Source organism: Frigoribacterium faeni (assembly GCF_007988805.1).
Taxonomy (GTDB): Bacteria; Actinomycetota; Actinomycetes; order Actinomycetales; family Microbacteriaceae; genus Frigoribacterium; species Frigoribacterium faeni.
Window position 1 is genome coordinate 1 of record NZ_BJUV01000002.1, and the last position, 164,987, is coordinate 164,987.

General features: G+C 69.8%; 158 protein-coding genes and 1 tRNA gene. 78 read left to right on the plus strand and 81 right to left on the minus strand.

Going from position 1 to position 164,987, the window contains the following annotated elements:
• Window positions 1-58 precede the first annotated feature (58 nt).
• From FFA01_RS01115 to FFA01_RS01195, 17 genes are all read left to right on the plus strand, one after another.
• Window positions 59-367 carry a PTS lactose transporter subunit IIB gene (locus FFA01_RS01115; protein ID WP_146852123.1) on the plus strand — a complete coding sequence of 103 codons (309 nt, stop codon included), beginning with the start codon at window positions 59-61 and terminating at the stop codon, window positions 365-367.
• Between the two features lie 2 nt (window positions 368-369).
• The gene (locus tag FFA01_RS01120; RefSeq protein WP_146852125.1) at window positions 370-840 is read left to right on the plus strand and encodes a PTS mannitol transporter subunit IIA; all 471 of its coding nucleotides are present in this window, start codon (window positions 370-372) and stop codon (window positions 838-840) included.
• A 101-nt stretch (window positions 841-941) separates the two neighbouring features.
• A complete protein-coding gene (locus FFA01_RS01125; RefSeq protein ID WP_146852127.1) occupies window positions 942-1,211 on the plus strand; it encodes an HPr family phosphocarrier protein in 270 nt (89 codons plus the stop codon).
• A gap of 142 nt (window positions 1,212-1,353) precedes the next feature.
• Entirely contained in the window at window positions 1,354-3,045 is a 1,692-nt protein-coding gene (locus FFA01_RS01130; protein WP_146852129.1) for a DUF885 domain-containing protein, read from the plus strand.
• Between the two features lie 235 nt (window positions 3,046-3,280).
• Complete coding sequence (rpsA, locus tag FFA01_RS01135; RefSeq protein WP_146852131.1) at window positions 3,281-4,729, plus strand: 30S ribosomal protein S1; 1,449 nt, start codon at window positions 3,281-3,283, stop codon at window positions 4,727-4,729.
• Window positions 4,730-4,855: 126 nt separating this feature from the next.
• Complete coding sequence (gene coaE, locus FFA01_RS01140) at window positions 4,856-5,506, plus strand: dephospho-CoA kinase (protein WP_146852133.1); 651 nt, start codon at window positions 4,856-4,858, stop codon at window positions 5,504-5,506.
• Between the two features lie 10 nt (window positions 5,507-5,516).
• Window positions 5,517-7,583 (plus strand): excinuclease ABC subunit UvrB, encoded by a 2,067-nt coding sequence (gene uvrB, locus FFA01_RS01145; protein WP_146852135.1) that lies wholly within the window; start codon window positions 5,517-5,519, stop codon window positions 7,581-7,583.
• A complete protein-coding gene (locus FFA01_RS01150; RefSeq protein WP_146852137.1) occupies window positions 7,573-8,475 on the plus strand; it encodes an SDR family NAD(P)-dependent oxidoreductase in 903 nt (300 codons plus the stop codon). The genes uvrB and FFA01_RS01150 overlap by 11 nt, the downstream gene beginning before the upstream one ends.
• A 37-nt stretch (window positions 8,476-8,512) precedes the next feature.
• The gene (uvrA, locus tag FFA01_RS01155; RefSeq protein ID WP_146852139.1) at window positions 8,513-11,467 is read left to right on the plus strand and encodes an excinuclease ABC subunit UvrA; all 2,955 of its coding nucleotides are present in this window, start codon (window positions 8,513-8,515) and stop codon (window positions 11,465-11,467) included.
• Complete coding sequence (gene uvrC, locus FFA01_RS01160; RefSeq protein ID WP_146852141.1) at window positions 11,464-13,416, plus strand: excinuclease ABC subunit UvrC; 1,953 nt, start codon at window positions 11,464-11,466, stop codon at window positions 13,414-13,416. The genes uvrA and uvrC overlap by 4 nt, the downstream gene beginning before the upstream one ends.
• A gap of 46 nt (window positions 13,417-13,462) precedes the next feature.
• Window positions 13,463-14,344: an RNase adapter RapZ gene (rapZ, locus tag FFA01_RS01165; RefSeq protein WP_146852143.1), complete on the plus strand. Its 882-nt coding sequence runs from the start codon at window positions 13,463-13,465 to the stop codon at window positions 14,342-14,344.
• A gap of 58 nt (window positions 14,345-14,402) precedes the next feature.
• Window positions 14,403-15,383 carry a DNA-binding protein WhiA gene (whiA, locus tag FFA01_RS01170; RefSeq protein WP_146852145.1) on the plus strand — a complete coding sequence of 327 codons (981 nt, stop codon included), beginning with the start codon at window positions 14,403-14,405 and terminating at the stop codon, window positions 15,381-15,383.
• Between the two features lie 188 nt (window positions 15,384-15,571).
• The gene (gene gap, locus FFA01_RS01175) at window positions 15,572-16,576 is read left to right on the plus strand and encodes a type I glyceraldehyde-3-phosphate dehydrogenase (RefSeq protein ID WP_146852147.1); all 1,005 of its coding nucleotides are present in this window, start codon (window positions 15,572-15,574) and stop codon (window positions 16,574-16,576) included.
• Window positions 16,577-16,656: 80 nt separating this feature from the next.
• Window positions 16,657-17,868 carry a phosphoglycerate kinase gene (locus FFA01_RS01180; protein WP_146852149.1) on the plus strand — a complete coding sequence of 404 codons (1,212 nt, stop codon included), beginning with the start codon at window positions 16,657-16,659 and terminating at the stop codon, window positions 17,866-17,868.
• Window positions 17,862-18,650: a triose-phosphate isomerase gene (gene tpiA, locus FFA01_RS01185; protein WP_146852151.1), complete on the plus strand. Its 789-nt coding sequence runs from the start codon at window positions 17,862-17,864 to the stop codon at window positions 18,648-18,650. The genes FFA01_RS01180 and tpiA overlap by 7 nt, the downstream gene beginning before the upstream one ends.
• A 119-nt stretch (window positions 18,651-18,769) precedes the next feature.
• Window positions 18,770-19,021 carry a preprotein translocase subunit SecG gene (gene secG, locus FFA01_RS01190; RefSeq protein WP_055797488.1) on the plus strand — a complete coding sequence of 84 codons (252 nt, stop codon included), beginning with the start codon at window positions 18,770-18,772 and terminating at the stop codon, window positions 19,019-19,021.
• Entirely contained in the window at window positions 19,021-19,377 is a 357-nt protein-coding gene (locus FFA01_RS01195) for an RNA polymerase-binding protein RbpA (RefSeq protein WP_146852153.1), read from the plus strand. The genes secG and FFA01_RS01195 overlap by 1 nt, the downstream gene beginning before the upstream one ends.
• 95 nt (window positions 19,378-19,472) lie before the next feature.
• On the opposite strand, the gene pgl is transcribed toward FFA01_RS01195, so the two are convergent.
• The 6 genes from pgl to tkt all read right to left on the minus strand — a co-directional run bounded on the left by pgl (window position 19,473) and on the right by tkt (window position 27,683).
• Window positions 19,473-20,243 carry a 6-phosphogluconolactonase gene (pgl, locus tag FFA01_RS01200; protein WP_146852397.1) on the minus strand — a complete coding sequence of 257 codons (771 nt, stop codon included), beginning with the start codon at window positions 20,241-20,243 and terminating at the stop codon, window positions 19,473-19,475.
• 14 nt (window positions 20,244-20,257) lie between these two features.
• Window positions 20,258-21,208, minus strand: a complete 951-nt coding sequence (locus FFA01_RS01205; RefSeq protein ID WP_146852155.1) for a glucose-6-phosphate dehydrogenase assembly protein OpcA — start codon at window positions 21,206-21,208, stop codon at window positions 20,258-20,260.
• On the minus strand, window positions 21,205-22,740 hold the full coding sequence (gene zwf, locus FFA01_RS01210) for a glucose-6-phosphate dehydrogenase (RefSeq protein ID WP_146852157.1): 1,536 nt from the start codon (window positions 22,738-22,740) through the stop codon (window positions 21,205-21,207). Before zwf ends, FFA01_RS01205 begins: the two co-directional genes overlap by 4 nt.
• Before the next feature lie 98 nt (window positions 22,741-22,838).
• Entirely contained in the window at window positions 22,839-24,434 is a 1,596-nt protein-coding gene (locus FFA01_RS01215) for a phosphoglucose isomerase-related protein (protein ID WP_146852159.1), read from the minus strand.
• Window positions 24,431-25,558 carry a transaldolase gene (tal, locus tag FFA01_RS01220; protein WP_146852161.1) on the minus strand — a complete coding sequence of 376 codons (1,128 nt, stop codon included), beginning with the start codon at window positions 25,556-25,558 and terminating at the stop codon, window positions 24,431-24,433. The genes FFA01_RS01215 and tal overlap by 4 nt, the downstream gene beginning before the upstream one ends.
• Before the next feature lie 31 nt (window positions 25,559-25,589).
• Complete coding sequence (gene tkt, locus FFA01_RS01225; protein WP_146852162.1) at window positions 25,590-27,683, minus strand: transketolase; 2,094 nt, start codon at window positions 27,681-27,683, stop codon at window positions 25,590-25,592.
• Between the two features lie 299 nt (window positions 27,684-27,982).
• Here tkt and FFA01_RS01230 point away from each other — a divergent pair, with 299 nt between their 5' ends.
• Complete coding sequence (locus tag FFA01_RS01230; protein WP_146852164.1) at window positions 27,983-28,906, plus strand: heme o synthase; 924 nt, start codon at window positions 27,983-27,985, stop codon at window positions 28,904-28,906.
• 236 nt (window positions 28,907-29,142) lie between these two features.
• On the opposite strand, the gene FFA01_RS01235 is transcribed toward FFA01_RS01230, so the two are convergent.
• Complete coding sequence (locus tag FFA01_RS01235; protein WP_244289634.1) at window positions 29,143-30,033, minus strand: COX15/CtaA family protein; 891 nt, start codon at window positions 30,031-30,033, stop codon at window positions 29,143-29,145.
• Window positions 30,034-30,428: 395 nt separating this feature from the next.
• Between FFA01_RS01235 and sufB the strand changes: the two genes are divergently transcribed.
• From sufB to FFA01_RS01260, 5 genes are read left to right on the plus strand one after another with little or no spacing between them, the layout of a single operon-like run.
• Window positions 30,429-31,847, plus strand: coding sequence for a Fe-S cluster assembly protein SufB (gene sufB / locus FFA01_RS01240; RefSeq protein WP_146852166.1), 1,419 nt, complete (start codon window positions 30,429-30,431; stop codon window positions 31,845-31,847).
• The gene (gene sufD, locus FFA01_RS01245) at window positions 31,848-33,065 is read left to right on the plus strand and encodes a Fe-S cluster assembly protein SufD (RefSeq protein ID WP_146852168.1); all 1,218 of its coding nucleotides are present in this window, start codon (window positions 31,848-31,850) and stop codon (window positions 33,063-33,065) included.
• Window positions 33,065-33,403 carry a non-heme iron oxygenase ferredoxin subunit gene (locus tag FFA01_RS01250; RefSeq protein WP_146852170.1) on the plus strand — a complete coding sequence of 113 codons (339 nt, stop codon included), beginning with the start codon at window positions 33,065-33,067 and terminating at the stop codon, window positions 33,401-33,403. Before sufD ends, FFA01_RS01250 begins: the two co-directional genes overlap by 1 nt.
• A 12-nt stretch (window positions 33,404-33,415) precedes the next feature.
• Complete coding sequence (gene sufC, locus FFA01_RS01255) at window positions 33,416-34,195, plus strand: Fe-S cluster assembly ATPase SufC (RefSeq protein ID WP_146852172.1); 780 nt, start codon at window positions 33,416-33,418, stop codon at window positions 34,193-34,195.
• 2 nt (window positions 34,196-34,197) lie between these two features.
• Window positions 34,198-34,530 (plus strand): metal-sulfur cluster assembly factor, encoded by a 333-nt coding sequence (locus tag FFA01_RS01260; protein WP_146852174.1) that lies wholly within the window; start codon window positions 34,198-34,200, stop codon window positions 34,528-34,530.
• Window positions 34,531-34,630: 100 nt separating this feature from the next.
• Here FFA01_RS01260 and FFA01_RS01265 read toward each other — a convergent pair whose 3' ends face one another.
• Window positions 34,631-35,236, minus strand: a complete 606-nt coding sequence (locus FFA01_RS01265) for a biotin transporter BioY (RefSeq protein ID WP_146852176.1) — start codon at window positions 35,234-35,236, stop codon at window positions 34,631-34,633.
• Between the two features lie 148 nt (window positions 35,237-35,384).
• On the opposite strand from FFA01_RS01265, the gene FFA01_RS01270 reads away from it, so the two are divergent.
• On the plus strand, window positions 35,385-36,983 hold the full coding sequence (locus tag FFA01_RS01270; protein WP_146852178.1) for an ABC-F family ATP-binding cassette domain-containing protein: 1,599 nt from the start codon (window positions 35,385-35,387) through the stop codon (window positions 36,981-36,983).
• Window positions 36,984-37,097: 114 nt separating this feature from the next.
• Here FFA01_RS01270 and FFA01_RS01275 read toward each other — a convergent pair whose 3' ends face one another.
• The 3 genes from FFA01_RS01275 to FFA01_RS01285 are packed head-to-tail and all read right to left on the minus strand — an operon-like array spanning window position 37,098 to window position 38,568.
• Window positions 37,098-37,961 (minus strand): SURF1 family cytochrome oxidase biogenesis protein, encoded by an 864-nt coding sequence (locus tag FFA01_RS01275; protein WP_146852180.1) that lies wholly within the window; start codon window positions 37,959-37,961, stop codon window positions 37,098-37,100.
• Complete coding sequence (locus tag FFA01_RS01280) at window positions 37,958-38,200, minus strand: hypothetical protein (protein WP_146852401.1); 243 nt, start codon at window positions 38,198-38,200, stop codon at window positions 37,958-37,960. The genes FFA01_RS01275 and FFA01_RS01280 overlap by 4 nt, the downstream gene beginning before the upstream one ends.
• Window positions 38,200-38,568 (minus strand): DUF3099 domain-containing protein, encoded by a 369-nt coding sequence (locus FFA01_RS01285; protein ID WP_244289635.1) that lies wholly within the window; start codon window positions 38,566-38,568, stop codon window positions 38,200-38,202. Before FFA01_RS01285 ends, FFA01_RS01280 begins: the two co-directional genes overlap by 1 nt.
• 118 nt (window positions 38,569-38,686) lie before the next feature.
• On the opposite strand from FFA01_RS01285, the gene fabG reads away from it, so the two are divergent.
• Window positions 38,687-39,397 carry a 3-oxoacyl-ACP reductase FabG gene (fabG, locus tag FFA01_RS01290; RefSeq protein ID WP_146852182.1) on the plus strand — a complete coding sequence of 237 codons (711 nt, stop codon included), beginning with the start codon at window positions 38,687-38,689 and terminating at the stop codon, window positions 39,395-39,397.
• Between the two features lie 55 nt (window positions 39,398-39,452).
• Here the strand turns inward: fabG and serB are convergent, their stop codons facing one another.
• Together serB and FFA01_RS01300 are read right to left on the minus strand one after the other, a co-directional pair.
• A complete protein-coding gene (gene serB, locus FFA01_RS01295) occupies window positions 39,453-40,097 on the minus strand; it encodes a phosphoserine phosphatase SerB (RefSeq protein WP_146852184.1) in 645 nt (214 codons plus the stop codon).
• Window positions 40,098-40,161: 64 nt separating this feature from the next.
• On the minus strand, window positions 40,162-41,403 hold the full coding sequence (locus tag FFA01_RS01300) for a glucose-1-phosphate adenylyltransferase (protein ID WP_146852186.1): 1,242 nt from the start codon (window positions 41,401-41,403) through the stop codon (window positions 40,162-40,164).
• A gap of 47 nt (window positions 41,404-41,450) precedes the next feature.
• On the opposite strand from FFA01_RS01300, the gene glgA reads away from it, so the two are divergent.
• The 3 genes from glgA to FFA01_RS01315 all read left to right on the plus strand — a co-directional run bounded on the left by glgA (window position 41,451) and on the right by FFA01_RS01315 (window position 43,812).
• A complete protein-coding gene (gene glgA, locus FFA01_RS01305; protein ID WP_146852188.1) occupies window positions 41,451-42,635 on the plus strand; it encodes a glycogen synthase in 1,185 nt (394 codons plus the stop codon).
• A 10-nt stretch (window positions 42,636-42,645) separates the two neighbouring features.
• Window positions 42,646-43,431 (plus strand): ABC transporter ATP-binding protein, encoded by a 786-nt coding sequence (locus FFA01_RS01310; RefSeq protein WP_146852190.1) that lies wholly within the window; start codon window positions 42,646-42,648, stop codon window positions 43,429-43,431.
• 132 nt (window positions 43,432-43,563) lie between these two features.
• Window positions 43,564-43,812 (plus strand): type B 50S ribosomal protein L31, encoded by a 249-nt coding sequence (locus FFA01_RS01315; RefSeq protein WP_043594989.1) that lies wholly within the window; start codon window positions 43,564-43,566, stop codon window positions 43,810-43,812.
• Window positions 43,813-43,908: 96 nt separating this feature from the next.
• Here the strand turns inward: FFA01_RS01315 and FFA01_RS01320 are convergent, their stop codons facing one another.
• On the minus strand, window positions 43,909-44,637 hold the full coding sequence (locus FFA01_RS01320) for a 3'-5' exonuclease (protein WP_146852405.1): 729 nt from the start codon (window positions 44,635-44,637) through the stop codon (window positions 43,909-43,911).
• 60 nt (window positions 44,638-44,697) lie between these two features.
• A complete protein-coding gene (gene treS, locus FFA01_RS01325) occupies window positions 44,698-46,437 on the minus strand; it encodes a maltose alpha-D-glucosyltransferase (protein ID WP_146852193.1) in 1,740 nt (579 codons plus the stop codon).
• A gap of 71 nt (window positions 46,438-46,508) precedes the next feature.
• Between treS and FFA01_RS01330 the strand changes: the two genes are divergently transcribed.
• Together FFA01_RS01330 and FFA01_RS01335 are read left to right on the plus strand one after the other, a co-directional pair.
• Complete coding sequence (locus FFA01_RS01330) at window positions 46,509-47,414, plus strand: alpha/beta fold hydrolase (protein ID WP_244289636.1); 906 nt, start codon at window positions 46,509-46,511, stop codon at window positions 47,412-47,414.
• On the plus strand, window positions 47,411-48,472 hold the full coding sequence (locus FFA01_RS01335; RefSeq protein ID WP_146852195.1) for a glycosyltransferase family 4 protein: 1,062 nt from the start codon (window positions 47,411-47,413) through the stop codon (window positions 48,470-48,472). Before FFA01_RS01330 ends, FFA01_RS01335 begins: the two co-directional genes overlap by 4 nt.
• Window positions 48,473-48,489: 17 nt before the next feature.
• On the opposite strand, the gene FFA01_RS01340 is transcribed toward FFA01_RS01335, so the two are convergent.
• Together FFA01_RS01340 and FFA01_RS01345 are read right to left on the minus strand one after the other, a co-directional pair.
• Window positions 48,490-49,134, minus strand: a complete 645-nt coding sequence (locus tag FFA01_RS01340) for a histidine phosphatase family protein (protein ID WP_146852197.1) — start codon at window positions 49,132-49,134, stop codon at window positions 48,490-48,492.
• Window positions 49,135-49,165: 31 nt separating this feature from the next.
• On the minus strand, window positions 49,166-50,032 hold the full coding sequence (locus tag FFA01_RS01345; RefSeq protein WP_146852199.1) for a Sir2 family NAD-dependent protein deacetylase: 867 nt from the start codon (window positions 50,030-50,032) through the stop codon (window positions 49,166-49,168).
• 100 nt (window positions 50,033-50,132) lie between these two features.
• Here FFA01_RS01345 and FFA01_RS01350 point away from each other — a divergent pair, with 100 nt between their 5' ends.
• On the plus strand, window positions 50,133-50,957 hold the full coding sequence (locus FFA01_RS01350; RefSeq protein ID WP_146852201.1) for a TrmH family RNA methyltransferase: 825 nt from the start codon (window positions 50,133-50,135) through the stop codon (window positions 50,955-50,957).
• Window positions 50,954-52,198 carry a D-alanyl-D-alanine carboxypeptidase family protein gene (locus FFA01_RS01355; RefSeq protein WP_146852203.1) on the plus strand — a complete coding sequence of 415 codons (1,245 nt, stop codon included), beginning with the start codon at window positions 50,954-50,956 and terminating at the stop codon, window positions 52,196-52,198. Before FFA01_RS01350 ends, FFA01_RS01355 begins: the two co-directional genes overlap by 4 nt.
• Before the next feature lie 24 nt (window positions 52,199-52,222).
• Here the strand turns inward: FFA01_RS01355 and FFA01_RS01360 are convergent, their stop codons facing one another.
• Window positions 52,223-53,011 carry an SGNH/GDSL hydrolase family protein gene (locus tag FFA01_RS01360; protein ID WP_146852205.1) on the minus strand — a complete coding sequence of 263 codons (789 nt, stop codon included), beginning with the start codon at window positions 53,009-53,011 and terminating at the stop codon, window positions 52,223-52,225.
• A gap of 39 nt (window positions 53,012-53,050) precedes the next feature.
• On the opposite strand from FFA01_RS01360, the gene FFA01_RS01365 reads away from it, so the two are divergent.
• The 4 genes from FFA01_RS01365 to FFA01_RS01380 all read left to right on the plus strand — a co-directional run bounded on the left by FFA01_RS01365 (window position 53,051) and on the right by FFA01_RS01380 (window position 57,713).
• Window positions 53,051-54,244 carry an acyl-CoA dehydrogenase family protein gene (locus FFA01_RS01365; RefSeq protein ID WP_244289637.1) on the plus strand — a complete coding sequence of 398 codons (1,194 nt, stop codon included), beginning with the start codon at window positions 53,051-53,053 and terminating at the stop codon, window positions 54,242-54,244.
• Between the two features lie 58 nt (window positions 54,245-54,302).
• Window positions 54,303-55,583 (plus strand): DNA polymerase IV, encoded by a 1,281-nt coding sequence (gene dinB, locus FFA01_RS01370; protein ID WP_146852207.1) that lies wholly within the window; start codon window positions 54,303-54,305, stop codon window positions 55,581-55,583.
• Window positions 55,584-55,648: 65 nt separating this feature from the next.
• Window positions 55,649-57,442, plus strand: a complete 1,794-nt coding sequence (locus FFA01_RS01375) for a DEAD/DEAH box helicase (RefSeq protein ID WP_146852411.1) — start codon at window positions 55,649-55,651, stop codon at window positions 57,440-57,442.
• Between the two features lie 16 nt (window positions 57,443-57,458).
• On the plus strand, window positions 57,459-57,713 hold the full coding sequence (locus tag FFA01_RS01380; RefSeq protein ID WP_146852209.1) for a hypothetical protein: 255 nt from the start codon (window positions 57,459-57,461) through the stop codon (window positions 57,711-57,713).
• On the opposite strand, the gene FFA01_RS01385 is transcribed toward FFA01_RS01380, so the two are convergent.
• From FFA01_RS01385 to FFA01_RS01415, 7 genes are all read right to left on the minus strand, one after another.
• Window positions 57,662-58,177, minus strand: coding sequence for a hypothetical protein (locus FFA01_RS01385; RefSeq protein WP_146852211.1), 516 nt, complete (start codon window positions 58,175-58,177; stop codon window positions 57,662-57,664). The genes FFA01_RS01380 and FFA01_RS01385 overlap by 52 nt on opposite strands.
• 94 nt (window positions 58,178-58,271) lie before the next feature.
• Window positions 58,272-59,321 carry a glycine betaine ABC transporter substrate-binding protein gene (locus FFA01_RS01390; RefSeq protein WP_146852213.1) on the minus strand — a complete coding sequence of 350 codons (1,050 nt, stop codon included), beginning with the start codon at window positions 59,319-59,321 and terminating at the stop codon, window positions 58,272-58,274.
• A gap of 3 nt (window positions 59,322-59,324) precedes the next feature.
• The gene (locus FFA01_RS01395; RefSeq protein WP_146852215.1) at window positions 59,325-60,101 is read right to left on the minus strand and encodes an ABC transporter permease; all 777 of its coding nucleotides are present in this window, start codon (window positions 60,099-60,101) and stop codon (window positions 59,325-59,327) included.
• A complete protein-coding gene (locus FFA01_RS01400) occupies window positions 60,098-61,384 on the minus strand; it encodes an ABC transporter ATP-binding protein (protein WP_146852216.1) in 1,287 nt (428 codons plus the stop codon). Before FFA01_RS01400 ends, FFA01_RS01395 begins: the two co-directional genes overlap by 4 nt.
• A complete protein-coding gene (locus FFA01_RS01405; RefSeq protein ID WP_220478069.1) occupies window positions 61,371-62,021 on the minus strand; it encodes an ABC transporter permease in 651 nt (216 codons plus the stop codon). The genes FFA01_RS01400 and FFA01_RS01405 overlap by 14 nt, the downstream gene beginning before the upstream one ends.
• Window positions 62,022-62,157: 136 nt before the next feature.
• A complete protein-coding gene (locus FFA01_RS01410; RefSeq protein ID WP_146852218.1) occupies window positions 62,158-63,546 on the minus strand; it encodes an LLM class flavin-dependent oxidoreductase in 1,389 nt (462 codons plus the stop codon).
• Window positions 63,547-63,627: 81 nt separating this feature from the next.
• Entirely contained in the window at window positions 63,628-64,245 is a 618-nt protein-coding gene (locus FFA01_RS01415; protein ID WP_244289638.1) for a helix-turn-helix domain-containing protein, read from the minus strand.
• A 160-nt stretch (window positions 64,246-64,405) separates the two neighbouring features.
• Between FFA01_RS01415 and FFA01_RS01420 the strand changes: the two genes are divergently transcribed.
• The 3 genes from FFA01_RS01420 to FFA01_RS01430 are packed head-to-tail and all read left to right on the plus strand — an operon-like array spanning window position 64,406 to window position 68,019.
• Complete coding sequence (locus FFA01_RS01420; RefSeq protein WP_146852222.1) at window positions 64,406-65,989, plus strand: NCS1 family nucleobase:cation symporter-1; 1,584 nt, start codon at window positions 64,406-64,408, stop codon at window positions 65,987-65,989.
• An 11-nt stretch (window positions 65,990-66,000) separates the two neighbouring features.
• The gene (locus tag FFA01_RS01425; RefSeq protein WP_146852224.1) at window positions 66,001-66,744 is read left to right on the plus strand and encodes an aspartate/glutamate racemase family protein; all 744 of its coding nucleotides are present in this window, start codon (window positions 66,001-66,003) and stop codon (window positions 66,742-66,744) included.
• A gap of 27 nt (window positions 66,745-66,771) precedes the next feature.
• The gene (locus FFA01_RS01430; protein ID WP_146852226.1) at window positions 66,772-68,019 is read left to right on the plus strand and encodes an MFS transporter; all 1,248 of its coding nucleotides are present in this window, start codon (window positions 66,772-66,774) and stop codon (window positions 68,017-68,019) included.
• A 22-nt stretch (window positions 68,020-68,041) separates the two neighbouring features.
• On the opposite strand, the gene FFA01_RS01435 is transcribed toward FFA01_RS01430, so the two are convergent.
• The 4 genes from FFA01_RS01435 to FFA01_RS01450 all read right to left on the minus strand — a co-directional run bounded on the left by FFA01_RS01435 (window position 68,042) and on the right by FFA01_RS01450 (window position 71,015).
• Entirely contained in the window at window positions 68,042-69,391 is a 1,350-nt protein-coding gene (locus FFA01_RS01435; protein WP_146852228.1) for an NAD(P)/FAD-dependent oxidoreductase, read from the minus strand.
• 61 nt (window positions 69,392-69,452) lie between these two features.
• Window positions 69,453-69,749 (minus strand): hypothetical protein, encoded by a 297-nt coding sequence (locus tag FFA01_RS01440; RefSeq protein WP_146852230.1) that lies wholly within the window; start codon window positions 69,747-69,749, stop codon window positions 69,453-69,455.
• 26 nt (window positions 69,750-69,775) lie between these two features.
• Entirely contained in the window at window positions 69,776-70,753 is a 978-nt protein-coding gene (locus FFA01_RS01445) for an aldo/keto reductase (protein WP_146852232.1), read from the minus strand.
• A gap of 177 nt (window positions 70,754-70,930) precedes the next feature.
• Window positions 70,931-71,015: transfer RNA gene (locus FFA01_RS01450), tRNA-Leu, on the minus strand.
• A 98-nt stretch (window positions 71,016-71,113) separates the two neighbouring features.
• Here FFA01_RS01450 and FFA01_RS01455 point away from each other — a divergent pair.
• The 4 genes from FFA01_RS01455 to FFA01_RS01470 all read left to right on the plus strand — a co-directional run bounded on the left by FFA01_RS01455 (window position 71,114) and on the right by FFA01_RS01470 (window position 75,368).
• Entirely contained in the window at window positions 71,114-72,445 is a 1,332-nt protein-coding gene (locus FFA01_RS01455) for a M20/M25/M40 family metallo-hydrolase (protein WP_146852234.1), read from the plus strand.
• Between the two features lie 27 nt (window positions 72,446-72,472).
• Entirely contained in the window at window positions 72,473-73,315 is an 843-nt protein-coding gene (locus FFA01_RS01460; RefSeq protein WP_146852236.1) for an undecaprenyl-diphosphate phosphatase, read from the plus strand.
• The gene (gene mshC / locus FFA01_RS01465; RefSeq protein ID WP_146852238.1) at window positions 73,312-74,571 is read left to right on the plus strand and encodes a cysteine--1-D-myo-inosityl 2-amino-2-deoxy-alpha-D-glucopyranoside ligase; all 1,260 of its coding nucleotides are present in this window, start codon (window positions 73,312-73,314) and stop codon (window positions 74,569-74,571) included. Before FFA01_RS01460 ends, mshC begins: the two co-directional genes overlap by 4 nt.
• A gap of 125 nt (window positions 74,572-74,696) precedes the next feature.
• The gene (locus tag FFA01_RS01470; RefSeq protein ID WP_220478222.1) at window positions 74,697-75,368 is read left to right on the plus strand and encodes a response regulator; all 672 of its coding nucleotides are present in this window, start codon (window positions 74,697-74,699) and stop codon (window positions 75,366-75,368) included.
• 8 nt (window positions 75,369-75,376) lie between these two features.
• Here FFA01_RS01470 and FFA01_RS01475 read toward each other — a convergent pair whose 3' ends face one another.
• On the minus strand, window positions 75,377-76,288 hold the full coding sequence (locus FFA01_RS01475; protein ID WP_244289639.1) for a PAC2 family protein: 912 nt from the start codon (window positions 76,286-76,288) through the stop codon (window positions 75,377-75,379).
• Window positions 76,289-76,409: 121 nt separating this feature from the next.
• Here FFA01_RS01475 and FFA01_RS01480 point away from each other — a divergent pair, with 121 nt between their 5' ends.
• From FFA01_RS01480 to lnt, 9 genes are all read left to right on the plus strand, one after another.
• Complete coding sequence (locus FFA01_RS01480; protein WP_146852245.1) at window positions 76,410-77,102, plus strand: HAD family hydrolase; 693 nt, start codon at window positions 76,410-76,412, stop codon at window positions 77,100-77,102.
• A 79-nt stretch (window positions 77,103-77,181) separates the two neighbouring features.
• Window positions 77,182-78,210: a tRNA (adenine-N1)-methyltransferase gene (locus FFA01_RS01485; RefSeq protein ID WP_146852247.1), complete on the plus strand. Its 1,029-nt coding sequence runs from the start codon at window positions 77,182-77,184 to the stop codon at window positions 78,208-78,210.
• 105 nt (window positions 78,211-78,315) lie between these two features.
• On the plus strand, window positions 78,316-79,239 hold the full coding sequence (locus tag FFA01_RS01490) for an FKBP-type peptidyl-prolyl cis-trans isomerase (protein WP_146852249.1): 924 nt from the start codon (window positions 78,316-78,318) through the stop codon (window positions 79,237-79,239).
• 65 nt (window positions 79,240-79,304) lie between these two features.
• Window positions 79,305-80,330, plus strand: a complete 1,026-nt coding sequence (locus FFA01_RS01495) for a helix-turn-helix transcriptional regulator (protein WP_146852251.1) — start codon at window positions 79,305-79,307, stop codon at window positions 80,328-80,330.
• Window positions 80,323-81,315: a helix-turn-helix transcriptional regulator gene (locus FFA01_RS01500; RefSeq protein ID WP_146852253.1), complete on the plus strand. Its 993-nt coding sequence runs from the start codon at window positions 80,323-80,325 to the stop codon at window positions 81,313-81,315. The genes FFA01_RS01495 and FFA01_RS01500 overlap by 8 nt, the downstream gene beginning before the upstream one ends.
• Window positions 81,316-81,394: 79 nt before the next feature.
• Entirely contained in the window at window positions 81,395-81,646 is a 252-nt protein-coding gene (tatA, locus tag FFA01_RS01505) for a twin-arginine translocase TatA/TatE family subunit (RefSeq protein WP_146852256.1), read from the plus strand.
• Between the two features lie 75 nt (window positions 81,647-81,721).
• Window positions 81,722-82,477 (plus strand): twin-arginine translocase subunit TatC, encoded by a 756-nt coding sequence (gene tatC, locus FFA01_RS01510; protein ID WP_146852415.1) that lies wholly within the window; start codon window positions 81,722-81,724, stop codon window positions 82,475-82,477.
• Between the two features lie 4 nt (window positions 82,478-82,481).
• Complete coding sequence (locus tag FFA01_RS01515) at window positions 82,482-84,974, plus strand: DEAD/DEAH box helicase (protein WP_146852258.1); 2,493 nt, start codon at window positions 82,482-82,484, stop codon at window positions 84,972-84,974.
• Window positions 84,975-85,017: 43 nt separating this feature from the next.
• Window positions 85,018-86,631 carry an apolipoprotein N-acyltransferase gene (gene lnt / locus FFA01_RS01520; protein WP_244289640.1) on the plus strand — a complete coding sequence of 538 codons (1,614 nt, stop codon included), beginning with the start codon at window positions 85,018-85,020 and terminating at the stop codon, window positions 86,629-86,631.
• Window positions 86,632-86,648: 17 nt separating this feature from the next.
• Here lnt and FFA01_RS01525 read toward each other — a convergent pair whose 3' ends face one another.
• From FFA01_RS01525 to FFA01_RS01540, 4 genes are all read right to left on the minus strand, one after another.
• On the minus strand, window positions 86,649-87,014 hold the full coding sequence (locus tag FFA01_RS01525) for an RNA polymerase-binding protein RbpA (protein WP_146852260.1): 366 nt from the start codon (window positions 87,012-87,014) through the stop codon (window positions 86,649-86,651).
• Between the two features lie 86 nt (window positions 87,015-87,100).
• The gene (locus FFA01_RS01530; RefSeq protein WP_244289641.1) at window positions 87,101-87,889 is read right to left on the minus strand and encodes a glycerophosphodiester phosphodiesterase family protein; all 789 of its coding nucleotides are present in this window, start codon (window positions 87,887-87,889) and stop codon (window positions 87,101-87,103) included.
• Window positions 87,886-88,965, minus strand: a complete 1,080-nt coding sequence (locus tag FFA01_RS01535; protein WP_244289642.1) for an SPFH domain-containing protein — start codon at window positions 88,963-88,965, stop codon at window positions 87,886-87,888. Before FFA01_RS01535 ends, FFA01_RS01530 begins: the two co-directional genes overlap by 4 nt.
• Window positions 88,966-88,968: 3 nt before the next feature.
• Window positions 88,969-89,448: an NfeD family protein gene (locus FFA01_RS01540; RefSeq protein ID WP_146852262.1), complete on the minus strand. Its 480-nt coding sequence runs from the start codon at window positions 89,446-89,448 to the stop codon at window positions 88,969-88,971.
• 165 nt (window positions 89,449-89,613) lie between these two features.
• Between FFA01_RS01540 and FFA01_RS01545 the strand changes: the two genes are divergently transcribed.
• From FFA01_RS01545 to FFA01_RS01570, 6 genes are all read left to right on the plus strand, one after another.
• On the plus strand, window positions 89,614-90,381 hold the full coding sequence (locus tag FFA01_RS01545) for an SDR family oxidoreductase (RefSeq protein ID WP_146852264.1): 768 nt from the start codon (window positions 89,614-89,616) through the stop codon (window positions 90,379-90,381).
• Complete coding sequence (locus tag FFA01_RS01550) at window positions 90,378-90,824, plus strand: NUDIX hydrolase (RefSeq protein ID WP_244289643.1); 447 nt, start codon at window positions 90,378-90,380, stop codon at window positions 90,822-90,824. The genes FFA01_RS01545 and FFA01_RS01550 overlap by 4 nt, the downstream gene beginning before the upstream one ends.
• A 118-nt stretch (window positions 90,825-90,942) precedes the next feature.
• Window positions 90,943-91,419 carry a hypothetical protein gene (locus tag FFA01_RS01555; protein ID WP_146852266.1) on the plus strand — a complete coding sequence of 159 codons (477 nt, stop codon included), beginning with the start codon at window positions 90,943-90,945 and terminating at the stop codon, window positions 91,417-91,419.
• 12 nt (window positions 91,420-91,431) lie between these two features.
• Window positions 91,432-92,019: a GTP cyclohydrolase I gene (gene folE / locus FFA01_RS01560; protein ID WP_146852268.1), complete on the plus strand. Its 588-nt coding sequence runs from the start codon at window positions 91,432-91,434 to the stop codon at window positions 92,017-92,019.
• The gene (folP, locus tag FFA01_RS01565) at window positions 92,012-92,968 is read left to right on the plus strand and encodes a dihydropteroate synthase (protein WP_146852270.1); all 957 of its coding nucleotides are present in this window, start codon (window positions 92,012-92,014) and stop codon (window positions 92,966-92,968) included. Before folE ends, folP begins: the two co-directional genes overlap by 8 nt.
• Window positions 92,965-93,726, plus strand: a complete 762-nt coding sequence (locus FFA01_RS01570; protein WP_244289644.1) for a pyrimidine reductase family protein — start codon at window positions 92,965-92,967, stop codon at window positions 93,724-93,726. The genes folP and FFA01_RS01570 overlap by 4 nt, the downstream gene beginning before the upstream one ends.
• A 4-nt stretch (window positions 93,727-93,730) precedes the next feature.
• On the opposite strand, the gene dhaM is transcribed toward FFA01_RS01570, so the two are convergent.
• From dhaM to dhaK, 3 genes are all read right to left on the minus strand, one after another.
• Window positions 93,731-94,414, minus strand: a complete 684-nt coding sequence (dhaM, locus tag FFA01_RS01575) for a dihydroxyacetone kinase phosphoryl donor subunit DhaM (protein ID WP_146852272.1) — start codon at window positions 94,412-94,414, stop codon at window positions 93,731-93,733.
• Between the two features lie 2 nt (window positions 94,415-94,416).
• The gene (gene dhaL / locus FFA01_RS01580; protein WP_146852274.1) at window positions 94,417-95,067 is read right to left on the minus strand and encodes a dihydroxyacetone kinase subunit DhaL; all 651 of its coding nucleotides are present in this window, start codon (window positions 95,065-95,067) and stop codon (window positions 94,417-94,419) included.
• A 93-nt stretch (window positions 95,068-95,160) separates the two neighbouring features.
• Window positions 95,161-96,162, minus strand: a complete 1,002-nt coding sequence (dhaK, locus tag FFA01_RS01585) for a dihydroxyacetone kinase subunit DhaK (protein ID WP_146852276.1) — start codon at window positions 96,160-96,162, stop codon at window positions 95,161-95,163.
• A 245-nt stretch (window positions 96,163-96,407) separates the two neighbouring features.
• Here dhaK and FFA01_RS01590 point away from each other — a divergent pair, with 245 nt between their 5' ends.
• Window positions 96,408-97,085: an MIP/aquaporin family protein gene (locus FFA01_RS01590; protein WP_244289645.1), complete on the plus strand. Its 678-nt coding sequence runs from the start codon at window positions 96,408-96,410 to the stop codon at window positions 97,083-97,085.
• Window positions 97,086-97,200: 115 nt separating this feature from the next.
• Window positions 97,201-98,718, plus strand: a complete 1,518-nt coding sequence (gene glpK, locus FFA01_RS01595; protein ID WP_146852280.1) for a glycerol kinase GlpK — start codon at window positions 97,201-97,203, stop codon at window positions 98,716-98,718.
• A 90-nt stretch (window positions 98,719-98,808) separates the two neighbouring features.
• On the opposite strand, the gene trpD is transcribed toward glpK, so the two are convergent.
• Complete coding sequence (gene trpD / locus FFA01_RS01600; RefSeq protein ID WP_146852282.1) at window positions 98,809-99,864, minus strand: anthranilate phosphoribosyltransferase; 1,056 nt, start codon at window positions 99,862-99,864, stop codon at window positions 98,809-98,811.
• Between the two features lie 106 nt (window positions 99,865-99,970).
• Between trpD and ctaE the strand changes: the two genes are divergently transcribed.
• The 4 genes from ctaE to qcrB are packed head-to-tail and all read left to right on the plus strand — an operon-like array spanning window position 99,971 to window position 104,206.
• Window positions 99,971-100,612 (plus strand): aa3-type cytochrome oxidase subunit III, encoded by a 642-nt coding sequence (gene ctaE / locus FFA01_RS01605; RefSeq protein WP_146852284.1) that lies wholly within the window; start codon window positions 99,971-99,973, stop codon window positions 100,610-100,612.
• A 21-nt stretch (window positions 100,613-100,633) separates the two neighbouring features.
• Window positions 100,634-101,446 (plus strand): cytochrome bc1 complex diheme cytochrome c subunit, encoded by an 813-nt coding sequence (gene qcrC / locus FFA01_RS01610; protein WP_146852286.1) that lies wholly within the window; start codon window positions 100,634-100,636, stop codon window positions 101,444-101,446.
• Window positions 101,447-101,480: 34 nt separating this feature from the next.
• Window positions 101,481-102,548, plus strand: coding sequence for a cytochrome bc1 complex Rieske iron-sulfur subunit (gene qcrA, locus FFA01_RS01615; RefSeq protein WP_146852288.1), 1,068 nt, complete (start codon window positions 101,481-101,483; stop codon window positions 102,546-102,548).
• Window positions 102,545-104,206, plus strand: coding sequence for a cytochrome bc1 complex cytochrome b subunit (gene qcrB / locus FFA01_RS01620; protein ID WP_244289646.1), 1,662 nt, complete (start codon window positions 102,545-102,547; stop codon window positions 104,204-104,206). Before qcrA ends, qcrB begins: the two co-directional genes overlap by 4 nt.
• 1,601 nt (window positions 104,207-105,807) lie before the next feature.
• Here the strand turns inward: qcrB and FFA01_RS01625 are convergent.
• The 5 genes from FFA01_RS01625 to FFA01_RS01645 all read right to left on the minus strand — a co-directional run bounded on the left by FFA01_RS01625 (window position 105,808) and on the right by FFA01_RS01645 (window position 110,967).
• The gene (locus FFA01_RS01625; RefSeq protein WP_146852290.1) at window positions 105,808-106,224 is read right to left on the minus strand and encodes a cytochrome c oxidase subunit 4; all 417 of its coding nucleotides are present in this window, start codon (window positions 106,222-106,224) and stop codon (window positions 105,808-105,810) included.
• Between the two features lie 7 nt (window positions 106,225-106,231).
• Window positions 106,232-107,977 carry an aa3-type cytochrome oxidase subunit I gene (gene ctaD, locus FFA01_RS01630; protein ID WP_146852292.1) on the minus strand — a complete coding sequence of 582 codons (1,746 nt, stop codon included), beginning with the start codon at window positions 107,975-107,977 and terminating at the stop codon, window positions 106,232-106,234.
• Window positions 107,978-107,989: 12 nt separating this feature from the next.
• Window positions 107,990-108,883, minus strand: a complete 894-nt coding sequence (ctaC, locus tag FFA01_RS01635; protein WP_443093381.1) for an aa3-type cytochrome oxidase subunit II — start codon at window positions 108,881-108,883, stop codon at window positions 107,990-107,992.
• Between the two features lie 187 nt (window positions 108,884-109,070).
• On the minus strand, window positions 109,071-109,451 hold the full coding sequence (erpA, locus tag FFA01_RS01640) for an iron-sulfur cluster insertion protein ErpA (RefSeq protein WP_146852296.1): 381 nt from the start codon (window positions 109,449-109,451) through the stop codon (window positions 109,071-109,073).
• 100 nt (window positions 109,452-109,551) lie between these two features.
• The gene (locus FFA01_RS01645; protein WP_146852298.1) at window positions 109,552-110,967 is read right to left on the minus strand and encodes a dipeptidase; all 1,416 of its coding nucleotides are present in this window, start codon (window positions 110,965-110,967) and stop codon (window positions 109,552-109,554) included.
• Between the two features lie 40 nt (window positions 110,968-111,007).
• Here FFA01_RS01645 and FFA01_RS01650 point away from each other — a divergent pair, with 40 nt between their 5' ends.
• A complete protein-coding gene (locus FFA01_RS01650; protein WP_146852300.1) occupies window positions 111,008-111,586 on the plus strand; it encodes a DUF3043 domain-containing protein in 579 nt (192 codons plus the stop codon).
• Window positions 111,587-111,661: 75 nt separating this feature from the next.
• Here FFA01_RS01650 and FFA01_RS01655 read toward each other — a convergent pair whose 3' ends face one another.
• The 3 genes from FFA01_RS01655 to hisD are packed head-to-tail and all read right to left on the minus strand — an operon-like array spanning window position 111,662 to window position 114,537.
• A complete protein-coding gene (locus FFA01_RS01655; RefSeq protein ID WP_146852302.1) occupies window positions 111,662-112,705 on the minus strand; it encodes a quinone-dependent dihydroorotate dehydrogenase in 1,044 nt (347 codons plus the stop codon).
• A complete protein-coding gene (gene nrdR / locus FFA01_RS01660; RefSeq protein WP_146852305.1) occupies window positions 112,702-113,184 on the minus strand; it encodes a transcriptional regulator NrdR in 483 nt (160 codons plus the stop codon). Before nrdR ends, FFA01_RS01655 begins: the two co-directional genes overlap by 4 nt.
• 42 nt (window positions 113,185-113,226) lie before the next feature.
• Entirely contained in the window at window positions 113,227-114,537 is a 1,311-nt protein-coding gene (hisD, locus tag FFA01_RS01665) for a histidinol dehydrogenase (protein WP_146852307.1), read from the minus strand.
• Between the two features lie 92 nt (window positions 114,538-114,629).
• On the opposite strand from hisD, the gene FFA01_RS01670 reads away from it, so the two are divergent.
• The gene (locus tag FFA01_RS01670) at window positions 114,630-115,172 is read left to right on the plus strand and encodes a flavin reductase family protein (RefSeq protein WP_146852309.1); all 543 of its coding nucleotides are present in this window, start codon (window positions 114,630-114,632) and stop codon (window positions 115,170-115,172) included.
• A gap of 30 nt (window positions 115,173-115,202) precedes the next feature.
• On the opposite strand, the gene dnaE is transcribed toward FFA01_RS01670, so the two are convergent.
• The 21 genes from dnaE to FFA01_RS01775 all read right to left on the minus strand — a co-directional run bounded on the left by dnaE (window position 115,203) and on the right by FFA01_RS01775 (window position 139,595).
• Window positions 115,203-118,664: a DNA polymerase III subunit alpha gene (gene dnaE / locus FFA01_RS01675; protein WP_146852427.1), complete on the minus strand. Its 3,462-nt coding sequence runs from the start codon at window positions 118,662-118,664 to the stop codon at window positions 115,203-115,205.
• Window positions 118,665-118,762: 98 nt separating this feature from the next.
• Complete coding sequence (locus FFA01_RS01680) at window positions 118,763-119,686, minus strand: RluA family pseudouridine synthase (RefSeq protein WP_146852311.1); 924 nt, start codon at window positions 119,684-119,686, stop codon at window positions 118,763-118,765.
• Window positions 119,683-120,288 carry a signal peptidase II gene (lspA, locus tag FFA01_RS01685; RefSeq protein ID WP_244289647.1) on the minus strand — a complete coding sequence of 202 codons (606 nt, stop codon included), beginning with the start codon at window positions 120,286-120,288 and terminating at the stop codon, window positions 119,683-119,685. The genes FFA01_RS01680 and lspA overlap by 4 nt, the downstream gene beginning before the upstream one ends.
• A 4-nt stretch (window positions 120,289-120,292) precedes the next feature.
• Complete coding sequence (locus FFA01_RS01690; protein WP_146852313.1) at window positions 120,293-121,132, minus strand: DivIVA domain-containing protein; 840 nt, start codon at window positions 121,130-121,132, stop codon at window positions 120,293-120,295.
• Window positions 121,133-121,353: 221 nt separating this feature from the next.
• Entirely contained in the window at window positions 121,354-121,659 is a 306-nt protein-coding gene (locus FFA01_RS01695) for a YggT family protein (RefSeq protein ID WP_146852315.1), read from the minus strand.
• A gap of 94 nt (window positions 121,660-121,753) precedes the next feature.
• On the minus strand, window positions 121,754-122,290 hold the full coding sequence (locus FFA01_RS01700; RefSeq protein WP_146852317.1) for a cell division protein SepF: 537 nt from the start codon (window positions 122,288-122,290) through the stop codon (window positions 121,754-121,756).
• 35 nt (window positions 122,291-122,325) lie between these two features.
• On the minus strand, window positions 122,326-123,024 hold the full coding sequence (locus FFA01_RS01705; protein ID WP_146852320.1) for a YggS family pyridoxal phosphate-dependent enzyme: 699 nt from the start codon (window positions 123,022-123,024) through the stop codon (window positions 122,326-122,328).
• A gap of 3 nt (window positions 123,025-123,027) precedes the next feature.
• Window positions 123,028-124,188 carry a cell division protein FtsZ gene (gene ftsZ, locus FFA01_RS01710; protein WP_146852322.1) on the minus strand — a complete coding sequence of 387 codons (1,161 nt, stop codon included), beginning with the start codon at window positions 124,186-124,188 and terminating at the stop codon, window positions 123,028-123,030.
• A 137-nt stretch (window positions 124,189-124,325) separates the two neighbouring features.
• Window positions 124,326-125,450, minus strand: a complete 1,125-nt coding sequence (locus FFA01_RS01715; protein ID WP_244289648.1) for a cell division protein FtsQ/DivIB — start codon at window positions 125,448-125,450, stop codon at window positions 124,326-124,328.
• 34 nt (window positions 125,451-125,484) lie between these two features.
• Window positions 125,485-126,915 (minus strand): UDP-N-acetylmuramate--L-alanine ligase, encoded by a 1,431-nt coding sequence (gene murC, locus FFA01_RS01720; RefSeq protein WP_146852325.1) that lies wholly within the window; start codon window positions 126,913-126,915, stop codon window positions 125,485-125,487.
• Entirely contained in the window at window positions 126,912-128,024 is a 1,113-nt protein-coding gene (locus FFA01_RS01725; RefSeq protein ID WP_146852327.1) for a UDP-N-acetylglucosamine--N-acetylmuramyl-(pentapeptide) pyrophosphoryl-undecaprenol N-acetylglucosamine transferase, read from the minus strand. Before FFA01_RS01725 ends, murC begins: the two co-directional genes overlap by 4 nt.
• Complete coding sequence (ftsW, locus tag FFA01_RS01730) at window positions 128,021-129,289, minus strand: putative lipid II flippase FtsW (RefSeq protein WP_244289649.1); 1,269 nt, start codon at window positions 129,287-129,289, stop codon at window positions 128,021-128,023. The genes FFA01_RS01725 and ftsW overlap by 4 nt, the downstream gene beginning before the upstream one ends.
• A complete protein-coding gene (gene murD, locus FFA01_RS01735; protein ID WP_146852331.1) occupies window positions 129,282-130,850 on the minus strand; it encodes a UDP-N-acetylmuramoyl-L-alanine--D-glutamate ligase in 1,569 nt (522 codons plus the stop codon). Before murD ends, ftsW begins: the two co-directional genes overlap by 8 nt.
• Window positions 130,847-131,950 carry a phospho-N-acetylmuramoyl-pentapeptide-transferase gene (mraY, locus tag FFA01_RS01740; protein ID WP_146852334.1) on the minus strand — a complete coding sequence of 368 codons (1,104 nt, stop codon included), beginning with the start codon at window positions 131,948-131,950 and terminating at the stop codon, window positions 130,847-130,849. The genes murD and mraY overlap by 4 nt, the downstream gene beginning before the upstream one ends.
• On the minus strand, window positions 131,947-133,347 hold the full coding sequence (locus FFA01_RS01745) for a UDP-N-acetylmuramoyl-tripeptide--D-alanyl-D-alanine ligase (RefSeq protein ID WP_146852336.1): 1,401 nt from the start codon (window positions 133,345-133,347) through the stop codon (window positions 131,947-131,949). Before FFA01_RS01745 ends, mraY begins: the two co-directional genes overlap by 4 nt.
• Entirely contained in the window at window positions 133,344-134,894 is a 1,551-nt protein-coding gene (locus tag FFA01_RS01750; RefSeq protein WP_146852338.1) for a Mur ligase family protein, read from the minus strand. Before FFA01_RS01750 ends, FFA01_RS01745 begins: the two co-directional genes overlap by 4 nt.
• Before the next feature lie 14 nt (window positions 134,895-134,908).
• Complete coding sequence (locus FFA01_RS01755) at window positions 134,909-136,696, minus strand: peptidoglycan D,D-transpeptidase FtsI family protein (RefSeq protein ID WP_244289650.1); 1,788 nt, start codon at window positions 136,694-136,696, stop codon at window positions 134,909-134,911.
• A gap of 72 nt (window positions 136,697-136,768) precedes the next feature.
• Entirely contained in the window at window positions 136,769-137,395 is a 627-nt protein-coding gene (gene ftsL, locus FFA01_RS01760; protein WP_146852340.1) for a cell division protein FtsL, read from the minus strand.
• Window positions 137,392-138,342 (minus strand): 16S rRNA (cytosine(1402)-N(4))-methyltransferase RsmH, encoded by a 951-nt coding sequence (rsmH, locus tag FFA01_RS01765; protein WP_146852343.1) that lies wholly within the window; start codon window positions 138,340-138,342, stop codon window positions 137,392-137,394. The genes ftsL and rsmH overlap by 4 nt, the downstream gene beginning before the upstream one ends.
• Before the next feature lie 102 nt (window positions 138,343-138,444).
• Window positions 138,445-138,876 carry a division/cell wall cluster transcriptional repressor MraZ gene (mraZ, locus tag FFA01_RS01770; RefSeq protein WP_146852345.1) on the minus strand — a complete coding sequence of 144 codons (432 nt, stop codon included), beginning with the start codon at window positions 138,874-138,876 and terminating at the stop codon, window positions 138,445-138,447.
• A gap of 311 nt (window positions 138,877-139,187) precedes the next feature.
• On the minus strand, window positions 139,188-139,595 hold the full coding sequence (locus FFA01_RS01775; protein WP_146852347.1) for an SCO2097 family morphological protein: 408 nt from the start codon (window positions 139,593-139,595) through the stop codon (window positions 139,188-139,190).
• 98 nt (window positions 139,596-139,693) lie between these two features.
• On the opposite strand from FFA01_RS01775, the gene FFA01_RS01780 reads away from it, so the two are divergent.
• Window positions 139,694-140,815, plus strand: coding sequence for a polyprenyl synthetase family protein (locus FFA01_RS01780; protein WP_146852349.1), 1,122 nt, complete (start codon window positions 139,694-139,696; stop codon window positions 140,813-140,815).
• A 20-nt stretch (window positions 140,816-140,835) separates the two neighbouring features.
• Here the strand turns inward: FFA01_RS01780 and FFA01_RS01785 are convergent, their stop codons facing one another.
• On the minus strand, window positions 140,836-141,195 hold the full coding sequence (locus FFA01_RS01785) for an Rv2175c family DNA-binding protein (RefSeq protein ID WP_146852351.1): 360 nt from the start codon (window positions 141,193-141,195) through the stop codon (window positions 140,836-140,838).
• A 188-nt stretch (window positions 141,196-141,383) separates the two neighbouring features.
• Here FFA01_RS01785 and FFA01_RS01790 point away from each other — a divergent pair, with 188 nt between their 5' ends.
• Both FFA01_RS01790 and pknB read left to right on the plus strand, forming a co-directional pair.
• Complete coding sequence (locus FFA01_RS01790; RefSeq protein WP_244289651.1) at window positions 141,384-142,697, plus strand: muramidase family protein; 1,314 nt, start codon at window positions 141,384-141,386, stop codon at window positions 142,695-142,697.
• A gap of 110 nt (window positions 142,698-142,807) precedes the next feature.
• The gene (pknB, locus tag FFA01_RS01795; RefSeq protein WP_220478231.1) at window positions 142,808-144,760 is read left to right on the plus strand and encodes a Stk1 family PASTA domain-containing Ser/Thr kinase; all 1,953 of its coding nucleotides are present in this window, start codon (window positions 142,808-142,810) and stop codon (window positions 144,758-144,760) included.
• A 76-nt stretch (window positions 144,761-144,836) separates the two neighbouring features.
• Here the strand turns inward: pknB and FFA01_RS01800 are convergent, their stop codons facing one another.
• Genes FFA01_RS01800 through FFA01_RS01810 form a run of 3 tightly spaced genes read right to left on the minus strand, consistent with a single transcriptional unit; the run spans window position 144,837 to window position 147,945 of the window.
• Window positions 144,837-146,207 carry a class II 3-deoxy-7-phosphoheptulonate synthase gene (locus tag FFA01_RS01800; protein ID WP_146852355.1) on the minus strand — a complete coding sequence of 457 codons (1,371 nt, stop codon included), beginning with the start codon at window positions 146,205-146,207 and terminating at the stop codon, window positions 144,837-144,839.
• 56 nt (window positions 146,208-146,263) lie between these two features.
• The gene (locus FFA01_RS01805; protein ID WP_146852357.1) at window positions 146,264-146,953 is read right to left on the minus strand and encodes a lysophospholipid acyltransferase family protein; all 690 of its coding nucleotides are present in this window, start codon (window positions 146,951-146,953) and stop codon (window positions 146,264-146,266) included.
• Window positions 146,954-146,994: 41 nt separating this feature from the next.
• Window positions 146,995-147,945, minus strand: a complete 951-nt coding sequence (locus tag FFA01_RS01810; RefSeq protein WP_146852359.1) for an ROK family glucokinase — start codon at window positions 147,943-147,945, stop codon at window positions 146,995-146,997.
• Window positions 147,946-148,049: 104 nt separating this feature from the next.
• On the opposite strand from FFA01_RS01810, the gene FFA01_RS01815 reads away from it, so the two are divergent.
• Window positions 148,050-149,888 (plus strand): AMP-dependent synthetase/ligase, encoded by a 1,839-nt coding sequence (locus tag FFA01_RS01815; protein WP_146852361.1) that lies wholly within the window; start codon window positions 148,050-148,052, stop codon window positions 149,886-149,888.
• A 51-nt stretch (window positions 149,889-149,939) separates the two neighbouring features.
• Here FFA01_RS01815 and def read toward each other — a convergent pair whose 3' ends face one another.
• The gene (def, locus tag FFA01_RS01820) at window positions 149,940-150,437 is read right to left on the minus strand and encodes a peptide deformylase (RefSeq protein ID WP_146852363.1); all 498 of its coding nucleotides are present in this window, start codon (window positions 150,435-150,437) and stop codon (window positions 149,940-149,942) included.
• 107 nt (window positions 150,438-150,544) lie between these two features.
• On the opposite strand from def, the gene FFA01_RS01825 reads away from it, so the two are divergent.
• On the plus strand, window positions 150,545-151,357 hold the full coding sequence (locus FFA01_RS01825; RefSeq protein WP_146852365.1) for a ParA family protein: 813 nt from the start codon (window positions 150,545-150,547) through the stop codon (window positions 151,355-151,357).
• A gap of 101 nt (window positions 151,358-151,458) precedes the next feature.
• Here FFA01_RS01825 and FFA01_RS01830 read toward each other — a convergent pair whose 3' ends face one another.
• From FFA01_RS01830 to FFA01_RS01840, 3 genes are all read right to left on the minus strand, one after another.
• A complete protein-coding gene (locus tag FFA01_RS01830; RefSeq protein ID WP_146852367.1) occupies window positions 151,459-152,007 on the minus strand; it encodes a MerR family transcriptional regulator in 549 nt (182 codons plus the stop codon).
• 157 nt (window positions 152,008-152,164) lie between these two features.
• On the minus strand, window positions 152,165-152,812 hold the full coding sequence (gene ftsR, locus FFA01_RS01835) for a transcriptional regulator FtsR (protein WP_244289653.1): 648 nt from the start codon (window positions 152,810-152,812) through the stop codon (window positions 152,165-152,167).
• Window positions 152,813-152,862: 50 nt separating this feature from the next.
• Window positions 152,863-153,351, minus strand: a complete 489-nt coding sequence (locus tag FFA01_RS01840; RefSeq protein ID WP_146852371.1) for an FHA domain-containing protein — start codon at window positions 153,349-153,351, stop codon at window positions 152,863-152,865.
• A gap of 233 nt (window positions 153,352-153,584) precedes the next feature.
• Between FFA01_RS01840 and FFA01_RS01845 the strand changes: the two genes are divergently transcribed.
• A complete protein-coding gene (locus FFA01_RS01845; RefSeq protein WP_146852373.1) occupies window positions 153,585-155,096 on the plus strand; it encodes a S1C family serine protease in 1,512 nt (503 codons plus the stop codon).
• 93 nt (window positions 155,097-155,189) lie between these two features.
• Here FFA01_RS01845 and FFA01_RS01850 read toward each other — a convergent pair whose 3' ends face one another.
• The 3 genes from FFA01_RS01850 to FFA01_RS01860 all read right to left on the minus strand — a co-directional run bounded on the left by FFA01_RS01850 (window position 155,190) and on the right by FFA01_RS01860 (window position 157,645).
• Window positions 155,190-156,083, minus strand: coding sequence for an NUDIX hydrolase (locus tag FFA01_RS01850; RefSeq protein WP_146852375.1), 894 nt, complete (start codon window positions 156,081-156,083; stop codon window positions 155,190-155,192).
• A gap of 145 nt (window positions 156,084-156,228) precedes the next feature.
• The gene (locus FFA01_RS01855) at window positions 156,229-157,200 is read right to left on the minus strand and encodes a DnaJ domain-containing protein (RefSeq protein WP_146852377.1); all 972 of its coding nucleotides are present in this window, start codon (window positions 157,198-157,200) and stop codon (window positions 156,229-156,231) included.
• A gap of 49 nt (window positions 157,201-157,249) precedes the next feature.
• Window positions 157,250-157,645, minus strand: coding sequence for a PGPGW domain-containing protein (locus FFA01_RS01860; RefSeq protein ID WP_146852379.1), 396 nt, complete (start codon window positions 157,643-157,645; stop codon window positions 157,250-157,252).
• A 144-nt stretch (window positions 157,646-157,789) separates the two neighbouring features.
• On the opposite strand from FFA01_RS01860, the gene FFA01_RS01865 reads away from it, so the two are divergent.
• From FFA01_RS01865 to FFA01_RS01875, 3 genes are read left to right on the plus strand one after another with little or no spacing between them, the layout of a single operon-like run.
• Window positions 157,790-158,761: an aldo/keto reductase gene (locus tag FFA01_RS01865; RefSeq protein ID WP_146852381.1), complete on the plus strand. Its 972-nt coding sequence runs from the start codon at window positions 157,790-157,792 to the stop codon at window positions 158,759-158,761.
• 13 nt (window positions 158,762-158,774) lie between these two features.
• Window positions 158,775-159,638 carry an aldo/keto reductase gene (locus tag FFA01_RS01870; RefSeq protein ID WP_146852383.1) on the plus strand — a complete coding sequence of 288 codons (864 nt, stop codon included), beginning with the start codon at window positions 158,775-158,777 and terminating at the stop codon, window positions 159,636-159,638.
• A gap of 38 nt (window positions 159,639-159,676) precedes the next feature.
• Window positions 159,677-160,225, plus strand: coding sequence for a YbhB/YbcL family Raf kinase inhibitor-like protein (locus FFA01_RS01875; protein WP_146852385.1), 549 nt, complete (start codon window positions 159,677-159,679; stop codon window positions 160,223-160,225).
• Here the strand turns inward: FFA01_RS01875 and FFA01_RS01880 are convergent.
• Both FFA01_RS01880 and FFA01_RS16055 read right to left on the minus strand, forming a co-directional pair.
• On the minus strand, window positions 160,158-160,682 hold the full coding sequence (locus tag FFA01_RS01880; protein WP_146852387.1) for a hypothetical protein: 525 nt from the start codon (window positions 160,680-160,682) through the stop codon (window positions 160,158-160,160). The two genes, FFA01_RS01875 and FFA01_RS01880, sit on opposite strands and share 68 nt — an antisense overlap.
• A 3-nt stretch (window positions 160,683-160,685) precedes the next feature.
• Window positions 160,686-161,105, minus strand: a complete 420-nt coding sequence (locus FFA01_RS16055) for a hypothetical protein (RefSeq protein ID WP_208720825.1) — start codon at window positions 161,103-161,105, stop codon at window positions 160,686-160,688.
• Between the two features lie 168 nt (window positions 161,106-161,273).
• Between FFA01_RS16055 and FFA01_RS16060 the strand changes: the two genes are divergently transcribed.
• The 3 genes from FFA01_RS16060 (at window position 161,274) to manD (ending at window position 164,291) form a co-directional block, all read left to right on the plus strand.
• A complete protein-coding gene (locus FFA01_RS16060) occupies window positions 161,274-162,056 on the plus strand; it encodes an EI24 domain-containing protein (protein WP_208720826.1) in 783 nt (260 codons plus the stop codon).
• Entirely contained in the window at window positions 162,053-162,913 is an 861-nt protein-coding gene (locus FFA01_RS01890; RefSeq protein WP_146852391.1) for an aldo/keto reductase, read from the plus strand. The genes FFA01_RS16060 and FFA01_RS01890 overlap by 4 nt, the downstream gene beginning before the upstream one ends.
• A gap of 139 nt (window positions 162,914-163,052) precedes the next feature.
• Entirely contained in the window at window positions 163,053-164,291 is a 1,239-nt protein-coding gene (gene manD / locus FFA01_RS01895; protein WP_146852393.1) for a D-mannonate dehydratase ManD, read from the plus strand.
• Between the two features lie 19 nt (window positions 164,292-164,310).
• On the opposite strand, the gene FFA01_RS01900 is transcribed toward manD, so the two are convergent.
• The gene (locus tag FFA01_RS01900; RefSeq protein WP_146852395.1) at window positions 164,311-164,796 is read right to left on the minus strand and encodes a VOC family protein; all 486 of its coding nucleotides are present in this window, start codon (window positions 164,794-164,796) and stop codon (window positions 164,311-164,313) included.
• Window positions 164,797-164,987: the final 191 nt, after the last annotated feature.

The window sequence follows — 164,987 nt, forward strand, 5'->3', positions numbered from 1 at the left end:
GGGGGGCGACCGACGGTCGCCCCCCGACCCACCCCGCCCCCGACACAAGGAGATCGACATGGCAACCCTCGACGGATCGAACATCAAGAAGCTCATCGTCGCGTGCGACGCGGGCATGGGCAGCAGCGTCATGCTGGCCTCGACGCTCAAGAAGCAGCTCAAGAAGAGCGGCGTCACCGTCGAGCACTCGCCGGTCGCCGAGATCCCCGCCGACGCCGACGTCGTCGTGACGCAGAACAACCTCGCCGAGCGTGCGCGCGGCGTGGTCCCCAACATCCCGGTCGTCCCGTTCCAGCTCTTCATGGGCGACCCCAACGTCGCCAAGGTCGTCAAGGCCATCCAGGACGGCTCGACGGTCGAGGTCTGACGATGGCCGACCAGCAAGCACCCGAGCTGACCGCGCTCCTCGCCGAGTCGTCCATCCGGCTCGACGAGAGCGCGGCGACTCGCGACGACGCCATCCGCGCGACCGGGCAGGCGCTCGTCGAGGCCGGCGCGATCGACGAGTCGTACATCGACGCGATGTTCGAACGCGAGAACTCGGTGTCCACGTACGTGGGCGAAGGGGTCGCCATCCCGCACGGCACGCTCGCCGGCAAGGACTCGGTCAAGGACGACGCCCTCGTCGTCCTCCGCTTCCCGACGCCCGTCGACTGGGACGGCAACGAGGTCTCCGTCACGGTCGGCATCGCGGCCAAGGGCAACGGCCACATCGCCATCCTCAGCCAGCTGGCCAGCATCCTGATGGACCCCGACAAGGCGGCCGCCCTCCGCGGAGCGACCACGACGGCCGAGGTCTACGACCTGCTCGCCTCGACCGACGAAGACGACGACGACTGACCAGACCGCCGTCGTCACGGCGTCGCATCACCCCTGAACACCGTCGCTCCCGTCGTGGAGGGACTCCCGACCACCATCGTGGTCTCGACCAAGGAGAAGAAATGCCCGAACGCACCGTCACCATCGCCTCGAGCGTCGGCCTGCACGCCCGCCCCGCCTCGCTCTTCAGCCAGGCCGCGAGCAAGACCGGCGCGAAGGTGACGCTCACGACCTCCGCGGGCAAGAGCGTCAACGCCGCGAGCATCCTCGGTGTGCTCTCGCTCGGCATCAACCACGGCGACGAGGTCGTCGTCGCGACCGACGGCGACAACGCCGAGGCCGCGCTCGACGAGCTGGCAGCCCTCCTCGAGACCGATCTCGACAAGGACTGACTCCGTCTCCTGCAGGCGCTCGAGGGCACCGGATCGACACCCGTCGACCCGGTGCCCTCGTCCGTGTGCGGGTCAGGGTCCGCAGGCGGGTCCGGCCGGGACCCCGAAGTCGGAGGTCGGAGGTCCGGTTTAGGCTCGACCCATGACCGACGAGACGCCCTCTGCTCCTGTCCGCCGCCCCACGACGATGGACGGCATCGCCGAACGGTGGGTGGACACCCTGGTCGACCTCGATCCGACGACGGCGACCTGGATCGGTCGCCCCGGGCGCACCTCCGAGTACGGCGACCTCTCTCCCGCCGGGCACGATCGCCACGCGAGCGAGGCTGCGGCGACCCTCCGAGAGGTGGACGACGCCCCGATCGTCGACGACGTGGACCGCGTCACGCGCGACGACCTCCGAAGCGAGCTCCGACTGGATCTCGAACACCACGCGTCCCGGCTGCACCTGCGCGACCTCAACGTCATCGCGTCGCCCGTGCAGGCGGTCCGCGAGGTCTTCGACCTGATGCCCGTCGCGACCGAAGCCGACTGGGCCGACGTCTCCGGCCGCCTGTCCCACGTCGGCGACGCGCTCGACGGCTACGTCGAGACGCTCCGAGCCGGTCTGGCCGAAGGAATCGTGCCTGCGCGGCGACAGGTCGAGAAGGTCGCCGTGCAGTGCGACCGGATCGGCGCTCCCGGCGGGTTCTTCAGCGACCTCGTCGAGGGGGCGGTCCTGGCCGACGGCAGTGCGCCTCCTCCCGGTCTCGCCGCGGACCTGGCGACCGGCGCCGCGTCGGCGTCCGCCGCCTATCTTCGGCTGCGCGACGTCCTCCGAGACGAGCTCCTTCCCCGGGCGGTCTCGGACGACGCCGTGGGGCGCGAGGCCTACGGCCTCCATTCCCGTCGCTTCCTCGGCGCCTCCGTCGACCTCGACGAGACCTACGAGTGGGGACTCGACGAGCTCGCCCGGATGACCGACGAGCAGGAGGCCATCGCGCGCTCCATCGAGCCCGGTGCGAGCGTCCGTCGCGCGATCGAGGTGCTCGACGCCGACCCGGCTCGTCGACTCGACGGCACCGATGCCCTGCGCGAGTGGATGCAGGCCCTCAGCGACCGCGCCGTCGACGAACTCGGACGAAGCCACTTCGACATCCCCGAGGAGGTGCGTCGACTCGAATGCCGCATCGCGCCCACCCGAGACGGCGGCATCTACTACACCAGTCCGAGCGACGACTTCTCGCGTCCCGGCCGCATGTGGTGGTCCGTGCCCGAGGGAGTCACCCGGTTCGGGACGTGGCGTGAGACGACCACGGTCTACCACGAGGGTGTTCCCGGGCACCACCTCCAGCTCGGCATGGCCGTGCACAACCGGGCGACCTTGAACACGTGGCGACGCCAGCTGGCCGGTACCTCGGGCCACGCCGAGGGATGGGCTCTGTACGCGGAGCGGCTGATGGACGAGCTCGGCTACCTCGACGACCCCGGAGACCGTCTCGGCATGCTCGACGGCCAGCGGATGCGGGCCGCCCGGGTCGTCCTCGACATCGGCGTGCACCTCGGCAAGCCGTTCCCCGGGGGCGGAGGGGCCTGGAACGCGGAGAACGCCCTCGCGTTCATGCGCGAGAACGTCAACATGGACGACGAGTTCGTCGTCTTCGAGGTCGACCGCTATCTCGGTTGGCCCGGACAGGCCCCGTCCTACAAGGTCGGGCAGCGCATCTGGGAGGATCTCCGCGCCGAGCGGCAGCGCCGGGACGGAGCCGACTTCGACATGCGACGCTTCCATCGCGACGCCCTCCGGCTCGGAGGAGTCGGTCTCGACACCCTGCGGCGCGCACTGCTCGCCTGAGACGGCGGCCGGCCTCCGGGTGGACGCTCGGGCGACGCCGCCCGCTCATCGAGACGCGGCGGCCGGACTCGTACGACACAGCCTCGAAGGCCGTTGCCGGTGGACCGGCGCGCGGTTATGATGTCTTTGCGCTATCTGCGTCACTTTTCCCGCACGCTGCGGTCGACTCCCCGCTCGAACACCGTTCGACGGATGACCGCGGCCCGATTCATGCTTTCACTGGAGCACTAACTACATGACAACCGTAACGACCAAGGCACCCAAGCAGGTCGCCATCAACGACATCGGATCCGCTGATGACTTCCTGGCCGCGGTCGAAAAGACCCTGAAGTTCTTCAACGACGGCGACCTCATCGAAGGGACCGTCGTGAAGATCGACCGCGACGAGGTCCTCCTCGACGTCGGATACAAGACCGAGGGCGTCATCCCCTCGCGCGAGCTCTCGATCAAGCACGACGTCGACCCCACCGAGGTCGTCGAGGTCGGCGACACCGTCGAGGCCCTCGTTCTCCAGAAGGAGGACAAGGAAGGCCGTCTGATCCTGTCGAAGAAGCGCGCTCAGTACGAGCGCGCATGGGGCGACGTCGAGAAGATCAAGGACGCCGACGGCGTCGTCACCGGAACGGTCATCGAGGTCGTCAAGGGCGGTCTCATCGTCGACATCGGACTCCGTGGCTTCCTCCCCGCGTCGCTCATCGAGCTCCGTCGCGTGCGCGACCTCACGCCGTACCTCGGCCAGGAGATCGAGGCGAAGATCCTCGAGCTCGACAAGAACCGCAACAACGTGGTCCTGTCGCGTCGCGCCCTCCTCGAGCAGACCCAGTCCGAGAGCCGCACCACCTTCCTCAACAACCTGCACAAGGGCCAGGTCCGCAAGGGCGTCGTCTCCTCGATCGTCAACTTCGGTGCGTTCGTCGACCTGGGCGGCGTCGACGGTCTGGTCCACGTCTCCGAGCTCAGCTGGAAGCACATCGAGCACGCCAGCGAGGTCGTCGAGGTCGGTCAGGAAGTCACCGTCGAGATCCTCGAGGTCGACCTCGACCGTGAGCGCGTGTCGCTCTCGCTCAAGGCCACCCAGGAGGACCCGTGGCAGGTCTTCGCCCGCACGCACGCGATCGGTCAGGTCGCTCCGGGCAAGGTCACCAAGCTGGTCCCGTTCGGTGCGTTCGTCCGTGTCGCCGACGGCATCGAGGGCCTCGTGCACATCTCGGAGCTCTCGGCCAAGCACGTCGAGCTCGCCGAGCAGGTCGTCGCCGTCGGCGACGAGGTGTTCGTCAAGGTCATCGACATCGACCTCGACCGTCGCCGCATCTCGCTGAGCCTCAAGCAGGCCAACGAGGGTGTCGACCCCGAGGGCACCGAGTTCGACCCCGCGCTCTACGGCATGCTCACCGAGTACGACGACCAGGGGAACTACAAGTACCCCGAGGGCTTCGACCCGGAGACCAACGAATGGCGCGAGGGCTTCGACTCGCAGCGCGAGAAGTGGGAGCAGGACTACGCTGCCGCCCAGGCTCGCTGGGAAGCACACAAGAAGCAGGTCGCCGCTTCGCTCGCCGAGGAGACCACCTTCGACGTGCCCACCGGTTCCTCCTTCTCGAACGAGTCCGCCTCGGGCGCCGGCACCCTCGCCGACGACGAGTCGCTCGCCGCTCTCCGCGAGAAGCTCTCCAGCAGCAACTGAGTCGGTGACGCCTCGCGCGTCACGACCATCCGACAGGCGGTTCCCCGAAGGGGGAGCCGCCTGTCGGCGTCTGGCCCCGTGGTCGTCCCGGCCGCACCCACGCGCGCGTGGGGGTACGCTCGTCGGATGTTCGTCTGTGGTCTCACCGGAGGCATCGCGGCCGGGAAGAGCACCGTCTCCACTCGCCTCGCCGAACGCGGAGCAGCCGTCGTCGACGCCGACCGTCTCGCTCGCGAGGTGGTGGAACCGGGCACACCCGGGCTCTCCGCCGTGGTGGCACGATTCGGAGTCGGCGTGCTGACGAGCGACGGAGTCCTCGACCGTGCAGCGCTCGGAGCGATCGTCTTCGCCGATGCCTCGGCCCGTGCCGACCTCGAGGGCATCATCCATCCTGCGGTGCGAGAACTCTCCGCAGCACGCATGACCGAGGCGGTCCGCGACGACCCCGCGCGCGTCGTCGTGTACGACGTCCCGTTGCTCGTCGAGTCGAGGGGTGCGGGGGAGTTCGACGTCGTGGCGGTCGTGCACGCTCCGAGGGAGGAGCGGCTCCGACGGTTGATCCGCTTCCGGGGGATGGCCGAAGACGAGGCCGGACGCCGCATCGACGCGCAGGCGGACGATGCCACCCGTCTGGCCGCGGCCGATCTCGTCGTCGACGCCTCGGGCACCCTCGACGAGACGCGTGCCCACGCCGACGAGCTCTACGAGCGCCTGCGTTCGCTGTCAGCGGCGAAGGCGGACGTCCGCCTTGGGCCGGGTGTCAGTGGTCGCTCGTAAACTCGAGAGCATGGAACCAACCCGCAGTGTTCGCCCCTTCGAAGTCGTGAGCGAATACGAGCCCAGCGGTGATCAGCCCGCCGCCATCGCCGAACTCGCCGGGCGCATCAACGCCGGCGAGACCGACGTGGTCCTCCTCGGAGCGACCGGAACAGGCAAGTCGGCGACGACCGCGTGGCTCGTCGAGCAGGTGCAGCGCCCGACCCTCGTGCTCGCCCACAACAAGACCCTCGCCGCGCAGCTGGCGAACGAGTTCCGCGAGATGTTCCCGCACAACGCCGTCGAGTACTTCGTCTCGTACTACGACTACTACCAGCCGGAGGCGTACGTGCCTCAGACCGACACCTTCATCGAGAAGGACAGCTCGATCAACGCCGAGGTCGAACGGCTGCGGCACTCGACGACGAACTCCCTCCTCAGCCGGCGTGACGTCATCGTCGTCTCGACCGTCTCGTGCATCTACGGGCTCGGAACGCCGGAGGGCTACCTCGAGGCGATGATCGCGCTCCAGGTCGGCCAGAGGATCGACCGCGAGACCCTCATCCGGCGCTTCGTGTCGATGCAGTACCAGCGCAACGACATCGACTTCTCGCGCGGCAACTTCCGGGTCCGAGGAGACACGATCGAGATCATCCCGATGTACGAGGAGCTGGCGATCCGCATCGAGATGTTCGGTGACGAGGTCGAGGCGCTCTACGCGCTGCACCCTCTGACGGGCGACGTCGTCAAGACCCTCGACGCGGTCTCGGTGTTCCCCGGCTCGCACTACGTCGCCGGCACCGACGTGATGCACCGCGCGATCGGCACCATCAAGAACGAGCTCGCCGACCGCCTCGGCGAGCTCGACAAGCAGGGCAAGCTCCTCGAATCCCAGCGACTGCGGATGCGCACGACCTTCGACCTCGAGATGATGGAGCAGATCGGCTTCTGCAACGGCATCGAGAACTACTCGGCGCACATCGACGGCCGCTCTCCCGGCGAGGCACCGCATTGCCTCCTCGACTACTTCCCCGACGATCTCCTGGTCGTCATCGACGAGTCGCACGTCACCGTGCCGCAGATCGGGGCGATGTACGAGGGCGACGCCTCCCGCAAGCGAACCCTCGTCGACCACGGTTTCCGGCTTCCGAGCGCCCTCGACAACCGGCCGCTGAAGTTCGAGGAGTTCCTCGACCGGGTGGGTCAGAAGGTCTACCTGTCGGCCACTCCCGGGAAGTACGAGCTCGGCATTACCGACAGCGTCGTCGAGCAGATCATCCGCCCGACGGGCCTCATCGACCCCGAGATCGTCATCAAGCCGTCCGAGGGTCAGATCGACGATCTGCTCGACGAGATCCGCACACGGAGCGAGCGCGACGAACGCGTCCTCGTGACGACGCTGACCAAGAAGATGGCGGAGGAGCTCACCGACTTCCTCACCGAGGCGGGGGTCAGGGTCCGCTACCTGCACTCCGACGTCGACACCCTGCGACGGGTCGAGCTCCTGACGGAGCTCCGTCAGGGCGTCTACGACGTGCTCGTCGGCATCAACCTCCTCCGAGAGGGCCTCGACCTGCCGGAGGTCTCCCTGGTCGCCATCCTCGATGCGGACAAGGAGGGCTTCCTGCGGTCGTCGACGTCCCTCATCCAGACCATCGGGCGTGCCGCCCGGAACGTCTCGGGCCAGGTCCACATGTACGCGGACAAGATGACCGACTCGATGCGACAGGCGCTCGACGAGACGGATCGCCGTCGCGAGAAGCAGATCGCCTACAACCTCGAACGCGGCATCGACCCGCAGCCCCTGCGCAAGAAGATCGCCGACATCACGGAGGCCCTCGCGCGCGAAGGCGCCGACACGGCCGCGCTGCTCGCCGGGCGCGACGGCAAGAAGCGCGCGCCGACCCCCAACCTGAAGCGGGAGGGGCTCGCGGCCGGCGCCGCCAACGGCCTCGAGTCGATCATCGCCGACCTGAACGAGCAGATGCTCCAGGCGGCGGCGGAGCTCAAGTTCGAGCTCGCCGGGCGGCTCCGCGACGAAGTGGCCGATCTCAAGAAGGACCTCCGTCAGATGGAAGCAGCCGGCCATGTCCGTTGATCGCCGACGCGTCGTCATCACCGGCGCGACCGCGGGCCTGGGCTATTTCGCCGCGGAGAGGCTCGCCTCGCAGGGGCACAAGGTCGTCCTGGCGGCGCGAGACGGCGAACGCGCGGTCCGGGCGGTGGACACGATCATCGAGCGCGTGCCGGGAGCGGACCTCGAGACCGTCGAACTCGATCTCGCCGACCTCTCCTCGATCCGCTCCGGTGCCGCGGCGATCGCCGCCGGGGGAGCGGTCGACGTCCTGCTCGCCAACGCGGGAGTCGTCGGGTCGAAACGCCGGCAGACGACCGCAGACGGATTCGAGTCGCAGTTCGGGACGAACCATCTGGGTCACTTCGCCCTCGTCTCGCACCTCATGCCGGCCATCCGGTCCTCGACGGCCGGGCGCATCGTCCACCTCGGGAGCATCAGCCATCGATGGGTCCGACTCGACCTCGACGACCCGATGATGCTGTCGAGCTACTCGAGCTACGTCGCTTACGCCCGCTCGAAGCTCGCGGTCATGTCCTTCGGCTTCGAGCTCGACCGGCGCCTCCGCGAGTCCGGTTCCCCGGTCGTCAGCGTCGTCGCCCACCCCGGGTTCGCGTGGGAGTCCCTCAGCGACCCCCGGCCGCCTGTCGTCGTGCCTCGACGTCCTCCGGCCGTCGTCACCTCGGCCATGCATACGTTCTCCCAGGGCAAGGAAGTCGGCGCCGAGCCGCTCGTGCACGCGGCTACGGCCGAGGGGGTCCGAGGCGGGGAATACTGGGGACCGGCCGGCTGGTTCCAGCTCACCGGTGGTCCTGCCCTGGTGACGGCGCAGAAACACGCCCACGACACCGACACCGCCAGCCGCCTCTGGTCCGAATCGGCCCGACTCACCTCCACCCAGCCCGCCCTCCTCTGAGCAGACGGCCGCCTCGAATGTCGGTGGCCTCGATAGAATGGTAAGAGTGTCAATCTCTCCCGTAGACGGTGTCCCGAAACTCAGTGTTCGAGGGGCCCGAGTCCACAATCTCCACAACGTCGACCTCGAGATCCCTCGTGACTCCCTGGTCGTCTTCACCGGGCTCTCGGGCTCCGGCAAGTCGTCTCTGGCCTTCGACACGATCTTCGCCGAGGGTCAGCGTCGCTACGTCGAGTCGCTCTCGGCGTACGCCCGGCAGTTCCTCGGCCAGGTGGACCGGCCCGACGTGGACTTCATCGAGGGGTTGAGCCCAGCGGTCTCGATCGACCAGAAGTCCACGAACCGCAATCCCCGATCCACCGTCGGAACGATCACCGAGATCTACGACTACATGCGTCTCCTCTGGGCTCGCATCGGCATCCCGCACTGCGCCGTCTGCGGCGAGAAGATCAGCCGGCAGACCGTCCAGCAGATCGCCGACCAGCTCATGACACTCGACGAGGGCACGCGCTATCAGGTCCTCAGCCCCGTCGTGTCGCAGAAGAAGGGCGAGTTCGTCGATCTGTTCGCCGAGCTCGCCTCGTCGGGCTACTCCCGTGCGATCGTCGACGGTGAGCAGATCCAGCTCAGCGCACCTCCGAAGCTCAAGAAGCAGGTCAAGCACGACATCTCCGTCGTCGTCGACCGTCTGGTCTCGTCGCCGTCCGGCCTGACCCGGCTCACCGACTCCCTCGAGACCGCCCTCCGCCTGACGGACGGTCTCGTGACCATCGACTTCGTGGACACCGACGCGGGCGCCGCGGGCAAGTACCGTACGTTCTCCGAGAAGCTCTCGTGCCCGAACGGCCACCCGGTCCAGCTGACCGAGATCGAACCCCGCACGTTCTCCTTCAACGCCCCGTTCGGAGCCTGCCCGGAATGCTCCGGCCTCGGGACACGGATGTCCGTCGACACCGACCTCGTCCTGGGCGACCCCGAGCTCAGCCTCGCCGAGGGCGTCATCCTGCCCTGGACCAATTCCGGCAAGGGGCTGTACAACTACTTCCAGAAGCTCCTCGAGGGTCTCGCCGTCGATCTCGACTTCAGCCTGAAGACCCCGTGGGCGGACCTCCCCGAGAGGATCCAGACCGCGGTGCTGCACGGGAACGACTTCGAGGTCACGGTGAAGTGGAAGAACCGCTTCGGTCGCGAGATGAAGTACTCGACCGGCTTCGAGGGCGTCATGCCCTACATCGAACGCAAATACGCCGAGGCCGAGAGCGACAGCCAACGGCAGCGCTATTCCGAGTACCTCCGCGAGATCCCGTGCTCGGTCTGCGGCGGCAAGCGACTCAAGCCCGAGGTCCTGGCCGTCACGGTGGCCGACCACAACATCGCGGACGTCTCCGAACTCAGCCTCTCCGACGCCTTCGAGTTCATGAACGGGCTCTCGCTGACCACTCGCGAGGCCCGCATCGCCGCTCAGGTCCTCCGTGAGATCCGCGTCCGACTCGAGTTCCTCCTCGAGGTGGGGCTCACCTACCTCTCCCTGGCTCGAGCGGCGGGATCCCTGTCCGGCGGCGAGGCCCAACGCATCAGGCTCGCCACTCAGATCGGCTCCGGTCTGACGGGCGTGCTCTACGTCCTCGACGAACCGAGCATCGGTCTCCATCAACGAGACAACCGCCGCCTGATCGACACCCTGGTCAAGCTCAAGAACCTCGGCAACACCCTCATCGTGGTGGAGCACGACGAGGACACGATCAAGACGGCCGACTGGATCGTCGACATCGGGCCGGGCGCCGGCGTCAACGGCGGCACGGTCGTCCACTCCGGCGGCTACGAGGAGCTCCTCGCCAACACGGAGTCGTACACCGGCGACTACCTCGCCGGTCGACGCTCGATCGAGACGCCGACCAAGCGTCGCCCCATCGACAAGAAGCGCATGATCTCGGTCGTCGGGGCGAAGGCGAACAACCTCCGCGACGTCACCGTCGACTTCCCCCTCGGCGCCTTCGTCGCGGTGACCGGTGTCAGCGGATCGGGCAAGTCGTCGTTGGTGAACGACATCCTGTACAAGGTGCTGGCCAACAAGCTGAACGGCGCTCGGCAGATCCCGGGAAAGCACCTCCGGGTGACCGGACTCGACAACCTCGACAAGGTCGTCCATGTCGACCAGGCGCCCATCGGTCGGACACCCCGATCGAACCCGGCCACGTACACGGGTGTCTTCGACCGCATCCGCAATCTCTTCGCCGAGACGGTCGAGGCCAAGGCGCGGGGCTACCTGCCCGGACGATTCAGCTTCAACGTCAAGGGCGGCCGCTGCGAGAACTGCGCCGGCGACGGCACGATCAAGATCGAGATGAACTTCCTGCCCGACGTGTACGTCGCCTGCGAGGTGTGCGGAGGGGCACGGTACAACCGGGACACTCTCGCCGTCCACTACAAGGGCAAGAACATCTCCGAGGTGCTCGACATGCCGATCAGCGAGGCGGCCGAGTTCTTCGAGCCCATCTCGGCGATCTCGCGCTTCATGAAGACCCTCGTCGATGTCGGGCTCGGGTACGTGCGCCTCGGCCAGAGTGCGACGACCCTGTCCGGAGGCGAGGCGCAGCGGGTCAAGCTGGCCACCGAACTCCAGCGCCGCTCGAACGGACGCAGCATCTACGTCCTCGACGAACCGACGACGGGCCTGCACTTCGAAGACGTCCGCAAACTGCTCCTCGTGCTGAACGGACTCGTCGACAAGGGCAACACCGTCATCACGATCGAGCACAACCTGGACGTCATCAAGTCCGCCGACTGGCTGATCGACATGGGCCCCGAGGGTGGGGCCGGCGGCGGTTCCGTCATCGCAGCCGGTACCCCCGAGTTCCTCGCCGGCGTCCCCGGCAGCCACACGGGCGTCTTCCTGGCCGAGATGCTCGAGTCCGGTCATGGCTCGCGACCGACCACCACCTCCCCGAAGTCGTCTTCGCGACGCCGTCGGGAGGCCCTCGGGGCACGATGAGCAACACGGTCTCATGGCGCCCGAAGGCGGGGGAGATCCCGACCGATCCGGGCGTCTACCGGTGGCGAGACGAGCGCGGCCGCGTCCTGTACGTGGGCAAGGCCAAGAACCTCCGGGCTCGGCTCAGCAACTACTTCGCCCCCCTGCCCACGTTGCACGAGCGGACTCGTCGTATGGTGCTCAGCGCGAGCTCCGTGGAGTGGACGATCGTCGGCAGCGACATCGAAGCGCTGCAGCTCGAGTACACCTGGATCAAGGAGTTCGACCCGCCCTTCAACGTCAAGTTCCGGGACGACAAGACCTACCCCTTCATGGCCGTCACCCTGGGCGACGAGGCTCCCCGGGTCATGGTCACGCGCAATCCCCGCATCCGGGGAGCCAAGTACTTCGGGCCGTACCCGAAGATCTGGGCCGTGCACGACACCATCGATCTGATGATCAAGGTCTTCCCGATCCGGACGTGCTCCGACAGCAGCTACAAGAAGGCCATGCAGACCGGCAAGCCGTGCTTCCCCGGACAGATCGGGCGCTGCGGTGGTCCGTGCTCCGGCAAGGTCACCATCGAGGAGCACCGTCGCATCGTCGACGAGTTCGTCACCTTCATGGGCAGCTACGACAAGAAGGTCATCGGCGACTTCCAGAAGCAGATGAAGACCGCGGCCGTCGAGCAGCGGTACGAGGACGCCGCACGTCTGCGCGACCAGGTCCAGGCGCTCGAGGCCGTTCTCGACAAGTCCGCCGTCGTCCTGCGCGACTCGGTCGATCTCGACCTGTTCGCCCTCGCCGAGGACGAGCTCGCGGCGGCGGTCCAGCTGTTCACCGTGCGCGGAGGTCGTATCCGCGGGTCCCGGGGCTGGGTGGTCGACAAGGAGATCGACGTCACCACGGGCGAGCTCGTCGAGCAGATCCTGCAGGACAGCTACTCCTCCGGGGCCGAGCTGCCGCGCGAGATCGTCGTGACGGCCGTGCCGGACGACAATGATGCTCTCGAGAGCGTCCTCGGCGGACTCCGCGGCAGGGGCAAGGTGCAGATCCACACGGCGCAACGCGGCGACAAGGCGGCCCTGATGCAGACGGCCACCCTGAACGCCCAGCAGTCGCTCATGCTCTACAAGACCCGCAGGAGCGCCGACTTCGCGACTCGCTCGACGGCGCTGGCCGACATCCAGGAGGCGCTCGGAATGACCGAGGCGCCTCTCCGGATGGAGTGCTACGACGTCTCCCATCTCCAGGGGACGAACATCGTCGCCTCGATGGTGGTCTTCGAGGACGGCCTGCCTCGCAAAGACCAGTACCGCCGCTTCAGCATCCCCAGCTCGACCGACGACACCGAGTCGATCTACCAGACGCTGAGTCGGCGACTGGCTCGCCTCGACGACGAGCTCGCTCCGGTGGAGGAGGTCGGGGAGCAGCGCAAGCGGTTCGCCTACCGCCCGAACCTGCTCATCGTCGACGGCGGTCAGCCCCAGGTCGCCGCAGCGCGGCGGGCACTCGACGACGCCGGTGTCGAAGGCATCGCCCTGTGCGGCATCGCCAAGAGGCTCGAGGAGATCTGGCTGCCCGACGACGACTTCCCGGTCATCCTCCCGCGCAACTCCGATGCGCTGTTCCTCATCCAGAGGATCCGCGACGAGGCGCACCGTTTCGCGATCACGTTCCAACGCCAGCGGCGACGCCGGGACATCGCCTCCCAGCTCGCTGAGATACCGGGCCTCGGCCCATCGCGCGTGGCACGTCTGCTCAAGCACTTCGGATCGGTGAAGCGTCTCAAACAGGCCTCACCGGAGGAGATCTCCGCCGTACGGGGCATCGGACCGACCCTGGCCGCAGCGGTCAGCGAACGGCTCGGCACGGTCTCGGACGCCGCCGTGCAGGAGGACGCCGCTGACGCCGAGTCAGACGGCGAGACCGCCCGGCCCACCGCCGACGACTCGACGACACGCGTCTAGAATCGACCCACCACCCGACCCCCGCATCGATCGAAGGTCTGCGCTCATGAGCGACGCAAGCGAACAGCAAGAGGTCCTGATCGTCACCGGGATGTCCGGTGCGGGCCGCTCGACCGTGGGGAACGCCCTCGAGGATCTCGGCTGGTACGTGGTCGACAACCTCCCGGCCCAGATGCTGCGCCCGCTGCTGGATCTCGCCGAACGAGCCGGCGACTCCCTCCCCAAGATCGCCGCGGTCGTCGACGTGCGGGGCGGCAGGTTGTTCTCCGAGGCCCAGACGGCCGTGCGGACGCTTCGCGAGAGCATGCCGAGCAAGGTCCGCGTGCTGTTCCTCGACGCCACGGACGCCGTCCTCGTCCGGCGTTTCGAGCAGGTCCGGCGTCCGCACCCGCTCCAGGGAGACGGAACGCTCCTCGACGGCATCCTCGCCGAGCGGGCTCGCATGGAGGAGCTCCGGGAGACCAGCGACGTGATCGTCGACACGTCGGAGTTGAACATCCATCAGCTGGCCACCTCCATCACCGAGACCTTCGCGGAGTCGGAACGTCCGGGTGTGCAGGTGACGGTGCTGAGCTTCGGCTTCAAGTACGGCCTCCCGACGGACGCCGACATGGTCGGTGACGCCCGCTTCCTTCCCAACCCGTTCTGGGTCCCCGAGCTCCGAGCGCAGAACGGTCTGGACGAGCCCGTCACGTCGTACGTCATGGCGCAACAGGGCGCTCGTCGGTTCATCGAGGCGTTCGGTGCGGCTCTGGAGCCCGTGCTGGAGGGCTATCAGCGTGAGAACAAGAGACACGCTACGATCGCCATTGGCTGCACGGGCGGCAAGCATCGGTCGGTCACCCTCGTCGGTGAGCTGGCAGCGCATCTGCGCGAGCTCCGTGGTGTGGCCGTCAGCGTGAAGCATCGCGACCTCGGCCGGGAATGACCGAGACGAACGATCGTGCGCGCGTTCGCCGATCGAACCCGAGAGAAGGAATCCAGGTTTGGCTCAGACTGCCGACGTCAAAGAAGAACTCGCACAGGTCGAGGTGAGCCGGACGACCGTCCGCGCCGCCGAGGTCGCAACGATCCTGCGGTTCGCCGGCGGACTGCACGTCATCTCGGGTCGGATCGCCGTCGAAGCCGAGCTCGACAGCCCCGTCATCGCCCGGAGGGTGCGCAAGGACCTCGCCGAGCTCTACGGCGCCAGGAGCGACGTGTCGGTGATCGCCGCGTCGGGGATGCGTCGGACGAACCACTACCTCGTCCGGGTCCACGAGGCGGGCGAGACCCTCGCGCGTCAGACGGGTCTCATGGACCAACGGCGTCGCCCGGTCCGTGGTCTGCCGAACAGGCTGACGACCGGTTCTCGCGACGATCTGGCGGCCATCTGGCGAGGCGCCTTCCTCGCCCAGGGAACCCTCACGGACCCCGGCCGGTCCGCCTCGCTCGAGGTCGTGTGCCCCGGCAACGAGGCGGCGATGGCGCTCGTGGGAGCGGCCGGCCGCCTGGGCATCTCGGCCAAGGCCCGAGAGGTACGGGGCATCCACCGTGTCCTGATCCGCGACGGCGAGGCGATCAGCGCCATGCTGGCCGTCATGGGCGCCCACCGCTCGGTGGGCGAATGGGAGGAGATGCGGCAGCGCCGCGAGGTCCGGGCGACCGCGAACCGCCTCGTGAACTTCGACGACGCCAACCTCCGCCGTTCCGCCGAGGCGGCCGTCGCCGCCTGCGCCCGCGTCGAACGTGCGATGGAGCTCCTCGGAGACGACATCCCCGACCACCTGAAGTACGCGGGCGATCTCCGGCTGTCCCACCGAGATGCGAGCCTCGACGAACTCGGGCAGCACGCCGATCCGCCCATGACGAAGGACGCCGTCGCCGGACGCATCAGGAGGCTCCTGGCGATGGCCGACAAGAAGGCGTCCGATCTGGGTCTCCCGGGCACCGAGTCGAGCCTGCCCTCCGACCTCGAACTCGACTGACACGAAGGCGGCGCCCGCACCCACGACCCCCACGGGGACGGCACGGCTCCTCGGGTAACACGACTCCGTGCCTGGTAGTGTCGCGTACGGCTGCGCATCCCTCACCACCCCGGTTTCGGCTGCGTTCACGGGTCTGGTCGCCCACCCCCTCCACGCGTCCCCACGACGCCTGATCAACAGGAGTTTCCTTGACCGTCAAGATCGGCATCAACGGCTTCGGTCGTATCGGCCGCAACTACTTCCGTGCGGCGCTCGCCAAGGGCACCGACATCGAGATCGTCGCCGTCAACGACCTCACGGACAACGCCGCGCTGGCGCACCTCCTCAAGTTCGACTCGATCACGGGACGCCTCGACGCCACGGTCGAGCTCGACGGCGACTCGATCGTCGTCAACGGCAAGCCCATCAAGGTCCTGGCCGAGCGCGATCCCGCCAACCTCCCCTGGGGCGAGCTGGGCGTCGACATCGTGGTCGAGTCGACCGGCTTCTTCACCAAGGCCGAGGACGCTCGCAAGCACATCACCGCCGGCGCGAAGAAGGTCCTCATCTCGGCACCCGCCACGGGTGACGACGCCACGATCGTCCTCGGTGTCAACGAGGGCATCTACGACCCCGCGAAGCACGACATCATCTCGAACGCCTCGTGCACCACGAACAGCCTGGCACCCCTGATGAAGGTCTTCCTCGACAACTTCGGTGTCGAGCGTGGCCTCATGACCACCGTGCACGCGTACACGGCCGACCAGAACCTCCAGGACGGCCCTCACAAGGATCCGCGTCGTGCTCGCGCCGCCGCGCTCAACATCGTCCCGACCTCCACGGGTGCCGCCAAGGCCATCGGCCTCGTCATCCCCGAGCTCGCCGGCAAGCTCGACGGATACGCCCTCCGCGTCCCCGTGCCCACCGGTTCGATCACCGACGTGACCCTCGAGACCTCGACGCCCGTCACGGTCGAGCAGATCAACGCCGCCTACAAGGCCGCGGCCGAGGGCGAGCTCAAGGGCATCCTCGCCTACTCCGAGGACCCGCTGGTCTCGACCGACATCACGACGGACCCGCACTCGTCGATCTACGACTCGGGGCTCACCAAGGTCATCGGCAACCTGGTCAAGATCACCTCGTGGTACGACAACGAGTGGGGCTACTCGAACCGTCTGGTCGACCTCACGAAGTACGTGGCCGACCGCCTGTAGCGCACCGCGCTCCTCGCACCGAATCATCGAAGGCGGCCGGGCACCATGCCCGGCCGCCTTCGCCGAACGAAGAGAAGGTCATGACCCTGCGCACCCTCGAGTCCCTGGGCTCCCTCGCCGGCAGACGAGTCATCGTCCGCTGCGACCTCAATGTCCCCCTCAAGGGCTACCGGATCACCGACGACGGACGCGTGCGCGCCTCCCTCGAGACGCTCAACCTCCTGATCAACCAGGGAGCACGTGTGGTCGTCATCAGCCACCTCGGACGCCCCGACGGTCGGGTAGCACCCGAGTACAGCCTCCGTCCCGTCGCTCAGCGACTCAGCGAGCTGCTCGGCAAGAGCGTCGGGTTCGTCCCCGAGACCGTCGGCGACGAGGCCACGGCCGCCGTCGCAGCCCTCTCCGACGGGCAGATCACGGTCCTCGAGAACCTGCGGTTCTCGGCGGCCGAGACCTCTAAGGACGCCGCGGAGCGCCGGAGCTTCGCCGAGCGGATCGCCGCACTCGGCGACGTCTTCGTGTCGGACGGCTTCGGAGTCGTCCACCGTGAGCAGGCGAGCGTGTTCGAGCTCCCGCAGCTGCTCCCCAGCGCGGCGGGCACCCTCATCTCGACCGAGCTCGAGGTCCTGGAGAAGCTCACGACCGACCCCGCACGCCCCTACACGGTCGTGCTGGGCGGCTCGAAGGTGTCCGACAAGCTCGGCGTCATCGAGCACCTCCTGCCCCGGGTCGACAACCTGCTCGTGGGCGGCGGCATGCTCTTCACCTTCCTCGCCGCACAGGGCCATGCCGTCGGCAAGAGCCTTCTCGAAGCAGACCAGATCGACCGGGTCCGCGGATATCTCGCCGACGCCGAGAAGCGAGGCGTCAACCTCGTCCTCCCGGTCGACGTCGAGATCGCCTCCGCCTTCGACGGCGACGCCGACCACACGACGGTCGCGATCGACGGCATCGAGACATCGCCCCTCGGCACCGACGCGCTCGGGCTCGACATCGGCCCCGAGACCTCGGCACGCTTCGCCGAGATCGTCCTCGGCTCGTCGACGGTGTTCTGGAACGGCCCCATGGGCGTCTTCGAGTTCGACGCCTTCGCCCACGGGACCAAGGCCGTCGCCGAGGCCCTCACCCAGGTGGACGGTCTCGGCGTCGTCGGAGGCGGGGACTCCGCCGCCGCCGTCCGCGCTCTCGGCTTCTCCGACGACCAGTTCGGACACATCTCCACCGGTGGTGGGGCCAGCCTCGAATTCCTCGAGGGCAAACGACTCCCCGGACTGGAGGTCCTCGGATGGTGACCGCACGCACGCCCCTCATCGCCGGCAACTGGAAGATGAACCTCGACCACCTGCAGTCGATCGCGTTCGTCCAGAAGCTCGCCTGGAGCCTCAAGGACGCCAAGCACGACTACAGCGCCGTCGAGGCCGTCGTCTTCCCGCCCTTCACGGATCTCCGTTCCGTACAGACCCTCCTGGACGCCGACAAGCTGCAACTCGGACTCGGCGCGCAAGACCTGTCGGCTCACGATTCAGGGGCCTACACGGGTGAGATCTCGGGCGCCTTCCTGGCCAAGCTCGACGTGACCTACGTCATCGTCGGCCACTCGGAACGCCGCACGCTGCACGCCGAAGACGACGAGGTCGTGGCGGCCAAGGTCGCCGCAGCCCATCGCAGCGGGCTCGTGCCCGTCGTCTGCGTCGGCGAGACGGCCGCCGACCTGGAGGAGCACGGACCGAGCGCCGTCCCCGTGGCGCAGCTCAAGGCGGCTCTGGCCCAGACACCGGCCGGCGCCGACATCGTCGTGGCCTACGAGCCGGTCTGGGCGATCGGCTCCGGTACCGCCGCGACGGCCGAGCAGGCCGAGCAGGTCTGCGCGGCACTGCGCGACGCACTCCGCGAGGTGCACGGCGCCGAATCGGCCGGTGCGACGCGGATCCTCTACGGCGGATCGGTGAAGGCCTCGAACATCGCAGCCTTCATGCGCGAGCCGAACGTCGACGGAGCCCTCGTCGGCGGAGCGAGCCTCGACGTCGACGGCTTCGCGAGCATCGTGCGGTTCCCGTCGCACGTCGGGGTCTGACCCTCACCCTTCGTCCCTCACCCGTCGGCGCTCCTCCCGGTTCGCCCGCGGGTGAGGCCGTGGATGCGACCACCGGCGGTTATACTCGTTAGCGGTCTCACCGCATCGAAAGGTTCCACGTGGAAATTCTCCAGGTCATCCTGCAGGTGTTGCTCGGCATCACGAGCCTCCTGCTGACCCTGCTCATCCTGCTCCACCGAGGTCGCGGTGGCGGCCTCTCCGACATGTTCGGCGGTGGCGTGACGAGCAACCTCGGCGCCTCCGGTGTGGCTGAGCGCAACCTCAACCGCATCACGGTGTTCCTCGGCCTCGTCTGGATCACCTGCATCGTCGTGCTGGGTCTCATCACCAAGTTCTCGGCGGTGGCCTGATGGCATCGGGCGGTAGCGCCATCCGCGGCTCGCGCGTCGGCGCCGGCCCCATGGGCGAGCAGGACCGCGGCTACCACGCCGAGCGCATCACCATCTCCTACTGGGACGCCCTGGGCAACGAGGTGGTCCGTCACTTCGCCGCCAACGTCCCCGAGGACGAGATCCCCGAGACGGTCGACTCGCCGTCGTCCGGTCTGCCGGCAGGGCGCGACAAGGCCAACCCGCCGAGCGTGGCGAAGCTCGAGCCCTACAAGACGCACCTGGCCTACGTGAAAGAGCGTCGGACCGAAGAGGAAGCCGCACAGCTCCTCGAAGAGGCGCTGCAGCAGCTCCGAGTACGTCGCGGCAAGGCTTGATCCGAGACCATCGCCGTCCTGGCCGCATCATCGATCGGCCAGGACACGAAGAAGCCCCGCAGCATGAGTGCTGCGGGGCTTCTTCGTGGTCCCGACTAGTAGGTCGACGCGATGAGGTTCTCCGGGACCTCGGCGGCCGCATCACCGTCGACGAAGAAGACCGTGCGCTTCCGACCCTTGACTCCGGCGACGGGGACCTGGTCGGCCCCGGCACCCGCCAGGGCGAGACCGAGCGAGGACGCCTTCTCGGCGCCCGCCAGGATCATCCACACGCGCTGCGAGTTGTTGATGGCCGGCAGGCTGAGAGTCAGTCGCACGGGCGGGGGCTTGGGGGAGTCGTCGATCGTGAGCACGGTCGAGCTCGCATCCCGGATCTGGGGCTTGTCGGGGAAGAGCGAAGCGATGTGGCCGTCGGGCCCGACACCGAGCAGCGTGATGTCGAAGCGCGGAGAGGCGTCGTCGCCCTGCGCGTGCTCCTGCAGCTCCGCACGGTAGGCCGAGGCCGCCGCCTCGACGTCGTCGAACTCTCCGACGGCGCCGAAGCGATGCACGTTCTCGGGGTCGACACCGATGTGGTCGAGCAGATCGAGCCCCGCCTGGTGATCGTTGCGATCGGCGTGTCCCGCCTCGACCCAGCGCTCGTCGGCCCACCAGAACGACACCCGGGACCAGTCGACGCTGTCGCGGGCCGGTGACGCGTTGATGGCGGCGAGGACGAGCGTGCTGACCGAGCCACCGCTCACGACGATCGACGCGTAGTTCTGCTCCTCGAGCACGTCGATGATCTTGGTGATGAACCGCGCGGCGACGGATGCACCGAGCGATTCCTTGTTGGAGTGCACCAGCACCCGGCGTTCGTTGGTCACAGTCATCGTCTGCCCTAGCTGTCCTGGACGGGTTCGCTCAATTGGCGGACCCCATGCTTCACGACGTTCCCGAAGAGGTCGTCCGGGTCGAGTCTACGGAGTTCTTCCGCCAGGCAGTCCCGAAGCGACCGGCGTGGCAGCGACAGGTCGTGCGTCGGCTGGCCGGGCTGGGTGAGGGTCGCCACGTTCACCTGGTCGCGTTCCAATTCGATGGCCCCGGAGGCGCGGACCAGTCGGACCCCGTGGATCCCGCTCGACCCCGTGGCACGTGTCGTCAGCTCGTTCTCCACCGGCACCTGCAGCTGCAGGCGGAGCCAGGCCGCGAGCAGGAGGGTGGACGGCGAGTCGGGTGCGCCGCTGACGTCGACGGCCGTGACGGGCTCGTAGGGAGGCTGATCGAGGACGGCCGCGAGCTGCGTGCGCCACAGCGTGAGGCGCGTCCAGGCGAAGTCGGTGTCGCCCGGAGCGTAGGTGTCCGCCAGATCGACGATCGTCTGCCGAGGGTTCGGCTGGCTCGCGGCGTCGGTGATCCGCCGTTGGGCGATGCGACCGAGGGGGGACTCCGAGACCACCGCAGGCGCGGTTCCCGGCCACCAGACCACGACGGGGGCGTCCGGGAGGAGGAGTCCCGTGACGAGACCCTCCTCGTCGCTCGCCGTGTCGCCGTATGCGCGGAGCACGATGACCTCGCTGGCCCCGGCGTCTCCGCCGACGCGGATCTGGGCATCCAGCCGAGCCACCTCGTCCGCGCGCCTGTCGCTCGACGTCGAGATCACGATGACGCGCATCGGGTGCTCACGAGAAGCGTCGTTGGCGGCCTCGATGGCCTCCTCCTCCTCGCCCAGGCCGGTCGAGATGATGAGCGTGAGGACTCGACCCAGCGCGACCGCCCCTCCCTCTTCTCGGATGGTCACCAACGACTTCTGGACGCGGCTGATGGTGCTGTCGGGCAGGTCGACGATCATGGACGCCTCCAGGTTCGGCCGTCGCGGGCCATGAGTTCATCGGCGGACGTCGGGCCCCAGGTGCCCGGACGGTACTGCTCCGGCTGACCCTGGGTCGCCCAGTACTCCTCGATGGGGTCGAGGATCTTCCAGGAGAGCTCGACCTCCTCGTGCCGGGGGAACAGGGGCGGATCGCCGAGCAGGACGTCGAGGATGAGTCGTTCGTAGGCCTCGGGACTGGCCTCGGTGAACGCGTGTCCGTAACCGAAGTCCATGGTCACGTCGCGCACCTGCGTCCCGATGCCCGGGACCTTGGAACCGAATCGGAGAGTGACTCCCTCGTCGGGCTGGACGCGGATCACGAGGGCGTTCTGACCCAGCGACGTCTGCGTCCCGAAGATGTTCTCGGGCACCTGCTTGAAGACGATGGCGATCTCGGTGACCCGACGCCCGAGCCGCTTGCCGGCCCGCAGATAGAAGGGGACGCCGGCCCACCGTCGGGTGGCGATCTCGAGCTTGATGGCGGCGAAGGTCTCGGTGAGACTCTCCGGGTTCATGCCCTCTTCGTCGAGGAACCCCAGCACCTTCTCACCGCCCTGCCACCCGCCCGAGTACTGGCCTCGCGCCGTGCCCGTGGCCAGGTCCCCGGGGAGGCGCACAGCGGACAGGACCTTCTCCTTCTCGGCCCGGAGATCGCGCGCCGTGAAGGAGACGGGCTCCTCCATCGCCGTCAGGGCGAGGAGCTGCAGCAGGTGGTTCTGGATGACGTCGCGCGCAGCGCCGATGCCGTCGTAGTAGCCCGCACGACCGCCGACGCCGATGTCCTCCGCCATGGTGATCTGGACGTGGTCGACGTAGTTCGAGTTCCAGAGCGGTTCGTACATCTGGTTCGCGAAGCGAAGGGTCAGGAGGTTCTGGACCGTCTCCTTGCCCAGGTAGTGGTCGATCCGGAAGACGGAGTCGGGCTCGAAGACCGTCTCGACGACGGAGTTCAACTCGCGAGCCGTGGTCAGGTCGCTGCCGAAGGGCTTCTCGATGACCACGCGACGCCACGCGCCGTCCTTCTCCTCGGCGAGTCCGGAGTTGCGGAGCTGCTCGGTGACGATCGGGAAGGCCTTGGGCGGGATCGACAGGTAGAACGCATGGTTGCCCATCGTCCCTCGTTCACGATCGAGCTCCTCGATGGTGTCCTTGAGCCGGGTGAAAGCGTCGGCATCGTCGAAGACCCCCTGGACGAAGCGGAACCCTTCTTTGAGCTGCCGCCAGACGTCCTCGTCGAAGGGGGTGCGGGCGTGCTGCTTCACGGCCTCGTAGACGACCTGCTCGAAGTCCTGCCCCTCCCATTCGCGTCGGGCGAAGCCCACGAGCGCGAATCCCGGCGGCAGGAGGCCGCGGTTGGCCAGGTCGTAGACGGCCGGCATCAGCTTCTTGCGGGACAGATCGCCTGTCACGCCGAAGATGATGAGGCCGCTGGGACCGGCGATGCGATTGAGTCGGCGGTCGGAGGGCAACCGCAGGGGGTTGGACTCCGGCGTGATCTCGACCGGTGACATCTGTATGTGGTTCCTTCGGGGTCGTGAATCTCCGCCCGGGCACGAGCGTCCCCGAACGGAAAGCGGGTCGGTGCCCCTCGGGGCACCGACCCGCTCGGTCAACGGAGGGCGGCGAGCAGCGCGGGAAGCGCGGCTGCGACGTCGGTCACCGTCAGGGTGAGCACCGGACGGCCGTGCTCGGCGAGCACCTTGGCGTCACCGGCCGCCTGCGCCTGGACGAGCTGCCCGAAGGTGAAGGGGCTCTCCGGGATCTCGAGGTCGCGCTCGGCCACCTGCGTGATCTGGAGGAACACGCCGTTCGCGGGGCCGCCCTTGTGGTACTGCCCGGTCGAGTGGAGGAAACGAGGTCCCCACCCGAACGTCACCGGACGCTTCGTCCTCGCCGCGAGAGCGTCGCGGAGAGTCTCGAGCTCGGGGTTGGCCACCCGGTCGATGTACGCCTGGATCGACACGTAGCCGTCGTCCGAGAGAGCGGACAGCAGAGCCGACACGGCGCTCTCGAGCGAATCTCCGAGCTCGACGCCGCCGACCTCACGCACCTCGATGCCCTCGGCCGTGAAGGCCGGGGGAGTGGGAGCGGGACGGTCGTCGAGCAGCGCGCGCGTGGCGATCTTCGCCGACTCGACGTCGGGCTGGTCGAACGGGTTGATGTCGAGCAGGCGACCCGCGACGGCGACCGCGTACTCCCAGACCATGATCTGACCACCGAGCGAGCCGGAGATCTCGACCTCGCCGGGCGCGACCTCGCGGGTCTCGGCGGCGTTGGCGACGAGTCGGACGATCTGCACGTCGTGCAGTCCGAGCGACACCTCGGGGGCGTCCGTGCCGATGACGACGGGCAGGAGCCCTCGTCCCTGCTTGCCGGTGGACTCCGCGATCAGCTGCTCGGCCCAGTCGGGGAACCCGATGATGTGCGTCCCGTCGGCGACGATGGCGATCTTGTCGCGCAGCGGCTCGGTTCCGGCGAGCACCGCACCCAGGACGAGCCCGGGGTTGGCCGCTCCGTCCTGAGCCAGCTCGACCGTGACCGCGTCCGCTTCGCTGAGCAGCTCGCGGATGTCCGCGCCGGCGAGGCCCGACGGCACGAGGCCGAACGCGGACAGCGCCGAGTAGCGCCCGCCGATGTTGGGGTCGGCGTTGAACACGCGGTAGCCGGCCTCGCGAGCGGACCCGTCGAGGGGGGAACCCGGGTCGGTCACGACGACGATGCGGTCGACGGGGTCGATCCCGGCGTCACGGAAGGCCTTCTCGAAGGTCTTCCGCTGGCTGGCGGTCTCGACGGTCGAGCCGGACTTCGAGGACACCACGAGGACGGTGCGCTCCAGGCGGTCGGCGAGGGCCGTCAGGACCTGGCCGGGCTCCGTGGCGTCGAGCACGGTCAGCTCGACGCCGTAGGTGCGCGTGATGACCTCGGGGGCGAGCGACGATCCGCCCATTCCCGCGAGCACGACGTGGTCGACGCCCTTGCCGGCGAGCTCCTCGCGGAGCTGCTCGATCTGGTCGATCAGAGGAGTGGAGACGACGACCGCCTCCGTCCAGCCGAGACGCTTCGCGGACTCGTCCTCGGCGTAAGGGCCCCACAGGGTGGGGTTCTGAGCCGTGATGCCCGAGGCGACGAGATCCGAGACCAGCTGGGGGACGACCTTTTCGACGGCTTCCGCGGCGGAGCCGCTGGCTGCGATCGTGATGGTCACTTGGCGACCTCGGACGGCTTCGCGGCCTCGAGGGCGGCGGTGACGGTGTCGAGGAGCTCGTTCCAGGAGACGATGAACTTCTCGACGCCCTCCTTCTCGAGCAGCTCCGTCACGTCGTCGTACGAGACGCCCTGGGCCGCGATGGCGTCCATGACCTCGTTGGCGGCGGCGTAGGAGGCGCTGATGGAGTCGCCACGGATCTCGCCGTGGTCGAAGGTCGCCTCGAGCGTCTTCTCAGGCATCGTGTTGACGACGTCCGCGGCGATGAGCTCGACCACGTAGGTGGTGTCGAGGACGTTCGGGTCCTTGACGCCGGTGGAGGCCCAGAGGGGGCGCTGCTTGTTGGCGCCGGCCGACAGCAGGCCCTTTGCGCGCTCGGTGTCGAAGGCCTGCTGGTAGACCTCGTAGGCGAGCTGGGCGTTGGCGACGCCGGCCTTGCCCTTGAGGGCCTTGGCCTCGTCGGTTCCGACGGCGTCGAGACGCTTGTCGATCTCGGTGTCGACGCGCGAGACGAAGAACGAGGCGACGGAGTGGATCGCCGAGATGTCGATGCCGGCGGCCTTGGCCTGCTCGAGACCGGTGAGGTACGCGTTGATGACCGCGCGGTACCGCTCGAGGCTGAAGATCAGGGTGACGTTGACGCTGATGCCCTGGGCGATGACGGCGGTGATCGCCTCGAGACCCTCGACCGTGGCCGGGATCTTGATGAGCGCGTTGGGACGGCCGACCTTGGCGGCGAGCTTGATCGCCTGGTCGATGGTGCCCTTGGCGTCGTGTGCGAGGCCCGGCTCGACCTCGATCGACACGCGGCCGTCGAAGCCCTTGGTGTCGTCGTAGATCTCGCGGAAGATGTCGCTGGCACGGGTGACGTCATCGGTCGTGATCTCGAAGACCGCGTCGGTGACGCTCACGCCGCTCTTGGCGAGGAGCGCGACCTGGTCGTCGTAGGCCTCGCCCTTGGCGAGCGCCGAGGCGAAGATCGTCGGGTTGGTGGTGACGCCGACGACGTTGCGCTCGGCGATCAGCTTCTGCAGGCCACCGGCGTTGATGCGCTCACGCGACAGGTCGTCGAGCCAGATGCTCACGCCCGCGGCGGAGAGCTGGGCGGTGTTGGATTCGGTCATTTTCGTTTTCTTCTTCCTTCTCGGCCGGCGCTCAGAGAGCAGCCAGCGAGTCCTTGACGGCTGCGACGGCGGCTTCGGTGGTGATGCCGAACTCGCGGTAGAGCGTCTTGTAGTCGGCCGAGGCGCCGAAGTGCTCGATCGACACGCTGCGGCCGGCGTCGCCGACGATGCCGCGCCACGGCATGGCCACACCGGCTTCGATCGAGACGCGGGCCTTGACGGCGGCGGGGAGGACCGACTCGCGGTACTCGGCGGTCTGCTCGTCGAACCACTCGAGGCTGGGAGCCGACACGACGCGGGCGTTGATGCCCTCGCCACGGAGGACCTCGCGGGCCTCGACGGCGATCTGGACCTCGGAGCCGGTCGCGATCAGGATCACGTCCGGCGTGCCTCCCGGTGCCTCGGCCAGGACGTACGCGCCCTTCGCGACGTTCTTCGCCGAAGCGAAGACCTCGCCGGAGGCGTCGCCCTCGCCACGCTCGAAGACGGGCAGGTTCTGACGGCTGAGCGCGAGACCGGCCGGACCGCTGTGGCGGTCGAGGATGGTCTTCCAGGCCCAGGCGGTCTCGTTGGCGTCGGCCGGTCGCACGACGTCGAAGTCGGGGATCGCACGCAGGGCGGCGAGCTGCTCGACCGGCTGGTGCGTCGGGCCGTCCTCGCCGAGAGCCACGGAGTCGTGGGTCCAGACGTAGGTGACCGGGGACTTCATCAGCGCGGCGAGGCGGACGGCGGGCCGCATGTAGTCGCTGAAGATCAGGAAGGTGCCGCCGAACACGCGCGTGTTGCCGTGCAGGGCGATGCCGTTCATGATCGAGCCCATGGCGTGCTCGCGGATGCCGAAGTGCAGCACGCGACCGTAGGGGTTGCCCTGCCACTCGTGAGTCGACCACTCGGTGGGCACGAACGAGCCGCCCCCCGCGATGGTGGTCAGGTTCGACTCGGCCAGGTCGGCCGAGCCGCCCCAGAACTCGGGGACGACGCCGGCGATCGCGTTGATGACCTTGCCGGACGCGGCGCGGGTGGAGACCTCTTTGTCGGTGCCGAAGACCGGCAGGGCCGACTCGAGCTCGGCGGGGAGCTCGCCCTTGAGGACGCGGTCGAGCAGCGTCTTCTTCTCGGGGTTGGCTGCAGCCCACGCGTCGAACTCGGTCTTCCACTCCGCGTGCTGAGCCTGTCCGCGCTCGACGGCCTGGCGCGTGTGCGAGAGGACCTCGGGGTCGACGTCGAAGTTCTTCTCGGGGTCGAATCCGAGGATCTCCTTCAGACCGGCCACCTCTTCGGCGCCCAGGGCGGAGCCGTGGATCTTGCCGGAGTTCTGCTTCTTCGGCGAGGGCCAGCCGATGATCGTCTTCAGGATGATCAGCGACGGCTTGCTCGTCTCGGCCTTGGCCGCCTCGACGGCTTCGTTGAGGGCCTTGACGTCCTCGACGTACTCGCCCGTCTTCTTCCAGTCGACGACCTGGACCTGCCAGTCGTACGCCTCGTAGCGCTTCTTGACGTCCTCGGTGAAGGCGATGTTGGTGTCGTCCTCGATCGAGATCTGGTTCGAGTCGTAGATCACGACGAGGTTGCCGAGCTGCTGGTGGCCCGCGAGCGACGAGGCCTCGCTGGTCACGCCCTCCTGCAGGTCGCCGTCGCCGGCGATGACGTACACGAAGTGGTCGAAGGGCGAGGTGCCCGCTGCCGCCTCCGGGTCGAAGAGGCCGCGCTCGAAGCGGGCGGCGTAGGCCATGCCGACGGCGGAGGCCAGGCCCTGGCCGAGCGGGCCGGTCGTGATCTCGACGCCGTCGGTGTGACCGTACTCGGGGTGCCCCGGGGTCTTGGATCCCCACGTGCGGAGGGCCTTGAGGTCGTCGAGCTCGAGGCCGTAGCCGCCGAGGTAGAACTGGATGTACTGCGTCAGCGAGCTGTGTCCGACCGAGAGGATGAAACGGTCGCGACCGATCCACTCGCTGTCGCTCGGGTCGCGGCGCATGACCTTCTGGAAGAGGAGGTAGGCGGCGGGCGCGAGGCTCATCGCTGTTCCGGGGTGGCCGTTTCCGACCTTCTCGACCGCGTCGGCCGCGAGGACGCGGACCGTGTCGACTGCCTTGTTGTCAATGGATTCCCATTGCAGATCTGCCACTGGAAGTTGACCCTTCTTGATGCGAATTGCGCGGGGTCGATTCGCTCCCGCGCTGACATGCGCCTGCCGAGACGTCGTCGGCTTCGGTCGAACGCACACCGCGGGGTGGGATCAAGACGGGGAAATTGGGGTTCCGATGTCGGAGATTCCAGCGCCGAACGGGCGTGCGACTGGCAAGCACCTGTCAGTATAGGGACGAACGTGCCGGTCCCGCCCGCACGTGACTCCCAGAGAGCCGTCAGAGCCGACGTTCATCGCCTAGACTTTTCGAGCAAACCGCTCATCTCGTTAGAGGACTCATGACCGCAGCTGTTGACACCCGCCCCGACACCGCACCCCGGGGCATCCGTCGCAAGGCTCGGGCCTACGTCGCCCTCACGAAACCCCGCGTGATGGAGCTCCTGCTCGTCACCACCGCTCCGACCATGTTCCTGGCCCAGGGCGGAGTGCCGAACCTCTGGCTCGTCGCCGCGACGCTGATCGGCGGTGCTCTGAGCGCCGGCTCGGCCTCCGCCTTCAACTGCTACATCGATCGCGACATCGACCGCATCATGAAGCGCACCCAGGGGCGCCCTCTCGTGACCGGCGAGGTCACGGACCGCGAGGCCCTGATCTTCTCCTACGTCGTCGGGGTGGCGTCGATCGCCTGGCTCGCCCTCACGGTCAACCTCCTCTCGGCGGCGCTGTCTCTCGGGGCCATCCTCTTCTACGTCGTCGTCTACACGCTCTGGCTCAAGCGACGCACCCCCCAGAACATCGTCTGGGGCGGGATCGCCGGGTGCATGCCGGTGCTCATCGGCTGGGCCGCCGTGACCAACGACCTCTCCTGGGCTCCCGTGATCCTGTTCATGGTGATCTTCCTGTGGACCCCGCCGCACTACTGGCCCCTGTCCATGAAGTACCGCGACGACTACGCGGCCGCCGACGTCCCAATGCTCTCCGTCGTCCGCGGTCGCTCGATCGTCGGTCTGCAGGTCATCCTGTACGCGTGGGCGACCGTGGCCTGCTCGCTCCTCCTCGTCCCGGTGGCCGGGATGGGCGTCGTCTACACCGTCGTCGCCGCCGCGAGCGGCCTCTGGTTCATCTGGGAGGCCCACCGTCTCTACAGCCGCGCGATCCAGCACGTGGCCGAGGTCCGCCCCATGCGCGTGTTCCACAGCTCGATCACGTACCTGACGCTCCTCTTCGTCGCCGTCGGCATCGACCCGCTCCTCCCGTTCTGACCCACGGGGTCGCTTCCCGGAGCGGATCACCGCGGATCGGACGGTCTCGCGTCCGAGTCATCGTCACCTGGCGTGAGCGACCTGCCGGCGGGTAAGGGCGACATCCCATCCAGGATGAGCGCGACGACCACCCGGTGCCCATGGCCACCACCGCACAGGCCGGTCGTCACGTCCCGGCGTCAGACGTCGACGAGAGCGTCAGACGCCGACGAGAGCGTCAGACGCGGACGAGAGCGTCAGATGCGGACGGCCGCTGCGTCGACGGGCGCGTCGGCCTCGTCGGGGGCCTGGTCGTTCCGGAGCGACAGCACGACGGCGGTCATCGCCGCGACGAGCAGGGCCGACAGCACCATGTGCGTGCCCACGAGCGCCGGCGGCAGACCGGTGCGCGCCTGGGTGATCCCGACCGCGATCTGCACGAGTTCGACCCCGAGCAGCATCAGGGGGAAGCGCCGGGGGAGCCCCGCGCGCAGGGTCCACGCCACGATCCCGAGGGTGAGCGCGAGCGTCGCGTACGCGGGCCAGCTGTGCACGTGGTCCATCACCGCGGGATCGAGTCCGTTGCGAGGCGTCGCGGCGTCGCCGGCGTGCGGACCGGAGCCCGTCGTCAGGATGCCGACGATCACGGTGACGCCCACGACGCCTGCAGCCACGTGGACGAGTCGGGCGTATCCACGGGGCGTCGCCGCGTACGTCCCCCGCGGGCCGCGGTAGACGCGCCAGAGGAGCACTGTCGTGAGCGCGACCAGGAAGATCGAGACGACGAAGTGGGCCCCCACGATGTAAGGGTTCAAGCCCGTCAGGACGGTGATCCCGCCGAGGGCGGCCTGGAACGGGATGCCGAGTCCCTGGACGAGAGTCAGGACGAAGAGGTCGCGACGCACCGCCCGCATCCGGATGACCGCGAGGAACGCGAGGATCACGATGAGGGTCAGCACGAACGTCAGCAGGCGGTTGCCGAACTCGATGACGCCGTGGATGCCCATCTCGGGAGTGCTGACGAACGAGTCGGCCGTGCAGCGCGGCCACGTCGGGCAGCCGAGCCCCGACCCGGTCAGCCGGACCGCGCCTCCCGTGCCGATCAGGAGGACCTGGCACGCGAACGACGCCCATGCGATGAATCGCACCCCTCGATCGACGGTCGTGGGCAACCACGACCTCAACCGCGAGACCACTCCGGCTCCACCCACCTGTGCGTTGCTCACGAACTGCTGCCTTTCATCGCTTTCGGCGCTTCGACCTGTAGAATCAACGGGTTCAGGAACACAACCCGGCGCGGTGTCGACGACGACGCCGCTGGTCTGCCCAGACCACGCTGCATCAGGGTGGCGTGGCCATCCCGCTGTTACCCGAGTCTAGGCAACGCGCCCCTGTCAGCCGACCGTGAAGACGGCGGCCCGGAGGCGCGGACCACGTCCGACGGGTGTGTTCTCCTCGCACCGCGAGCAGCTGGGCCAGAGGAACGACGTGGGAATGCACACCCGAGACCACGCGTTCGGCCTGGCACGAGAAAGAGGTAGAGATGTCAGACGTGTTGATCGATCGACCAGAGCTCGAAGGCCTGGGGCAGTACGAGTTCGGCTGGTCCGACTCCGACGCCGCCGGAGCGTCCGCGCGCCGTGGAGTGTCGCCCGAGGTGGTCACCGACATCTCCTCCCTCAAGAGCGAGCCCGAGTGGATGCTCAAGAACCGCCTCAAGGGCCTGACGCTCTTCGAGCGCAAGCCGATGCCGACCTGGGGAGCCGACCTCTCGGGCATCGACTTCGACAACATCAAGTACTTCGTGCGGTCGACCGAGAAGCAGGCGACCACCTGGGACGAGCTCCCCGACGACATCAAGAACACGTACGAGAAGCTCGGCATCCCCGAGGCCGAGCGCAACCGCCTCGTCGCCGGCGTCGCCGCGCAGTACGAGTCCGAGGTCGTCTACCACCAGATCCGTGAGGACCTCGAGGCCCAGGGCGTCATCTTCATGGACACCGACACGGCGCTGCGCGAGCACCCCGAGCTCTTCCAGGAGTACTTCGGCACGGTCATCCCGGCCGGCGACAACAAGTTCGCGGCTCTGAACACCGCGGTCTGGTCGGGTGGATCGTTCGTGTACGTGCCGAAGGGGGTCCACGTCGAGATCCCGCTCCAGGCCTACTTCCGGATCAACACCGAGAACATGGGCCAGTTCGAGCGAACGCTGATCATCGCCGACGAGGACAGCTACGTCCACTACATCGAGGGCTGCACCGCCCCGATCTACAAGTCCGACTCGCTGCACTCCGCCGTCGTCGAGATCATCGTCAAGAAGAACGCACGCGTCCGCTACACGACGATCCAGAACTGGTCGAACAACGTCTACAACCTGGTCACCAAGCGCGCCATCGCCCACGAGGGCGCGACGATGGAATGGATCGACGGCAACATCGGGTCGAAGGTCACCATGAAGTACCCCTCGATCTACCTGGTCGGAGAGCACGCGAAGGGCGAGACCCTGTCGGTCGCCTTCGCCGGTCCGGGCCAGCACCAGGACGCCGGCGCCAAGATGATCCACATGGCGCCCTACACGACGTCCTCCATCGTGTCGAAGTCCATCGCCCGCGGCGGCGGTCGGGCAGGCTACCGCGGCGAGGTCCGGGTCGACGAGGCCGCGCACCACTCCGCGAACACGGTGCGGTGCGACGCCCTCCTGGTCGACACCATGTCGCGCTCGGACACCTACCCCGCCATCGACATCCGCGTGGACGACGTCCAGCTCGGGCACGAGGCCACGGTGTCCCGGGTCAGCGAGGAGCAGCTCTTCTACCTGATGTCCCGCGGCATGGCCGAGGACGAGGCCATGGCCATGATCGTCCGCGGGTTCATCGAGCCGATCGCCCGCGAGCTGCCGATGGAGTACGCACTCGAACTCAACAAGCTCATCGAGATGAGCATGGAAGGATCCGTCGGCTAGATGTCCGCCGCAGCACCCACCACAGCAGACAGCACCACCTCCGAGCGCGTTCAGCACGGCGCCGGAGCCCACACCGACGGCGGATGGGGGCTCGTGCCCGTTCAGACCCGGTCCGAGCGCTTCACGTCCACCGATCCGAACGCCTTCCCCGACGTGACCGGACGCGAGGTCGACTGGAAGCTCAGTCCGGTCACGCGCCTCCGGCCGCTCATCGACGGCACGCTCGACGGCTCTCCCTACGCCTATCTCGCACGGGAGACCGGCGGTGCGGTCGTCGACTGGGTCGACCCCTCCGACCCGCGGGTCGGGACAGCCGGCACGCCGGAGGACAAGGCCTCGGCCAACGCCTGGTCCAGCGTCGAGAAGGTGCTCGCCGTGACCCTGACGGGCGACGAGCCCTCCACCGTGACGATCGGCCGCTCGGGGCTCGACTCCGAGCCGCGCTCAGGGCACACCCTGATCCACGCCACGGCGAACACGACCTCCCTGGTCGTGCTGCGCAACACCGGCTCGGCCCAGCTGGTCGAGAACGTCGAGATCGTCGTCGACGAGGGTGCGCACCTCACGGTCGTCACCCTGCAGGAGTGGGACGACGACGCCATCCACCTGGCCAGCCACTTCGCGACCATCGGCCGCGACGCGCAGCTCAAGCACTTCGTGGTCAGCCTCGGCGGTTCCGTCGTGCGGGTCAACCCGTCGGCTCACCTCGCCGGCCAGGGCTCGGACACCGAACTCTACGGCGTGTACTTCGCCGACGCCGGTCAGCACCTCGAGCAGCAGGTCTACGTCAACCACGACGCCCCGAACTCACGCAGCCGCGTCAACTACAAGGGCGCGCTGCAGGGCGAGGGGGCCCGGACGGTCTGGATCGGCGACGTCCTCATCGGCCGTTCCGCGCCGGGGACCGACAGCTACGAGCAGAACCGCAACCTCGTCCTCAGCGAGGGGACCCGGGCCGATTCGATCCCGAACCTGGAGATCGAGACGGGTGACATCCAGGGCGCCGGTCACGCCAGCGCGACCGGACGCTTCGACGACGAGCACCTCTTCTACCTCCAGTCGCGGGGCATCTCCGAAGACGAGGCCCGTCGTCTCGTCGTCCTCGGCTTCCTCAGCGAGGTCGTGCAGAAGATCGGCGAGCCCGGACTGCAGGACCGCCTCATCGCCGCCCTCGAGGTCGAACTGACCTCGGCGCCGACGACCGGGGGAGTGCGCTAGTGGCCACCAAGGTCTGCGGCGTCGACGACGTCACCCCCGCTCAGGCGCTCCGCGTCGTCATCGACGGCGTCGCCGTCGCCGTCGTCAAGGACAGCGCGGGGACGATCCACGCGATCGGCGACACCTGCACCCACGGCGACATCTCGCTCGCCGAGGGCTTCGTCGAGGACGACACGCTCGAATGCTGGGCACACGGCTCGAAGTTCGAGCTGACGACCGGCAAGCCCCTCACCCTCCCCGCCTACGAACCCGTCCCGGTCTTCGCCGTCTCCGTCGTCGACGGCGACGTGTACGTCGACACCAGCGCGTCGACGTCTCCCGCCGGCGTCGCACAGTAAGGAAACCGCATCATGTCCACACTCGAGATCCGCGACCTCAAGGTCAGCATCGACACCGACCAGGGCGTCAAGCCCATCCTCAAGGGCGTCGACCTCACCATCAACGAGGGCGAGATCCACGCCGTCATGGGCCCCAACGGGTCCGGCAAGTCCACCCTCGCCTACACGATCGCCGGCCACCCCCGCTACAACGTCGACGGGGGCTCCATCCTCCTCGACGGCCGCGAGGTGCTCGAGATGTCGGTCGACGAGCGCGCCAAGGCCGGTCTCTTCCTGGCCATGCAGTACCCCGTCGAGATCCCGGGGGTCACGGTCGCCAACTTCCTCCGGACGGCGAAGACCGCCCTCGACGGTGAGGCGCCGGCGATCCGCAGCTGGGTCAAGGACCTCCGCACCCACATGTCGGACCTCAAGATGGACCCGTCCTTCGCCGAGCGCAACGTCAACGAGGGCTTCTCGGGTGGCGAGAAGAAGCGTCACGAGATCATGCAGCTCGAGCTGCTCAAGCCGAAGTTCGCCGTCCTCGACGAGACCGACTCCGGACTCGACGTCGACGCGCTCAAGATCGTCTCCGAGGGCGTCAACCGCGCCAAGGCCAACACCGGCCTCGGACTCCTGATGATCACGCACTACACGCGCATCCTCCGCTACATCAAGCCGGACTTCGTCCACGTCTTCGTCGACGGCCACGTCGCCGAGCAGGGCGGCCCGGAGCTGGCCGACCGCCTCGAGGACGAGGGCTACGACCGTTACGTCACCGCGGCCGCCGAGGCCGCCGCGACGGTGAACTGACCATGGCCGTCGCACTCGCGCCCGAGAAGTTCGACGAGGTCGCCGAGGCCCTGAAGGAGGTCGTCGACCCCGAGCTCGGCGTCAACATCGTCGATCTGGGCCTGATCTACGACCTGGCGATGGACGAGGAGCACGAGAACGCCCTCATCATCAGCATGACGTTGACCTCCGCGGGCTGCCCGCTTACCGACGTCATCGAGGGCGACACGGCGAACGCCCTCGACGGGGTCGTCGACGCGTTCCGCATCAACTGGGTGTGGATGCCGCCGTGGGGTCCCGAGCGGATCACGGACGACGGGCGCGACATGATGCGCTCGATCGGCTTCTCGATCTGAGCTCGCCGCGCACGAGAGAACCCCCGACCGTCCTTCGGTCGGGGGTTCTCTCGTCGGGGGAGTGGGGCCGAGGAGGCGCGGATCGCGCCCCCTCATCGGCTCACCGCCCGAGGCGGTCCAGTCCGCGCCAGGCCAGGGGCAGCGCGGCGGCGGCGATCAGCCATTTGGCGACGCCGCCCACGATGAACGGGTAGAGGCCGGCGGCGAGCACGCTCTGCGGGTCGTTGGCGAAGCCGAGCTGACCGAGGACGACGGCGAGGTAGGGCAGGCCGACCACGAAGGGCACGAGACTCGCCGCGAAGAAGGCCGCCGCGGACAGGAGCCATCTCTTGTCCCAGTCGCGCTCCGACAGCCAGCCGATGAGGGCGGCCGCGAACACGAAGCCGATGACGAAGCCGAAGCTGGGCTTCAGCACGCTGAGCGGTCCGCCCGAGAACTCGGCGAAGATCGGCAGGCCGGCCAGGCCCAGGAGCATGTAGGTCAGCAGCGAGAGGGCCCCGCGCCGGGCGCCGAGGCTGGCACCGACGAGCATGACGCCGAGCGTCTGGCCCGTCACCGGGACCGGCCAGAGCGGCACCTGCACCTGCGCGAGCACCGACACGACGGCGACGCCGCCGAGCACGAGGGCGGCGTCGGTGGCCCGGCTCGAGGTCACGAGCCGGTCGGCGAGCACCGGCCGATTGGTCGATGCGGTGGCGTTCGTCATGCAGTCTCCTAGAATGGGAAGGTTGATCGGCCTGAGGGCGGGTCGACGGCCATGCGCATGACCCCTCGCGACACGATGTGTTCATTTTAGGGGCGACCCAACGGCGGGCGGCGTTGTGGACATCTCCCCAATCGATTGGACTTCTGCTGTGCTTTCCGTGCACGACCTCGAGATCCGCGTCGGCGCGCGCCTGCTGATGGAAGACGTGACCTTCCGCGTCGACAAGGGCGACAAGATCGGCCTCGTCGGCCGGAACGGCGCCGGCAAGACCACCATGACGAAGACGCTGGCCGGCGAGACGCTGCCCACCGGCGGAACCATCGAACGGAACGGCGAGATCGGCTACCTGCCGCAGGATCCCCGTAGCGGCAACATCGAGGACCTCGCCCGCACGCGCATCCTCGACGCCCGCGGTCTGGGGCAGATCCTGCTCGGGATCCAGGAGGCCTCGATGGAGATGGGCAGCGACGACCCCGCCGTCGCGGCCCGCGCCATGAAGCGCTACGGCGACCTCGACGACCGTTTCAACGCCCTGGGCGGCTACGCGGCCGAGGCCGAGGCGGCATCCATCGCCAGCAATCTGAGCCTGCCCGACCGCATCCTCGACCAGCCGCTGTCGACGCTCTCGGGCGGCCAGCGCCGTCGCATCGAACTGGCCCGCATCCTCTTCTCGGCCGCCGACACGATGATCCTCGACGAGCCCACCAACCACCTCGACGCCGACTCGGTCGTCTGGCTCCGCGAGTACCTGAAGACCTACCAGGGCGGTGTGATCGTGATCAGCCACGACATCGAACTGGTCGAGGAGGTCGTCAACCGCGTCTTCTACCTCGACGCCAACCGTCAGAACATCGACATCTACAACATGGGCTGGCGCAACTACCAGCGCCAGCGCGCGGCCGACGAGGAGCGTCGCAAGAAGGAGCGCTCGAACGCCGAGAAGCAGGCCTCCGCACTCCAGAAGCAGGCCGCGCGCTTCGGGGCGAAGGCCTCGAAGGCGGCGGCGGCCCACCAGATGGTGGCGCGGGCCGAGAAGCTGCTCTCCGGCCTCGAGGAGGTCCGCGCGGTGGACCGCGTCGCGAAGCTCCGCTTCCCCACGCCGGCGGCGTGCGGCAAGACGCCGCTCATGGCGTCCAACCTCAGCAAGAGCTACGGCTCGCTCGAGATCTTCACGGCCGTCGACCTCGCGATCGACCGCGGTTCGAAGGTCGTGATCCTGGGCCTGAACGGTGCGGGCAAGACGACGCTGCTGCGCATCCTCGCCGGCGTCGACGAGCCCGACACGGGGCAGCTCGAGCCCGGCCACGGCCTCCGGGTCGGCTACTACGCGCAGGAGCACGAGACGATCGACGTCAAGCGGAGCGTCCTCGAGAACATGGTGTCGTCGTCGCCGAACATCACCGAGATGGAGGCCCGGCGCGTGCTGGGCTCGTTCCTCTTCACCGGTGACGACTCCTCGAAGCCCGCGGGCGTGCTGTCCGGCGGCGAGAAGACCCGCCTCGCCCTTGCGATGATCGTCGTCTCCGGTGCGAACGTGCTGCTGCTCGACGAGCCCACGAACAACCTCGACCCGGCCAGCCGGCTCGAGATCCTCGACGCCCTCGCCAACTACGAGGGCGCCGTCGTGCTCGTGAGCCACGACGAGGGCGCCGTCGAGGCGCTCAATCCCGAGCGCGTGCTGATCATGCCCGAGGGCACCGAGGACCACTGGACGCCCGACTACAGCGAGCTCATCAACCTCGCCTGAGACCAGCCGACCGACCGGCCGACCACCACGCCGCACCGCGTTCCGTCACCGGCACCGTGTCCCGACACGATGCCGGCCTCGGACCGCGGTGCGGCGTCGTCGTCCGGGGGAGACTCAGCGAGGGACCGAGTCGAGGATGTCGTCCTCGACGTCGTTGTCGGACCGCGGCCTGGCGTCGCGTCGCCGACGCCGTTCGTCGTCACGCCCGTCGGTGTCGTCGAGCCCCTCCTCGGCGTCGGCCCGGCTGTTCCGCTGCTCCTGGCGGATCACGTAGAACAGGAAGAAGAAGGCCCCGGCCGCGAACATGATCCACTGCACGAAGTACGACAGGTTGAGCCCGGTGTCGATCTCCGGCTCGGCGTACGTCACGGGTGCGGCCGCGGGAGATGGGTCCTCGGCCATGAGCTGGCCGTAGGCCGCGGTGTAGATCGCGCCGTCCACCTGCTTCTGGACCTCGCTGAGCTGGATCGTCGCGATCTGGTTCGTCCCCGCCACGGCGGTCCGGTCGCCCACGGCGGGCTCGCCGGGCTTCAGCCGGGCGGTCACGGTCACCTCGCCCACCGGGGGATCGGGGATCTCGTCGGGGGCGTCCTGGTCGTTGCCCGTCGGCACCCATCCCCGGTCGACCACGAACACGCCGCCCCTGTCGGTCTGGAACGGCACGAGGACGGCGAAGCCCGGCTGGCCGTTGTAGGGGCGGTTGCGCACGAGCAGCGTCTCGTCCACGAGGTACCGGCCCGTCATCTCGACCGGCTGCCACTCGTCGGCGGGGTCGTAGGAGTCGAGGGCCGGGAGCGCCTCGTCCAACGGCATGGCGGGGGCGTCGTACCGCTGCTCGAGCTGATGGACGACGGCCATCTTCTCCTCGTGGCGGTTCCACTGCCAGTTCGCGAGCATGCCGCAGATGATCGCGAACGCCACGACCACGCCCAGGTATCCGAGCCACTTCGAGGTCAGGACGGAGCGCCAGCCCGTCACAACGCCGCTCCGACGGACCCGACCGTCTCGCCTGCCGGCGTGACGACCACCGGGAAGTCCCTCGCGAGGAGGAACTCACGCAGGTAGTCGACGTGCTCGTCGCAGGCGGACCACACCTTGACCCGCTCGATGCCGTGGATCTTCGGGTTCCGCCAGTTGACCCCGAACGTCGCGATCTCCGAGCAGCCGGCCCGAGAGCACTGGACGTCCGACGGCCCCGGGGCGCCCAGCCCGAGCATCACGCCGCGGACCCGCGGTCGCGTCGGGCCGAGCCGTCGTCGCTGCTCGGCTCGTGCCAGCTGGGCGTGGCCGTCGGCGGCGACCAGGGCTGGTCGGGCGTGCGGTAGGCCTCGATGGTCCCGGGGCGCTCGACGTCCTGGCCGGGGTCGTGACCGACGTTGACCAGCACGACGGCGAAGTACGGGATGAGGACGGCGCCCGCGACGGGGAGGAGGGTCCACCAGCCCAAGGGGATGATGAAGCACAGCGCGATGCAGACGATGCGGATGCCCATCGCCACGAGGTAGCGCACCATGCGGGCATGACGGTCGTCCGCCGGCGAGGGCGGAAGCGAGGTGATCGGTTGCGATGTCTTCAATTCACTCACGGGCTCTGTCTGCGTCACGGTCGGGCGCCTCGGACGATCTTAAGGCCTGTGCCCGACAGTAGGCTGGTGAACCGTCCGTCGACCGGACCTCGCACAACCCACCGCAAGGAGACCCCGAATGACCACGCCCCGAACCGTCCTCGTCACCGGCGGCAACCGCGGGATCGGCTTCACGATCGCCGAGGAGTTCGTCGCCCAGGGGCACCGGGTCGCCGTGACGGCCCGCAGCGGCGAGGGCCCCGAGGGCTCGCTCACCGTCGTCGCCGACGTCACCGACGCGGCGTCGATCGATGCGGCGTTCAGCACCGTCGAGGCCGAGCTCGGCCCTGTCGAGGTCGTCGTCGCCAACGCCGGCATCACCAAGGACGTCCTGCTGCTCCGCATGTCCGAGGACGACTTCTCCTCGGTCGTCGACACCAACCTCGGAGGCGCGTTCCGCGTCGTGAAGCGAGCCGCCAAGGGCATGCTGAAGGCCCGATTCGGCCGCATCGTCCTCGTGTCGAGCGTGGTGGGCCTCTACGGCGGAGCGGGGCAGGCGAACTACGCCGCCTCCAAGAGCGCCCTCGTCGGCTTCGCCCGCTCGATCACCCGCGAGCTCGGCGCCCGCGGCATCACGGCGAACGTCGTCGCGCCCGGCTTCGTCGAGACCGACATGACCGCCGTCCTGCCCGAGCAGACGCAGGCCGACTACAAGAAGGCGATCCCCGCCGCGCGCTTCGGCACCGCGGCGGAGGTGGCCAAGACCGTCACCTGGCTCGCCGGCGACGACTCCGGCTACATCTCGGGCGCCGTCATCCCGGTCGACGGCGGCCTGGGCATGGGGCACTGACGAGACGGGACGACGAGGAGGCGCGGCGCGGGCGGTCGGTCCGCGCCGCCTCCTCTCAGGGCCGGTCCGACAGGCCGACCAGGGCGAGCACCTGGGCGAGGTCCGGGTCCGAGACGACGACGTCGGCGACGGCGCGCACCGCGGGTTTGGCGTTGAACGCGACGGACAGACCCGCCACCCGCATCATCTCGAGATCGTTGGCGCCGTCGCCGACGGCGACGGTCTGCGCCAGGGGCACGTCGAACTCGGCCGCCCAGGAGGTCAACGAGTCCGCCTTGACCCGGGCGTCGACCACGGGACCGGTCGTCGCACCGGTCAGGCGCCCCGAGGCGACCTCGAGGCGGTTGGCCCGCCACCGGTCGAGACCCAGCTCCCGCGCCAGAGGATCCAGGATCTCGTCGAAACCGCCCGAGACCACTGCGACCACACTGCCCTGAGCGTGCAGCCCGGATATCAGACGCTCGACGCCGCGGGTCAGCCGCAGTCGCGCGCGCACCTCGTCGAACACCGAGACCGGGAGCCCGGCGAGGGTCTCGACGCGGGCGGCCAGGCTGTCGGCGAAGTCGATCTCACCGGCCATGGCGCTGTGCGTGATGCGAGCGACCTCGTCACGCGAACCGGCGGCCTCCGCCAGGAGCTCGATCACCTCGTCCTCGATCAGCGTGGAGTCGACGTCGAGGACGGTGAGGAAGCGCGGCACAGGACCAGACTACGGGTGCTGCACCGCACCTCCCGACGCTCCGTCACGGGAGGACGCGGGAGCGTCACTGGTCGACGCGGACGCCCTTGCCGACGACGGTGATGCCCGACGGCGTCACCGTGAAGCCGCGTGCCCGGTCGGCCTCGTGGTCGACGCCGACGGTGGCGCCCTCGGCGATCACGACGTCCTTGTCGAGGATCGCCCGGTTCACCGTGGCACCGGGACCGATGTGGGCCCGCTCGAACACGACGGAGTCGACGACCTTCGAGCCGGAGTCGAGGGTGCACCACGGCCCCAGGACGCTCCGTTCGACGTGGGCTCCGGACAGCAGCGAGCCCAGCGACACGATCGAGTCGATCGTGGTGCCGAGGTTGCCGTGGCCGTCGCGCACGAACTTCGCCGGCGGCGAGTTGAGCTGCTGGCTGAAGATGGGCCAGGCGGTGTTGTAGAGGTTGAAGATCGGGAGCGCCGAGATGAGGTCCTGGTGAGCGTCGTAGAACGAGTCGATCGTTCCGACGTCGCGCCAGTAGTAGCGGTCGCGCTCGGTCGCTCCGGGGACCTCGTTGCGGTTCAGGTCGTAGACCGCCGCGTCGCCGCGCGACACGAAGTCGGGGACGATGTCGCCGCCCATGTCGTGGTTGGAGTCGGTCTTCTCGCCGTCGCGGAGCACCGCGTCGATGAGGACGTCGGCGTCGAAGACGTAGTTGCCCATCGAGGCCAGGATCTCGTCGGGGGAGTCGGGGAGCCCGGTCGCGTCGGTCGGCTTCTCGAGGAACCGCCCGATCCTGGTCGGATCGTCCGGGTCGACCTCGATGACGCCGAACTGGTCGGCGAGCGAGATCGGCTGGCGGATGGCCGCCACCGTGACGCCGGCGCCCGAGGCGATGTGAGCGTCGATCATCTCAGCGAAGTCCATGCGGTACACGTGGTCGGCGCCCACCACGACGACGATGTCGGGCTTCTCGTCGCGGAGCAGGTTGAGGCTCTGCAGGATGGCGTCGGCGCTGCCGGAGAACCAGCGCTTGCCGAGCCGCTGCTGAGCGGGCACGGACGCGACGTACGCGCCGAGCAGGCCCTCGATCGACCAGGTCTGGGACACATGCCGGTCGAGGCTGTGCGACTTGTACTGGGTCAGGACGACGATCTGCCGGAGACCCGAGTTGATCAGGTTCGAGAGAGCGAAGTCGATGAGTCGGTAGTTGCCGCCGAACGGGACGGCGGGCTTGGCCCGGTCGGCCGTCAACGGCATCAGACGTTTGCCTTCGCCGCCGGCGAGGACGATGCCGAAGATCTTCTTTGATGCCATGGGCCCAGAATGGCACGTTTCGCCGCCGCACGACTACGGTGACTCTCGTGCGAGTCGATGTCATCACCAAGGAATATCCGCCGAACGTCTACGGAGGCGCCGGCGTCCACGTCGTCGAGCTCGTGAAGGCCCTCCGGGAGTCGATCGACGTGCGGGTCCGCGCCTTCGGCCGGGTCGACGACGAGGCGGGCACCACGGGATACCCCGACATCCCCGCGCTCGCGTCGGCCAACCCCACCCTCCGCACCCTCGGCACGGATCTGCTCGCCGCCCAGGACGTCGCGGGCGCCGACGTCGTGCACAGCCACACCTGGTACGCCAACGCGGCCGGCCAGCTGGCGCAGATGCTGCACGACGTCCCCCACGTCCTCACCGCCCACAGCCTCGAGCCGCTGCGCCCCTGGAAGGCCGAGCAGCTCGGCGGCGGGTACCGCGTCTCGAGCTGGATCGAGCGGCAGGCCTACGAGACCGCGGACGCCGTGATCGCCGTCAGCGACGGGATGCGCCGGGACATCCTCCGCTCCTACCCCGGCATCGACGAGGCCAAGGTCAGCGTCGTCTACAACGGCATCGACCTCGACGCCTGGCAGCCCGTCCACGACGACGAGATCGTGCGCGGCCTCGGCATCGATCCCGATCGCCCCTCGGTGGTGTTCGTCGGTCGGATCACGCGTCAGAAGGGTCTGCCCTACCTGCTCCGAGCAGCCCGACTGCTGCCCGCCGACGTGCAGCTCGTCCTCTGCGCCGGGGCCCCGGACACCCCCGAGATCATGGCCCAGGTCACGGGCCTCGTCCACGAACTGCAGGAGGAACGCACGGGCGTGGTCTGGATCGACCGGATCCTGCCCCGCCGTGAGCTCAGCGCCGTCCTGACGTCCGCGACCACCTTCGTCTGCCCGTCCATCTACGAGCCCCTCGGCATCGTCAACCTCGAGGCCATGGCCTGCGGAGTGCCGGTCGTCGGGTCGGGCACCGGAGGGATCCCCGAGGTCGTCGCCGACGGCCTCACCGGCCGGATCGTCCCGCTCGACCAGGCCCAGGACGGGACGGGGACGCCGACCGACCCCGACCGGTTCGTCCGCGACCTCGCCGGCGTCCTCACCGACGTCGTGTCCGACCCCGGGCTCGCCGCCCTCATGGGTCGCGCGGGTCGCATGCGCGCCGAGGAGGAGTTCTCCTGGTCGCGGATCGCCGAGCGGACCCTCCAGGTCTACGCCGGTCTGCGTCGATAGGCTGATGCGCATGCCTACCGTCCTGCAGCTCACCGATGTCTCGATCGTCCGGAACGGCACCGCCGTCGTCGACTCCGTCAGCTGGACGGTCGACTCAGGAGAACGCTGGGTCGTGCTCGGCCCCAACGGCGCGGGCAAGAGCTCGCTGCTGCAGGTCGCGGCCGCTCAATCGCACCCGTCGTCCGGAACCGCCGAGGTGCTGGGCGGCGATCTGGGTTCCGTCGACCTGTTCGACCTCCGCCCTCGGATCGGTTTCGCATCGACGACCATCGCCCGACGGATCCCCCCGAAGGAGAAGGTCGTCGACGTCGTCCTCACCGCCGCCTACTCGGTGACGGGCCGCTGGAACGAGGAGTACGAGAACGTGGACGTCCGCCGCGCCCACCGCGTGCTGGACGAGTGGAACCTCGACCACCTGGCCGACCGGACCTTCGGGGAGCTCAGCGACGGCGAGCAGAAGCGGGTCCAGATCGCCCGTGCGGTGATGACCGACCCCGAGCTCCTGCTCCTCGACGAACCGGCCGCGAGTCTCGACCTCGGGGCGCGCGAGGAGCTCCTGCAGATGCTCTCCGGCTACGCGCAGTCGCACGACGCGCCGGCCATCGTCATGGTCACCCACCATGTCGAGGAGGTTCCGCGCGGCTTCACGCACGCCCTGCTGCTCGACCACGGATCCGTCGTCGCCTCGGGCCCCCTGGCCGAGGTCCTGACGGCCGAGACCCTCGGCGCGACGTTCGGCGTCTCGCTCGAGGTCGAGGTGCGCGATGGCCGCTACTCGGCACGCGCCGCCGGTTGACCGCGCCTCCTGCGATGCCGCCCGCCCGTCTGGTATCGTTGACAGCTGGCCCGAGATCCGCGTCTCGCGTGCCTCGACGGCAACGTCCCCTGACATCACTTCCATCACTCGTTCGCTAGACCTAGGACAATCATGAAGACCGACATCCACCCCGAGTACAAGCAGATCGTCTTCCGCGACCTCGCATCGGGCGCCACGTTCCTGACGCGCTCCACGACGACGAGCGACAAGACCATCGAGCTCGACGGTGAGACCTACCCGGTCATCGACGTCGAGATCTCGTCGGAGTCGCACCCGTTCTACACGGGCAAGCAGCGCATCCTCGACTCGGCCGGTCGCGTCGAGAAGTTCAACTCGCGCTACAAGAACTTCGGCAAGTAGGCAGCAGCCTTCACGCCGCGAACGGGGCGGTCCACTTCGGTGGACCGCCCCGTTCGTCGTCCGCGGCCGGTGCTGCGCGGCGGGGGAGAGGAGGGGTCAGGCGCTCACCGAGCGGTGCGGCCATTCGCCCGACGCCGTGAACGTCGGGTCCTTGCTGCGGCGCATGTACTGCTGGAAGCTCTCCGCCTGCGCAGCGCACCAGCCGACCTGCAGCTCGTGCAGCCGAGTCGAGGGGATGTCGAGCTTGTCGGGGAACCTCCTGGCCATCGCCTGGGCCACTCGCCCCGCCGCGATGGCGTCGGCGCCGGCGTCGTGGGCGTCGTCGAGGGTGACCCCGTAGACACCCGCCGCGGCCTCGAGGGTCCTTTTGCCTTTGCGGTAGGTGTCGACCGCCTTGTCGATGACGAGCGGATCGACGACGCAGCCGATCTCACCCACCTCGCCGAGCGGCTCGATGCCGTGGCGACGCGCCTCGCGGTCGAGCAGCGTGAGGTCGTACGGGGCGTTGTAGACCACGAGGGGCACGCCTCTGGCGAAGACCGCACGAAGAGCCGCGACGATCTCGGCCACCACCTCGGCGGCCGGACGCCCCTCGGCCCGGGCGCGCTCGGTGGAGATGCCGTGGACGGCGCTGGCCTGCTCGGGGATCTCGACGCCGGGGTCGGCGAGCCATTCTCCGTGGGCGATGCTCTCGCCGGCGGCGTCGATCAGGCCGACGTGCGCCGTGACGATGCGGGCCGTCTCGACGTCGATCCCGGTCGTCTCGAGGTCGAAGACGCCGAGGGCCTTCCACCACTCGTCAGGCACCGGGCCGACCGGTGCCATCGCCTCCTCGGCGGGGTCGGCGGCGGCGGGGTTCGGTTGCAGATCGGTCACGGACCGAGCTTACGAGGCACCACCGACGATGCCCTGCCCCGTGTTCGGCACGTCACCGACGTGCAGCCAGAAGAAGGCCTGCGTCCCGAGGGTCAACGTGACCCGGCCCTCGTCGTCGAACGACGGGAACTGCGCTCCGCCGAACAGGTCGTAGAGGGTGCGTCCGGCGAGCTCGGGGGCGTGGATCGTCACCGACGTGGGATTGTGGGCGAACGAGAACACGCAGAGGATGTCCTCGGCCGAGTCGCCGAACTGCGTCTCGGACCCCTCGTACGACCGGACGAACGACAGCACCGACTCGTGGTCGGTGTCGAGCACCTCGAGCGTCCCGAGACCGAAGGTCGGGTGGGCCTTCCGCACGTGGATCACGTTCCGCACCCAGTGCAGCAGAGAACGGGATTGAGCGAGCTGGCTCTCGACGTTGACGAGGTTGTAGTTGAAGACGAGCGACTGCACCACCGGCAGGAACAGCTTGCCGGGGTCGGCGGTCGAGAAGCCCGCGTTGCGATCGGGGGTCCACTGCATCGGGGTGCGGGAGGAGTCGCGGTCGGGCAGCCAGATGTTGTCGCCCATGCCGATCTCGTCGCCGTAGTACAGGAACGGGCTGCCCGGGAGGGCGAACAGCAGAGCGTGGACGAGCTCGAGCTCGGCCCGGGAGTTGTCGAGCAGCGGGGCGAGCCGACGCCGGATGCCGATGTTCGATCGCATGCGCGGGTCGTAGGCGTACCAGCCGTACATCGCCTGGCGGTACTCCTCGCTGACCATCTCGAGGGTGAGCTCGTCGTGGTTGCGCAGGAAGACCGCCCAGGCGGCGCCCGGCGGGACCTCGGTGGTCTCGGAGAGGATGCGCTTGAGCTCGCCGCCGTGCTGCGCGCGCAGCGAGTAGAAGATACGCGGCATGACCGGGAAGTCGAAGGCCATGTGGCACTCGGGCTCGTCCTCGGTGCCGAAGAAGGCGGCGGTCTCGGCCGGCCACTGGTTGGCCTCCGCGATCAGCACGCGGCCGGGGAACTCCTCGTCGACCATGGCCCGCAGGCGCTTGATGAACTCGTGGGTCGCTGGCTCGCCCTCTCCGTTGCCCTCCTCCGTCTCGAAGAGGTAGGGGATGGCGTCGAGCCGCAGGCCGTCGACGCCCATCGACAGCCAGTGGCGGACGACGTCGAAGACGGCCTCCTGCACGGCCGGGTTCTCGAAGTTGAGGTCGGGCTGGTGCGAGAAGAAGCGGTGGAAGAAGAACTGGCGCCGCACGGGGTCGAAGGTCCAGTTCGACTCCTCCGTGTCGACGAAGATGACGCGGATGTTCTCGTACTCGTCGTCGGTGTCGCGCCAGACGTAGAAGTCGCCGTAGGGCCCCTCGGGGTCCTCACGGCTCTGCTGGAACCACTCGTGCTGATCGGAGGTGTGGTTCAGCACCATGTCGATGACGATGCGCATGTTGCGCTCGTGCGCCTTGGTGACCAGGTCGCGGAACTCGTCGAGGGTGCCGAACTCCGGCAGGATCGACTTGTAGTCGGCGATGTCGTACCCGCCGTCGCGGAGCGGCGACTGGAAGAACGGCGGCAGCCACAACGCGTCGACGCCGAGCCACTGCAGGTAGTCGAGGCGCGAGTGGAGCCCCTGGAGGTCGCCGGCGCCGTCGCCGTTGCTGTCGACGAACGATCGGACCATCACCTCGTAGAAGACGGCACGACGGTGCCAGTTCGGGTCGAGGGTCAGTCCGGGCTGCTGGATCGGGGCAGTGAAGCTCACCCGTGCAACTCTACGGCGGCGCGCGCCCGTGCGCGCGCCCGGTTCGGGCCTCGGCTCCTAGACTCGCTCGGGTGATCGTCCGTGAGCCCCGCGTCCCCTCGCCCTACCGGTCCCGTCTCGCCGCCTTCGACGTCCGCGACGACGTCGTGGCGGTCTCGGGGAGCGCCACCCGCTACTGGACCTACGAGCCGTCGGGGTCCGAGGAGGCACGGGTCACCGTGGTCGCGGTCCACGGCTTCCGAGGCGATCACCACGGTCTCGAGCCCGTGGTGGCCCATCTGACCGGCGTGCGCGTGATCATGCCCGACCTGCCGGGCTTCGGCGAGTCGTCCCCCCTCGACGGCGAGCACAGCGTGGCGGCCTACGCCGCCTGGCTCCGCGCCTTCGTCGACGCGCTGGGACTGGGCGACGACGTCGTCGTGCTGGGCCACTCGTTCGGATCGATCGTGACGTCGGCCGCGCTGGCCTCCGGACTCCGCGCCTCCCGCCTGATCCTGGTCAATCCGATCGCCGCACCGGCCCTGCAGGGTCCGCGCGGCGTGGTCACGCGTCTGGCGGTCTTCTACTACTGGGCCGGAGCCGCCCTGCCGGAACGCTGGGGGCAGGCGGCCCTGCAGAGCGCGCTGGTCACGAGGTTCACGAGCCTCGCCATGGTGAAGACCCGCGACCGATCGCTCCGACGCTGGATCCACGACCAGCACGACTCGTACTTCTCGCGGTTCTCGGACCGCCGGGTCGTGCTCGACGCGTTCCGGGCCTCCGTCTCGAGCGACGTCAGCACCTACGCGGCCCGGGTGCGCGTGCCCGCCCTGCTGATCGCCGCCGACCGGGACGACATCACCGCCCTGCCCGCCCAGCACCGGCTGCGGGCGCTGTTCCCCGACGCGACGCTGGCCGTCATCGACGGGGTCGGGCACCTGATCCACTACGAGAAGCCCCGTGAGGCGGCGGCAGCCGTCGAGGCGTTCCTCCGATGAGGATCGTCGTCGACTGCCGGTACGTCCGGGTGGGCCGGCACGACGGCATCAGCCGGTTCAGCGCCGGGGTCGTCCGCGCCCTGGCCGCACGGCACGACGTCACGATGCTGATCAGCGACCTCCGACAGCTCGACAAGCTCCCCGACCAGCCTCACGCGCTCGTCCGCTCGCCCACGAGCGTCCTCGAACCGCTCGTGGCGCTGCAGGTCAACCGGCTCCGACCGGACGTCGTGTGGTCGCCCATGCAGACGATGGGGTCGTTCAGGCGCCGGTATCCGCTCGTGCTGACCCTCCACGACCTCATCTACTACACGAACCGCACGCCTCCGCCCGAGTTCGCCCTCCCCCTCCGGCTCCTCTGGCGGCTCTACCACCTCGCCTGGTGGCCGCAGCGCCTGCTGCTCGACCGGGCCGACGCCGTCGTCACGGTGAGCGGGACCACGCGGGACGAGATGCGCCGGCATCGGCTGACCCGACGCCCCGTCACCGTCGTGTCCAACGCGGCCGACCCCGCCGTCGCCGTCCCTCGGACGGCGCCCGGCGGTCGCGACCTCGTCTACATGGGCTCGTTCATGCCCTACAAGAACGTCTCGGCGCTGGTGCGGGCGCTGCCTCTGCTCGACGGCTATCGCCTGCACCTGATGAGCCGGGTGTCGGAGCGCGAGCGCGCCTCCCTGACGTCCCTCGCGCCGGCCGGGTCGCTCGTCTTCCACGACGGGGTCGGCGACGACGAGTACCGCGAGACCCTGCTCGGCGCCACCGCCGTCGTCACCGCCTCGCGCGCCGAGGGGTTCGGCATCCCCCTGGTGGAGGGCATGGCGCTCGGCACGCCGGCCGTGGTCAGCGACATCCCGATCTTCCGCGAGATCGGCGGAGAGGCCGCGCTCTACTTCGACCCCGGGTCGGCCGCGTCGATCGCCGCCGCCGTGCGACGTCTGGAGGGGGAGTGGGCGGACCGATCCGCCGCATCGGTCGCGCAGGCCGCCCGCTTCAGCTGGGAGGCCTCGGCCGACACGCTCCTCGCGCTCCTCCGAGAGGTCGCCGCGACCCGAGACTGAGCCCGGGAGGCGCGATGTCAGGCCTCGTCGGCCGCCGACGACTCGAGGGCGTTCTGGTACCCGAAGTCGTAGGTGCCGGGGCTCTCGGACTCGACCTCGATCGGGTCGTCGAACTCCCGGAGGACCAGGCGGTCGCCGTCGAACTCGAAGGAGTGGATCGACCCGTTGCGGATCGGGATCCCGACGTGCGCCTCCGTCGCCGGCGAGACGTGGTTCACGACCGCCCGGATCACGGCGCCGTGGGTGGCCACGACGACCAGACCGCCGTCGTGGACCCGTCCGACCTCGATCAGAGCCGGCAGGACGCGGGCGACGAGCTCCCGCCGACTCTCCCGACCGGGAACCGGCGTGCCGACGGGGAACCGGGCCTCGACCTCGGTTCCCGTGAGCCCTTCGGCGTCCCCGTAACGGCGCTCGGCGACCTCGGGGACGAGTGCCGGCGCCCCGAGGCCCAGCCGCTCGGCGATGATCGACCCCGTCTCTCTCGCGCGCGAGAGCGGACTGGCCACGACCGCCGTCACACGCCGTCGGGCGAGCAGGTCGCCGGCCTCGCGGGCCTGCGACCGGCCGAGGTCGTTCAGCGGGATGTCGGTCGCGCCCTGGATGCGTCGGGCGCGGTTCCAGTCGGTCTCGCCGTGGCGGACCAGGTACAGGAGAGTCATCGGTCGTTCCTCCGGTCGGCGGGACGACCGGTCAGGGGATCAGACGCTCCGCGAGGGCCGTCAGAGTCTCCGACGTGCCGGCGTTCAGCTTAACCGCCGCCCGTCCGTCGCCCTTGGTGACGCCGCGGTTCACGACGACCACGGGGAGCTTCCGCCTGGTCGCCTGATCGAGCAGTCGGATGCCCGAGTTGACCACGAGCGAGGAACCCGCGATCAGCAGAGCGTCGGCTCCGACGACCAGCGACCGTGCCTCGGCGAAGCGCTCGATCGGGACGAACTCGCCGAAGAACACGACGTCGGGTTTGAGCATGCCGCCGCAGACCGTGCACTCCGGGACCGCGAAGGCGTCGATGTCGTCGACCTCGACGTCGCCGTCGGGGGCGAGCCGGACGCTCTCGGGCCGGTCGAGCCAGGGATTCGCCGCCGCCAGCCGCGAGGCCACCATGTCGCGAGCGAACGACTGTCCGCAGGTCAGGCAGATCACCCGGTCGACGGTGCCGTGCAGATCGACGACGCGTCGGGATCCGGCACGCACGTGCAGGTTGTCGACGTTCTGGGTGATCACCCCGTTCGTGACCCCCGACCGTTCGAGGAGCGCGAGGGCGCGGTGCCCCGCGTTCGGCGCCGACGACCGGAAGGACTTCCAGCCGAGATGGCTGCCGGCCCAGTAGCGCTTGCGGTAGCGGTCGCTCGAGAGGAACTGCTGGAAGGTCATCGGATTGCGCGGCGGAGCGCCGGCGCCCCGGTAGTCGGGGATGCCCGAGTCGGTGCTGACCCCGGCCCCGGTGAGGACGGCGACGCGACGACCGGCGAGGAGCGAGACCGCGTCGTCGAGGGCGCGGGAGTCGAGTCCCGGCCCGATCGCGGTCTCGTCGGTGGACGTGGCGTCCGACACCATCGAGGCTCCTTCCGGTCCGTGACGTTAGCCTAAACGTCGACACCTCCCGTTTTGTTTCCGTCAGCCGACCACGGCCCGGACCCCACCGCCCCGGAGCACCGTGCGAATCACCCGCATCACCGACCTCGAGCACCCCGCCCTCGCGGATTACCACCGACTCACGGACGTCGCGCTGCGCCGCGTCAGCGAGCCGGAGGGCGGGCTGTACATCGCCGAGTCGTCGAAGGTCATCGAGCGGGCCCTCCGCGCCGGCCACGTCCCCCGCTCCGTGCTGATGACGGAGCGATGGCTGGAGGACATCGAGCCCCTGGTCGACGGGTTCGACGGCGAGATCTTCGTCGGCGACGCCGCGCTGCTCGAGACCCTGACCGGCTACCACCTGCATCGGGGCGCTCTGGCCGCGATGCACCGTCCCGAGCTGCCGAGCGTGCCGTCGGTGCTGGCCGGGGCCCGCCGCGTCGTGGTGCTCGAGGACATCGTCGACCACACCAACGTCGGAGCGATCTTCCGCGCCGTCGCGGGGCTGGGCGCCGACGCCGTGCTCATCACCCCGCGGTGCGCCGATCCCCTCTACCGTCGCAGCGTCCGGGTCAGCATGGGCACGGTGCTGCAGGTGCCGTGGACGCGCCTCCCCGAGTGGCCCGAGGGCGCGACCCTCCTGCGCGAAGCCGGATTCCAGGTCGCGGCGCTCGCGCTCTCGGACGACGCCGTGCCCCTCGACGCCTTCGCCGCGCATCCGTCCGACAAGGTCGCCCTCCTGCTCGGCACCGAGGGCGACGGCCTGAGCCGAGCAGCGCTCCGCGCGGCCGACGTCGTCGTGACGATCCCCATGCTGCACGGCGTCGACAGCCTCAACGTCGCGGCCGCCTCGGCAGTGGCGCTCTGGGCCCTCCGCGTGCCCCCGCTGCCGGAGAGCACGCCATGACGCCCCGGACCGCGTCGCGACCGGGCTCCCGCCGCCCGGGCACGCGACGCCGACGCATCGGCGTCGCCGCGGTCCTCGCGGTCGTGCTCGCCGCCGGCGCCTACGTGCCGCTCGCCCTGCTCAGCCCCGTCGCCCCGGCGGCCGCTTCCGCCGAGCAGTACACCGCCCCGACGCCTGCTGCTCCCGAGCTGACGTTCCCCGACTACGGAGCGACCGCCGTCCAGGCCCTCGGCTTCGACGACAGCCTCACGACGAGCGGGGACGACCAGCCCCGGGCGATCGCCAGCATCAGCAAGGTCATCAGCGCCCTCGTCGTGCTCGACAGCCACCCGCTCGACGACGGCGACGGTCCGACGATCACCTTCGACGCGGACGACGCCGCCCTCTACGACGCCTACCTCGCCCGCGACGGCAAGGTCGCGCCCATGCCGGCCGGCCTCCGACTGACCGAACGGCAGGCGCTGGAGGTGTCGCTCATCGAGTCCGCCAACAACTACGCCGACGCGCTCGCGACGTGGGCCTTCGGCAGCACGGACGCCTACGTCGCCGCGGCCGACGAATGGCTCGACGAGAACGGCATGACCTCGACCACCGTCGTGGAGCCCACCGGCATGTCGCCCGAGAACACGAGCACGGCGACGGACCTGCTCTCCCTCGGCAGGCTCGCCCTGGCCGATCCCGTCGTCGCCGAGATCGTCCGCACCGAGACCACGACGATCCCGGGCGTCGGCGAGATCGAGAACTCCAACGAGCTGCTCGGACTCGACGGGGTCAGCGGCATCAAGACCGGCACCCTCGACGAGGCCGGCGCCTGCCTGCTCTTCTCGGCGGACTACACCATCGCCGGACAGGACGTGACCGTCGTCGGCGTCATGCTCGGGGGAGCGGACCACGACTCGCTGGACGTCGATGTGCAGGCCCTCCTGGCGAGCGTCACCGCGGGGTTCCAGACGGTCGACCTCACCCGCGCCGGCGACTCCTTCGGACGGTACGCGCTGCCGTGGGGCGCCACCGCCGAGGCGGTCGCCTCCGACGACGCGCGCGTCCTCGTCTGGGGAGCCGAGACCATCGACGCGACCGTCTCCCTCGACGACGTGGGACCCGACGACGCCGGACGCACGGTGGGCTCGGTCGCCTTCACGATCGACGACCAGACCGTCGACGTGCCGCTCGAGCTGGACCGGCCGATCGCGGAGCCCGGAGCCTGGTGGCGGCTGACCCACCCGGGCGAGGTGCTCTGACGCCCCTGGCGCGCCTTTTCGGCGTCAGGGCTCGTCGCGGTAGACGACCGTCACGGCCTCGGGGCGTTTCGGCTGGAGGCCGTCGCCGGAGGACTGGTGGCGGATCCGTCGGATCACCCACGGCACGAGGTACTCGCGGGCCCAGCCCATGTCCTCCGAGCGGGCCTGTCGCCAGGGTCGGCGCTCGAGCGGCTCGGGCCGGTAGGGCTCGAGGTCGTTGTCGACGGCGAGGGCCGCGAGGACCATCCGCGCGATCGTGTGGTGGCCGAGCGGGCTGAAGTGCAGGCGGTCGGGCGCCCACATGCGCGGACCAGAGAGGTCCCGCAAGGCCCACATGTCGGCGACCACGGCGTCGTGCCGCAGGGCGATGGCGTGCACGTGCTCGTTGTAGATGGCCACCTTGCCGCGCAGCCGCCCGAGGACGGGCGTCAGACCGATGTCGGGGCCGGTGAAGACCACGACCGTCGCTCCGTCGCTCCGCAACCGCCGGACGAGCCCCTCGAAGCCCGCCGCGACCTCGTCCGGGTCCGTTCCGGGGCGGATGATGTCGTTGCCGCCCGCCGACACCGTGATCAGGTCGGGCCGGAGGGCGAGGGCCGCGTCGGCCTGCTCGTCGATGATCTGCTGGAGCAGACGACCGCGGACGGCGAGGTTCGCGTAGGCGAAGTCCTCGGTCGAGGAGCCCAGCACCTCGGCGACCCGGTCGGCCCAGCCGCGGTGCCCGCCGGGGGCGCGCTCCTCCGGATCACCGATCCCCTCCGTGAACGAGTCGCCGAGCGCGACGTACCGGGACCACGGGTGTTGCTGCGTCATGCCCTCCACGTTACTCGCCGAGCGAACTACCCTCGACCTGTGGACACCTCGACACCGGCGACGACCATCACCCGCGAGAGCACCCCCGAGGAGGCGCTGCCGGACGACCTGCTCGCCCGCTTCCGCTCGCGAGCCGAGGTCTCCGACCGCGAGAACGCGTTCCCCGTCGACGACCTCGACGAGCTCCGCGACCGCGGCTGGCTGCGGCTCTTCGTGCCGACGGACCGAGGAGGCGCGGGTCTCGGACTCGAGGCCGTCGCGGCCCTGCAGTCCCGGCTGGCCACCGCGGCCCCGGCGACGGCCCTCGCCGTGGGCATGCACCTCGTCTGGACGGGCTGCGCCGCCGTGCTGCACGCACGCGGCGACCACTCGCTCGACCGGGTGCTCGACGACGCGGCGCACGACGAGATCTACGCCTTCGGCGTGAGCGAGCCGGGCAACGACCTCGTCCTCTTCGACTCGGTCACCCGGGCCGAGCCCGACGGCACGGGCGGCTACCGGTTCACCGGGACGAAGATCTTCACCTCGCTGTCCCCGGTGTGGACCCGACTGGGGGTGTTCGGCCGAGACGACTCCGATCCGGACGCGCCGCTGCTCGTGCACGGGTTCCTGCACCGCGAGGACGGCGGGCACGAGTCCCTCGACGACTGGGACACCATCGGCATGCGGGCGACCCAGAGCCACACGACGCGGTTGCACGGAGCACCGGTCCCCGCCGAGCGCATCGTGCGTCGTCTCCCGGTCGGCCCCAGCGCCGACCCCCTCGTGTTCGGCGTCTTCGCCGTGTTCGAGACCCTGGTGTCCGCCGTCTACCGGGGGATCGCTCGCCGTGCCGTGGATCTCGCGGTGGAGTCGGCGTCGATCCGCCGCTCCCGGCGGGCCGGCGGGTCGCCGCTGTCACTCGACCCCATCGTGCGATGGCGCCTCGCCGACGCCGCCATCGCGCTCGACGGGCTGGAGCCGCAGATCGACGCGGTGGCCCGCGACGTCGATCTCGTGTCCGACCACGGCGCCTCCTGGTTCCCCCGACTCGTCGGCCTCAAGACGCGCGCCACCGAGACGGCGCGAGCCGTGGTCGACCAGGCGGTGGCCGTCGAGGGCGGGGCCTCGTACCGATCGTCGTCCGAGCTCGGGCGCCTGCAGCGCGACGTGCTCGCGGGGCGGTTCCACCCCTCGAGCACCGACTCCGCGCACGCGACCGTCGCGGCGTGGCTGCTCGGCCCGGTCGTCTGACGAGCCGACCGGCGTCGACACGGCCGACGATGTCGGCGGTCCGTGTGAGGATGCTCGGGTGAGCAAACAAGACGGCAGCGGGCGACTCGTCACGACCGTCCCGACCGACGATGCGTCGGCACCGATCCTGCACGTCGACATGGACGCCTTCTTCGCCTCCGTCGAGCTGCTCGACCGGCCCGATCTCCGCGGCAAGCCCGTCGTCATCGGTCACCGCTCCGACCGCTCCGTGGTCACCGCGGCCACCTACGAGGCCCGCAAGTACGGCGTCAACTCGGCCATGCCGATGGCGGTCGCTCTGCGCCGCTGTCCGCACGCGATCGTCCTCGAACCCCACGGCGAGAAGTACCGGCACTACTCGTCCATCGTCATGTCGATGTTCGACGACGTCACGCCGATGGTCGAGCGCCTCGGCATCGACGAGGCCTTCCTCGACGTCTCGGGCTCGATCCGCCTCCTCGGATCCCCCTTCGCCATCGCCACCGAGCTCCGTCGGCGCGTGCACGCCGAGACGGGTCTGCACTGCAGCATCGGCGCCGCGTCGACCAAATTCGTCGCCAAGCTGGCGTCGAGCGTGGCCAAGCCCGACGGGCTGCTCATCGTCCCGCACGTGCACACCCTCGCATTCCTCCACCCCCGCCCCATCAGCGCCCTCTGGGGCGTCGGCGGCAAGACCGAGCAGACCCTCACGAACCTGGGGCTCCGAACGGTCGGCGACGTCGCCTCGACACCGCTCGACACCCTCGTCCGCGCGGTCGGCGCCGCGGGCGGAGCGAAGCTGCACGACCTCGCCTGGGGTCGCGACCCCCGGGTCGTCACGACCGAGTCCGAGGAGAAGAGCGTCGGCCACGAGGTCACCTTCGCGACCGACGTCACCGACCCCGACGTCGTCCGTCGCGAGCTGCTCCGTCTGAGCGACAAGGTCGGGGCGCGTCTGCGCGCCGGGGGAGTGAGCGGGCGGACCGTGGTGCTCAAGCTGCGGACGGCCGACTTCGCGACCATCACCCGATCGCGCACCCTGGCCGACCCGACCGATCTCGGCCGCCGCATCTACGACGAGGTCCGATCGGTCTACGAGGCGACCGGCAAGCAGCACGAGCGGATCCGACTCGTCGGCGTGCGGATGGAGCAACTCGTGACGGGCGGGGCGGGAGGCCTCTCCCTCGGCCTCTGGGACGACGACGCCGGCTGGCGCGAGGCGGAGTCGACCATGGACGCCCTGCACGCCAGGTTCGGGTCGGCGATGCTGACCCCGGCCTCGCTGCTGCGACCACGATCCGCCCCGACCGCTCGGCGTGACGACCCGCCGACCGACCCCGGGTACAGTGGGGTCGAGTGAGCACAGCCAACGCGTTCGACCCTGCCGGGGGTGACGACACCCGACACGACGACGGAACGCTCGACCTGACCGAGGTCGGCGTCTCGGCCGGCAACTCGGCCGCCGAGCATCTCTCGCCGGCGTTCCCCGAGCGGGCGGCCTGGGGCACGGCCAGCAAGCTGCGCGCCTGGCAGGCCGAGGCCCTCGAGCAGTACTTCGCCACCGACCCGGTCGACTTCCTCGCGGCCGCGACCCCCGGTGCCGGGAAGACCACCTTCGCCCTCCGCCTGGCCACCGAGCTGCTGTCGCGCGGCACCGTCGACCGCGTGGTCGTGGTCGCACCGACCGAGCACCTGAAGCGTCAGTGGGCCGATGCCGCCGACCGGGTCAACCTCCGGCTCGACCCCCTGTTCAAGAACGCCGACGTGACCTTCGGTCGGCACTACCACGGGGTGGCCGTTACCTACGCGCAGGTCGGGATGAACCCCGAGGTGCACCGCGCCCTCACCCAGGCCGGTCGCACCCTGGTCATCCTCGACGAGGTCCACCACGGCGGTGACGCCCTGAGCTGGGGCGACGGCATCCGCGAGGCCTACGGCGCCGCCACCCGTCGACTCTCCCTCACCGGGACCCCGTTCCGGTCCGACACCGCACCGATCCCGTTCGTCACCTACCAGGCGGACGAGCACGGCATCCGCACCTCCCGGTCGGACTACGCCTACGGCTACGGCCGCGCGCTGGCCGACGGCGTCGTCCGTCCCGTGCTGTTCATGGCCTACGCCGGCCAGATGCGCTGGCGGACCCGCATGGGCGACGAGATGAGCGCCTCTCTCGGCGAGGCCGTCACGAAGGACATCACGGCCCAGGCCTGGCGGACGGCGCTGTCTCCTCAGGGCGACTGGATCCCCGCCGTGCTGTCGGCTGCGGACAAGCGCCTGACGGAGGTCCGTCGAGGCGTCCCCGACGCCGGCGGCCTCGTCATCGCCACGGACCACACCGCGGCGCGGCAGTACGCCGCCGTGCTGCAGAAGCTGACCGGGGAGCGGCCGACGGTCGTGCTCTCGGACGAGAAGGCGGCGAGCGACCGGATCCAGGCGTTCTCCGAGTCCGAGAGCCGCTGGATGGTCGCCGTCCGGATGGTGTCCGAGGGGGTGGACGTCCCGCGCCTCGCCGTGGGCGTCTACGCGACCTCGGCCTCCACCCCGCTCTTCTTCGCGCAGGTCGTCGGCCGGTTCGTCCGTGCCCGGCGTCGGGGCGAGACCGCCTCGATCTTCCTGCCGAGCGTGCCGAGCCTGATGGCCCTGGCCGGACAGCTCGAGCTCGAGCGCGACCATGCACTCGACCGTCCGACGAACGCCGACGACGGACTCTTCGCCCCCGAAGAGGACATGATGGCCGCCGCGAACCGCGAGGAGAAGGCGTCGAGCCTCCTCGAGCAGCAGCCGTTCGAGGCGCTGGACTCCCAGGCGTCCTTCGACCGGGTGCTCTACGACGGCGGCGAGTTCGGCACCGGCGGCGAGATCGGCAGTCTCGAGGAGCTCGACTTCATCGGCATCCCGGGTCTGCTCGAGCCCGACGAGGTCCGCAATCTGCTGCGCCAGCGACAGGCATCGCAGGCCCGCCGCACGTCGAAGACCGGTCTGCCGACCGTGGCGGCGCCCGTCGAGACGGCTCGTCCTCTGTATCAGACGATCAAGGAGCAGCGTCAGGAGCTGAGCCGGCTCGTCTCGATCTGGTCGCGCCACTCCAACGAGCCGCACGGGCTCATCCACGCCGACCTCCGACGGATCAGCGGCGGCCCCTCGGTCGCTCAGGCGAGCACCGAGCAGATCCAGAAGCGCATCGACGTCCTGCGCGGCAGGATCGGCAACCGCAAGTAGCCCGTACGATCGGATGATGCTCGACGCGACCGGAGACCGACGCTGGCTCGTCCGACCCGCCGAGGACGCGCCTCCCGAAGCGCTGATCGAGCAGTTCGGCGGCGGCTATCGACTGTCGCGGTGGTCCCTCGTCGAGAGCGAGCAGGAGCCGCTCGGGGTCTACACCTCCGCCGAGGGGGCCGAGACCGCCTGGTGGCGCCACCTCGACCGGGAGCGCGGTCAGCGGAGCGGAAGCACGTCGGCGAGAGCGAGGCTCCTCGGCGACGCCTGAGCCCGCGCCCCGCATGCGGGGGATCCGTCGACCCCGAGCCCGGTGGCCGATCCGGGCGCTGCGGAGCCCCAGATCGCCACGCCCGCGTCGGAGCATCCGAGCACATGGCGCACCGCGAGCCCCTGGCTCTCGCGCAGGTCGAGCAGGGACCGGCACCAGGCGGCGTCCGAACCGGTCGTCGACGCCGCACCCGGTCGTTCGACCACGAAGGCGAGCCACGCCACCCCGAACTCGGCGACGACCGCCCCGAGAGCCGAGCCCCAGGCTTCCACCGCGGAGGGCGACGGATGAGCGGGGATGCCCTCGAGCGGCACCATCATCGGGAGCTGGATGCAGTCGGCGTCGAAGAACAGCGCCCAGAGCTGCGGGCGGATCGCGACGGGCAGGAGCTCGTCGACACGGGCGACGAGGTCGCCGACGTCGACGACGGGGCGATGGGGATCGGCGGGCGAGGTGCGGGACATGCCTCCACGGTGCCCGTCCGACCGCCCGATCGAGGCGTCGTCCACAGCCGGGGCCCACCGGGGCGTCGTCACCGCCGGCTGGGGAGGAGCCCCGTCAGGGCCGGGTCACGAAACCCTTCTCGACCATCCAGTCGAACGCGACGTCGGCCGGCTCCCGGCCCTCCACGTCGACGCTGAGGTTGAGCTGTCGGAGCTCCTCGTCGGTCAGCTCGGGAGAGATCCGGTCGAAGACGTCCGCGAGGTCCGGGTACTCGTCGAGGACGGCGGTCGAGAGCACGGGCGCCGCGTTGTACGCCGGGAAGAAGCCCTGGTCGTCCTCGAGGACGGTGAGGTCGAGCGAGTCGATGCGCCCGTCGGTGGTGAAGACCTCGCCGAAGTTGCAGGTGCCGCGGTCGGTGGCCTCGTAGACGGTCCCGGTGTCGAGGATGCTGACGTTCCCGGTCGGAACGCCGTCCGCGTCGCCGAGCTCGAGGCCGTAGCGCTCGAGCATCGGAGCGAACCCGTCGGCGCGGGAGTTGAACTCCGCCTCGACGCAGAACGTGCGCTGGTCGACCGGGAGCGCCGCGATGTCCGACAGCGTCGCGACGTCGCCGAGCTCCGGGACGGCCTCGGAACGCACGGCCATGGCGTAGGTGTTGTTGAGCGGCGCGGGCTCGAGCCACGTCAGGCCGTTGGCCACGTCGGCGTCGCGGACGGCCTCGTACTGCTCCTGCTGATCGGGGATGCCGGCCGCCTCGCCGAGGTACGTGAGCCAGGCGGTGCCGGTGTACTCGTAGGTCATGTCGGCGTCGCCGTCGAGCATGAGCTGACGGACGGCGACGCTGCCCGGCACGTTCGTCAGGTCGGTGACCTCGAAGCCGGCGGCCTGGGCGGCGAGGACCGCGATCTTGCCGAGCACGAGCTGCTCGGTGAAGTTCTTCGCCGTCACGGTGAGCGAGGCGTCGTCGGGGAGACCCTCGATGGGCTCGATCGACCCCGGTGCGACGGCGGGGACGAACGCCGTCGCCGGCTGGAGGCCGCAGCCGGTCAGAGCGAGCAGGGAGGCCGAGGCGACGGCGCCCGCGAGTCCGAGGCGAGCGGTGCGCCGGCGACCCCGTCCGGGACGCGGGTCGGGAGACGGGGTCGGGCGGGTCGTGGGGGCCATCGGTCAGAGTCCCTTCGGGCGGGCGACGTGTTCGACGACACGTCCCACCCAGTCGATGAGGAGGGCCAGGAGGGCGATCAGCAATGCGCCGGAGACCAGCACGCGCGGGAGGAAGAGGTTGACGCCCGTGGTGATGAGCAGGCCGAGTCCGCCCGCTCCGATGAAGGTCGCGAGGGCGGCCGAGCCCACCAGCAGCACGAGAGCGGTCCGGATCCCGGAGAGCATCACCGGGACGGCCAGGGGGAGCTCGACCTTCATCAGGACGGAGAGGGCGCTCATGCCCATGCCACGACCCGCCTCGACGAGCCGGGAGTCCACGCTCTGCAGACCGATCATCGTGTTCCGCAGGACGGGCAGGACGGCGTAGAGCACCAGGGCGACGACGGCGGCCCGGAACGAGAAGCCGAGCCAGAAGGCCAGCAGCACGATGAGGCCGATCGCCGGGGCGGCCTGGCCGATGTTGGCGATCGCCAGGACGCCGCCGCTGATGCGGACGAACGGCCGCCGGGTGAGGATGATGCCGAGCGGGATCGCGATGACGAGGACGATCACGGCCGACACGAACGTCAGCGCCAGATGCTCGCCGGTGTAGGTGACCAGGTTCGACGGGTTGAGCGTCGTGCGCTCGGCCGCCGAGAGGTCGGCGATCGAGAGCCACACGGCGAATGCCGCGAAGACCGCCAGGACGGCGACGGGCTGCGACACGAGACCCAGCCAGACCCGCGGTCGGCGAGGGGAGGCACCGGCACCCGCGGCGGGTGCGGTCGCGACGGAGCTCACGAGCGCGCCCCGTCCGCATCGTCGCTCGGAGTCGGGCCGTCCTGCCGACCGGACTCGGCGGGCACCGCATCGAGGGGGCCGGTGTTCGTCCCGACGGGCGTGTAGTCGGCCGCGATGGCCGCGGCCTTGCGAGCCCGCGTGATGGCCTCCATCACCACCTCGACGGTGATGACGCCGATGAACGAGTCGCGCCGACCGGTCACGAGCGCCGCGCCGGCGCTGGAGACGAGCATCGTGTCGAGCGCGTCGTTCAGCGTGGCGCCGCTGCCGATGACCGGCAGGTCGGCGTCCACCGCGTCCGAGACCGTCACGACTCGCGAGAGCTGACGGGTGGAGGGCCACGCGATCGGCCGGTTGCGCTCGTCGACGACGACCGCGTGGTTGTGGCCGGCCGCCTTGGCGCGCGCGAGCACCTGCTCCCCGGACTCCCCGGGGGAGGCGATGACCGCCTCCTCGAGGTCCACATCGCCCACGCGGCTCAGCGTGAGCTGCTTCAGGCCCGCACCGGAGCCGATGAAGTTCTCGACGAACTCGTTCGCCGGCTCGGCGAGGATCCGCTCGGGGGTGTCGTACTGCACGATGTGGGCGCCCTCCGAGAAGACCACGATCCAGTCGCCGAGCTTCACCGCCTCGTCGAAGTCGTGGGTGACGATGACGATCGTCTTCTGCAGCTCGTGCTGGATGTTGATCAGCTCGTCCTGGAGTCGCTGACGGGTGATCGGGTCGACGGCGCCGAACGGCTCGTCCATCAGGAGCACGGGCGGGTCGGCGGCCAGGGCGCGCGCCACCCCGACCCGCTGCTGCTGACCGCCGGAGAGCTCGCGGGGGTAGCGGTCGCGATACGTCTCGGGGTCGAGCGACACCAGTTCGAGCAGCTCGTCGACTCGAGCGGCGATGCGCTCCTTCGACCAGCCGAGCATCTTCGGGACGATGCCGATGTTGGTCGCGACCGTCATGTGCGGGAACAGCCCACCCGCCTGGATGACGTAGCCGATCCGGCGGCGGAGCTCGTCGCCGTCGATGTCCGTCACGTCGTCGTCGCCGAGCACGATGCTGCCCTCGGTCGGCTCGATCAGGCGGTTGATCATCTTCAGCGTGGTGGTCTTGCCGCAGCCCGACGGGCCGACCAGCATGACGATCTTGCCGGCGGGGATCTCCAGGGTGATGCCGTCCACGGCGGGCTTCGCCTGCCCGGGATAGCGCTTCGTGACCTGCTCGAGACGGATGCTGCGGCCCGAGACCTCTCCGGTCGACGGGACGGCGGGGGAGTCAGTTCTGGACACGGATACCTCGCGAGATGGTCAGGCGGCCGAGGCCGACGAGCAGGAGATCGAGCACCAGCGCCAGGACGACGACGCCCACGACCCCGGTGACCACGGAGGCGAGCGCGTTCGCGCCGCCGAGTCGGGAGAGCCCCGAGAAGATGAAGCCGCCGAGTCCGGGACCGAGGCTGTAGGCGGCGACGGCCGCGATGCCCATCACCATCTGCGCGCTCACGCGCACGCCGGTGAGGATGATCGGCCAGGCCAGCGGGAGCTGCACCGTGACGAGGGTGCGGAACGGGCTCATGCCGATGCCTCGGGCGGACTCGAGCAGGGCCGAATCGACCTCGTTCAGGCCGACGACCGCGTTGCGGAGGATCGGGAGGGTGGCGAAGAACGTCACGACCGTGACGGCCGGCACGACGCCGAACCCGAGGAAGGGGATGAGCAACCCGACGAGGGCGAACGACGGCAGCGTCAGACCGACCGCCGAGATGCCGTTGGCCACGGCGCTGAGGCGCGGGCTGCGATGGACGGCGACGGCGACCAGGACCGCGAGCACCACCGCGAGCACCACGCATTGGACCACCAACGAGAAGTGCTGCCAGGAGGCGAACCAGATCTGGTCCCACCTCGCCGTCACGTAGTCGAACACCATCGTCGTCTGCCCCCTCGTCTGCCGCCGTGCGGCGGATCGATCGCGCCGAGGCCTGTCGGCACGGGCGAACGACACCCACCCTAACGAGAGGGCCCGGACAGCGCCCGGACCGCGTCAGGGTCCGGGCGCGGCGGCATCAGGCCGAGGCCGAGGACCTCCCGACCTTGTACCGGGCGCCGTGGTGCTCCTCCGGGAGGCGGTCGCCGCGGCCGAAGAGCTTCTGTCGGAGCGTGCCCGGCTCGTACTCCGTCGGATAGACGCCCCGGGCCTGCAGCACCGGGATCACATGCTCCACGATGTCCTCGAAGGTCCCGGGCGTGATCGCGTAGGCCAGGTTGAACCCGTCGACGTCGGTCTCGGCCACCCACTCCTGCAGCTGGTCGGCGATCTCCTCGCCCGATCCGACGATGCGCGGCCCGAGACCGCCGATGCCGGCCGCCTCGGCGATGTCGCGGATCGTCCATTCCCTGCCGCTGTCACCCGCCTGGGCCTGGAAGTTCGCCAGCGCCGACTGGATCGCGTTGCTCTTCACGTCGCCCACGGGGTCGTCGAGCGAGTAGGTGGACAGATCGATGCCCATCCAGCCCGACATGAGCGTGAGGGCGCCCTCGTGCGAGGCGTACCGCTGGTACTCCTCGTGCTTCGCCGCGGCCCCCTCGGAGGTCGCATCGGTGATGACCGTGAGGAGGGTGTAGATCCGGGCCGAGTAGCGGTCGCGACCCGCCGCCTCGAGGGCGTCGCGGAGCTTCGTCACGGTCGCCTTGAGCCGCTCCTTCGTCGGCGCCGCGACGAAGATCGACTCCGCATGACCGGCGGCGAACGCGATCCCACGGGGCGAGGCCCCCGCCTGGTAGATCACCGGCGTGCGCTGCGGGCTGGGCTCGGCGATGTGGATGCCGGGGACCTTGTAGTAGGTGCCCTCGTGTCCGATGTCGTGGACCTTGGTCGGGTCCGTGAACACGCCGCTCTCGCGGTCGCGGACCACGGCGTCGTCCTCCCACGACCCCTCCCACAGCTTGTAGAGCACCTCGAGGTACTCGTCGGCCTGGTCGTATCGCGTGTCGTGGTCGAGCTGGTCGTCGGCGCCGAGGTTCCGCGCGGCGCTGGGCAGGTAGCCGGTGACGACGTTCCAGCCGACGCGGCCGTCGGTCAGGTGGTCGAGGGTCGACATGCGGCGCGCGAACGGGTACGGGTGCTCGTAGGCGGTGCCCGCCGTGATGCCGAAGCCGAGGTGCTCGGTGGCCGCGGCCATCGCCGACACGAGCAGGATCGGGTCGCCGACCGGCGTCTGCGTGCCGTTGCGGAGGGCGGCGTCGTGGTTGCCTCCGTAGACGTCGTAGGTGCCGAGGACGTCGGCGATGAAGAGGCCGTCGAAGACGCCCCTCTCGAGGAGGCGCGCGAGGGAGGTCCAGTAGCTGAGCTTCGTGTAGTCGGCCGACCGATCGTCGGGGTGCCGCCACAGGCCGGGGGACTGGTGCCCCACGCAGTTCATGTCGAAGGCGTTGAACCGGATTCGTCGAGTCATGCCCTCATTGTTCGCCGCCGCGCCCGCGGTATCACCTCGGACGACACGCGGCGTCACACTCCGCGGTCGACCGCGATCGCCTCAGGCGCCCGGATGGACGATCAACCAGGTCGCGACGGCGTCCACCGCCCCGAGGTTCCCCAGCCGGTGCGGGAGGTCGCAGGGGAAGGTCACCGAGTCCCCGGTTCCGACCGAGACGCGCTCGTCGGGGAAGTCGATCGTGAGCTCGCCCGAGACGACGGTCCCGACCTCGTAGCCCTCGTGCGTGATCAGGTCGTTCACTCCCGTGGCCGACGAGCCCGGAGGGTACGTCGACTCGAAGAAGTCCACGCCTCGGAGATTCCCGGGCGACAGCCGCCGGAACACGACGCCGTCGTCGAGCACGACCGGCCGGGCCTCGCCCGCCCGCGCCACGACCACGCCCCGAGGAGGCGCGGCTCCGTCCTCGGCCGGTGCGCTCACCCGGTCGGAGTCGAACACGTCGGCCAGCGGCACGCCGAGCACCTGGACGATGGTGAGCAGTCGGCTGACCGACGGTCGCCGGGCGCCGCGCTCGATCTGAGACACCGCGCTCGGCGAGATGCCGAGCTCGCCGGCCAGCGATCGCAGCGACAGTCCGCGCGTCTCCCGGAGCTCCCGCAGACGTGCACCGAGCGCCGCCGCATCGAGATCGACGGAGGCGTCGGAGGAGCGGGACACGGGCGGAACGGACACGAGAAGCCGATCTTGTCGGTGTGAAGCCATCGCTGTCACATGCTTGTTACCTGCAGGAAACCGGAGGTGCGGTGTGAAGCAATAGATTCACACCACGTCGGGGATCGCCCCTCGATCACGCTACCTCGTCAGCTGGGAGGCTCCTGTGGCATCGAAGACCGCACCGACCGTCGCGTCCGCACCGCTCCACCGGCCGGATCCGTCGAGCGGGCATCCGGCCGGGAAGGCCCTGATCCGGGACGGATACCACCCCGACCTGACCAACGACGACCTGGCCCCGCTCGCCCGCCAGACCTGGGGCAGCTACAACATCTTCGCGTTCTGGATGTCGGACGTGCACTCCGTCGGCGGCTACGTGACCGCAGGCAGCCTCTTCGCCCTCGGCATCGCGAGCTGGCAGGTGCTCGTCGCCCTCGTCGTCGGCATCGTGATCGTCACCGTGTTCACGAACATGGTCGCGAAGCCGAGCCAGCGCACCGGCGTGCCGTACCCGGTCGTCAACCGCGCCGTCTTCGGAGTCCGCGGAGCGCACATCCCCGCCATCATCCGCGGCCTGATCGCCACCGCCTGGTACGGGGTGCAGACCTACCTGGCCTCGCAGGCCCTCACCATCGTCTTCCTCAAGTTCCTCCCCGCCAGCGCGGCTCTGCTCGAGCCGGAGCTCCTCGGGCTGGACGCCCTGGGATGGATCAGCTACGGCATCCTCTGGATCGCCCAGGCCGCGCTCTTCTGGCGCGGCATGGAGTCCATCCGCCGATTCATCGACTTCGCCGGCCCCGCCGTCTACCTCGTCATGATCGCCCTCGCCGTGTACCTCGTGACGCAGGCCGGCTGGGGCTCGATCAGCCTCAGCCTCTCCGCCGGGCCCCCGATGGAGCTCGGGGCGTCGATCCCGGTCATGCTCTCGGCGATCGCGATCGTCGTCAGCTACTTCTCGGGGCCGATGCTGAACTTCGGCGACTTCTCCCGCTACGGGCGCAGCTTCGCCGCCGTCAAGAAGGGGAACCTGCTCGGCCTGCCCGTCAACTTCCTCTTCTTCTCGCTCCTCACCGTGATCTGCGCCTCCGCGACCGTCCCCGTCTTCGGACGACTCATCACGGACCCGATCGAGACCGTCGACGCCATCGGGACGCCCTTCGCCATCCTGCTCGGAGGCCTCACGTTCGTCACGGCGACCGTCGGGATCAACATCGTCGCCAACTTCATCTCGCCCGCCTTCGACTTCACGAACGTCAGCCCCCGGCGCATCAGCTGGCGGACCGGAGGCATGATCGCCGCCGTGGGCAGCGTCGCCCTCACCCCCTGGAACTGGTACGGCGACGCTCAGGCGATCCAGTACTCGCTGGGTGTCCTCGGCGCGCTGATCGGCCCGTTGTTCGGCATCCTGATCGCCGGCTACTACCTGGTGGGACGACAGCGCATCGCCGTGGACGACCTGTTCACGATGGGGCCGGCGGGTCGGTACTGGTACCGCGGCGGCGTCAACCTGAACGCCGTCCGCGCGCTCGTCGCCTCCGGTCTGGTGTCCGTCGCCGTCGCCGTGGTCCCCGCCCTGGTCGTCGACCTCGGTGGGCCGTCCGTCACCTGGATCAGCGACTTCAGCTGGTTCGTCGGTTGCGGACTCGGCCTCGTCGCCTTCCGGGAGCTCGAACGTCGACGTCCCCGGATGCCGTCGCCGAGCGCCGACGAGGCCGGCGTCGACGACGGCACCGTCCACCCGACCGTCTGAGGAGCCCCGCCGTGCACGTCCGCATCATCAACCCCAACACCAGCAGCAGCATGACGCGGTCCATCGGCGTCGCCGCACGCGCGGCCGCCTCGCCGTCGACCGTGGTCACCGCGGTCGAACCGTCGATGGGGCCCGCCTCGATCGAGAGCCACTTCGAGGAGGCGCTGGCCGTCCCGGGCCTGCTCGAGCGGATCTCCGAGGGCGAGCGCGACGGCGTCGACGCCTACGTGATCGCCTGCTTCGGCGACCCCGGCCTCGACGCCGCGCGCGAGCTCGCGAGCGGTCCCGTGATCGGCATCGCCGAGGCGGCGTTCCACGCGGCCTCGTTCGTCGCGCGACGGTTCGGCGTCGTGACCACGCTCGAGCGCACGACGGGCCGTGCCCGCGAGCTCGTCGACCGGTACGGCTTCCGCCCCGCCTGCACCGAGGTGCGCGCCTGCGAGATCGCCGTGCTCGACCTGGACGACCCCGCGTCCGAGGCCCGACGCGTCGTCGCCGACGAGTGCCGGGCCGTGCTCGCCGGGGGAGCGGAGGCCGTCGTCCTCGGCTGCGCGGGGATGGCCGATCTGTGCCACGACCTGTCCGCCGAGCTCGGCGTGCCGGTCGTCGACGGGGTCGGGGCGGCGACCGCCTTCGCCGAATCCCTCGTGCGTCTCCGGCTGCGCACCAGCCCGCGAGGGGAGTACGCGCCGCCGCCGGCGAAGGAGATCACGGGCCTGCTGCGACCGTTCTCGCTGGCCGGCGCGTCGGCCTGACCCGGGGCGGGCACGTACGCTGAGGGGATGTCGACCCCGGCGCCCGGCGCACCCTCCGAGCCGCCCCGCGTCCGCCTGGGACGCGACGTGATCGTCCTCGGGGTGATCGCCTTCTTCGTCATGGTCGGCTTCGGGGTCGTCGTGCCCGTGCTGCCCGTCTACGCCCGCAGCTTCGGCGTCGACAACACCCTGGTCGGTGCGGTGCTGTCGGCGTTCGCCCTGATGCGTCTGGTCGCGAGTCCCTTCGTCGGACGGCTGCTCGACCTCGTCGGCGAGCGGCTCGTGCTCTCGGTCGGCATCGGGATCGTCGCCCTCTCGAGCGGACTCGCGGGGCTGGCGGAGACGTACCCGCAGCTCCTGCTGCTCCGTGGCCTCGGCGGCATCGGCTCGGCCATGTTCAGCATCGCGGCCATGACGCTGCTGCTCGCGTCGACGGCCGCATCGCATCGGGCGCGAGCCATCGGGTTCTATCAGGGCGGGTTCCTGGTCGGGGGCATGGCCGGGCCCGCGCTCGGCGGCGTGCTCGCCACGATCTCGCTGACGGCGCCGTTCTTCTTCTACGCCGCGACGCTCGTGGTGGCGGGCGTCGTGGGCGTGGTCCTGCTGCGACCCGTGCGGGGCCGTGGCGCGCCCGTGGCGGCCGAGCCGCCGGTGGCGTTCCGCCAGGTGGTCCGCGACGTCCGGTTCCGAGCCGCCTGCGTCGCCAGCTTCGCGCAGGGCTGGTCGTCGCTCGGGGTGCGGAGCGCGCTGGTCCCCGTGCTCGTCGTGGAGGTCCTGAAGGGGACCACGGCGTGGACCGGCGTCGTGTTCGCCGTCGCCGCCGTCGCTCAGACCGCGGCCCTCGCACCCGCGGCCCGCCTGGTGGACACCGTGGGCCGCCGACCGGCGATGATCGGCGCGTTCGCCGTCGCCGGCGTGACGCTGGCCGGGGTCGCGTTCTCGCGCGACATCGTGGTGCTCGGCGCCCTGCTCGCCGTCTACGGCGTGGCCACCGCGTTCATGGGGACGGCACCGGCCGCCCTCGTCGGCGACGCGGCCGGGGGTCGCGGCGGGCGTCCGGTCGCGGTCTTCTCGATGTGCTCCGATGTCGGGGCCATCGCGGGGCCGCTGGTCGCCGGGTTCCTGGTCGACACGACGTCGTACGCGGTGGCGTTCGGCTCCGCCGGGGCGCTGCTGGTGCTGAGCGCCCTCGTCTCGCTGACCCTCCCGCGGCGGTCGACGACGCGACCGGAGAACGAGGAGGCGCGCCCCGGTTCCCCGGGACGCGCCTCCTGAGCCGCAGATCGATCCGGTCGTACTACTTCTTCTTCTTCGAGCCGGAGTCGGCCGACACGGACGGGGTCACCTTGAGGAACCCTGCCCGCGGGTCGCTCATGCCGACGAGCGGGGTCTGGTCGCGACCCCCGACGAAGTTGGTGATCCACCCGGTCAGGATGCGCCACTTCCGGTTCAGCGTCGGCATCGCATAGAGGTGGTAGCCGCGGTGCGCGAGCCAGGCCGGGATGTTCTTCATCTGGACGTTCTTGATGTTGGCCGCGCCCTTGCCGATGCCGAAGCTCGCGACGGTTCCGACCGACTCGTGACGGTACTCGGCGATCGGCTGCCCCGAGAGCTGGGCGATGACGTTGTCGGCGACGGTGATCGCCTGACGCACGGCGTTCTGGGCGTTCGGCGGGTAGTACGCCGGCTGCTGCTCGCTCAGCAGATTGGGCACCTGCGCGCCGTCGCCGAGAGCCCAGACGCCGTCGAGCACGACGCCGTCCTCGCTCTGCACCTGCAGGGTGGCCGAGACGTTCACGTGCCCCTTCGGGCCGAGCGGCAGCCCCATGTCCCCCAGGACCGGGTTCGGCTTGACGCCGGCCGTCCAGACGATGGTGCCTGCCGGGATCGTCTCCCCGTCGCTCAGCACGACGTCGCCGTCGACGCACGAGGGCATCGTGGTCTTGAGGCGGATGTCGATGCCGCGCGAGCGGAGGTGACCGAGCGTCCACTTGGAGAGCTCGGGTCCGACCTCCGGGGCGACGCGGTCGAGCGCCTCCACGAGCACGAAACGCAGCTCGTCACGCGACAGGTTGGGGAACGAGTCGATGGCGGCCTTGGCCGCGTCGTCGAGCTCGGCCATCGCCTCGACGCCGGTGTACCCGCCGCCCACGAACACGACGGTGAGCAGCTTGCGCCGGGTGGCCGGGTCCGAGACCGATGCGGCCTCGGCGATGTTGCCGAGGATGCGGTCGCGGACGTACTGCGCCTCCTCGACGCTCTTGAAGCCCACGCCGTTCTCGGCCAGCCCCGGTGTGGGGAAGGTCCGGGTGACGGCGCCGAGGGCGACGACGAGCTGGTCGTAGGGGATGGTGCTCGAGACGCCGTCGCCGGTCGTGACGGACACGGTCTTCGCCGCCGAGTCGAGCCCGGTGACCGCCGCCTCCACGACCTTCGTCTTGCGAAGGGCCTTGCGGAGCGGGACGGTCACGTCGCGCGGGGCGATGTGGCCTCCGGCGACCTCGGGCAGGAACGGCTGATAGGTGAAGTAGGGCGCCTGGTCGACGAGCGTGATGCTCGCGTTCTGGGGCGGTCGCCGTTTCTGGAGCTCGAGTGCGGTGGTCAGCCCGGCGGAACCGCCGCCGAGAATTACGATGCGCGTTGTCATAGATGTATTCCTCCCGCGTCGACCGTACCGTGCACCTCGGCCCGGCGGTCGACGAACACGGTCAGCGGTCGGCGGGGATGTCCGAGTCGGTGAACTCGCCGTCCTCGTCGTCTCCCGATCCGCCGCCGTGCTTGGTCGACGTCGTGTCGCCGTCCTCCGGGATGTCGCTGTCGACGTACGAACCGGCGGATTCGGTCGTGGTGGACTCGTGCGTCACGGAGGCCGGACCGCCGTCGCCGGTCGACTCGGTGTGCTCGGTGTGCTCGGTGTGCTCGTGTTCGTTGCCGTGGTGGTCGTTGCCCATGATGGCCTCCGTCGAGATGATCGTGGCGGCGTCACCGCCGCTCGTGCCGCTCACAGTAGGCCCGACCCGGTGATCCCGGATCAGAAGCCCTCGTTCTCACGGGTGACGTACGGCGACTCGAGGGCGTCCAGCTCGTCGTCGGTCAGCCAGAGGTCGACCGAGGCGACGGCGTCGTCGAGATGCCGCATCCTCGTGGCACCGACGATCGGCGACGTGACGGCGTCCTGCTGACGCACCCAGGCCAAGGCGACCTGCGCCCGCGGGACGCCGCGCGCCTCCGCGACCCGGGCCACGGCGTCGGCGACCCGGCGGTCGCCGTCCTCCCGCTGGCGGTAGAGCGTCTGGCCGAACCGATCGGTCTCGGTCCGCGCCGTGGTCGCATCCCAGTCGCGGGTGAGACGGCCTCGAGCGAGCGGAGACCAGGGGAGGACGCCGACGCCCTGGTCGAGGCAGTAGGGGTGCATCTCGCGCTCCTCCTCGCGCTGGATGAGGCTGTACTGGTCCTGCATGGACACGAAGCGGGTCCAGCCGCCGAGGTCGGCCGCGTGCTGCAGGGAGGCGAACTGCCAGGCCCACATGCTCGACGCTCCGATGTAGCGGGCCTTCCCCGCCTTGACGACGTCGTGCAGCGCCTCCATGGTCTCCTCGACCGGCACCTCGGGATCGAAGCGGTGGATCTGGTAGAGATCGACGTAGTCGGTGCCGAGACGGCGCAGGCTGTCGTCGATCGCGCTCATGATGTGCCCGCGACTGAGGCCGGCCCCGTTCGGACCGGGACGCATCCGGCCGTGGACCTTGGTCGCCAGCACGATCTCCTCCCGCGTCGCGAAGTCGCGCAGCGCCCGGCCGAGGATCTCCTCGCTGGTCCCGTCGGAGTAGACGTCGGCCGTGTCGAAGGTCGTGATGCCGAGCTCGAGGGCGCGAGCGATGAACGGGCGGCTCTCGTCCTCGGGGAGGCTCCATTCGTGGGTGCCGCGCTCGGGGATCCCGTAGCTCATGCATCCGAGGGTCACCGCCGAGACCGTCAGGCCGCTGGTGCCGAGTCGTGCGTACTCCATGTGTCCACCCTTTCGTCGCCCGCGACCCTACGCCCGCGGTGCCGACGAAGGGTCGCTCGACGCGAACGGCCGGGAGAAGCAGAAGGCCCGAACACCAGGGGTGTTCGGGCCTTCTGTCGCTACGAGTAGCATCTGTCTCAACACAGATCGTCGAGTCTCTTCCGAGAAGAGACTCTGTGTCCGAGGGGGGACTTGAACCCCCACGCCCTATACGGGCACTAGCACCTCAAGCTAGCGCGTCTGCCATTTCCGCCACCCGGACTGGATGGTGCCGGCCGAAGCCGACCACGAAACATTAGCACGGCTTCGAGGGTCGTCGTGACCACGGCGCCGGGAGGGGCGAGCGGTAGCGTGGTCGACATGACGACGACACCCGACCGGTCCACCGACGGCGACTCCGTCGACCTCGACGAGACGGCGACCATCGCCCGCGACCTGATCCGGTTCGACACGACGAACTACGGCGGCGGCCGATCGAACGGCGAGGCCGACGCGGCCGACTACGTCGCCGAGAAGCTCCGCGCCCTCGGGCTGACCCCGCAGCTGTTCGAGTCCGAGCCGGGACGCGTGAGCGTCGTCGCCCGCGTCGAGGGCGCCGACCGCGCCAAGCCGGGACTCGTCGTCCACGGCCACCTCGACGTCGTCCCGGCGGACCCCGCCAACTGGTCGGTGGATCCGTTCGAGGGCGTCGTGAGAGACGGCCTCCTCTGGGGCCGCGGGGCCGTCGACATGAAGAACATGGACGCCATGATGCTGGCGTCGCTGGGGGACATCCTCCGCTCCGGGGAGCGCCCGGCCCGCGATCTCGTGATCGGCTTCTTCGCCGACGAGGAGGCCGGGGGAGTCCTCGGCTCGCATCACCTCGTGACCGAGCACCCGGAGCTCTTCGACGGGGCCACCGAGGCCATCAGCGAGGTGGGCGGCTACTCGACGTTCATCGACGGTCGCCGCTCGTACCTCCTGCAGACGGGGGAGAAGGCCCTCATCTGGGTCAAGCTGATCGCTCGGGGAACGGCCGGACACGGCTCCCAGATGATCGAGGCGAACGCGGTCACACGGCTCGCCGAGGCCGTCGCGACCCTCGGTCGCCGAGAGTGGCCCATCACCCTCACCGACACGACGGCCTCCCTGCTGCGCGAGGTCGCACGGATCCTCGACGTCGACGTCGAGCAGGTCTCGCCCGACGAGCTCGTCCTCCGGACGGGGACGGCGCGGGGGTTCATCCGCGGATCGCTGCGGACCACGACCAATCCGACGATGCTGACGGCGGGCTACAAGCACAACGTCGTCCCCGACACGGCCGAGGCGCTGGTCGACATCCGCTGCATGCCGGGACAGGAGGCCGCCGTGCTCGCCGAGGTCCAGGACCTCGTCGGCGACGACATCGAGATCGTCACGATGCACACCGACATCGGGCTCGAGACGCCGTTCTCGGGCCCCCTGGTCGAGGCCATCGAACGGACGCTGCACCGCCACGACCCGGGCGCCCCCGTCCTGCCCTACCTGCTCTCGGGCGGGACGGACAACAAGGCCCTGAGCCTGCTGGGGATCGCCGGCTACGGCTTCGCGCCCCTGCGACTCGACGAGGGCATGGACTTCCCCGCCATGTTCCACGGCGTCGACGAGCGGGTCCCCCTCGACGCACTATCCTTTGGCAGTCGCGTCCTCCGGGACCTGCTGGCGACGTACTGAGCACCCCGCACCAGAAGGACACCCCGCATGGAGCAACTCCTCCAGGCACTCCTCCTCGGCCTCGTCCAAGGCCTCACGGAGTTCCTGCCCATCTCGTCGAGCGCGCACCTGCGCATCGTCGGCCTCTTCTTCTCCGACCCGAACAGCGCGGTCGAGTTCGATCCCGGGGCGACGTTCACCGCCATCACGCAGCTCGGCACCGAGCTCGCCGTCGTCATCTACTTCTGGCGAGACATCAAGCGCATCGTCGTGCGCTGGTTCCAGGGAGTCACGGGGAGGATCCCGCGCACCGACCCGGACGTCCGCATGGGCTGGCTGGTCATCATCGGCACGATCCCGATCGTGCTGGTGGGCTACTTCGCGCAGGAGTACATCCGCTCGGTGTTCCGATCCCTCTGGATCGTGGCCATCGTGCTCATCGTCTTCGGGATCCTGCTCGGCGTCGCCGACCGTCTGGGCAGGAAGACCGCGCGCTTCGAGGACATGTCCTACGGCCACGGCATCGCCGTCGGGGTCGCGCAGGTCCTGGCCCTCTTCCCCGGCGTCTCCCGGTCGGGCGCCACCACGACGACGGCGCTGGCGCTCGGGTACACCCGCCCGGCCGCCGCCCGGTTCTCGTTCCTGCTCGCCGTGCCCGCCGTCTTCGGCAGCGGACTCTACGAACTCGTCCAGAGCTTCAGCGACCCGGGGCCCTACTCGCTCGGCCTCACGCTCGCCGCGACGGTCGTGGCCTTCGTGGTCGGGTTCCTGGTGATCGCGTTCTTCATGAACTACATCTCCCGGCGCAGCTTCATGCCGTTCGTCGCCTACCGGCTCGTCCTCGGAGTCGTGCTGATCGTGCTGCTGGCCACCGGAGTGGTGTCGGCATGAGGTCCTGGCCCCGCCCCGACGTGCCGACCCTGCCCGGGTCGGGCCGCCTGCCGGCGCTGCACGACACGGCCACGGGCACGCGCCGCGAGACGCGGGTCGTCGATCAGGCCGCGTCGCTCTACGTCTGCGGCATCACCCCGTACGACGCGACGCATCTCGGCCACGCCGCGACCTATCTCGCGTTCGACACCCTCGTCCGCGTGTGGATCGACGCCGGGGTCGACGTCACCTACGCGCAGAACACGACCGACGTCGACGACCCGCTCCTCGAACGGGCCGCGGCGACGGGAGTCGACTGGCGCGACCTCGCGGCCTCCCAGACCGAGCTCTTCCGCGACGACATGACGCACCTCGGGGTCATCCCCCCGACGCACTACGTCGCGGTCACCGACGTGGTGACCGACGTCGCCCGAGCCGTCGCGCGCCTCCTCGACTCGGGTTTCGCCTACCGTGTGCCCACGGCCGACTCCGACGTCGACGACGTCTACTTCGACGTGCGCGTCGCCGAACGGGACACCTCGTGGCACCTCGGCCTCGAGAGCCGTCTGGATGCCGACGCCATGATGAGATTCTCCGCCGAGCGCGGCGGCGACCCCGGGCGACCGGGGAAGCACGACCCCCTCGATCCGCTCCTCTGGCGCGGTCGGCGGGCCGACGAGCCGTCGTGGGACAGCCCGATCGGCGCCGGTCGACCGGGGTGGCACATCGAGTGCACCGTCATCGCCGAGCAGGCCCTGACGGGGCCGATCACCGTCAACGGAGGCGGCAGCGACCTCGTCTTCCCGCACCACGAGATGAGCGCCGCCCACGGGGCGGCCCTCAGCGGCGAGACCTACGCCGACCTCTACGCCCATACGGGCATGGTGGCGTACGAGGGCGAGAAGATGAGCAAGTCGCTCGGGAACCTCGTCAAGGTCAGCGAGCTCGTCGCGGCCGGGCACGACGCCCGGGCCGTCCGTCTCGCCGTGGCCGCGCACCACTACCGCTCCGACTGGGAGTGGTTCGCCGCCGATCTCGAGAGGGCCGAGGCCCGACTCGGGACCTGGCTCGCCTGGGCGGCGTCCGCCGCGCGATCGGAACGCGAGGAGGCGCCGTCCGGCCTGGTCGCGCGACTCCGAGGGGCACTGTCCGACGATCTCGACACCCCGACGGCGATCGCGGCCGTGGACGCCTGGATCACCTCGGGTGCCGCCTCGTCGTCCGTCGACGTCGACGCGGTCCGGGCCCTGCTCGGAGTCGACCTCCGCCGCGCGTGAGAATGACGGATTCTCACGTCCGCTGACCCTCTGACATACTGAGTGGGCCATGACGTCGAATCGCCCTCGCACCTCGCACCTCGCACCACGACGAGACCCCGCCCCGCCGTCGCATCCGGGTCCTCCTGGTCGACGATCACGATCTCGTCCGGGCCGGCTTCCGCAGCATCCTCGAGACGTCCGACGCCGTCGACGTCGTCGGCGAGGCGCACGACGGACTCGAGGCGGTGTCTCTCGCCGAGGCCCTCGCGCCCGACGTGATCGTCATGGACGTCGAGATGCCGGGGGTCGACGGCATCGAGGCGACGAGCCGCATCCTCCAGGCCCCGCAGCCTTCGGCGCCCGCCGTGCTCGTCCTGACCACGTTCGGGCGCCGCGACTACCTGTTCCGATCACTGCAGGCGGGTGCCAGCGGGTTCCTGCTCAAGAGCGCGAGCCCCGACGAGCTCCTCGAGGCCATCACCGTCGTCGATCGCGGGGACGCGCTCGTGTGCCCGCAGCTGACGCGCACGGTCGTGGCCAGGGCCCTGGCCGAGACCCCCGAGCCGGCCATCGTCCCCAGCACCCGGCTCGAGCTGCTGACCGAACGGGAGCGCGAGGTCCTCGACGGCATGGCGCAGGGAGCCTCCAACGCCGAGATCGCGACACGTCTCTTCCTGGGGGAGGCGACCGTCAAGACCCACGTGTCGAGCGTCCTCTCGAAGCTCCAGCTCCGCGATCGGACCGCGGCCGTCGTCTTCTCGTACGAGAACGGCGTGGTCGTCCCCGGCGCGTCCGCTCAGGTCGCTACCGGCTGACGCCCGGCTCACGGGGCGGGCGGGAACCTCGGGTCGTCGCCCTTGCCGTCACGTCGTCGGAGGTACCGCTCGAACTCCTGCGCGATCGCCTCGCCGCTGGCCTCGGGGGAGTCGACCGTGTCGCGGGCCTGCTCCAGCTGCTCGATGTAGCCGGCCATGTCGTCGTCGTCGGCGGCGAGGGCGTCGATGCCGGTCTCCCAGGCCGAGGCCTCGCCTTCGAGGTCGCCTCTCGGCACGCTGATCCCGGTCAGCTCGTCGAGCTTCTCGATCAGGGCGAGCGTGGCCTTCGGGGACGGAGCGTTGTGGACGTAGTGCGGGACCGACGCCCAGATCGAGAGGGTCGGCACGCCCGCCGTCTCGACGGCGTCGCCGAGCACGGAGAGGATGCCGACCGGCCCCTCGTAGGTGCTGCGTTCGAGACCGAGCTCGGCCCGGACCTCGGCGTTGTCGCTGCTCACGAAGACCGAGATCGGACGTGTGTGGGGCACGTCGGCGAGCATCGCCCCGAGGAACACCACCGAGGTGAGACCGTGGACGTCGACGAGGTCGACGATCTCGGACGCGAAGCTGCGCCAGCTCCGTGACGGCTCAGCGCCGAGCAGGACGAACACCTCGCCCTCGGCATCCGTCGTCGGGGCGGCGGCGGCCAGTGCGCCGGATGCGTCCGGAGCGGCGAGCAGCTCGATGCGCGGCCAGACGAGGGTCCGCTCGCCGTCGTCGTCGAGCCCGATCTGCGGGCGGTTGAACTGGTAGTCGATGTACTGCTCGCCGTCCAGCTCGGCCACGGGCTCGAGGCCGAGGTTCTCGACGAGGGTCCGGGCGACGCCGCTGGCGGCCTCGCCGGCGTCGTTCCAGCCCTCGAAGGCGACGACGAGGACGCGCCCCGTCGCGAAGCTCGACGTGTTCGACGTGTTCGTCACCTGTGTCCTCTCGAGCCGATGATGCGGTACCGGCGTCTTGACCCTCCACAGTAGACCGTGCGCCGCGGCTCGACGGCCCGGGGCGCGGCGCCGCACGGACCCTCCCGTAGACTCGGTGCCCGTGACTGCATCCCTTCCCGCCGCCGTCCTCTGGGACATGGACGGCACCCTCGTCGACACAGAGCCCTACTGGTACGACTGCCAGGTCGAACTGGTCGAGTCCTTCGGCGGCACGTGGACCCGCGAAGACGGCGACGCCATGATCGGCACCGGCCTCTGGCACTCCGCCCGCGTCATCCAGGGGCACGGGGTCGACCTCGGCGAGGACGAGATCATCGACCGACTGACCACGGCCGTCCTGGCCAGAGTCGCGGACGACGTCCCCTGGCGCCCCGGAGCACGCGAGCTCCTCGCCGAGCTCAAGCGGGAGGGCGTCCCGACGGCCCTGGTCACCATGTCGATCCGCCGCATGGCCGACTTCATGATCGCCGCCATCGACTTCCCGGCCTTCGACGCCGTCGTGGCCGGCGACGAGGTGGCGCACAGCAAGCCCCACCCCGAGGCCTACCTCCGCGGCGCCGAGCTGCTCGGCGTCGACGTCGCCGACTGCGTCGCCATCGAGGACTCCCCGCCCGGGCTCGCCTCCGCCGTCGCCGCGGGTGCCGTCGCCCTCGGCGTCGAGCACGCCGCGCCCCTGGTCGACGACGGGGGCTACACCCGCGCGACCACCCTCGTCGGCACGACGCTCGACGACCTCCGACGACTGCACTCCGCCGGTGCGGCGGCACGCGCGCAGCGGTCGACCGACAGCTGACCTCGGGGCCCCGCCCCGTGTCTCCTCGGCGTCCCGGCCGGCGCCCGACCCTCTCCACCGAACGAAAGCAGCACCCCGCATGACCGCCACCCGTCGCCAGTCCGGCCCGTTCCTCGAGGGCGACAAGGTCCAGCTCACCGGCCCCAAGGGCAAGATGAACACCATCGTCCTGACCCCCGGCGCGGTGTTCCACACCCACCGCGGCATGATCGCGCACGACGAGCTCGTCGGTCTGCCGGACGGCTCCGTGGTCGCCAGCACGACGGGCGACGAGTACCTGGCGCTGCGTCCGCTCCTGAGCGACTTCGTCATGTCGATGCCCCGCGGCGCCGCGATCGTCTACCCGAAGGACGCCGCCCAGATCGTCGCGTTCGCCGACATCTTCCCCGGCGCCACGGTCGTCGAGGCGGGCGTGGGCTCCGGAGCGCTGTCGCTCTGGCTGCTCCGGGCCGTCGGACCGCAGGGGCGTCTGGCCTCGTTCGAGCGGCGGCAGGAGTTCGCCGACGTGGCGACCGGCAACGTGGTCAGCTTCTTCGGGGCCGAGCAGCCCAACTGGAGCGTCACGGTCGGCGACCTGGTCGAGGAGCTGCCGACGACGATGCCCGCGGGCAGCGTCGACCGCGTCGTGCTCGACATGCTGGCCCCGTGGGAGTGCGTCGACGCGACGGCCGAGGCGCTCACGCCGGGCGGTCTGGTCATCTGCTACGTCGCCACCGCGACCCAGCTCTCCCGCGTCGCCGAGGCGCTCCGGGCCTCCGGTCTGTTCACCGAACCCGACGCGTCCGAGACCCTGGTGCGCGGCTGGCACGTCGAGGGTCTCGCGGTCCGCCCGGACCACCGCATGATCGGACACACCGGGTTCCTCATCACCGCCCGCCGCCTCGCGCCCGGCGCCGTCCTGCCCCAGCTCAAACGCCGCCCGTCGAAGTCCGACTACTCGGACGACGATGTCGAGCTGTGGACCCCGGGGGCCCTCGGCGACCGGACGGCCAGCGACAAGAAGCTGCGCAAGACCGCCCGGCAGGCCCGGTCGGCGGCCGACGCCGCCGTGGCCGCGACCGAGGCGGACGACGCGGCGCGCAGCCACGGCGACACCCCGTCCGCCTGACCGCGGCCGGTCCCGCGCCCGTCGCCACCCCCACTAGGCTGTTCCCGCATCCGCGCGGCTCGGCCGCCCACCGGCCGTCCGGCCGCCGCAACGAAATGAGGACTCGTGCGCAAGATCCCCGCACTCGTCGTGACCCTGGGCCTCGTCGCCTCCCTCTCCGCCTGCGCGACCGACGCCGCCCCCGGCGCGTCCGGGTGCCCGGCGACGGGTGACGCCGCCTCCGTCGTCACCGCGACCGGCTCGTTCGGCGAGAAGCCCGAGGCGACCGTCCCGAGTCCGATCGTGACCACCCGGACGGAGGTCGCCACGCTCATCGAGGGCGACGGCGCTCGTCTCGTCGACGGGTCTCCCGTCCTCATCGACTACACGCTCTTCGACGGCAGCACGGGCGCCGAGGTCGAGAACAGCGGCTACGACGGCTCGATCGGGAACCCCGTCACGGTCGGCGGCTCCGCTCTCGCCCCCCTGGCCGACGCACTCGAGTGCTCGACCGTCGGCTCCCGGGTCGTCGTCACCATGAAGGCCTCCGAGCTGCAGGCCTCGCTCAGCGGCTCGGCGGCCACTCAGAACGACGACCCCGACGCCGCCTACGTGGCCGTCGTCGACATCCGCCAGTCGTTCCTGGCCAAGGCCAACGGCCGCCTCGTCCCCGGGGCCGACGGCCTCCCCGCCGTCGTGACGGCTCCCGACGGCGCCCCGGGCATCACGGTCCCGGTCGAGCCGGCTCCCACCACGCAGCAGACCCACCTCGTCCGCAAGGGGTCGGGCAGCACTCTGGCCGCCGACTCGACCGCGGTCGTCCAGTTCACCGCCGTGACCTGGGCCGAGCCCTCGACCGTGGCCGGGTCCACCTGGACCAACGGCGACACCGCGACCACGGTGGCCCTCGACGACACGACGCTCCCGGCCCCGCTCCGCGACGCCCTCGTCGGCCAGACCGTCGGCTCCCAGGTGATGACGGTGATCCCGGCGACGGACGACGCCACGAGCACCTACGTGTACGTCTTCGACATCCTGGGTGCTCTCTGACGCCCGGTCCGTCCTGCGCGCCACGGTCGGGAGCCCTCCTCCCGACCGTGGCCTAGGATCGTTCCGTGTCCGCCGCCCGCGCCCCTCGAGTCCCCGTCGAAGAGCGTCTGTTCAGCCTGGTCCTCGCGCTCCTCGCGACCGAGCCCGGCCTGACCAAGTCCGAGATCCTCTCGACCGTCCAGGGGTACCGCCAGAAGTACTCGTCGCGGGGCGACAACGCGGCTCTCGAGCGGCAGTTCGAACGAGACAAGGACGACATCCGCGATCTCGGCGTGCCTCTCGAGACGCTCGACGATCCCGCCGCGGCGGGCAACAACCAGATGCTCCGCTACCGGATCCCGCGGGGGGCCTACGAGCTCCCGGTCGACATCTCCTTCTCCTCCGAGGAGACCGCTCTCCTCACCCTGGCCGCGATGGTCTGGCGTGAGGGCACCCTGTCGGGCGAGAGTCGTCGCGCCCTGCTCAAACTCCGCTCGCTCGGCGGCACGGCCACGGTGCCCGAGCTCGACTACGCGCCTCGGATCCGCGCCCGCGACGCGGCCTTCGAACCCCTCCGCGACGCCCTCGACCGAGGTGTCCTGGTCCGATTCCAGTACCTGAAACCCGGCGAGACCGAGCCGAGGAGGCGCGAGGTCGCGCCGTATGCGCTGGTCCAGCACCAGGGGCGGTGGATGGCGGCGTCGATCGAGGCCGACACCGGGCTCCGCAAGACCTTCCTCCTGTCCCGGATCATCGGTCCGGTCTCGGTCACCTCGATCGCGTTCGAGCGCCCGGCCGACGCCACCGCCGACGCGGCGCTGGCCGCTCTCGACGAGGTGTGGGCCGCTCGCACGGCGACGATCCGCGTCACGCCGGGCTCGGACGCCGAGACCAGGCTGACGAAGCGGCTCTCGACCGGGATCCGCGACGACGACGTCCTGATCGTGCACTACTCGGACCAGCAGATCCTCGCCGACGAACTGGCGTCGTTCGGCCCCGAGGTGACCGTGCTCGAACCGGCCGAGCTCCGCGACCTCGTCGTGTCGCGCCTCCTACGCGTCCTCGACGTCCACTCCGCCGACCCGAGCCCGTCCGGAGGCGACCGTGGCTGAGCGCCGTCCCGCCCTCCACGCGACCGACAAGCTCGCGTTCCTGCTCTCCCTCGTGCCGTACCTGATCGATCGCGAGCGGGTCGGCGTGGCCGAGGCGGCCGAGCACTTCGGCGTGTCCGTCGTCGACATCCGGCGCGCGGTGGAGCTGATCGCGGTCTCCGGCGTCCCCGGCGAGACCGACCAGTACCAGCACGGCGACCTCTTCGACATCGCCTGGGACGACTTCGAGCAGAACGACGTCATCGTCCTGACGCACATGGTCGCCATCGACGACTCGCCCCGGTTCTCCGCACGCGAGGCCGCCGCGCTGATCGCCGGTCTGCAGTATCTGTCGTCGCTTCCCGAGAACGCCGACCGTCATGCCATCGCCACGCTGATGTCGAAGCTGTCCCGTGGCACCGCGGGCGCCCCGAGCCAGGTCGCCGTCGATCAGCGCGAGACGAGCGAGGTCCTCTCCCTCGTCCAGCGCGCGGTCGAGCGGGGAGTCCAGCTCGAGTTCGACTACGCGGGCGTCCGGGGCGTCGTCGAGCGTCGCCGCATCGATCCCCTCCGCGTGGAGTCCCTCGACGCCGACTGGTACCTCCGCGGCTGGGACCACGTGCGAGGGGCCCTCCGGACCTTCCGACTCGATCGCATCGCCCGCCCGGGCCTGACCGACGAGCCCATCACGTTCCGCGCCTCCGACGTCACGCTGCCCGACACGCTGTTCGCCGGCTCACCGACCGACGAGACCGTCGCCATCGAGATCGACGCGGCCGCGGCCGCGCTCCTCGCCGACTACGCCCCCGACGACGTCGAGGCCCTCGGCGACGGACGCAGCAGACTCCGGGTCCGCGTCGGCCAGTTCGGCACCGTCGCCCGACTCGTCGCCGGCCTGCCCGGAGATCCCGAGGTCGTCGCCCCCGAGGGCGCACGGAGGGCGGTCTCGGACTGGGCGGCACGGGCGCTGTCGCACTACGACGACGCCGCCGCGACGGAATCCTGACGAGTCGGTGCAGGGCGGCTCGGGGGAGACGCGGCGGGGTTAGACTGGCCATTCCCCTGCCCCGCAAGGAGAACACCTCATGCTCGGAAATCTCACCGGATTCCACCTGATCATCGTCCTGGCGATCATCCTGCTCCTCTTCGGCGCGCCGAAGCTGCCGGCCCTCGCGAAGAGCATCGCCCAGTCGATGCGGATCTTCAAGAACGAGGTCCGCGACGACGACAGGGCACCGGCAGACGACTCCGTCCGTCGTGACGACACGTCCACGCGGTCGACGGCAGAGGGCACGACGGTCCGTCCGTCGCAGAGCGACCTCCCGCCGAAGTCCTGATCCGTGGCCACGACGACGACTCGTGGCCGCAGCGGAGAAGAGAAGCAGCCCAAGGGCCGCACCAAAGACGGTCGCATGTCGCTCGGCCAGCATCTCGTCGAACTCCGCAAGCGGCTGTTCATCGCCGCCCTCGCCCTCGTGCTCGCGAGCATCGCGGGGTGGTTCCTCTCCCAGTTCGTCCTCGACTTCCTCCGCGAGCCCGTCACCCGCATCGCCGAGGCGAGGTCACGCGAGGCCACGCTCAACTACCCGGGCGTCAGCTCGAGCTTCGACCTCCGGATCCAGATCTCGGTCACGGTCGGCGTCATCCTGTCGAGCCCGGTCTGGCTGTACCAGATCTGGGCCTTCATCGTCCCGGCCCTCGTCCGTCGCGAGAAGCTCTACGCCATCGGCTTCATCGGCACGGCGATCCCGCTCTTCCTCCTCGGGTGCGTGAGCGGCCTCTTCGTCCTCCCGCACATCGTCGAGGTGCTGACCGGCTTCGCCGCCCAGCAGGATGCCGCGATCATCGACGCGAAGCAGTACTACGACTTCGTCCTCAAGCTCGTGCTCGCGGTCGGCATCGCCTTCGTCCTGCCGGTCTTCCTCGTCCTCCTCAACTTCGTCGGCGTGATCTCGGCCGCGGCCATCATCAAGGGCTGGCGCGTCGCCATCCTGCTCATCACGCTCTTCACGGCCATCGCGACGCCCGCAGCCGATGTCTTCTCCATGTTCCTCCTCGCGATCCCGATGCTGGTCCTGTACTTCGCCGGCGCGGGTGTCGCCTGGATCCACGACCGTCGAGCGGCCAAGAAGGCCGCCGCCCTCGACGCCGAACTCGCGACAGGATGACCTCATGAGCAGCGCTCCGAGCCCGGCCGAACGATTCGCCGCGTCGAAGACGCGCGTCCGCACCCCGCAGCTCCAGTCGTTCCGGTCGAGACTCGGGTTCGCGCTCGATCCCTTCCAGATCGCGGCCTGCGAGTCGGTCGAGCAGGGCAACAGCGTGCTCGTGGCGGCCCCGACGGGAGCCGGCAAGACCCTCGTCGCCGAGTTCGCCATCCATCTCGCCATGCAGCACGCCCGCGACAAGGTCTTCTACACAGCCCCGATGAAGGCCCTGAGCAACCAGAAGTTCCAGGAGCTCGTCGCCGAGTACGGCGCCTCCGAGGTGGGTCTGCTCACCGGCGACACGAACGTCAACTCGCGCGCCCGCATCGTCGTCATGACGACCGAGGTCCTGCGCAACATGGTCTACGCGGGCTCCGACATGCTCGACGACCTCCGGTACGTCGTCCTCGACGAGGTGCACTACCTCGCCGACCGGTTCCGCGGCGCCGTGTGGGAGGAGGTCATCATCCATCTCCCGCTCGACGTCCGGCTGGTGTCCCTGAGCGCCACCGTGTCGAACGCGGAGGAGTTCGGCGACTGGCTGCAGACCGTCCGCGGCGGGACCGACGTGATCGTCTCCGAGGACCGACCCGTGCCGCTCGACCAGCACGTCCTCGTCGGAGGCAAGTTCCTCGACCTGTTCGACTCCAGCGGGCAGGCTGCGACGAACCGGGTGAACCCCGAGCTGCTCCGGGCGACGTCGTTGTCGCGGAAGGGCGGCCAGGGCAGGCGCGGCGACGGCCGCTCGCACGGCTCGCGTGGTCATCTTGTCCCGCCGATGCAGCACGGTCCTGGTCGTCTCGACCGCTGGAGGATCGTCGAGATGCTCGACGACCAGAACCTCCTGCCGGCCATCTTCTTCGTCTTCAGCCGCGTGGGCTGCGACCAGGCCGTGAAGCAGGTCCTGCGCTCGGGCATCCGCCTGACGACCTCCGACCAGCGCCAGGAGATCCGCGAGATCGTCGAGGCCCGGTGCCGCACCCTCCGCGACGAGGACCTCGCGGTCCTGGGCTACTGGCAGTGGCTCGACGGACTCGAACGCGGTGTGGCCGCCCACCACGCCGGCCTCCTGCCGGCGTTCAAGGAGGTCGTCGAGGAGCTGTTCCAGAAGAAGCTCGTCAAGGTCGTCTTCGCGACCGAGACGCTCGCCCTCGGCATCAACATGCCGGCTCGCACGGTCGTCCTCGAGAAGCTCGAGAAGTTCAACGGCGAGGCGCGCGTGCCGATCACTCCGGGGGAGTACACCCAGCTCACCGGGCGCGCCGGCCGCCGCGGGATCGACGTCGAGGGCCACTCGCTCATCCAGTGGCAGCCCGGGCTGGATCCCCAGGCCGTGGCGTCGCTGGCGTCACGGCGCACGTACCCGATGAACTCCAGCTTCCGGCCGACCTACAACATGGCCGTGAACCTCATCGAGCAGTTCGGCCGCTCGCGCACGCGGGAGGTCCTCGAGACGTCCTTCGCCCAGTTCCAGGCCGACCGCGCCGTCGTCGACCTCGCCCGCAAGGTGCGCACGCAGCAGGAGAGCCTCGACGGTTACGCGCGCAGCATGCAATGCCACCTCGGCGACTTCCGCGAGTACACCCTCATCCGGCGTGAGCTCGGCGACCTCGAGAAGCAGGGCGCCGCCCGGGCCGACGCGCAGTCGCGCAGCGAGCACGAGAAGCGCCAGCGCCGACTCGGCGACCTGCGTCGCGAGCTGCGGCAGCACCCCTGCCACGCCTGCCCGGACCGGGAGCAGCACGCCCGCTGGTCCGAACGCTGGTTCAAGCTCAAGAAGCAGACCGATCAGCTCTCGGCTCAGATCCGCAGCCGCACGGGGGCCGTCGCCAAGGTCTTCGACCGGGTGACCGACGTGCTGCTCGACCGGGGCTATCTCGTCCCCCGCGCCTCCTCGGGGGCCTCATCGAGCCGGGGAGGCACGGGCCGGCTCTCGAGGACCGACGAGGTCGACGTCGCCCCGGCCGGCCGGACCCTCCGCCGCATCTACGGAGATCGCGACCTCCTCGTGGCCGAGAGCCTCCGCCTCGGGTTGTGGAACATGCTCGACGTGCCGTCGATGGCGGCCATGGCGGCCACCCTCGTGTACGAGCCGCGTCGTGACGAGGGGATGGTCTCCGAGCGGTTCCTCCCTCGCGGGGAGTTTCGAACCGCCCTCGACGAGACCCAGAAGCTCTGGGCCGAGCTCGACGACCTCGAGCAGGAGCACCGGCTCCCCGGCAGCATCCCGCCCGCACCCGGTCTCGCCCTGGCGATGCACCGGTGGGCGAGGGGCGCGAGCCTCGACTCCGTCCTGGAAGACGCCGAGCTCGCCGCCGGCGACTTCGTCCGCTGGACGAAGCAGACCATCGACCTGCTCGATCAGCTGTCCGTCGTGGCCGACCTGCCGGTCGGCCCCACCGCCCGGCAGGCCCTCGACGCGGTCCGGCGGGGGATCGTGTCCTACTCGGCGGTCTGACCGGGAGGCGGGTCTCCCAGCCTCGGCGACCTAGAATCCTCAGGTGCCCACCCGTGTGACCGAGTTCCGACTGCCCCTCTGGTCGGCGTTGATCGTCGCGCTCGGCGCTGGGCCCGTGCTCGACGCCGGGTTCCCCGACGGCGACGTCTGGCCCCTGACCTTCGTCGGGATCGGCTTCGTGCTGCTGGCGCTCCGCGGCAGACGTGCCGGCGGCGCGTTCCTCGTCGGCCTGGTCGCCGGGCTCTCGTTCTATCTCCTGCACATCCAATGGGCGACGTTGTTCCTCGGCATCGTCCCCTGGGCGGCGCTGTCCACGCTCGAGGCGCTGTTCTTCGCCGGGGGAGCGGTGCTCCTGACCCTGGCCTACCGGTGGGTGCCCCGGGTCTGGCCCGGCACGCTCGGTCGCGCGCTCCTCCTCCCGGTCGTGGTGGCCGGCCTGTGGACCCTGCGCGAGTTCGTCGCCGGCAACTGGCCCTACGGCGGATTCGCCTGGGGCAGGGTCGCTCTGAGCCAGTCCGAGAGCCCGTTCGGCGGTCTCGTCGCGTACCTGGGCATCTCGGGTCTGAGCTTCCTCATGGTCGCCATCGTGGCGGCGCTGATCGAGCTCGCGATGCTCAGCACCGTCCGAGGGTCCACGCGCCTCCTGGCCGGGGCGACGGTCGTCGCCGCCGCCCTCGCCGTCCCCGCCTGGCCGACGTTCACCGACGGGACGGCCACGATCGCCGGAGTCCAGGGCAACGGCAAGGCCGGCTACTTCGACTCGGCCGACCGGGCCTACGGCGATCTGACGGACGCCCAGGTGCTCGCCATGCAGGGCGTCGACCCGACGGCGAACGACCTCGACCTCGTCGTCTGGCCGGAGGGCGGGAGCGACCGCGACCCCACCCGCGACGAGTTCGGACGCTACGTCTTCGACGCCATCACGCAGGGCTACGGCGCGCCGCTCCTCTCCGGGGTCATCACCCAGTCGGACGACGGCGAGACGACCTACAACTCGTCGATCCTGTGGGACGACGGCGAGGTCCAGGGCCAGTACGACAAGAAGCACCCGGTGCCCTTCGGCGAGTACGTCCCCGATCGCGCCTTCTGGCGACCCTTCGCCCCCGACCTGATCGATCTCATCGCCCGTGACTACACGCCGGGCACCCGAGACGAGGCCATCGACGTGGGCGACTTCGTGGCGGGCATCTCGATCTGCTTCGACATCGTCGACGACCAGCTCATCACCAACATGATGGACCAGGGCGCCCAGGTCATCATCGCGCAGACGAACAACGCCGATTTCGGGTCGCGACCCGGCCAGACGGACGAGAACGAGCAGCAGCTGGCCATCGCGAAGATGCGGGCCATCGAGACGGCTCGATCGGTGGTCAACGTGTCGACGGTCGCGTCCACGCGGGTCATCGACGCCCACGGGGACGTCGTGGACGGCACCGCCGACTACGAGGCCGGCACGATGGTCACCGAGGTCGATCTGGGCACGGGGACGACTCCCGCGGTCGTCGCGAGCCGGGCGATCGAGCTCTTCGTGGCGTTCTTCGGCCTCGCCATGCTGATCATGTCCCGGCTGTTCCTCGGTCGCCGTCGTGCCCACGACGACGAGAACGGCCCCGTCACCACCCTGCGGGGTGCCGACGGAGCCGTTCTCGTCCGCTGATCTCGAGACGGGGCGACTCAGGCCCCGATCTTGACCTGGCCCTTGCGAGCCCGCAGGAAGTCGAGGCGCTCCTGCAGCAGCTCTTCGAGCTCGTCGCGCGTGCGACGCTCGAGGAGCATGTCCCAGTGCGACCTCGGCACCTTGACATCGGCCTCGTCGATCTCGACGGGCTTGCCGTCGGCCGACAGGAGCCGGCCCTCTCGACCGCTCTTCGGCGACTGCCAGATGTCGGGGATCTCCGCCTCGGCGGCGAACACCATCTCGAAGGTGGTCCCGTCCTCGGTCTGATAGACGGCCTTCTTCCGAGGTGAGAACTCGACGCCCTCTTCGCTCTGCAGGCTCTGACTACCCAGTCTCATACCGCGCAAACTGCGATCTGCCATTGTGTGGTCTCCTCTCGCGTTGCAATCTCCCGTTGTAACCCGGGATTCGGTGCGGATGTTTCGTCCGAGAGGCTTTCACAGTGCCTTCACAGTGGAGGGGAGCTCCCGCGAGGGGTCTCGACCACGGCCAGATCGGCACGGTCGGTGACCAGCCCCTGCACTCCCATGGCCACCAGCCGACGCATGTCGGCGGGGCGGTCGACCGTCCAGACATGCGTCTCGACGCCGACGGACGCGAGGTCCCGGATACGACGCTCCGTGACGATCCGGACCGGTCCTCTCCGCTCGGGGACCTGGATCGCTCCGCAGCCGGCGACGGCTCGGCCCAGCAGCCACCGGCGCGCGGCGCCGGCGGGCACGAGTCCGGCGACGACGACGCCGATCACGCCTCGAGAGGAGGCGGACGTCGCCACCCCGGGCAGCCCGGCGACGACACGGCGTCGGCGCGCGTGGGAGAACGAGGTCACCAGCACGCGGTCCGTCGCCCCGGCCCGTCGGATCGCCTGGATGGTCGGCTCGACCGCCTCGTCCACCTTGACGTCGATGTTGAACCGGGTGTCGGGGAAGGCGTCCAAGGCCTCGATGAGCGAGGGCAGACGCTGGTCGTCGGCGAGTCGGATGCCCGACACGTCGGACCAGTCGAGGTCGCGGAGGCGCTCGTCGCGTCCCGCGATCCGCCGCAGGTCGGGATCATGGCTGATGACCGCGACACCGTCGCGAGTCGCGTGCACGTCCGTCTCGACGTAGTCGACGCCGAGGGCCACGGCTTTCGCGAACGCGAGCATGGTGTTCTCGGGAGCCTCCACGTGGAGGCCGCGATGAGCCAGGATGCGAGGCGCGGCGGGCGTGAAGTAGCCCGAGGACCCGGGGGTCACCGCCCGGCGTCCGGGGGAGTGCCAGGCTCGTCGCCCAGGGGGTTCCCCGCTCCGGGCTCGGTGACGGTCGGGAATCCGAGATCCGGCTCGGCGCCCAGGTCGACGGTGCTCGCGAGGTCGGGGGTGGCGTCCATGTCGGAGACCTTGGGACCCGGCTGCGGCGTCCACCCGGGCGCGTCGGGGTTCTTCGGCGCGAAGAAGCCCGAGCCGATGCCCTTGAGGGCCTCGGTGAGCTCGCTCGGGATGATCCAGAGCTTGTTCGCCGATCCGTCCGCGAGCTTCGGGAGGGTCTGCAGATACTGGTAGGCGAGCAGCTTCGGATCGGGGTCGCCGGCGTGGATGGCGTTGAACACCGTCTGGATGGCCTCGGCCTCGCCCTGGGCACGGAGCACCTGAGCCTTCGCGTCGCCCTCGGCTCGGAGGATGGACGACTGACGCATTCCCTCGGCCTCGAGGATCTGCGACTGCTTCGTCCCCTCGGCCGTCAGGATCGCGGCGCGCCTGCTCCGTTCGGCTCGCATCTGCTGCTCCATCGAGTCCTGGATGGAGAGGGGCGGGTCGATCGCCTTGAGCTCGACGCGACCGACGCGGATGCCCCACTTGCCCGTCGCCTCGTCGAGCACGACGCGCAGCTGGCCGTTGATGTTGTCGCGGCTGGTCAGCGCCTGCTCGAGGTTGAGCCCGCCGACGACGTTGCGGAGGGTCGTGGTGGTGAGCTGCTCGACCGCGCCGAGGTAGTTGGCGATCTCGTACGTCGCCGCACGGGCGTCGGTGACCTGGAAGTACACGACGGTGTCGATCGAGACGACGAGGTTGTCCTCGGTGATGACCGGCTGGGGAGGGAAGGACACCACCTGCTCGCGCATGTCGATGAGGGGGCGCACCCGGTCGATGAAGGGGACCAGGAGGTTCAACCCCGGGCTGAGCGTCTTGTGGTACCGACCGAGGCGCTCGACGACGCCGGCACTGGCCTGAGGGATGATCCGGACGGCCCGGAAGAGGATCACGACGACGAGGACGACGACGATCGCGACCACCACGATGGTGGCGACCGTCGCAGCGCTGATGGTTTCCATGGATCAGTCCCTTCCGACGGGGACGACCAAGGCGGTCGACCCCTGGATGGCGGTCACGACGACCGGCGCACCGGTGTCGAGCGCCTGGTGTGGCTCGCCCGGGCCCGGGGGAGCGGTGAGCAGTCGAGCCGTCCAGGTGTCGCCGTTCGTGAGCTTGACCTGGCCGGCGTCGTCGCCGATGGGCACGACCACGGTGCCGCGGAGTCCGAGCAGCGCGTCGACGTTGCTCGGCGTGGGGTCGCCGCCCTGTTTCAGTGCCCGGAGGAGGGCGGGCCTCACCGTGAAGAGCAGCAGGACCGCGACCACGGCGGCGATGACGATCTGCAACCACCACGGTGAACCGAGCAGGCGGGCGACGAGTCCGCCGGCACTGCCGACGGCGAGCATGAGGAAGGTCAGTTCGAGGGTCGTCACCTCGACGACGACGAAGAGGAGGATCAGCGCGATCCAGACGATCCATGCGTACTGGGTGACCACGTCCATGTCGGACCTCCCTCGTTCCCCTGTTATGGAAACTAGCACTCCGCGCCGCCGTCGACGGGGTGCTTGGTAGTCTCGGTGCTGGTCCCCAGGGAGGCGCGTCGCCCTCGGACGCGCGCCTCGCCTCCTCGAGACCCCCCGTTCCGCCCGCACAGTCTGGAGTCCGTCTTGTCCAACCCCCTCGCCGCCGGTTCCCTCACCGGCTCCCGTGCCCTCGTCACCGGCTCCTCACGCGGCATCGGCGCCGACACGGTCCGGTATCTCGCCGAGGCCGGAGCGAAGGTCGTCGTCAACTACCGCAACAAGGAGAAGCGCGCCCTGCAGCTGGTCGACAGGATCCAGCAGGCCGGCGGCGAGGCCATCGCCATCGGCGCCGACCTCACCGACGTCGAGAGCGTCGCCGCGATGTTCTCGACGGTGGAGGACCGCTTCGGCGGCCTGGACGTGCTCGTGATGAACGCCTCCGGCGGCATGGAGTCCGGAATGGCCGACGACTACGCGCTGAAGCTGAACCGCGACGCCCAGGTCGACCTCCTGACCGCCGCCCTGCCGCTCCTCGCGCCGGGATCACGGGTCGTGTTCGTGACGAGCCACCAGGCTCACTTCATCCACACCACGGAGACGATGCCCGAGTACCTCCCGGTGGCGTTGAGCAAACGGGCGGGCGAGGACGCCCTCCGGGCGATGCTCCCGCAGCTCGAGGCCGCGGGTGTCGAGTTCGTGGTCGTCTCGGGCGACATGATCGAGGGGACCATCACGGCGACGCTCCTCGAGCGCTCGAACCCCGGCGCCATCTCGTCTCGCAAGGAGAGCGCCGGCAAGCTCTACAACGTCGCCGAGTTCGCCGCCGAGGTCGCGTCGGCCGCGGTCGACCCGATCCCGGCCGACCACACCCGCTACGTCGGCGACACCAGCGACTTCGCCCCGGTCGCGTGACCGAGCGGGTCGTCCGGGCGACCTCCCGCCTGATCGTCGTCGACGAGGAGGCACGCGTGCTCCTGATGATGACGAAGGCACCCGACACGAGCGGCGCTGCCCGCTGGATCACGCCCGGCGGGGGAGTCGACCCCGGGGAGGACCACGCGCAGGCGGCGATCCGCGAGCTGCGCGAGGAGACCGGACAGATCATCGTCGACGCGGGTCCCGTCGTCCGCGTCGACGACTTCGCCGTCCCGTGGGACGCCGCCGATCACACGCACGGACACGCCGAGTTCTTCGTCGTGAGGCTTCCTCATTTCGACGTGCTCGATGCGGAGTGGACCGACGACGAACGCGTCGACATCCTCGAGTCGCGCTGGTTCACCCTCGACGAGCTCGAGACGACCGCGGACCCCGTCGAACCCAGCGACCTCGCCGCCCTGGTGAGACGGGTGATCTGAGGGTCCGCAGGCTGCTTCCGAGCCCCTCTCGTCATCCCCCACGATGCGCTGATAATGCACATTATGTCAGCTCGATGGAATCGGGACCCCTTCTCCGACGTCGGAGTTGGCTGCAGCCATGACCACCTCACCGCATGACGGCCCCGATTCCGCCCACCAGCGCCCCGACGGTCTCGACGACGCCACGGTCGACGCGCTCGGATCCCTGTCCGCAGCCCTCGAGGTCGTCGAGCACGCCCGCGGCTTGCTCTACGGCTTCCACCGTTTGACCGGCAAGGCGGATCTCGCCCTGGGCGACGCCGTCGAGAAGCTGCGTGCCGCGGGTCTCGCCGAGCTGGCCGACGATCTCGACCGAGACCTGATCGGTCGCAACGTCATCGACGGACGCTGGACCTTCCAGATCGTCGAGGACTACGACGACGGTTACTACAGCGAGTTCAAGCGGGCTGAGAATAACGTACGCGATGTCCTCCTGGAGGGCAAGAGGCACGTCTTCGAAGCGGAGATGAAGGAGGCGCGACGCACGCGGGGCCGCCGCCATCACGAGGCGCTCCCCCTCGCCTCGACCGCACCCGCGGACGACGGTGCGTCCTGAGAGACTGGTCCGATGACGCAGCAGCCCATCGATCTCCCCCGCATCGAGGCGGCCGTGCTCGAACTCCTCGCCGCCATCGGCGAGGATCCGATTCGACCCGGTCTGGTGGACACGCCGAGACGGGTGGCCGACGCCTACGGCGAGTTCTTCTCAGGTCTCCGCGTCGACGCCGTCGCACTGGTCCGCGGCAGCGCCGTCCCGGCCGAGGCGGCGGAGCTCGGCGAGCTCGTGATCGTCCGCGACATCGCCTTCCGTTCGGTCTGCGAGCACCACCTCCTCCCGTTCCTCGGCGTCGCGCACATCGCCTACGTGCCCGGCCGGACGATCCTCGGGCTCGGCTCCCTCCCCCGCGTCGTCGACGCCGTCGCCTCCCGCCCGCAGCTCCAGGAGCGCCTCGGCGAGGAGATCGCGGAAGCGCTCGACGTCGGCGCCTCCCCCGACGGCGTGCTCGTCGTCCTCGACGCCGCCCACGGTTGCGTGACCGCCCGCGGTCCCCGTCAGACCGAGAGCACGACGGTGACGCTCGCCAGTCGGGGCGTCCTCTCCGAGACGGCGGCGCGCGCTGAGGCGATCGCCCTCATCGGAGCGTCGCGTGGCTGACTCCCCCGGCGATCTCCCGACCCTGCCGCCGGCTCCGACCCTCCCGCCCCTCCGCGTCCCGATCAGACGGATCGGGCGACGCACCTTCGACTTCTCCCGCCAGGTCGCCGTCATGGCGATCGTGAACCGCACGCCCGACTCGTTCTTCGATCAGGGCGCCACGTTCGCTCTCGACCGCGCGGTCGACGCCGCGGTGGCCGCGGCCGACGCCGGGGCGGACTGGGTGGACATCGGAGGGGTGCCGTTCAAGCCCGGACCCGAGCTCCCGTGGCGAGACGAGCTCGACCGCGTCCTGCCCGTCGTCGAGGCCCTCGCCGAGCGGAGCGACGTCGTGGTCTCGGTCGACACGTTCCGCGCCGACGTCGCCGAGGCCACCATCCGGGCCGGCGCCTCCGTCATCAACGACACGACCGGTCTGCACGACCCCCGGCTGGCCGACGTGGTGGCCGACAGCGACGCCACGCTCGTGGTGACCCACAGCCTGGCCGCGCCCCGCAGGCCTCATCCGCGGCCGCGGTACGACGACGTCACGCGCGAGGTCGTCGACTTCCTCCGGCGCCGCGTCGACGTCGCCCTCGCCCACGGAGTCCCCGACGGGAGGATCGTCGTCGACCCGGGGCACGACCTGAACAAGACCACGAGACACTCCCTCGAACTGACCCGGCGCTTCGGCGACATCGCCGCCCTGGGGTACCCGGCCCTCGCCGCCGTGTCGAACAAGGACTTCGTCGGCGAGACCCTGGGTCGCGACAAGCCCGATCGGCTGGCCGGCTCGCTGGCCGCCGCCACCATGAGCATCATGCTCGGGGCCCGGATCGTCCGGATGCACGACGTCCGCGCCTCCGTCGACGCCGTCCGCATGGTGGAGGCCGTCGCCGGCTGGCGCGACCCCGTCCGGGAGGAGCACAACCTCGACCTCGACCCCGATCCCGATGGACGGCGGTCGTGACCATCGCCGACATCCGCCTCCTGCATCCGGGACCCGCGTCCTCCCGACCGCTCGCCCTCGACGATCTGATCGATCTGCTGGCCCCGGCGGATCGGTCGATCGCCCGGGTCCGGGCGAACGCCGTGTCCAGCGTCGACGGATCGGCGACGGTGGACGGCCTGTCGGGCGGCCTCGGCGGTCCCGCCGACCTCGTGGTCTTCGACCTGCTGCGTCGGCTGAGCGACGTCGTGGTCGTCGGAGCGGGGACGGCCCGTGACGAGGGCTACGGCCCGCTGGTCCTGAGTGACGACGTCGTCTCCTGGCGAGAGGAGCACGACCTCGCTCCCCACCCCGTCCTCGCGCTGGTCTCGGCCAGCCTCCGCCTCGATCCGTCCGACCCGATCGTCGTCGACGCCCCCGTCCGCCCGATCGTCGTCACGACGGAGTCGTCCCCCCGGGAGGCGCGTGTCCGGCTCGAGGAGGTGGCCGACGTCGTCACGTGCGGGGTGGACCGGGTCGACCCGCGCCTCCTCGTCTCGGCTCTGGTCGCCCGCGGTCTCCGTCAGATCCACACGGAGGGCGGACCGAGCCTGCTGGGCGACGTCATCGCGGCGGACCTCCTCGACGAGATCTGCGTGACCGTCTCGCCCGGACTCGAGGGCGGAGGCGGTCCGCGGATCGCCTCGAACCCGGAGAGCCTCGACCTCCGCGCCCTGCACCTCGATCACGTGCTGCTGTCGGGCGACATGCTCCTCAGCAAGTACTCGCGCCGACGCTGAGACGTCAGCCCTTCTCGCCGAACCCGCCCTCGATCAGCGACACGAGGTCGTCGACGGCCGCCTCCGCGTCGGGTCCCGTCGCCATGATCGCGATGGTGGAACCGACTCCGACGTTCAGACCCATGATCCGCAGCAGGCTCTTGGCGTCGACGCCGTTGACCGTGATCTCCGCCTGGAACGAGGACGCGTGCGTCACCAGCTCCGCCGCCGGACGGGCGTGCAGCCCCGAGCTGTTGACGATGACGGCGGAGCGCTCGACGGCGTCGCCGCCCCGGAGATCGCGTTCGTCGGCGTGCACGTCGGCCACGCCCGTCGCCGAGCTCGCCGCCGCCGCGACCCGGCCGAGGTCTCCCCCGGTCTCCGCGGCCACGGCCGCCGCCACGGTGCCCTCGACGAGCGGGGCGTCGGCGATGACGATCCGCGCCTGCTCGGCGTCGTCGAGGAAGTCCACGGCCGTCTCGGACGTGAGGATGGCGGAGCCGAGATCGCAGAGGACGACCGCTCCCCCGTCCTGCGAGGCGCGGGAGAGGGCGGCCGAGATCTTGTCGAAGCTCGTTCCGATGCTCCCGTCATCCGCGCCTCCCGCCGCGATCAGCGTGGTGGTGGGCGCCATCTGACGGGCGAGCTCGACCACGCCCTCGGCGATCTTGGCGCTGTGCGAGACGACGACGATTCCGATTCCGGGCATGCTCAGTTCTCCTTGCTCGAGCCGTCCGCCGCGTCGGCGGCGGCGGCGATGATGAGGGACGACGACTGGGCGCCGGGGTCTCGATGGCCGATGGCGCGATCGCCGAGGTAGCTGGCGCGGCCCTTCCGGGCGACCAGGGGCTCGGTCGAGGCCGCACCGGTCGCGGCGGCATCGGCCGCCGCACGGAGCACGCGCGCCGGCGAGGCGCCGTCGGCCGCGGCGGCCGCGGCGGCGTCGACGGCGGGCGTCCAGGCGTCCACCATGGTCTTGTCGCCGACCTCGGCGCGGCCGCGCAGCACGACCCCGTCCCGCGCGGCCGTCAAGAAGGCCACGATGGCCTCGGAATCGAGCTCGGCGGATTCGCCGATCGCCGCGGAGCCCTTCAGGTAGGCCGTGCCGAGGAGCGGGCCCGAGGCGCCGCCGACGGTGGAGATGAGCGTCGTGGCCACGAGTCTGAGAGCGGCGCCCGGTGAGGCGGCGGGGGGCAGCTCGCCGAGCCGGTCTCGGACCGCGGAGAAGCCGCGGGCGAGGTTCTCGCCGTGGTCCCCGTCGCCGATCTGACGGTCGAGTTCGCTGAGACCGTGTCGCTCGGCCTCGACGACGTCGGCCGTGCGGTCGATCCAGTCGCGGGCCCAGGTGGCGTCGAGTGTCATGCGGATGGGTTCCTCTCGTTCTCATGCGGGTGGGCGATCGCCCCTCGGGCCGGACCGCGACCGTCGGGGTCGGGCGACCGGTGGCGGGTGGAGTCAGCGACCTCGACGGAGCGCGGCGGTCTCGACCGGGGCGTCCCACAGCGCGGTCAGCTCGTCGTCGAGTCGCGTCAGAGTGATGGACATCCCCTGCATCTCGAGGGACGTCACGTAGTCGCCCACGAGGCTGCGGGAGACCTCCACGCCCTGGGCCGTCAGCACCTCGGCGGCCCGCCGGTAGGCGATGTAGAGCTCCATCGACGGCGTCCCTCCCATGCCGTTGACGAAGAGCAGGACCTTCTCGCCTGCACGGACTCCCAGATCATCCACCACGGCGGCGAGCAACCGGTCGACGATGGCGTCCACCGGCTCGACCGGGATCCGTTCGCGTCCGGGCTCCCCGTGGATGCCGATGCCGATCTCGATCTCGTCGTCCGCGAGCGTGAAGCCCGGCTGCCCGGCGTGCGGGACGGTCCCGGCCGCCAGAGCGACGCCCATGGAGCGCGTGGCCGCGTTCGTCCGACGTGCGACGTCGGCCACCGCGGCGAGGTCGTCCCCCCGCTCGGCCGAGGCCCCCGCGATCTTCTCCACCACGACCGTTCCGGCCACCCCGCGCCGACCGGCGGTGAACAAGGAGTCCTTCACCGCGACGTCGTCGTCGACGACGACCGTCTCGACCGTGATCCCCTCGGCCTCGGCGAGATCGGCCGCCGTCTCGAAGTTCAGCACGTCGCCCGTGTAGTTCTTGACGATGTAGAGGACGCCCGCTCCCCCGTCGACGGCCTGCGTGGCCGCGACGATGGGATCGGGGGTCGGAGAGGTGAACACCGGTCCGGGGACGGCCGCGGAGAGCATCCCGTGACCGACGAAGCCGGCATGCAGAGGCTCGTGCCCGCTTCCGCCCCCGCTGACGAGTGCGACGCGTCCGGGCGTCGGCGCCCCCGCGCGCCGGACGAACAGGGGTCCGCGGGACACGACGACGATATCGGAGTGGGCTGCGCCGAAACCGTCGATCGCCTCGGTGACGACGTCGGCCGGGTCGTTGATGAGCTTCTTCATCGAAGGTCCTCCTCGTGATGGGAGCCCCGGGAGGGGCACCGTCCATTCCTCCATGAAACTACTCCCGTCGAGCGGTGCTGCACATATGTGCAAACAGCCTGATTTCGCTTCTCATGGGATGCGGACCCGGGTCTAGGGTGTCAGCACACGCTCACCGCGGGTTGCACAGTCGCACCCGCCGGACGACAAGGAAGGTCGACGTGAACCTGGGATTGATTTTTCTTTCGGAACTGGTGGGCACAGCGATGCTCATCATCCTCGGTGGCGGTGTCGTCGCCAACGTCGCTCTGACGAAGACGAAGGGGTTCAACGGCGGAACCCTCATGGTCAACTTCGGCTGGGGCCTCGCGGTCTTCGCCGGTGTCACCGTCTCGTACTCGTCCGGCGGCCAGCTCAACCCCGCCGTCAGCATCGCGCAGCTGATCCTCGGGAACATCACGTTCGTGGCGTTCCTCGTCTACGTCGCAGCGCAGATGGTCGGAGCCATCATCGGCGCCGTCATCGTCTGGCTCGCGTACAAGAACCACTTCGACGAGGAGCCCGACCCCGCCGCCAAGCTCGGCGTCTTCTCGACGGGGCCCGCGATCCGCAACTACGGCTGGAACATCGTCACGGAGATCATCGGAACCTTCGTGCTCGTGTTCGTCGTGATCGCGTTCACCAACGGCCAGACCCCCGCCGAGCTCGGAGCCATCCCCGTCGCCTTCCTGGTGATCGCGATCGGCGCCTCCCTCGGCGGCCCCACGGGTTACGCCATCAACCCGGCGCGTGACCTCGGTCCCCGCATCGCTCACGCCTTCCTCCCCATCAAGGGCAAGGGCTCGAGCGACTGGTCGTACGCCTGGGTCCCCGTCGTCGGACCGCTCATCGGCGGCTCGATCGCCGCGCTCCTCTCGCTGGCGCTGCTGCCCGTCGTGGCCTGACGCCCGAGCACGAGAAAAGCCTCACCCGAAACCCATCATCAGGCGCACGAGGCGGCGACCGGAGCGATCCGGGCCCCCGACCACGCCATCCATCAACGACGAAGGAGCACACCCCGTGAGCGACGACTACATCCTCGCCATCGACCAGGGCACCACGAGCACCCGGGCCATCATCTTCGACCACTCCGGCACCATCGTGTCGACCGGTCAGAAGGAGCACGAGCAGATCTTCCCCCGCGCGGGCTGGGTCGAGCACGACCCCCTCGAGATCTGGACCAACACCCGCGAGGTCATCGGTCAGGCCCTCTCCCGCGCCGACATCACGCGGCACAACATCAAGGCCGTCGGCATCACGAACCAGCGCGAGACGGCCGTCGTCTGGGACAAGACGACGGGCAAGCCCGTCTACAACGCGATCGTCTGGCAGGACACGCGCACGCAGTCCATCGTCGACCGCCTCGCGGCCGACGGCGGCGTCGAGCGATTCAAGCCCGTCGTGGGCCTCCCTCTCGCGACGTACTTCTCCGGCACGAAGATCGTCTGGATCCTCGAGAACGTCGACGGGGCCCGCGAGAAGGCGGAGGCCGGCGATCTGCTCTTCGGCACGACCGACTCGTGGGTCATCTGGAACCTCACCGGCGGCGTCGACGGCGGCGTCCACGTGACCGACGTGACGAACGCGTCGCGCACCCTGTTCATGGACCTCGAGACGCTCGAGTGGCGCGACGACATCCTCGAGGCGTTCGACGTCCCCCGGTCGATGCTGCCCGAGATCAAGAGCTCCTCCGAGATCTACGGCACGGTCGAGTCGTCGAACCTGCTCCGCGAGGTGCCGATCGCCGGCATCCTCGGCGACCAGCAGGCGGCGACCTTCGGACAGGCCGCGTTCGACCAGGGCGAGTCCAAGAACACCTACGGCACGGGCAACTTCCTCATCTTCAACACGGGCGAGGAGATCGTCCACTCGAAGAACGGACTGCTGACCACGCTCGGATACAAGCTCGGCGACGCGAAGCCGCACTACGCGCTGGAGGGCTCGATCGCCGTCACCGGATCGCTCATCCAGTGGCTCCGCGACAACCTGGGCATCATCGGATCCGCCGCCGAGGTCGAGACGCTCGCGACGACCGTCGACGACAACGGCGGGGTCTACTTCGTCCCGGCCTTCTCCGGTCTGTTCGCCCCGTACTGGCGCTCGGACGCCCGCGGAGCCCTCGTCGGCCTGACGCGCTACGTCAACAAGGGGCACATCGCCCGCGCCGCCCTCGAGGCCACGGCCTTCCAGACCCGCGAGGTGCTGGACGCGGTCAACGCCGACTCGGGCGTCGACCTGACCGAGCTCAAGGTCGACGGCGGCATGACCGCCAACGACGCGCTCATGCAGTTCCAGGCCGACATCCTCGACGTCCCCGTGGTGCGCCCCGTGGTCGCCGAGACGACGGCCCTCGGAGCGGCCTACGCGGCCGGCCTCGCGGTCGGATTCTGGGAGACGCTCGACGACCTCCGCCAGAACTGGCAGGAGGACAAGCGCTGGACGCCGAGCATCGAGCCGGAGGAGCGCGACCGCACCCTCCGCCTCTGGAAGAAGGCCGTGACGAAGACCTTCGACTGGGTCGACGACGACGTCAACTGACGCCCACCCGCGAACGGGCCCGCTCCTCTCGAGGAGCGGGCCCGTTCGCCGTCGTGCCGGGGAGGCGCAGCGCGCGTCCCCGAGGACGACCTACGCCGATCGCGTCGCCGCCACCCACCGGGCAAGCTGGCGTTCCGCCGTTCCGGAGTCGACGGCGTCGGCGGCGACGACGAGCTGCTCGCGGAACCTCGCGACGAGGGGCCGGTCACGCTGGGTGGGATCGGCGGCGAGGCGGTAGGCGACGAGCCCCGCGGCGGCGTTGAGCAGCACGATGTCGCGCACGGCCCCGGTCTCCCCCGCCAGCACCCGACGGGCCACGCCCGCGTTGTACTCGGCGTCTCCGCCGACCAGATCGGCGATGCTCGCCCGGGGGATGCCCAGCTCGAGGGGGTCGAGATCGTGCTCGGTCACCGACCCGCCGGTGACTTCCCAGATATGGCTGTGCCCGGTCGTCGTCAGCTCGTCGAGGCCGTCGTCGCCACGGAAGACCAGGGCGGTCGCCCCCCGGGTCTGGAAGACGCCCACGATGAGCGGCACCTTGTCGAGCGAGGCGACGCCGACGGCGCTGGCCTCCGGACGGGCGGGGTTCACGAGCGGTCCGAGGAAGTTGAAGACCGTCGGGACCCCGATCTCGCGGCGCACCGACGCGGCGTTGCCGAAACCGGGATGGAACGACGCGGCGAAGGCGAAGGTCATCCCGACCTCCTTGAGGACCTCCGCCACCCGGCTCGCCGGCAGCGTGAGATCGACGCCCAGGGCCGCCAGCACATCCGACGAGCCCGACGACGAGCTCGCGGCGCGGTTCCCGTGCTTGATGACCGGCACCCCGGTCGACGCGACCACGACGGACGCCATCGTCGACACGTTGACCGTGCCGAATCGGTCGCCTCCCGTTCCGACGATGTCGACCGCCATGGAGTCCACCGGGAGGGGCACGGCGTGAGCCAGGACGGCGTCGCGGAAGCCGACGATCTCGTCCACGGTCTCGCCCTTCGACCGCAGAGCGACCAGGAACGCCGCCAACTGCGCGGGTGTGGCCTCACCGACCATCACGCGCTCCATGGCCCAGGTCGCCTCGGTGATCGAGAGGTCGCGTCCGGCCAGGAGGGAGTCGATGATCGTGGGCCAGGAGAGCTCGTAGGTCATGCCCTCAGGGTACCGGCGCGCATCGTCCCGAACGGATAGCTCGTCGTCAAGAGAAATTCCCGACCCGGGGTTTCCTGCGCAAACCCAGGGCGACTTTCCAGGCATAATGGACCACGTGACAAGTACCTCTCTCTCGAGACCCTCCGGACCGGTCGTCAACCGACCGAGCACCGTTGCCGTGGGCACCATCGTGTGGCTCGGCAGCGAGGTCATGTTCTTCGCGGGTCTGTTCGCCATCTACTTCACGCTGCGAAGCACGTCGCCCGGTCTCTGGGAGTTCGAGACGGCCAAGCTCGACGTGCCGTTCGCCCTGACGAACACCATCATGCTGGTGCTCTCCTCGGTGACCTGCCAGTTCGGGGTCTTCGCCGCCGAACGCATGCAGTCCCGCCGGACGGGCCGACTGTTCCAGGTCGGCCAGTGGGGCATGGTCGAGTGGTTCTTCCTCACCTACGCGATGGGCTCCGCCTTCATCTGCCTGCAGGTCTTCGAGTACGCCCACCTCATCTCGGAGCACGTCACCCTCAGCTCCAACGCCTACGGCTCCGCCTTCTACATGACGACCGGCTTCCACGGAGCCCACGTCATCGGCGGACTCATCGCGTTCCTCCTGACCATCGGCCGCGCGTTCGCGGTCAAGAACTTCGGTCACAAGGAGGCGACGACCGCCATCGTCGTCTCGTACTACTGGCACTTCGTCGACGTGGTGTGGATCGGCCTCTTCATGGTCGTCTACGTCCTCAAATAGGCATTGGATAGCTCACACAGCATGTTCTCCCGAACCTCGTCATCCGGCCGCAAGAAGAAGGGTCGTCGCAGCCCGCTCGCGACGGCGTCCCTCATCCTCGTGGGACTCCTCACCACCGGAGGCGCGTACGCCCTCTTCTCATCGACGGCCACCGCCGACGACAGCGCCACCCCCGCGGCATCGCAGCAGAGCATCGACGAGGGCCAGAAGCTCTTCGCCTCGAACTGCGCGACCTGCCACGGCCTGAGCGCCGCCGGCACCGCCGACGGCCCCAGCCTCATCGGCGTCGGCTCGGCGGCCGTCGACTTCCAGGTCGGCACCGGTCGCATGCCCATGGCGGTCAACGGCCCGCAGGCCGAGCAGAAGCCCACGCAGTTCAGCGACGAGCAGGTCGCCGACATGGCCGCCTACATCGCGTCGCTCGCTCCCGGACCGGCGATCCCCGCAGACGAGTATCTGCAGGCCGACGGTGACACGACCAACGGCGCCGAGCTCTTCCGCATCAACTGCGCCATGTGCCACAACGTCGCCGGCGCCGGAGGTGCTCTGACACAGGGCAAGTTCGCTCCCGCCCTCGACGGCGTGGCTTCGAACCACATCTACGAGGCCATGCTGACCGGCCCGCAGAACATGCCCGTCTTCAACGACATGAACCTGTCGCCGCAGGACAAGGCCGACATCATCACGTACCTCAAGTACCTGGAGAACAACCCGTCCCCCGGCGGGTTCGAGCTGGGGAGCCTCGGCCCTGTCGCCGAGGGACTCTTCATCTGGATCTTCGGACTCGGAGCGATCGTGGCCGTGACCATCTGGCTCACCGCCCGATCCAACTAGTCGCTCTCCCGTACTTCACCGAAAGGCATAACCCATGGCACAGCACGACGACGAGGCCCCGATCACGGGCTCGGCTGTCGAGAGGCACGAGCCTCGACAGGTGTCGGCCGGAACGGCCGTCGTCTCTGCCGACGTCTTCGAGAATCCGGGCGAGCCGCCGCACCGCGATCGCGTCACGGACATCGATCCCAAGGCCGAGAAGCGCGCCGAGCGCCAGGTCAGCATCTGGTTCTTCCTCTCGATCGTCGGCAGCATCGCCGCCATCGGGGCCTACATCGCGTTCCCCATCACGTCGGGTGACTCGAGCTCCGTCCGACTGAACAACCTGTTCCTCGGCCTCGGTATCGCGCTCGGACTCCTCTCCGTCGGCATCGGGGCCGTGCACTGGTCCAAGACGCTGATGCCGGCTCGCGAGATCACGGAGATGCGTCACAGCACGCGGGGCACCGACGAGACCCGAGAGAAGGCCGTCGAGGTCTTCGCCCTCGGAAACCAGGAGTCCGGCTTCGGACGACGCACCCTGATCCGCAACAGCCTCATCGGCGCGCTCGTCGCGACGCCGCTCCCCGCCGTCGTCCTCTTCCGCGACCTCGCTCCTGCGGAAGACCCGAACGAGGTGCTGCGCCACACCCTCTGGGAGGAGGGCACGCACCTCGCGATGGACCCCTCCGGAGCACGGATCCGCGCCTCCGACATCACGCTGGGCTCCGTCTTCCACGTGATCCCCGAATCTCTCAACGAGTCCGAGCACCTGCTCGAAGAGAAAGCCAAGGCCGCAGTCCTGCTGATGCGCCTCAAGCCGGAAGACCTCAACATTCCGGAAGGACGCGAGGGCTGGCAGTACGACGGCATCGTCGCGTACTCCAAGATCTGCACGCACGTCGGCTGCCCTGTGGCCCTGTACGAACAGCAGACCCACCACCTGCTCTGCCCCTGCCACCAGTCGACCTTCGACGTGACGAACAACTGCGAAGTGATCTTCGGACCGGCCAAGCGGCCCCTCCCGCAGCTGCCCATCGCTGTCGACGCCGATGGTTACCTCATCGCGCAGAGTGATTTCCACGAGCCCGTGGGCCCGAGCTACTGGGAGCGCGCCAAGTGATCACCACCACCCCTGCACCGGAGACCGAGACCAAGCCGTCGAACACGACGACCACCGTCCCGGCCTTCGCCCCGACGAAGACGAATCGGTTCTTCGGCGCCGCGGCGAACTACGTCGACGAGCGCACGAGCATGTCGGGCCTCGTCAAAGAGGTCGGACGCAAGATCTTCCCCGACCACTGGTCGTTCATGCTCGGCGAGGTCGCCCTCTACTCGTTCGTGGTCATCCTGCTCTCGGGCACGTTCCTGACGTTCTTCTTCCAGCCGTCGATGGCCGAGGTCAACTACAACGGCTCGTACGTGCCGCTGAAGGGCCTGAACATGTCGGCGGCCATGGCGTCGACCCTCGACATCTCCTTCGACATCCGCGGTGGGCTGCTCTTCCGTCAGATCCACCACTGGGCGGCTCTGCTGTTCGTGGCCGCGATCATGCTGCACATGCTGCGCGTGTACTTCACGGGCGCATTCCGCAAGCCGCGGGAGATCAACTGGGTCGTCGGCTTCACCCTCTGGGTGCTCGCGATGGCCGAGGGCTTCACGGGCTACTCCCTCCCCGACGACCTGCTCTCCGGAAACGGCGCGCGGATCATCGACGGCATGGTGAAGGGCATCCCGGTCATCGGCGTCTGGATCTCCTACCTGCTGTTCGGCGGCGAGTTCCCTGGTACGGACATGGTGGGCCGCTTCTACTCGCTGCACATCATGCTGCTGCCGGCGCTGCTCATCGCGCTCCTCGGCGTGCACCTGCTCCTGCTCATCATCAACAAGCACACGCAGTGGGCGGGCCCCGGCAAGACGAACGAGAACGTGGTGGGCGTGCCGGTCATGCCGGTGTTCGCTGCCAAGGCCGGTGGATTCTTCTTCATCGTCTTCGGTGTCATCGTCCTCATCGCCTCCCTCTTCACGATCAACCCGATCTGGAACTACGGTCCGTACGACCCCTCCCCCGTGTCGGCCGGTACACAGCCGGACTGGTACATCGGATTCGCCGACGGGGCCCTGCGGCTCGTTCCGCCGGGGTGGGAGTTCGTGGCGTTCGGATACACGGTCTCGATGAACATCCTGGCTCCCATCGCCGTCCTGGTGGTCTTCATCCTCGCCGTCCTGCTCTACCCCTTCCTCGAAGCGTGGATCACGGGCGACAAGCGGGAGCACCACATCCTCGACCGTCCTCGCAACGCTCCGACACGCACCGCCATCGGCGCCGCCGGCATCGTCGTGTACGCCAGCCTCTGGGCGGCTGCGAGCTCGGACCTGATGGCCACCCACTTCCATCTGTCTCTGAACTACGTCATCCACGCAGTCCAGGCGTGCTTGATCCTCGGACCGTTCGTGGCCTTCTGGATCACCAAGCGCGTCTGCCTGGGTCTGCAGAAGAAGGACCGTGAGATCGCCCTCCACGGATACGAGTCCGGACGCATCGTCCGACTGCCGGGTGGGGAGTTCGTCGAGGTCCACGAGCAGCTCGACGAGTACGAGCGCTGGCGACTCCTCAACTTCACGGAGTACGAGCCGCTCATGATCCGTCCGAATGCGAACGGTCAGATCTCGCCCGTGCAGAAGCTCCGTGCGTCGATGTCCTCTTTCTTCTTCGAGGATCGCATCGCCCCGGTGAAGCGTTCGGAGATCGAAGCGCCCCACCACGACGACAGCCACTGAGTCTCGGCTCTGAGAAGGCCCGGCCACCCCTCACGGGAGGCCGGGCCTTCTTCTTCCCCCGGGGCCCAGAACGTTCCATGCCCGTCTCGGGCGAACCGCCGTCATCGTTCCACCCGCCGGCTGTTCGCCCGTTCTCCCCCACGAGGACGGAACCATCAGGGGACGGCCCGCACGATTCTCGGACTCGCGCCTCTACCCTGCTCGAGGTCTGTGATGAGCTGCGGGGTCCGTCGCCTTCACACCGCTGAGGAGTGAGTGATCGACTCCACACCGATCGCGCCTCCTCCACCCTTCGTCGGGCGAACGGATTCGCCTGCATCGCACCAGGATGCGACGGAGGCACGCCAGCTCTCCTTCCGGACGGCGTGACGCCTCTGCCCGCCGGGACGGCCTCGAGCAGTCCCCGGAACGCCCGCCCGGGCCCGCTGGTGCCCTGCCGGGGCCGCTGGTGCCCTGCCGGGGTCGCTGGTCTCCTGTCGGGGTCCTCACGCCTGTAAGAATCGGTGGGCGCGAGGCGGGGTCAGTGGGCCGGTTCCCGCAGGTCGTGCTGTGCGGGGTCTCGATCGGGGACCGCGGTGCCTGACTGGCAACCCATCGACGGCGCAGCCTGCTAAGACGCGTCCGAGGTTGGAATGCCTGGAGCGGATCTCCTTCCATGCCCTGGTCCAGCGCGGCCATGCACGCCACTCGTGAGGCTGACACCTCGACGTCACCTGATCCCGCGACCCGGACTGGTGGCGGCGCGGCGGGTAGCCGAACGGGACCACGCTGCAGACATGACGGTTCCGTAGATGCACGACATCACGTCTCGTCCAGCACATCGCCTCGTCGTCGCGTCTGTGCCGACGCCCGTGCCGACGCCCGTGCCGACGCCCGTGGCTGTGGCTGTGGCTGTGGCTGTGGCTGCGGCTCTACGACGCAACCCCGTGCACGGCAGGGGCGGGAGTCGGTGGCACCCAGCGGGCGCTGAGCGTCCCGGTGGAGTCCACCTGGATGCGCCTGCTGCTCGCCGCCAGGCACGCCGGTTTACCGGCCCGTCTCGCCCCGGGGATGCCCTTAGCCCAGAACCGATCGCAGCAGTGTTTCCGTCACAATCGGCAGTCGTGCCGAAGCATGGTGGCCTGAGGCTCGCCTTCGAGCGTCTCCGCCCTTGCGGCGGGGCGGCCGCTGTCGGACGGCCCGCTCTCGTGCTCTCGCGCTCTCGCAGGCCATCGCTGACGCTTGTCGGTCGTCGACGAGTCCAGGCGATGCACAGCACTGCGACGATCGCCGCAGCGATCGACCAACGGCCTGACGGCTGCATGCCCGCGCACCGCCTCCCGCGCACCGCCTCCCGCGCACCGCCTCCCGCGCACCGCCTCCCGCGCACCGCCTCCCGCCCACCGCCTCCCGCGCACCGCCTCCCCTGCAGCACCTCCCCTCCGACAGCGAGTCGCCGTCTTGCGAGGCATGGTGGCCGCAGCCGCTCCCTCACTCGATGGATCTTGCGAGCTCACGGCTGTTCGGACGTCGTCGACATCTGAGGCTCCACCTCTTAATCCAACAACGGCCCCCACCAGATGGAGGGGGCCGTTGCCGCTCGTGCACGGGGATGTGAACCGTTAGTGCACGAAGTTGCCGCGGTAGTACTCGTAAACCCAACCCACGAGCGACACAGCTACCAGAGCCGCGCCGATGTAGATGATCCACATACCAACCGCTAGAGCCAAGAATATCAGACCACAGGCGAAAGCCAAAAGTATGGGCCACCACGACCAGGGGCTGAAGTGCCCGAGCTCGGGATCGGCGTCATCGATGTTCGCATCGAGACGGTCCTCGGGCAGCTCACCGCCCTGGGCGCCGTGCGAACGACCCATGTAGAAGGCCAGGAACACACTCAGCATGCCGGCCAGGGGAATGGCGACCGTGCCGGCCCATTCGACCTTTCCGGTGTCGATGATGTTCCACACCGTGTAGACGGCGGCCATGAGGAAGAAGAAGATCGCGAGGATCCAGAACAGCGTTGCGTTGGTCTTCATCGGTCGCCTACTTCACCTTGTCACTGGCAGCGTCGTACGTCGGAGCGTCGGGAGCGTCCTTCACCGGACCGATGCCGACGGGGAGGCCGGCCTCGGGGTGGTTCAGGTCGAACGCGGGCGACTCCGAGCGGATGCGCGGGATGGATGTGAAGTTGTGACGCGGCGGCGGGCACGAGGTGGCCCACTCGAGCGAGCGGGAGTAACCCCAGGGGTCGTTCACCTCGACCTTGGGAGCCCGACGAGCCGTGATGTACACGTTGTAGAGGAAGGGCAGGATCGACACGCCGAGGAGCATGGCTCCGATGGTCGACAGCTGGTTCATCCACGTGAAGTGGTCCTCGGGCTGATAGGTCGCGTACCGGCGGGGCATGCCCATGACGCCGAGCCAGTGCTGCACCAGGAACGTCGTGTGGAACCCGATGAAGAGCATCCAGAAGTGGATCTTGCCGAGACGCTCGTTGAGCATCTTGCCGGTCCACTTGGGCCACCAGAAGTAGAAGCCCGAGAACATCGCGAAGACGACGGTACCGAACACGACGTAGTGGAAGTGCGCCACGACGAAGTACGTGTCGGAGACGTGGAAGTCGAGGGGCGGCGAGGCGAGGATGACACCGGTCAGACCACCGAACGTGAAGGTGATCAGGAATCCGATCGCCCACAGCATCGGCGTCTCGAAGGTGACCGATCCACGCCACATCGTGCCGATCCAGTTGAAGATCTTCACGCCCGTCGGCACGGCGATGAGCATCGTCATGAGCGAGAAGAACGGCAGGAGGACGGAGCCCGTGACGTACATGTGGTGAGCCCACACGGTCACCGACAGCGCGGCGATGGCGATGGTGGCGTAGACCAGCGTCTTGTACCCGAAGATCGGCTTGCGGCTGAACACGGGAAGGACCTCGCTGATGATCCCGAAGAAGGGCAACGCGATGATGTAGACCTCGGGGTGACCGAAGAACCAGAACAGGTGCTGCCACAGGATGGCTCCACCATTGGCGGGGTTGAACACCTGGGCGTCGAACACCCGGTCGAAGCCGAGGCCGAACAGGGCGGCGGCCAGGACGGGGAACGCCATGATCACGAGGATCGCCGTGATCAGCGTGTTCCAGGTGAAGATGGGCATGCGCCACATCGTCATGCCGGGAGCGCGCATCGTCACGATGGTGGTGATGAAGTTCACGGCGCCGAGGATCGTGCTGAAGCCCGTCATGCCCAGGCCGAAGACCCAGAGGTTTCCACCTAACCCTGGCGAGAAGGTCGTATCCGACAACGGCGCGTAGGCGAACCACCCGAACGACGCCGCGCCCTGCGGGGTGAGGAAGCCGGCCACGGCGATCAGCGAGCCGAAGAGGTACAGCCAGAACGCGAAGCCGTTCAGTCGCGGGAAGGCGACGTCGGGGGCGCCGATCTGCAACGGCATGAGCACGTTCGCGAACCCGGAGAACAGGGGGGTCGCGAACATGAGCAGCATGATCGTGCCGTGCATGGTGAAGAGCTGGTTGTACTGCTCCTTGGTCTGCACGACGTCGAGACCGGGGGCGAAGAGCTGAGCGCGGATGATGAGCGCCATGACTCCGCCGAGGCAGAAGAAGAGGAACGAGGCGATCAGGTACATGTACCCGATGGTCTTGTGGTCGGTCGACGTGATCCAGCTGACGACGACGTTGCCTTTTCGGCCGACCTTGGAGGCGCCGAAGTTCGGACCGGAGGAGGACGCTCCTCCGGTGGGACGGGTGGCGGTGGCTGAGCTCATCGAACCTGTGCCTTACTTCTCGGAGTCTTCGGCGCCGGAGGCGACGGGCGCCTCGTTGTTCGGCTGGTTGGTGTTGGTGTTGTACTCGTCGCCGAGCAGACCGGTGTTGCCCTCGTCGGCGAGAGTCTGCTGGTAGGCGTCGTACTCGTCCTGACTGACGACCTTCACGTTGAACAGCATCAACGAGTGGTACTCGCCGCAGAGCTCGGCGCACTTCCCGGTGAAGGTGCCCTCCTTCTCGGGCGTGAAGTACATGTAGTTGGTCTTCCCGGGGATGGTGTCCTTCTTGTAGAGGAAGTCCACCACCCAGAACGAGTGCGCCACGTCGCGCGACTTGAGCTCGATCTCGACCGTCTTGTTGACCGGCAGGTAGAGGACGGGCAGCTGGCTCTCGTCGACCGTGCCGTCGGCTTCCTCTTGAGCCTGGATGCCCTGGTAGTAGGTGCTCTCGTCTTCGTTCTGCTGATCGATGTAGTTGAAGTCCCACGCCCAGCGCTTGGCGTACACGTCGATCTTGACGTCGGGGTTCGCGGTCGGCGCCTCGATGGCGGCCTGGTCGCGAGCCGTGAAGGCGAAGAAGCCGAGCACGAGGATCAGCGGCACGACCGTGTAGAAGATCTCGATCGGCAGGTTGTACCGGAGCTGCACCGGGAGGCCCGTCTGACCCTTGCGTCGGCGGTAGGCGATGGAGGCCCAGATGACCAGGCCCCACACGATGAGACCGACGATGAGGAGGACGATCCACGAGGTGACCCAGAGACCGATGATGCTGTCGACGTGGTTCGTCGTCCCGGCCTCGGTCGGCAGCCATCCCTGCAGCTGATCTTGCGTGCACCCTGCGAGCACGAGGGCCATGACGGCTGCCACGGGGATGGCGGCCCAACGAATACGGCGATGAGAACGCACTGTTACCTCTCGGATGACACGACTGCGGGGGGTGTTCCCAGTCTAGAAGGGGACTTACCTAGCCTACTCGCAGGTTGCCCCGCCCTCCGCACACAGCACGCCGCAATGTTCGACGCCGAACGACTTAACGGGACCGGGGAGCCGCCCGGTACGGGCGGCTCCCCGGGGGAACCAGAGCGAGAGAGGCTCAGTGGAAGCTGTCGCCGCAGGCGCAGCTGCCCTGAGCATTCGGGTTGTCGATCGTGAACCCCTGCTTCTGGATGGTGTCCTCGAAGTCGATGGCGGCACCATCGAGGTAGGGGACGCTCATCTTGTCGACGACGACCTCGACACCGTCGTAGTCGACGGTGGCGTCGTTCTCGAGCAGTCGCTCGTCGAAGTAGAGCTGGTAGATGAGGCCGGAGCATCCGCCGGGCTGGACCGCGACACGGAGTCGCAGATCGTCACGGCCCTCCTGCGTCAGGAGGCTCTTGACCTTCCCTGCGGCGGTGTCGGTGAGCGTGACGCCGTGGGCCGGTGTCGCGAGCGGAACGGCCGTGTCGACGATGGGAGTCGCTGTGTCGGTCATGGAGCCTCCTTCGGGCGGATGTGAGCGCTGTGCACGCGTCGTCGACCAGTGTAAGCAGCGGAACCCCGGATTTGTTCCTGGCTCGCGCCTCCCCGGGTCGTCATCGGCCGGCGTCGAGACGGGCGATCAGGATGGCCTCGCTGAGGATCGCCCGCTGGAGGACCCCCAGGTGCTGCGACTCGTTGGGGCTGTGCGCCCGCGTGTCGGGATCCTCGACGCCGGTGACGAGGATCTCGGCCTCCGGGAAGGTCTTGACCAGGTCGGCGATGAACGGGATGGATCCGCCGATCCCGGTCTGGACGGGCGCGGTGCCCCAGGCCTCCGTCATCGCGACCGTCACGTCGGCGATGGCCGGCCCGCTCGCGTCCACGAGGAACGGATCGCCCTTGTCGACGTCGTCGATCGCGAGGTGCGCGCCGAACGGTGCGGCCGCACGCAGATGGGCCTCGATGGCCTCGAACGCCGAGTCGGCCGTCTGACCGGGCGCGATGCGGGCGCTGATCCTGACCGACACCTCGGGCGCCAGGGTGTTCGAGGCGTTCGCCACGCTCGGGGCGTCGATGCCCGTGACCGTCAGCGACGGCTGCGACCAGACGCGGCTGAGGAGGGGGCCTCGACCGATCGGACGCACGCCCTCGAGGAGCCCGGACTCCTCGCGGAGCTTCTCCTCCGTCTGCTCCGGGTGATCGGCGTCGCGGCTGAGGAGCCCGGGGACGGCCACGCTGCCCTCGTCGTCGTGGAGCGTGGCGAGCAGCTTGACCATGGCCAGCATCGCGTCGGGCACCGCGCCTCCGAGCATCCCGGAGTGGGACGCGTGCGAGAGCGTGCGGACGGTGAGCCGGAACGTCACGTTGCCCCGGAGGCCGACCGTGATGGCGGGCACCGTCGTGCTCCAGTTGTCGGAGTCGGCGACGACGATGACGTCGGCCTCGAGCTCGTCGCGGTGCTGGGCCAGGAAGTCGGCGAACGACCGCGAGCCGAACTCCTCCTCCCCCTCGATGAAGAGGGCGACGCCCACCCCCAGGTCGTCGCCGATCACGTCGCGGACGGCACGCAGCGCGGCGACGTGGGTCATCACTCCGGCCTTGTCGTCGGACGCTCCGCGACCGTACAGCCGCTCGCCCTTCAAGGTCGGCTCGAACGGCGGGGTGTCCCAGTCGGCGTCGTCGCCCTGGGGCTGCACGTCGTGGTGCGCGTAGAGCAGGACGGTCTTCTTGCCGTCCCGGGCCTCGCGCCGGGCCAGCACGGCGGGCTGACCGGTGAGGCCGGTCGAGCCGATCGGGGCGCGGCTGACGCGGACCTCGTCGAACAGGCCCGTCTCCTCGACCAGCCGAGCCACGGCATCGGCGCTCGCGGCGACGTGGGACGGGTCGAAGGCCTCCCACGACACGGAGGGGATGCGGACGAGGGACGACAGATCGGCGATCGTCGTCGGCAGTCCCGCGTGGACGGCCTCCGCGAGTTCGCTGACAGTACGAGGATCGGTCGGTTGGGCGGGGTGCTGCGAGACGGTCATGCAGGTAATCTTAGGAACTCGATCAACCCCGAGGATTTCCGTGGCCAAGGCAGAAGACAAGACCGACTCGACGACCCAGGTCGTCGAACCCGAATCGACGACGATCGGAAAGGGACGCCCGACCCCGACGCGCCGGGAGCGCGAGGAGGCCAATCGCCGGCCCCTGGTGGCGACCGGCAAGGAGGCCCAGAAGGCGCAACGCGCCCGTCTCGCCGAGGTGCGCGAGCGCCAGCGCGTGGGCATGGCGAACGGCGAGGAGAAGTTCCTGCCGGAACGCGACAAGGGCCCTCAGCGCCGGTTCATCCGCGACTACGTCGACGCCCGCTACAGCGTGGGCGAGGCCATGATCCCGATCATGGTGCTGGTCATCGTCATGAGCATCATCCAGGTGGCCGCCATCCAGATGATCACCCTGTTCGTGCTCTGGGGATTCTTCCTCGTGGCCATCGTGGACTGCTTCGTCGTCGGCCGGCTCATCACCACGAAGCTCACCGAGAAGTACGGCGCCGGGAACGTGCAGCGAGGCAACAAGTGGTACGCCGCCATGCGCGCCATGCAGATGAAGCCGATGCGGATGCCCAAGCCGCAGGTCAAGCGCGGTCAGTACCCGACCGTCTAGTCCTCGCGCCCTCGACGCGCCGACGCCGCTCCCCCGCACCTCCGTGCCTGGCGAGCGGCGTCGTCGTCCAGCGGGTCAGGCGCGCCGTCGGAGCCGTCGGAGACCCCGGTTCACCTGCCGGGCCCACAACGGGCCGCGGTAGAGGAACGCCGTGTAGCCCTGCACCAGCGTCGCTCCCGCTCGGAGCCGTTCCTCGACGTCGGCGGCGGTCGTCACCCCGCCGACGGACACCAGGCAGGTCCCCTCGGGGACGGACTCGCGGAGGACCCGCAGGACCTCGAGCGATCGGGAGGCGAGAGGGGCTCCCGAGACTCCCCCGGCTCCGGCGGCGGCCACCACAGCGGGGTCCGTCGCCAGGCCGTCACGCGACAGCGTCGTATTGGTCGCGATGACCCCGGCCAGGCCGAGCTCGCCGACCAGCTCGCCGATCCTGCGGATGCCGTCGTCGGTCAGATCGGGCGCGATCTTCACCAGGACGGGCGTGTCGCCGGCGGCGTCGGCCACGGCGCGCAGCAGCGGAGTCAAGCGGTCGAGCTCCTGGAGCCCCCGGAGACCCGGCGTGTTCGGCGAGCTCACGTTGACGGCGAGGTAGTCGGCCAGGGGGGCGAGGAGTCGCGTGCTGACCAGGTAGTCGTCGACCGCGTCGTCGACGTCGACGACGCGGCTCTTGCCGATGTTGACTCCGATCACGGGCCGTCGGGGGGCGCTCCGGGCCTTGGCGAGCTCCGTCGCCGCCTGCTGCGCGCCTCCGTTGTTGAATCCCATCCGGTTCACGACCGCGAGGTCGGGCACCAGCCGGAACAGTCGCGGACGGTCGTTGCCGGGCTGAGGACGGGCCGTGATCGTGCCGACCTCGACGTGTCCGAACCCGAGGACGCCCAGGCCCCCGATCCCCCGGGCGTCCTTGTCGAAGCCGGCGGCGACACCGAACGGCGAGTCGAAGCGGAGGCCGAGAGCGGACACGGCCAGCGACGGATGGGGCGCCGTCAGACGACGGACGACGGGCCCGAGCCCCAGCCGCGGCAGGGCGCGGATCACCCGGAAGGCGAGATGGTGCGCGTCCTCGGGATCCATCCGGGAAAGCACCAGGTCGAACAGGACGCGGTACGGGGTCGTCATTCGTCCACCGACCGGACCGGGCGCGCGCGCCCTGCGTGCTCCTCACGCAGGGTGGCGATCGACGACTCGAAGTCCTCCAGCGAGTCGAAGGCCTGGTACACGCTGGCGAATCGCAGGTACGCGACCTCGTCGAGCTCGCGGAGCGGCGGGAGGATGGCCAGACCGATGTCGTTCGCCTCGATCTGCGACGTCCCGCTGGCGCGGACGGCCTCTTCGACCTTCTGCGCCAGGACCGCGAGGTCGCCGTCGGTGACGGGCCTGCCCTGGCACGCCTTCCGGACGCCGGAGATGATCTTCTCGCGACTGAACGGCTCGAGCACCCCGTTGCGTTTCACGACGTTGAGGCTGGCGGTCTCCGTCGTGCTGAACCGGCGCCCGCAGTGCGGACACTGCCGGCGACGTCGGATGCTGGTGCCGTCGTCGCTCGTGCGCGAGTCGACGACGCGGGAATCGGGGTGGCGGCAGAAAGGACAGAACATGGTCCGTTCAGCGTACTGGGAGCGGGACCCGCCGCCGACGGCTCAGGGGCGGACGATGCGGGCCGCGACGGCCTCGCCGTGGGCGGGGAGGAGCTCCGCCCGCGACAACGCGACCAGCCGGTCGGCCACCTCGGCCAGCGCGGACGGTCCGTAGCGCACGATCTGCTGCGGGCGCAGGAACGTGTAGGCCCCGAGGCCCGACGAGAACCGCGCTTGACCGCCCGTGGGCAGCACGTGATTCGAGCCGGCCAGGTAGTCCCCGAGACTCACGGGGGTGCTCGCTCCGACGAAGACCGCGCCGGCGCTGGTGATCTCCGCCAGGACGGCCTCGTCGTCTCGCGTCTGGATCTCGAGGTGCTCGGGTCCGTAGGCGTTGCTGAACGCCACGGCCGCGGCCATGTCGTCGACGATCACGAGGGCCGACTGGCGGCCGTCCAGGGCCACGGCCACCCGGCTCGAGCTCATCGTCAGGGGAACCAGCCGTTCGAGCTCGCGACGCACCGCGAGCACGAGCTCCTCGGAGTCGGTCACGAGCACGGCCGCGGCCTCCTCGTCGTGCTCCGCCTGGCTGATCAGGTCGACCGCCACGAGGGTCGGATCCGCGCTGGAGTCGGCGATCACCAGGATCTCGGTGGCGCCGGCCACCGCGTCGATGCCGACCTGACCGCGCACGAGCTGCTTGGCGGCGGCGACGAAGTTGTTGCCGGGACCCGTGATGACCTGGACGGGCTCGAGGCCGATCTCGGGCACTCCGTAGGCCAGTGCGCCGATGGCCCCTGCTCCGCCCATGGCGTACACCTCGTCGACGCCGAGCAGGCCGGCGGCGCCGAGGATGACCGGGTGCACCCCTCCCCCGAACTCGCGTTGGGCGGGGCTCACGACGGCGATGGACCCCACGCCGGCCACCTGAGCGGGGACGACGTTCATGACGACGCTGGACGGGTAGACGGCCTTGCCGCCCGGCACGTAGACCCCGGCGCGCGAGACGGGCTGCCATCGCTGCTCGATGACGGCTCCGTCGGCGGGCCGCGTGACGGTCGATGCGGGGATCTGCGCCCGGCTGCCGGCCGTCACCCGGACGATCGACTCCTCGAGGGCCTCGCGCACCAGCGGGTCGAGCTCGTCGACGGCGGTGGCGATGGCCTCGGCCGGCACGCGGAACGTCTCAGTCCGGACACCGTCGAAGCGTTCGGCCTGATCACGCAGTGCGTCCGCTCCGCGCTCCCGCACGCCGGCGACCAGCTGGGCGGCCGCGTCGGCCACGACCGAGACGTCCGTCCGCGCACGGGGGACGAGGTCGAGCAGGTCGGCGTGAGTAGGGTGGCTTCCGCGAAGGTCTGTCGTCTGGATCATGGCCGGTCCAGCCTAGTCATGGTCCCCTCCACCCTCGCCCCGATCGTCGGACGGGCGACGGACCGAGAGAGCCCAGGAGGCACGAGCGAGCCATGACGGATCCGCACCAGGAGAGCCCCCCGTCCGAGAGCACGGTCGATCCGACGTCGTCGGACGACGTCGAGGCGTTCCGCGAGGCGTTCCGGCGCCACGCGGCGGGCGTCGCGATCGTGACGACGAGGACCCCCGACGGCGCTCCCGTCGGGTTCACGGCGACGTCGCTGGCCTCTCTCGCCGCAGCACCGCCCCTGGCGACCTTCAACATGGCGCGGACGGCGAGTTCCTGGCCCGCCGTCGAGGCCGGCGGGGCGGTGAACATCCACCTCCTCGGTTCCCGGAACCGCGACGTGGCCCGACGGATGGCCGGACCCGCGGAGAACCGCTTCGCCGGAGAGCACTGGACCGACGGCCCGGACGGGCTGCCGCTCCTCCGCGACGTGACGGCCTGGATGACCGGGCGGATCGTCGAGCGGATCCCCGTGGCGGACAATGCGATCGTGGTGGTCCGGATAACCGGTGGAGGCGTCGGCGCCGCCGACGACGCCCTCCTCTACCACGACCGTCGCTACCTGCGGCCCGGTCATCTGGACGACTGAGTCTCCCGGCGGCCAGGGGCCGTCGAGGTCTCAGACGAGGCAGCCGGGGCCGAGCAGGCTCTTGAGCTCGCCGAAGAGGTCCGCCGTGATGTCGACCGGCATCGGGATCTCGAACGTCCGGGCGCTGGCGCCCTTCACCAGCCTCAGCCGGACCTCGGTCCCGCCCGAGTGCCGCCCCAGGACCGCCGCCAGCTCCGTCACGGTGTCGGTCGTGGCCCGGTGCTCGGGCATCTGCAGCACCAGCGGCCCGTGGTTCACACCGGCGCCGAGGTCGGGGCTGAACATGCTGACGGCGTGGAGGTTCATCCCGTCGTCGCGGAGGCTGACCCGGCCCTTGAGCACGATGATCGAGTCGCCCACGAGGGTGGGCCCGAACTCCTGATAGGTCTTCCCGAGGAACATGGCCGTGATCTCGCCGCCGAAGTCCTCGACGGTGATGATCCCGTACGGATTGCCGGAGTTCCGAGCGACGCGGTGCTGGACGCTCGTGATGAGGCCGGCGATGGTGACGGTCTCGCCGTCGATCGAGGCGTCGCTGGCGAGCAGGTCCGTCACGGTCGTCTGGGCGTGCTTCGCGAGGGGGATCTCGAGGCCGGCGAGAGGATGGTCCGAGACGTAGAGCCCGAGCATGTCGCGTTCGAAGGCGAGCTTGTCACGCTTCGACCACTCGGGCCTCTCGGGCACCTGCTGGACGTCGGAGGGCTCGTCCCACAGGCTGTCGAAGTCGAAGCCGACCTGCCCGTTGGCCTCGGCTCGCTTCTCGCTCACGGCGGCCTCGACGGCCGACTCGTGGATCTCGACGAGCGCTCGTCGCGTCGATCCGAGCGTGTCGAAGGCACCGGCCTTGACGAGCGATTCGACCGTGCGCTTGTTGGTGACGGGCAGCGGCACCTTCCGCAGGAAGTCGTGGAAGCTGCTGAACGCCCCCTCCTTCTCGCGCGCGGCGATGACGTGGTCGACGACATTGAAGCCGACGTTGCGGACGGCGCCCATGCCGAAGCGGATGTCGTCGCCGACGGCCGCGAAGAAGCCGATGGACTCGTTGACGTCGGGCGGGAGCACCTTGATGCCCATCCGACGGCACTCGTTCAGGTACAGGCCGAGCTTGTCCCGCGAGTCGCCGACGCTCGTGAGCAGGGCGGCCATGTACTCGGCCGGGTAGTGGGCCTTGAGGTAGGCGGTCCAGTAGGACACGACACCGTAGGCGGCGGAGTGCGCCTTGTTGAAGGCGTAGTCGGAGAACGGCAGGAGGATGTCCCAGATCTTCTGGACGGCCTCGGGAGAGTAGCCGTTGTCGGCCATGCCCTGCGAGAAGCCCGCGAACTGCTTGTCGAGCTCGGACTTCTTCTTCTTGCCCATGGCACGACGGAGGATGTCCGCCTGGCCCAACGAGAAGCCGGCGAGCTTCTGGGCGACGCTCATGACCTGCTCCTGGTAGATGATCAGACCGTACGTGCCGCCGAGCACCTCCGAGAGGGGCTCCTCGAGCTCGGGGTGGATCGCGGTGATCTCCTGCTGGCCGTTCTTGCGCAGGGCGTAGTTCGTGTGCGAGTTCGCACCCATGGGCCCCGGCCGGTACAGCGCGATCACGGCCGAGATGTCCTCGAAGTTGTCGGGCTTCATGAGTCGGAGGAGGCCGCGCATGGGGCCGCCGTCGAGCTGGAAGACCCCGAGGGTGTCGCCCGAGGCCAGGAGCTCGTACGCTCCGGCGTCGTCGAGCTCGAGGTCCTCGAGCACGAGGTCGAAACCGCGGTTGGTCTTGATGTTGTCGAGGGCGTCGTTGATGATCGTGAGGTTGCGCAGCCCCAGGAAGTCCATCTTGATCAGCCCGAGGGACTCGCAGGCCGGGTAGTCGAACTGCGTGACGATCTGGCCGTCCTGCTCGCGCTTCATGATGGGGATGATGTCGAGGAGGGGATCGCTCGACATGATGACGCCCGCCGCGTGGACGCCCCATTGCCGCTTCAAGCCCTCCAGACCGAGCGCCGTGTCGAAGACCGTCCGGGCCTCGGGGTCGGAGTCGACGACGGCGCGGATGTCCCCGGCCTCCTTGTAACGGTCGTGCTGCTTGTCGAAGATGCCGGTCAGGGGGATGTCCTTGCCCATGATCGCGGGAGGCATCGCCTTGGTGAGCTTCTCCCCCATGCCGAACGGGAAGCCGAGCACGCGGGAGCTGTCTTTCAGGGCCTGCTTCGCCTTGATCGTGCCGTAGGTGACGATCTGCGCGACGCGCTCGTCGCCGTACTTCTCGGTGACGTACTGGATGACCTCGCCGCGGCGGCGGTCGTCGAAGTCGACGTCGAAGTCGGGCATCGAGACGCGGTCCGGGTTGAGGAACCGTTCGAAGATGAGACCGTGACGGAGCGGGTCGAGGTCGGTGATGCGCATCGCGTAGGCGGCCATCGAGCCCGCACCCGAGCCGCGGCCCGGACCCACGCGGATGCCGTTCTCCTTCGACCAGTTGATGAAGTCCGCGACTACGAGGAAGTACCCCGGGAAGCCCATGCCCGCGATGACGCCGATCTCGTACTCGGCCTGTTTGCGGACGTCGTCGGGGATGCCCGCGGGGTACCGGTAGACGAGTCCCTTCTCGACCTCCTTGATGAACCAGGTCTCCTCGGTCTCGCCTTCGGGGACCGGGTACCGGGGCATGTAGTTGGCGGACGTGTTGAACTGCACGTCGCATCGCTCGGCGATGAGCAGCGTGTTGTCGCACGCCTCGGGGTGATCGCGGAAGAGGTGGCGCATCTGCTGGGCCGATTTGAGGTAGAACTCGTCGGCGTCGAACTTGAAGCGGTTGGGGTCGTTCAGCGTCGACCCCGACTGGACGCACAGCAGCGCCGCGTGGCTGGTGGCGTCGTGCTCGTGGGTGTAGTGGAGGTCGTTCGTGGCCACCAGGGGGAGGTCGAGATCCTTCGCCAGGCGCAGGAGGTCGCCCATGATCCGACGCTCGATGCCGAGTCCGTGGTCCATGATCTCGGCGAAGTAGTTCTCGCGACCGAAGATGTCGCGGAAGTCGGCTGCGGCCTTGACCGCCTCGTCGTACTGACCGAGCCTGAGCCTCGTCTGCACCTCGCCGCTCGGGCATCCGGTGGTGGCGATGAGTCCGTCGCTGTACTGGGACAGCAGCTCGCGGTCCATCCGCGGCTTGAAGTAGTAGCCCTCGAGCGAGGCGCGGGACGACAGGCGGAACAGGTTGTGCATGCCGCCGGTGTTCGCGGCCAGCAGGGTCATGTGCGTGTAGGCGCCCGCACCCGACACGTCGTCGCGTCCGCCGTCGCCCCATCGGACCCGGGTCTTGTCGCTGCGGTGGGTGCCCGGCGTGATGTAGGCCTCGGTGCCGATGATCGGCTTGATCCCGGCCTCGGTCGCGGTCTTCCAGAAGTCGAAGGCGCCGAAGACGTTGCCGTGGTCGGTGACGGCCACCGCCGGCATGCCCTGCGCGGCGGCCTCGGTGATCAGCGGTTTGACACGGGCCGCACCGTCGAGCATCGAGTACTCGCTGTGGACGTGCAGGTGGACGAATGAGTCAGTGCTCGAGGCCAAGAGGCTCCCCGTCTGGTGGTGGTTCCGACGACTAGGGGAACAGCCTAACTCCGACCGAGGACATCCAGAGCGTGCTGCAGATCGTCGGGGTAGGTCGACCGGTACACGACCGGCTCTCCCGTCGCCGGGTGGGTGAAACCGAGCTGCACCGCGTGGAGCCACTGCCTCGTGAGACCCAGCTTGGCCGAGAGGGTCGGGTCCGCGCCGTAGGTCGCGTCGCCGACGCAGGGGTGCCGCTGCGCCGCCATGTGGACGCGGATCTGGTGGGTCCGCCCGGTCTCGAGGTGGATCTCGAGCAAAGACGCGGACGGGAACGCCTCGACGGTCTCGTAGTGCGTGACCGATGCCTTCCCGTCGACGACGACCGCGAACTTCCAGTCGGACGACGGATGACGCCCGATGGGCGCGTCGATCGTCCCGGTCAACGGGTCGGGGTGGCCCTGGACGACCGCGTTGTAGATCTTCTCGACGGTGCGTTCACGGAACGCCTGCTTGAGGACCGTGTAGGCGTGCTCGGACTTCGCGACGACCATGAGCCCGCTCGTCCCCACGTCGAGGCGGTGCACGATGCCGGCCCGTTCCGCCGCACCCGACGTCGCCACGGAGAATCCGGCCGCGGCGAGGCCGCCGAGCACGGTCGGACCGGTCCAGCCGACCGACGGGTGGGCGGCGACCCCGACGGGCTTGTCGACCACGACGATGTCGTCGTCGTCGTGGACGATCGCCATGCCGGGCACCTCGAGGGCGACGATCGACGGCCCCTCCCGGGGCGTCCACTCGACCTCGAGCCAGTCTCCCGCGTTGAGACGGTCGGATTTCCCGACGGGACGGGAGTCGACCATCACACCACCGGCCCCGACGACCTCGGCCGCGAAGGTGCGGCTGAAGCCGAGGAGCTTGGCCAGGGCGGCGTCCACCCTCTCGCCGGCGAGTCCATCGGGGACGGGGAGGGACCGGTACTCGGTCACGACCGGTCCGTCGACGTCGTCTCGGGAGGCACGGTGCCGGCCGTCGCGGCGTCGCGTGCATCGAGTTCCCGCTGCCGTCTCTTGGACGGGACGCGCGTGCCGTCGAGGTTGACGCCCAGCAGGGTCAGCAGCAGCAGGAGACCCATGCTGGAGACGATGAAGATGTCGGCCACGTTGAAGATGGCGGGCAGCAACGACGGGAAGTAGAGGAAGTCGACCACGTGCCCCATGCCGAACGAGGGCTCTCGGAAGAGGCGATCGGTGAGGTTCCCGAGGGTGCCGCCGAGCAGCATCCCGAGCATGATCGCCCAGGCCGTGGAACGGATGCGCCGTGCGAAGACGATGATGGCCACGACGACCGCTGCGGCCGCCAAAGAGAAGATCCAGGTGGAACCGCTCGCCAGCGAGAACGCCGCACCCGGGTTCTTGACGAAGTGGAGCTGGAAGAAGTCGCCCAGGACGTCGACGCTGCTCCCTTCGACCAGGGTCGTGGTCACGAGGTGCTTGGTGATCTGGTCGGCCGCGTAGACGCCGACAGCGACGAAGGCCAGCGCCACCAGGAGGCGGACGCTGACCTTCGTCGCAGAGGGGTTGGGTGCCAAGACCTTAGTTGGAGCCGAAGCCCTGGGCGCTGGCGGGGGCGCCGGCGGGCTGCTCGTTCGACTCGCCGTCGAGGTCGCGCAGCTGGCCCTCGATGTAGCTCTTGAGCTTCTGACGGTAGTCGCGCTCGAACGTGCGGAGATCGTCGATGCGACGCTCGAGGCCGGAGCGCTCGGTGTTCAGCTTCTCGAGGGTCTCGCGCTTCTCCGCCTCGGCCGTCTGGACCAGGTCGCGGGCGCGGTTCTCACCCTCGGAGATGAGCTCGCGGTTCTTGGCCTCGCCCTCGGAGATGAGCTCGCGGTTCTTCGTCTCACCCTCGGAGACGAGCTCGCGGTTCTTCGCCTCGGCCTCGGCCACGACGCGGGCCGCCGTGGAGTGGCCCTCGGCGATCAGGGCGTCGCGCTTCTCGACGCCCTCGCGGACGTGCTCCTCGTGCAGACGGCGGGCGAGCTGCAGGAGATTGTTGGTGCTCTCGGTCTCGTCGGCGGTCGGGCCGACGTAGGCGGGAGCGGCCGGTGCGACCGCTGCTGCGGCGGCGGGCTGCGGCACCGAGACGGGCTCGGGGGCCTGCTCGGCGACGGGGGCCGACGCGGGGGCGGGGACCGAGGCGGGCGCCTCGGCGGCGGGTGCCGATGCCGGAGCAGCCGTGCCCGAGCTCTGCAGCTCGCTGATCCGCGACTCGCCGGCGACCAGGCGCTGGCGCAGCTCGTCGTTCTCCTGCGTCAGGCGACGGAGCTCGGCGACGACCTCGTCGAGGAAGTCGTCGACCTCGTCCTGGTCGTAGCCCTCTCGGAACTTGGTCGGCTGGAACCGCTTGTTGACTACGTCTTCCGGCGTCAAAGCCATTGCCGTCACCTCGTGAATCTGTTGGATCGTCTGATCGTGGTCTGTGTCGATCGTGGTCTGTGTCGTGTTGCCCTGCGTCACCGCGGCGAGAACGGGTCTCGGAGCGATCGAAGCAGTCGACGTTCAACTACACCGTAGCGAACATTCGAGGCGCGGGCCCGAGGGCCCACGGGCTTCGAGAGAGCATAGCGCGTCGTCCGCGTCGCCCGGGACGACGCGCTCTAGTAGCCGACGTACCGGAAGTACGACGCGACCGCCATGAGGATGACGACTGCGAGCATCACGAGGCTCCAGCCGAAGTCCAGAGCGACGGAACCGAGCCGCACCGGCGGGAGCACCTTGCGGACGGTCCGGATCGGAGGGTCCGTGACGGTGTAGGTCACCTCGGCGAGGACCAGGACGGCGCCACGAGGACGCCAGCCCCGGCTGAACGACTGCGCGAGATCGAGCACGAAGCGCGCCCACATCAGCAGGAAGAACAGCAGGAGGACGTAGTAGGCGATCGTGGCGATCAGAGGAACGATCATCGGGGTGTCATCAGCTCACACGAGTCGGCGCGGGCGGACCGCGTTGAGAGAGGGTGGCGCGGCGTCGTCGCCAGGCCGAGCGGGACGGGCCCGATCAGGACTGGGCGAAGAACGACGCCTCGATGTCGGACTCTACCTCAGCCTGCTCGCCGCTGACGGCGATGTGGGCCGGCGAGAGGAGGAAGACCTTGTTCGTGACCCGCTCGATCTTGCCGTAGAGACCCTGCGAGAGCCCGCTGGCGAAGTCGACGAGACGTCGCGCGTCGGCCTCGGTCATCTGCGAGAGGTTGATGATGACGGGGATGCCGTCGCGGAAGCTCTCGGCGATCGCCTGGGCGTCCTTGTACTCGCGCGGGTGGACCGTGAGGATCTCGTTCATGTCGTGGGGCACCGTGTTCTTCGTCGTGGTCGAGGTCGTGGCACGCCGCAGGGGCGTCACCGGGGCGCGGGAGGCCGAGGGGGCCGGAGCGGCCACCGGAGCCACGGGCGCGACCGGCGAGGTCGTCGCAGCCGGCTGGCGGGCGGGCTGCTGCGCGGGGGCGTTGCTCTGCGCCGCGGGCTGCTCGTCGTACTCGAGCTCTTCGTCGGCGAGGCCCAGGTAGACCATTGTCTTGCGCAGCGGGTTGGCCATGTCTTTCCTCCGGATCGAGATCGTCTCGTCTGACATTAACGAGGACCGGGGCGCATTCCCGTGATTGCCGTCCCGATTCGTAGGTGTGTCGCGCCCTCGGCGATCGCCTCGGCGAAGTCCGGGGACATCCCCGCCGAGATGTCCTGCGCCTCCGGCGCGAGCGAGCGCACCCTGTCGGACACCCGGCGGAGCCGGGCGAACGCGGCCCGGGGCGGCTCGTCGAGCGGGGCGACCGCCATCACGCCCCGGAGACGCAGACCGGGGGTCGACAGCACCCGCTCGACCAGCGACTCGACGTCGTCGACCGGGACTCCCCCGCGCGACGGGTCGTCGGTGAGGTTGACCTGGACGAATCCGTCGAGGAGCGTCCCGTCGTCCGACGAGAGAGCGTCGACCACGCTCGAGCGGTCGAGGGAGTGGACCGCGGCCGCGTAGCGCCTGGCCTGGCGCGCCTTCTTGGACTGCAGCTGCCCGACGAAGTGCCAGCGGAGGCCCTCGAGATCGGAGAGCTCCGCCGCCTTGACCTGCGCCTCCTGGTGCCGGTTCTCGCCGACGTCCCGGACGCCCCGCTCGTAGAGGTCACGGACGAGCTCCGCCGGATGGAACTTGGTCACGACGATGGTCGTGATCTCCTCCGGGCGGCGCCCGACCGCGCGCGCGGCGGACTCGACGTCGGCGGCGACCCGAGCCAGACGATCGGCGAGGTCACCGCCGACGGCGGGGTCGGACGACATGGACTACTTGAGGAAGTCGGGCACGTCGAGGTCGTCGTCGCCGCCATCGAAGGCGGGGTCGACGGCCTGGGTGGCCGTGGGCTCCTCGGGGCGCTTCCACGAGGGCGTCTCGCTCGTCGCCCCGCTGTCGGCGATGGCCGAGACCCCGGCGACGGGCGCCGCGGCGGACTCGGACTCGACGAAGCTGGAACGGCGCTCCTTCGTCTTCGTCGAGGGCTCGCCCCCGTCGAAGCCGGCGGCGATGACCGTCACACGGACCTCGTCGCCCAGGGTGTCGTCGATGACGGCACCGAAGATGATGTTGGCCTCGGCGTGCACGGCCTCCTGGACGAGACGGGCAGCGTCGTTGATCTCGAAGATGCCCAGGTTCGAACCGCCCTGGATGGACAGCAGCACGCCGTGAGCGCCGTCGATGCTCGCCTCGAGGAGGGGCGACGCCACGGCCAGCTCCGCCGCCTTGATGGCACGATCGGCCCCGCGGGACGACCCGATGCCCATCAGAGCCGAGCCCGCCCCCTGCATGACCGACTTGACGTCGGCGAAGTCGAGGTTGATGAGACCGGGCGTGGTGATCAGGTCGGTGATGCCCTGGACACCCGCGAGGAGGACCTGGTCCGCGGTGCCGAACGCCTCGACCATGCTGATGCCGCGTTCGCTGATCTCGAGCAGACGGTCGTTCGGCACGACGATGAGGGTGTCGACCTCGTCCTTCAGGGCTGCGACACCCGCCTCGGCCTGCGCCTGGCGTCGCTTGCCCTCGAACCCGAACGGCTTGGTCACCACGCCGATGGTCAGGGCGCCGATCGACTTCGCGATACGAGCGACGACGGGAGCGCCACCCGTTCCCGTGCCGCCGCCCTCGCCGGCCGTGACGAAGACCATGTCGGCGCCCGCGAGAGCCTCTTCGATCTCCTCGGCGTGGTCCTCCGCCGCACGGCGACCCACCTCGGGGTCGGCTCCGGCGCCGAGACCACGCGTCAGCTCGCGACCGACGTCCAGCTTGACGTCGGCGTCGCTGAGCAGCAGCGCCTGGGCGTCGGTGTTGATCGCGATGAACTCGACTCCGCGGAGCCCCAGTTCGATCATGCGGTTGACGGCGTTGACGCCACCGCCGCCGACGCCGACGACCTTGATCACGGCTAGGTAGTTATGGTTCGTTGTCACGTCCGGGCCTCCGCTGAAACCTTAACTCGTAAGTTGAAGGTTAAGGTTGTACATGGTATGCAAGTTCTGCAGTCACAAGGTAGGTGCCGCGACGGGGCGTCGACAACACCGACGCAGGCGTGTCGCGAACGACGCGCTCAGATGGGTCGGATGATGCCGTTGTCGGGCGCCGACACGTCGTACTTGACCGAGGCCGACGGATCGCGGGACGCCTGATCGGCCATCAGCCCCGCGAGCACCTGCGCCTTCTTCTCGGAGTGCTCGGCGCTGCCCCAGACGACCTTCTGCCCCGACGACAGCGTCAGCGCGACGTCGTCGGCGGTCGAGGCCGTCGCCGAGTCGACCGTGGACCGCAGGTTCACCGGCAGGGACAGCAGGACCTCCGCCGCCGACCGGAAGGCCGTCCCGTCGAGCGGGGCACCCCCGACGTCGACCAGCGGGACGCCCTCCTGCCGGGCGTCGAGCCGTTGCACGACGATGCCTGCGGGATCGACCAGCTCGAAGGCGTCGCCGTCCGCGACGGTCGCGATCGGCTGCCGCTCGGTGATCCGGATGACGAGCGTGTGGGGCGGCGCCGTCTCGGTCACGTAGCTCGCGATCAGAGGGAACGCCTCGAGCTCGCGCGTGATCCGGTCGAAGTCGATCCGGGCGAGGGGCGTTCCGAGCTGACCGTCGACGGCGTCCTGCACGGCTCCGGCGTCGACGCGGTCGGTGCCGTCGACGGTGATGGTCTGCAACGACAGCAACGGGGAGAAGACGGCGACGCCGACCGACGCCCCGAGGAGGAGCGCGACCACCGCCACCGACACCCACGTCGCGCGCCGGTGTCGCGAGCGGCGGGTGAACCGGCGGACCTCCTGACGCTCGGCGCGATGACGCTCTCTCGATGCGCGGCGACTCGCTCGACGGGCCATCGCCGCACGACGACGGGCCTCGTCGCGAGGACTGTCGGCCCTGTCGAGGTACACCGGCTCGGGCGACGGACGCGCCGTTCCCCCGGCCGACGACGACCCGTCGCCGCGATCGGACGCCTCACCGTCGGAGGAGAGGTCGCGTGCGGCACCGGAGTCTCGAGAGGCGGGATCGATCGGCTCGTCGACCCGCGCCTCCTCGGCCCGGTCGGAGGACCGCCCGGCTCGCAGCGCCGAGAGGCGACCGAGGACGGACGGGCGGCTCGCCGGCGAGTCGACGGCGCCGTCGTCCGACGGCTCGGCCGGATCCGGGCGGCGGGCGGACGGGTCGAAGCCCTCCGGCCGCTTCACGGCCGGCCCCTCCCCTGGAGAACGGACGACCGGCTCACGCCTCGGTCTCCTCCGAGACGGGGTCGACCGGGGCCGCCGCGGCGTCGAGGGCCCCCAGCAGCTGCGGGACGATCCGGTAGACGTCGCCGCAGCCGAGCGTGATGACGAAGTCGCCGGCTCGGGCGACGGCGGCGGTCCGCTCGGCGGCCTCCTGCCAGTCGGCCACGAAGTCGACCCGCGAGGGGTCGGCGAACCGCTCGGACACGAGCGCGCCGGTCACTCCGGGCTCGGGGTCCTCCCGGGCGCCGTAGACGTCGAGGACGATGGTGTGGTCCGCCAGCGACTCGTACGTCTCGGCGAAGTCGCCGGCCATGAGGCGCGTCCGGCTGTAGAGGTGAGGCTGGTGGACCGCGATGAGGCGCCCCTCGCCGACCACGGAACGCGCCGCCTGGAGAGCCGCGGCCACCTCGGTCGGGTGATGCGCGTAGTCGTCGTAGACGCTGACCCCGGCGACGGTGCCGTGCAGCTCGAAGCGGCGTTCGGTTCCGCCGAAGGTCTCGAGCCCGGCGATCGCCGCCTGCGGGTCGACGCCGAGCCCGAGCAGCACGGCGAAGGCGCCGGCGGCGTTCACGGCGTTGTGCCGCCCCGGGACCCGGAGCTGGACCGGCCAGCTCTCGGAGCCGCGGTGAAGCGTGAACGAGACCGGGCCGCTGGAGGCGACGTCGCTCAGGCGCACGTCGGCCTCGGCGTCGAGGCCGAAGGTCACCACCCGCGGGTGGTCGAGCGCGGCCGCGACCCGACGGGCTCCGGGGTCGTCGCTCGAGATGACGACGAGCTCGGACGCGGCGGCGGAGAAGGTCACGAAGGCCTCGTCGAAGGCCTCGTGCGATCCGTAGTGGTCGAGGTGGTCGGCGTCGACGTTGGTCACGAGGGCGATCGACGTGTCGTAGAGGAGGAACGAGCCGTCGGACTCGTCGGCCTCGACCACGACGAGGTCGTCGGACCCGCCCCGCGCGCTGACCCCGAGGGACTGGATGACTCCCCCGTTGACGAAGCTCGGGTCGTGGCCGGAGGCGAGCAGGGCGGTGACGATCATGCCCGTGGACGTCGTCTTGCCGTGCGCACCGGCGACCGAGACGAGGCGCTGCTCGCCGATCAGCCAGGCGAGGGCCTGCGAGCGGTGGAGGACGGGGATCCCCTTCGCGAGAGCCGCCTGATACTCGGGGTTGTCCTGCCAGAGCGCGCCGGTGACGACGAGCGTGTCCGCCTCGCCGAGGTTGGCCGCATCGTGGCCGATCGACACGACCGCCCCGAGATCGCGGAGCGCCTGCACACCGGGGGTATCGCGGATGTCGGAACCGGTGACGATGTGACCGGCATCGAGGAAGACCCGGGCGATGCCGCTCATGCCGGCCCCGCCGATCCCCACGAAGTGGAGTCGGCCGAGCTCGGCGGGGATCTGCTGCGTGAGGTCGGGCTTGATCATGATCTCTCGTCGTTCGTGGGGGTGTGTCCCGAGGGTGAGGTGCGGGCGGCGTCGATCACGAGATCGACCGTGCGGTCGGTGCCGTCGAGGACTCCGACGGTCGCGGCCTGCACGGCCATGTCGGCGACGCGCGATCGGTCGAGGAGCAGCGGGACGAGAGTCGACGCGACCCACTCGGGTGTGAAGGCGGCGTCGTCGACGAGCACCGCGCCTCCTGCCCCGACGACGTCGGTGGCGTTGTGACGCTGCTCGCCGTTGCCGACCGGGTAGGGGACGAGCGCCGCCGGCAGCCCGAGGGCCGTCAGCTCGCTGACGGTCGCGGAGCCGGCCCGCGAGACGACGAAGTCGGCCGCGGAGAGCGCGAGGTCCATGCGATCGCAGTAGCGCAGGAGGTGGTGGTCGGGCAGGTCGGTCGAGGTCAGGTCGGACTTGGCTCCGGTGATGTGCAGGATCTGCCACCCGGCTCCGATCACCGTCGCCGCCGCCGCCGACATCGTCTCGTTCAGGCGCCGGGCGCCGCTGGAGCCTCCGGTCACGAGGAGGGTGGGCTTCGCGGGGTCGAGTCCGAGCTCGGCCATCGCCTCTCCCCGCCGTGCGGGCCGATCGAGCGTCTCGATCTCGTCACGGAGGGGCATGCCGACCTGACGTCCGTGCCTCATCGACGTGGAGCGGAAGACGGTGCCGACGTGCCGCGTGAGGTACGACCCGAGCACGTTGGCGATGCCGGGCTTCGCATTCGCCTCGTGGACGACGATCGGCACCTTCGAGCGCCAAGCGGCCATGTACGCCGGGGCCGACGCGTAGCCGCCGAATCCGACGACGACGTCGACGTCGTGCTCGTCGAGGATCGCGCGCACGCCGCTGACGGCTCCGACGAGCTTCGACGGGAACCGCAGGGCGGCGGCCGAGGGTTTGCGGGGGAACGGCAGACGGGCGACCGTGAGGAGCTCGTAACCCCGCTGCGGCACCAGCCGGGCCTCGAGCCCCTCCGCCGTTCCGAGCACGAGGATCACGGCGTCGGGCTCCCGTCGACGGAGTCGATCGGCCACGGCGAGCAGGGGGTTCACATGGCCGGCGGTTCCGCCGCCGGCGAGGAGGTACGTCGTCACCGGAGAGACCCTACCCGGCCCGGAGGGCGGCCCCGTTCATGCGCCGACTCCTCCCGTCGCCGGGCGAACGACAGCACGACCCCGATCGCCACGAGCGTGACGATGAGGGCGGAGCCGCCGGCCGATATCAGCGGCAGAGGGACGCCGAGCACGGGCAGGAGGCCGAGGACGACGGCGATGTTGATGAGCGCCTGCCCGATGATCCAGGCGGCGATCGAGCCGGTGACGATCCGCACGAAGGGGTCGTCCGTGCGTCGGATGATCTTGATGAAACCCGTCGCCAGGACGACGAAGAGCGCCAGGACGACGATGGCCCCGATCAGCCCCAGCTCCTCGCCGAGCACGGCGAAGATGAAGTCGTTGTCGGCCTCGGGCAGCCAGGACCACTTGGCCTTCGAGTTGCCGAGTCCCACCCCGAACATCCCGCCGGAGGCGAGGGCCCAGGTGCCGTGGAGCGACTGCCAGCAGATGCCCTGGTAGGCGCTGTCGTCGGTGCAGCCCGCCATCCACGCGGCGATCCGGTCGTTGCGGGACGCGGAGCCCGAGGCGATCACCGGGATGACGGCGGCGAGCAGGGCGAGCGGCACCAGGAGGTACCTCAGCTTGATGCCCGCGAACCAGACGGCTCCGAAGACGAGCAGCAGCATGACCATGGTGGTGCCGAGGTCGCCGCCGGCGACGACGAGCCCGACGGCCACGAGCACGACGGGGACGAGAGGGATGGCGAGGTGCCGCCAGTCGTCGAGCAGGTCGCGTTTGACCGCCAGGATCATGCCGAGCCAGATCGCGAGGGCCAGCTTGACGGCCTCCGACGGCTGCGCCGTGAAGGCCCCCAGGTTGACCCAGTTGCGGTTCCCGCCGGACTCGTAGCCGAGCGGGCTGAAGACCAGGAGCTGGAGGAGGACGGCGGCGCCGAGGATGTGCCAGGCCCACCGCTTCCAGAACCAGACGGGGACCCGGGAGACCACGAGCATCAAGGGGATGCCGATCGCCGCGTAGATCCCCTGGCGCACGAACGCCCCGAAGAACGAGGTCTGCCCCGACTGGATGAACGCCTCGACCGACGACGACGACAGCACCATCACGAGGCCGAGGACGACCAGGAACAGCGTCGTGCCGAGGATGAGGAAGAAGGAGCCGGTCTCGGCCGCGAACAGCCGCTTGACCGCGACCACCGCACCCGCCTGACGGTTCGAGGCGGACGAGGCCGAGGCGGTGTCGGACCCGGAGGAGGGACGCGGCCGTCGGCCGACGAGATCAGCCAATCGGCGACGCGGGAGGTCGGACGTCGGGTGGGCCATCGGCCTCGCCTCCCAAGTGCTCGTGGACCGCGGTGGCGAATGCCCGGCCGCGCGCCGTGTAGTCGGTGAACTGATCGAAGGACGCCGCCGCCGGAGCGAGGAGGACGCAGTCGCCGGGGTGGGACGCGTCCGCCGCCAACCGGACGGCCGCCGACATCACGTCTTCAGTGTCGGTGTCGTCCACCTCGAACAGCGGCAGGTCGGGCGCGTGTCGCCCGAAGGCCTCCCGCAGGGCCGACCGGTCGACGCCGATCAGGACCGCCGCCCGCAGCCGCCCGCTCGACTCGCGGATGAGCGGCTCGACGTCGACGCCCTTGAAGACCCCTCCGACGATCCAGACGACGGAGGGGAACGACGCCAGGGAGGCGCGGGCGGCATGGGGGTTCGTCGCCTTCGAGTCGTCGACCCAGGTGACGTCGGCGGACGCCGCCACGACCTCCATCCGGTGGTGGTCGACCCGGAATCCCGCGACCCCGTCGCGCACCGACGACGGCTCGACCCCGGCCGCTCGGACCAGCGCGGCGGCGGCCAGGACGTCGGACACGAGATGGTCGGCACCGAGACCGACGGTCTCGAGGGCGGAGGTCGTGGTCAGCTCGAGAGCGCTCGTCCGACGCTCGGTGAGGAACGCGCGGTCGACCAGCACTCCCCCGTCGTCGCCCGCGACGACCCCGAAGTCGCTGGGTCCGGGAGCGGACGGCCCGAATCCGACCGCGCGACAGCCCTCGGAGACGTCGGCCTGCTCGACCATGCGGAGGGTCGCGTCGTCCTCCTTGTTGTAGAGGCAGGCCACGACCGTGTTCGAGTACACCTTGGCCTTCGCGGCCCGGTACGCGTCGAGTCCGCCGTGCCACTCGAGGTGGTCGTCCTCGAGATTGAGGCAGACCGAGGCGAGCGGCCGGAGCGCGCCCGGCCCCTCGACCGGGAGGTAGTGCAGCTGATGGCTGGACAGCTCAACCACGAGCAGGTCGTTGCCCTCGGGGTCTCGGACGGCGTCGAGCACGGGGACGCCGATGTTGCCGCACGCGGCGGCCCGACGTCCATCGGCGAGGGCCATGGTCGTGGCCAGCTGGGTGGTGGTGGTCTTGCCGTTGGTGCCCGTCACCAGCAGCCAGTCGGCGACCGGCTGCGTCTTGTCGCGGACTCGCCAGGCGAGCTCGATGTCGCCCCACACGGCGGCTCCGCTCGAGGCCGCCCAGACGGCGAGCGGGTGGTGGGGTGCGAACCCGGGTGAGATCACGATCACCTCGGGTGCGAACGCGAGCAGCGCCTCCGGGGGGCCGGCCATGTCCGGGTCGAGCACGAGCTCGGCGCCGATCAGTTGGAGGAGTTCGGCACGGTCGTCGTCGACCTCGGGGGCCAGCACGACGACCCTGGCGCCGAGCTCCGTCAGGGTGTCGGCCACGGAGAATCCGGTGACGCCGAGACCCAGCACGGCGACTCGGAGATCCGACCAGTCGGCGCGCCAGCTGTCGAGACCGTCGAGCCGTTCGGCGAGGCGGGGATCGAGGGAGGAGGAACTCATGAGGTGCGCGAGATCCACTCGAGATAGAAGACGCCCACGCCTGCGGCGACGAAGAGCCCCGCGATGATCCAGAAGCGGACCACGACGGTGACCTCGGCCCAGCCCTTGAGCTCGAAGTGATGATGCAGGGGGCTCATGAGGAAGATCCGCTTGCCCTTCGTGAGCTTGAAGTAGGCGCGTTGCAGGATCACCGAGCCGGTGACGACGATGAACAGGCCGCCGATCAGGACGAGCAGGAGCTCGGTGCGGCTGAGGATCGCGAGGGCGGCCAGGGCGCCGCCGAGTCCGAGCGATCCGGTGTCGCCGAGGAAGATCTGCGCAGGAGAGGTGTTCCACCAGAGGAAGCCGATGAGGCCGCCGCAGATCGCCGCGGCCACGACCGCCAGGTCGAGCGGGTTGGCCACCGTGTAACAGGCCGACCTCGTGGTCTCGTCGAGCCGCGTGCTGAAGCAGGACTGGTTGAACTGCCAGAACCCGATGAAGATGTACGACGCGATCGCAAGGATCGAGGACCCGGTCGCGAGACCGTCGAGCCCGTCGGCGACGTTGACCCCGTTCGAGGTGCTCACCGTGATCAGGACCACCCAGATCAGGAAGAGCCCACCGCCGATGATGCTGCCGAAGAACATGAAGTCGAGCCACGGGATGTCGCGGATGCCGGAGATCCTGGTCGACGCGGGGGTCAGACCGTTCTCGTTGGGGAACGACAGCGCGAGGACGGCGAAGACGGCGCCCACGACCACCTGGCCGATGACCTTCGCCCAGCCGCCGAGGCCGAGGCTCCGCTGGTTGCGGACCTTGAGGAAGTCGTCGAGGAATCCGACCGTGCCGAGCCCGACCATCAGGAAGAGCACGAGCAGGCCGCTCGAGGTGAGTTCGTCCTGGGCACCGAGGTGGCCGACGAAGTAGCCGATCACCGTGCCGAGGATCAGCACGATGCCGCCCATGGTGGCGGTTCCGCGCTTCGTGTGATGCGACTGCGGCCCGTCGTCGCGGATGAACTGCCCCCAGCCGAGGCGGTGGAAGAGCTTGATGAACAGCGGCGTCAGCAGCAGCGTGAAGACCAGCGAGACGGCGCCGGCGATGAGCAGGGCTTTCATTCGGACACCCCCGCCAGACGGTCGCCGAGGAACCGGAGGCCGGCCGACTTGGAGGACTTCACCAGGACGACGTCACCCGCCCGGAGGGTCGGATGGAGGAGGTCGTAGGCCTCGTCGATGGTGTCCACGAGCAGTGATTCTCCGTCCCAGGAGCCTTCGAGGCCCGCTGCCATGTGGATGTGCCGCGCGGCGTGACCGACGACGATCAGCTGTCCGATGTTGAGCCTGACCACGAGTCGCCCGATGCGGTCGTGCTCGTCGCGGGCGAACTCGCCCAACTCGGCCATCTCGCCGAGGACGGCCACGGACCGGTGACCGCTCGGGGTGATCTGGGCCAGGGTCTTGAGCGCGGCCGCCACGGAGTCGGGACTCGCGTTGTAGGCGTCGTTCACGACGGTGACTCCGCCCGGGGCGTCGAAGAGCTCCATCCGCCAGCGCTCGGCCCGGGCGACGCCCTCGAGGACGGTCGCCGCGCGGTCGAGGTCGAGACCCCATTCGCCGGCCACCGACAAGGCGGCCAGGGCGTTCATCACGTGGTGCTCGCCGAGGATGCGCAGCGCGACAGGGCGTCGGAGGTCGCCGTGGGCGAATGTGAAGGTCGTCCCCGTGGCGGAGACCTCGATCTCGGACGCGCGGTAGTCCGCCGTGGGGCTCTGCCCGAAGGTCACGACCCGAGCAGCGGTGACGGAGGCCATGCCGGCGACGCGGTCGTCGTCGGCGTTCAGGATCGCGGTGCCCGTCGTCGGCAGATCGGTCACCATCTCGGCCTTGGCGGCCCTGGTGCCCTCGATGCCGCCGAATCCGCCGGCGTGGGCGAGGCCGACCTTGAGGACGACCCCGGTGTCGGGGCGGGCGATGTCGACGAGGCGGGCGATCTCGCCCGGTCCCGCGGCGCCCATCTCGACGACCAGGTACTCGGTGTCGTCGTCGATGCGGAGCATCGAGATCGGGGCGCCCACGTGGTTGTTGAAGGAGCCCTGCGGTGCGACCGTCGGCGCCAGGTCGGACAGGACCGCGCGGAGCATGTTCTTCGTGCTCGTCTTGCCGTTCGAACCCGTGATGCCGACGACCTTGAGGCGACCGTGACGGCGGACGCGTTCGACGACGGCGGCCGCCAGGCGCGACAGGGCGACGACGCCGTCGTCGACCACCACGGTCGGGACCGAGGTCTCGACGTCGCGTTCGGCGACGATGAGAGCGGCTCCGTTCGACACGGCGGCGTCGACGAAGAGATGACCGTCGGTCACCTCGCCGCGGAGGGCGAAGAACACCGACCCCGGCGTCACCAGACGCGAGTCGGTCTCGACGGAACCGGTCAGGACGATGCCGGCCTGCGCCTCCTCGACCAGGACGCCCTCGGTGATCGAGGCGATCTCGGCAGCGCTGAGGGCGATCATTCGGACCACCCGGCCTCGCGCAGGGCGGCGCGGGCCTCGTCTCGCGCGGAGTAGGGCGTGCGCTCCCCGCGGATGTCGCGGTAGTCCTGGTGTCCGGGGCCGGCCCAGAGGATCGAGTCTCCTTCGCCGACCAACGACACGGCGGTGCGGATGGCCGCCTCGGGCGGGCTGACCTCGTGGATCTCGTGGTCGGGGTAGGCGGCGCGCGCCGCTTCGACCAGGGTGGCCCGGATGGAGGCGGGGTCCTCGAAGCGCGGGTGGTGATCGGTGACGACGAGGATGTCGGAGCCCGCCGCCGCGACCCGTGCCATCTCGGCGCGCTTGGTCGTGTCCCGGTCACCGTCGGCGCCGAAGAGCATGACGACCTTGCCGGGGGTGAAGCGGCGGACGGCCGCGAGGGTCGTCAGGAAGGCGTCCGGGCTGTGCCCGAAGTCGACGTACACGCTCGGGCCGCGGTCGCCCGAGACGCGCTCGGTGCGTCCGGGCAGATACGCGACGATCCCGTGCTCGGCCTCGAGGGCCTGGGAGATCGCACCGAGCTCGAAGCCGGCCTCGACCAGCATGACGATCGCCAGGGCGGCGTTGGCCACCATGTGCCAGCCGATGAGCGGCACGCGGGTCACCAGCGTGCGGTTCTCGGGGCCCGACAGGCGGAACTCGGTGAAGGCCGCCTGCTCGTCGAGGATCTCGACCGTCCAGTCGGCCTCGACGTCGGGGAGGATCGTGATCGTCGTGAGCGGGATGCGGGCGTTGTCGACCACGCGCTGCCCGTAGGGCGAGTCGAGGGAGATGACGGCGCGCTTGGCGCGGTCGGGCTGGAACAGAGGCAGCTTCGCGTGGAAGTACTCCTCCATGTCGGCGTAGTCGTCGAGGTGGTCGTGACTCAGGTTGGTGAACGCGGCCACGTCGAAGACGAGACCGTCGACGCGGTTGCGGCTCAGGGCCTGCGCGCTCACCTCGACGGCGACGGCGCGCACCTCGCTCTCGCGCATGCGGGCCAGGAGGGCGTGCATCTCGCTCGCCTCGGGAGTGGTGAGCCGGCTGACGACCGTCAGGTCGCCGATGTGCCGCTCGGCCGTGCTGCTGAGTCCGGTGACGAGCCCGAGCTGACGGAGGATGCCCTCGAGCAGGTACGAGGTCGACGTCTTGCCGTTCGTGCCGGTCACCGCGAACAGCAGGGGCGAGCCCTCGCCGCCCGTGCGGTAGATCCAGGCCGAGACGTCGCCGAGTGCGGCACGCGGCGAGTCGACGATCACGACCGGCAGACCCGACTCGCGTGCGAGCTCGAGTCCGGCGCGGTCGGTCAGGAGCGCCACGGCACCGCCGTCCCGCGCCTGTCCGGCGAACTCGGCACCGTGACGGTGCGCGCCGGGCACGCCGACGTAGAGGTCGCCGGGGTGGAGGTCCGCCGTGCTCAGCGTGACGCCCGTGACCTCGATGCCGTCGAGGGAACCCTCGTGCTCGAGTCCGAACTCGCTGACCAGTTGGGCGAGAGACCTCGCCGACGGATGTTCCGGTCGAAGAACCGGGGGGATCCGGGCGCTCAAAGAATCCTCTTCTCTCACCAGGTCTCGGGGATGTCCGGTGCCGGCTCCGTCGACGGAGGGACGCGGTACATCTCGAGGACCTGGGACATGATCTTGTTGAAGGTCGGCGCCGCAGCGGCCGACGTCTTGATGGTACTGGGCTTCGTGAAGGTCACGACGACGACGTACTGCGGGTCCTCCGCCGGGGCGATGCCCGCGACCGACACGATGCGATCCGAACCGTAGCCGGTGCCGTCCGACTTCGCCACTTCGGCGGTTCCGGTCTTGGCGGCCACACGGTACCCCGGGATGGTCAAGACGTCCTTGAGGTCGCCGTCGCTGACGACCTTCTCGAGCATGTTGACGGTGGTGTCGGCGGCGTACGGCGAGACCACGCGGGTACCTTCGGTGCTCGGAGTCTGCGAGACCGTCCCGTCGGGCGCCGTGCACTTCTCGACGAGGTTGACGGGCAGCCGCTCGCCGTGGTTCGCGAGGGTCTGGAAGATGCTCGCGAGGTGGACCGCCGTCGTCGAGACGCCCTGGCCGAACATGGAGTTGATGCTCGTCTGCTCGTCCCAGGACGAGACGTCGCGGACACCCTGGGTCGGCTCGCCGAGGAACCCGACCGCCGTCGGCTCGTTCAGTCCGAACTTCACCATGTAGTCGTACCGGGCCTGTGCCGACAGGTTCTCGCCGAGCAGCGAGATGCCGACGTTCGACGAGTCGCGGAGGATGCCGGTGAGGGTGAGGTTCTCGGTCGGGTGGAAGACCGCGTCGTGGATCGAGCCGCCCCAGGGGAAGCTCCGCGAGTACGGCACGGTGGCGGGGCTGGTCGGCGTGGCCGTACCCGAGTCGAGCAGCATGGCGGCCGTCATGGCCTTGAAGGTCGAACCCGGCTCGTAGGAGGCGGTGAAGGCCAGCGACCCGAGGTTGTCGACGGCGGTCCCATCGACGTCGTTCGGGTCGACGGCCGGATAGTCGGCGACGGCCAGCAGACCGGCCGTATCGGCCTTCATCACGACGGCGGTCGCCGACTCCGCCCCTATCGCCTGCGCCTGCTCGGCCAGCGCCTGCTGGGTCATGTACTGGAGGTCCTTGTCGATCGACAGGGTCAGCGAACCACCGGGGACGGCCTTCTTGGTGGTCACCGTGCTGCCCGGCAGCTGCACCCCGTCGGCACCGCGCTCGTAGGTCTCGCTGCCGTTCGTCCCGGCGAGGCACTGATCGGCGCTGAGCTCGAGCCCGGCCTGCGGACCGTCCGTGCCGATGAACCCGGTGAGGTTCCCGGCCACGGAGCCGTTCGGGTAGGTCCGAGCCGACTGACGCTCGTAATAGAGGTACGAGATGCCGCTGTTCTTCAGGTCGCGCACGGCCCGGAACGCGTCGACGTCGACCCCCTTGACCAGGTACGCGAAGTTCGCGGTCGGATCCTTCGTGATGCTCTCGTACATCGCGTCGGCGTCGCCGCCGGTGATCTCGGCGACCTGCGCCATGACCTGCTCGACGGTGAGCGTCGTCTTCGTCTTCTTCCCGTCGGCGTCCGTCTCGGTGATCGTGCGCGTCTTCGCGAATGCGGGTGCCGCCGTGATGTTGTACCGCGTCACGCTCCCGGCGAGGACCGTGCCGTCGGAGGCCAGGATGTCGCCGCGGTCGCCGTAGGTGACCTGACTGATCTCGCGCTTGTTCTGCGACTGGTCGTTGAGCTCGGCCGCCTGGACCAGCTGGATGTCGGCCAGACGGACGACGAACACCGCCACGAGGGCGAAGACCAGGGCCATGGCCACCGTCGCGCGGAGGCGGCGACTGCGGGGGGCTGCGTTCACGAAGGATTCCTCACCGCGGCGGGCCGTGCTGCACCGACCGCTGTCGACTTCCGGTACCCGGGTCGGGTACCGCTAGCGGGTCTGGGGAGCCGCCAGCTGGTTCGGGTCAGACGCTACCGACTGCTCGGCGCTTCCGGCGGTCGCCGCGCCCGTCGACGCGGAGTCGGTCGTGGTGGCGGCTGCGGCCGTCCCCGCGGCGGCTGCGGCCGCGGTGTCGCCGGCGGTCGACGCCGTGGCCAGCGGCACACCGTCGAGCAGCGTGTTGGGGATCAGGTTGTCGGTGCCGTCGGCGGTGCCGTCGGCCGGTGAGGGGTCGCCGTGGACGGCGCCCGTGGCGGGGTCCAGGTAGACGGGGTTCGAGTTGCGGACCATGCCGAGCTTCTCGGCGTTGTTGGCGAGGTTCTGCGGCGACGACAGGACATCGAGTCGTTCGGAGAACTTCTGCTGATCGCGGGTGAGCTCGGTCTGCTCGGCCTGAAGGGCCGAGATCTTGTAGGCGCCGTCGCTCAGCGCGATGCTGATGGCCAGCTGGGTCAGCAGCAGGACGAACAGGGCAGCCGTGGCCACGAGGGCGTAGGCGATCTTCGGACGTGCGCGCCGTTGAGCCCGGCTCGTGACGATCTCGACCGCAGGCGTGCGGGGCGCACGGCTGGGCTCGGCGAGCGGAGTCGGGTCGACGAAGGCGAATTCGCTGCTCATGCTGTTCTCCGGATTCGTTCGGCTGCCCGAAGGCGGACGGGTTTGGCGCGGGGGTTGCGGTCGATCTCGTCGGCCGAGGCGAGTTCGGCGCCTCGCACCAGCAACCGGAAGTCGGGACGGTGCTCCGGCAGCTCGATCGGCAGCCCCTGGGGGGCGGTCGAGGTCGTCCGCGCCGCGAGCTCTCGTTTGACGAACCGGTCTTCGAGCGACTGGTACGCGAGGACGACGATCCGTCCGGACTCCGCGATCCGGTCGAGGGCCACCGGGACCGCGGCCTCGAGCGACGCGAGTTCGCCGTTGACCTCGATCCGCAGGGCCTGGAAGACGCGCTTCGCCGGATGACCCGCCCGCTGCAGCGCCATGGGCGTAGCGGCGATGAGCAGGTCGACCAGTTCGCCGCTGCGGGTGAGGCGGGCCTCGGCCCGGTGCTCGACGATGCGACGCGCGTATCGGGGCGCCAGCTTCTCTTCGCCGTACTGGTAGAAGATGCGACGGAGCTCCGACTCGGGGTACTCGGCGAGGACGGTCTCGGCGGTGACCGGGGACGTCGGGTCCATGCGCATGTCGAGAGGCGCGTCCTTCGAGTACGAGAACCCTCGTTCGACGCGGTCGAGCTGAAGGGAGGACACGCCGAGGTCGAAGAGCACGCCGTCGACGACGTCGATGCCCAGACCGTCGAGAGCCTCGCCGATGCCGTCGTACGTGGTGTGCACGAGGCGCGCCCGGTCGCCGAAGGGTCGGAGGCGCTCCCCCGCGATCTCGAGCGCCTGGGTGTCGCGGTCGAGTCCGACGACGGTCAGCTCCGGGAACGCGGTCAGCATGGCCTCGCTGTGTCCGCCCATGCCGAGCGTGCAGTCGACGGCGACGGCGCCCGGGCGGCCGAGGGCCGGTGCGAGCAGCTCGAGGGTGCGCTCGAGGAGGACGGGGGTGTGGATCTGTTCTGCCATGGCGATGTCGGCCTGTGTTCCCTGGCCCTGATCCCCATCCGTCCCGACCTGGCACCGGGGAAGGTGCGCCAGGGCGGACGGCTGGGAGTCAGGGCCGAGGACCTAGAAGAGGCCGGGGATCACCTCCTCCGTCGTGTTGGCGAACGCGGCCTCCTGGGCCTCGTAGTAGGTGTTCCAGGCATCGGTCGCCCAGATCTCGGCGCGGTTCCCGGCACCGATGACGGTGAGGTCCCGGCCGAGAGCCGCGTAGTCGCGGAGCTGGGCGGGGATGGTGACGCGGTTCTGCTTGTCGGGGATCTCGTCGCTGGCACCCGAGAGGAACAGACGCATGTAGTCGCGGCCTTCCTTGCTCGTGATGGGGGCCTGACGGATCCGCGTGTGCATGTCCTCGAACTCGCGCTGACTGAAGACGTAGACGCAGCGCTCCTGCCCACGGGTCATGACGAGGCCCGAGGCCAGTTCGTCACGGAATTTCGCGGGGAGGATGATGCGGCCCTTCTCGTCGAGCTTGGGCGAATAGGTGCCGAGGAACATGCGTCTCTTCCCCCTTCACCCCGCGCCCGGTGGTGGCACGTGCCTCCACTTTACTCCACAACCCACCACCAGACAACGAAACGCCCCCTTCTGGGCACAGAAAGAAACCCTCGATGCCCGGAATGCCGGGCGATCGAGGGGTGGAGGGAAAGGGAACACGGAAGGAGCCCGAGGAGGGACGGGGCATGCGGGGCGGGATCGCCGCGGGGGGTCGCGGTCCGGCAGAACCCCCGGAAGACGACGAAAGGGGCCGGCCGCGAGGCCGACCCCTGAGGTCGTGGAGAGAAGTGGAGGCGCGCTGCCCCGGCGGGCTACTGCCGGCCGTCGCCGTCGTTGCGACGGTCCCAGCGCTCGTTGAGACGATCCATCATGCTGCCGTTGGATCCGGCTCGGGAGGCTCCGGGTCGTGAGCCGGCCGTACGCGGCGGTGTGGGTGCCGACGGGATCGAGCCGCCCTTCCGCCGAGGCGGCGCGATGGCGAACAACGCGCCCCCGACCACGAGGACGAAGCCGAGCACGCCGACCAGGGGCTGACGGAAGATGACGCCGGTGACGATGACCGCGATGCCCAGCAGCCCGGCGAGCACGCCGACGACCACGAGGGTGTAGTTCGGTCGGCCACGGCGGGTGCCGACGGTCGCCACGAAGTCGGAGTCGTTGCTGTAGAGACTCCGCTCCATCTCTTCGAGGAGCCGCTGCTCCTGTTCGGAAAGTGGCATCTTGTTGTTCCCTTCGAGCACAGGCCCTACGACCTCGGGATCGACGCGTATGAGTACGTGTGAGTGTATGCCTGCGTGCTGTGGCTAGGCTAGGCAGCGTGGCTGAGAGTACGCGGTTAGTGGACGTGGTTCAAGAGCGGATCGACCGGTTCCTCGAGAGGCAGCGTCCGGTGCTCCGGACGATCGCCCCGGACCTCGATCCGTTCGCCCTCTTCTCGAGCGATCTGCTCCAGGGGGGCAAGCGGTTCCGGGCGCTGTTCTGCTACTGGGGATGGCAGTCCGTCGCCGGGCTCGACACCGGCTTCGACCCCCTGGGCAGCCCGCCCGACGAGAGGGCCCTCGAGGCCGTGATGAGCGCCTCCACGGGCCTCGAGTTCTTCCACGCCGCCGCCCTGGTGCACGACGACATCATGGACAACTCGGACACCCGTCGGGGGCTCCCGGCCGCCCATCGAAGGTTCGAGCGCCTCCATCGCGAGGGCTCCTGGCTCGGCGAACCGGGCTCGTTCGGGACGTCCGGCGCTCTCCTGATGGGTGATCTGCTGCTGGCCTGGAGTGACGAGCTGGTCTCCTCGGCCTTCGACGACCTGCCCTCCCGCGACGCCGCCCGAGCGGCCCGAGCCGAGTTCAACCGGATGCGCACCGAGGTCACGGTGGGCCAGTACCTCGACATCCTCGAGGAGAGCGCCTGGCGGACCGTGCCCGACATCGACCTGCTCCCCCGGGCCCAGCGCGTCATCGTCTACAAGTCCGCCAAGTACAGCGTCGAGGCCCCCCTGACCATCGGAGCCGCGATGGCCGGAGGGTCGCCGCAGGCCCTCGAGTCGCTCCGTCACTTCGGACTCCCCCTGGGCATCGCCTATCAGCTGCGCGACGACCTCCTCGGCGTCTTCGGCGATCCCGAGGTGACCGGCAAACCCGCCGGAGACGACCTGCGCGAGGGCAAGCGCACCGTCCTCGTGGCGACGGCCCGCCGGGCCCTCCCGCCGGGTGCGGTCCGGTTGCTCGACGAGCTCCTGGGCGACCCGGAGCTCGACGACGACCAGATCGCCATGCTGCAGGCGACCCTGCGCGATTCCGGAGCCGTCGACGCCGTCGAGCAGTCGATCGCCGATCAGGTCGAACGAGCGAACCACGCTCTCGAGCGGTCGGAGCTCTCGCCCTCCGCCCGGGCGCAGCTGAGCCGCCTGGCGGACACCGTCACGCGACGCACCTCCTGACCCGACGGCGGACCCGGGGGTCAGAGCAGGCTCTGCGCCACTCGTCGGACCTCGGCCTTGCGACCGGCGAGCAGGGCGGCGATGGGTGCGGCATCCAGGGAGTCGTCGTTGGACATCAGCCAGTCGAGGGCCTCGTCGTCGTCGAAGCCGTTGTCGGCGAGCACGGTCAGGGTCCCCCGGAGCTCGGGCCGGGGCTGGCCGTCGTCGCCGATGAAGATCGCCGGCGTGCGGAGAGCACCGTCGACCCGTGTTCCGACGAGAGCGTGCTCATCGAACAGGCGCCGGACACGGCTGACGCTCGAGCCGGTCCTCTCCACGAGATCGGGCACGGCCAGCCACTCGGTGTCGGCGAACCAGGGGCGCTGAGAGAGATCGGTCACCGGACAACCTTGCCACGCCCGGGCTGGTCGCGACGACGGCACGGCGTCGAGGTCACTCCCGTCACATACGTCACCCGAGCCTCATTGATTGACTTGACACACCAGCTGTGTCACTTTGATAGCTTCGAGACACGCCGTCGCGGATCAGGATGACGACGTGCCTGCCCCCGAGACACGAGGATCACCTCATGAACGACAGCCCCGCGACCAGCGCCTTCGGGCCGATCGACTCCGTCGATCACGACCGCCGTGCCAGCGGACGCCTCGCGCGCTCCATGCTGAACACGGTGCCGATCATGCTCGTGGGATCGATGGCCCTCGGCCTCGGCCTCACCGGGCCGATCGCATCGCTCGATCACGCACCCGAGCGCGTGAAGAAGCCCCAGGCGGCTCCGAAGCCCGTCCTCCCGGCGATCGAGACGGCCGGCACGACCGTCGTCGAGACCGACGACGCCGTCGTCGAGCTGGCCGCAGCCCGTGCCTCCGTCATCGCCCCGTCGAGCTACACGGTGAAGTCCGGCGACACCGTCGCGACCATCGCCGGCTCGTTCGGCCTGAGCACCGCCAGCGTCCTGGCACTCAACGGACTCAGCTGGAAGTCCACGATCTTCCCCGGCCAGAAGCTGAGCCTGACCGCGGGCGGCGCCTCCGCTCCTGCGGCCCGCGCCTCCACGTCCTCCTCGCCATCGGGCAGCTACACGATCGCCCGCGGCGACACCATCAGCTCCATCGCGGGGGCCCACGGAGTGAGCACGTCGTCGCTGCTGTCGGCGAACGGCCTCGCCTGGTCGAGCATCATCTACCCCGGTCAGAAGCTGAGCATCCCCGGCCGATCCGCCCAGGCCCCCTCCTCCGCCGCCCCCCGCACCGCCGATTCGACGGCCTCGGGCTCGACCTACACGATCAGGTCCGGCGACACCCTCGGATCGATCGCGTCGGCCACGGGGACGACCGTGTCCGCGCTCCTCTCCGCCAACGGCCTCCGCTTCACGAGCACCATCTACGCGGGCAAGAAGCTGACCATCCCGGGGCGCGGGGCATCCGCGACGACCACCGTCGCGGCCACGTCGGCCACCCCGCTGTCGACGGGCACCACTCTCAGCGCCGAGCAGCAGCGGAACGCGCGCACCATCATCGCGGTCGGACGGCAGATCGGCGCCGGCGACCGAGCCATCGTCATCGCTCTCGCCGCCGCCGCGCAGGAGTCCAGTCTGCGCAACATCGACCACGGCGACCGCGACTCGGTCGGGCTGTTCCAGCAGCGTCCGAGCACGGGCTGGGGCACCGCGTCGCAGCTCACCGATCCGGTGCACGCGACCAAGCTCTTCTTCGGCGGAGCCACGAACCCCAACAAGGGGTTCACCCGAGGACTCCTGGACGTGCCCGGCTGGTCGTCGATGTCGCTGACCGGTGCGGCGCAGGCCGTCCAGCTGTCGGCCTTCCCGACGGCGTACGCCAAGTGGGAGGCCCCTGCGGCCTCCTGGCTCGCCGCCCTCGGTTGAGTTCTCGGGCCGCCCCCGGCGGTCACTTCGGACCGGTGCGGTGAGTTGTCGCCGCGCGACGCGCCGGAGTCCGTAAAATCAGCGGCGTGAGCGTGAACCAGACTGACCCGATGATCGGCCGGCTCATCGACGACCGCTATCAGGTCCGTTCACGCATCGCCCGCGGCGGCATGGCCACCGTCTACCTCGCCACCGATCTGCGCCTCGAACGTCGCGTGGCCATCAAGATCATGCACGGACACCTGGCGGACGACGCCTCCTTCAAGGAGCGCTTCATCCAGGAGGCGCGATCGGCGGCTCGACTCGCCCACCCGAACGTCGTCAACGTCTTCGACCAGGGCCAGGACGACGACTCGGCCTATCTCGTCATGGAGTATCTGCCGGGCATCACCCTCCGCGAGCTCCTCCAGGACCACAAGGTCCTGACCGCCGAGCAGGCGATGGACATCATGGAGGCCGTGCTGGCCGGTCTCGCCGCCGCCCACCGAGCGGGCATCGTGCACCGCGACCTGAAGCCCGAGAACGTCCTCCTGGCCGACGACGGGCGCATCAAGATCGGCGACTTCGGCCTCGCACGAGCCGCCACCGCGAACACCGCCACCGGCGCGGCCCTCCTCGGCACGATCGCCTACCTGTCCCCCGAGCTCGTCACCCGGGGCATCGCCGACACGCGCAGCGACATCTACGCGCTCGGGATCATGCTCTTCGAGATGCTCACCGGCGAGCAGCCGTACAAGGGCGAGCAGCCGATGCAGATCGCCTACCAGCACGCCAACGACACCGTGCCCGCACCCAGCACGACCAACCCCTCGGTACCGGTCGAACTCGACGAGCTCGTCCTCTGGGCCACCGCCCGGGACCCCGAGCACCGGCCCCGCGACGCCCGTGCGCTGCTCGACCAGCTCCTCGACGTCCAACGCGCGCTGGCGGACCCGTCGGGCCCGCCCGTCGGTCGGACGATGGTCCTGCCTTCCGCGACCGCGACCGCGGTCCTCCCCGACTCGGGCTCGGGCACGGGGGCGAGCACCGGCGAGACGCAGATCCTCCCGAAGGCCCGGCACCGCACCGGACCGATCGGGCCGGAGACCGACAGCAACGCCGACCGGCTGCGCACGGCCGCCGCGCGTCGTCACCGCCGCGGAGCCGCCTGGTTGGTGATCGTCGTGGTCCTCGCTCTGCTCGTCGGCGGCGTCGGCTGGTGGTTCGGCTCCGGACCGGGAGCCCAGGCGGAGGTGCCCGACGTCTCCGGCCAGGACCCGGCCGCCGCCGCCGCCCAGCTGATCCAGGCCGGGTTCGAGGTCGACTCCGAGAACCGGAGCGACTTCTCGCCCGTCGTCCCCGCGGGTCAGGTGACGGCCACCGACCCCGACGCGTCGAGCCGGCTGCAGAAGGGCTCGACCGTCACCATGGTGGTCTCGCAAGGGCCCCGTCAGCTCGAGGTGCCCCAGGTCGTGGGCGGGTCGATCGACGATGCCCGTCAGGCGCTCTCCGACTTCTCCGTGCGCGACCCGTCGCAGCAGTTCGACGAGAAGGCCGAGGGAACGGTCCTGGGCATCGCGGGGGTGGGGGCGGACGGCAACGCCGTCGACCTCTCCGGCGGAGGCCAGTACGGCGAGCAGCAGCCGATCGACCTCACGGTCTCGCTCGGCCCCGTCCCCGACGTCGTCGGCCAGACCGTCGAGCAGGCGCAGGCGACGCTGCAGTCCGTCGAGCTCGCCGGCGTCGAGTCCGGCCGCGAGTACAGCGGCACGATCGACGCCGGTTCCGTCATCCGCTCCGAGCCCCAGGTGGATGGCCCCGTCCGGCCCGGAGACACCCTGAACCTCGTCGTCTCGGACGGCCCCGCACCCATCACGGTTCCCGATGTGACGGGGAAGACGATCGATGAGGCGACCGCGGAGCTGCAGGGCCTGGGCCTCCGGGTCGCGTACGACGCGTGCCGCAACTTCACGTGCGCCTTCTACGACTGGGAGGCCTCGCTCCCGGTCACGGCGACTGATCCCGGCGCCGGCGGCATCGCCTACGCCGGATCGACGGTCGCCCTCAGCTACCGCGTCGAGTGACGCGAGCCGCGGCGCCTGGACGACGATCGCCCCCGTCGACTGTCGACGGGGGCGATCGGACCGCAGGAGGCGCGGGTCAGTTCTGGGCGAGCTCCTCGGCCACCAGGAACGCCAGCTCCAGCGACTGCATGTGGTTGAGCCGGGGATCGCAGAGCGACTCGTAACGGGTCGCCAACGTCGCCTCGTCGATGTGCTCGGAGCCGCCGAGGCACTCCGTGACGTCGTCTCCGGTCAGCTCGATGTGGATGCCGCCGGGGTGCGTCCCCGCGGCCCGGTGGGCCTCGAAGAAGCCCTTGACCTCGTCCATGATCTCTTCGAACCGTCGGGTCTTGTACCCCGTGGGGGTGGTCAGACCGTTGCCGTGCATCGGGTCGCTGACCCAGAGCGGCGTCGCGTCGGCCTTCTTGATCGCCTCGAGGAGCGGCGGGAGCGCATCGCGGATCCTGCCCGCCCCCATGCGCGTGATGAAGGTCAACCGCCCGGGCTCGCGGTCCGGGTCCAGCTTGTCGATCAGACGGAGCATGTCGTCGGGGGTGGTGCTCGGCCCGAGCTTGACGCCGAGCGGATTGCGCACCCGGGAGAGGAAGTCCACGTGCGCACCGTCGAGGTCGCGTGTGCGCTCACCGATCCAGACGAAGTGGGACGACAGGACGTACGGGTCTCCGGTGCGCGAGTCGATCCGCGTCATCGGGCGCTCGTAGTCCATCAGCAGCCCCTCGTGGCTGGTGTAGAACTCGACGCGCTTGAGCTCGTCGAAGTCAGCCCCCGCGGCCTCCATGAACCGGATGGCCTTGTCGATCTCCTTGGCCAGGTGCTCGTAGGCCGCGTTGGCGGGGTTCGCGGCGAAGCCGCGATTCCAGCTGTGCACCTGGCGGAGATCGGCGAAACCACCCTGCGTGAAGGCGCGGATCAGATTGATGGTCGACGCCGAGGTGTGGTATCCCTTCACCAGTCGAGCCGGGTCGGCGCGACGGGACTCGGGGGTGAAGTCGTACCCGTTCACGATGTCGCCTCGGTAGGCGGGCAGGGTCACGCCGTCACGCGTCTCGCTGTCGCTCGATCGCGGCTTGGCGAACTGACCGGCCATGCGGCCCATCTTGATGACCGGCATGGAGGCGCCGTAGGTCAGCACGACGGCCATCTGGAGGATGGTCTTCACCCGGTCGCGGATCTGGTCGGCGGTGGCGCCGGCGAACGTCTCGGCGCAGTCGCCGCCCTGCAGGAGGAACGCCTCGCCTCGCGCGGCCGAGGCCAGTCGCGAACGGAGCGTGTCCACCTCGCCCGCGAAGACGAGCGGCGGGAGCGTGGCGATCTCGGCGGAGGCGGCCTCCAGCGCGGAGGCGTCGGGCCACGACGGCTGCTGCTTGATGGGGAGCGTGCGCCAATAGTCGAGCCCCGCGATGACGTCGGTGTCGGACGTTGCGAACGGTTCGCTGAGCTGGGTCACGGTCTTCCTCGAGGGCGTCGTGGGACGTCGGGACCGGTCGATCCCGACGTACGAGCCTACCGCGAACCGCCCGTGCGCTTCTCCTTGACGCTGGACGCGTAGACGTCGGCGTACTCCTGGCCGCTGAGCGCGTTCAGCTCGTACATGATCTCGTCGGTGATCGAACGGAGGATGAAGCGGTCGCCCTCCATCCCCTCGAAGCGGCTGAAGTCGAGGGGCTCTCCGAAGACGACGCCGACCCGGCGGATCTTGGGGATCCTGGTGCCGGTCTTCATCACCTTCTCGGTGTCGATCATGGCCACCGGGATCACGGGGACGTGCCCCTCGAGGATCATGCGCGCCACTCCGGTCCGCCCCCGGTAGAGCCGGCCGTCGGGGCTGCGGGTCCCCTCGGGGTAGATGCCGAGCTGCTCGCCCCGTCCGAGGACCGAGAGCCCCGTCGCGAGCGAGGCCTCCGACGCCTTGCCCCCCGACCGGTCGATCGACAGCTGACCCGTGGCGGTGAAGAAGAGGCGCATCGCCCACCCCTTGACGCCCTTGCCGGTGAAGTAGTCGCTCTTGGCGAGGAATGAGATCCGTCGGTCGAGGGCGAGCGGCAGGAAGATCGAGTCGACGAACGAGAGGTGGTTGCTCGCGAAGATGACCGCACCCGAGCGCGGGACGTGCTCCGCCCCGCGGACCCAGGGACGGAAGATCGACAGCACCAGCGGCGTCGCGATGAGCGTCTTCAAGAACCAGTAGAGCATCGATGCCCCTCTCGTCGGACGGTGGTGGACCCGGGCCGAATCTACAGGCCGGTGGCGTGGAGCCGAGCGAGGTCGGCGGCGCCGACCACGCCCGCGTCGTTGACGAGCTCCGCGATCACGAACTCGGGTACGGGGTGGTAGCCGCGTGCGGGCAGGTGCTCGAGGTAGGCCTGGCGGACGGGCGCGAGGAGGAGCTCGCCCGACTGGGCCACCCCGCCGCCGAACACGAAGACCTGCGGGTCGAGGACGGCGCTGAGCGAGGCGGCCGCCTGGCCGAGCCAGCCGCCGAGCTCGCGCAGCGCCTCGAGGGCGCCGGGGTCGCCGGCCTTCATGAGCTCGCTGACGTCGTGGCCGGTGAGCTCGCCCTTGGCCTCACGGACGGCCGCGAGGGCGGCTCCCGCGCCGGGACGGTCGGCGACCTCACCCGCCATGCGCAGGAGGGCGCGACCCGAACCGTACTGCTCGATGCAGCCGCGGGCGCCGCAGCCGCAGGGCAGCCCGCCGGGGACCACGCGCATGTGCCCCAGCTCGCCGCCGGTGCCGAAGCCGCCGCGGAGGAGACGGTCCTGGGCGACGATCGCGCCGCCCACCCCCGTGCCGATGGTGAGCATGGTCATGTCGCTCGCCAGCCGGCCGGCCCCGAAGCGGAACTCCGCCCAGCCCGCCGCGTTGGCGTCGTTGTCGATGGTGATGTGCAGGTCGAGACGCTCGGAGAGACGGGCCCGCAGCGGCTCGTTGCGCCACGCGATGTTCGGCGTGTAGTAGACGGTCGACTGGGCGGCGTCGATGAAGCCGGGGGCTGCGACGCCGGCGGCGACGACGTCGCCGTGCTCGGCCTGCAGCGCGCGCACCATCTCGACCACGGCGTCGACGATCGCGGCCGAGTCCCCGGCGGGGGTGGGCACCCGACGCTCGGTGACGATCTCACCCAGCTCGGTGACCACGCCACCCGCGATCTTGGTTCCGCCGATGTCGATTCCGATTGCCTGCACGAGCGTCGAGTCTATCCCGGGCGTCCGTGGCGCCCGCCACCACGCCGGGACCACCGCCCGCTAGGGTGAAGAGGACCACATCGTTCGGTACCGAAGGAGCTGCCGTGAACGAACACACCGTCCCCCTCGCCGTGGAGCCCGACGTGAACGCCAATGCGACCGACCTGCTGATCGACCGCGCGAAGGCCACGCCCGACGCCGCCCTGTTCTCCGTGCCCGACGGCGTGGGAGGCTGGGCCGACGTCACCGCAGCCGAGTTCCTCCATCAGGTGCGGGCTCTCGCCAAGGGCCTCATCGCCTCGGGCATCGCTCCCGGCGACGTCGTCGGCCTCATGTGCCGCACCCGCTACGAGTGGACCCTCGTCGACTTCGCCACGTGGTTCGCCGGGGCGCTGCTCGTCCCCGTCTACGAGACGTCGTCGCCGAGCCAGGTCCACTGGAACCTCAGCGACTCCGGTGCCGTGGCCGTGATCCTCGAGACGGCGGACCACTTCGCCCGGTTCGACGAGGTGCACCCGGAGCTGCCCGACGTGGCGAACGTCTGGCAGATCGACCTGGGGGATCTCGACAAGCTCGCGGCCGCCGGCGCCGGCGTCGCCGACGAGGAGCTCGAACGGCGCCGGAGCGCCGCGGGTCCGTCGGATCTCGCGACGATCATCTACACGTCGGGGACGACCGGCCGCCCTCGTGGCTGCATGCTGACCCACGCCAACTTCGTCGAGACCAGCCGCAACGCCGCCGTCGCGATGGCCGACGTCGTCGCGCCGGGCTCCTCCACGCTCCTCTTCATCACGACGGCCCACGTGTTCGCGCGCTTCATCGCGGTGATGTCGGTCCACGCGGGTGTCCGGGTCGGGCACCAGGCCGACACGAAGCAGCTGCTGCCCTCGCTCGCGTCGTTCCGCCCGTCGTTCCTCCTCGCCGTCCCGCGGGTCTTCGAGAAGGTGTACAACTCGGCCGAGCAGAAGGCCGAGGCCGGAGGCCGCGGCGCCATCTTCCGCCGTGCCGTCGCCGTCGCGATCGCCCACAGCAAGGCCCTCGACGAGGGAGTCGTCCCGCTCGGCCTGCGACTGCGGTTCGCGCTCTTCGACCGGCTCGTGTACAGCAAGCTCAAGAAGGCCATGGGCGGCAACATCCGGTACGCCGTCTCGGGTTCCGCCCCGCTGGGCACACGACTCGGCCACTTCTTCCGCAGCCTGGACATCCGCATCCTCGAGGGATACGGCCTCACCGAGACCACGGCGCCCGCATCCGTCAACCTCGTCACGCGGTTCAAGATCGGCACGGTCGGTCCGGCCCTGCCCGGCGTGACGCTGCGCACCGACGACGACGGCGAGGTCCTGATCAAGGGCGAGAACGTCTTCGCCGGCTACTGGAAGGATCCGGAGGGCACCGCCGAGGTGCTCCGGGACGGCTGGTTCCGCACGGGAGACCTGGGGTCGCTCGACTCCGACGGCTACCTGACGATCACCGGGCGGAAGAAGGAGATCATCGTCACCGCGGGAGGCAAGAATGTCGCGCCCGCCGTGTTGGAAGACCCGATCCGTGCGAACCCGCTCGTGGCGCAGGTGGTGGTCGTCGGAGACCAGAAGCCCTTCATCTCGGCGCTCGTCACCCTCGACACGGAGATGCTCCCGGTCTGGCTCAACAACGCGGGAGAAGCGGCCGACATGCCGCTGGCCGAGGCCGCGGAGCACCCGAAGGTGCTCGCCGAGATCCAGCGTGCGGTCGACGAGGCCAACACGGCGGTGTCGCGCGCGGAGTCCATCCGGAAGTTCGTCGTCCTGCCCGTCGAGCTGACCGAGCAGAGCGGCCATCTGACCCCGAAGATGAGCGTCAAGCGAGCCGTGGTGCTGAAGGACTTCGCACCGCAGATCGGTGATCTCTACACGGTGTTCCCGAGCACCGAGTCGGTCCGCACGGTCACTCCCCCGACGCGCTGAGGCGCGACGTCGGACGAGGTGTCGGGCGACCCCGCACCAGGGCGTCATCCGTCAGGAACGCCACCAGTCGCTCGTCCGGATCTCTCGCATGGCCTCGCGCCGGGTCTCCGGTTCGAGGGTCATGACGTAGAGGGTGCCGTCGAGGTGGTCCGTCTCGTGCTGCAGGGCCTGGGCCATGAGCCCCGTCCCCTCGAGCACCACCTTCTGACCGTCGAGGTCGAGCCCCTCCACCCGGGCGTACGACCACCGGGGCGTCGGGAACCAGAAGCCGGGCACCGAGAGGCAGCCCTCGTCGACGAGCTCCTTCTCGCCGGAGACCTCGACGATGACGGGGTTCAGCACGTAGCCGACCTCGCCGTCGACGTTGTAGCTGAAGGCGCGCAGATTCACCCCGATCTGGCTCGCGGCGACGCCCGCCCGACCGGGCTCGCGGACGGTGTCGAGAAGGTCGTTCACGAGGGACGCCAGTCGGGGATCGCCGATCGTGACGGGGTCGGACGGCGACCGGAGGACCGGGTCTCCGAACAGACGGATGGATCTCACGCTCACGGCGTGCACCTCCTGGTTCGTGGGGCGGGGTGGAGTGGGACACCAGAATGCGTCTCGTCGACGTGGCTTTTAGGTGCTTCAACAGTAGTGAAGGTATCGTGTGGCGCGTGCATGTACTCAGCGTCAGCTCTCTCAAGGGGGGCGTCGGCAAGACGACCGTGACGCTCGGACTCACGTCGGCTGCCTTCGCCAAAGGCCTCAGGACCCTCGTCGTCGACCTCGATCCGCAATCGGACGTCTCGACCGGCCTCGACATCACCGTCGCGGGGCACCTCAACGTGGCCGACGTCCTGGCGTCTCCGAAGGAGAAGACCGTCCGGGCCGCCATCGCCCCCAGCGGCTGGACCAAGGGCCGTCAGGGCAAGATCGACGTCATGATCGGCAGTCCGTCGGCGATCAACTTCGACGGCCCCCACCCCTCCATCCGCGACATCTGGAAGCTCGAGGAGGCCCTCGCCAACGTCGAGGCCGACTACGACCTCGTCCTGATCGACTGCGCCCCCTCCCTCAACGCCCTCACCCGCACGGCCTGGGCGGCCTCCGACCGCGTGACGGTCGTGACGGAGCCCGGGCTGTTCAGCGTCGCCGCCGCCGACCGCGCCCTCCGCGCCATCGAGGAGATCCGTCGCGGCCTGTCTCCCCGCCTGCAGCCCCTCGGCATCATCGTCAACCGCGCTCGTGTCCAGTCCGTCGAGCACCAGTTCCGCATCAAGGAGCTCCGCGACATGTTCGGACCTCTCGTGCTGAGCCCCCAGCTGCCCGAACGGACGTCGCTGCAGCAGGCCCAGGGAGCCGCGAAGCCTCTGCACGTCTGGCCTGGCGAGAGCGCCCAGGAGATGGCGCGCAACTTCGATCAGCTCCTCGAGCGCATCATGCGGACGGCGAAGATCGGCGACTACGCCGAGCCGGCCACCCGATAGGTCGCCGTCGGCGCGACCGGCGGCGGACGCCGACAGGCTCCGAGACGAGACGAGCCTCCACCCGATCGGGTGGAGGCTCGTTCTCCGTCGTGGACGGTCGGTCAGCTGGCGCGGGAGTCGCGTCGAGCAGCGAGCTCGTCGGCGGGATCCGCAGCCGGCGTGCTGTCGAGCTCGACGAGGCTCGACTCGACCTCGCGGAGCACCTTGCCGACCGCGATGCCGAAGACACCCTGACCCCTGCTCACGAGGTCGATGACCTCGTCGTTCGACGTGCACAGGTAGACGCTCGCCCCGTCCGACATGAGGGTCGTCTGGGCGAGGTCGCTGACGCCCGACTCACGGAGCTGATTGACGGCCGTGCGGATCTGCTGCAGCGAGATGCCCGTGTCGAGGAGGCGCTTGACGAGCTTGAGGACGAGGATGTCGCGGAAACCGTAGAGACGCTGGGAACCGGAGCCTGCGGCCCCGCGGATGGTGGGCTCGACGAGTCCGGTCCGCGCCCAGTAGTCGAGCTGCCGGTAGCTGATGCCTGCCGCGCGAGCAGCGACGGTGCCGCGGTAACCGCTGTCGGCGTCCAGGTCGGGCATCCCGTCGGTGAACAGCAGACCCAGCTCGTAGCGGGATCCCTCGGGGGAACCTGACTCACTCATGCAGCTGCCTTCCACTGTTGTTCGTCCACACCCGCAACATTCAATGTCGGGTTGATGGTTTGACCTGGACCCACGGTACCCACATCTGGACGTCCACCCGGCGACATTCGCTCGGTGCCCCCGGCGTGTCGAGGATATTCCTCGCGACGGCCGCCGTCTACGTGTCGAGACGGTCGAGGGCCGACCGGACGAGCGCGCGACGCACGACGTCGAGCTGCTCGGCGAGCTCGCGGGAGAGCTCGGCGACCCGGGCCCGGCCCGCCGAATCACGGCGCCGGGCCACCGAGGCCACGGCGGATTCGATGAGGTCGAGCTCCCGTTCGGCGGCGACACGGACGGTGCGGAGGTGACGGGGTTCGATTCCCGTCTTCGTGAGCTCGACGAGGGCCGTGAGCATGGTCACCGAGTCGTCGCCGTGGAACTCGGCGGCCGGCAGCAGGGACGCCGCCACGGCATCGTCGAGCAGAGCACGGGTCGCGCCGGTCTGCGCGACCAGCTCGTCTCGCGATAGCCGACGCGGGCTCGTCACCAGGGAGACCGAGCCCGCCCCCGCGGGCAGGGCCGTCGGACGCCCTGCGTCGAGGTCGGCGAGGTGCTGCCTGATCACCTTCAACGGCAGGTAGTGATCGCGTTGCAGACCGAGGATGAACCGCAGCCGCTCGACGTCGACGGACGAGAACTTGCGATAGCCCGACGGCGTGCGCACCGGCGTCACGAGCTCGCGCTCCTCGAGGAAGCGCAGCTTGCTGTTGCTCAGATCGGGGAACTCGGGCTTCAGCCGCGACAGCACCTGTCCGATGGTCAACAGATCTGACGGCCCGGTCTGCGTCGACCGGGCGGCGGCAGGACGGGGCACTACTTGATCGCCAGGTGCGCCAGGTCGACGCGCGACGCGTAGAACGTGAGTCGGAACTTGCCGACCTGCACCTCGGCGCCGTCGCTGAGGAGCGCCTCGTCGATCCGGACGCCGTCGAAGTAGGTGCCGTTCAGGGAGCCGAGGTCGCTCACGCTGAAGGTCGTGCCGTGACGACGGAACTCGGCGTGCTTCCGACTGACCGTGACGTCGTCGAGGAAGATGCCGGCGTCGGGGTGCCGACCGGCGACCGTGACGTCGGAGTCGAGGAGGAACCGGGCGCCGATGTTCGGTCCGCGGCGGACGACGAGCAGCGCCGAGCCGGACGGGAGCGCCGCGACGGCCTCGCGTTCGTCGGTCGAGACGCCACCTTCGAGTGCCGCCAGCTGGGCCTGGAACTCTTCGTTGAAACTCAGGGTGGTGTCGACCTCGCGATGAGTGCTCTGAGCACCGGGGTGCTCGCCGGGTACCTGGTTGGCGGGCTCTGCCATCGTGGACCTCCTTCGATCTCCCAGCGTATCGGAAGTCGGCACCCCCTCCGCAACGTATTCGACCGACTCCATTCCCCCGACGGATGGAGTCGGCCATCAGGGCGGTTCCTCGTGTCGTTCGGAGCCCCTCCTCACGGAACTCCCGACCGCCTCCAGGGTCAGTCATAGGGATTCCTTGGGATCGGGCGCTTGCATGATCTCACCGTCATCACCACCGCCACAGGAGGCACCCCATGAACGACCGCGAGAGCGACGCCACGAACGGCACGCACGACGACGACGCCACGACCGTGACGCCCTCGACGGCTGACAGCGCACCGCACGCCGAACAGATCGGCACCGCACCCGAGCCGGCACCCGGCTCCGACCGAGCCCGGATCCTTCCGCACGTCACCGGCTCGTCCGACGCCCGCTACGTGAACGCCGCAGCCCCCTCGTGGATGGGCCGCCCCGACGACGCCCACCAGGCCTACGACGCCCGCCAGGCGCACCCCTCCTCCGGACCGACCGGCGTCCCCGCCGCCTTCGCCGCCCCGAGGAAGCGGACCCGGCCGAAGCGCTGGATGCTGCTGACCGGTGCGGCCGCGGCGCTCGTGATCGGCGTCGGAGGAGCAGGAGGCGCGGCGTACGCCATCGGCCACACCGCCGGCATCGCAGCCGCGAACGCCGCGTCCCAGCAGCAGTCGATCGAGCTCGCCCCGCAGTACACGTCGCCCCAGGGCGGCACCGGCACGTCGCCCTTCGGGGGCAGCCAGGGCACCGACGGCACCCAGGGCGGGACGGGCGACTCGCAGGGGTCGACGGGCGCGACCGAATCGACGGCCACCCCCGCGACCGCGGACGAGACCGCCGGCGTCGTCACGATCGTCTCGACCCTCAACTACGACGACTCCTACAAGTCGGCGGGCACCGGCATGATCCTCGATGCCGACGGCCTCATCCTGACGAACAACCACGTCGTTCAGGGAGCCACGAGCATCGAGGTGACCGACGAGACCACCGGCCGGACCTACACGGCCGACGTCGTCGGCACGGACGCGACCAACGACGTCGCCGTGCTCCAGCTGCAGGGGGCGAGCGGCCTCACCCCCGTGTCCTTCGCGGACTCGGACGGAGTCGCGACCGGCGACAGCGTGCACTCCACCGGCAACGCCGAGGGCACGGGAGACCTGGTCACGGCCGAGGGCAGCGTCCTGTCCACCGACCAGTCCATCCAGGTGCAGAGCGAGACGGGTTCCGGCAGCGAGTCGCTGTCCGGCCTGATCGAGATCCAGTCGGACGTCGTCTCCGGCGACTCCGGCGGACCGCTGCGGAACGCGGACGGCGACGTGGTCGGCATCGTCACCGCAGCGTCCTCGGGCAGCACGCCGATCACCGGCTACGCCATCCCCGCCGACGACGCTCTGTCGATCGCCAAGCAGATCGTGGCCGGCGACGGAAGCGACACGATCCAGATCGGACTGCCCGCGTTCCTCGGCGCGCAGATCTCCGACGCCACGACCGGCGGCACCACCGCGGGAGTCACCATCGCCGGCACCGTCGCGGGAAGCGCCGCGGAATCCGCCGGTCTCGTCGCGGGCGACACGATCACGGCGATCGACGGCACCGCCGTCGCGAACGCCTCCGCCTTGACGGCGGCGATCCAGGCCCACGAGTCGGGCGACCAGGTGTCGGTCGCCTGGACCGATGCGGCCGGAGCCTCGCACACCGCGACCGTCCCCCTGGGCGACGGCCCCGCCGCCTGACCGGGCCGCACCCGACGTGCCCGTCGTCGCCCCGTGGGGCGGTGGCGGGCACGTCGTCGTCGGGGCGGCGACTCGTCGGGCGATGCGCCTCGATCAGGTGCGGACGAGAGCGTCGAGGAGGCGCGTCGGGCCCACGACGTCGGCCCCGAGGCGTTCGACGCGAGCCGCGAGTCCCCGGTCGGCCGTGACCACGACGACCCGCGCCTCCTCGGAGGACGTCAGGATCGATTCGACGCGCGCGACGACGGCGGCGTCGCCGTCGGCGTCCGCACGGTCGACGAGGAGCCCCTCGGCCGGTCCCGTCGCCTGACGGGCCTCGCCCTCGAGCACGACGGTGGTCGACGGCCACCACGAGGTCGGAGCCCCCGGACCGGAGGCGGGCGCATCGACGAAGAGGGCGGAGGGGAGGCCTCCGTCGATCGCCGCCGAGAGGTCGCCGAGGAGGCGCGTGGCCGCCCCCGCACGATCGCGCCACCAGCCGTCGGGGCGCGACCCGACCACGTTCGCCGCGTCGACGACGAGGTGGAGATCGGTGTCCAGGTGCGCCGACAGACCGGGCCAGGACGTCGCGAACCCGGGATGGAGAGGGAGCGTGTCGATATCGGAACGAGGGACCCAGCGCAGTTCGAGGCTCTCGGCGTCGGACACGACGGCCGTGAACGGGGTGCGGACACGCGCCGCGATCGTCGTGTACGACCAGAACCCGAGATCGAGCTCGGAGGCGAACAGCAGGCGGAGGGACTCACCCGGCACGGCCGCCTCCTCGCCGCTCTCGCGCAGGGCGCCGTCGACCGCGCTCTCGTCGAACTGCCGGGCGCCGCCGGGGAGACCCCAGGTGCCCCCGAAGTGGCTCCACTCGGCTCGGTGCTGCAGCAGCACGCGGTCGTCCGGGTCGACGGCGAGGAGGCCGGCGGCTCCGGCACGACCCCAGAAGCGACGGCCGTCGGGGCTCTCGACCCAGCCGTCGGCAGGTCCGTGGATGGTCACGACGTCGAGCTTGCCACACGCACGGCGGGCGACGACCCAACCGATCGTCGGTGGACTCCGAACAAGGCTCGGGCTGGCCCGGAACCCGATGTCGGGTCAGCCTGCCCGGGGCACGATGCTGCGCGGGATCGACGGGCCGTCGGCGTCAGACGAAGCGGACGGTCTGCTGGAGTCGATCGCGGATCTCGAAGACGTCGGAGATCGTGCTGCGGTCGGAGAGGTCCGGCCCGTGGCGGAGCACCTGAGGGAGCAGCGACCGACGGAGCACGAACGTGCCGCTGCGGCGACCGCGCCCCACCGGCTCGAGCGCGGCGGCGAAGTCGTCGTCGGGCACCACGATCAGCTGATGGGTGAACGAGACCCGGGTGTCCCGTCGGACGGCACGGGCCTGGCGCGTGAGATCGCGGACGGGCTGCTCGTGCTCGGGGATGCCGCGCCCGACGAGCTCGCCTCTCTGCAGCGAGACCTCGCTCCCCCAGTCGGACGACTGGACGGCGAACAGACCGGAGGGTCCGAGGACGATGTGGTCGAGCTTGCCCTCGGTCCCGGCGTCGACGTCGCTCCAGATCGTGAAGCCGATGCCGAGCTCGGTGACCGTGGCGACGGTGGCCTCCTCCGCCAGGGCGTCGGCCAGGACGTGGCGGATCTCGGGAGGCGCGGTGCGGACCAGGCGCTCGTCGTACGGATCGTCGAGGGGGACGCCGCGCCCGACCCACTCGCGCATGAGGTCGAGGTAGCGCTCCCGGTTCGCTCCCCCGGGATGCCCGTGGACGCGGGCCCGGGGCTTGGAGTCGGTGCGGTTCGACTCGCGCGGAGGAGCCCAGCCCGTGGCGGAGCCGGCCGAGGCGGACCAGGCGGAGGAGCCGCCGGCGCCCGAACCGGTCGAAGCGTGCCCGGTCGACGTCGGACGTCGCCGGTCGTAGGCCGCTCGCGCCTCCGGCGTGCCGATCTGCTCCCACGCCACCTGGAGGGCGCGGAACGCCGAGGCGCTGCCGCCGAGATCGGGATGGGTCTCGCGCGCGAGGCGGCGATACGCTCGACGGAGCTCGTCGTCCGTGGCCGAGCTGGCGACGCCGAGGACCTCGTACGGGGTCGCGGATGCGGGGCTGGGCGTCACGACGACGAGGATACCGGGGGTGGCCTGAGCGTCGGGATCGGCGGACGGGTCAGCGCGTCGCGGGGTTCGCCGCCCGGGCGGCGCGTGCGGCCCGCCAGGCCCGCCAGCGGAGACGCAGACGGTGGGCGACGCGGCGCAGCGACTGCAGGATGCGGTGGGCGAGGGGGAACTCCGTGCCCAGGAGTGCGACCCCCAGGAACACGATGAGCCAGCCCGGGCCCGGCAGCGGGACCAGGATCAGCCCGATGACGACGACGAGGAGACCCACCACGGCCACCGCGACCTTGTAGAGCGCGCGCAGACGGGGGAACCCGTCGAGCCGGGCACGCTGACGCCGGTACGTCGCACGGAGGCGATGACCGCGCCCGGTGCCGCCGTGGGCCTCGGGAGGCGCGGTGACGATCACGGGGACGTCGCGCTGCGGGCTCGTGCTCGGGTTCGTCATGGGGAGACCCTACGCAGCAGCCCTGGCAGGCACCGCCGCGACGGCTGCCAAGCGTCTGTGTGCGGGAGGGGCGCGCCACCGGGCCGTGCGCCTCCTTCCTTCCTTCCTGAGAGCTCGGCGGGGGTCGGAGCGTAGTCAGGAAACATGGATTACACACACCTCGGACGTACAGGGCTGTCCGTCTCGCGTGCCGTTCTCGGGACGATGAACTTCGGTCCGCAGACCACGGAGGACGACTCCCACTCGATCATGGACCGGGCCCACGAGCTCGGCGTCAACTTCTTCGACACGGCCGACGTGTACGGCTGGGAGAAGGGCGAGGGCATCACCGAGCAGATCATCGGGAGATGGTTCGCGAAGGGCGGCGGCCGTCGCGAGAAGACCGTGCTCGCCACCAAGCTCTACGGCGACATGGGCGACTGGCCGAACGAGGGCAGGCTCAGCGCCCTCCACATCCGTCGGGCGCTCGACGCGAGCCTGCGCCGTCTGCAGACGGACCACATCGACCTGTACCAGTTCCATCACGTCGACCGGGAGACCCCCTGGGACGAGATCTGGCAGGCCATGGAGGTCGCCGTGCAGCAGGGCAAGGTGCTCTACGTCGGGAGCAGCAACTTCGCCGGCTGGCACATCGCCCAGGCCCAGGAGGCGGCGAAGGCGCGCCACTTCACCGGGCTCGTCAGCGAGCAGTCGATCTACAACCTGATCGTGCGCGACGTCGAGCGCGAGACCCTGCCGGCCGCCCGGCACTACGGACTCGGCATGATCCCATGGTCGCCGCTGAACGGCGGGCTGCTCGGCGGGGTCATCGAGAAGACCGAGGAGGGCTCTCGTCGTCTCGAGGGACGCAGCGCCGACTACGTCGCCGCGCACCGCGACCAGCTCGAGGCCTACGAGGCGGTGGCCCGCGACCTGGGCCACGCGCCGGGCGAGCTCGCCCTCGCCTGGTTGCTGCACCAGCCGGGCGTGACCGGGCCCATCACCGGGCCGCGCACGATGGCTCAACTCGAATCGGCCGTCGCGGCCGTCGACATCCGGCTGGACGACGACGCGCTCTCGCGTCTGGACGAGATCTTCCCCGGGCACCGCACGTCGCCCGAAGACTACGCATGGTGAGAAGGAGAACGACATGAGGACGAGAACAATCGGAGACGTCACCGTCAGCGCGATCGGCCTGGGCGGCATGCCCCTGTCGATCGAGGGACGACCGGACGAGCGACAGGCCGTCTCGACGATCCACGCCGCACTCGAGCAGGGCATCACCCTGATCGACACGGCGGACGCGTACCACCAGCCCGGTGATCACGAGGTCGGCCACAACGAGGAGCTGATCGCCCGTGCGCTGGCGAGCTACCACGCCGACACGACGGAGGTGCTCGTCGCGACCAAGGGCGGGCATCTGCGCCCCGGCCCCGGGGACTGGGCCCAGAACGGCGACCCCGCCTACCTCAAGGAGGCCGCTCGAGCGTCGGCCAAGCGCCTCGGCGTGGACGCCATCGGCCTCTACCAGTTCCACCGGCCGGACCCTAAGGTGCCGTACGCGGACTCGATCGGCGCCCTCGCGGAGCTCCTCGACGAGGGGATCATCCGGATGGCCGGCATCTCGAACGCGAACCCCGCGCAGATCCGCGAGGCGAACACGGTGCTCGACAACCGTCTGGTGTCGGTGCAGAACCAGTACTCGCCGGCCTTCCGGTCGAGCGAGGAGGAGCTCGTGCTCTGCGACGAGCTGGGCATCGCGTTCCTGCCGTGGAGCCCGCTCGGAGGCATCACGAACGCCGCCGACCTCGGGTCGAAGCACGCCGTGTTCGCCGAGATCGCCAACGCCCGCCGCGTGACGCCGCAGGTGCTCACCCTCGCGTGGGAGCTGTCGAAGTCGGAGCTCGTGATCCCCATCCCCGGGGCGACCCGACCGCAGACGATCATGAACTCGGCCACGGCCGCCTCGATCAAGCTCTCGGCCGACGAGATCCAGCGACTCGACGCAGCCTGACCGGACCTGAAGACGACCATCCGAGACCGGAGGAACACATGACCGAATCACATCTCACCCGTCCGTACGACATCATCGCGGAGGTGCCGTCGTTCACTCTGACGAGCACCGATCTCGTCGACGGCGGCACCCTCGACCGCCCGCAGGTCAGCGGCATCATGGGCCCCGGCGGCGATGACGCCAGCCCGCAGCTGAGCTGGTCGGGCGCGCCGGAGGGGACGAAGAGCTTCGCCGTCACCGTCTACGACCCGTACGCGCCGACCGGGTCGGGGTTCTGGCACTGGGCCGTCGCCGATCTGCCCGCCGACACGACGTCCCTGCCCTCGGGTGCGGGCGACGACACCGGTTCGGGCCTGCCCGAGGGGGCCGTCCAGCTCACGAACGACGGCGGTCTCGCGCGCTACGTGGGCGCGGCCCCGCCGGCCGGGCACGGACCGCACACCTACTTCGTCGCCGTCCACGCGCTCGACGTCGAGAAGATCGGGGTCGACGAGTCGGCGAGCCCCGCCTACCTGGGGTTCAACCTGCACTTCCACACCCTCGCCCGTGCGGTGATCTCGGCGACGTTCGAGGTACCGGCGGAGTGACCCGCTCCGACCCTCCCGTCAGGAGGACGTAGCCGTCGGGCGTCCGCCACCACAGCGCCCGGAGGCGCAGAGGCCCGGCGCCGAGCCGACTCCGCAGACCCGCCGACCACGCCTCGACACCGAGGCGGTCGGCGGGTCCGTCGTCCACGGACTGCCACACGAAGGCCACCTGCCGGGCCCGCACGCGCAGCCCCTGATGCCTCAGCATGTCGACGAACTCGTCCAGCTCCGCCGGCCGAGGGAGCAGCGGCGCGTTGTGGATGCGACCGGCGGGCGCCACCTGTCGGCCGCGATCGTCGAGGTAGACGAGGTGGACGACCTCGCGGTCGCACGGTTCGTCGCACAGCTCGTCGGCGTAGACCGTGAGCGCCGTCTCGTCCGCGTCGGCGGGCAGGTCGGGCAGTCGGAGGAACCTCGGGTCGGGGTCGGTGGGGAGCTCGTCTCCGCGGATGCGCACGTCTCAGCCCACCAGGGGGATGCAGACGACGTCGGACGGCGTCCGTCTCACCGGCGGATGCACGACGAGTTCACCCGGCTCGATCCGGGCGAGGATGGCCTGCGCCCATCGCTGGTCGTCGAACGACGCCGACATCGACTCGTCCTCGCTCTGCCAGACGAGGAGGACGGACGACGCCTGCACCCAGTCCGCGACCTCGACGATGCGAGCGGCGACGAGCTGCGCCCGGTCGTGGCCGGGCTCGACCGGGAGGCCGCTCACGGCGATCGGCGGGGCGAGCGGGACGCCCTCGTGATCGAGGTACATCCAGAGCAGGGCGCGACCCTCGCACGGCTCGAGGCAGAAGTCGTCGACGAATCGTTCGAGCTGACGGGCCGTCGGCCGGGGCGCGAGGGTGGGTGGGTAGGTCTCGAGTGCTGTCATGACTCGAGGGTGCCGATCCGATCGGCCGGGGACGACTGGACGCCCCAGGGGCTGTGGACGGACCCGGCCTCGCTCGGCCTGGGGAGGGAGGACCGGAGGCGGGCTGGGGAGGACGGGGGGCGGCGGCGCGACCGGACCCGCGCCTCCTCGACTCGGTACGCTCTCGGGGTGAGCGTGGTCGGGGAGTTCGTCGGAGGGGTCGGCCTCCTGGGTCGGGGCCTGCGCCTCTGGGCCACGTCGCCGCGTCTGATGCTGCTCGGCGCGATCCCGGCGCTCGTCGTCGGCGCCGTCTTCGTCGGCCTGGTCGTGGTCGCCGGCGTCGCGGCCGACGACCTCGCGCAGGCGGCGACGCCGTTCGCCGACGGCTGGCCGGAGTGGTCGCGCCGCCTCGTGCGGATCGCGGCGGGCCTCGCACTCACGGCCCTGGCGGTCCTGCTCGCCGTGGTCGCCTTCACGGCGACCACCCTGCTGGTCGGCGACCCGTTCTACGAGCGCATCTGGCGGCACGTGGAGACCGCCGAGGGCGATGCGCCGGCCGAGGTCGCGCGCGGCTTCTGGGCCGGGCTGGCCCGGAGCGCCGGCGACTCGCTGCGCCTCCTCGTCGCGACCGCGGCCGTGGGCCTGCTGCTCTTCGTCGGCGGATTCGCGCCGGTCGTCGGCCAGACCGTCGTGCCGCTGCTCGGCGCCCTGACCGGCGGGTGGTTCCTGGCCGTCGAGCTGACCGGCTACGCCTTCGACGCACGGGGTCGCACCCTGCGCGAGCGCCGACGGCTCCTGGCGACCCGGCGCGCCCGCACCCTCGGACTCGGGACCGCCACCTACCTGCTCTTCTTCGTGCCGCTCGGGGCCGTCGTGGTCATGCCGGCCGCCGTGGCCGCCGCGACCCTGCTGGCCCGTGAGGCGACCTCGGCGACCCGTGCAGCGACCGACGACTACCATCGCCCGGCATGACCGCCCCCGTCGCGCCCGCCCATCCCGTCGTCACCCTGCCCGACGGCCGCACCGTGCCCGCCCTCGGCCAGGGCACCTGGAATCTCGGTGACGACCCCCGCCGCCGAGAGGCGGAGATCGCCGCCCTCCGGGCCGGCATCGATGCGGGCCTGACCATGATCGACACGGCCGAGATGTACGGCGGCGGCCGATCGGAGACCCTGGTCGGCGAGGCGGTCGCCGGTCGCCGGGACGAGGTGTTCCTGGTGAGCAAGGTGCTGCCGGGCAACGCCTCCCGCCGCGGCACCGTCGACGCCTGCCACGCCAGCCTCGAGCGGCTCGGCACCGATCGTCTCGACCTCTACCTGCTGCACTGGCGCGGTCGCCACCCCCTGGCCGAGACCGTCGAGGGCCTGGAGGCGCTGGTCGCCGAGGGCGCCATCCGAGGCTGGGGAGTCAGCAACTTCGACGTCGACGACCTCGACGAGCTCCTCGCGGTGCCCGGCGGCGGCAACGTGCAGACCAACCAGGTGCTCTACAACCTCGCGCGCCGCGGGCCCGAGTTCGATCTGCTGCCCTGGGCCCGCGAGCACCGGGTGCCTCTGACGTCGTACTCCCCCGTCGACGGCGGCGAGCTGCTCGACCACCCCGTCCTCGGCGAGGTCGCCGACGACCTGGGGATCTCGCCGACCCAGCTCGCCCTCGCCTGGGTGCTGCGTCTCGCCCCCGACCTGATGGTCGCGGTCAAGGCCGGGACGGCCGAGCACACGCTCGAGAACGCCGCAGCGCTCGCGGTGGACCTCGACGACCAGGCGTTCGTCCGACTCGAACGGGCGTTCCCGGCGCCGACCTCGAAGGTGCCGCTCGAGATGCGCTGACCCGCGCCTCCTCGACTCCCCCCCCCCGTCACGGATGCCGGCGCAGGAGGGAGGCGTCCCGGTCGCCGATGCGCCAGAGTGGTCGTACCAGCCCGGTCGACACCGCCGTCGACCGGACGCGAGCTCCAGAGGACACCGCATGATCATCGACAGAGCCGACGTGATCGTCACCAGCCCCGACCGCAACTTCGTGACGCTCAAGATCACGACGTCCGACGGCGTCACCGGCCTCGGCGACGCCACCCTGAACGGCCGCGAACTCGCCGTCGTCGCCTACCTGACCGAGCACGTCGTGCCCCTGTTGATCGGCCGCGATCCGGCTTGCATCGAGGACACCTGGCAGTTCCTGTACCGCAGCGCCTACTGGCGCCGGGGACCGGTCACCATGGCGGCCATCGCGGCCGTCGACGTCGCCCTCTGGGACATCAAGGCCAAGGTCGCCGGGCTGCCGCTGTACCAGCTGCTCGGCGGCGCCTCGCGCACCGGGCTGCTGACCTACGGACACGCGTCGGGCAAGGACCTGGAGGAGCTGTTCGACAGCGTCCGCGACCACCAGGAGCAGGGCTACAAGGCCATCCGCGTCCAGACCGGGGTGCCCGGCCTGACGTCGATCTACGGCATCGCCTCGAACGCCACCTTCGACGCCAACAGCGGCGTGCGCTACGACCACGAGCCCGCCCAGCGCGGCGCCCTGCCCAACGAGGAGGACTGGGACACCCGGTCGTACCTGCGCCACGTCCCCACCGTGTTCGAGGCGGTGCGGAACGAGTTCGGACCCGAGATCCCGTTGCTGCACGACGGCCACCACCGCATGACGCCGATCCAGGCCGCGCGGCTCGGGAAGAGCCTCGAGCCGTACGACCTGTTCTGGCTGGAGGACGTGACCCCGGCCGAGAACCCGGAGGCCCTCCGCCTGGTGCGGCAGCACACGACCACTCCCCTGGCGATCGGGGAGATCTTCAACACGGTCTGGGACTACCAGCAGATCATCCGGGAGCAGCTCATCGACTACGTCCGGAGCGCCGTGACCCACACCGGCGGCATCACCCACCTGAAGAGGGTGCTCGAGTACGCCTCGCAGTACCAGATCAAGTCGGGCATGCACGGTCCGACCGACATCTCGCCGGTGGGCATGGCGGCCGCGATGCACCTGGGGCTGGCGATCCACAACTTCGGCATCCAGGAGTACATGAAGCACGGCGCGAGGACCGACGAGGTGTTCGAGCAGAGCTTCACGTTCGAGGGCGGCATGCTGCACCCGGGCGAGAAGCCCGGAATCGGCGTCGAGCTGAACGAGCAGGCCGCGGCCGCCCACCCCTACGCTCAGGCGTACCTGCCCTACAACCGCCTCGCGGACGGCACCGTCCACGACTGGTAGGCGGGGGCGGGTCGACGGGTCAGTCGCCGTCGTAGGCGGCCTTCAGCTCGGCGATGACGAGCCGGTTCATGCCCATCATCGCGGCCATGGCCCGGGACGCCCCCGCGGCGTCCGGGCCTCCGAGGTACCGGTCCATGACCGAGGGCACGACCTGCCAGGAGAAGCCCCAGCGGTCCGTGACCCAGCCGCACCGCCCCTCCTCCCCGCCGTCGGCGGCGAAGGCGTCCCAGTAGTGGTCGAGCTCGTCCTGCGACCCGACCGAGATCGACAGCGACAGCGCCTCGGTGGGCTTCGGCCCGTCGTCGCCGCCGTTCAGCAGCCGGTAGGGCTGTCCGTCGAGCTCGAGGTCGACGACGAGGGCCCGACCGGCCATCGTCGCATCGGGGAGGTCGTCGGGGTAACGCGAGACGTCGGTGATGCGCGACGAGGGGAACAGGGCGACGTAGAAGTCGGCCGCGGCCTCGATGTCGCGGCCGAACCAGAGGGTGGGGGTGATGCGGGGCATGGCGCTCACGCTAGCCCCACCGCGCCGGCCCGTCGAGGGGTCGGGCCGGTCGACGCGGGAGGCGCGGTGCGCGTTCCCGGGATCGCGCACCGCGCCTCCCTCCGTGCAGCGCACCGCGTCCCGTGCAACGCACCACGACGAGACACGGTGCAGCGCACGAAACCCGGTGCGGCGCGTAGGGACAGGCCTCC

What these genes read in the sequence shown, in the direction of transcription:
- FFA01_RS01115 (WP_146852123.1), top strand. Translation starts at nt 59, where the DNA reads ATGGCAACCCTCGACGGATCGAACATCAAGAAGCTCATCGTCGCGTGC.
- FFA01_RS01120 (WP_146852125.1), top strand. Translation starts at nt 370, where the DNA reads ATGGCCGACCAGCAAGCACCCGAGCTGACCGCGCTCCTCGCCGAGTCG.
- FFA01_RS01125 (WP_146852127.1), top strand. Translation starts at nt 942, where the DNA reads ATGCCCGAACGCACCGTCACCATCGCCTCGAGCGTCGGCCTGCACGCC.
- FFA01_RS01130 (WP_146852129.1), top strand. Translation starts at nt 1,354, where the DNA reads ATGACCGACGAGACGCCCTCTGCTCCTGTCCGCCGCCCCACGACGATG.
- rpsA (WP_146852131.1), top strand. Translation starts at nt 3,281, where the DNA reads ATGACAACCGTAACGACCAAGGCACCCAAGCAGGTCGCCATCAACGAC.
- coaE (WP_146852133.1), top strand. Translation starts at nt 4,856, where the DNA reads ATGTTCGTCTGTGGTCTCACCGGAGGCATCGCGGCCGGGAAGAGCACC.
- uvrB (WP_146852135.1), top strand. Translation starts at nt 5,517, where the DNA reads ATGGAACCAACCCGCAGTGTTCGCCCCTTCGAAGTCGTGAGCGAATAC.
- FFA01_RS01150 (WP_146852137.1), top strand. Translation starts at nt 7,573, where the DNA reads ATGTCCGTTGATCGCCGACGCGTCGTCATCACCGGCGCGACCGCGGGC.
- uvrA (WP_146852139.1), top strand. Translation starts at nt 8,513, where the DNA reads ATGGTAAGAGTGTCAATCTCTCCCGTAGACGGTGTCCCGAAACTCAGT.
- uvrC (WP_146852141.1), top strand. Translation starts at nt 11,464, where the DNA reads ATGAGCAACACGGTCTCATGGCGCCCGAAGGCGGGGGAGATCCCGACC.
- rapZ (WP_146852143.1), top strand. Translation starts at nt 13,463, where the DNA reads ATGAGCGACGCAAGCGAACAGCAAGAGGTCCTGATCGTCACCGGGATG.
- FFA01_RS01180 (WP_146852149.1), top strand. Translation starts at nt 16,657, where the DNA reads ATGACCCTGCGCACCCTCGAGTCCCTGGGCTCCCTCGCCGGCAGACGA.
- tpiA (WP_146852151.1), top strand. Translation starts at nt 17,862, where the DNA reads ATGGTGACCGCACGCACGCCCCTCATCGCCGGCAACTGGAAGATGAAC.
- FFA01_RS01195 (WP_146852153.1), top strand. Translation starts at nt 19,021, where the DNA reads ATGGCATCGGGCGGTAGCGCCATCCGCGGCTCGCGCGTCGGCGCCGGC.
- FFA01_RS01205 (WP_146852155.1), bottom strand. Translation starts at nt 21,208, where the DNA reads ATGATCGTCGACCTGCCCGACAGCACCATCAGCCGCGTCCAGAAGTCG.
- zwf (WP_146852157.1), bottom strand. Translation starts at nt 22,740, where the DNA reads ATGTCACCGGTCGAGATCACGCCGGAGTCCAACCCCCTGCGGTTGCCC.
- tal (WP_146852161.1), bottom strand. Translation starts at nt 25,558, where the DNA reads ATGACCGAATCCAACACCGCCCAGCTCTCCGCCGCGGGCGTGAGCATC.
- FFA01_RS01230 (WP_146852164.1), top strand. Translation starts at nt 27,983, where the DNA reads ATGACCGCAGCTGTTGACACCCGCCCCGACACCGCACCCCGGGGCATC.
- sufB (WP_146852166.1), top strand. Translation starts at nt 30,429, where the DNA reads ATGTCAGACGTGTTGATCGATCGACCAGAGCTCGAAGGCCTGGGGCAG.
- sufD (WP_146852168.1), top strand. Translation starts at nt 31,848, where the DNA reads ATGTCCGCCGCAGCACCCACCACAGCAGACAGCACCACCTCCGAGCGC.
- sufC (WP_146852172.1), top strand. Translation starts at nt 33,416, where the DNA reads ATGTCCACACTCGAGATCCGCGACCTCAAGGTCAGCATCGACACCGAC.
- FFA01_RS01260 (WP_146852174.1), top strand. Translation starts at nt 34,198, where the DNA reads ATGGCCGTCGCACTCGCGCCCGAGAAGTTCGACGAGGTCGCCGAGGCC.
- FFA01_RS01265 (WP_146852176.1), bottom strand. Translation starts at nt 35,236, where the DNA reads ATGACGAACGCCACCGCATCGACCAATCGGCCGGTGCTCGCCGACCGG.
- FFA01_RS01280 (WP_146852401.1), bottom strand. Translation starts at nt 38,200, where the DNA reads ATGCTCGGGCTGGGCGCCCCGGGGCCGTCGGACGTCCAGTGCTCTCGG.
- fabG (WP_146852182.1), top strand. Translation starts at nt 38,687, where the DNA reads ATGACCACGCCCCGAACCGTCCTCGTCACCGGCGGCAACCGCGGGATC.
- FFA01_RS01300 (WP_146852186.1), bottom strand. Translation starts at nt 41,403, where the DNA reads ATGGCATCAAAGAAGATCTTCGGCATCGTCCTCGCCGGCGGCGAAGGC.
- FFA01_RS01310 (WP_146852190.1), top strand. Translation starts at nt 42,646, where the DNA reads ATGCCTACCGTCCTGCAGCTCACCGATGTCTCGATCGTCCGGAACGGC.
- FFA01_RS01315 (WP_043594989.1), top strand. Translation starts at nt 43,564, where the DNA reads ATGAAGACCGACATCCACCCCGAGTACAAGCAGATCGTCTTCCGCGAC.
- FFA01_RS01320 (WP_146852405.1), bottom strand. Translation starts at nt 44,637, where the DNA reads ATGGCACCGGTCGGCCCGGTGCCTGACGAGTGGTGGAAGGCCCTCGGC.
- FFA01_RS01335 (WP_146852195.1), top strand. Translation starts at nt 47,411, where the DNA reads ATGAGGATCGTCGTCGACTGCCGGTACGTCCGGGTGGGCCGGCACGAC.
- FFA01_RS01340 (WP_146852197.1), bottom strand. Translation starts at nt 49,134, where the DNA reads ATGACTCTCCTGTACCTGGTCCGCCACGGCGAGACCGACTGGAACCGC.
- FFA01_RS01345 (WP_146852199.1), bottom strand. Translation starts at nt 50,032, where the DNA reads ATGGTGTCGGACGCCACGTCCACCGACGAGACCGCGATCGGGCCGGGA.
- FFA01_RS01355 (WP_146852203.1), top strand. Translation starts at nt 50,954, where the DNA reads ATGACGCCCCGGACCGCGTCGCGACCGGGCTCCCGCCGCCCGGGCACG.
- FFA01_RS01360 (WP_146852205.1), bottom strand. Translation starts at nt 53,011, where the DNA reads ATGACGCAGCAACACCCGTGGTCCCGGTACGTCGCGCTCGGCGACTCG.
- FFA01_RS01380 (WP_146852209.1), top strand. Translation starts at nt 57,459, where the DNA reads ATGCTCGACGCGACCGGAGACCGACGCTGGCTCGTCCGACCCGCCGAG.
- FFA01_RS01385 (WP_146852211.1), bottom strand. Translation starts at nt 58,177, where the DNA reads ATGTCCCGCACCTCGCCCGCCGATCCCCATCGCCCCGTCGTCGACGTC.
- FFA01_RS01390 (WP_146852213.1), bottom strand. Translation starts at nt 59,321, where the DNA reads ATGGCCCCCACGACCCGCCCGACCCCGTCTCCCGACCCGCGTCCCGGA.
- FFA01_RS01405 (WP_220478069.1), bottom strand. Translation starts at nt 62,021, where the DNA reads ATGGTGTTCGACTACGTGACGGCGAGGTGGGACCAGATCTGGTTCGCC.
- FFA01_RS01410 (WP_146852218.1), bottom strand. Translation starts at nt 63,546, where the DNA reads ATGACTCGACGAATCCGGTTCAACGCCTTCGACATGAACTGCGTGGGG.
- FFA01_RS01430 (WP_146852226.1), top strand. Translation starts at nt 66,772, where the DNA reads ATGTCGACCCCGGCGCCCGGCGCACCCTCCGAGCCGCCCCGCGTCCGC.
- FFA01_RS01435 (WP_146852228.1), bottom strand. Translation starts at nt 69,391, where the DNA reads ATGACAACGCGCATCGTAATTCTCGGCGGCGGTTCCGCCGGGCTGACC.
- FFA01_RS01445 (WP_146852232.1), bottom strand. Translation starts at nt 70,753, where the DNA reads ATGGAGTACGCACGACTCGGCACCAGCGGCCTGACGGTCTCGGCGGTG.
- FFA01_RS01455 (WP_146852234.1), top strand. Translation starts at nt 71,114, where the DNA reads ATGACGACGACACCCGACCGGTCCACCGACGGCGACTCCGTCGACCTC.
- FFA01_RS01460 (WP_146852236.1), top strand. Translation starts at nt 72,473, where the DNA reads ATGGAGCAACTCCTCCAGGCACTCCTCCTCGGCCTCGTCCAAGGCCTC.
- mshC (WP_146852238.1), top strand. Translation starts at nt 73,312, where the DNA reads ATGAGGTCCTGGCCCCGCCCCGACGTGCCGACCCTGCCCGGGTCGGGC.
- FFA01_RS01485 (WP_146852247.1), top strand. Translation starts at nt 77,182, where the DNA reads ATGACCGCCACCCGTCGCCAGTCCGGCCCGTTCCTCGAGGGCGACAAG.
- tatA (WP_146852256.1), top strand. Translation starts at nt 81,395, where the DNA reads ATGCTCGGAAATCTCACCGGATTCCACCTGATCATCGTCCTGGCGATC.
- tatC (WP_146852415.1), top strand. Translation starts at nt 81,722, where the DNA reads ATGTCGCTCGGCCAGCATCTCGTCGAACTCCGCAAGCGGCTGTTCATC.
- FFA01_RS01515 (WP_146852258.1), top strand. Translation starts at nt 82,482, where the DNA reads ATGAGCAGCGCTCCGAGCCCGGCCGAACGATTCGCCGCGTCGAAGACG.
- FFA01_RS01525 (WP_146852260.1), bottom strand. Translation starts at nt 87,014, where the DNA reads ATGGCAGATCGCAGTTTGCGCGGTATGAGACTGGGTAGTCAGAGCCTG.
- FFA01_RS01535 (WP_244289642.1), bottom strand. Translation starts at nt 88,965, where the DNA reads ATGGAAACCATCAGCGCTGCGACGGTCGCCACCATCGTGGTGGTCGCG.
- FFA01_RS01540 (WP_146852262.1), bottom strand. Translation starts at nt 89,448, where the DNA reads ATGGACGTGGTCACCCAGTACGCATGGATCGTCTGGATCGCGCTGATC.
- FFA01_RS01555 (WP_146852266.1), top strand. Translation starts at nt 90,943, where the DNA reads ATGACCACCTCACCGCATGACGGCCCCGATTCCGCCCACCAGCGCCCC.
- folE (WP_146852268.1), top strand. Translation starts at nt 91,432, where the DNA reads ATGACGCAGCAGCCCATCGATCTCCCCCGCATCGAGGCGGCCGTGCTC.
- dhaM (WP_146852272.1), bottom strand. Translation starts at nt 94,414, where the DNA reads ATGCCCGGAATCGGAATCGTCGTCGTCTCGCACAGCGCCAAGATCGCC.
- dhaL (WP_146852274.1), bottom strand. Translation starts at nt 95,067, where the DNA reads ATGACACTCGACGCCACCTGGGCCCGCGACTGGATCGACCGCACGGCC.
- dhaK (WP_146852276.1), bottom strand. Translation starts at nt 96,162, where the DNA reads ATGAAGAAGCTCATCAACGACCCGGCCGACGTCGTCACCGAGGCGATC.
- FFA01_RS01590 (WP_244289645.1), top strand. Translation starts at nt 96,408, where the DNA reads ATGCTCATCATCCTCGGTGGCGGTGTCGTCGCCAACGTCGCTCTGACG.
- trpD (WP_146852282.1), bottom strand. Translation starts at nt 99,864, where the DNA reads ATGACCTACGAGCTCTCCTGGCCCACGATCATCGACTCCCTCCTGGCC.
- ctaE (WP_146852284.1), top strand. Translation starts at nt 99,971, where the DNA reads ATGGACCACGTGACAAGTACCTCTCTCTCGAGACCCTCCGGACCGGTC.
- qcrC (WP_146852286.1), top strand. Translation starts at nt 100,634, where the DNA reads ATGTTCTCCCGAACCTCGTCATCCGGCCGCAAGAAGAAGGGTCGTCGC.
- qcrA (WP_146852288.1), top strand. Translation starts at nt 101,481, where the DNA reads ATGGCACAGCACGACGACGAGGCCCCGATCACGGGCTCGGCTGTCGAG.
- FFA01_RS01625 (WP_146852290.1), bottom strand. Translation starts at nt 106,224, where the DNA reads ATGAAGACCAACGCAACGCTGTTCTGGATCCTCGCGATCTTCTTCTTC.
- ctaD (WP_146852292.1), bottom strand. Translation starts at nt 107,977, where the DNA reads ATGAGCTCAGCCACCGCCACCCGTCCCACCGGAGGAGCGTCCTCCTCC.
- erpA (WP_146852296.1), bottom strand. Translation starts at nt 109,451, where the DNA reads ATGACCGACACAGCGACTCCCATCGTCGACACGGCCGTTCCGCTCGCG.
- FFA01_RS01645 (WP_146852298.1), bottom strand. Translation starts at nt 110,967, where the DNA reads ATGACCGTCTCGCAGCACCCCGCCCAACCGACCGATCCTCGTACTGTC.
- FFA01_RS01655 (WP_146852302.1), bottom strand. Translation starts at nt 112,705, where the DNA reads ATGACGACCCCGTACCGCGTCCTGTTCGACCTGGTGCTTTCCCGGATG.
- nrdR (WP_146852305.1), bottom strand. Translation starts at nt 113,184, where the DNA reads ATGTTCTGTCCTTTCTGCCGCCACCCCGATTCCCGCGTCGTCGACTCG.
- hisD (WP_146852307.1), bottom strand. Translation starts at nt 114,537, where the DNA reads ATGATCCAGACGACAGACCTTCGCGGAAGCCACCCTACTCACGCCGAC.
- FFA01_RS01670 (WP_146852309.1), top strand. Translation starts at nt 114,630, where the DNA reads ATGACGGATCCGCACCAGGAGAGCCCCCCGTCCGAGAGCACGGTCGAT.
- dnaE (WP_146852427.1), bottom strand. Translation starts at nt 118,664, where the DNA reads ATGCTCGACGGTGCGGCCCGTGTCAAACCGCTGATCACCGAGGCCGCC.
- FFA01_RS01690 (WP_146852313.1), bottom strand. Translation starts at nt 121,132, where the DNA reads ATGGCTTTGACGCCGGAAGACGTAGTCAACAAGCGGTTCCAGCCGACC.
- FFA01_RS01695 (WP_146852315.1), bottom strand. Translation starts at nt 121,659, where the DNA reads ATGATCGTTCCTCTGATCGCCACGATCGCCTACTACGTCCTCCTGCTG.
- FFA01_RS01700 (WP_146852317.1), bottom strand. Translation starts at nt 122,290, where the DNA reads ATGGCCAACCCGCTGCGCAAGACAATGGTCTACCTGGGCCTCGCCGAC.
- FFA01_RS01705 (WP_146852320.1), bottom strand. Translation starts at nt 123,024, where the DNA reads ATGTCGTCCGACCCCGCCGTCGGCGGTGACCTCGCCGATCGTCTGGCT.
- murC (WP_146852325.1), bottom strand. Translation starts at nt 126,915, where the DNA reads ATGATCAAGCCCGACCTCACGCAGCAGATCCCCGCCGAGCTCGGCCGA.
- murD (WP_146852331.1), bottom strand. Translation starts at nt 130,850, where the DNA reads ATGAGTTCCTCCTCCCTCGATCCCCGCCTCGCCGAACGGCTCGACGGT.
- mraY (WP_146852334.1), bottom strand. Translation starts at nt 131,950, where the DNA reads ATGAAAGCCCTGCTCATCGCCGGCGCCGTCTCGCTGGTCTTCACGCTG.
- FFA01_RS01745 (WP_146852336.1), bottom strand. Translation starts at nt 133,347, where the DNA reads ATGATCGCCCTCAGCGCTGCCGAGATCGCCTCGATCACCGAGGGCGTC.
- ftsL (WP_146852340.1), bottom strand. Translation starts at nt 137,395, where the DNA reads ATGAGCAGCGAATTCGCCTTCGTCGACCCGACTCCGCTCGCCGAGCCC.
- rsmH (WP_146852343.1), bottom strand. Translation starts at nt 138,342, where the DNA reads ATGGCAGAACAGATCCACACCCCCGTCCTCCTCGAGCGCACCCTCGAG.
- mraZ (WP_146852345.1), bottom strand. Translation starts at nt 138,876, where the DNA reads ATGTTCCTCGGCACCTATTCGCCCAAGCTCGACGAGAAGGGCCGCATC.
- FFA01_RS01775 (WP_146852347.1), bottom strand. Translation starts at nt 139,595, where the DNA reads ATGCCACTTTCCGAACAGGAGCAGCGGCTCCTCGAAGAGATGGAGCGG.
- FFA01_RS01790 (WP_244289651.1), top strand. Translation starts at nt 141,384, where the DNA reads ATGAACGACAGCCCCGCGACCAGCGCCTTCGGGCCGATCGACTCCGTC.
- pknB (WP_220478231.1), top strand. Translation starts at nt 142,808, where the DNA reads ATGATCGGCCGGCTCATCGACGACCGCTATCAGGTCCGTTCACGCATC.
- FFA01_RS01805 (WP_146852357.1), bottom strand. Translation starts at nt 146,953, where the DNA reads ATGCTCTACTGGTTCTTGAAGACGCTCATCGCGACGCCGCTGGTGCTG.
- FFA01_RS01830 (WP_146852367.1), bottom strand. Translation starts at nt 152,007, where the DNA reads ATGAGTGAGTCAGGTTCCCCCGAGGGATCCCGCTACGAGCTGGGTCTG.
- FFA01_RS01840 (WP_146852371.1), bottom strand. Translation starts at nt 153,351, where the DNA reads ATGGCAGAGCCCGCCAACCAGGTACCCGGCGAGCACCCCGGTGCTCAG.
- FFA01_RS01845 (WP_146852373.1), top strand. Translation starts at nt 153,585, where the DNA reads ATGAACGACCGCGAGAGCGACGCCACGAACGGCACGCACGACGACGAC.
- FFA01_RS01860 (WP_146852379.1), bottom strand. Translation starts at nt 157,645, where the DNA reads ATGACGAACCCGAGCACGAGCCCGCAGCGCGACGTCCCCGTGATCGTC.
- FFA01_RS01865 (WP_146852381.1), top strand. Translation starts at nt 157,790, where the DNA reads ATGGATTACACACACCTCGGACGTACAGGGCTGTCCGTCTCGCGTGCC.
- FFA01_RS01870 (WP_146852383.1), top strand. Translation starts at nt 158,775, where the DNA reads ATGAGGACGAGAACAATCGGAGACGTCACCGTCAGCGCGATCGGCCTG.
- FFA01_RS01875 (WP_146852385.1), top strand. Translation starts at nt 159,677, where the DNA reads ATGACCGAATCACATCTCACCCGTCCGTACGACATCATCGCGGAGGTG.
- FFA01_RS16055 (WP_208720825.1), bottom strand. Translation starts at nt 161,105, where the DNA reads ATGACAGCACTCGAGACCTACCCACCCACCCTCGCGCCCCGGCCGACG.
- FFA01_RS01890 (WP_146852391.1), top strand. Translation starts at nt 162,053, where the DNA reads ATGACCGCCCCCGTCGCGCCCGCCCATCCCGTCGTCACCCTGCCCGAC.
- manD (WP_146852393.1), top strand. Translation starts at nt 163,053, where the DNA reads ATGATCATCGACAGAGCCGACGTGATCGTCACCAGCCCCGACCGCAAC.
- FFA01_RS01900 (WP_146852395.1), bottom strand. Translation starts at nt 164,796, where the DNA reads ATGCCCCGCATCACCCCCACCCTCTGGTTCGGCCGCGACATCGAGGCC.